This is a genomic window from Nostoc sp. UHCC 0302, from assembly GCF_038096175.1.
In the GTDB taxonomy this organism is placed as follows: domain Bacteria; phylum Cyanobacteriota; class Cyanobacteriia; order Cyanobacteriales; family Nostocaceae; genus UHCC-0302.
The window spans coordinates 3,752,501-3,983,186 of sequence record NZ_CP151099.1 but is presented as its reverse complement, the minus strand read 5'-3'; the positions used below and the strand labels follow the sequence as shown (position 1 = coordinate 3,983,186).

General features: G+C 41.3%; 188 protein-coding genes, 4 tRNA genes, 2 rRNA genes, 6 pseudogenes and 1 riboswitch (1 of these 201 only partly in view). Of the genes and pseudogenes, 83 read left to right on the top strand and 117 right to left on the bottom strand.

Features of this window, described 5'->3' with window-relative positions:
• Positions 1–328: 328 nt before the first annotated feature.
• Together WKK05_RS17255 and WKK05_RS17250 are read left to right on the top strand one after the other, a co-directional pair.
• The gene (locus WKK05_RS17255) at positions 329–697 is read left to right on the top strand and encodes a response regulator transcription factor (protein ID WP_341530810.1); all 369 of its coding nucleotides are present in this window, start codon (positions 329–331) and stop codon (positions 695–697) included.
• 15 nt (positions 698–712) lie between these two features.
• Positions 713–3,649 carry an ATP-binding protein gene (locus WKK05_RS17250; RefSeq protein WP_341530809.1) on the top strand — a complete coding sequence of 979 codons (2,937 nt, stop codon included), beginning with the start codon at positions 713–715 and terminating at the stop codon, positions 3,647–3,649.
• A gap of 49 nt (positions 3,650–3,698) precedes the next feature.
• On the opposite strand, the gene WKK05_RS17245 is transcribed toward WKK05_RS17250, so the two are convergent.
• From WKK05_RS17245 to WKK05_RS17215, 7 genes are all read right to left on the bottom strand, one after another.
• Positions 3,699–5,234, bottom strand: coding sequence for an ATP-binding protein (locus WKK05_RS17245; RefSeq protein WP_341530808.1), 1,536 nt, complete (start codon positions 5,232–5,234; stop codon positions 3,699–3,701).
• Between the two features lie 18 nt (positions 5,235–5,252).
• Positions 5,253–7,226, bottom strand: coding sequence for a PAS domain S-box protein (locus tag WKK05_RS17240; protein WP_341530807.1), 1,974 nt, complete (start codon positions 7,224–7,226; stop codon positions 5,253–5,255).
• Between the two features lie 2,478 nt (positions 7,227–9,704).
• Complete coding sequence (locus WKK05_RS17235) at positions 9,705–11,072, bottom strand: CoA transferase (protein WP_341530806.1); 1,368 nt, start codon at positions 11,070–11,072, stop codon at positions 9,705–9,707.
• A gap of 299 nt (positions 11,073–11,371) precedes the next feature.
• The gene (locus WKK05_RS17230; protein ID WP_341530805.1) at positions 11,372–11,530 is read right to left on the bottom strand and encodes a hypothetical protein; all 159 of its coding nucleotides are present in this window, start codon (positions 11,528–11,530) and stop codon (positions 11,372–11,374) included.
• A gap of 85 nt (positions 11,531–11,615) precedes the next feature.
• Positions 11,616–12,494, bottom strand: coding sequence for an IS982 family transposase (locus tag WKK05_RS17225; protein WP_341525537.1), 879 nt, complete (start codon positions 12,492–12,494; stop codon positions 11,616–11,618).
• Positions 12,495–12,557: 63 nt separating this feature from the next.
• Complete coding sequence (locus tag WKK05_RS17220) at positions 12,558–12,947, bottom strand: hypothetical protein (RefSeq protein WP_341530804.1); 390 nt, start codon at positions 12,945–12,947, stop codon at positions 12,558–12,560.
• Between the two features lie 194 nt (positions 12,948–13,141).
• Positions 13,142–14,196 (bottom strand): IS630 family transposase gene (locus tag WKK05_RS17215; protein ID WP_341525019.1). Its coding sequence is split into 2 segments (ribosomal slippage): positions 13,142–13,801 and positions 13,804–14,196, totalling 1,053 coding nucleotides; the frame shifts between segments, so codons are not numbered across the junction.
• A 111-nt stretch (positions 14,197–14,307) separates the two neighbouring features.
• Here WKK05_RS17215 and WKK05_RS17210 point away from each other — a divergent pair.
• The gene (locus WKK05_RS17210; RefSeq protein WP_341530803.1) at positions 14,308–14,526 is read left to right on the top strand and encodes a hypothetical protein; all 219 of its coding nucleotides are present in this window, start codon (positions 14,308–14,310) and stop codon (positions 14,524–14,526) included.
• A 120-nt stretch (positions 14,527–14,646) separates the two neighbouring features.
• Here WKK05_RS17210 and WKK05_RS17205 read toward each other — a convergent pair whose 3' ends face one another.
• Positions 14,647–14,889: a hypothetical protein gene (locus tag WKK05_RS17205; protein ID WP_341530802.1), complete on the bottom strand. Its 243-nt coding sequence runs from the start codon at positions 14,887–14,889 to the stop codon at positions 14,647–14,649.
• Between the two features lie 953 nt (positions 14,890–15,842).
• On the opposite strand from WKK05_RS17205, the gene WKK05_RS17200 reads away from it, so the two are divergent.
• From WKK05_RS17200 to WKK05_RS17185, 4 genes are all read left to right on the top strand, one after another.
• The gene (locus WKK05_RS17200; protein WP_341530801.1) at positions 15,843–15,947 is read left to right on the top strand and encodes a transposase DNA-binding-containing protein; all 105 of its coding nucleotides are present in this window, start codon (positions 15,843–15,845) and stop codon (positions 15,945–15,947) included.
• A 4-nt stretch (positions 15,948–15,951) separates the two neighbouring features.
• Entirely contained in the window at positions 15,952–16,365 is a 414-nt protein-coding gene (locus WKK05_RS17195) for a hypothetical protein (protein ID WP_341530800.1), read from the top strand.
• Between the two features lie 97 nt (positions 16,366–16,462).
• On the top strand, positions 16,463–17,578 hold the full coding sequence (locus WKK05_RS17190; protein WP_341530799.1) for an NF041680 family putative transposase: 1,116 nt from the start codon (positions 16,463–16,465) through the stop codon (positions 17,576–17,578).
• Positions 17,579–17,604: 26 nt separating this feature from the next.
• Positions 17,605–17,796, top strand: coding sequence for a hypothetical protein (locus WKK05_RS17185; RefSeq protein ID WP_341530798.1), 192 nt, complete (start codon positions 17,605–17,607; stop codon positions 17,794–17,796).
• On the opposite strand, the gene WKK05_RS17180 is transcribed toward WKK05_RS17185, so the two are convergent.
• Both WKK05_RS17180 and WKK05_RS17175 read right to left on the bottom strand, forming a co-directional pair.
• The gene (locus WKK05_RS17180) at positions 17,793–19,463 is read right to left on the bottom strand and encodes a Mu transposase C-terminal domain-containing protein (RefSeq protein ID WP_341530797.1); all 1,671 of its coding nucleotides are present in this window, start codon (positions 19,461–19,463) and stop codon (positions 17,793–17,795) included. The genes WKK05_RS17185 and WKK05_RS17180 overlap by 4 nt on opposite strands.
• A 722-nt stretch (positions 19,464–20,185) precedes the next feature.
• On the bottom strand, positions 20,186–20,341 hold the full coding sequence (locus tag WKK05_RS17175; RefSeq protein ID WP_341530796.1) for a hypothetical protein: 156 nt from the start codon (positions 20,339–20,341) through the stop codon (positions 20,186–20,188).
• 112 nt (positions 20,342–20,453) lie between these two features.
• Between WKK05_RS17175 and WKK05_RS17170 the strand changes: the two genes are divergently transcribed.
• The 3 genes from WKK05_RS17170 (at position 20,454) to WKK05_RS17160 (ending at position 22,895) form a co-directional block, all read left to right on the top strand.
• On the top strand, positions 20,454–21,257 hold the full coding sequence (locus WKK05_RS17170; protein ID WP_341530795.1) for an SAM-dependent chlorinase/fluorinase: 804 nt from the start codon (positions 20,454–20,456) through the stop codon (positions 21,255–21,257).
• A 289-nt stretch (positions 21,258–21,546) separates the two neighbouring features.
• Entirely contained in the window at positions 21,547–22,206 is a 660-nt protein-coding gene (locus tag WKK05_RS17165; protein ID WP_341530794.1) for a DUF2301 domain-containing membrane protein, read from the top strand.
• Positions 22,206–22,895, top strand: coding sequence for an ElyC/SanA/YdcF family protein (locus WKK05_RS17160; protein WP_341530793.1), 690 nt, complete (start codon positions 22,206–22,208; stop codon positions 22,893–22,895). The genes WKK05_RS17165 and WKK05_RS17160 overlap by 1 nt, the downstream gene beginning before the upstream one ends.
• Positions 22,896–22,905: 10 nt before the next feature.
• Here WKK05_RS17160 and WKK05_RS17155 read toward each other — a convergent pair whose 3' ends face one another.
• The gene (locus tag WKK05_RS17155) at positions 22,906–24,069 is read right to left on the bottom strand and encodes an alpha/beta hydrolase (RefSeq protein ID WP_341530792.1); all 1,164 of its coding nucleotides are present in this window, start codon (positions 24,067–24,069) and stop codon (positions 22,906–22,908) included.
• Between the two features lie 226 nt (positions 24,070–24,295).
• Here WKK05_RS17155 and dprA point away from each other — a divergent pair, with 226 nt between their 5' ends.
• On the top strand, positions 24,296–25,414 hold the full coding sequence (gene dprA / locus WKK05_RS17150; protein ID WP_341530791.1) for a DNA-processing protein DprA: 1,119 nt from the start codon (positions 24,296–24,298) through the stop codon (positions 25,412–25,414).
• A 281-nt stretch (positions 25,415–25,695) separates the two neighbouring features.
• On the opposite strand, the gene WKK05_RS17145 is transcribed toward dprA, so the two are convergent.
• A complete protein-coding gene (locus WKK05_RS17145; protein ID WP_341530790.1) occupies positions 25,696–26,835 on the bottom strand; it encodes a nucleotidyltransferase family protein in 1,140 nt (379 codons plus the stop codon).
• Between the two features lie 355 nt (positions 26,836–27,190).
• Here WKK05_RS17145 and WKK05_RS17140 point away from each other — a divergent pair.
• Together WKK05_RS17140 and WKK05_RS17135 are read left to right on the top strand one after the other, a co-directional pair.
• Positions 27,191–27,262: transfer RNA gene (locus WKK05_RS17140), tRNA-Gln, on the top strand.
• Positions 27,263–27,758: 496 nt separating this feature from the next.
• Positions 27,759–29,972, top strand: a complete 2,214-nt coding sequence (locus tag WKK05_RS17135; protein ID WP_341530789.1) for a polysaccharide biosynthesis tyrosine autokinase — start codon at positions 27,759–27,761, stop codon at positions 29,970–29,972.
• A 487-nt stretch (positions 29,973–30,459) separates the two neighbouring features.
• Here the strand turns inward: WKK05_RS17135 and WKK05_RS17130 are convergent, their stop codons facing one another.
• The gene (locus WKK05_RS17130; protein ID WP_341530788.1) at positions 30,460–30,939 is read right to left on the bottom strand and encodes a hypothetical protein; all 480 of its coding nucleotides are present in this window, start codon (positions 30,937–30,939) and stop codon (positions 30,460–30,462) included.
• Between the two features lie 195 nt (positions 30,940–31,134).
• Between WKK05_RS17130 and WKK05_RS17125 the strand changes: the two genes are divergently transcribed.
• Positions 31,135–32,430, top strand: a complete 1,296-nt coding sequence (locus WKK05_RS17125; protein WP_341530787.1) for a hypothetical protein — start codon at positions 31,135–31,137, stop codon at positions 32,428–32,430.
• 115 nt (positions 32,431–32,545) lie between these two features.
• Here WKK05_RS17125 and WKK05_RS17120 read toward each other — a convergent pair whose 3' ends face one another.
• The 4 genes from WKK05_RS17120 to WKK05_RS17105 all read right to left on the bottom strand — a co-directional run bounded on the left by WKK05_RS17120 (position 32,546) and on the right by WKK05_RS17105 (position 40,017).
• Entirely contained in the window at positions 32,546–33,691 is a 1,146-nt protein-coding gene (locus WKK05_RS17120; protein WP_341530786.1) for a SpoIID/LytB domain-containing protein, read from the bottom strand.
• A 432-nt stretch (positions 33,692–34,123) separates the two neighbouring features.
• Positions 34,124–36,337, bottom strand: coding sequence for an exopolysaccharide transport family protein (locus tag WKK05_RS17115; protein ID WP_341530785.1), 2,214 nt, complete (start codon positions 36,335–36,337; stop codon positions 34,124–34,126).
• A gap of 729 nt (positions 36,338–37,066) precedes the next feature.
• Complete coding sequence (locus WKK05_RS17110) at positions 37,067–38,227, bottom strand: transposase (RefSeq protein WP_341530521.1); 1,161 nt, start codon at positions 38,225–38,227, stop codon at positions 37,067–37,069.
• Between the two features lie 830 nt (positions 38,228–39,057).
• On the bottom strand, positions 39,058–40,017 hold the full coding sequence (locus tag WKK05_RS17105) for a ribonuclease Z (RefSeq protein ID WP_341530784.1): 960 nt from the start codon (positions 40,015–40,017) through the stop codon (positions 39,058–39,060).
• Positions 40,018–40,807: 790 nt separating this feature from the next.
• On the opposite strand from WKK05_RS17105, the gene WKK05_RS17100 reads away from it, so the two are divergent.
• The gene (locus WKK05_RS17100) at positions 40,808–42,742 is read left to right on the top strand and encodes a CHAT domain-containing protein (RefSeq protein WP_341530783.1); all 1,935 of its coding nucleotides are present in this window, start codon (positions 40,808–40,810) and stop codon (positions 42,740–42,742) included.
• 331 nt (positions 42,743–43,073) lie between these two features.
• Here the strand turns inward: WKK05_RS17100 and WKK05_RS17095 are convergent, their stop codons facing one another.
• The 11 genes from WKK05_RS17095 to cobU form a co-directional block, all read right to left on the bottom strand.
• Positions 43,074–43,931: a DUF928 domain-containing protein gene (locus tag WKK05_RS17095; protein WP_341530782.1), complete on the bottom strand. Its 858-nt coding sequence runs from the start codon at positions 43,929–43,931 to the stop codon at positions 43,074–43,076.
• A gap of 480 nt (positions 43,932–44,411) precedes the next feature.
• Positions 44,412–46,307: a CHASE2 domain-containing protein gene (locus WKK05_RS17090; RefSeq protein ID WP_341530781.1), complete on the bottom strand. Its 1,896-nt coding sequence runs from the start codon at positions 46,305–46,307 to the stop codon at positions 44,412–44,414.
• Between the two features lie 375 nt (positions 46,308–46,682).
• On the bottom strand, positions 46,683–47,360 hold the full coding sequence (locus tag WKK05_RS17085) for a response regulator transcription factor (protein WP_341530780.1): 678 nt from the start codon (positions 47,358–47,360) through the stop codon (positions 46,683–46,685).
• Positions 47,361–47,541: 181 nt separating this feature from the next.
• Positions 47,542–48,183, bottom strand: a complete 642-nt coding sequence (locus WKK05_RS17080) for a hypothetical protein (protein WP_341530779.1) — start codon at positions 48,181–48,183, stop codon at positions 47,542–47,544.
• A gap of 320 nt (positions 48,184–48,503) precedes the next feature.
• On the bottom strand, positions 48,504–49,916 hold the full coding sequence (locus WKK05_RS17075) for an HlyD family efflux transporter periplasmic adaptor subunit (protein WP_341530778.1): 1,413 nt from the start codon (positions 49,914–49,916) through the stop codon (positions 48,504–48,506).
• A gap of 25 nt (positions 49,917–49,941) precedes the next feature.
• On the bottom strand, positions 49,942–52,089 hold the full coding sequence (locus tag WKK05_RS17070) for a peptidase domain-containing ABC transporter (protein WP_341530777.1): 2,148 nt from the start codon (positions 52,087–52,089) through the stop codon (positions 49,942–49,944).
• A gap of 83 nt (positions 52,090–52,172) precedes the next feature.
• Entirely contained in the window at positions 52,173–52,403 is a 231-nt protein-coding gene (locus WKK05_RS17065) for a hypothetical protein (RefSeq protein WP_341530776.1), read from the bottom strand.
• Positions 52,404–52,539: 136 nt separating this feature from the next.
• Positions 52,540–52,773 (bottom strand): hypothetical protein, encoded by a 234-nt coding sequence (locus tag WKK05_RS17060; protein ID WP_341530775.1) that lies wholly within the window; start codon positions 52,771–52,773, stop codon positions 52,540–52,542.
• A 226-nt stretch (positions 52,774–52,999) separates the two neighbouring features.
• Complete coding sequence (locus tag WKK05_RS17055; RefSeq protein WP_341530774.1) at positions 53,000–53,200, bottom strand: hypothetical protein; 201 nt, start codon at positions 53,198–53,200, stop codon at positions 53,000–53,002.
• A 687-nt stretch (positions 53,201–53,887) separates the two neighbouring features.
• Positions 53,888–54,319, bottom strand: a complete 432-nt coding sequence (locus WKK05_RS17050; RefSeq protein WP_341530773.1) for a hypothetical protein — start codon at positions 54,317–54,319, stop codon at positions 53,888–53,890.
• A 56-nt stretch (positions 54,320–54,375) separates the two neighbouring features.
• Complete coding sequence (gene cobU / locus WKK05_RS17045) at positions 54,376–54,924, bottom strand: bifunctional adenosylcobinamide kinase/adenosylcobinamide-phosphate guanylyltransferase (RefSeq protein WP_341530772.1); 549 nt, start codon at positions 54,922–54,924, stop codon at positions 54,376–54,378.
• Positions 54,925–55,140: 216 nt separating this feature from the next.
• Between cobU and WKK05_RS17040 the strand changes: the two genes are divergently transcribed.
• The 4 genes from WKK05_RS17040 (at position 55,141) to hpsU (ending at position 58,626) form a co-directional block, all read left to right on the top strand.
• Positions 55,141–55,959, top strand: coding sequence for a hypothetical protein (locus WKK05_RS17040; RefSeq protein WP_341530771.1), 819 nt, complete (start codon positions 55,141–55,143; stop codon positions 55,957–55,959).
• Between the two features lie 193 nt (positions 55,960–56,152).
• Complete coding sequence (locus WKK05_RS17035; protein WP_341530770.1) at positions 56,153–57,085, top strand: glycosyltransferase; 933 nt, start codon at positions 56,153–56,155, stop codon at positions 57,083–57,085.
• A gap of 20 nt (positions 57,086–57,105) precedes the next feature.
• The gene (locus WKK05_RS17030; RefSeq protein WP_341530769.1) at positions 57,106–58,059 is read left to right on the top strand and encodes a glycosyltransferase family 2 protein; all 954 of its coding nucleotides are present in this window, start codon (positions 57,106–57,108) and stop codon (positions 58,057–58,059) included.
• Between the two features lie 3 nt (positions 58,060–58,062).
• Positions 58,063–58,626, top strand: a complete 564-nt coding sequence (hpsU, locus tag WKK05_RS17025) for a hormogonium polysaccharide biosynthesis acetyltransferase HpsU (RefSeq protein WP_341530768.1) — start codon at positions 58,063–58,065, stop codon at positions 58,624–58,626.
• 218 nt (positions 58,627–58,844) lie between these two features.
• Here the strand turns inward: hpsU and WKK05_RS17020 are convergent, their stop codons facing one another.
• The 4 genes from WKK05_RS17020 to WKK05_RS17005 form a co-directional block, all read right to left on the bottom strand.
• Positions 58,845–59,675, bottom strand: coding sequence for a DUF928 domain-containing protein (locus WKK05_RS17020; RefSeq protein WP_341530767.1), 831 nt, complete (start codon positions 59,673–59,675; stop codon positions 58,845–58,847).
• Between the two features lie 138 nt (positions 59,676–59,813).
• Complete coding sequence (locus tag WKK05_RS17015; protein WP_341531108.1) at positions 59,814–62,144, bottom strand: CHASE2 domain-containing protein; 2,331 nt, start codon at positions 62,142–62,144, stop codon at positions 59,814–59,816.
• A 317-nt stretch (positions 62,145–62,461) separates the two neighbouring features.
• Positions 62,462–63,430: a DUF1822 family protein gene (locus WKK05_RS17010; RefSeq protein ID WP_341530766.1), complete on the bottom strand. Its 969-nt coding sequence runs from the start codon at positions 63,428–63,430 to the stop codon at positions 62,462–62,464.
• A gap of 304 nt (positions 63,431–63,734) precedes the next feature.
• Positions 63,735–66,428 (bottom strand): CHAT domain-containing protein, encoded by a 2,694-nt coding sequence (locus WKK05_RS17005; protein ID WP_341530765.1) that lies wholly within the window; start codon positions 66,426–66,428, stop codon positions 63,735–63,737.
• Between the two features lie 361 nt (positions 66,429–66,789).
• Between WKK05_RS17005 and WKK05_RS17000 the strand changes: the two are divergent.
• A pseudogene (locus tag WKK05_RS17000) lies at positions 66,790–66,918 on the top strand (zinc ribbon domain-containing protein); the annotation flags it as partial.
• A gap of 71 nt (positions 66,919–66,989) precedes the next feature.
• Here WKK05_RS17000 and WKK05_RS16995 read toward each other — a convergent pair.
• From WKK05_RS16995 to WKK05_RS16985, 3 genes are all read right to left on the bottom strand, one after another.
• Positions 66,990–68,270: an ATP-binding protein gene (locus tag WKK05_RS16995; RefSeq protein WP_341530764.1), complete on the bottom strand. Its 1,281-nt coding sequence runs from the start codon at positions 68,268–68,270 to the stop codon at positions 66,990–66,992.
• 480 nt (positions 68,271–68,750) lie between these two features.
• A complete protein-coding gene (gene pgmB / locus WKK05_RS16990; RefSeq protein ID WP_341530763.1) occupies positions 68,751–71,795 on the bottom strand; it encodes a beta-phosphoglucomutase in 3,045 nt (1,014 codons plus the stop codon).
• Positions 71,796–71,898: 103 nt separating this feature from the next.
• Positions 71,899–74,316: a sucrose synthase gene (locus WKK05_RS16985; RefSeq protein WP_341530762.1), complete on the bottom strand. Its 2,418-nt coding sequence runs from the start codon at positions 74,314–74,316 to the stop codon at positions 71,899–71,901.
• 549 nt (positions 74,317–74,865) lie between these two features.
• Between WKK05_RS16985 and WKK05_RS16980 the strand changes: the two genes are divergently transcribed.
• Positions 74,866–75,294 (top strand): HetP family heterocyst commitment protein, encoded by a 429-nt coding sequence (locus WKK05_RS16980; protein WP_341530761.1) that lies wholly within the window; start codon positions 74,866–74,868, stop codon positions 75,292–75,294.
• A 312-nt stretch (positions 75,295–75,606) separates the two neighbouring features.
• Here the strand turns inward: WKK05_RS16980 and WKK05_RS16975 are convergent, their stop codons facing one another.
• The 8 genes from WKK05_RS16975 to WKK05_RS16940 all read right to left on the bottom strand — a co-directional run bounded on the left by WKK05_RS16975 (position 75,607) and on the right by WKK05_RS16940 (position 88,053).
• On the bottom strand, positions 75,607–75,966 hold the full coding sequence (locus tag WKK05_RS16975) for a late competence development ComFB family protein (protein ID WP_341530760.1): 360 nt from the start codon (positions 75,964–75,966) through the stop codon (positions 75,607–75,609).
• Between the two features lie 122 nt (positions 75,967–76,088).
• The gene (locus WKK05_RS16970) at positions 76,089–76,532 is read right to left on the bottom strand and encodes a sulfur transferase domain-containing protein (protein WP_341530759.1); all 444 of its coding nucleotides are present in this window, start codon (positions 76,530–76,532) and stop codon (positions 76,089–76,091) included.
• Positions 76,533–76,775: 243 nt separating this feature from the next.
• Positions 76,776–81,440: a PAS domain S-box protein gene (locus WKK05_RS16965; protein WP_341530758.1), complete on the bottom strand. Its 4,665-nt coding sequence runs from the start codon at positions 81,438–81,440 to the stop codon at positions 76,776–76,778.
• A gap of 960 nt (positions 81,441–82,400) precedes the next feature.
• Entirely contained in the window at positions 82,401–83,963 is a 1,563-nt protein-coding gene (locus WKK05_RS16960; RefSeq protein ID WP_341530757.1) for an NAD(P)/FAD-dependent oxidoreductase, read from the bottom strand.
• An 882-nt stretch (positions 83,964–84,845) separates the two neighbouring features.
• Entirely contained in the window at positions 84,846–85,769 is a 924-nt protein-coding gene (locus WKK05_RS16955) for an FTR1 family protein (protein ID WP_341530756.1), read from the bottom strand.
• Positions 85,770–85,841: 72 nt separating this feature from the next.
• Positions 85,842–87,077 carry an ABC transporter substrate-binding protein gene (locus WKK05_RS16950; RefSeq protein ID WP_341530755.1) on the bottom strand — a complete coding sequence of 412 codons (1,236 nt, stop codon included), beginning with the start codon at positions 87,075–87,077 and terminating at the stop codon, positions 85,842–85,844.
• Between the two features lie 155 nt (positions 87,078–87,232).
• Positions 87,233–87,622: a hypothetical protein gene (locus WKK05_RS16945; protein WP_341530754.1), complete on the bottom strand. Its 390-nt coding sequence runs from the start codon at positions 87,620–87,622 to the stop codon at positions 87,233–87,235.
• 131 nt (positions 87,623–87,753) lie between these two features.
• Positions 87,754–88,053: a hypothetical protein gene (locus WKK05_RS16940; protein WP_341530753.1), complete on the bottom strand. Its 300-nt coding sequence runs from the start codon at positions 88,051–88,053 to the stop codon at positions 87,754–87,756.
• 109 nt (positions 88,054–88,162) lie between these two features.
• Here WKK05_RS16940 and WKK05_RS16935 point away from each other — a divergent pair, with 109 nt between their 5' ends.
• Together WKK05_RS16935 and WKK05_RS16930 are read left to right on the top strand one after the other, a co-directional pair.
• Positions 88,163–88,456, top strand: coding sequence for a DUF433 domain-containing protein (locus WKK05_RS16935; RefSeq protein ID WP_341530752.1), 294 nt, complete (start codon positions 88,163–88,165; stop codon positions 88,454–88,456).
• Positions 88,453–88,821 carry a DUF5615 family PIN-like protein gene (locus WKK05_RS16930; protein ID WP_341530751.1) on the top strand — a complete coding sequence of 123 codons (369 nt, stop codon included), beginning with the start codon at positions 88,453–88,455 and terminating at the stop codon, positions 88,819–88,821. Before WKK05_RS16935 ends, WKK05_RS16930 begins: the two co-directional genes overlap by 4 nt.
• 196 nt (positions 88,822–89,017) lie before the next feature.
• Here the strand turns inward: WKK05_RS16930 and WKK05_RS16925 are convergent, their stop codons facing one another.
• The 4 genes from WKK05_RS16925 to WKK05_RS16910 all read right to left on the bottom strand — a co-directional run bounded on the left by WKK05_RS16925 (position 89,018) and on the right by WKK05_RS16910 (position 92,430).
• Positions 89,018–89,569: a 2'-5' RNA ligase family protein gene (locus tag WKK05_RS16925; protein ID WP_341530750.1), complete on the bottom strand. Its 552-nt coding sequence runs from the start codon at positions 89,567–89,569 to the stop codon at positions 89,018–89,020.
• Positions 89,570–90,109: 540 nt separating this feature from the next.
• Complete coding sequence (locus WKK05_RS16920) at positions 90,110–90,445, bottom strand: ribulose bisphosphate carboxylase small subunit (protein WP_341530749.1); 336 nt, start codon at positions 90,443–90,445, stop codon at positions 90,110–90,112.
• 45 nt (positions 90,446–90,490) lie between these two features.
• Positions 90,491–90,898 (bottom strand): chaperonin family protein RbcX, encoded by a 408-nt coding sequence (locus WKK05_RS16915; protein ID WP_341530748.1) that lies wholly within the window; start codon positions 90,896–90,898, stop codon positions 90,491–90,493.
• 101 nt (positions 90,899–90,999) lie between these two features.
• Positions 91,000–92,430 (bottom strand): form I ribulose bisphosphate carboxylase large subunit, encoded by a 1,431-nt coding sequence (locus WKK05_RS16910; protein WP_341530747.1) that lies wholly within the window; start codon positions 92,428–92,430, stop codon positions 91,000–91,002.
• An 875-nt stretch (positions 92,431–93,305) separates the two neighbouring features.
• On the opposite strand from WKK05_RS16910, the gene WKK05_RS16905 reads away from it, so the two are divergent.
• The 3 genes from WKK05_RS16905 (at position 93,306) to WKK05_RS16895 (ending at position 96,362) form a co-directional block, all read left to right on the top strand.
• Positions 93,306–94,442: a two-component regulator propeller domain-containing protein gene (locus WKK05_RS16905; protein ID WP_341530746.1), complete on the top strand. Its 1,137-nt coding sequence runs from the start codon at positions 93,306–93,308 to the stop codon at positions 94,440–94,442.
• 185 nt (positions 94,443–94,627) lie between these two features.
• Positions 94,628–95,398 (top strand): 3-methyl-2-oxobutanoate hydroxymethyltransferase, encoded by a 771-nt coding sequence (panB, locus tag WKK05_RS16900; RefSeq protein ID WP_341530745.1) that lies wholly within the window; start codon positions 94,628–94,630, stop codon positions 95,396–95,398.
• 217 nt (positions 95,399–95,615) lie between these two features.
• On the top strand, positions 95,616–96,362 hold the full coding sequence (locus WKK05_RS16895; protein WP_341530744.1) for a Uma2 family endonuclease: 747 nt from the start codon (positions 95,616–95,618) through the stop codon (positions 96,360–96,362).
• Between the two features lie 38 nt (positions 96,363–96,400).
• On the opposite strand, the gene WKK05_RS16890 is transcribed toward WKK05_RS16895, so the two are convergent.
• The 5 genes from WKK05_RS16890 to WKK05_RS16870 form a co-directional block, all read right to left on the bottom strand.
• Positions 96,401–98,821, bottom strand: a complete 2,421-nt coding sequence (locus WKK05_RS16890) for an ATP-binding protein (protein WP_341530743.1) — start codon at positions 98,819–98,821, stop codon at positions 96,401–96,403.
• 4 nt (positions 98,822–98,825) lie between these two features.
• Complete coding sequence (locus WKK05_RS16885) at positions 98,826–99,350, bottom strand: Rab family GTPase (protein WP_341530742.1); 525 nt, start codon at positions 99,348–99,350, stop codon at positions 98,826–98,828.
• A gap of 59 nt (positions 99,351–99,409) precedes the next feature.
• The gene (locus WKK05_RS16880; protein WP_341530741.1) at positions 99,410–101,653 is read right to left on the bottom strand and encodes a BON domain-containing protein; all 2,244 of its coding nucleotides are present in this window, start codon (positions 101,651–101,653) and stop codon (positions 99,410–99,412) included.
• A 38-nt stretch (positions 101,654–101,691) separates the two neighbouring features.
• Positions 101,692–102,342 carry a hypothetical protein gene (locus tag WKK05_RS16875; RefSeq protein ID WP_341530740.1) on the bottom strand — a complete coding sequence of 217 codons (651 nt, stop codon included), beginning with the start codon at positions 102,340–102,342 and terminating at the stop codon, positions 101,692–101,694.
• Between the two features lie 499 nt (positions 102,343–102,841).
• On the bottom strand, positions 102,842–103,615 hold the full coding sequence (locus WKK05_RS16870) for an MlaE family lipid ABC transporter permease subunit (RefSeq protein WP_341530739.1): 774 nt from the start codon (positions 103,613–103,615) through the stop codon (positions 102,842–102,844).
• 110 nt (positions 103,616–103,725) lie between these two features.
• Here WKK05_RS16870 and WKK05_RS16865 point away from each other — a divergent pair, with 110 nt between their 5' ends.
• The 6 genes from WKK05_RS16865 to WKK05_RS16840 all read left to right on the top strand — a co-directional run bounded on the left by WKK05_RS16865 (position 103,726) and on the right by WKK05_RS16840 (position 111,749).
• The gene (locus WKK05_RS16865) at positions 103,726–104,028 is read left to right on the top strand and encodes a hypothetical protein (RefSeq protein ID WP_341530738.1); all 303 of its coding nucleotides are present in this window, start codon (positions 103,726–103,728) and stop codon (positions 104,026–104,028) included.
• A gap of 472 nt (positions 104,029–104,500) precedes the next feature.
• Positions 104,501–105,898, top strand: a complete 1,398-nt coding sequence (locus tag WKK05_RS16860; protein ID WP_341530737.1) for a hypothetical protein — start codon at positions 104,501–104,503, stop codon at positions 105,896–105,898.
• 140 nt (positions 105,899–106,038) lie between these two features.
• Positions 106,039–107,226 (top strand): MFS transporter, encoded by a 1,188-nt coding sequence (locus WKK05_RS16855; protein ID WP_341530736.1) that lies wholly within the window; start codon positions 106,039–106,041, stop codon positions 107,224–107,226.
• A gap of 97 nt (positions 107,227–107,323) precedes the next feature.
• Positions 107,324–107,398, top strand: a riboswitch (Fluoride riboswitch).
• A gap of 178 nt (positions 107,399–107,576) precedes the next feature.
• Entirely contained in the window at positions 107,577–108,308 is a 732-nt protein-coding gene (locus tag WKK05_RS16850) for a chloride channel protein (protein WP_341530735.1), read from the top strand.
• Between the two features lie 246 nt (positions 108,309–108,554).
• Positions 108,555–109,889 (top strand): nitrate/sulfonate/bicarbonate ABC transporter ATP-binding protein, encoded by a 1,335-nt coding sequence (locus tag WKK05_RS16845; RefSeq protein ID WP_341530734.1) that lies wholly within the window; start codon positions 108,555–108,557, stop codon positions 109,887–109,889.
• A gap of 120 nt (positions 109,890–110,009) precedes the next feature.
• Positions 110,010–111,749: an ABC transporter permease subunit gene (locus WKK05_RS16840; protein ID WP_341530733.1), complete on the top strand. Its 1,740-nt coding sequence runs from the start codon at positions 110,010–110,012 to the stop codon at positions 111,747–111,749.
• Positions 111,750–111,921: 172 nt separating this feature from the next.
• Here the strand turns inward: WKK05_RS16840 and WKK05_RS16835 are convergent, their stop codons facing one another.
• The 6 genes and pseudogenes from WKK05_RS16835 to WKK05_RS16810 all read right to left on the bottom strand — a co-directional run.
• Positions 111,922–112,167 (bottom strand): hypothetical protein, encoded by a 246-nt coding sequence (locus WKK05_RS16835; RefSeq protein WP_341530732.1) that lies wholly within the window; start codon positions 112,165–112,167, stop codon positions 111,922–111,924.
• A gap of 113 nt (positions 112,168–112,280) precedes the next feature.
• Positions 112,281–113,516 (bottom strand): LL-diaminopimelate aminotransferase, encoded by a 1,236-nt coding sequence (locus WKK05_RS16830; protein ID WP_341530731.1) that lies wholly within the window; start codon positions 113,514–113,516, stop codon positions 112,281–112,283.
• 381 nt (positions 113,517–113,897) lie between these two features.
• Positions 113,898–114,716 (bottom strand): ABC transporter permease, encoded by an 819-nt coding sequence (locus WKK05_RS16825; RefSeq protein ID WP_341531107.1) that lies wholly within the window; start codon positions 114,714–114,716, stop codon positions 113,898–113,900.
• Positions 114,717–114,884: 168 nt separating this feature from the next.
• Complete coding sequence (locus WKK05_RS16820) at positions 114,885–115,832, bottom strand: ABC transporter permease (RefSeq protein ID WP_341530730.1); 948 nt, start codon at positions 115,830–115,832, stop codon at positions 114,885–114,887.
• 23 nt (positions 115,833–115,855) lie between these two features.
• Entirely contained in the window at positions 115,856–117,511 is a 1,656-nt protein-coding gene (locus WKK05_RS16815) for a sugar ABC transporter ATP-binding protein (protein ID WP_341530729.1), read from the bottom strand.
• Between the two features lie 136 nt (positions 117,512–117,647).
• A pseudogene (locus WKK05_RS16810) lies at positions 117,648–117,983 on the bottom strand (substrate-binding domain-containing protein); the annotation flags it as partial.
• A 270-nt stretch (positions 117,984–118,253) separates the two neighbouring features.
• On the opposite strand from WKK05_RS16810, the pseudogene WKK05_RS16805 reads away from it, so the two are divergent.
• Positions 118,254–119,549 (top strand): annotated as a pseudogene (locus WKK05_RS16805) (IS4 family transposase); the annotation flags it as partial.
• Between the two features lie 36 nt (positions 119,550–119,585).
• Here the strand turns inward: WKK05_RS16805 and WKK05_RS16800 are convergent.
• The 5 genes from WKK05_RS16800 to WKK05_RS16780 all read right to left on the bottom strand — a co-directional run bounded on the left by WKK05_RS16800 (position 119,586) and on the right by WKK05_RS16780 (position 128,028).
• Positions 119,586–120,278 (bottom strand): substrate-binding domain-containing protein, encoded by a 693-nt coding sequence (locus tag WKK05_RS16800; RefSeq protein ID WP_341530728.1) that lies wholly within the window; start codon positions 120,276–120,278, stop codon positions 119,586–119,588.
• A gap of 236 nt (positions 120,279–120,514) precedes the next feature.
• Complete coding sequence (locus WKK05_RS16795) at positions 120,515–120,790, bottom strand: Mo-dependent nitrogenase C-terminal domain-containing protein (RefSeq protein WP_341530727.1); 276 nt, start codon at positions 120,788–120,790, stop codon at positions 120,515–120,517.
• A gap of 448 nt (positions 120,791–121,238) precedes the next feature.
• On the bottom strand, positions 121,239–124,166 hold the full coding sequence (locus tag WKK05_RS16790) for an NHLP bacteriocin export ABC transporter permease/ATPase subunit (protein ID WP_341530726.1): 2,928 nt from the start codon (positions 124,164–124,166) through the stop codon (positions 121,239–121,241).
• A gap of 176 nt (positions 124,167–124,342) precedes the next feature.
• Positions 124,343–126,586, bottom strand: coding sequence for an NHLP family bacteriocin export ABC transporter peptidase/permease/ATPase subunit (locus WKK05_RS16785; protein ID WP_341530725.1), 2,244 nt, complete (start codon positions 126,584–126,586; stop codon positions 124,343–124,345).
• A 2-nt stretch (positions 126,587–126,588) separates the two neighbouring features.
• On the bottom strand, positions 126,589–128,028 hold the full coding sequence (locus tag WKK05_RS16780; RefSeq protein WP_341530724.1) for an NHLP bacteriocin system secretion protein: 1,440 nt from the start codon (positions 128,026–128,028) through the stop codon (positions 126,589–126,591).
• 58 nt (positions 128,029–128,086) lie between these two features.
• Between WKK05_RS16780 and WKK05_RS16775 the strand changes: the two genes are divergently transcribed.
• Positions 128,087–128,443: a hypothetical protein gene (locus WKK05_RS16775; protein ID WP_341530723.1), complete on the top strand. Its 357-nt coding sequence runs from the start codon at positions 128,087–128,089 to the stop codon at positions 128,441–128,443.
• Between the two features lie 376 nt (positions 128,444–128,819).
• Here the strand turns inward: WKK05_RS16775 and WKK05_RS16770 are convergent, their stop codons facing one another.
• From WKK05_RS16770 to WKK05_RS16730, 9 genes are all read right to left on the bottom strand, one after another.
• On the bottom strand, positions 128,820–129,917 hold the full coding sequence (locus tag WKK05_RS16770) for a cyclic nucleotide-binding domain-containing protein (RefSeq protein ID WP_341530722.1): 1,098 nt from the start codon (positions 129,915–129,917) through the stop codon (positions 128,820–128,822).
• Positions 129,918–130,002: 85 nt separating this feature from the next.
• Positions 130,003–130,245 carry a hypothetical protein gene (locus tag WKK05_RS16765; protein WP_341530721.1) on the bottom strand — a complete coding sequence of 81 codons (243 nt, stop codon included), beginning with the start codon at positions 130,243–130,245 and terminating at the stop codon, positions 130,003–130,005.
• A gap of 123 nt (positions 130,246–130,368) precedes the next feature.
• A complete protein-coding gene (locus WKK05_RS16760) occupies positions 130,369–130,740 on the bottom strand; it encodes a hypothetical protein (RefSeq protein WP_341530720.1) in 372 nt (123 codons plus the stop codon).
• A gap of 50 nt (positions 130,741–130,790) precedes the next feature.
• On the bottom strand, positions 130,791–131,030 hold the full coding sequence (locus tag WKK05_RS16755) for a hypothetical protein (protein WP_012408488.1): 240 nt from the start codon (positions 131,028–131,030) through the stop codon (positions 130,791–130,793).
• Positions 131,031–131,059: 29 nt separating this feature from the next.
• Complete coding sequence (locus WKK05_RS16750) at positions 131,060–131,317, bottom strand: CTB family bacteriocin (protein WP_341530719.1); 258 nt, start codon at positions 131,315–131,317, stop codon at positions 131,060–131,062.
• Positions 131,318–131,361: 44 nt separating this feature from the next.
• Positions 131,362–131,604, bottom strand: a complete 243-nt coding sequence (locus WKK05_RS16745) for a CTB family bacteriocin (RefSeq protein WP_341530718.1) — start codon at positions 131,602–131,604, stop codon at positions 131,362–131,364.
• A gap of 80 nt (positions 131,605–131,684) precedes the next feature.
• Entirely contained in the window at positions 131,685–131,924 is a 240-nt protein-coding gene (locus WKK05_RS16740) for a CTB family bacteriocin (RefSeq protein ID WP_341530717.1), read from the bottom strand.
• 80 nt (positions 131,925–132,004) lie between these two features.
• Positions 132,005–132,244 carry a CTB family bacteriocin gene (locus tag WKK05_RS16735; RefSeq protein WP_341530717.1) on the bottom strand — a complete coding sequence of 80 codons (240 nt, stop codon included), beginning with the start codon at positions 132,242–132,244 and terminating at the stop codon, positions 132,005–132,007.
• Positions 132,245–132,324: 80 nt separating this feature from the next.
• Positions 132,325–132,564, bottom strand: a complete 240-nt coding sequence (locus WKK05_RS16730; RefSeq protein WP_341530717.1) for a CTB family bacteriocin — start codon at positions 132,562–132,564, stop codon at positions 132,325–132,327.
• 437 nt (positions 132,565–133,001) lie between these two features.
• Here WKK05_RS16730 and WKK05_RS16725 point away from each other — a divergent pair, with 437 nt between their 5' ends.
• The 3 genes from WKK05_RS16725 (at position 133,002) to WKK05_RS16715 (ending at position 136,108) form a co-directional block, all read left to right on the top strand.
• Positions 133,002–134,063, top strand: coding sequence for a DUF3365 domain-containing protein (locus WKK05_RS16725; protein ID WP_341530716.1), 1,062 nt, complete (start codon positions 133,002–133,004; stop codon positions 134,061–134,063).
• A gap of 93 nt (positions 134,064–134,156) precedes the next feature.
• Positions 134,157–135,211 (top strand): IS630 family transposase gene (locus tag WKK05_RS16720; RefSeq protein ID WP_341525019.1). Its coding sequence is split into 2 segments (ribosomal slippage): positions 134,157–134,549 and positions 134,552–135,211, totalling 1,053 coding nucleotides; the frame shifts between segments, so codons are not numbered across the junction.
• A gap of 102 nt (positions 135,212–135,313) precedes the next feature.
• Positions 135,314–136,108 carry a MinD/ParA family protein gene (locus WKK05_RS16715; protein WP_341530715.1) on the top strand — a complete coding sequence of 265 codons (795 nt, stop codon included), beginning with the start codon at positions 135,314–135,316 and terminating at the stop codon, positions 136,106–136,108.
• Positions 136,109–136,382: 274 nt separating this feature from the next.
• Here the strand turns inward: WKK05_RS16715 and WKK05_RS16710 are convergent.
• The 3 genes from WKK05_RS16710 to WKK05_RS16700 form a co-directional block, all read right to left on the bottom strand.
• Positions 136,383–136,453: transfer RNA gene (locus tag WKK05_RS16710), tRNA-Cys, on the bottom strand.
• A gap of 237 nt (positions 136,454–136,690) precedes the next feature.
• A complete protein-coding gene (locus WKK05_RS16705) occupies positions 136,691–138,841 on the bottom strand; it encodes a response regulator (RefSeq protein WP_341530714.1) in 2,151 nt (716 codons plus the stop codon).
• Positions 138,842–138,844: 3 nt separating this feature from the next.
• Positions 138,845–139,417 (bottom strand): chemotaxis protein CheB, encoded by a 573-nt coding sequence (locus WKK05_RS16700; protein WP_341530713.1) that lies wholly within the window; start codon positions 139,415–139,417, stop codon positions 138,845–138,847.
• 821 nt (positions 139,418–140,238) lie between these two features.
• Here WKK05_RS16700 and WKK05_RS16695 point away from each other — a divergent pair.
• The 5 genes from WKK05_RS16695 (at position 140,239) to WKK05_RS16675 (ending at position 144,848) form a co-directional block, all read left to right on the top strand.
• Complete coding sequence (locus WKK05_RS16695) at positions 140,239–140,739, top strand: DUF2231 domain-containing protein (RefSeq protein WP_341530712.1); 501 nt, start codon at positions 140,239–140,241, stop codon at positions 140,737–140,739.
• Positions 140,736–141,341: a DUF2231 domain-containing protein gene (locus WKK05_RS16690; RefSeq protein WP_341531106.1), complete on the top strand. Its 606-nt coding sequence runs from the start codon at positions 140,736–140,738 to the stop codon at positions 141,339–141,341. Before WKK05_RS16695 ends, WKK05_RS16690 begins: the two co-directional genes overlap by 4 nt.
• 105 nt (positions 141,342–141,446) lie before the next feature.
• Positions 141,447–142,394, top strand: a complete 948-nt coding sequence (locus WKK05_RS16685; protein WP_341530711.1) for a cytochrome c oxidase subunit II — start codon at positions 141,447–141,449, stop codon at positions 142,392–142,394.
• A gap of 69 nt (positions 142,395–142,463) precedes the next feature.
• On the top strand, positions 142,464–144,149 hold the full coding sequence (gene ctaD / locus WKK05_RS16680; RefSeq protein WP_341530710.1) for a cytochrome c oxidase subunit I: 1,686 nt from the start codon (positions 142,464–142,466) through the stop codon (positions 144,147–144,149).
• 96 nt (positions 144,150–144,245) lie between these two features.
• The gene (locus WKK05_RS16675) at positions 144,246–144,848 is read left to right on the top strand and encodes a heme-copper oxidase subunit III (protein ID WP_341530709.1); all 603 of its coding nucleotides are present in this window, start codon (positions 144,246–144,248) and stop codon (positions 144,846–144,848) included.
• A 128-nt stretch (positions 144,849–144,976) separates the two neighbouring features.
• Here the strand turns inward: WKK05_RS16675 and crcB (WKK05_RS16670) are convergent, their stop codons facing one another.
• The 3 genes from crcB (WKK05_RS16670) to WKK05_RS16660 all read right to left on the bottom strand — a co-directional run bounded on the left by crcB (WKK05_RS16670) (position 144,977) and on the right by WKK05_RS16660 (position 147,387).
• Positions 144,977–145,384 carry a fluoride efflux transporter CrcB gene (gene crcB, locus WKK05_RS16670; protein WP_341530708.1) on the bottom strand — a complete coding sequence of 136 codons (408 nt, stop codon included), beginning with the start codon at positions 145,382–145,384 and terminating at the stop codon, positions 144,977–144,979.
• Between the two features lie 94 nt (positions 145,385–145,478).
• Positions 145,479–145,868 (bottom strand): fluoride efflux transporter CrcB, encoded by a 390-nt coding sequence (crcB, locus tag WKK05_RS16665; protein ID WP_341530707.1) that lies wholly within the window; start codon positions 145,866–145,868, stop codon positions 145,479–145,481.
• A gap of 667 nt (positions 145,869–146,535) precedes the next feature.
• Positions 146,536–147,387, bottom strand: coding sequence for a protein-glutamate O-methyltransferase CheR (locus WKK05_RS16660; protein ID WP_341530706.1), 852 nt, complete (start codon positions 147,385–147,387; stop codon positions 146,536–146,538).
• Between the two features lie 609 nt (positions 147,388–147,996).
• On the opposite strand from WKK05_RS16660, the gene WKK05_RS16655 reads away from it, so the two are divergent.
• Together WKK05_RS16655 and WKK05_RS16650 are read left to right on the top strand one after the other, a co-directional pair.
• Entirely contained in the window at positions 147,997–148,518 is a 522-nt protein-coding gene (locus tag WKK05_RS16655) for a hypothetical protein (protein WP_341530705.1), read from the top strand.
• Between the two features lie 84 nt (positions 148,519–148,602).
• A complete protein-coding gene (locus WKK05_RS16650) occupies positions 148,603–149,166 on the top strand; it encodes a DUF2808 domain-containing protein (protein ID WP_341531105.1) in 564 nt (187 codons plus the stop codon).
• 493 nt (positions 149,167–149,659) lie between these two features.
• On the opposite strand, the gene WKK05_RS16645 is transcribed toward WKK05_RS16650, so the two are convergent.
• The 8 genes and pseudogenes from WKK05_RS16645 to WKK05_RS16610 form a co-directional block, all read right to left on the bottom strand.
• Positions 149,660–149,854, bottom strand: a complete 195-nt coding sequence (locus WKK05_RS16645; protein ID WP_341530704.1) for a hypothetical protein — start codon at positions 149,852–149,854, stop codon at positions 149,660–149,662.
• 51 nt (positions 149,855–149,905) lie between these two features.
• Positions 149,906–150,583 carry a hypothetical protein gene (locus tag WKK05_RS16640; protein WP_341530703.1) on the bottom strand — a complete coding sequence of 226 codons (678 nt, stop codon included), beginning with the start codon at positions 150,581–150,583 and terminating at the stop codon, positions 149,906–149,908.
• 649 nt (positions 150,584–151,232) lie between these two features.
• A complete protein-coding gene (locus WKK05_RS16635) occupies positions 151,233–151,406 on the bottom strand; it encodes a CopG family transcriptional regulator (protein ID WP_341530702.1) in 174 nt (57 codons plus the stop codon).
• 521 nt (positions 151,407–151,927) lie between these two features.
• Positions 151,928–152,836, bottom strand: coding sequence for a 2OG-Fe(II) oxygenase (locus WKK05_RS16630; RefSeq protein WP_341530701.1), 909 nt, complete (start codon positions 152,834–152,836; stop codon positions 151,928–151,930).
• A 124-nt stretch (positions 152,837–152,960) separates the two neighbouring features.
• Entirely contained in the window at positions 152,961–153,614 is a 654-nt protein-coding gene (locus tag WKK05_RS16625; protein WP_341530700.1) for a L,D-transpeptidase, read from the bottom strand.
• A 188-nt stretch (positions 153,615–153,802) separates the two neighbouring features.
• Positions 153,803–154,252, bottom strand: a complete 450-nt coding sequence (locus WKK05_RS16620; protein WP_341530699.1) for a hypothetical protein — start codon at positions 154,250–154,252, stop codon at positions 153,803–153,805.
• Positions 154,253–154,402: 150 nt separating this feature from the next.
• A complete protein-coding gene (locus WKK05_RS16615) occupies positions 154,403–154,705 on the bottom strand; it encodes a hypothetical protein (RefSeq protein WP_341531104.1) in 303 nt (100 codons plus the stop codon).
• A gap of 336 nt (positions 154,706–155,041) precedes the next feature.
• A pseudogene (locus tag WKK05_RS16610) lies at positions 155,042–155,851 on the bottom strand (serine/threonine-protein kinase); the annotation flags it as partial.
• Between the two features lie 641 nt (positions 155,852–156,492).
• Here WKK05_RS16610 and rsmA point away from each other — a divergent pair.
• From rsmA to WKK05_RS16595, 3 genes are all read left to right on the top strand, one after another.
• Positions 156,493–157,341, top strand: a complete 849-nt coding sequence (gene rsmA / locus WKK05_RS16605) for a 16S rRNA (adenine(1518)-N(6)/adenine(1519)-N(6))-dimethyltransferase RsmA (protein WP_341530698.1) — start codon at positions 156,493–156,495, stop codon at positions 157,339–157,341.
• 148 nt (positions 157,342–157,489) lie between these two features.
• Entirely contained in the window at positions 157,490–158,443 is a 954-nt protein-coding gene (ispE, locus tag WKK05_RS16600; protein ID WP_341530697.1) for a 4-(cytidine 5'-diphospho)-2-C-methyl-D-erythritol kinase, read from the top strand.
• Positions 158,444–158,570: 127 nt separating this feature from the next.
• Positions 158,571–158,900: a DUF3082 domain-containing protein gene (locus WKK05_RS16595; protein WP_341530696.1), complete on the top strand. Its 330-nt coding sequence runs from the start codon at positions 158,571–158,573 to the stop codon at positions 158,898–158,900.
• Between the two features lie 328 nt (positions 158,901–159,228).
• Here WKK05_RS16595 and WKK05_RS16590 read toward each other — a convergent pair whose 3' ends face one another.
• Positions 159,229–160,119 carry a DNA-binding response regulator gene (locus WKK05_RS16590; RefSeq protein WP_341531103.1) on the bottom strand — a complete coding sequence of 297 codons (891 nt, stop codon included), beginning with the start codon at positions 160,117–160,119 and terminating at the stop codon, positions 159,229–159,231.
• 1,683 nt (positions 160,120–161,802) lie between these two features.
• On the opposite strand from WKK05_RS16590, the gene WKK05_RS16585 reads away from it, so the two are divergent.
• The 3 genes from WKK05_RS16585 to trpC all read left to right on the top strand — a co-directional run bounded on the left by WKK05_RS16585 (position 161,803) and on the right by trpC (position 165,636).
• The gene (locus tag WKK05_RS16585; protein ID WP_341530695.1) at positions 161,803–164,004 is read left to right on the top strand and encodes an anthranilate synthase; all 2,202 of its coding nucleotides are present in this window, start codon (positions 161,803–161,805) and stop codon (positions 164,002–164,004) included.
• Between the two features lie 87 nt (positions 164,005–164,091).
• Positions 164,092–164,370 carry a HetP family heterocyst commitment protein gene (locus tag WKK05_RS16580; protein ID WP_341530694.1) on the top strand — a complete coding sequence of 93 codons (279 nt, stop codon included), beginning with the start codon at positions 164,092–164,094 and terminating at the stop codon, positions 164,368–164,370.
• 384 nt (positions 164,371–164,754) lie between these two features.
• Positions 164,755–165,636 carry an indole-3-glycerol phosphate synthase TrpC gene (gene trpC, locus WKK05_RS16575; protein WP_341530693.1) on the top strand — a complete coding sequence of 294 codons (882 nt, stop codon included), beginning with the start codon at positions 164,755–164,757 and terminating at the stop codon, positions 165,634–165,636.
• 185 nt (positions 165,637–165,821) lie between these two features.
• Here trpC and WKK05_RS16570 read toward each other — a convergent pair whose 3' ends face one another.
• A complete protein-coding gene (locus WKK05_RS16570) occupies positions 165,822–166,247 on the bottom strand; it encodes a hypothetical protein (RefSeq protein ID WP_341530692.1) in 426 nt (141 codons plus the stop codon).
• 287 nt (positions 166,248–166,534) lie between these two features.
• On the opposite strand from WKK05_RS16570, the pseudogene WKK05_RS16565 reads away from it, so the two are divergent.
• A pseudogene (locus tag WKK05_RS16565) lies at positions 166,535–166,802 on the top strand (IS701 family transposase); the annotation flags it as partial.
• A gap of 48 nt (positions 166,803–166,850) precedes the next feature.
• On the opposite strand, the gene rsmG reads toward WKK05_RS16565, so the two are convergent.
• Both rsmG and WKK05_RS16555 read right to left on the bottom strand, forming a co-directional pair.
• The gene (gene rsmG / locus WKK05_RS16560; RefSeq protein ID WP_341530691.1) at positions 166,851–167,594 is read right to left on the bottom strand and encodes a 16S rRNA (guanine(527)-N(7))-methyltransferase RsmG; all 744 of its coding nucleotides are present in this window, start codon (positions 167,592–167,594) and stop codon (positions 166,851–166,853) included.
• Positions 167,595–167,712: 118 nt separating this feature from the next.
• Positions 167,713–168,387 carry an energy-coupling factor ABC transporter ATP-binding protein gene (locus WKK05_RS16555; protein ID WP_341530690.1) on the bottom strand — a complete coding sequence of 225 codons (675 nt, stop codon included), beginning with the start codon at positions 168,385–168,387 and terminating at the stop codon, positions 167,713–167,715.
• A gap of 357 nt (positions 168,388–168,744) precedes the next feature.
• Between WKK05_RS16555 and WKK05_RS16550 the strand changes: the two genes are divergently transcribed.
• From WKK05_RS16550 to WKK05_RS16540, 3 genes are all read left to right on the top strand, one after another.
• Positions 168,745–169,683 carry a Sll0314/Alr1548 family TPR repeat-containing protein gene (locus WKK05_RS16550; protein ID WP_341530689.1) on the top strand — a complete coding sequence of 313 codons (939 nt, stop codon included), beginning with the start codon at positions 168,745–168,747 and terminating at the stop codon, positions 169,681–169,683.
• A 110-nt stretch (positions 169,684–169,793) separates the two neighbouring features.
• On the top strand, positions 169,794–170,255 hold the full coding sequence (locus tag WKK05_RS16545) for a DUF3531 family protein (RefSeq protein WP_341531102.1): 462 nt from the start codon (positions 169,794–169,796) through the stop codon (positions 170,253–170,255).
• Between the two features lie 8 nt (positions 170,256–170,263).
• Positions 170,264–170,695, top strand: coding sequence for an NUDIX domain-containing protein (locus tag WKK05_RS16540; RefSeq protein WP_341530688.1), 432 nt, complete (start codon positions 170,264–170,266; stop codon positions 170,693–170,695).
• A 628-nt stretch (positions 170,696–171,323) separates the two neighbouring features.
• On the opposite strand, the gene WKK05_RS16535 is transcribed toward WKK05_RS16540, so the two are convergent.
• The 3 genes from WKK05_RS16535 to WKK05_RS16525 all read right to left on the bottom strand — a co-directional run bounded on the left by WKK05_RS16535 (position 171,324) and on the right by WKK05_RS16525 (position 175,106).
• Positions 171,324–172,541, bottom strand: a complete 1,218-nt coding sequence (locus WKK05_RS16535; protein ID WP_341530687.1) for a M20 family metallopeptidase — start codon at positions 172,539–172,541, stop codon at positions 171,324–171,326.
• A gap of 50 nt (positions 172,542–172,591) precedes the next feature.
• Positions 172,592–173,278: a dethiobiotin synthase gene (gene bioD / locus WKK05_RS16530; RefSeq protein ID WP_341530686.1), complete on the bottom strand. Its 687-nt coding sequence runs from the start codon at positions 173,276–173,278 to the stop codon at positions 172,592–172,594.
• Positions 173,279–173,375: 97 nt separating this feature from the next.
• Complete coding sequence (locus tag WKK05_RS16525; protein WP_341530685.1) at positions 173,376–175,106, bottom strand: serine/threonine-protein kinase; 1,731 nt, start codon at positions 175,104–175,106, stop codon at positions 173,376–173,378.
• A gap of 835 nt (positions 175,107–175,941) precedes the next feature.
• On the opposite strand from WKK05_RS16525, the gene WKK05_RS16520 reads away from it, so the two are divergent.
• Positions 175,942–176,958 (top strand): ribose-phosphate pyrophosphokinase, encoded by a 1,017-nt coding sequence (locus WKK05_RS16520; RefSeq protein ID WP_341530684.1) that lies wholly within the window; start codon positions 175,942–175,944, stop codon positions 176,956–176,958.
• A gap of 76 nt (positions 176,959–177,034) precedes the next feature.
• Here WKK05_RS16520 and WKK05_RS16515 read toward each other — a convergent pair whose 3' ends face one another.
• Positions 177,035–177,607 (bottom strand): HD domain-containing protein, encoded by a 573-nt coding sequence (locus WKK05_RS16515; RefSeq protein WP_341531101.1) that lies wholly within the window; start codon positions 177,605–177,607, stop codon positions 177,035–177,037.
• Between the two features lie 159 nt (positions 177,608–177,766).
• Between WKK05_RS16515 and WKK05_RS16510 the strand changes: the two genes are divergently transcribed.
• Both WKK05_RS16510 and WKK05_RS16505 read left to right on the top strand, forming a co-directional pair.
• On the top strand, positions 177,767–178,342 hold the full coding sequence (locus tag WKK05_RS16510) for a Uma2 family endonuclease (protein ID WP_341530683.1): 576 nt from the start codon (positions 177,767–177,769) through the stop codon (positions 178,340–178,342).
• Between the two features lie 68 nt (positions 178,343–178,410).
• The gene (locus WKK05_RS16505) at positions 178,411–178,980 is read left to right on the top strand and encodes a Uma2 family endonuclease (RefSeq protein WP_341530682.1); all 570 of its coding nucleotides are present in this window, start codon (positions 178,411–178,413) and stop codon (positions 178,978–178,980) included.
• Positions 178,981–179,114: 134 nt separating this feature from the next.
• On the opposite strand, the gene WKK05_RS16500 is transcribed toward WKK05_RS16505, so the two are convergent.
• Both WKK05_RS16500 and WKK05_RS16495 read right to left on the bottom strand, forming a co-directional pair.
• Positions 179,115–179,492 carry a hypothetical protein gene (locus WKK05_RS16500; protein WP_341530681.1) on the bottom strand — a complete coding sequence of 126 codons (378 nt, stop codon included), beginning with the start codon at positions 179,490–179,492 and terminating at the stop codon, positions 179,115–179,117.
• The gene (locus WKK05_RS16495) at positions 179,464–180,051 is read right to left on the bottom strand and encodes a type II toxin-antitoxin system antitoxin SocA domain-containing protein (RefSeq protein WP_341530680.1); all 588 of its coding nucleotides are present in this window, start codon (positions 180,049–180,051) and stop codon (positions 179,464–179,466) included. Before WKK05_RS16495 ends, WKK05_RS16500 begins: the two co-directional genes overlap by 29 nt.
• A gap of 475 nt (positions 180,052–180,526) precedes the next feature.
• On the opposite strand from WKK05_RS16495, the gene typA reads away from it, so the two are divergent.
• From typA to WKK05_RS16445, 10 genes are all read left to right on the top strand, one after another.
• Entirely contained in the window at positions 180,527–182,317 is a 1,791-nt protein-coding gene (gene typA, locus WKK05_RS16490) for a translational GTPase TypA (RefSeq protein WP_341530679.1), read from the top strand.
• Positions 182,318–182,459: 142 nt separating this feature from the next.
• Entirely contained in the window at positions 182,460–183,584 is a 1,125-nt protein-coding gene (locus WKK05_RS16485) for an AAA family ATPase (RefSeq protein WP_341530678.1), read from the top strand.
• Between the two features lie 160 nt (positions 183,585–183,744).
• Entirely contained in the window at positions 183,745–184,041 is a 297-nt protein-coding gene (locus WKK05_RS16480; RefSeq protein ID WP_341530677.1) for a DUF4258 domain-containing protein, read from the top strand.
• Between the two features lie 4 nt (positions 184,042–184,045).
• A complete protein-coding gene (locus WKK05_RS16475) occupies positions 184,046–184,288 on the top strand; it encodes a YgiT-type zinc finger protein (RefSeq protein WP_341530676.1) in 243 nt (80 codons plus the stop codon).
• A 229-nt stretch (positions 184,289–184,517) separates the two neighbouring features.
• Complete coding sequence (locus WKK05_RS16470) at positions 184,518–185,675, top strand: DUF58 domain-containing protein (protein WP_341530675.1); 1,158 nt, start codon at positions 184,518–184,520, stop codon at positions 185,673–185,675.
• Positions 185,676–185,899: 224 nt separating this feature from the next.
• The gene (locus WKK05_RS16465) at positions 185,900–186,265 is read left to right on the top strand and encodes a ferredoxin thioredoxin reductase catalytic beta subunit (RefSeq protein WP_341530674.1); all 366 of its coding nucleotides are present in this window, start codon (positions 185,900–185,902) and stop codon (positions 186,263–186,265) included.
• Complete coding sequence (locus tag WKK05_RS16460) at positions 186,262–186,654, top strand: DUF309 domain-containing protein (RefSeq protein WP_341530673.1); 393 nt, start codon at positions 186,262–186,264, stop codon at positions 186,652–186,654. Before WKK05_RS16465 ends, WKK05_RS16460 begins: the two co-directional genes overlap by 4 nt.
• 649 nt (positions 186,655–187,303) lie before the next feature.
• Positions 187,304–187,843: an LptA/OstA family protein gene (locus tag WKK05_RS16455; protein WP_341531100.1), complete on the top strand. Its 540-nt coding sequence runs from the start codon at positions 187,304–187,306 to the stop codon at positions 187,841–187,843.
• A gap of 30 nt (positions 187,844–187,873) precedes the next feature.
• Positions 187,874–188,602 carry an LPS export ABC transporter ATP-binding protein gene (gene lptB, locus WKK05_RS16450; RefSeq protein WP_341531099.1) on the top strand — a complete coding sequence of 243 codons (729 nt, stop codon included), beginning with the start codon at positions 187,874–187,876 and terminating at the stop codon, positions 188,600–188,602.
• A 176-nt stretch (positions 188,603–188,778) separates the two neighbouring features.
• The gene (locus WKK05_RS16445; protein WP_341530672.1) at positions 188,779–189,954 is read left to right on the top strand and encodes an LptF/LptG family permease; all 1,176 of its coding nucleotides are present in this window, start codon (positions 188,779–188,781) and stop codon (positions 189,952–189,954) included.
• A gap of 235 nt (positions 189,955–190,189) precedes the next feature.
• Here the strand turns inward: WKK05_RS16445 and WKK05_RS16440 are convergent, their stop codons facing one another.
• The gene (locus WKK05_RS16440; RefSeq protein ID WP_341530671.1) at positions 190,190–190,810 is read right to left on the bottom strand and encodes a CP12 domain-containing protein; all 621 of its coding nucleotides are present in this window, start codon (positions 190,808–190,810) and stop codon (positions 190,190–190,192) included.
• Positions 190,811–191,314: 504 nt separating this feature from the next.
• Here WKK05_RS16440 and WKK05_RS16435 point away from each other — a divergent pair.
• Entirely contained in the window at positions 191,315–192,553 is a 1,239-nt protein-coding gene (locus tag WKK05_RS16435) for a hypothetical protein (protein WP_341530670.1), read from the top strand.
• 489 nt (positions 192,554–193,042) lie between these two features.
• Here WKK05_RS16435 and WKK05_RS16430 read toward each other — a convergent pair whose 3' ends face one another.
• A complete protein-coding gene (locus tag WKK05_RS16430) occupies positions 193,043–194,113 on the bottom strand; it encodes a pentapeptide repeat-containing protein (RefSeq protein ID WP_341530669.1) in 1,071 nt (356 codons plus the stop codon).
• The gene (locus WKK05_RS16425) at positions 194,097–194,513 is read right to left on the bottom strand and encodes a hypothetical protein (protein WP_341530668.1); all 417 of its coding nucleotides are present in this window, start codon (positions 194,511–194,513) and stop codon (positions 194,097–194,099) included. Before WKK05_RS16425 ends, WKK05_RS16430 begins: the two co-directional genes overlap by 17 nt.
• Before the next feature lie 136 nt (positions 194,514–194,649).
• Between WKK05_RS16425 and WKK05_RS16420 the strand changes: the two genes are divergently transcribed.
• Positions 194,650–195,366, top strand: a complete 717-nt coding sequence (locus WKK05_RS16420; RefSeq protein ID WP_341530667.1) for a hypothetical protein — start codon at positions 194,650–194,652, stop codon at positions 195,364–195,366.
• Positions 195,367–195,811: 445 nt separating this feature from the next.
• Here the strand turns inward: WKK05_RS16420 and WKK05_RS16415 are convergent, their stop codons facing one another.
• The 3 genes from WKK05_RS16415 to mfd all read right to left on the bottom strand — a co-directional run bounded on the left by WKK05_RS16415 (position 195,812) and on the right by mfd (position 199,980).
• Positions 195,812–196,021 (bottom strand): type II toxin-antitoxin system HicA family toxin, encoded by a 210-nt coding sequence (locus WKK05_RS16415; protein ID WP_341530666.1) that lies wholly within the window; start codon positions 196,019–196,021, stop codon positions 195,812–195,814.
• On the bottom strand, positions 196,018–196,221 hold the full coding sequence (locus tag WKK05_RS16410) for a type II toxin-antitoxin system HicB family antitoxin (protein ID WP_341530665.1): 204 nt from the start codon (positions 196,219–196,221) through the stop codon (positions 196,018–196,020). The genes WKK05_RS16415 and WKK05_RS16410 overlap by 4 nt, the downstream gene beginning before the upstream one ends.
• 168 nt (positions 196,222–196,389) lie before the next feature.
• On the bottom strand, positions 196,390–199,980 hold the full coding sequence (gene mfd / locus WKK05_RS16405) for a transcription-repair coupling factor (RefSeq protein ID WP_341530664.1): 3,591 nt from the start codon (positions 199,978–199,980) through the stop codon (positions 196,390–196,392).
• A 243-nt stretch (positions 199,981–200,223) separates the two neighbouring features.
• Between mfd and WKK05_RS16400 the strand changes: the two genes are divergently transcribed.
• Positions 200,224–201,558, top strand: coding sequence for a hemolysin family protein (locus tag WKK05_RS16400; protein WP_341530663.1), 1,335 nt, complete (start codon positions 200,224–200,226; stop codon positions 201,556–201,558).
• A gap of 171 nt (positions 201,559–201,729) precedes the next feature.
• Here the strand turns inward: WKK05_RS16400 and WKK05_RS16395 are convergent, their stop codons facing one another.
• Complete coding sequence (locus WKK05_RS16395) at positions 201,730–202,911, bottom strand: aldo/keto reductase (RefSeq protein ID WP_341530662.1); 1,182 nt, start codon at positions 202,909–202,911, stop codon at positions 201,730–201,732.
• 116 nt (positions 202,912–203,027) lie between these two features.
• A complete protein-coding gene (locus WKK05_RS16390; protein WP_341530661.1) occupies positions 203,028–203,225 on the bottom strand; it encodes a hypothetical protein in 198 nt (65 codons plus the stop codon).
• 198 nt (positions 203,226–203,423) lie between these two features.
• On the opposite strand from WKK05_RS16390, the gene WKK05_RS16385 reads away from it, so the two are divergent.
• Both WKK05_RS16385 and WKK05_RS16380 read left to right on the top strand, forming a co-directional pair.
• Entirely contained in the window at positions 203,424–203,660 is a 237-nt protein-coding gene (locus WKK05_RS16385) for a hypothetical protein (protein ID WP_341530660.1), read from the top strand.
• A 171-nt stretch (positions 203,661–203,831) separates the two neighbouring features.
• A complete protein-coding gene (locus WKK05_RS16380) occupies positions 203,832–205,382 on the top strand; it encodes a hypothetical protein (RefSeq protein WP_341530659.1) in 1,551 nt (516 codons plus the stop codon).
• Between the two features lie 320 nt (positions 205,383–205,702).
• Here WKK05_RS16380 and rpiA read toward each other — a convergent pair whose 3' ends face one another.
• The 6 genes from rpiA to WKK05_RS16350 form a co-directional block, all read right to left on the bottom strand.
• Positions 205,703–206,413 carry a ribose-5-phosphate isomerase RpiA gene (rpiA, locus tag WKK05_RS16375; protein WP_341531098.1) on the bottom strand — a complete coding sequence of 237 codons (711 nt, stop codon included), beginning with the start codon at positions 206,411–206,413 and terminating at the stop codon, positions 205,703–205,705.
• Between the two features lie 126 nt (positions 206,414–206,539).
• Positions 206,540–207,283 (bottom strand): DevA family ABC transporter ATP-binding protein, encoded by a 744-nt coding sequence (locus tag WKK05_RS16370; RefSeq protein ID WP_341530658.1) that lies wholly within the window; start codon positions 207,281–207,283, stop codon positions 206,540–206,542.
• A gap of 134 nt (positions 207,284–207,417) precedes the next feature.
• Positions 207,418–208,584, bottom strand: a complete 1,167-nt coding sequence (devC, locus tag WKK05_RS16365) for an ABC transporter permease DevC (protein WP_341530657.1) — start codon at positions 208,582–208,584, stop codon at positions 207,418–207,420.
• A 28-nt stretch (positions 208,585–208,612) separates the two neighbouring features.
• Positions 208,613–208,948 (bottom strand): DUF2834 domain-containing protein, encoded by a 336-nt coding sequence (locus WKK05_RS16360; RefSeq protein WP_341530656.1) that lies wholly within the window; start codon positions 208,946–208,948, stop codon positions 208,613–208,615.
• A gap of 44 nt (positions 208,949–208,992) precedes the next feature.
• Positions 208,993–210,279 carry an ABC exporter membrane fusion protein gene (locus WKK05_RS16355; RefSeq protein ID WP_341530655.1) on the bottom strand — a complete coding sequence of 429 codons (1,287 nt, stop codon included), beginning with the start codon at positions 210,277–210,279 and terminating at the stop codon, positions 208,993–208,995.
• 148 nt (positions 210,280–210,427) lie between these two features.
• A complete protein-coding gene (locus WKK05_RS16350; protein WP_341531097.1) occupies positions 210,428–211,039 on the bottom strand; it encodes a TetR/AcrR family transcriptional regulator in 612 nt (203 codons plus the stop codon).
• Positions 211,040–211,359: 320 nt separating this feature from the next.
• Here WKK05_RS16350 and WKK05_RS16345 point away from each other — a divergent pair, with 320 nt between their 5' ends.
• The gene (locus tag WKK05_RS16345; RefSeq protein ID WP_341530654.1) at positions 211,360–212,040 is read left to right on the top strand and encodes an S-layer homology domain-containing protein; all 681 of its coding nucleotides are present in this window, start codon (positions 211,360–211,362) and stop codon (positions 212,038–212,040) included.
• Positions 212,041–212,348: 308 nt separating this feature from the next.
• The gene (dxs, locus tag WKK05_RS16340; RefSeq protein WP_341530653.1) at positions 212,349–214,259 is read left to right on the top strand and encodes a 1-deoxy-D-xylulose-5-phosphate synthase; all 1,911 of its coding nucleotides are present in this window, start codon (positions 212,349–212,351) and stop codon (positions 214,257–214,259) included.
• Between the two features lie 68 nt (positions 214,260–214,327).
• On the opposite strand, the gene WKK05_RS16335 is transcribed toward dxs, so the two are convergent.
• Positions 214,328–215,722: a hypothetical protein gene (locus tag WKK05_RS16335; protein ID WP_341530652.1), complete on the bottom strand. Its 1,395-nt coding sequence runs from the start codon at positions 215,720–215,722 to the stop codon at positions 214,328–214,330.
• Between the two features lie 239 nt (positions 215,723–215,961).
• Here WKK05_RS16335 and mtnA point away from each other — a divergent pair, with 239 nt between their 5' ends.
• Positions 215,962–217,023 carry an S-methyl-5-thioribose-1-phosphate isomerase gene (mtnA, locus tag WKK05_RS16330; RefSeq protein WP_341530651.1) on the top strand — a complete coding sequence of 354 codons (1,062 nt, stop codon included), beginning with the start codon at positions 215,962–215,964 and terminating at the stop codon, positions 217,021–217,023.
• Positions 217,024–217,195: 172 nt separating this feature from the next.
• On the opposite strand, the gene WKK05_RS16325 is transcribed toward mtnA, so the two are convergent.
• Positions 217,196–217,591 (bottom strand): hypothetical protein, encoded by a 396-nt coding sequence (locus tag WKK05_RS16325; RefSeq protein WP_341530650.1) that lies wholly within the window; start codon positions 217,589–217,591, stop codon positions 217,196–217,198.
• Between the two features lie 386 nt (positions 217,592–217,977).
• On the opposite strand from WKK05_RS16325, the gene WKK05_RS16320 reads away from it, so the two are divergent.
• Positions 217,978–218,376, top strand: a complete 399-nt coding sequence (locus WKK05_RS16320) for a hypothetical protein (RefSeq protein ID WP_341530649.1) — start codon at positions 217,978–217,980, stop codon at positions 218,374–218,376.
• Between the two features lie 473 nt (positions 218,377–218,849).
• Positions 218,850–221,414: a tetratricopeptide repeat protein gene (locus WKK05_RS16315; protein WP_341530648.1), complete on the top strand. Its 2,565-nt coding sequence runs from the start codon at positions 218,850–218,852 to the stop codon at positions 221,412–221,414.
• A 176-nt stretch (positions 221,415–221,590) separates the two neighbouring features.
• Here the strand turns inward: WKK05_RS16315 and WKK05_RS16310 are convergent, their stop codons facing one another.
• From WKK05_RS16310 to WKK05_RS16295, 4 genes are read right to left on the bottom strand one after another with little or no spacing between them, the layout of a single operon-like run.
• Positions 221,591–222,706, bottom strand: coding sequence for an ABC transporter ATP-binding protein (locus WKK05_RS16310; RefSeq protein WP_341530647.1), 1,116 nt, complete (start codon positions 222,704–222,706; stop codon positions 221,591–221,593).
• 55 nt (positions 222,707–222,761) lie between these two features.
• Positions 222,762–222,989, bottom strand: a complete 228-nt coding sequence (locus WKK05_RS16305) for a type II toxin-antitoxin system HicA family toxin (protein ID WP_341530646.1) — start codon at positions 222,987–222,989, stop codon at positions 222,762–222,764.
• Complete coding sequence (locus WKK05_RS16300; RefSeq protein WP_341530645.1) at positions 222,989–223,207, bottom strand: type II toxin-antitoxin system HicB family antitoxin; 219 nt, start codon at positions 223,205–223,207, stop codon at positions 222,989–222,991. Before WKK05_RS16300 ends, WKK05_RS16305 begins: the two co-directional genes overlap by 1 nt.
• 25 nt (positions 223,208–223,232) lie before the next feature.
• Entirely contained in the window at positions 223,233–223,961 is a 729-nt protein-coding gene (locus tag WKK05_RS16295; protein ID WP_341530644.1) for a GUN4 domain-containing protein, read from the bottom strand.
• Positions 223,962–224,289: 328 nt separating this feature from the next.
• Here WKK05_RS16295 and WKK05_RS16290 point away from each other — a divergent pair, with 328 nt between their 5' ends.
• Both WKK05_RS16290 and WKK05_RS16285 read left to right on the top strand, forming a co-directional pair.
• Entirely contained in the window at positions 224,290–225,714 is a 1,425-nt protein-coding gene (locus WKK05_RS16290; protein ID WP_341530643.1) for an NADP-dependent isocitrate dehydrogenase, read from the top strand.
• Positions 225,715–226,265: 551 nt separating this feature from the next.
• Positions 226,266–227,021: a superoxide dismutase gene (locus tag WKK05_RS16285; RefSeq protein WP_341530642.1), complete on the top strand. Its 756-nt coding sequence runs from the start codon at positions 226,266–226,268 to the stop codon at positions 227,019–227,021.
• Positions 227,022–227,457: 436 nt separating this feature from the next.
• Here the strand turns inward: WKK05_RS16285 and WKK05_RS16280 are convergent.
• Positions 227,458–227,625: pseudogene (locus WKK05_RS16280) on the bottom strand (nicotinate-nucleotide diphosphorylase (carboxylating)); the annotation flags it as partial.
• A 315-nt stretch (positions 227,626–227,940) separates the two neighbouring features.
• Between WKK05_RS16280 and WKK05_RS16275 the strand changes: the two are divergent.
• The 4 genes from WKK05_RS16275 to WKK05_RS16260 form a co-directional block, all read left to right on the top strand.
• Positions 227,941–229,429, top strand: a 16S ribosomal RNA gene (locus WKK05_RS16275).
• Between the two features lie 123 nt (positions 229,430–229,552).
• A tRNA-Ile gene (locus tag WKK05_RS16270) sits at positions 229,553–229,626 on the top strand.
• A gap of 89 nt (positions 229,627–229,715) precedes the next feature.
• Positions 229,716–229,788, top strand: a tRNA-Ala gene (locus WKK05_RS16265).
• Positions 229,789–229,984: 196 nt separating this feature from the next.
• Positions 229,985–230,686, top strand: a 23S ribosomal RNA gene (locus WKK05_RS16260) (it continues 2,183 nt past the right edge of the window).
• Together the 16S and 23S rRNA genes with 2 tRNA genes alongside form the textbook arrangement of a ribosomal RNA operon.

Sequence of the window (230,686 nt, the reverse complement as noted above, 5' to 3'; positions counted from 1 at the left end):
GGGAGAGGCTACGCCAACGGAGACGCTAACGCGAACGAGACGCTTCTCTACGTTCGCGCAGCGTCCCGCAGGGAGAGGCTACGCCAACGCGAAAGCGGTAGCCTGCGGCAAGCCGCTATGCATCTAAGATAAATTCAGCTTTTCATCTCAGGACTTTTCACCTAAAAGATCAGGGTTTCCCTGATAGATTCTTACTCTTCAACTGCGTAATGTATAAGTTATCTCAAGAAGCTCTCGGCAGAGTTATACAAAATCAAGTTTATGAAACACGTTGCTTGACTCATTAGTAATACATTAATTTCCCCATTAGCTATTTGCTAATAAATTTATGTCCCCCCTCCGCATTCTTTTAGTAGACGACAGCTTTGCCTTTCTCGAATCCGCCGCCCGCTTTTTAGCACTGGACGCGCGGCTCGAAATTGTCGGGCGTGTTCTCTCTGGAGAGGAGGCACTAGAACAGATTCCGCAATTGAGTCCTGATCTAGTACTAATGGATTTAGCTATGCCTGGAATGAACGGACTGGAAGCAACACGTCAAATTAAAGCGCAATCGGCTACGCCATACGTTGTTGTTTTAACTTTAAACGATGGTACTGAGTATCAGACAGCAGCTCTTGCTGTTGGTGCAGATGGCTTTGTTACTAAATCAGAAATTGGTACAGCGTTACTACCCTTAATTCATTCCTTATTTGATTAAGGAAAATTAAATAAAATGATTAAAGTTACACCTTATAAAAGAGCGAAACCAACACCGTTCACAAACGGATACAAAATAATTGAGAACGTAATGCTGCCAGAATTTGATGAGACAATAAGTGTTATTCCTGCTATGACTGCGGGACGAACAAGTAAACAAATTAAGGCAGAAATTAAAGCAAAATTTGGTTTTATCCCACCTTTCTTTTTGCCAGCAGAACAGACTCCAGAAATATTAGAAAATTTATGGCAGCAAACACTTTCTGCCTATGTAAATAATCCATTACCAGCGCTATTTAAGGAAAAGCTTTCTGCTTACTTGTCTCGCTTCTGCGCCGTTCCTTACTGCATGATTTGTCATAGTTGTACTTTACGCCCTTTGGGGATGAGCGCAGTTGAGGTATTGAAGTTGTTAGAATCTCCGTTTCCAACAGCAAGAGAAATTGAGGAACACCTAAAGATATTAACAGCACAGTCTAATTCTTTAATAAACTGGCCAGAATCAAACTCGGCACTGGAAACAAGTCTTCTTTACTGTGCAATATTTATTGCTTTGCCATCAAACCAAGGCGAACATTGTCGTCAAGAGATACGTAGAATTCTATCACCTGAGAATTACCAGTATCTAGTCACATTTATCGCTTATGTAAAGTCGTGTCACGTCTGGATGGAAGCTCACTCAGAAATAGCTTATCAAGCAGATGAACGAGTTATTACTCATTTGGCTCCTTTATTGGAATCTGAGCCGAAATTAGCTGAGTTTTTTGATAACTATCAACAGAGGGTGAAGCATGAATCGCAGAATCGGGCGGCACAATTAGCTGAGTTAACTTTACTACAGCGTCAAGAGGAAATTTGGCGACAACAAGCCGAGCGTGAGCGATTGGTAACACAAATAGCGCAACGCATTCGCCAATCTCTTGATCTAAGTGAAATTTTAAACACTACAGTATCAGAAGTTCGGCAGTTTTTGCAAACTGAGCGGGTGTTCATTTACCGTTTCTCGGAAGATTGGAGCGGTTCTGTGTCAGTCGAGTCAGTTGCTCCTGGCTGTTTGCCTATCCAGGGAAGAAAAATCACAGACTCCTTCTTTGCAAAAGCTGCTTCCCGTGAACTCTACAAACAAGGACAAACTCAATCTGTAGACGATATTTACACAGCTGGTTTCTCCCAATGTCATGTTGATTTACTAAGTCGGTTGCAAGTTAGGGCTAATTTAGTTATACCAATTGTGCAAGGGCAACAATTGTGGGGCTTGTTAGTCGCTAACCACTGCTCAGAACCTCGACAGTGGCAAGAGTTAGAAATTAATTTGCTCAAGCAATTAGCAACACAAGTTGCGATCGCAATTCAGCAATCTATGCTCTTTGAGCAGATTCAAACTGAACTAATTGAGCGACAAAAATCGGAGCAAAAGATACGTGAACAAGCTGCTCTGCTTGATGTTGCTACCGATGCAATTATTGTGCAAGCTCTAGACAACCAAATTCGATTCTGGAACAAAAGTGCTGAGCGTTTGTATGGCTGGAATGTTGCGGATGTCTTTGGTAAAAATGGACAAGAACTTCTTTTTAAAGAAAATTCGCCACAACTCCAACAAGCTCAAAAGTTAGTAGTTGAGTACGGCTCTTGGCAAGGTGAGCTACATCAATTTACTAAAGAAGGCAAAGAAATCATCGTTTCTAGTCGGTGGACACTAGTACTCGATTCTCAAGGGCAACCGCAATCAATACTAATTGTCAACACTGACATTACAGAGAAAAAACAACTCGAAGCACAGTTTCTTCATACTCAACGCTTAGAAAGTATTGGCACACTTGCTGGTGGTATTGCTCATGACCTGAATAATGTATTAACGCCAATTATTACTTCAGCTCAACTTCTTCTGCATACCCGACTTGATAGTGAAAAGCGGCAGCGACTACTGACGATAATTGAAGGTAGTGCGAAACGCGGTGCAGCTTTAGTCAAGCAAGTTCTTTCGTTTGCACGTGGAATGGAAGGTCAACAGATGACTATCCATCTCAGGGATCTGCTGTTTGAAATTCAGCATATTGCCCTAGAAACATTCCCAAAATCAATTGAAACTTACGTGGATATCGTACCAGACCTTTGGCTGATCTGTGGAGATATCACACAATTACATCAGGTGTTAATGAACCTTGTAGTCAATGCTCGCGATGCAATGCCAGATGGCGGAACTTTAAAGCTGGCTGCTGAAAATGTATTTATTGATGATAACTATACTCGGATGAATCTTGAAGCCACCGTTGGTTCTTACACAGTAATTACTGTTTCAGATACGGGAACTGGTATGACATCTGAAACTGTATCAAGAATTTTTGAGCCTTTTTTCACTACCAAAGAACAAGGCAAAGGTACGGGGCTTGGTCTTTCTATATTAAGAGGTATTATTAAAAGCCACGGTGGTTTTGTGACTGTAGAGAGTGAAGTTGGTAAAGGAACCCAGTTTCATATGTATTTCCCAGCGGTATTGGAAGAGCAAACGCTGCCAGAGCCAAAAGAAGAACTATTAAAAGGAAATCAGGAACTGATTTTAGTTGTTGACGATGAAGCTGCTATTTGTGAAAGTACTAAGACTTCATTGGAAAAATCGAATTACCGAGTAATTACAGCTAGTGATGGAATTGAGGCACTTGTACTATATGTGCAGCATAAAGATGAAATCAGTGCTGTATTAATGGATATGATGATGCCAGAAATGGATGGATTAACTACCATTCGGATGTTGAAACAAGTTAATCCACTGGTGTCGGTGATTAGTGTTAGCGGAATTGCAGAAAGCTCGCAGGTTGATTTGGCTCTATATTCAGGCGCTAAAACTTTTCTATCGAAACCTTACACATTACAGGAATTATTGAAAACTTTAAATACAGTGTTATTAGAGGATAATTTAAGCAGTAACAAGGTTACTCAAGATATTCAGGATTAGTTGCTCTCTAGTCTTGATTTGTGCTGATGAGTAAATAGCGATCGCATTCTTACTCAACAGACAACCCAGATGATAAATCACTTAATCTAATGGTAAATGTTGTCCATCCCTCGCGGCTTTCTACTTGAATGTTTCCTTGCAGTTGTTCAACTAACTTCTGTACTATAGGTAGCCCTAACCCTGTACCGCCTTCATTCCTCAAATCGCTATTAGGGATACGATAGAATTTATCAAAAATTCGTGGTAATGCTACTGCTGGTATTTCTACTGAATTACTGATAGCGATGATGATTATTGCAGGTGCTTGGGAAGAATCGTGGCGTATAGTTAAGACAATTTCACCACCAGTAGGTGTGTATTTACAGGCATTATTGAGCAGTTCTGCTACCATACGTTCTAAACTACTGCCGTCTGAGAAGAGTGGCGGGAGATCCGAAGGGATATTCACCTGTAGAGTTTGCTGATGTTCTTGAACACGGATTTGAAACGGCTCAACAACCCAAGGTAACCACTGATGTAAGAGCAAAAGAGCAGGACTAGTAAGAAGATAGGATGAGTTTTCCAGCCTTTGTAAGTCTAGTAGATCATTGATCAGATGCATTTCGCGATCGCACTCGGCTTCCAAAAGCCCAAAATAGCGCTGAGCTTCGCCGTTAACAGCAAAAGTTTGTAGCATTTGAATCATTACTTTCATGTTATACAGAGGCGATCGCAATTCGTGAGACACTAAATTGAAAAAATCATTTTTAAGTTGATTAATATTTTCCAATTGCACCACAAGTTGCTCTTGCTCAATTTGCTTTTTAAGCGCCGCAATAGCTAGTTTGCGATCGGTAATATCCCGAAATACCAATACAGCACCCATAATATTATCTTGATCATCTTTAATTGGTGCGGCACTATCATCAATTGGTATTTCTGTACCGTTTTTAGCAATCAGAATAGCTTCTGCTGGTAGACCGACAGCAATCCCATTTCTAATCGCTTTTGTGATGGGATTTTCTAGAGGCTTACGAGTTTCTGCATCCACAATATTAAATACTTCTGATGAATTTTTACCATAAGCTTCTTCTTGTTTCCATCCAGTGAGATACTCAGCAACAGGATTCATAAAAGTTACTAACTCTTGGATGTCGCTAGCAATCACACCATCGCCGATGCTTATAAGTAATGTATACAACCATTTTTGATTAGCTTTTAGTTCTTTCTCTAGCTTGTATTTAGTTAAGCTTATTTCAATATTTATTTGCAATTCTCTTTCTTTGAAAGGTTTAATTATGTAGCCAAAAGGTACAGTAACTTTTGCTCTCTCTAAAGTTTTTTCATCTGCATATGCAGTTAAATAAATTATTGGGATATCTATATATTTATGTATTTCTTCAGCCGCTTCTATACCGTCTATTTTCCCTTTTAGTTTAATATCCATTAGTATTAAATCTGGAGGGTTCTCTCTTACTTTATTAATTGCATCTTCGCCAGAAAATGCAGTGTTAGTAATGCTATAACCTAATTTTTTTAGGCGATTTTGTAAATCTTTTGCAACAATTGCTTCATCTTCTACCACCAAAATACTTGCATTTATCATCTTTTATCCATTTTCTATTTATAATATTGCAAATGTTATATGAAACACTACTCCTACAGCATCTAAAATGTTGAGATTTCCTACAAGTTGATTAGTTAAAGCATCCACTAGCTGCCATCCTAAAGATGCCGTATCATTAAAATTGTAATTACAAGGAAGTCCAATACCATTATCAGCAACTATCAGTGTAAAAGTGTTGTCATTGTTTTCCCTAAATTCAATTTTTATTTCACCATTTCTGCCTGCTGGAAATGCATATTTTAAAGAGTTAGAAACAAGCTCATGAACAATTAAGCTGCAAGGAATTGCTGTATCTAGTCCGAGAAGAATATGATCAGCAATATTTATTCTCAAAGATATTGCATCTTCATCTACTTCGTAGGAAGTGAATAAGCTACTTACTAAATCTTGAATATATTCACTAAAATTAATCCTTGCTAAGTCATGTGATTGATACAACTTTTCGTGAATTAATGCCATTGATGCAATCCGCTGCTGGCTTTGTTGGAATATTTCCAAATCGCGTTTATCCTTGATATACTCAGATTGCAGGTTGAGTAAACTGGAGATAACCTGTAAATTGTTTTTTACACGATGATAAATTTCTTTCAATAACACTTCTTTTTCGATAAGTGATGCTTGGATCTGCTCTTCTGATCGCTTGCGTTCGCCTAGCGCGGCTTGCCGTTCGCTAATGTCTTCGATTACGGAAATAAAATACTTTGGTTCCCCAGAAGGTTCGCGTATTAAAGATACGGTAAGATTAGTCCAAACGATGGAATTATCTTTGCGGAAATAGCGCTTTTCTATTGAGTAAGTTTGAATACTACCTGCCAAAACCTGCTCAACATATTTCAAGTCAGTGTCAAGGTCGTCTGGGTAAGTAATATCCTGGAAAGACCGCAATTGCATTTCCTGGGATGTATAACCGAGAATATCGCACAGCCTCTGATTAACTAATAACCACCGTCCATTTATGGCCACATGAGCAATGCCAACAGCAGCTTGATGGAATGCAGCACGGAATTGTTGTTCGCTTTCTCGTAATGCTTTTTCTATCCGTTGGCGCTCAGTAATTTCTGCTTGTAGTGATTCGTTGATTATTGTTAACTGTGCTGTGCGTTGCTCAACTTTAGTTTCTAGTTGCTCAAGTAAGCTGCTTAGTGCTTTCTCTGCTTGCTTCTGCTCAGTTATATCAGTATGTGAACCAACCATCCGCACTACATTAGCATCTTCATCCCACAGTGCTTGACCGCGATCCAAAATCCATTTGTATGTGCAATTCTTACATAATAATCGATACTCGCTTGTGTAAAACGGTGTTTCCTTAGCAAAGTGTTTTTGAATTGCTTGTATTACTCTGTTGAAATCATTTGGATGTACTCTTGTTTTCCATTCATTAAAATCATTGCAAATATCATGGTCTTCGTAACCGAGCATTTCCTTCCAACGAGGTGAGAAGAAAACTTCATTGGTTTTAACATTCCAGTCAAAAATCCCATCATTATTACCCCGCAAAGCTAACTGCCAGCGTTGTTCACTTTCTCTTAAAATGTTCTCTGTCCGTTTGTGTCCAATAATTTCCTTGGCTAATTGAGAATTTGCTGCCTCTAGTTGAGCTGGACTAGGTATCACCAGTGCTTTAGGTATTAACGGTACGAGTTCTATAGCTGTAGATACAGAGACAAAAGCGGTGATAGCTTTAATTAACCCTGATAGCCAATAACTGGGATACCAAAGTGTCCATATATCCATTAAATGAGTTGTACCGCAAGCAACAATGAATAAACCAAACATCAAGAATATCCAGTCGAAAGGTACATCTGGTCGTTTACGAACAAAATAAATTAGTAGCAATGGAATTGAATAATAAGCAAGTGCAATTAGCGAATCTGAGATAATATGTAACCATAACAATCCTGGTCGCCAGAGGTAACAATGCCCGTGAGGAATAAACTGACTAGGAAAGAAAAAATTATTTAAAGCTTCCATGATAAAAATTTATTCACTTTATCAGTCTTCACAAAGCATCAAGTGTGAAGGAACTGCGATCGCATAGCTTTTATTTTAAATGTATTTCTAATTGATGAAGCTAAGTAGATTTACTGAAAGTAACTACGGAGGAGGAGCAAAGGAGAAGAACCCACAAACTCCTGTATAAAAATTAATTGGATTTATATCACAGAATGGAACACAAAGAATGTTAATAAAATAAAAAGAAACAATTATATAAATTTATTAAAATTAGATTTGATAGTGTGCGCTTTGCGCTTAGCTCCTCTGCAAGAGAATAGCTTTAGTTCCTACGAAGAGAGAAAAATGCTACCTCCACCATAAACCTACTTGAAAGAAGGTAATACCGTGCGATCGCATCCTATTTTGTCATTTAAGTTTCCTGAGTGCAAAAGCAGATAAAGAGAAGGATAATTATGTCTTAAAAGTTATGATTTTGCAAAGTAGCGATTGGGATTTTTGTCTGCTTGGCGTAGTTTCAAGAAGCTAATTCAGATTTTATAATTATTGTAAACACCCTGAAGAAAGATGGCCAAAATAAATCGTAGATATAAATTAATCCTGGTGTGTCGAATAACTGCTTTCTATGGAGGTTTAGCACTCAGCTAAGCCTTTTTTTATGAATGCAAAATTTATATGCAATCAGCTTTAGTAAGATTTGACTACTACCTTTAGACTGATTTGTTAATAAATTGAAATAACTAAATTTTATTCTATATTTGACTTTAATCAAAGGCTTGGTTACTCACCAAGCCTTTCTTCATGATATTACTTTCGCCATATCAACTTTTATCTTATTTAGCTAGTCACTATAGGAAGAGAATCAAGCAATAATTCAACATATAAACAACAAATAGTGACAAAATTAATACATAGCTAAAAAATTTTACACCGGAATTGTACAAAGTCATTATTGCTATAACAGTAATCATTCTGATAATATCTCTTTCTCCTGTCCCCAGATTCTTTGTAGCTTATGCTCTGCTTTTATCTTTCATTTATTGTGTTATCGAAGAAAGTATAATTTAATATATTAATTAGGTATCTATTTTTTGCTAGATAACTTACAGTTTATGAAATAGTTGTCAACACTCTATAGATAGATGAACTTAAGTAATAGAAAGCCTAAATTATCTAGATATGGTAAACACTTGGTATATCTGGGGCATGGTTAAAAGCCATGCCTTTTTCGTACCTTACCTACAGATAAAAATATAACAATAAGTAAAATATAGCAATCCTATTTAATAAGCGAGAATTGAAAGCCATAGATACTCGGCGAATTCGTTGATAATCAGGGCTAAAATTTTCATGAATAATTTAGCATTGCTATAACTGTCTTCAAACCTTTAGTTAAACTTTAGATAGCCAAATCAAAATCAATCAATTTGTACTAAATTATTACATCATCTAAAGTTAGATTTTTTTTGTTAAAAGCAAAGACTTTGTATTAAAAAATACTATATAAAAAAGAAAATAAACGCTCAGCTTGTTTCCAAACAGAGCGCTTGATTAAGATGCTAGCTCTAGCATATATATATAAATATTGGTATCACCCTATGGGTAGTCGAAATAGCTATTTTATAGAGTTAGTATTCAGCCTGTTAATGCCTGAAAAACGTGTATGCACCCTGGAATAACACCCAGGGTCTTTTTTATAACAATTCATAAACGCCTGAGATAGTCGACTAACAGAGTAAATTTAAATATAGCAATCCTAAATCGTTCATTAACAACGAAAACACCAGCTTTTTCAAAAGTATGGGTAGTGAAAACTAAAGTTTTGGCAAATCGTATAATCTTGCTATCTAATAGCAAATTATTTTTTACAATATTGCCTAAAGATCAATTTTTTTTTCAGTCCATAGATAGATAACACTATATATTTTAAGAACAATCTATTTAATATTTTTAATAGAAATGCATCAGCAGTTTTTAGAAGAGTTGTACAGAGTCTATAGGAAGATGAACTGACAGCAGAGTAGAACTAAATTAATTTAGTACGTTGTTAAGCACAGCAATTATTAAGGTTTGGTCATAAACCAAACCTTTTCTTATGAGTAATATTAATTCACGAAAATTTTGAGAGATATAGATTATTCCTAGAGACACCAAAATGCCGTGTCCTTAGCAAGGTGTTTATACAGCAGATTTCAAGTTGATGAAGTACACAATATTGATCTTAAAGTTAGGTAGAAAGCCTGTTTTACTTCTGAATTCTGAATTCTGACTCCTGAATTCAGGATTCTACTGTATCATTCTTAAAGTTAAATCCTATAACTTAGTAATTGCATATCAGTTTTTATAAGATTTGGACACAGCCTATAGGAAGATGAACTAAAGTCATACTACGTCTAAATTAATCTTGGTGTAGTAAATGCTTGGTATATATAGAGGCTTGGCTCAGCCAGGCCTTTTTGTTTTTGTACTGTTCTTGTGGACAAAATTGAGAGCAAATCAAAGCCATTCAGCCAATGAGGAACCTAACGGCGATGACGGTAAATCCCAATACATTGGACAACCTTCTATAACTAAAGGTGGTTTCAGACGCTGTGCCGCCCCCCACGCGGTAGCTTCGATGGCTGGATCGAGATCATTCCTATTCTCCGCCTCAATTTTTGCAGCAAGACCATTTTCAACCGGATAACAAGCCAGTAAAGCTGCTGTTCTGGCAAGCGAAGCCCGTACTTCCATACCTTGGCCGCTCGTCACACGCCTAATTAAGCCTCGTATCGCTGCTGCTGCAAGCAAATACCCCGTTGCATGATCAAGAGCCTGCACGGGCAACGGAAATGGGCAGTTTTTATTTGCTTTGACCATCCCGGTATGTGCAATACCGCTTGACATCTGTACCAGGCTATCAAATCCCCTACGCAATTTCCATGGCCCGCTCCAGCCATAAGCATTGAGTGAAATATCAACCAGCCCAGGACGCAACTTTTGTCTTTCTTCACTGTCAAGACCAAGATGTGCCAGTGCGCCAGTTCGGTATCCATGGATAATTACATCAGCATCACCCAACAGTTTTTTCAGTGTGGCCATACCGTTGGCATTCTTTAGATCAAGCCGGGCACAGCGCTTGCCTAATACAACTTCCGGCACAACACCTGGTTCTTCCCATCCTATCGGATCAATACGCAATACTTGCGCCCCATAACTGGCAAGAAACCGTGTGGCAACGGGGCCAGCAAGAACTCTGGTCAGGTCAAGTACACGTATGCCTTTTAAAGGCCGCCCTGCCGGAATTAGCCAGTTTGGCATATGAGCGGAATCCATAGCAGAAATGTGCATAAGCGGCTCAGTGGCTACCGCTCGCCCCTGAGCGTGCATGCTCCAATCTTCTGCTGATCTCATAACGGCGGCACAACCGTTTGCAGAAACTATTGCATCTTCAAGCTCATTTGCTTGCCAACTCGCAACAGCCTTCGTTACGGCTTCCCTATCTTCTGAACAACCAAGCACTTGCAGTGCAGCACGGCGATGGTGCGGTGCATTGGTGTGTAATCTTATCCAGTGGTCACTTGCCTTATAATCACCGGCCACTGCATCCCATTTCGGAGGCAACTGCCACCCTATTGGACGTAACGATCTAGAAAACCACATGGATGCAAGCCGTCGATCCACCTGAATTAGCGGCATCTTGCCACTGCGTATGGCAATAAATTCGGCAACCGCCATTCCAGAAGATGCAAGGGATGCTATCGCCAAATCGGTAACAGCATAGACCGATGCCAGATCACCAACACCAGATACATTGAGAATATCCATTGCGGCAAGCGACCCGCCAAATGCTTCCTGGATTTCTGCTATGATGGCTTTATGCATGGCCATAATATACCATCAAGCTGGCGCTTCCGGTATGGCGATGTACTGTGATTTGAATCATAAAATAAACTTTTAGCTCCAGATATGTTTCAAAAAGAGTTAACCATTTTATGCTTCAGAAATCAGCGTCAAAGTAGAAAAATCACATCTACCAAGTAATTGCAGCACTTGATGAGGGATTATCGTTGCGTCAGACAGCAACACAAGCTAGTTAGGAAAGGTAGTTAGCCGATGAGTAATCAACTGGGCAAGTCTGGTAATTGATTATTAGCTATATACAAAATCTCCATCTCGTCATTTTAAATTTTGCAAATCCAAAACCCTGGATGCCATCCAGCAGCAATGGCTTCTTGATTTTTTGTGTGGTTTATATCAAATTGCACTTTGATAAATTTTTTACCAGTATCCATGTCATGGTGCAAGCGATAGGGCATTTCTACAGCTTCTCCCCATCCCATATCTCATAATATTTGATGATCGTTGATAATTTCCACAGTCAGCACACTTTTTAAAAATTTGTAGGGTAAGTAACCTGAGTTCGGGTTAAACAGATGAAGGAAAAAGCCACTCAAGTTGAAGGCTAGGTTTCTTAGGCTGATGACAATAAGCGATTAAAGCGCACAGAACATTAACGCAAAAATTGACTGGGCTGCGATGACGAGAGTGTTCAATCTGAGAAATGTTTTTGAGTTGGTCGTTAATAGTCTCAATGATGGAGCGTTTACGGGACAAAAGCAAGTCAAGAAGACGCATCAACTTATTTTTCATGTTGCGACGAGGTTTGGCAAAAAATTCAATTCCGAAGTCTTGTAAAAGTTGCGCAGCGAGTTTTTGGGAGACATAGCCTCTATCAGCAAAGATTTTTCCAAACAGATTGCTGAGTAAATCAGGTACTGGTTGACGGTCATCAACGTTACCAGGGGTGATAGTCACATTTAAGAGTTGACCAAACTCATTAACCACCAGATGCAGTTTGAAACCAAAAAACCAATCGACAGAAGTCTTCCCACGCTCGGCTAAACCTTGAAACACCCTATGGCGTGAAATCCGACGATTATGGCAGACTTTCAAACTAGTTGAATCGATAAAACCGATACCCGTACATTTGCCAAAACAATGCTTGAGATACACGCACAAAGGTATCAACGTCGATGGTATCCATTCAATAAATCGTTGATAACTTGGTAATCCCGGAAACGCCGAATGCCAATGCTGTTTCACCTGAGCTAAATAAAAATGCTTGAAATTGCGGTAGTGATTTTGATGGAACGCAATGACAATTGTCATGATTTCGCTTAAACATAGGCTTTTTGCGCGAATGCGTTTGATTCCTTCATGCTTTAATAGCTGTTTGTGCCATTGCGCTTCAAACGCTTGACAGAAATCATCTACGTGGCAAAACAAAACATCTAAACTAAACATAGGGCAGGTTGCTGGATTTTCGTTATTTTCAGCTTACTACCTGTCCTTTTCCTTATCCCGAACTCAGGTTAAGTATCTTGCCATTGCAAATCCTAATTCTTTTGCCTCTGGGGGAGGATCATCAATTCTCTTGCCTTCTCTATCCTCTCCAATCCCTAAAAAGGAATTTTCGTAAACATAAAAAAGGCTCACTGCTGGGCTATAACCAGCCTCTCTCGCTTCAGGGGCTACCCAGCAATCAACTTCTAATGTAGGTATTTCGTATAATTCATCGTATTCTGGGAGCCACCTTTGATAAGGAAGAAAGCACCATCTATTTTGGCTTTCTAGCGCGTTTTGCTTGCAAGATTTAGCATTGGGGCATTTATCAGCAGGAATGCCAGTGAGCATCTCACAATCCAAAAATTGCCAACATCCTTCATTGCTTGTGTTTTGAGTTTTGCGTTTAGGCATAATTCCGTTTTTGTCACATGAACGTTGAAAGACTTATGCTGTGGTTGGGTAGATGCCATCCCTTCCAGCAGAAGCAGAGAATGGAATAGAATGGAATAGTTTATTTTCTAGAAGTACTTAAATGGCTGGTTATTTGACATTTTGACTATGCGTAAGTAGGTAGGCACCGAAATTTTCTACTATGTAACAAAATCTTAAGTTGATAATCTAGAGCTAAATTTTACACGATGTGTGTTGTGATTGTTTTTTTTTCCTCTAGCTTGAACACCATTGATGACGGCGTAAGCGAGATCTAGCTCATCATCAAATGCTTGCCCGGATAACTCATCTTTCTTGAGATGTTGCCATTCCAATTCAATTGGATTCATTTCTGAGCAATATTTCGGGAGAAAAAAGATGTACAAACCCTGACTTTCCCATTTTTTCCACAATTGTTGAACTTCTTGGCAGCGATGTATTGGCCCGTTATCTTGCACAATCACGCTGATACGTCCAGTTTCTTGGGCTTGTTTGGCTTCTTTCTCCATCATTTCTATATAAGATTTACGGTCAACACCACCGATAACTAAACCGTAAACAAAACTGATTAAAGGTTGGAGAAGCCCGATAATACTTAATCTGCGACCACGGCGTTTAGTCTGTTCTAACCGTTTTTGCTCACCTCTAAAGTAATATGTATAACTAGGTTCGCTCCACATACAGAACCCTGACTCGTCTAGGTATTTCAGGTCTATTTCACCAGTGGCAGCAGCTAATTCCAACATGTCTAGGTCTGCTTGCTTGTTTGCTCGTGCTACTGGGTCTTGTTTTCCTTTATGGCTTTTCCTTGTCCGTTTCCAATCGACCCCCTTTTTTTGAGTACCCGTCTTAATCTGTCGGCACTCATCTCAACGTTGCGTTCTGTTTTCAACTTCAAAGCTAACTGAGAACTATTGTATGTGCGTGGCTCGTTTCTGAGGCATTCTTCTAAAAATATCATGTCATCCTCAAGCCACTTTGGTTTCCCCCCTCGCCCAGGAGATTCCCAAAGCCCTTCTGTGCCCAGTTTTTGCCATTGATGCAAAACTTTTGTGACTGTTTTTTTGTGACAATCAAAGTGATCTGCTATCTTCTCTACATACCAACCATGTGCATTTAGCCTGATTATTTCCGCCCTGTCTTTGACTTTCTGTGGTACATCCTGTTTTCTCAGATTTAGTAAAGTTTGGTCTTGCTCAGGAGTCAGAAATACCCTTAAACGCGCACCCATACACCAACTACCTTGTAGATGCATTATCAGTCTTTACATATCTTAACATAGCTGACTTTTTTGGCACCTACCTACTTATTTACGAAGATATCAAAGTTTTGCCCCAAAGCTTTGAACAGTCTGGCTTTGGAATTTTCGGACAAGTCTACTACTGAATTTTTTGATGTTCACTCAAGTCCAACAGTGTCTCGTTTGGGTTTGCGTTGCCCAACACGTTGGGAAGACTTTTTAGGCATTTTCTGTTTAGTTGCAGCTTCATCATCAATTGGACTTGGTTTTATATTTCACCTCACCTACATGGGTATCAAGTTGTCATCAGCAGAGGATTAAAGTGCGGACTCAATTCCTGGTGGAGTTACTCTACTGAAGCCTGGAATCCTCCCATATGTTGGGTTTCTCCAGAACGAATCGCACTTGCACATATCTCGGCGGCTACCCTATTAGTGCCTTCTATCTATCGTATCGACGGCCTGCTCTGCGACCTGCTCTGCGGCCTACTCTGCGACTCTGGCTATATACAGGATCTTGCGCTACCAAATTCTTCTTGACATTTTGGCGGTTATTGGAAGTACCAACCTGTGTTATCAAATTGTCTTGTTGTTCAGCAGCTTGAGCTTGAGCTTCGCCAAAAAATGCTCCACCTATGGCAGCACTGAAAATTGCTGCCATAGCAGCAGATACTACACGTTTCATCCGAATTTCCTCTGTTCAAAAAATTACCTCAATTCTGAGTGATCTAAAAACTTTAGCTATCTTGCTGAAGGAATAACTATTTGTTGGTAAGTTTTTACGTTTGATAGATGATAAATTGAGTTTTATAAAATAGTTATTTAACTTTGGTAGACGATGAAACTAAGGAATCAATTAAAAATAAAAAACAAAAAAGCTAAAAATTGAAAAGTCAGAATCACAAGCTATGCTTTAGTCGCATCTTTCTTAACAAAAGAGTGAAAAGCCAGGAATGGGATACAGCAATAGTTACAGCGATAGACACTAAGAGGTAAGAGAGGTGCGCTAGCCCTAAAAGCAATGATAGTTAACATCAAATTTGAAGAGAAGTAACTGAAAGTTGTCAAGAGTGAAGTTGAATAACAAGAAAGTAACAAAAGAGTTTTGAGAGTGATAAAAAGCTGGAAAGCAGTGCCAGTAAGGGTTTAAAGCGAAAAGAGCTATGCATTAGTCACATCTTTCGTAACAAAAGACTGAAAGCATAGAATGTAGATATAGCAGTAGTTTGGGGAATTGAAGCTAAAAATTGGGAAGTAAGTAATTGTGCTAAAAGTAATATAAATTAATCAAAATTTTGAAGATAAGTAACTGAAAATTATCAATAGTAAAGTTCTGTAATCAAAAAGTTACAAAAATAGTGTTATCATCAAAAAAGCCTGTAATGCAAGTACAGTAAGTATTTGAAATAAATTGACCTCTTAAGAGAGTAAATATAACTTAACAATTGTTGAATGAGATGAAAACTAATCAGCTAATGAAAACAAAGAACTAGTTATTAAAATTATTGAGTTGTTCAAAGTTGTTAACTATAATTAACGGGCTTTGGAAATGCCAAATAAATATTGCTTTTGCTTTGATGGGTAAGGGTTTGGAGGATAATTTCACAAACGATCATTGTAAAAATTAGGAGTATTTCGATGAGTTGGGCAGCCCTTGAGCTCATGAATGCAGACTTAGGAGATAAACGACGAAATCGGCGTTTGATAACAATAGTAGAAGATTTAGCTGCACAACAATCATGAGAGCGTGCCACAGGCGAGTAAAGATACCGCAGCAGCTCAAGGAGCATACGAGTTTTGGTCAAATCCGCGGATTAAGCCTTCAGAGATTCTAGCGGCACATACTGCTACCACAGTAGAACGGATAAAAGGCCATTCAATTGTATTAGTGATTCAAGACACAACAGAATTAGACTTTAGTGATCACCGTAGCAAACGGGGAATGGGTGCGCTAAGTAAATCGACAGCTAAAGGATTGAAAGTACATACAATATTGGCTGCCAGTGTGAAAGGTGTGCCATTAGGGGTTTTAGATCAAAAAATTTGGGCAAGAGAGAAGAGTAAAGTTAATAGTGAGCGGCGGCGAGCGATGGTGCAAAGCACCCGCCGCAGGCGATCGAGTCTAAAGAAAGCCAACGCTGGTTACTGGAGTTTAGACTAAATAGTCGTAGCGCCAACGAAAAATAAGGGGTGTGCTTGAACACAGGCCCCCTATTAGCAGAATCTGAGAAAAGAACCACCAATTCTCATCTGCCAATATGAAACGTGCCTTATTAGAAGAATTTCGTCAAGCAGCATACAACTATTTAGGAAAAGCGCATGATGCAACATTTGAGTTAACGGATGCAATATTGCTGACTCGAAACGCTTATAGTTTGGCAGATTTATCGCTATCCCCGGTGTTTAGACGCAAGTGGCCAAGTATTTATGAAGCGTTACAAGATAGCAGACCACAGCGGCAGAAATTGATGCAGTTATACATCAAACAGATGCCTTTACAGGAGCATCTGTTGTTAGCAGGCGATCATACAGCTTGGTCGCGGCCAGATGCGGTAACTCTACAGGAAAGGACAATTGAACACAGCAGTGTCTCAATGGGGTCAGACAAACCAATTACTGTTGGTCAGGGCTATAGCACCATTGCTTGGATACCAGAAGATTCGGGCAGTTGGGCGTTACCGTTGAGGCATGAGCGCATTACCAGTTGGGAAAACCCGATACAGAAGGCAGCTTGGCAGCTACAACAAGTGTGTGAAAATTTACCAACTAGACCAATTTCGGTTTGGGATAGTGAGTATGGGTGCGCTCCTTTCGTTTTGAAGACGAGTAACATTAAAGCAGACATTTTGGTACGTTTGCGTTCAAATCTTTGTTTATGGGGCGCACCACCACCATATTCTGGCAAGGGACGACCCAGAAAACATGGTAATAAATTCAAACTGAATGAACCTTCTACATGGAGTCAAGCCACCCAAAGTATAGAAGAAAACCATCAAAAGCTAGGACACATCAAGGTGAGTTTGTGGTCAAATTTGCACTTTCGTAAAACTGCTACACGGCCGATGTCCCTTATTCGGGTTGAGCGTCTGGATGATCTTGGCAACTTGAGGGTAGCAAAACCTTTGTGGTTGGCTTGGGTGGGAGAGCAAATGCCTCCACTTGAAGTTGTTTGGCAGCTCTATCTGCGTCGCTTTACTATTGACCACTGGTATCGTTTTTTGAAGCAACGCCTACACTGGACACTTCCTAAGCTCAGTACTTCTAAGCAATGTGAGCGTTGGAGTGACTTGATGCCAATGATGACTTGGGAATTGTGGTTGGCGCGTGATATTGTTGCGGATAACCCTTTACCTTCTCCCAAAGGGAGAGGCTAGCGCCAAGGCAAAAGTCACTAGACAAAATGACCCCTGGAAGGGTTGCTCAGGCGATGGGAAGCATTTTTGCAGTGATTGGTACTCCAACACAACCGCCTAAACCTCGCGGAAAGTCTCCAGGTTGGAAGACTGATCAACCACGTAAACGTAGAATTCGCTACCCTATAGTCAAAAAAACTACAACTAAGCCCCGCAAAAAGCAACCAGAATCTGTTTAGTACTCTAAATTTTCATCCCTGAAGCCTGTTTTTTTCAACTCAGCGTTGCTGGGTCGTTTCTTGTTGCTTAGTCTAAACTCCAGTTCTTTACGTTCCTCTACAAGTTCCTTCCGTTTACCTAATGCTAATAAGGCATCATAGTTAAAATGCTCCTTACGAGCTTGACTTCGCTCTTTATTCAAGGCTTTCAATTCTTCTATACTCAAATCATGAGTATCCATGTTCACGGCATGAGCATAACCCAAGAAATCTTCTAAATTATCATTAGTTTCGCAACTGTAGATATATAAAGTCAGGATATGGTCTGGATCATATCTAAGCTTTACAAATTCACCTCTATATGCATTGAGTGATTCTCCTCGATAAATCAGGTTCTCAAACTGTATAGATCCATGCGCTTGAACAACTCGTTGCGCTTCTTTCATCAAACAGATATCTAATTCTCGCTCATCCAAAGGTTCAGGCAATTTTCCTCCCATCCCTGTAAACCAGCGCTCAAATCTTGTTTCGCGGGGATCTTTCGGATATGGTTCGTGGTTATAAATATCACAAAAGAAGCTAGCTAGGATCTTGTCTATATCTTGTATTGTCAAACACGCTTCTTTCTCTGCATTTTTGGGACGTTCCTGAACATTTGTCCCTGTATAACCAGGTAAATCTTTGAGAACTTGAGTATTAATAGTTTTAAATATGCGTTCTACAACACCGCCTTCGGGAGGGCGATCGCGTAGTTCACACTGAAATCCTAGTTTCTTACCAATGGCTTTAAGATGTTTTGAGCGAAAATCTTTTCCACCATCAGTAAAAAAATATTGAAAAGGAGTCCCGCATATTTCCCAAACTTTATTTAACTTATAATCATCAGGATAGTTTTTGGGCAAAATAGCGTGTCTTAAAGCTAAAGCCACCTCTGTAGAACCTGGTTGTTTGATCCATAAGCGGAAACCAACAACACAGCTTGAATAAGTATCCACAATAGTAGTTAGCCAAGGACGGTCAGACAATAAATTACCATCACTATCAACTATGAGAATATCCAACTTAGTATGGTCGCATTGAATAATTTGATTACTAAAATCAGCCCTCAGTAGTTGCCCATCTCGTGTTACAACTGTCATCCAAGATCCCGAACCCGGATTTCTGACTTTTGTCTTCTGTTTATGTTGTGCAATTAAAGGATCTAAAATCCTATAAACAGTAGCTTGATGAGGATAATCTCCTGGTTTGAGCTTAAGGTCAACGATCGCGTGTCGCTTTACTTCGCGAACTATAGATGCTGGTGAAATTGGATGTTTATTTTTAATACTTTCTTCATAAATTGCTTTGATAAATTCTTGCCAGTCTTCGCTGACTCGATGTTTTCCCTTATCTGAGCGTTGTACTCCTGCTGATTCTGATAACTTGTCATCATGGTATTGCTTGAGGAGACGTTCCACCTGGCGAGTAGAAACACCAAGAGTATTTGCAACAGCCTGCTTTCTCTGAGACTTAATCGTGCGATTCGGTGATTCAGCAAGCCACTGGATCAGATTAAATGTCAGTTTATGCCTATCTGATGCTTCCAGAATAATTTGGGATGGATCTACAACAAAATTACTCTTGTCAAGAAAAATTGCATCTGGAGCTTGTGTTAATTCTTCTGTGAATTCAAATTGTTTGTCTGCCATTGGAGTGAAAAACACTCATGAATAATTAAGGTACTAATGTACCATTAATTGAATAAGAATGCGACATACAATTTGAGAAATACCTAAATCTTAACAAACGACATTTAATTTGATAATCTAGGATTTCCGACATAGAAAATGCGAATTGAGCAAATTTATTTTCTATGTCATTAAATAGTTTATAATCCTTACAGGATAAAGGTTTCAGTTATTTAGATGCGGTTGCGACACTATCTGCAAATTGCGACATATAATTTGCGAATGTACATCTGCGAGACATAGCTTGCTTCTTCGTAGGAGTATGTGCTTAGTTTTTTATGATTGCACAATAAGAATCAAACTTATGCTTTAATTACATCAACACTGATGTATATTGGTATCCCAAATGCGATTCTTTTAAATATAGGGAATAAAAGATGGACACCCCTGAGCAAAAGCATCAGGGGCTTTCTATTTACTAGTCAGGGCTTAAGCAATCTACTGTAATTGCTAGCCTAAACGCAGTATAGGGAAGTAATCTCAGTCTTCAGGAGATTGCTTCCCTATCGTTCACAATGAGGTTTTTTCGTCAAAATGCGTAAGTCTTAGAAAATGAGCTGATACAGTAATTACATTTTCTCTAATGCACCGTGGTTTTAGTTCTAGTTTCTTAACCCTGAAAATACAAAAACCCGCCGTAGCGGGGTTACACAACAAAACTATGAACTATTGAACACTTGCATTTAGTTGGAATAACTCATCTCTGCTTCTAGTTGACGAATCAGGGTTTGGTCACCCTTAGCTCTGGCAACTTGCAAGCGATGCTCAAGGCTTCTTTGAATATTCTGCCTATGAACTTCTCTTGCTATTCTGGCAGACTGTAGTTTACTTTGGCTCATAGTGATTACCTTTTTAATTTTTTGTTTATTCATGTCTCGTATTCTTAACATAACACATATTTTGTAGCTGTTGCTACAGAAATTTGCAAGTTAATATAATTTTTATCAAACAATGTCTAAAAATCAGATAGGTCAACAACGACTCCTAACTTTGCTGACCGACTTTGGCGATCGCGATGTATATGTAGGTGTGATGAAAGGAGTAATTGCCCAAATCAATCCTGTATTAGCTGTAGTAGACTTAACACATCAGATTCCGCCGCAAAGCCTTGCTACAGCTAGATTTTGCCTGATGAATGCTTACCCTTATTTCCCGATTGGAACAGTCCATGTGGCGGTGGTAGATCCTGGCGTGGGTGGTAATCGAAGAGCGATCGCTGTAGAATTTTCTCAGGGCTTTTTGATAGGGCCAGATAATGGCATATTTAGTGGGGTACTTACTCAAAGTCCGGCAATTACAGCCGTTGAGCTTACAAATCTTAATTATTGGAGAACCCCCCAACCCAGCCGGACATTTCATGGTAGAGATATCTTTGCACCAGTGGGAGCTAATCTCGCCAGTGGTGTTCCTCTCAAACAGCTAGGACAAGAGATTGATCCAGCAACTTTAGTACAGTTAGATGTAGGCGTTTGCTACCAAACAACAACTGGTGCAACGGGGTGTATTCAATATATAGATAGTTTTGGTAATTTAGTCAGCAACATTCCAGGCAATTATGTACAAGGCAAAACCTGGTGTGTGCAAGCCGCTGGGTTGACTATTCCAGGGTGTGAAACTTACAGTGATGTGAAGTTAGGAGAAGTGATCGCGATCATTGGCAGTCACGGTTGGGTAGAAATTGCCATTAATAGCGGTAATGCTCACTTACAGTTGCAGATCAACTTGCAAGATACTTTAGAAATGATTATTCACTAACAATATAGAGGTCTAGGGGTTAGGAAGTACGCAAGAACTCTCTGAACGCAATGGCACGTTTGTAAAGGTGAAACCCTTGTTATAACTGAGTGTAATGGTATAAGAGGGTAGGGGTGTAAGTGAAAGAACTACCCCGTGAAACCGAGATCCGAGCAAGTCAACCGAGTCAACTATTATTACGGTTTTGTCTACACCCTCATACTCCAACACCCGTACACACCTTTCTTGGCTCATTAGTCATTAAACTAGGTATTAGAGATTAGCTCTCATTACTCATAACTGTTTTCCTATGACTACGCAAACACTATCTGCACCAGAAGTTTATCAAGGTCAGTTTGGGGAATTTACAATTACTCAAAGCGATCGCACTGGCGTAATTATCTACCGCGCTGGGTTAATGGTAGCCGCACTTAGCTTTGCCATAGGCAGTGCTTTGGTTTTATTCAGCAATAATCCGAATGTTGTCACGGCGCTAACACCTCTATATGCGTGTTTTAGTCTGGCTCTCGGTGTTAGTTTATTTACCATTCATATTTATATGGCAGTACTGCACCGAGCGTTGCAAGTTTTTTGGGCGATCGGTAGCATTGCAGCAGTGCTAGTGGCATTGTTTAGTAGTAATGAAGCTTTGGCTGTCACCGTTTATAATCACCCTATTACCTTATTCGGAATAGGTTTTACCTTTGTTGCTTTGACAGGGATTTATTTCAAAGAAGCTTTTTGCTTCAATCGTTTAGAAACTAAGGTATTAACCCTAACAGTACCATTACTCTTACTAGGACATTTAGTCAATATTTTACCAACTCAGTGGGAACAGATTTTATTAGGAGTTTGGGCGATTTTGTTTTTAGTGTTTGCTCTGCGTAAAACAGTGCAAGTAATTCCGGCTGATATTGGAGATAAGTCTGTATTTGCTTATTTAAAAGAACAAGGTTCAGCTAAGGTTTAATGCAGAAAAAAAATCGCCAGCATCTAAAGTTACCCAAAATTAGGTTAATAAAACGCCAAGAAATATGGACATTTACGGCTCAGGGATGGATAATATTTCTCCTAATTTTTTTCTATTTAATGGTTTTTACAATTACTCATTTACACCCATTTCTTGCTGTTACTTCACCCATCAAAGCAGCAGATGCATTAGTTATTGAAGGATGGGTTCCAGACTATGGGATAGAACAAGCATTGGCAGAATTTAATAGTGGTTCTTATCGCTTAATTTTTACTACAGGAACCAATATAGAGAGAGGAAGTTATCTAACTGGATACAAAAATTTAGCAGAAGTTGCAGCCGCCACTCTCAAAAAACTCGGTTTAGCACCAGAGAAAGTGGTAGTCGTACCGACACCTCCCGTTACTAAGGATCGCAGTTATGCATCTGCTGCCGAAATTCGCCGTTGGCTATCAAATTCAGATGTCAAGATAGAATCAGTTAATCTTCTTTCTTGGGACGTTCACTCTCGTAGAAGTTGGTTATTATTCAAAAAAACACTTGAACCTAAAATTAAAGTGGGTGTGATTGCGGCAAAAACCACAAATTACGATTCAAATAAGTGGTGGGTTTCTAGCGAAGGTTTCCGGACAATTATTTCTGAAACTATCGCTTATATTTATGCTCGTTTTTTGAGTTGGAAAACCTAAAATTGCAATGCTATTGCTTGCCTAGTATTTCTAATAATGCTTGTCGATAAATTTTTATACCTTCTGCATTGAGATGGTCACCATCACTTGTTAAATTATCTTTGAGTACATTATTTTCATACAAAGGTGCTATGCCTTCTGCCGCAACTGGTATTTGCTCTTTGGCTGCAACTTGATTAATCAAAGCGTTAATTTGTTCGACTTTGGGCAGTGGGGCTGCTACAGTTGGATCTAAACTGGCGGCAACTGTTGAATAAAAAGCAGGAATGAGAAAAATTTCCTTAGTTCCCATTGTCCTAACAAGTGCGATTGCCTCTTGCAGCTTCTTACTAAATAAATCATCACTCATTCCATATAAAGCATCATTACCTCCTACAGCAATAATTGCTTTTTGGCATTTAACTTTGGCAGGAATTAAACGTTGTAGTTGTTCAACAAGTGAAATTGTACTCAAACCATTTAAGCCAAAATTAAAAGTACCTTCTCCAAGAGAATTGCCAAGTTCAGCAGAAATAGAATCGCCATACAAACAGCCTAAATATTGTTTTCCTTGAGTAGCGAGTATCTGATATTGGAGTGCAATTTGCCATATAGGCGAGGAACTAAGATTGTCCTTTGGTGAGGTATCAGATGAACTAGAAGATAAATTTGCCATGCTTACTAATTTGGTAGCTTTTGGCAAATCAATGACTAATCGATTACTAGGATAAGCTTCTAAAAAGCTGATTATTCCTAAACCTTCTTGTGATTTTGCACCCAAGATAATGGCAGACCTCAGTGCTTGTACACCGGCTTGATCACGACGTGCAACAGCTTGCGAAACAACAGATAAAATTTGCTTACCGATCGTAGTATCTGTTAACTTATTTAATGCCGCAATATCAAGTGACATTTTCACTTGCAAAGCATCTTGTAGTTGCTGTTGCTCTTTAGCGTTGAGATAACTTAAAAAAGATTGTAAATCGCCTGAAACCTCTTTTGTTTCCCCATACTTTCGTATATCTGCTATCGGAAGCGATTGTTCAAACAACCCATACCTGACAACAATTTTTTCGGCTGCGAAAGTAGGCATTAAGCCAAGAAAACTATCCAGAAGTAAAAATATTAAGCAACCAAATAAGCATAAAAGAAGACGATAGTAATATTTCGTAATCCAAGCTATTAGCAATGACATTGACGGTTTTTTATTAATTGTTACGCCTTAAAAAATACCACTAAATAGTAATTTGTAATTCGTAATTCGTAATTCGTAATTAAGATAGACTCTAAAAAGTTAGAATGGAGTCTAGAGAAATACTTAATTTTGGACTATTGATCCTCGACTTTTGACTTCCCGTAAGAACTTCAACAGAGAAACCTAATTTGGGAATACTCAAATCAGTAGACTTGAGGATGAAACCGTGGTGGAAGAAAGCGCATATTGGCTAGCCTGGTCGCAAATTTCTGGGATTGGGCCAGTATTGCTGCGAAGGCTGCAACAGCATTTTGGCACGCTAGCAACAGCTTGGGAAGCTAACAAGGCTCAGTTAGGAGAAGTTGAGGGTTTTGGTTTTCAGACATTAGAAAAAATCATACAACAGCGATCGCGTCTGCACCCAGAACAACTATTCATTAAGCACCAGCAGGAAAACCCCAATTTTTGGACACCAGCAGACGCAGATTATCCCCGCTTGTTACTAGAAACTCCCAGTCCACCAGCGATTTTATACTATCGTGGTGAAGTTGAACTGCAAGAAAATCTTGGGCAAAAAACTTTAGTTGGCATTGTGGGAACACGCCAACCTACAGATTACGGCATCCGTTGGACTCGGCAAATTAGCACAGCTTTGGCTAAAAATGGTTTTACGGTTGTCTCTGGTATGGCAGAGGGAATTGACACAGAAAGCCACATTGCAGCTATCAAAGCAGGTGGACGGACGATCGCAGTTTTAGGAACGGGTGTTGATGTGATCTATCCCCATAAAAATCGGGATCTGTACAAGCAGATTTTGAGTGCTGGCTTAGTTGTGAGTGAATATCCTGCAAAAACTCCACCAGATCGCACCCACTTCCCCCGGCGTAACAGAATTATCGCAGGTTTAAGCCGCGCCATTCTTGTGATGGAAGCACCTTTAAAATCTGGTGCTTTAATTACCGCAACCTATGCCAATGATTTCGGCCGAGATATCTATGCATTGCCTGGGAGACTAGATGATCATCCATCTCAAGGGTGTTTAAAGTTATTAAGTCAAGGAGCATCTTTCATTTTTAAGGAACTAGACGAACTGTTAACTATGCTAGGAGGAGTACCACAACTTGATGTAGTTGAAACATCTCAAACACCGGAACAATTAAATTTGCCAAACTTATCGCCAGAACTGAAAAAAGTAATGAATGTGTTTACCTGCGATGCTTTGCCTTTCGATTTTATTGTTCAACAAACTGGTATGTCTGTTGGCTTAGTTTCCAGCACTTTATTACAGTTAGAACTTATGGGTTTAATTTCACAACAACCAGGAATGCACTATCAAAAAAATTAAGACTTAAAAGGTGAAAAAAAAACACTTTGCTTAAGTTTTTACCTTTGTTTCATTCTATTTTAGAAAAGATTAGAACAGAAAAATTAACTATTCAATTTAAAAAATGAAGTACCGCTTTAGAATAGTCCTCTTGCACGAATAGCATACGGATGAAAAAATACAAGTCAAAAAAGAAATAGTGATGAACTACGAGCTGTTGCATCGTAAATTTGCTTACTTTTAACTTGCTAAACAATTCCTCCCGCACTCTGCCAAAAGAATAAAATTAATTATCTCACAGCTTATATCCAGGCTGGGAATAACCCATTACTTCTAGCAAAGACTAAAATCGACTGATAAATACTGTACTGAACTTTGTCTTTTAGACGTTCCCTAATTCTAATATCAAAAAAAGATTTATCAAAAAGCTTGGGTATTTCATCAGATTGACTAAAAAGCCTTTCGCATACTTCTATAGCAAGCGATTCTATCTCAGGTTCAATTTGTATCCTTTGCAAAATTTCTTCTGGAAGTTCTGTTTCTAATAAATTATTGGCTAAAAATGTACCTAGTAATAATCTTCTCATACAACCCAATATCCTGGCTTGCTCTATAACTAACCCCCAATCTATATCTTTTGAAATACGAATTAATGTCGCTATGTCAACAATCAATTGCAATCGATTCCAACGGTCTCTAGAACCATGTATGCAGAGAAACAAAAGATTATCTTCTGGTGAAAGATTGAGTGTTTTTTTACCAGCCAAAGATATACTTTTCTGCCGTTTCCAAAGACCTTCGTGTTCAAGTGGAAAGGATAGATATCTCTGTAAAAGTTGCCAGTGAAAATCTATATTAACTCCAGTATCTCTATGATGATAGTTATTATCTTTACAGTATGGAGATTTTAATCGCCTGACTTCCTGCTTACGAGTAAAGTTGTATGAACTCTCATATCCTTGAGAAACAAGAATATCCCTAGCTCTTAAGGCATCTTGCTGCCGAACTAAAATATCTATATCGTTAAACTGTCGAAGTGTAATATTGCCGTAAGCTGAAACAGCCAAGATTGCTCCTTTAATTGGAATCACATAGATTTCCTGAGATTCCAGCAGATTCAGGAGTTTAATTAGTTCGCCAGTCAGCCATAAGTTACGTTTAAGATTGGTTTGAAAATAATCTTTGAGTTGAGCTAAAGCAGGTTTTGGAACTTGTTCGGGGCAAATGGTACTGAGGTTTTGGTACAGCAGGGGCATTACTTTGTGGAAAACTGCTGTTGGAATAATATAAGTCCAATTGAGGTCTTGTTGAACTAGGGCTTTAATTCGCTCAACAGTTGATGTATCTACCTGAGTACGGCTACAACAAAGAATTAGCTCAATTTCAAGCCGAGTTTTAGTTTCTTGGTTTTCAGTGTTATCGTGCTTAAATAAGATTTTCATCGCAGCTATAGATTTAAATTTTTGTTCTTGAGTTTTTGATTACACAACAATATCTACCCAGCTTACACAACATGAATGATATCAGCCCGCACTGTTAAGATGACAGCAGCAGAACCACCTTTTGCTATTTGGGAGGATCTATCAAGCCAGTCGTGTTCGACCTAAAAGTCCATAAAGCTGGTTAGTCTACCCAGGTATCAAGAACAGGAGTTGTTTTGTGAGTAAACTCCATGAACTATAAGGTTTATAGCTGTAGCAACAGTTAAATTGTAAAAATCCATTGTCTGAAATCAGCCACTCAAAGTACTTGACATTACCCCAGGAGTAACTGCTATATTATCTAAAGTGACAACTTTGGGGCGTAGCCAAGTGGTAAGGCAGCGGGTTTTGGTCCCGCCATCCCTAGGTTCGAATCCTAGCGCCCCAGTTTAAAAGTATATTTCCAATCCAACTTAAGAGCGATCGCTTAAGACTCTTAGTTGAAGTTGGTTAAAGGCATTTCAATGTGCGTAGCTTCAGTTAAAATTTAAGTCAAAATCTCTTAGTTAAGCTCTTCTAAGGTTGATAAGTCTTGCTTCATGTAGCATTACTACTGTATAAACTATCCATATAGACCTTATTGAATATTTAAATAAGTTAACAAATTTAACCTGCGTAATGTTACTGTATTTATAACGCATAACTCTCGATTAGCCAGGATTTTAAATTCTGTAGCCTACTATGATATGTGTATTAGATGGGTTTTTGCCAATACTCAACTCACCTTAAATATCGCTCTGTGTGTTAAATCAAATAAGTAAATTATTAGGCTAGGTGCGGTAAGAGGCAAGTGAAATTTACAGCAATCCAATCTAAGGATGCCATGATGAAATCTAACTATTAACCTATCTAAGCAATATAAAGTAACTTAATTTACAGACGCCATGGTAAAGTCAGAAAGATATCTTCACCCATTGTCGCAAGCTAACCAAACTCAACTAAATGTTGATGAAGATGAGTTGAATCTGAGTCACATTTTAACTATTCTGCGTCGACGAATATTGTTAATTGTTGGTATAGCATCTGTAGTAGCAACAGCAGCGGTATTGAAGGCAGAAACAGATCCTCCAGTATATCAAGGCTCGTTCGAGATTTTAACCAAGCCTTTAACTGGTGAGAATAAGGTTATAGCCAATGTTCCTCAAACAATAAATTCTCAAGACGAGCTGGGCTCTTCTGAGCAAGACAAACAAACTGCAACCACAATTAAAGTTTTACAAAGTCATATCATACTAGATCCCATTATTGAAAAGCTTCAGCTTCAGTATCCAGACATAACTTACGATGAAGTTCTCAATGATTTAACTATTGAATCTAAGGAACCAAATGTTTTAACAGTCGAATATATCCATGCAGATCAAAAGCAAGTTAGCGATTTTTCAAAGTTACTAGCTGATGCTTATTTAAACTATAGTCTCGCAGATCGCCAAGCAGATGTAGATCAAGCTATTGAGTTTGTTAACAAACAAAGACAACCCATAGAACAGAGAGTTAAATTCTGGCAAAATAAACTACGAGATTTACGATTAGATAATAACTTAATTGACCCAGTGCAGAGAGGTCAACAGTTAGCTAGTCAAATTGCTGCTGTTCAGCAACAGCGAATCGACACACGTGTACAGCTAGAACAAATGGTAGCTAGGTATCAAGATTTACAAAGGGAGTTAGCGCAAGAGCCAGGTGAGAGGGCTGCTAATTCTGTTCTGAGTGAGAACACCCGCTACCAAAAAATATTAGATCAAATACAGTCAGCAGATATTGCAATTCAACAACAGGCTGCCGTTTTCACGGATGAAAATCCCAGAATGGTGACTTTAAAACAAACGAAAGCGTACTTATTGCCATTACTTGCTCAAGAAGAGACACGGGTAAAGAAAGAGTTTCAAAGCCAGATTAGAAATTTGTCAGCGCGAGACATATCTCTAGAAGAGAAAATGCGAGAACTCAATAGTGAAGTGAGGAATTTAGCAAATATTAGCCGCGATTATAGTAATGTTGATCGGGAATTAGGAATTGTCACCGCTGCCCTGAACCAATTTACACAAAAACAACAATCGTTGCAGATTGAAAAAGCTCAAAAGCAACAACCTTGGAAGTTACTAGATCCTAAATTAGCTCAAGTCAATGAGCCGGCTGCTGTCTCAAGTGGTGCTAAGAGAAACTTATTGGTGGGTGGTATTGTAGGTTTGTTATTGGGTATAGTAGCAGCTTTAGTAGTGGATAAACTAAGCAATATCTTCTACACTCCCAAAGAACTTAAAGATTCTACGAGACTCCCACTATTAGGAATAGTTCCTTTAAGAAAAGAACTTGGGACAGCGACACAAGAAAATTTAGCTGGAGGAGTGCAACAAGCAGGCCGTGCATCCTTTTTTGAAGTTTTTCGCTCCCTTTACACGAACATTTTACTTTTGGGTTCAGATGCTCCTATTCGCTCTCTTGTCATTAGTTCACCAGGACAAGGAGACGGCAAGTCTACAGTTGCTGTACAGCTAGCACAGGCAGCAGCGGCAATGGGACAACGAGTATTACTGGTAGATGCCAATTTACGCGCTCCCAGCTTACACAATCGAGTCGGAATCATGAACATTCAGGGATTGACCGATGTGATTTCTCAAGACTTAGACTGGAATAATGTAATTGAGCGATCGCCTTTAGAAGAAAACCTGTTTGTAATGAGTGCCGGCCCAATTCCGCCTGACTCAGTTAGATTGCTGGCATCTCAAAAAATGCAAGATTTGATGGATAATCTCCATACCAATTTTGACTTAGTAATTTATGACACGCCACCTCTTCTAGGCTTTGCAGATGCTTACTTATTAGCTGCTAATACTAACGGTATGGTGCTAGTAGCTGGTTTAGGTAAACTGAAACGAACTGAACTATACCAAGCATTGGAAGAAATTCAGATATCTGGCACTCCTGTTTTAGGCATCATAGCGAACAAGTCTAAAGATGCTCTGCCTACTTCTTACAACTATTATCAGCAGCAATCCATACAGAGCAGAAGCTTGGAACAGGTTCGTGAAGATGCAGGTGTTGGCAATGCTAATTCCCTGTCAATATCTTCTTCTTTGAGAAGAAGTAGAAGACGTTAAATTGGGTAATGGGTAATTAGTAATAGCAAAACATCACAATTACTAATTACCCACTACCAATTCAAGAAGACAGAATTCAAAATAAATTACCGAGGAATTCTATGGAGAATCGAGCCGTTTAGCAGAATTCCTGAATTAGGCTAACTTGTATTAAACGTTGTCTCCTTGCTTTGGAAGGTTCTGACTTTTGTGAGAGGCTTAAACTCGTTTATTTATCTGCTAGTCGTCCAAAATTAAATTCTCAATTTTGGACACAGTTGTTATAACAAAGTGAACCCACCGACGTTGCAGCAAAGAAATCCTCCACTCCAATTTCTCTGGGTAAAACACTGCCTCCTCTATGCCAGAGAACCCCTGCTTCTAACTGGATCAATTTTACCGCATTGCCTCTTTTTGGCTCTCCAAACTTTTGAGGCTTGCAAAGCGAAAGCGAAAAGCTGACGGCGGAAGCCGCCGCTCATAGTTCTCTCTGAATTCTTTTTAAAAGTTACTTTTCAGGTGATTTGAGAGCTTGATCTAAAACCTGTCGAGCCTGTTCTGCTTTAGCTCGTGCTTCCTGGTAACGCACATTAGCTTGGGCAAAGTTTTTAAGTACTTTAAAACCTTCCTTGAGGCGAGTAATTTCCTCTTCAGTTACTGAATTATCAGAGAACAGAACATCAACTGCTTTACGAATTTCCAATGCTTCAGTGCGTGATTCCTGAACTTTCAGTTTGAGCGTGGCTAGGTTGCTTAAAATCTGAACAGCTTGTGTAATACTATCCTCTCCGCTACCAGTATCAATAGTTGCTTCTTTAACCTCAATTAATTGTTGAGGGCCAAATCCTTCTTCTAGTTCCGTAGGAAGCTTACCTGCATCCATTAGTTCCATCAGCTGATCCATTGCTTTATCACGGGCTTTAGCTGAATCTTTTCCAGAAACAGTAAGAATAATTTCTGGGCTTTGAGCGAGAGTGTACTGAACCATATTTAGGCAGAAATTTGCTGGTTAGCCAAGGCAAGTAATTTTAACATGAAAGGGGTGGGAACGGAGGGACAAGTGGGACAAGGAAGAATTTATTTCTCCTCCTCCTACTTCCCGACTATACGACTCAACACATCGCGGAAAATCAAACTTTATACTTGATGAAGGAAGAATAAATTTCAACAGGAGGGGAGAGCAATGACTCTCAATCCCAGCATCATGCAAGCTGTAGAACAACTGGGCTACCGTGTCACAGTTGGTGATGTAGCAACCCAGGCAGGATTGAATATTGCCCAGGCCAATCAAAGCTTATTAGCTTTGGCGTCTGATGCTGGCGGACATTTGCAGGTAGCAGATTCAGGCGATATTGTTTACCTATTTCCGCAAAATTTCCGCACAATTTTACGTAATAAATACTTCCAGTTGCGGTTGCAGGAATGGTGGAAAAAGGTCTGGAGGGTTCTTTTTTACCTAATTCGTATTTCCTTTGGAATCTTCTTAACTGTTTCCATCGCCCTAATTACTGTTACTATCTTTATCATCATCACAGCTGTCAACTCAGATCGAGACAGCGACAATAGAGGAAGCAATTATGGTGGTGGCTTCTTTTATTTTCCAGATTTATTCTGGTATCTTAGCCCAAATTATGACACCCGTTACCCAGAACGACGACGCGAAAGGCGAGAAAAGAGTGATCTGAATTTCTTTGAAGCTGTATTCTCGTTTTTGTTTGGTGATGGCAATCCTAATGCCAACTTAGAAGAACGCCGCTGGCAAGAAATTGCTACTGTGATTCGTAATAACCGTGGCGCAGTGGTAGCAGAACAAATCGCTCCATATCTAGACAATATTGGTGAGGGATATAGCAAAGAGTACGAAGATTATATGCTGCCCGTTCTCACGCGATTCAATGGGCAACCAAAGGTAAGTTCTGAAGGGCAAATCGTATACTATTTTCCAGAATTGCAGGTGCGAGCAACGAAAAAACAACATCAATCAGTGCCAGTTTACCTAGAGGAATTACCTTGGCGTTTTAGTGCTGCAACTTCAGGACAAAATATGCTGAGTGCTGGGTTAGGTGTAGTGAATTTGGTTGGTGCTTTAGTACTGGGAAGTTTGTTGAGAGATGGCATCGTTGCTGCTCAATTAGGTGGACTGGTAGCTTTTGTGCAGGGGATTTATTGGCTGCTGTTGGCTTACGGAATAGGATTTTTAGGGATACCGTTATTGCGTTATTTCTGGATTCAGTGGCGCAATAGTAAGATTACTGACCGCAACCGCGATCGCCTTTCCCGTGCGAGGTTATTGGCAAATGCAGATGCTTCTTTGCAACAGAAAATAGCCTACGCTGAACAGTTTGCCGCAGAAACAGTCATCAGCAATGAAGATTTAGTCTACTCCACCGAAACCGATCTACTTGAACAAGAAGTTGAGCGTTCTGCACAGCTTGACGCAGAATGGCAGCGGCGGTTGGAACGGGGGAGTGGGGAGTAGGGAATGAGGGAGTGGGAGAGTCTAGAAGGCAGGGGGCAGATGAGCAGAGGAGCAAGAGGGAAATAAGAAATAATTATCACTTCCCAGTCCCCAATCCCCAATCCCCAGTCCCCAATCACTTCGCCTGAATTGGTGTCAGGGACACGCCTTGGTAATAATGCCCTAAAATTTGCAGGTGGTTCACTCCTCGCCGAGCTAGATTGTAGGCTCCCCACTGGCTCATGCCTAAAGCATGACCGAAGCCTAACCCTTGGAGTACAAAACTACCATCTGCTGCTTTAGAAACGCTAAAACGAGTACTTTTAAGCCTGAGCGCTGTACGCACATCTTCGCCTTGTAGCACTTTTGCACCCCGATCGCCGACAATTTTCAAGACTTTAACACTGCGGAAAGGCGAGTAAGTTTCTGCAACCATATCCTTGACATTGCCCAGATCAGGAAATTTAGCGCTAATTTCCGCAGGTGAGAAGGTTTTCACCCAATTACATTCGCTGATGTTTTGATCATAGTCTTGAACAGCACGCAGGTAAGGTAGGACATTTCCCCAAACATCTTCTACGTTTTCAGTATGTCCTCCAGAACAAGCGTGGAAGACTGAGAGGATAATTTTATTTTGGTAAGTTAGTACCTGTCCTTGTGTGGAATCTACTGCGGTGTAAGTAGCTGGAGATTCACTAATGACGCCTTTATAAATTTGCCAGCGATCAGGGGTATTGCCTAAATCATAAATGGGATTTTTACGCTGTTTTTCCCGTTCGTAAAGGGCATAAGTACGAGCGGCGATCGCTTGGGCTTTTAAGGCTTCTTGGGGCCAGCTAGCATCCATTTCACCACCGAGAACGCTGTAGAGATATTCTTGATCATCTACCCAATTAACAGCTGTTAAGCCTTTTTGTGTGGGGACAACGAGAGTTCTGCCTCGGTACCAACGATTGCCAATATAAACAAATCCCTTACCAGTGGGTTCAATCCAAAATAAACCAGATTGCCACTTATCCAAAGCAACTCCGCCAGGAACTGATTGGGCATAAAAAGCACTCATCGCTGGCAACTGTCCAAGGCTACGACCTGTGCTATCCTTAACTGTTGCAGTTGTAGAACTGCCTACTCTAACCTGATTGACATCCTTTTCAATTGCCACGCGCAGGATTACAGACGCTTGAGCTGGGGCAACCAAAGCAATCCACAATAGGATACTTATCCACCAATAACGTCCTTGAATCTGGGAAAATAAAGAGCCTAACAACAGTTGGAATTTCATGCTGAACTTCTAATCACATTAATGTAAAAAAGTAAAGGGCAGGGAGCAGAAGGCAGAGAAGCTCGGCCTTTGCGTTATTTATAACAGCTTAACTCACTCAATTTAGATGAAGTATCTTGAGCTAGCAATGCACTCAGTATAGAGTTATTCGTTTCTTCACCCAGATTTGCTTCCTTCAAGCCCTGTAGTTTTTACATTATCCTTACCATAGTGTCTACAAATTAGATGAGACAGATTTTCCAACATAGAAGGTTCCCACCTCTTTCTTACCCATTATGTTTTTTGGGAGCTTTGGAGTATAAAGGTGAAGCGAAAAATTTCCCCTTGAACAATGACGCAGGTTGTAATTAAAGAATTTTCCATTAGCAAGACATATCTTTTTGCAATGCCCTGCCTTTTATAAATTCTGCTCAGTTTACAAGACCAAGAATTTTAGATAGTTTTCTCTTCATTAGCGATGATTCCAATTAAATTCAACTGACTCAAAATCTCTATTACTTGCGTCAGTTCAGTTGGGGTTACTTGACCCATGCGCCCCACAATCACAACGCCACTACAAAAAGATGCCATTATTCTGGCATCAACCGTGCCTAAAATTGGCGGAGCATCGATTAGCACTAGGTCATACGTTTCCTCAAACGACTCAAGTAATTCCTTCATCCGCCGAGAACTGAGCAACTTTACCGTGTCTTCTGCTATGGGCCCAGCGGTCAAAATATCGATGGAGGGGTGAATGGGTTGGATGTAATTTTGAATCTGGGTAATTGTCTCATCCAGTAATAACAAAGATAATCCCCAATCGTTGGAGAGTTCCAAATGTTTGTGTAGGCTAGGATCTCGCAAGTTAGCATCAATTACTAATACCCGCCGATGCATATGGGCGGCGCTAGCTCCCAGCCCTAACGCTAAGGTAGTTTTTCCTTCCCCTGGTAGTGCTGAAGTTAACATGAGGGAGTTGAACGGAAATTGATACTTTAATATTTGAATGTTTTGGTAGATCATATCCAGGGTTTCGTGAATAGGCAACTCAGTGCCGATTTCTACCCTAGAGGGAGCTAAACTTGGCCGCTCATTTAAAGACGGGCTTTTAAGCTTTTTCTTGATACCACGCTGTGGTAATTTTGGCACTGACCCCAGTACACGTAGATTTGTCAGCTTTTGTAAATCTTGTGCAGAATAGATGGCATGATTGAACATTTCCCAAAGCAGGGCTGCTGCGATACCTAAAATCGGGGCAATTATGACTCCGCCTAGTAAAAGTAATAATCTGCTCCCTCCTTGATAGGTTCCTATCTCTGGGGCTTCTAAAACTTGCCAATCATATCCTCCCTGAGCAATTTTCAATCCCAAAGACTGTTGCGCTTGGAGCAGTTGCTCAAGGGTTTTGCGACTGCTTTCCACTTTGGGGCGTAGACGGTTGTACTCTGCTATGAGGTTGGGGTATTTGCTTAACTCTGAGCGGAGTTGTTGTTCTGAGTCTATCAAGCTCTTCTCATTCGCCTTTAGACCCAAGGTAGTCGTCTGCACCAGAATTAACTCGTTGACTAGTGTTGGGTCAATCCCTAGTATCTGGCCTTGTGTCAAGAGCGATTCTCCATTACTGTTAGCAGTATTAGGTTTGTCTTTTAGCGATCGCTCCGCTTCTTGCCGTAACAGCGCCATTTGACTTTGGCGTTGCTGCTTAAGTTTTTCGACTGTTGGATAATCGTCTGTATAACGTAATCGTTCTTGAGCCAGTGCTAGTTCAGTCTTTTGAACCTCATTCAACAGTGCTTGGTAGCGGCTTGACTGACTTAAACGAGAAGAAACTGAAGAATTTTGAGCTGAAGCCGCCATTATTTGCTCTAGATTATTGTGACGAGCTTCTGCATCTTGTAGCTGAGCACGAGTACTTTGTAGCTGTTTTTGAATATCTGCTACAGAGTTGAGCAATATTTTACTTTGAGCTTCGGGATCGAGTAAATTATGTTTTTTCCGAAACTGTTCTAAATTGTTCTCAGATTCACTCACCTGTTTTTTTACTTCAGGTAGGCGAGTGTTTACGTAAGCTAGCCCTTTTTTCAGACGCTGCTTTTGCTGCTCTGTATTGTAATCTAGATATACTTTTTGCAGAGCTTGGAGTACTCTTTGGGCTTTGACTGGATCTTCATCCTGGAAGGAAACCTCTAATACTTGACTATAAACCTTATTAGTTGTTGTTCCACCTTCTACTTGATTCACTCTCAAAGGTGCTTTTTTATTCTTTTCCTTTTGCCCTTTGATATCTTCTAAAGAAATGCCTGGATAATTCGAACGCAGTAAACCTACAGCTTTCTGGATGAGATTAGAACTCAGCATTATTTTCTGCTGAACAGTATAGTCACGCACTTGCAAGTTAGAATCAGTGACCTCACCGTCTGCATCGGCTTGGATATTATTTGGCTTTACCCCTTCATCTAAGTTGGAACTTACCAATATCTGCATATTGCTCTCGTAAGTTGGTTTAGCGATGACAGCGAGGAAACTTGCAAGTGATATAACTACACTGGAAACACCCAAGATGAGAAAGCGGCGGCGAAGCACAATAGTAGGTAGTTGTCTGATATCAATCGCGCCTTGTTCAGAAGTAGTAACCAGTTGCCTTTGCTTCAGACTAGTATTAGCCACTATTAAACTCCTCCAATATCGAAACACTATTTTTGAAAAATTCTGAGAAACCTTTTTTTAGATGATTTTTTTATACTTATGATTGCTACAGCATTTTTACTATTCCTAGCTTAAAGATAAACTATGATTCTTTTAACAAAGACATACCTACTTAACCTAATGTTAAGCCAATTAGTTCTTTCCTGCTGATCACTTCATGCATATAGTTTCCTTATCAGTATGTGAATAATAAATTTTCAAAGAATATTTATATAAGTAGAAAAGCTTGACGAAAAATTAATTATTATTGGAGTTTAATTCTTTAAAGTCTGTTATCATGAGCCGTTGCACTAAATAAAAGTTGTATTGATATTACTTACAATATAAAATAAATTACATCTGAAAAATAACTAAATTAAACAATTATTACTTTTTCAATACATTAAGTTGACCGAAAAATTACGGTGAATAAGTTGGTTTGCTAGTAGAACTAAATTGCTGCTTATTAGCTAGGTAATATGAATTTTGCTACTAAATCCCTGAGATAGAGTCTAGTTAGTTTTAGGTTAGAGTTAGAGTGTCAAATCTAAAAATATAGAAAGCTTGCTAGGTCGATAAACTAACACCAGTTGCTACTAAACAGGTATGAGTATATAGCTATGTACCCCTACTTCACCCCATTAAAAACTGCTACTTAAGTTCACACCAGCACCCAACTCTCCTTCCCTTTCAAGGGTAGGGAATTAAAAATCAGGCAGTAGAGAGGGTGATTTGAGAAACACGGAGTTGTGGAGTCAGGGTGGGCCAAGGTTCAGGGAAAAAACCACCGATTGGTAATGGAAGATGTTTGAGAACAGCAGCCTTAATCACTAAAAACCCACGACGAAAACAACTCAAACAACGATGGAGACAACTATTTTTAAAATTGCGTCGGGCAATATGGGTCAGTGGTAACTCATCCAAACAACTGGGGGGCAAATTAGCATCAACTTCTCCACCAACACTCACTTGCCACAAAGTAGCAATGGCAATTGCTAACCAATGTCGTTGAGCACGTTTAGGGTCGGTAATTTTAGTGCGATGCCAGGCAAAGCCACCTCGTTTGCCGTCTTTAAATAGACACTCAATCCAAGAACGCATCGAATACCAACAAGCATCGGCAACATCTGGAGGCAAATCAGTGACAATTAACCAAGGGTCGGCATAACCTTGCTCATGACGAGCTAACAAGGTACACTCAATCGAGTTGGTTTTAAAACAAGTTACAAGAGCCTGGAATGATTGACCTACGAATGGCACCAGACTATTTATTGGTCGCCAACAGTCCTCACCCTGAATTTGAAACAGTCCTTGAAGGTTAATCCGCATAAATGGATGCCAACCCTGACTCTTGATTTGTTCGTACAACCAATCGGCATACAGTCCTCGGTCTGTGGTGACGATGACAAACCAATCTGCGGGAACTGTTTGACTCACATAGCCAAATAATTCTTGCCAGTGAGGCTTCCAACTTCCGGGTTTGGTGGCTTCCACTATTTTCCAGGCTATCGGGATTCCGCAACCTCGGTAAACAACACTAATCGCCAACACGGTGAATCTATCACTCAATGTGGAAGCATCTGCTGCCAATGCTAGACGCTTTTCTGATTCTGGCCACAGGCTCAGAATCCATGACAATAAAGGACTAAAACAAGATGTGACATCAAGTGTTGCCCGCCCATCTTTTGTTTTGGTTTTATCTTCTGCGTCTCTTAACCATTCCCGTAACTGCTGAGGTACTGTATTTTCCTTTTTTCCCAATAGCTCTGCTAAAAACACCGAAACTGTTGTTAGTCCGCTTGATTGGGTCATGACTATCCCAAAACTCCACATTGCTAGTACCACTGCTTGTGATTTGGATAGATGCGGCATTTTTTCTATCACTGTTCTAGTCCATTTTCTTAATTCCTCATTCTTGCCTACCTGCATTCTCCCTCCAACACCCTGAAATTTTTGACCGCATCTACCTTAGTTATTTTTGCGGTTTGACCTCAGTTCTGTATTTTACTGGCTCAACTGCCTCTTTCTTAAACCCCTACCCTTGAAAGACTCTCCTTCCCTGGTAAACTGTCGTGTACACACAAGTTTTCGAATTATCTATAAATATCTAAAAACCTTATTTTACCCTGTCGGACATCCCTCTCTTTAGTAAGGCTAAGGTGTACACACAAGTCGAAAAACCTCATCTACATTAGCTGTCACCTCATAGGGTGCGTTATGGACTAAAATACTAGCGCATCGAAAATCTGGATGTGAAACAGCATTGCGGGAAGGTTTTCCTCCGCAGGCAACTGCTGTTAGCACAGCCTAAAGCTTTCTCTTCTCCTTTGGAGACGCTAGCTTGCTTCCACGTTAGCCTTAGTCCCGCAGGGAAGTGGTACGCTTAGAGCAACGTTAGGAGCATCACCCGTTCGCCTCTCGAATAGGACAAGGGTGCGTTGCACTGCCCTACAACACACCCTACACAACTACACAAGAAAATTTGAGGTATTGGGTCATTTGCGTGTACACCCTAGCCTTGCCTTACTAACGAGAGGGAAAGATTTTAGTGTGGCTAAAAGCGAAGGTGAGGTTTTGAACAAGATGAGTGTACACCGTAGTCTCGTAGCAAAGAGGTTTTTCCAAAATTACTGAATTAGTAATTCTAGGGCATAGGAGGCTTGCCAAAAGTCGGCGTTTAGACTTTTCGGAAAATTCAAAATTTATACGCCTACCTTGGTTAACTCCACTTCCCGTCGTCTGGGAACTTCATGAATCATGAAATCATAAGCTATGTCGGTCTTAGGAAAAATAGCACGCGCTTCCTGAAGTAGATCCTTTAACTCCAAGCTATTTCCAGGAGCATACCGGGGACTAAAATGGCTCATAATCAGCCGACGCGCTCCAGCAGCTAAAGCTGTTTGTGCTGCCATTGTACTTGTGGAATGCAAGCGTTGAAAAGCCATATCTGCATCTTGATGAGCAAAGGTTGCCTCATGAATTAAGACATCTGCATCTTTTGCTAATTCCACTGCACCATCACAGTAAAGTGTATCTGTACAATAAGCAATCTTCCGACCAATTTCTGTTGGGCCGCACAATTCAGTGCCATTAATCACTCGTCCATCGCTAAGGGTCACAGTTTCACCACGTTTAAGTTGACCATAAATGCGACCGGGAGGTATTTCTAACGCTTTGGCTTTTTCCACATCAAAGCGTCCTGCTCGGTCTTTTTCTGCAACGCGGTAGCCAAAAGCTGTAATACGGTGATGTAAAAGACCACAGCTAATGGTAAACTCATCGTCTTCATAAATTACCCCTGGACGGATAGCGTGGACTTTAATGGGGTAGGAAAAGTGTGTATGAGAGTAGCGTGAGGCTGCTTGAATATATTCATTTAATCCTGATGGGCCGTATATATCAACTCGCTCTACATTGCCAGCTAAGCCGCAACTGGCAAGAAGTCCCATCAAGCCGAAGATGTGGTCACCATGCATATGAGTGATAAAAATTCGGGAGAGTTGGCTAATTTTCAGGTCACTCCGCAAAATTTGATGCTGGGTGCCTTCACCACAGTCGAATAACCACAGCTCTGCCCTTTGAGGTAGCCTCAAAGCGACGCTAGAAACATTGCGCGATCGCGTGGGTACACCGGAACTCGTCCCTAAGAATGTTATCTGCACAGCGTTCTTAGTCTTCCTATTGCTCAAGTTGACGCTTTATTCTCTATAGTGGCACGGTTGATGAGCAAAATTTTCCTGTCAAGAGGCTGCACCTGTGAATACAGTTCTGATTTCAATGCTCAATCGTGTAGTTTGCTTTTTACTAAAAGAAAGAATTTAGGCGTGTAAAACCATGATAAAAAATTACTGCATCCACAATTATTTATACTTAGTATAAATAATATAACTTAATATGAGTTTTTACATGAGTTTTATAGCTTTGATTAATGTGAAATTGAAAGTATTATTCTATTTAAATAAAAAGTACTAATTATTATCCGCACAAACTTTAACTATATTGTCAATATGTAATCTTTAGTATTTAAAGTTTTTATTAGTTAAATTTAATTGGAATGAGAAAACTAAAATTTTTGTATTTGGCGATCGCTTTATCGTTTGTAGGCAATTTGGTAGCTATGCAAAGTATAGCAAATTTCAAGTTGATGAAGTACACAATATAGGCCTTAAAGTCACGTATAAAGCCTGTTCTCATTCTGTTAGCGTAGCGGGGCGTAGCCCATTCTGACTCCTGAATTCTAAATTCTGCTGTAGGTCTAAAAGTCAGGTGTAAAGGCTGTTTTACGTCTGAATTCTGACAAATGTATTCTGCTGTATTTATATAGTGTTAAATTTTTATCGAAGTTTTATTTATCTCCCAGATAGTAGATAGTTTTTTAAGTTAAATACAAATACAATATTTCAGTATTTTTTTGTAATTTAATTTTACTAAAAACCACGATCAAGAACTCTTATGCCAAGTAGACACTATTTGTTACGATGGCTATTCTTGTGTAGCCTTACCTTTTGTCTATGCCTGAGTCAGATTACCTTAGCAACTTGGCAAGCTAATGCTGAACAATACCTAAATCAAGGTATTACAAGCTACGCCAATAGGAATTTTGAAAATGTAATTAAACAAAGGAAAAAAGCTTTAAAAGTATCAAATATAACTTCAGAAATAGTAGGACAAGGTTTATATCTGCTGGAAAAATTACCAGATTCTCCTTCTAAAGTCTATGCTGCCATAGATTTAGCTAATTTTGTTCAATCACCTCCATCTAGGGCCATTTCGTCTTTAGTCGAATGTCCAGAATCACTTAAAAACTCGAAAGCTTTAGATTTACTTGTTCAAGCAGTCTCAATTGCTCGACGTTTGAAAGATTTTTCTGCTTTATCATTTGCCATAGGAAATCTTGGACACTTTTACGAATGCCGTTTTGATTATCAACAAGCTTTGAAATTAACTAAGCAAGCTCAAAATATTGCTGAAAAGGAGTCGAACTTTCAAGATAATTTATTTTTATGGTACTGGCAAACTGGACGCATTTTAAAAGCACAGAATCAATTTATTGAATCTATTAATTATTATGAAACGGCTTGTAAAATTTTATATAAATTTATTATTGCTAATTGGAACATTACTCAAAAATTTAATTTTGATGTTAGAGATGCTTTTGGAATAGTTTACCGTCAGTTTATTGATTTAAAATTAACTTTACTTAATGAAAATTTTACTAAACTTACAAAAGAAAGTGTTAATAATTATTTAAATACTATAAGTGTAGCCATTGAACAACTACGAATAGTAGAAACGCAAAAGTATTGTATTGCTAACTGTAAATTATTAGCGGGGAACAATAAACAATTAAGCTTAGAAATAGTAAAAAAAAGAGCAGCAATTTTAAATACTATTATTTTAGAAAAAAAGACTGCAATTATAATTACTTTTCCTGGTGGTTATAAAAAGTTTAAGTTGATTAATCTTGATAGCAAAACGTTGAGAGCAGAAGTCAATAAATTTCGTATTGGACTTGAAGATTACGGTAATATTATCTACAATCCTGAACAGGCACAGAAGCTATACGACTGGATGGTTCGTCCTTTCGGCAATGATTTAGAGTCATTGGGGATAAAAACTCTAATTTTCATCCAAGACGGAATTCTTCGCAGCGTGCCAATGGCAGCACTGCATGATGGTGAGAAATTCTTGGTTGAGAAGTATGCTATTGCTAATACTCTCAGCCTGACTTCAACTAATTTTCAAACAGTACAGCGCGAAAATTTACGGGCGCTAGTTGTTGGGTTAACCAAAGATGCAATAGTTAATGGCCGAAGATATCAGGCTTTGAGTAAGGTAGCCTCTGAAATCCGTGAAGTTGAGGAACAAATTCCGGGGAGCAAACAGTTATTAAATCAAAATTTTACACGCGATCGCTTACGAGCCGAACTCCACCAACATCTATATCCAATTATTCATATTGCTACCCACGGTGAGTTTGGTAAAGATCCCGAAGATACTTTCTTGGTTACAGGTGATAACGACAAGCTTACTATCACTGAGCTAGATAGCATCATTCGCAGTCTAGGTGATGACGCTAAAACAATAGATTTACTGACACTAACTGCTTGTGAAACTGCTATTGGTAATGACAGTAATGGTAATGCTCTTGGGCTGGCTGGAGTTGCGGTGCAGGCTGGTGTAAGGACTTCCTTAGCTTCTCTTTGGTCGATTAACGATGCCTCAACCGTTGAGTTAGTTACTAAATTTTATCAGGCTTGGCGTCATTCTGGAGTGAGTAAAGCAGAGGCTCTGCGTACAGCTCAGCAAGCACTGATTTCTAGTAATAAAGTTTCTTCTCATCCCGCCTATTGGGCAGCCTTTATCCTTGTGGGTAATTGGCTTTAGATAATCAATGATTAAAAATTATCTTGAATTCAATGGTTAAATTAATTACTAATTCATAACTTTTCCTTGTCTATACCTGCTTTGTTTACTGTTAAGGTTTAAATATCTCGAAGTTAATAGTAGAAGCTCAGACTTTTCATCGTCTCAAAATGCCTGAAAGTTTGAGACAATGAAAAGTCTGAGAAAGCCTCGGAGCAGAACTTTAGTGATTTTGAATTTTTTAATACTGAATCTAATAGCCGATATTTAGGAAAAATTTTAAAAAAAGTATTTTTATAGCCGAATACTTAGGGAACAAATTTTATTAAGGCTGCTGCAAAAGCTGCTATTATCAAGCGCCAAGCCTATCGCTCATAGCCGTGTTGCTTAAATAACTACTTTGCTCTGTTTTCTCTAACTTAGCCAGGCTAGCTAACATACTACTAAAGACTTGATTTATTTCCCCTTTGGAAGTGGAAGGTAGAAGTTCGCTCAGGGCATCATACCAGATACCCGCCTTGGCGTAGAGACTGGCTTTGAGCGCAGGATTTCTAGTCGCAGAGAGGCTATGTAAAAGACTTTGGGGTACTTCTATAACCTCTATTTCTGCCCTAGCAATGGGGTTTTGAGAAGGGTGATTAGGATTACATAAAGTTTGCAACTGCCAGAGATATCTTTTACCTACGCTTAAACCCGGTGACTTTTGTGGCAAGGAACGTTTCATGATTCCTTGTGAACTTTGGAATTGATGTGTATAAATATTGAGCTTTTTGGGTTTAAGGTTAGTGTCAAATTCGTAGAGACTAAATTGTATAGGTACAGGCTGATCATAGGGTATAAACCAAGCAAAAGTTGGGTGAGGTGAAGTGGTTTGTCCAACATGAGTTATTGGAGCAAGTAGTGTTAGCGATCGCCCGCTGGTTGTTTTGCACCCTCCCCTCACGCCTGATGAGTCTGAATACCCACTAGGGGGTTTTTGATCTGGTGGTGGTTGATATCCTGCTAATGCAGTCTGAGATATACCTAACGTTGTAGTCAAAATACAACTTATTAAAACTTTGGTGTTCAAAAGTTTGTGCAGGTGAGATTTCTTGTAAGTCATCATTGGGTGCATTTCACTTTTGTAGATGTAGGCTAAACTACAAGCTGAAGTTTCTGTTTTTCGTATTATTTCAGATAATTTTTCGCTAAAAAAATATGCTTCCACCATAATTCCTCCTCCTTCAGTATTTTCATAATCAAATACTTAAAAAAGTTTTCTAGTTATGCTTAACAATTGAACAAAAATGTATTGACAGATGTGCAGATATTATGATCTTCTGCATTTTTCTGTTATTTAATCATACATTACTCTATAGCTATAAAAATTTTACTTAGTCAAAATTTTTCATTTCTTATTCACTTGTACTACTTTTTTTTGTAGTCAACTTACTGGGTATGAATAAACATAGTCATAATATTTTGTTGCTATTAGATATTAGGATAGCTATGTGGTGCAGCTAGCTTGTAACTACTGTTTTTTGAATATTCAAACCACTTTAGTACGTTTATTTATGCCTACTTAGTTATTTAACTTTAAGCAAGATTAATAGTTTTTATTATTAACAAAAGGTTAAAAAAAGCTAAAAGCATTGCTAATTTAGGTGGGCAATTGCAATTTATCTTTGTATCAATATATTAATTTAAATTATCACTTCCACCAAAACTTTTGCATAGGCCAAGATAATTCACAAAGAGTACCTCTTGGCGAAAGGGGTACTCGTCGAAATTTCCCTTTGAATTGTCGGGCTAAATTTCTAAACTGTTGTGTTCCCCTCCCTTCTCTAGATGAACTGACTCCCAAGCCATCATCTACAATGCTAAGAGTGTACCAGCCTTCAGATGAAGAGCAAGTGACTTCAAGACGGGTTACTCCTGTAGCGTGTTTGCCAACATTGCACAAAGCTTCTTCGAGAAATCGGCAGAGACTTCGCTTTTCTTCAATATTCAACCGTCGCTCATCTACAGGTTCAAAAGTTCGAATTTTAACTCTGATAGTTCCAAAGCAAGGAAACTCTCGCTCTAAGGTATGGCTGTAAACTTGATAAAGAATTTCGTGAAGCGGATCTTGCAAATTTAGGACAAGACTTTTCCCTAAATAAAGACTCGTATCTTGAGCAAGTGGTTCTCGTTGTAAAAATTCATAAATTCCCCGTAATTCGTGATTTAATTTCTCAAGCTCTTTTTCTAATTCTGGCAGCAATTCATTGGTTTGTGAATCTTGGTCTCGAACGAGCTTCAAAACTTTTGCTAGGTTTTGTAAGGGACCATTGTGAATAGTTTCAAATGTACGTTCAATAATAGCTTGTCTAGCTTTAATTCCCGATCGCAAAGCTTGGTCATGTTGATATAGAGCCGTTAATTCTATACCATTTAAAGTTAAAACCAGAAATGCAGGTATAAACGGCACCCACCAACCCCAAATTAGGAGTAAGTAACTAAAAACTACTAAGCCCAGAGTAGCAATACCAACAACTACAAGATTTTTAAGAGGAGATTTCGTCAGCCTAGCACTAGCAATTCCTAAAAAACCCCAGCCCAAAATCCATATATATTCCCATCCATCTTGCCAAGTCTTTAAGAGTGGTCGAGAATCAAGTACTCCACTGATAATTTGGCTAACAGCGTGTGCTTGAATTTCCACTCCATATACTCGTCCTGCTGCTGGTTTAATAGATTCAATAGCAGAAGTAGTGATGAAGTCTTTACGGCTGGGGGAAGTTATCCCAATGATGACAATGCGATCGCGTATCCAATCTGGATTAAATTTACCAGCTTTGAAATCATATAAAGATAAAGTCCTGAACCTTTGTCGACCACTACGAAAATTCAGTAGTACTTGAACTCCACCTGCGTCTGTTCGCACATATGCCCCAGAGTTGGGTAAAAACCTGGGTAGTTCAGTATTACCAAATCTAATAGCAGCGCGATCGCGAATACCGTTTTCTAAACTAATACCTTCACGAGCTAAATAAATTGCTGCCAAACTTAAAGACAAAGATAACTTGTATCCTTTATGTGTTGGTGTTGCCAAAAGATTGCGCCTTAATTTGCCATCACTATCTGTAATTTGATCTGCAAAACCAACTTGTGTAGGTGGCAATGCTAGTGGTGGAGCAACTTCATCGGGTAATACTTTCTCTATGGCAATTAAATTTTTCAGACTTTGAAAAGCTGCAACTAGTTCATTATGTCCAGGGTTAACTGGGAAATCTCTATAAACATCAAGACCAATGGCTCTGGGTTTGTAAGTCTCTAATTTTAATAATAGCTGTGCTAAGTCGCGATCTGATATAGAAGAATCTATCGGAGCATTTTTGCGAGTGCGAATATCATCTTCATTAATACCCACTACCAGAATTCTTTCATCTAAAGTTTCTTGAGGGCGTAGACGTAGAAAGCTATCAAAAGCTAGCCACTCTAAAGATTGCATTACACCTGTGAGACGAGCAATAATTATCAAGCCAATTACTGCAATGCCTGGAAATACACCTACACGCCAAATGCCAATTTCCTCTTTGATTTTTATCCAAAGTCCAGGCTGCATAAGCGTCTACTTACTCTTTAGCTGTTAATTAGCTCTGAGTCATCGTTAACAGATCATTAATGAATGAATAAAAAAGTCACACTTATCTGAAGAGGTGACAAAATCGGAGATAAATCCCACAATATCAAGACTTTAGCAATTTCTGGTTAAAAAAGATAGCTTTTTAACCAGAAATTTCTATAAAAATAAAATTAATATCTTCCCATCTCAAACGCATCTACAAAGGAAACTGGGCTTTGAGATATTTACCTTTAATAATTCTGATTGACTTTTACTATCAATAAAAAAATAAATATCGCATCTTTAGCAGCACAGTTACTAATTAAGATGACAGACGATTTATGCTTATGTATATATTAATATACGTATTTTTTATTAATCAATCAGTCCTTCTTCTCTAGCTCGCATTTCAGTTTGAATTCGGATATTTTTACCTTCTTCAGGATAAACATCTAAAGCGTCTTGTAGTTTACTCCAGTAATGACGCACCATGCGTTCAGATAGACACATTCTCTCAGCAATAGTCTTATCTTGCAATCCTTCTTCAAATGCTAAAGTTAGCACCCTTAGCCATTCCGGTTTAACTTCTAATCCTGAATGAATTCCTTTGATATCTTTTGTATGAGTTAATCCTTGTAATGCCCAATCAACTCTGGTTAACATTTCCTGAGTAGAAAGACTTTTATCCGCAACTGTAAAACCTCCTTTATGACTGTCAATATCAGGTCTAATTCTTACCAGTGTTCTGACATTAGCACTTTGGACAACAATATTCAGGTTGGGATAGTTTTTCATCAGGGTTCTGAGAAGTTGAACACCTGTATCAGGCCGAGCTGTCATTCCAGAATTATTTGGAATAGAAAGATCCATAACTACAAGATCAAGCTGTAAGGTAGTAACTTGATCGAGAGCATTCTTAGCATTTACAGCAATGATAAATTCAGCATCAGGGTAATGTTTTCGCAGTACATTGACAGTTCCAGCCAAAACTGATTCGTGGTCATCAATTACTAAAATCTTCAGCAATTCCTTATCTGTTAAAGCTTGTTTCATAATTAACACCCTAATAACACCCTGCCGTTTGGGTACGTAAATATTAAATCTTTACTTTTATATGTATAAATTTCATATATTAAGTTGTTTAGTCCTTAATTAGTATATTATTCTGTATTTATAACTAAAAATATTTTTTCAGAGAATTGTTTTAAGTAAGCATAAAGTGCAGAAGTAATGTTTACCAAGAAAAATAGTAAGTAACACTGAGATTGTGTCTACTAAAATAACATTTTCCGGAAGTTAAAAATCGGAAACTTTCGCAAAGATACTCTAATTCTGTAAAGCTAGAATAAAAAACAAGTGTGGAGAGGTCAGTATATGTAATTTTAACTATTAGTTGAGATATGTTTTCCTGTTGTTTTAAACTGATAAAAACTGATGTTGGTATCAAAACTTCTGGCAAAGTGATTGCCAATAACTCTTCTAAAGCTCTTAAAACTATCAAACTACGATCAGCAGATTCATATCGCCAATAGATTGGCATATCAATATGAAAATCTAAGTGGGAATTTGATGCTATCCACTGTTCTAATGAGAATTCTATAGCCAAAGGCAAGCTATCTTGAATATATGCAGGAAATAAGCGATCGCTCAATTGTACTAACGAATGATAAAAGTTATCAACTTTCTTTAGGCATTCTTGAGTTTTAGTGAGTGATAAATTCAGATTGTCTATTGCCAACAAATCTAAGCTACGACGTATTGTGAACGATTCTTGTAATAAACCGTCACGGATTTTCTCAGCTTCTAGAAATAGTTTCATAGACTGCCTAGAAGACCACCATTGCAACGCTTGTTGAATCTTGTGATAGGATGTCATAAACCTCTTAAAGGTTATGACATAGACAACTAAAAGTATAATTGGCACACACAATTTCAGACACACAATTTATCTCTACATTGTTTATTTTACTACCATTAAAAAGAAATTCTAAGGAGCTTAGGGTATCTTTACACCTAGTAACCTGACGGACGTTTGTAAAAAAATTACTAAAATATGCCATAATTATTCACTACCTGTCCTGATTAATTACTAACTTAATTTGATGTTTATTTTTTTTCGTTTCATGAATGTATTTACTATTAGCAATAAAAAAAATATTGTATTTTTTGTAAACTAAATAATACAATACTAACTGTTTACAAATCAGTTATTAATCTTGCTTTTCTCAGTATAAATTGCAATGCTGTCTCTTCTTTAGAAATAATGTCTGCTTTCGCCTCCATCCCTGATTGGATATAACACTGGCGATCGCCATTTCCAAATTTCATATTTTCGGGTTGAATAGTTGCTTCAAAGTAGCTAGCAGCATTAGTTTTAGCACCTGATGTTGATGTATCTGTATTGTTGCTTTGAGGTGTAATTGCATCTGGAGAAACACCTTTAATAATGCCATTGAGAGTGCCATAATCAGGATAAGGACAGGCATCAATCCGCAATTGCACTTTTTGACCAACTGCGACGTGTTTAATTTCTTGAGTCGGAATGATCGCTTTAATAACTAGAGGAGCATTATCAGGAGCAATTTCAGCAATAGACTCGCTAGCACGTAGTACTTGACCGGGGTTCCGCAAATTTAGCTTAAGGATAATACCGTCACTACTTGCCCGTAAAATAGTATCTTGCAGTTGACTTGCAACTTGTTGGAGGTCTTTTTGAGATTGTCCGAGTTGACTTTGAATTTCAACCCGTCGCTGAATTAAAGCTTGCTTTTCTTTTTTTAAAGTAGCGATGGTTGCTTCACCTCTAGCAGTTTCTTGAGCAATGCGTTCTTGAGCAATCTCTACCGTTGCACTAGTGGGATTAACAGCAGCTTTAGCTGATTCCACTTTGGCTTTTTCAATATCAACAGCTTTTTTTGCACCTTCAAGACTGGATTCTGCTTGCTGAACAAGTAATTTTTTCTGCTCATACTCACGCCGACCAATTGCACCAATTTGTGTTAGTTGCTCATAGCGATCGCGATCTAACTTTGCAAAGTCTAAATCCGCTTGAGATTTTTGCAAGTCTGCACCTGCTTTTTGCAAACTTGCTTCTGCTGCTAGTAATTCACTGCTAGTATTAACTTGCTTCTCTTGGTATTCTCTTTGATTGCGTCCTAAATCTGCCTTAGCAGAAGAAACTGTCCTCTGTGCTACAGTTTCTTCTGCTACAATCTGGCTATCTAAAGCTCTGATTTGGGCATCAATTTGAATTATTTGTAGTCTGCTCTGTTGGATACTGTCTTGTAGTTGGCTTCTTTTGATTTGTAGTTGTTCATCATCAAGGCGAGCAATTATATCTCCATGTTTGACAAGCTGATTTTCTTTAACCAAAATACTTTTAACAGTTCCTTCCACTTTTGGTTGCACTAGCCGAATTTCTCCTGTAGGACGTACAGCCGCAGCAGCTTTCACCGTGACATTATATTTAAACCATGAGGAGAGGCTAATTGCAGCACCAACGCTCGCCATGAGAAAAATTCCCCCTAACGATGTCCAACGACTAACAGGAGGAAGAAATTCTTCACTTTGTACTGAGGGGAGGATTTTTTCATTACGGGTGTGGAGCATAATTACCTGAATATAACGTTAATAATTAAGGATTTAAAAAGTCCAAATGCTCTCCAGTTTGAGAATACAGTTCCTGCAAAGAACCTTGAATTTTCAGCTTACCTTGGTCTAGCAACACAACCCAGTCACAACGATTAATTACCTGGGGACGGTGAGTAATCAAAATCGTGGTTTTACCACGACGGTACTTGAATAAACGCTCCAAAACTTGTGCTTCACTCACTGGATCAAGTCCACCAGTAGATTCATCCAAAATTAGTACTGAGGGATCTGTGACAATGGCTCGTGCTATTGCCAGCCGTTGCCGTTGCCCCCCAGAAATATTTGCTCCAAATTCACCTAAAATAGTTTGATATTTATCAGGAAGTTTACTGATAAAATCATCAGCATCAGCAATTTGACAAGCTTTGACAATCTGCTCAAAGGAAACGTGAGGCGCTCCTAAGCGGAAGTTTTCTACAATAGTTCGACTCCAAAAATGAGCGTCTTGAGGAACGAGAACTACCTGTTGACGCAGACAATCAAGAGATAAATCTTGTAGATTATAAGAGCCAATACGGATATTACCTGATGATAGTGGATATAAGCCAGCAATCAGTTTAGCTAAAGTGCTTTTACCACAACCAGATTTACCAATGATGGCTATAACTTTACCGCCAGGAATTGTTAAAGAAAAGTTTTCTAATAAGTCAAGCCGACCAGCATAATGAAAGTTGGCATCTGTACAAGTAATATCAGCATCGCCAGGAATTTTAGCAAAAGGCTTTTTACCATCACCTTCATTTTCTGCTGTAGCGTCGATAACTTCTGTAAGGCGTTGGGTAGCAGTTTTAGCACGAGTAAATTCATCTACAAAAGTGATTATAGTGCCAATTAAGCCTACAAAATTACCATTCATTGAGTTAAAAGCCAGAAGTTGCCCAATACTGAGGTTTTCAGCAGGATTGATCACTAAATTTCCGCCAAACCATAGTAGGGCAACACTACCAACACCAGAAACTAAAGTAGAAAAACTACTATTGATAATGCCAATTTGCATCGTGCTTAGTGTTAATTTAGCAACACGACTAAATCGGTTTTGAAATTCATCCCAAAATTGAGGTGAGGCGGTGGTAGTTTTGAGGGTAAGTGCGCCTTTAAAGGTTTCTACTAAAACACCTTGTGCTTCTGCTTCTGTGACTAAAAGATCGCGGGTTTTTTGCTGTAAAGTAGGCTGAAAAATAAATGTAGTTATAGTCATAACTACAGCTACTAATAGAGCCACTACAGTAAGTTTCCAGCTATAAAAAGCCATCAAGCCAAAAGAAATTACAGCAATAAAAAACTTGCTTGGTAGAGTAACAACAACTTGAGAAACTAACTGATTAATCTGCTCGATATCTCGCAGGCGGCTGACAATTTCTCCACTGCGACGGGCTTCGTAATAAGAAAGAGGTAATCGTAAAATTTGCCGTCCAAATTCCAGTACTAGCCCTAATTGCAGACGTTGTGCAAAGTGAGCAATTAAATTAGACTGTACAAGTGAAAGGCTACTGGAAATCACATTCATTACTACTACAGCGATCGCCATAGTAGTAAGAAGTTTTGTATCACCCCTAACTAATACATCATCAGTAAGAATTTGTAGCAAGAAAGGGGAAGCTAATGAAAGCAATCCCAAGAGCAGATTTAGGGGCAATGCTTGGGCTAATATGGTGCGAAAAGTCCAAACACGCTTAAAAAAGCGCCAAAATCCACCTATTTCGTCGTTCTTTTGCTCAGTAAAGGTTGGATCTGGTTCCAGCAAAAGCATTAACCAGTCTGTCCAACCCTCTACTACATCTTTTTTAGACAGATAACGAACGCCTACAGCGGGATCAGCAATTACACATTTGTTGCCTTTCCTACCATATAAAACTACCCAGTGATGGCCTTTCCAGTGAATAATAGCTGGTAGTGGCGCTTCGTTGATCCGGTCTAAAAGTTCTGGTGAAGTTCTAACCGGGCGAGCATTGAACCCAAGGGTTTCTGCTCCTCGCTTTAGTCCCAATAATGTGGTTCCAAGTTGCCCAGTTCCTACTGCTTCACGGATGTGACTTAGGGTAAAAGTGCGTCCATAGTATCTAGAAATTGAAGCAAGACAAGCAGCGCCACAATCTTCTTCGCTGTGTTGCTCAACGTGAGGATATTTCATAAGGTAAGATGCCTGTCTTGTTTTACCTAATTATTCAAGATGAAAAAACCACCCTGAGTTAATATTTTTTTAGTTTATAGAAACTATTTAGAACGGCGTTTTCTTCGAGAGCGTGGTTGAGATTCAAACACAAATGATGACTCCCAGGCAAATTGAATTTCAGATGGAGTAAGTCCAGGGTTGCCAAAGACAACACCAGCCCCCAAAATGAACAAGTAAGTATTAAGGTCAAAACCAACCTGAAGAGACCCTCCGCTGACGGCAGCAGATTCTTCTGAGTTTAGTTCTGAAAAAAGTGGGCTTTTGTCTTCCATTGCTTGCTTGTATTTAAATAGGTTTAACTGTGAGTAGCCTGACAACCCAGGAGCATAAACTAAACAATGATTTATTGAGTAATTAGTAGTGTTAACTTTTAACTATTTACTCTTAGCGCTACACTGTTGTAACTTTTTAAAGTGTTGCTCCTAAGCCTAACCCTAATAGAGGATCAGGGTTGCTGCCAGGAACGTTAGGAGAGGAAGGTTTAGAAGGATCAAGAGTTACAAACCCACTTGCACCATCAACGTATTTGATAGTAACCGTCCCATCAGAATTTACAACAGCCACAGGAGCGCCGCCACGCACCATATCAGATTGTTCCGCTGTTAGTTCTATAAACAGAGGTTTTGTCTTTGTTGTTGGCATTCTCGTTCTCCTTGAATTAATTTTGTATTATGCTCTGGGTTAAACAGGTAGTGAATCTAAATACTGGAACACCCAAAGATGCCCCAGTATTCAGAAAATAGATAGTTGTTACTTGTTTATTCCTAAAGCATTCCTGGGGATATCTGAAAAATTTGGAAGATGAAATTACAAAGATTTTCAGACTATTACCCGGTAAAAGTTTAACAGTTACCTAAGTTTCAGGAAATTAACCTAAGGAAATAGCGTTTTCAAAACCGAATTGGATTTCAGCAGGGGTCAATCCAGGGTTACCAAATACAACACCAGCGCCTAAAACGAACAAGTATTTGTTCAGGTTAAAGTTAACCAATGTGCCATAATCACCACCGCTTACGGTAGCAGATTCTTCAGCTGTGATTTCGGTGAAAAGAGTATTGTTAGCTTGCATGGTTTTTAGTCCTTACTTAAGATTGATTTACTTAGCTACTAGTTGATTGCCTTGTTTTGGCTGCTCAACTCTTCGCTTAATTAATACAATAAGTGGAACCACTTAAGTAAGTCATTTACACTTTATGCAAACTTAATTACCAGATTTAGAAAGCTCAATTGCACAATTATGACAGTACTATTTCCTAAAAATACATACAGCAATCAGATATTATCCAGCTGTATATGCATTTTATAACCTGATAAGTGCTATTTATGCAAGTTAACTGAATTACTAATTATTAAGGGTTAAAGTAAAAATAAATAAGATGGCGATTGTTCCAACAATTACTAATATCAACTAAAAGCAACAGATACGTAATTAGTGAGGCAATCCTTGACTTGAGTGAAGTGGCGTTAGAGCCAAGCGTTACCCAACATCTAAAAGCGTCTTGAGCGTTGGGCTTTGTACCTTAACGCAACGCAGATACAGCAAAATTCAGAATTCAAGAAAAGCCAGTATAGTCTAAGGGTTTCACCTACTCCCTTAAAATCGGGAAAACCACCCAACGGGTTTTTACATTACTCCATATTATGTTGTGCAAGACGGAGCTTGTTGCGGAAAATCTAATTGACGATCGCTTATCTTAAAAGATTTGGCTACAACATGGAGTCAGAAGGTGTGATAATACTTTCTGTACACTGATTTTCAGCTATTTGTTGAGGGAAGATTCTTCACAAGCTGTTGGCGAATTGCCATCAATTGCTCTTGGCTGTTAATTGGGCTACGTGGTGCTGGCAGTTCGGTATTAGGCCAGTTAAGTAAATCATTACAAGGACACAACTCTGCTGGCATACCGACATTACGTGCAACTACTGGCATACTACAACGGCTGCAAGGCAGCATATCCCATGCAGGTGTCAGCAACTCAGCAATGCTTTCTTGCGTACCTTCTAGGTAACACTCACCTGATTCTGGTGAGAGAATTTTTTGCCAGCACTCTTCAAATTCTTTACTATAGCGATCGCCATCTAGCACTGGTTGAGGTAAAAAGCTTTCCTGACCATTGCCTATTACAATCTTCTTCCCTAACTGAAACCAGTAGGCAAGATATCTTTTAACTTCTTCTTTAGTTGCCATACTCTTAATTTTAGATTTTAGTTAGGATATTTTGAATTTTAAATGTTAATTTTCACTTAAGATTTTGGTACTGGTAACGGTGAACCAAGAACGCTGAGATTTAGAACATGACCACCAGTGACTAAATAGACAGCTTCACTGATTGAACCTAATTGACGCACAAGAGAACCTAAGCGATCGCGGAATGTCCGCCCCAGAGGGTATGCTGGCACTACACCCCAACCCGTTTCCTCCGCCACAAATATCATATCAGCAGCAACTAGCTGCGCTGTTTCCAACAACTCTGTAAGAGCATTTTCCCACATCCGGTCATCCTGTTCCAAAAGATTAGCTACCCAAGTTCCTAAAGAGTCAACCAAAAGGCAGGTATTGGGCTTGGCATCAGCAAGAGTAGCAGACAGTTCCATCGGTACAGAGAGCGTTATCCAGTCATGGGGACGACGTTTTTGGTGTTCTTGAATGCGTTTGTGCCATTCTTTGTCATCTGGGTTGTCATTAGCTGTTGCTATATAAACAACTCCTTTCCCCGACTGCATTGCTAGAGTTTCTGCCCATTCGCTTTTACCAGAACGCGCTGGCCCGGTGACTAAGATGACTTTACTCAAAGTTATTTCCTGAGAATTTTCACAATATAGCTAAGGTTGCAATTTATCACCAAAGTTTTTCACTTTAGAGGTGAAATTTTTGGTTTCAAATAACTTTTAAGAGATAAAATTAGCACCAGCATCATTGATGCAACAGCTGGCAAAAGCCGAAAATCCCAACAACCCCATTCTTAATTATTTAACATCTTTGGGGACAGCAAACATCAGGATATCTCTATGAAAGCAGGTTTAAAACGCATTGAGGCAACTCTACATGATTTAGGAACTCGCGGCACTGCCTCCGCCGCTCAAACAGATGATTCGACAAAGCGGTCTTTCTCTTTTAGGATTAGCGTCGGAGCTAACGAATTTACAAGCAATCCTCAGACAGCATCTGATGAGCAGGAGCTAGAGCCACAAGGACAATTTGATTTTAACGGAGAAACCGAAACTAACTCTCCTCCCGAACAAAACTTATTTCCTCAACATGAGTCTGTACAGACCTTTCAAGCAGAAGAGAGCGATGGTAAAACACCGAGTTTACCTAAATTAAAAACTCCGAGCTTAAATAGCCATCGTCATGGAGCTAATCCGGGATTGGCGATGAATCTATTGCAAGAGATTCAGGCAAGCGTCGCTGATTGGCAAACAGAACTACAACAAATATTGCAGCAAATTCAGGATATTTACTTAGAAGGCCCAATTGTTAATGGCTGGTTAGAATCTACTCCCCAAGAAACAGAACATGGAGGAACCGCCACATTACGCCATGCAGAAGTTGAGCGTCTCATGGACTACGTAGAAGAAATTTGCGCAACTGGTGGGAAAGTATCCTATCAATCACAAAATTCTGGCTACCGCCTCTGTGGCGTGGATAATTCTGGTAAAGTCTGGTCGCGTCCGTGTCCACAGGAGCAAGTTGCTACCGTCAGCATGGCGATCGCTCGTTACCAAAAGTTACGTCAATTATTAGGGCGCAAGCAACATTTGGAAACTCGTCTGAGTCAACTGGCCCAAACACTTGTAGTTTTACACAGCCATATCCAACAAGCGTGAAGTTTTAAAGATTATTTCCGAAGAAACTCGGTTGGTGAGTTGTAATTTTTGGTATAGATTAACTCTCAGCAGGCGTTCGTGGAATGTTGTCATTAGCTAATGGCTCAGTAGTCAGTAGAAAAATAACTGATAATTGACAACTGAGTAACTAGCAACTGACTACAGACTATTCACAAAATCCACAATCAATCCTATGCCAGACACCAAAATCTCTGCCATTATCTGCACTCACAATCGAGATACCTATTTAGGCGCGGCGATTGATAGCCTTTTGGCGCAAGATTTTGCTGCTGACTTTGAGGTTGTGGTGGTAGACAATGGGTCTAGCGATCGCACCCGTGAAGTTGTAGAACAAAGATCCCCAGATCCGCGCCTGAAGTATGTCTTTGAACCCACCATTGGTTTATCTGTTGCCCGCAACACTGGGGCGAGATTTGCTAATGCTGATATTCTTGCTTATTTAGATGACGATGCTGTAGCCAGTCCCCACTGGCTACAAATTTTATATTCTGCCTACCAAGATAATTCTCAACTAGCGATCGCAGGTGGCAAAGTTACTCTTTTATGGCCCCAAGGAGTCCAACAACCACGATGGCTATCACCTGGATTAGCTGCAAATCTGGGAGCATACGACTTAGGCGACAGCATCATCTACATTCAGCAACCTGGGTTAACTCCCAGAGGGTTGAATTATTCTATACGCCGCAGTTTTCTTGCAGAGATTGGCGGTTTTGATCCTCAGCTTGGGCGAGTGGGGAAAAACCTGTTATCTAATGAAGAACTACAAATGACTGAATTTGCCCTACAGCGCGGTTGGCAAGTCGTTTATCTTCCCGAAGCTACTGTTGCTCACAATGTTGCCCCAGAACGTCTAGAACGTTCTTGGTTTTTGAACCGTGGCTGGTGGCAAGGAATTAGTGAATGCTATCGCGAACAACTAGCAGGTAAAGCCGGCATCGCTCAATTACAACGGGGCAGTGAACGGTTTTTGCGTGGCTTGTATAAGTCATTGCAATACTTTCACGATCCAGCGGAACGGTTTGACAAACTAGTCTATGCTTATGGACAAATTGGTTACTTAAATGCTGCTATTCAAGGTCTTCTATTTACTTCAAATAAGAAATAATAAATCACAACTTCACTTATATGCCATCTAAAATACCAGTTTCCGTATTGATTCCGGCAAAAAACGAAGAAGCCAATTTACCCGCCTGTCTCACTAGCCTTATAAATGCAGATGAGGTTTTTGTGGTGGATTCTCAAAGTACCGACAATAGCATTGAAATTGCTAAAAGTTACGGTGCAAATGTCGTACAATTTAACTTTAATGGACACTGGCCCAAAAAGAAAAATTGGTCTTTAGATAATCTACCTTTCCGTAACGAATGGGTACTAATTGTAGATTGTGATGAACGCATCACCCCCGAATTGTGGGAAGAAATTGAGCAAGTAATTCAGAATGATGAATATGCAGGATACTATCTGAATCGTCGGGTATTTTTCTTAGGTAAATGGATTCGTCATGGAGGAAAATATCCTGATTGGAATCTACGATTATTTAAGCATCAACAAGGTCGCTACGAAAACCTTAATACCGAAGATATCCCTAACACTGGTGATAATGAAGTTCACGAACACGTGATTTTACAAGGGAAAGTCGGGTATCTAAAAAACGATATGCTCCACGAGGACTTCCGCGATCTTTATCACTGGTTAGAACGGCATAACCGATATTCCAATTGGGAAGCTCGTGTTTATTTCAATCTGCTTACAGGTAAAGACGACAGCGGGACTATTGGCGCGAATTTATTTGGTGATGCAGTACAGCGCAAGCGTTTTTTGAAAAAAGTCTGGGTACATTTGCCATTTAAACCATTTGTGCGATTTATTTTGTTCTATATTATTCAGCGCGGTTTTTTAGATGGCAAAGCTGGATATATATATGCACGTTTGCTAAGTCAATATGAATATCAAATTGGGGTCAAACTTTACGAATTACGCAACTGGGGTGGTCACTTAAATACTGCCAATACCCTTAAAGAAGAGGGGGGTAGAGGGAGAAGGGGAGAGGGGGAGCAACTATTGACTATTGACCCTTGACAAATGACAAATGAAGAACCTTTTGTAGATTTACGGAAATATGACCAATCCTGGTTTGAACGAGGACGTTCAGGTTGGTATGTTTTGTTATGGTGGTTTGTACAAGCGATCGCTTTTCCCCTGACTCCTCAACCACTAAATATTTTGCGTTGTGCCTTACTACGCCTATTTGGCGCTCGTATTGGCAAAGGCGTATTAGTTCGACCTACAGCCCGCTTTACCTACCCTTGGAAAGTTACCATTGGTGATTACAGTTGGATTGGAGATGATGTAGTTTTCTACAGCCTAGATGAGATTCATATTGGTGAACACTGCGTAATTTCCCAAAAAAGTTATCTGTGTACTGGTAGTCACGATATTCAAGACCCTGCCTTTGGTTTGAAAACAGCAAGGATCACCATTGGGAATGGTGCATGGGTAGCGGCAGATTGTTTCGTGGGGCCAGGAGTACAAATCGGGGTTAATACAGTGATTGGCGCTCGTAGTAGTGTTTTTACTAATATGCCCTCTGGGCAAGTTTGCTTAGGAACCCCCTGCCGTCCCCAGTACTCTAGGCTTAGGAAATAGGTAATACCAATTCACGAAAATCTTGATACATATAAATTTTAAATTTCTCGTAGGGACACGGCATTGCCCGTGTCCCTACCAAAGTATTTGTATCATTCTTAAAGTGAAATGGTATAACAGGGGGGCAGAGGGGCATACTTCGACACTTCGACAAGCTCAGTAACCGGGGGCAGGGGAGACAAATACTAATTCTTGACTCTTGACCCTTGACCCAACGTTTATTCTGGAAGAATCGGTTCTGCTGCTATATCACCTAAGCCGATGCTGGTAAGCAAATTCCGCCACTGTGCTTGAAAAGTAGCATCTTGGGGATTTTGGCGACGCAGTTCTGCTAGTGTTGTCAGTGCTTCGTACCATATTCCTTCTTGAGCATAAATACTTACCCGTTTTAGAGGATCTGCTTTTTCTAGCTCTTGAACTATTGCCTGAATCAAGTTGGCTCGTTGTATCACTCCTTCAACGAAAATCGGGGGTGAATTGTTTTCCTTGTCACAGGAGACGGTTAAAAACCAACGGTATTGTTTGTTTACTTCTAATGGAGAAGCAGAAGCGGGGAGAGAAACGCTGATGATTCCAGGTTGATCGCGTAGGGCGATCGCTTTTTTGTAAATTGTCCTAGAGTCTTGATCTTGATTTTCTTTCAGCACAAATTGAACTGGATAAGCAGTTTTCTTAGTATATGGAATATAGAAAAACCAAGTTGGGCGTTCTGCTGTTGTCAATCCCCAGACGTTGATCACCGATCCAGATTCTTCGGTAAAAGACACTAGGGCAGTCAGGTCAGGTTGCACAAGTGGAGGACACATTTGTAGAGTCCGCCTAGCTCCTCCTCGAATACGTCCTCCAGGCCCTGGCCCAGGTGGAACTTGGGGTTTCTTATAGGTGACTGCTTGGGCAAGTACTGCTTTACCAGTAGAGCGATTATTAAGTGGGTGACTAGGTTTTGCTGGCGTTGGGTTCGCTAGTACTAAGGTATGGTTATCAAGCAAACTAGTGCAGCAAAGAGTTAATAGTAATAATAGTTTTATTGATTTTGAAATTGAGTTCATAAAAACCTTGCCTTAAGTTAAGTATGCAAATCTTTTGGATTGAGCAATACCCTGAAGTACCACGCAGACACATAAAAATAACAAGTTAAAAGTAAAGAATTAAAAAAAATGCTAATGAAGTCCTAGGTATTCTACTTGTTAGGTTTGAATTTTTAATTTTGAATCATAAATTGATATCAAACCAACTGTCACTACCAATGCTAAAACCGACGGAACAAAAGGCACCCAAACACCCGAAATCAATAGACTCAAGCAAATTAAATACAACACGCTAGAGGTAATACCCACTGCTAATACCAACCAAGGTAATGACAGCCGTCGCCAACCCAGCACTCCCCCGACGAGAGACCAGCCTAAAATCCAGACTACCTCAACCCACAGTGACCAAACCCGCAGCAACGGACGCCCATCTAGAACCGCACTAAGAATCTGGCTAACCATATGCGCTTGTACCAGTACTCCTGGCATTTGCTGGTCTAAGAAAGCTCCATAAGGCGTAGACCAAGTATCTGGAGAATCACCCTTTGCCACCACACCAATTAAAACAACTCGGTCTTTAACGGCGTCGCGGTTAACTGGACTAGATAAAAATTCTGTTAGCTTAACCTGTTCGGCTATCTGCTTTGAGGAACGGTAGTTAAGTAAGATTTGACCGCCATTGGTATCAATGTTGGCTTGATAGCCGCCACTACGAGGCTTCAATTTATTAAATACAGTCTTGCCAAGCTGTAAATTACCTTGTGGGGTAAATTTAGGTTGAATTCCTAAAGGTTGCAGATAGTGGGAAGCTAGTTGTAGACTCAGGGCATAAGGAGCAGTACATAAGGATGTTGCCTCCTGGTTCATAAATAACAGATGCCGACGTACAACCCCATCAGGGTCGTGAACAAAGTCACTGAATCCGATATTTTCTTCTGGAATTTCTGGTGGTGGCTCATTGCCTTTAATATTTACTGTGGTATCGCTTCCCTTACATACCCCAACCAAGCTTTGACTCTGCTTGAGACGAGTGATTAAATTTTTGTCTTCTGCTGGAAAATCGCGGTAGATATCCAAACCGATCGCACGAGGTTGATACGGCTCCAGTTTCGCTAGTAGTTTGTTGAGAGATTTTTCAGAGATGGAAGTTCCTTTTAAAACTTCGCCATTTTGTCTTTGAATTGCTAGGTCATCATCGTCAATCGTCACTACTAGTAAGCGGGGATCTATGCCCTCATCTGGGCGCGATCGCATCATCTGATCAAAGGCGGAAATCTCTGTACTTTGCAGCACTCCCAGAAATCTCACCCCACAGACCAAAGCTGCGATCGCTAGACTGGATAATACAGGTACTTTGAATCCCCATCTACTAGGCAAAGTTACAGTTGATGGTATATTTTCTTCTGGCTTTGCACACCTTAATTCTTCCCAAGTGGGTGGTACTTGCGCTGGATTTTGGCAAACCACTGGTAGCCAAGTCGCACAGGGAAAGCGATCCTCAAGTCCTTGCAATCTTTCTCGCCCTTGTCGTACTGCTTGGTATAAAGACTCTCCACCCGCAAAGCTTTGGAGAAAATACTTTAAGAATTCTTGAGCAACTTGATCGGGGACGGGTTCGCGCATGACGATCATTTGGGGTATTTGTAAATCAGCCAGTTCTCGCGCTAATCCTAAACCGTCACAAGAGTTGAAAATCGCTAGTTGTAAACCATTTTCAATCGCTTTTTTGAGGGCGTATTTTAACTCGCCAATGGTGAGGCTATCAGTTTGATTCAGGTAGATTCGTCCGGTTTCTCCATTTCTCTGACTGGAACTGTGTCCAGCGAAGAAAAGAATATCCCAGTTTTCCCCCCAGAGATGGTCAGTCAATTCCCGGCGCTGTGGTTCTACTATAAAAGTAATATCCGCGTTACTACACTGTTGCAGTAAAGCTTTGTCAGCCTCGGTATCAATTCCCTGACTATTACCAACAATTGCTAAAATTTTTACTGCGTTGTTTCGGGTGCATATCTTTTGAACGCGATCGTAGGTTGGTGAAGCAAGAGCAATTTCAGCCTTGGGATAACGTTCTAGCAAGTCCCACAGATGCCAAGGTAATAGTTGCAATTGATTATTTTCCGTTTGCAGAATCACCCTCACTTCTTCTGAAGGCGACAATCTTTCTAGCCATTTTTCTCGAAGGGGGCGAAATTCCTCTGCTCGCAGCCAGGTGTTGAAACGCGCCCGTAATATGTGGGCTGTGTTTTCGCAGTCATGAACCATTGAGACATTCGTCACCTGAACTTGGTCAGCGTGGAGGCGATAACGGTTGCCTAACAGTCGATAGCTAGACTGCCAGTAACTATAGAACAGCGGCATTTCTGGAGATGGAGGTAGTTTCCCTGTGATTTCTGTTGAGGGACGCTCGCATTCTTCGCCTATTTGGAGGGTGACAGCAAACCCCTGCTCAAAACTACCCTCTCCGAATTTCAAAACCACTAACTTACCCATGACCGTCGCTTTGCTCCAATGCAAAATTCAAAATCCAAATTCAAGAAATTTCCCTTGAATCTTTAATTTTGAATTTTTAATTCCTCAATCATCCTGCTACTTCGCCAGTTTCTCATAGCGAGCCACTTGACGGCACAAATGCCCAACACAGTAGCTCCTTTAGAGACACTATACGGTAAGCACAGGAATAGCCAGAGAGTTTTACACCAGTTCCTCCAGAAGAAAGCCTTCATTTCTGAACTAGACTCACTGCATCGGCTCACCAATCAGCAATAAGCCCGAAAATCTGCTTGCTTAAGTGCTAATTACCTGTATCTTTAAATCATAAAATATTCTGTAATACTGGTATCGTCCAATGCTACTTTAACGCTAAACCGCTCTGTGGGTGTACCACGGAACTGCAATTGGATGTAGTTATCTGATTTTCTAGCTTGAGCTTCCAGAAAAACTGCTCCGGAACTATCTAAAACGCTTAGGTAAACTCCTGATGGCAAGTAAATTTGATTTCCAGTAGCGTGTAACTGGAGACGAATACTAGTTTCTTGAGCAGTTTCAGGAGTAATTTCCACTATTAACATGACAGGTTGGTTGAGAATTTGGATTCCCAAATCAATCAGTTTTGCGCGTTTGGTAATTCCTGCTGTCTCATTGGGAGCATTCATTTCTACCGTCTCAGGACTACGAAAAGCATAAGCTGGTCTAAGCTCTGGTATATTCCATAAGGATTCGATAGTTTGCCAACCTGTGTCAAATATACCAGCAACCCACTGAGTCAAATTCACTAGTTGATTCAGTGGGGATTCCCGAAGTCGTCCTAGATGTTCAATGAACGCCTCCAAGGATTGCAGTTGATTCAAAGGCAGTTGTTCAGTTGCAACATTAGGGATAAATCCAAGTAGCTTTGCTTCTTGGAGCGACTCATCGAATTGAATCACTACATAACCCACTCGTTCTTCCCAGGTTTCTGGGGGAATGAAACATATTTCCTGGTGCAAACGCACAGGCCGACACTCCAGACGACCAACTGAGGGCAACTCTAGGTCAGCTACATTTGCACAGAGGCGGATGACGGGGTTCCAACTGTCACTGGCTTGAAGGTTAGTAGGAATATCCATCATTTGCAAGTAGTCATTCACCACCCATACAGCTAGTGTATTCAGCCGGACTTGCTCTGCCTTTTCGGGAGTAGGCTGCTGGTTGGCAAACTGCTGAGAAGTTATGCGAGCTGTTTGGGAAATCGGCAATGTTATGGCGAAATCGTCTAGCTCATAGGTGGTGTTGTTCATAAGTTAAGTCCCCAGTGATCAATGCTGCTCTCTACATATCGCTCATATTCACTCAATTTATGCCACAAAATCAGAGGTTAATTATGAGATTGGGGGAGTGGGGAGTGGGGACAAGGAGGACAAGGGGGAGATTAAGAAAATAATTACTATTTTCTGACTCCTGCCTACTGTCCACTGTCCAATGTCTCCTAACTCCTAACTCCTGTAGAGACGCGTAGACGCTCGAAGAGCGGCTTCTCGTAAGAGTATAATCACGTCTCTACTCCCACTCCCCACTCCCCACTCCCCACTCCCTACTCCCCACTTACAGCCAATTACCAATCAACACGTAGGCAGACCAAAAGGTTGGTGCTTTGTAGTTGGGATGTTCTAGGAGTTTTAGCTGGGCGCGGTGGAGGGCCTGAGCTTTGGTAATCTTGCCACTCTTGAGTTCTCGATAGAAGGCACTGACGAACAGGGCTGTGGATTTATCATCAATTTGCCACAGGGAGGCTATGGTACTGCTTGCGCCCGCGCGTACTGCTGCTCCAGCCATACCAAGGGTAGCGCGGTTATCCCCGGCTGCTGTCTGACAGGCACTCAAAACTAATAATTCCACTCTAGTTTGATTTTGATTACCCAGGAAAAGGTCAAAGTTCCTAACATTGATCGGGCCATCGTCGGCCAAAATAAAGGTTTTCTCTGCACGGGAACTAAACTCGCCGTGGGTTGCCAAATGCACAACGTTAAATGAAGCAGTATTAATTTCGCTTTCTAATTTTTTGCTGGTAAATTGCCCATCCAACAGACTAGTTGTTGATATTCCAGCTTCGGTAATTCCGTCGAATTCAGATTTGATGCCAGGCAGAGGTGGAAATTTGGAGGTGTAATTTGCTGGGGGTTGACTTAGCCCTGCGGTTAGAGCTACTAGTTGCTGCTGCACTAATGGTTTGGGATTGAGGAGTTGCAGACCAACGCTGAGGGCGATCGCGTATTTCTCTACTAAATATTGCTTACCATCATAGAGAGCCGCCATTGGTATATTCCGTAATTCTCCATCCAACACAAACACTAGGGTATCTAATTTACTCGTTTGTAATTCTGACTCAATGGGTTGCAATAGCCAGTTATAAACTTGTTGCGACTGAATTTTGACGTCTGCGATCGCAGTCGGATTGACAAGATTTTTTCGCAATTCTGTGAGAATTGTGTTTACTTCTGTTTGAGGAATTTTGGTACTGAAATGCCGCAGGCGTTGTTTGGGAATTTTGACGATTACTTGGAGTTCTTCAGGAAGAATAATTGGATAAATAATCGCAGCATTGGAATTTTTTCGCTCTACTACTCGATCAAGTGGCACTTTTTGGCCTTGCAAACAAGCTTCCCTAAAAAAGTTATCTAATTCTGCTAGTTGCAGTGCTTCAATCCGCTGACGCGCTTTCTCTAATATTGTTTGATCTGCTTGTTCTCCTTGGGATTGCAGGAGTAACTCTACTGACTCTCGATAAACTGGTTCTACACTATCCCGAAAGGTGAATTGCACGTCCTGATTGACTGCCACTAGGTCACTGCGAAGAAATTGGAGGGTGTTCACAGCTGCATCATATGCGGCGATCGCTCTGTTGGTGTCTTTCTGCTTCCAGAGTAATCTACCTAACTGCCACTCTAATGCATAGGTGATGTCTGGTGCATTGCTAGCCTGTGCTAATATTAACCCCTGTTCGGTAAACTTTTGTGCCTTTGACCACTGTTTATTGTCTTCGTATAAACTACCCAAACTTTTCCAAGCATAAGCTTCTGTCCGCTTGTCTTCTAAACTGTGAGATTGCTCAATAGCATTGGTAAGTATTAGTTCTGGATCTTGAGTTCTGATTTCTGAATCAGAACTTTTACTCTGCACTTTTGACTCAGCCCTGTTAACTTTCATCAGGCTTTGTGCATAGTTAATCCGAGCGTAGATGGCGGCACGACTGAGGGGAAGTTGATTTAGTTGATATTGAATTGATGGTAATAAAGTTCGGGCGGATGCTAATTCTTGCTTCTCAATTAGTAAGCTGAGATAATTGAGTTGTGCTTGGACTTTTGTTAGAGGCAAGGGAGACAGAGCAATTGTTTTTTGATAAGACTGCATCGCCTCTTCTATGTGTTGCTGTGCCTGAGCATTGTTCCCTAAGCTAAATAGAGTTGCTCCCATCTCAACAGGGGATTGCAAGCGTTGAGCGATCGCAAAACTTTGGTCTAAAAATTCGCGAGAGTCTTGCAAATTTCCTGCTACCTGGAGAGCATCACCTAGCGATCGCAACCCGACTGATTTTTCTATAGAGTCTGGTTGAGATTGTAATGTTTTATTTACTTTATTAAGTGTTTCTACTGCACGACGGTAAAATCCTTGGGTTCGCCACGCTTGTGCTTGATTGATGAGCGATCGGACTACACCGTTTTTATTTTTTGCTTTCGTGTAAATCTTTTCTGCTTGCTGCCAAGTTGCTAAAGCTGCCTCTGACTGCCCCATTGCCAGTTGCAAACGACCCTGGATATCGAGTGATTGAGCAAATACTTGCAAATTTTGCTTGTTATCTTGTCCATTGAGCAAATTTAAGCTCTCTGTAATTGCTTGCTGTGCTTGAGTCCATGCTCCAAGTTGTTGGTAAGCTAAGGAAAGATTACTCAGAGTCACTGCCTGTCTGAGACTGTCCTGCTGTTGTTTATATCCCTGCACTGCCTGTAGCAGTACCTGCACTGCCTGAGCAAATTTACCCATATCGTATAATACTTTGCCTTCTTGCAGTAGTGAAGCAGGGGAAGCTGATACAGCCGGGGAAGTAATATTGTTGTTTACTAACTGGAACGAGGAACTAATTCCACCAGGAATTTTTGCTAACACAGGTGAACTGAGGATGCATAGCAAGCTTATCAAAAAGTACAAAGACAAATGGAAAAAGTAAAAAGTCTTACCTTTTAGCTTTTGCCTTTGGATTTTTACAGAATTTGCTCTAGAAAACCTAGTGGCTTTAGTCATGGCTATGGTAAGAGGTAGATAATCAGCAATTTAAAATTCTCAATTTAAACTCTTTTCGTTTTTGTAGGTTAACGTCAAAGTTACGTAATCTACGTAGATTTTATATTTAATTCGGTTAACTTATACCATTTTGGATTGTGAAGACAGATAATAACCCCTAGTAGTCTGCCAAGACAACGCAAGCGTTGTGGTCAGCTCTTGAGGCAGGGGAAGCAGGGGAAGCAAGAAAAGTGATGTGTATCAAGAATTTTGTGAAATGGTATTACCTGACCGTTTATTAATTCTTCTCCCCCCTGCTCCCCCTACACAGCAATTTTGGATTGGTGAACTACTAATGTCTGTGTGCCTTGGTGGTTCAAGTCGGCAGTGGGTTGAGTATTTTGGAAAAGTTTTCGGGACAGTCACTGTCGCTGTGCCGCTTTATGGAACTTCTCAAAACTGTTCTAACTGTGGTAAGACTGTCACAAAATCTCTTAGCGCTAGAACGCATACACTGAATCGCAAAGCAATCAGTGGTGTGAGGATGTCAATCAGCACTATCTAGTTAACAGCAATGTAGGGTTAAATATGCAAATTTAGGGTCAATGGCAGAATCACAGTAAAGATTGTTCCTTCTTTGAGGGAGCTTTCTACAGTAATTTCGCCACCATGTAAGTCTACAGCTTTCTTGACAATAGACATTCCTAATCCTATTCCGGGAATATTGCCTACATTGCTAGCGCGATAGAAAAGTTTAAAAATATGTTCAATCTCTAAAGAGGGAATGCCAATACCAAAATCTTGAATTTGAAATATGGCTTTGTCATTTTGCGTAGCGACAGAAAACTTAACTGTACTGCCGAGGGGTGAGTATTTGAAACAATTTGAGCATAAATTACTCAAGATATGTTGCAGTAGTTTGGTATCTAAGTAAGCTTGTATAGATGGGTACTCACTAATAAAAGCGATCGCGTGCTGTGAGTTATCATCCTGTTCTAGTTCTGCTAACAAATTATGGCAAAATTCTACCAGATTCAGAAGTGTTGGATTAAATTCTAATTCACCTGTTTCATCTTGATTCAGCACGACATGGGTAAGTTGTTGCTCATGGCTCCATTGATGGCGATCATTTTCTTGTGACTCCACACAAGAGAGCATGGCTGTTAAAGGAGTATTAAATGCGTGGGAGGTAGTATTGAGCAAGCGAGATTTCAGCTCATTGAGTTCTTTTTCTTTTACAAGCGCTTGTTGCATCGCAGCTTCTGCCCATCGCAGCTTTGCTTCTGTTCGTTTGCTTTCAGTAATGTCGCGTAATGACCAACGCAGACCAACTAACTTATTTTTTTGATTGCAAATAGTAGCCATCTTGACCGCAGTAATAATAGGCGTTCTGTTGCGCGGTCGTAGGATTATTTCCCACTCTTGGATTTCAGGACTATCGCCTATAAGAGTTAGTTTCTGACGAAAAGTAATCAGTTCTTTCCCAACGACAAAAGCTTCTAGAGGTTGTTCCAGTAAAAAATTCTTGGGAATGTTAAGCAAGGTAGCGGCCGCAGCGTTAGCTTCTTGAATTAACCCTTTAGTATTAGTGACAAAATAAGCATCTGATGCTTGCTCAAATAGTTCTTGGTAACGTTGACGTTGTACTATTAATGCATATTGAGCGTTAGACAATTTTTCATTCTGCTGCTGTAAGTCTTCATGAGCTATTTGCAGTTCTTCCAAAGCTAGGTGAAGTTCTTGAAATACAGCTGTGACGAGTTCCATATCTTTGTGTACTTGTTGCTTTTCGCTCTGGCGTTGCAGTAGGGCGACGCGCTGACGCATATCCTGTAATTGGAAGGCTAAATCATACAAATTCACGTTATTGCTCCTATTGGCATATTTCAGGAAGAAAATCTCAACCAAATTTCTCAAGAACTATTGCTGAATCAGGAGCCTGACGTTAAATAGGGATTAGAATACAACTTGATAGATGAATGTTATTTTAAGCCGAATGTAACTCTCGTTTAGCCAAAATTTTGGTTAAGATTGAGTGTATGTATTGGGGTGTAATACTTAGACGATTATATTACCAATTACAGAAACAAATATGACATATTTTTTGTATTACTAATTAGTAATGAGGAATTAATAGTAGAAAATATTAGATTTGTTTATAGATAAAATAGATTGAAAGCAAGGATGTTTTCAATCTCCAAAATTAACAGCAATTTATAACTTTATGAGGTAGAGAAGATAAGTCTTAAAGCTACATATCAAGCCTGTTCTATCTTCTAAGAGACGCGATTAATCGCGTCTGCTGAATTCTGGCATATTTGTAATGTAATTAAGAATTAGCATTTATTCTGGCTGTTTTGTTTGTTTTTGTGTAGCAATACTCTTCAATTTGGCTTCTATATCTGCCCATTTGACACCTGCTAAGCTGGGCAAGACAACATGAGCAGCGCCAACTCGTTCCGGCGGGCCAAGTCCTACGGCCCACATCCCACCGGCAAGAGCAGCTTCAATCCCTGCTGCTGCATCTTCGACAACAACACATTGTGATGGTTCGAGTCCTAGCAGGTTGGCTGCATATAGAAATAAATCAGGTGCTGGCTTCGGTTGCTGCACACTATAGCCGTCAGCGATCGCATCTATCTTATCAGCAATACCCAGTTTTTCTAAAACTGTACGGGCATTTTTGCTACCTGAGCCTATAGCTATCTTGATACCAGCTTGCCGTAGTTCATTTAAAAGTTCCAGCGCCCCTGGTAACAAATCTTTAGTTGAGATGTTCTCTAGGTATTCCACATAGTAGCGGTTCTTACGCTCCATCATCTCCTGAATTTGTGCTTCTGAATAGGGGCGATCGCCAACTATCAGCATTAAGGAAGCACGACGAGATACACCCCGTAATGCCTCATTAGCTTCGCGATTAAAAGGTATACCTTCCTCATCTGCCAGCCTCTGCCAACCTAAATAGTGGTATTCAGCTGTATCTGTCAGCACACCATCTAAATCAAAGATAACTCCGCGGATGTCGGGGGATTGGGTACTGGGGGTTGGATACTGGGTAATGGGTACTGGGGATTGGGAAGATGAAGAAGACGCGGTAAAAGAATTTTGCATCTCTCCTTGTCCTTTTGCCCCCTTGTCCCCTTTGTCCTCCATTTCCCTAGTCCCCAGATCCCAATTCCTAGTACCCAATCCCTGATGCAAGTCGAACTCGTGCCATAACCCTTGCCATTGCAGCTTAAACTTCAGGCGCGTCCAGTTTGGTGGCAGATGGGGATTAGCTACAGGGCCATTTTCTGTCAGTTGTACACCACCAAAGCCAAAAACTACAGCCTGCCAAACGCCACCAGCACTAGCCCCGTGAATTCCTTGGTTGGTATTACCTCTGGTATCTTCGAGGTCTACCATCGCCGCTTGGATAAAATGTTTGTAAGCCACCGCTGATTCACCCAAATCTGAGGCTAAAATGGCGTGAATTGCTGGGCCTAGCGAGGAACCGTAAGTAATGTCAGTACGGGGTGCGTAGTAGTCCCAGTTTGTCTGCAATGCTTTTTCGTTGTAAGGAAAATCTTTTGATTGCCGCATCAAATATAGGAGCATTAACACATCTGGCTGCTTGAGTACCTGCCGTTTATTAGTTTCTTCGATGCCAAGGATAGCTTGTATTGAGCGATCGCGTGGTTCGTATTTTGCTAAGTCAATGTCTTCTAATTGGAAAAATCCTTCAAACTGTTCAATTAATCCAGCTAGTTCGTTATAGGGAATCCAGATTTTAGCAACGATTTCTTGCCATTGCGATCGCTCTTTTGAGGTGAGTTGCAGTTTTTGCTCTAATTCGGCGGTTCGTTCCGGGAAGGTGTGATGTAACCAATCATCAACTACGAGTGCTTTCTCTAGATGCCATTGCACTATCCGGTTGGTAAAAGCGTTGTTGTGAACAAACTCGTGGTATTCATCTGCACCAATGACACCGCGAATTTCATATCGTTCGGACTCATAATTGAATTCAACTCGGCTACTCCAAAAGATGGCGGTATCCAAGATAATCTCTGCACCGTAATCTCGCATCCATTCATCATCACCAGTAGCTTGCCAGTACCACCAAACAGCATAGGAGATATCTGCACTGATGTGAATCTCGCGATCGCGACACCAAATCCGCACATCTTCACCGTAAAAATCATTAGGCAATGACCAACGGGGTGTTACCTCATCGCCAGTCAGAGCGCTTTCCCAAGCATACATTGCCCCTTTATACCCCTCATGGGCTGCTTTACGTCGCGCTCCATTTAATGTGTGATAACGGTAAGTGAGCAAGTTGCGGGCTACATCAGGTTGAATAAAAATAAAAAAGGGCAGGAGAAAAATTTCTGTATCCCAAAATATATGACCGTGATAGCCAAACCCGGAAAGTGTTTTAGCCGGAATACTCACTTTGTCATCATGCCGTGGGGCAGCAATCAGCAGTTGAAATAGATTGTAACGAACCGCAAAAGCGGCTGTGCTATCTCCTTCAATGAGGATGTCGCATTCTTGCCAAACTTCATCCCAAGCTTTTTTGTGGGCATTAAGCAGCATTGTATAGTCTGGCAGATGTGCAAGTTTTTCTCTAGCTGCTGAGACTGGTGTGTTAACGTCCCGCGAGGTAAAAACTATGACAATTTTCTCTATCGTCACAGTTTGTTGTGATGTAGCAAGAAAGGCTGCACTCGCTGTTGGATACCCCGGTGCGCTGTTGACTTGCAACGCCGCCTCAGTTCCTGAGATTGTCGTCATAGTTGCCATACCAATTTCAATTTGGGAGTTGCGAGTACGGCGATACAACCAAAAGCCTTGATCAGTTTTACCTTGGTCTAGCTCTTGCCAATGATTAAAACCCTGATTTTCGGGATAGCCGTTGATGCTAGCTTGAACTTCAATCAATGCATCACAATCTACTAGCGTTAACTGGCAACGTTGCCCTAAGATATGCTGATCTGCCAGACTTGCAAAGCGTTCAAAGTAAATATCAATGGTTTTCCCACTAGGAGAACGCCAACGCACAGAACGGCTGAGAATACCGTGGTGTAAGTCAAGTTTACGCTCGTAACTCAATATTTCGCCTTGATCGAGACGAAAGCGATCGCCATTCACAATTACAATCAACGGTAGCCAATCAGGGCAGTTGGCGAGTTCCGTATACACCACGGGAACATCATCATAAACTCCGTGGATGAGAGTAGCTGGCAATCCATCAGCATACCCTTCTTCAAAGCTGCCCCTTGTTCCCAAATATCCATTGCCGATTGTGAAAATGGTTTCCCTGGATTGCAATTGCTCTGGATGAAATTGGGTTTCAATTAATATCCAATCTGTATAGATAAAATGGCGAGAATGACCTTTTGTGTCCATTGTAAAAACAGGGATTGGGGATTGGGGACTGGGGATTGGGGATAAGGGGGAAATAATTAATAACTCCTGTAGAGACGCGATTAATCGCGTCTGTACTAATGCCCTATGCCCTATATGCCATATGCTGTTCTAAAATCTTTTCAGCTCTAGGTTTATAAATGAGATGAAATAAAGTTTCCATATAACGATCCACTGCCTCGTTATTTTCTGGAGCTACAAAGTTCCAAAAGCTAAACATTTTAGCTAGTAATAGCAGCCCAGAGGTGTGTACCTGCCAATTGTACCGATTATGAATTCGCTGGCTCATCCATTCGGAGACTTCCTGCCAGTGCTGAGGATGAGCATCACATTGGTCAAGGAAGTGCAAAATTTTCTGGGTTGTTCCTTCTAAATCAGTAGGGTTGAGATTAAATCCGTCTTCTTGGTTATCAATAATTTCTAAAGCACCGCCAAATTCAGTAGCAAAAGTAGGTAAGCCGCAAATCATGGCTTCCAAAATGCTGCGTCCAAAAGCTTCAAAGAGAGCAAAGTGGATATAAATTCCCTGATAATCGGCAATTACTCGGTAGGCTTCGCCGAGTTGACGACTTGGAAAACGCATTCCTATCCAGCGAATATGACTGTGGAGATGATATTGATTGATAATGTCATGGAGTTTTTGAATTTCTGTTGCCTCTTCTGGGTTTGTAGCTTCTGCTGGATGCAGTTTACTAGTTAAAAGAATTAGATTGCAACGCTCTTGCAACGCCTGACTTTTACCAAAAAATTCAGCTAACCCAGTCAAATTTTTGATTGAATTGATCGGAGCAAGGGCAAATATTGGTCGCTTGTTAAGGTTATCTAAATGACCAAAGATGTGAGGGTCTTCCTGGCTAAAAAGTAGGTAGTCAACTTGCTGCCGCAGACTTGAATCTCGGTCTTCTTTTTGGCTGTAGGGGAAAAAGATTTTCTCATTTACTCCGGGCGGCAGAAAGTTAAATTTAGGACTAAACAAATCAATCCCGTCAACTACATGATATAGCTGAGGCATAGTAAACCATTTGTATGACTCGTACTGACCAATTGATTCTGGTGTCCCAAAAATTTCTTGGTGGGAAGAGGTGATGATGAAATCGGCTGCATTCATGCTAATCAAATCAGCGGTGAATTGTGCCGAAAAGTGATATTGATCTTCTAAATCTTGCCAGTTTAAATTACTAAATAGATATTTAGGCTTTTCTAAGGAGTGGGCGATGTTACACTGGGTGACTTTCAGACGACGGGAAAGCAGAGATGCTACTAAGTTCCCGTCGCTGTAGTTGCCAATAATCAGATTAGGTCTACCCTTGAATTCTGCTAGTAGTTCTCTTTCTGCGTCTGAGGCAAATGTTTCTAGATAAGGCCAAATCTCAAATTTAGAAATCCAGTTGTCAGTAATTTCAGGATTAAATTTAGCAAAAGGAACTCGCAGAATCCAAGCATTTTCTGTATCTTGAACTTTTTCTAGGCGCAGATCGCACAATGTACCTTCGCAGTTAGGAATCAGCCGAGTGAGAATAATTACATGAGGTTGAATGCCCAGCAGGTCGAGTCCAGCCAGTTTGATTTCTTCATGCAGTTTGTTTTCTAAACTACGCGCTTGTTCGAGGACGTAGATGACTTGACTGAGTGTTTCATCTCGTCCTAAAACATCCTCTTGAGCAACCCAGCCATGTATGGAAATGAGGACAACGCGAAAAATAACAGGGACGCGGGCGACAAATGCTTCTAGGATGGCAGGCTGGGGAGTGTAGATGAGTCGTTCTAGAAGTTCTAAAGTTTCGCGCACTCGTGCAGCAGTGTTACCCCAACCTGGTTCAAAGCCAAGTTGTTGGAGGTCGAGGCTAAATTTTTGGTAGGGTTCATCCGCAGGTAGTTCAGCAAGGAAATTGAGGGCTTGCTTAATTTGTTTAGCTAGCTGGATACCTGATGGGATGTGATGGTTAAGTAGCAGGCGAATGTCATCGTACTTAATATTCCGTAAAGCCTGATACAAGAGTTCTAGCCAGTATTGGGGATCTGTGGCTAACTGACTACATAGGTAACGATTGAGGAAGGCTAAACCTTGACCAATGTTTCTAGGGTCGCTGACATTGGGGGAATCCTTGTAAAATGGGTGTAGGTCAATTTCTAGGATGTGGGGTTGGTAGCGGTTGACTAAGCGATCGCTCACATCTAATAAAGCCCGCGGTGTCGTTAGTTCAAACTTAGTGCAGTTATCTGTCAGTAGCCAAACTTCTTGGCTAGCAACCCTGGGGCGGACGACCATCCAAATATTTTCCTCCGCCAGAATTATCTCATGGGTATAGTGTATTAGTTTGCCAACAGAGGAAGAGTGGTAAAAGTAGGCTGGTTTTTGGGATTGGTGACAGTATTGGGCAAAACTTTGCAAAATCTCGTTTCTTAAGAAGTAATGCTTACCTGAAGCATTTAATGTAGATATCAACTGACGTAGATCAGTTTTTTCATCGCTGTTTAAGACAGCTTGAACTAGTTCATGCATGACCGGATTCCAGAACTATGGCTAGGTCACAACCTCATTTTTCTCTCCTCAACAACTTGGCTTTTGTCCAATACGTTTTCTGAGGTAGATTCCCCTTTAATGGTAAAAATTGTAAAAGCTTCCCGCTTCTAACTCTGGGATGAAACACTTATCGGCTTTTATCGAAGAAGACATTCTTCAGGAAAGAGGAAAGGGTGTAAGGGAACATAGAATTAATTTTTCACCTAGACCCCTGCACCTCAACCCCTTACACCTCTAGTTTGGAAAAAATCTGCCAATTTGGCTGAAGTAACTGTAAAGACAGAGTATTCTGTATATCAAGTTACTATTTTTTGGCCAATTTCTCTACCAAAATCCGAAACATCAAGTGTTGCAACTATAACTACTGAGCATTTTCTGAAAGCTAGTTTGTCAAGTGTCAAGATTTAGTGCCTTGCTCAAAGTGATGCTTTTGAAGGTAGCCGCGTACAGCGCGATATCATCAGCAATTATGAAAGGGCGAGTTCAATTTATCAAACTCAGTTTAGGCAAGTTATATCAGGGTTAGCTATGAACTATCAAGTTTCTTCTCAGAATAGTTTCCATCAAGCTATTACTCCAGAGCAATTAAATCAGATCATTGAAGCTATCGTAGAGGGTCGATATTCTTGGGCTTGTGTATTGATATTGCGTTTCGTTGGGTACAATCCATTACATTTTATCCCTCAACGAACTTACAGCCGTTTAATTAAGGAAAACAGTCAAGCGACAACCGCAAATGGCTTTCAAAAAAATCAGATACAACCGACTATAAATTCCTCTATTGATAGCTCTAGTCAACGAGATTCATCGAGAGTATTAACTAAGATTCACGACCGAGATTATTTAGAAATTTCGGACAAAAAATCAGCCATTCACGAGGTATGTAAAGTACCATCTCACTGTGAAAACAAGATTACAGAACTCTCTTCGTACAGACTTCATAAGCTAAATAACTAGTCACAAAATATTTTTGGCGGCACAGAGTTCAGCCCCCTAATAGGCGATTATCTAAAAGGCATTGGCAAAGCCAATTACATTTAACATATTTAACGTTGATACAGGCATTTTTTACAACTAAAAGTTGAGAGTTGACTGTGGATAGTGGACAGTTGATAAAAAGAATTACTGATTACTAATTAACAGCTCTTGAATCCTGCTTACTGTCCACTGTTAACTCTCAACTGTCAACTAAGTTAACACCAATGATAGATGTGCATTCTGACGAATCTCTGTTATGAAATTACAGAGTTTTTTAGTTTTAGTTGCGTGTTAGCCAAACCAATTAGACGGAACACGAGATGGATCAGTGACTTCTGGAATATACCGACTTAATTCCTCTGTTTTTTCATACAAGATTTGCTTAATTCCTTGGTGAACAATAGTTTCTATTCGCATGGCTTGTTCTAAACAGTTGTGAAAATAACTTGAATGGAACAAATCCTCTTTTTCTTCCACTTCAACACTTATGTAATGGCTAGGAATCCTGTTGAGAATATAAGCAATTAAACCTTGTCTAAAATCAGAGTTTGCAAAAAATTTTTGATAAGGATGATGAGGATATTTTTCTAAAACATCCTCAATTCCTTGAAGAACTATCGGCATTGTTAAATTAACAAGTGTCTTGGACATTTCCCTGTACCTCTTTTATTTTTAAAGCTTTTAGAGTTACATTCTCAATTATTATTTATTTATAAAATATAAATTTTCAGTCTTAATTATCAAAATGCAATTTTATTGATAATTTACATCAACTAATCAAGTGAAACAAGTATTATACTAGTATTTAAATCTAAATTGATAGCATTGATTTTAATCAAGCCTAACTGGATAGTTTTTTGCAATGCTTTTTCAAATGCAATACCCTGCTTAGTGGCAATATACAATAACACTATTGCAGCGGAACGTATTGAGTTATCACAATGTATCAGAGTCGGTTTCGGTAGCTCTGCGATGGTTGCAAATATTACGCTCAGCGTAGCTTGATGATTAATGTCTTCAACTTTAGTTGGGAGATTAATGTAGTACAATCCTAAATACTCAGCTTGCTCTTGTTCTTGGGTTAGTAAACCTTTTTCGTCTGACAACCGGAGGTTAAGCACAGAGCTATAGCCTTCATCAGCTATTTGTTTTAACTGGACTGGTGTAATTTGTCCGGCGATCGCTAACTCCTCGTTAATTTTTCTTACAATATTCATTGTCTTCACTTTTCCAGTATAGATATTTCTTAAATAAGTAATTTTGGCTTGAACACTACTATGTCAACTCAGCAAACAAATCAAATCGATTAGTGCTGAAGGATGATTGCAGCCAGTTGCCAAACCAGGTAAACCGCCAATCAGTTGCAAACATTGTTGGCGTTTTCTAGATTTTCAATTTAAGAAAAGAATTTGAGGAACTTGTGAGGACATGAGAATAATTGGTATTTGAATTGCTGAACTTTAGTGTGTGAGTATCTGGCGTAAGCTTTTTAATAATTCTTTGGCTGTGAAGGGCTTCGCTAAAAATGCTTGTACATCAGGGCTAGCAATGTGAGCAAAGAACTCAGCTGAGTTGAGTCCGCTACAAGCGATGATTTGAACCTGCGGGTTCATTCTTTGTAAGGTACGAATGGCTGTAGTCCCATCCATCTCTGGCATCATCATATCCATCAACACAGCTTTTATTTTATGCTTATGCTGGGCATAGAGTGCGATCGCCTCAATTCCATTACTCGCAGTCAGAGTTTTGTAGTTGTGGTTATCCATAATGACTCTCGCAACTTCGCAAATTTGGACTTCATCATCCACAACTAGAATTAATTCTCCTTGCCCTTCCGGCATATCTAAATCTTCTGTACTTAATGCTTGGCTTGTTTCCACCGCCGGCAAAAACAGCTTAAACTGGGAGCCTTTATTTACTTGGCTAGACACCTTAATAAAACCCTTGTGAGTTTTAATAATGCCAAGCACGGTTGAAAGGCCGAGTCCTGTGCCTGTACCAGCCTCTTTGGTGGTGAAAAATGGCTCAAAAATTCTATCTAATATTTCTGGCGGCATTCCCATACCAGTATCCTCTACAGTCAGCACAATATAATTTCCGACTGTGGCATCAAGGTTCATTCTGGTATAAGCTTCATCAATCAGCTTATTTTCCGCAGTAATCAGGATGCTACCACCATCGGGCATAGCATCGCGGGCATTTACTACCAAATTCATCAGCACTTGATGCAGTTGGGTAATGTCTCCAGAAACAGCCCAAAGGTCTTCTGGTAGAACCGTGGAAAATTCTATAGATTTGGGAAATGTTTGCTTGGCAATCTGAGCAATTTCTGCAATTAGGTGCTTGAGTTGGACAATTGTCTGCTCTCCTTTTAAACCTCTGGCAAAGGACAAAACTTGCTTGACTAAAGCTGCTCCCCGTTTGGCGTTGCTTTCGACAATTGCCAGCAATTGATCAGAACGTTCTTTGTCTTGGATGAATCTTCCCTGTACCAATTGAGCCGCTGCCAAAATTGGCGTGAGTATATTATTCAAGTCGTGAGCAATGCCACCTGCAAGAGTGCCAAGGCTTTCTAACCGCTGGGTACGGAAAAACTGCTCTTGGAGTTGTTTCTTTTCTGTAATGTCGGTATCAACACAGAGGATGGATTTGGGTTCTCCTTGAGCATCACACACCAGTGTCCAGCGGCTTTCCACGATAATTTCTTTACCGGATTTCGTAACTTTATTTAACTCACCCTGCCATGTGCCAAATTCCATGACGCTTTTTAAAGCTACTTCCGGCTGTGGTGTAGTTTTTTTGAACAAAAGCTCGTTGGGGTTTTTTCCCACAGCCTCACTCGCTTGCCAACCATACAGACGTTCTGCACCTTTATTCCAGAATAAAATTTGGGTCTGGAAGTCTCGAACTATGATCCCATCAGTAGCGATATCAAGTAGAGCCGCTTGTTCACGGATTTTCTCTTGTGTTTGCTGGCGTTCCTGCCGGGCAGCTTGCTGTTCGGTGATGTCAGAAAATGAAGCCACTACCGCATAGGGGGTGGTAACATTATCCCGAAATAGGGGTTGGCAATTAATTGAAATCCACGCTAATTGTTTATTGGGCTTATGAACTCCCATAACTACATTCGAGCAAGGTTTGCCTGTACTCAAGGTAACTATTGCTGGATAATTTTCAACTGGGAAGGGAGAGCCGTCTTCATAAACAGTAGACCAAGAAGAATCGTAAATAGTTCTTCCGATTGCCTCGTCGGCGTTAAGCCCCAGAATGCTTTCAGCGCTGGTATTACAGGCGATTATTCTACCATCATCAGCCTCAAGTAGCATAATACCTTCTTGCATCGCAGTCACGACTGAACGATAGCGCTCTTCACTTTCTCGTAGAGCTTCCTCTGCTTGCTTGCGATCGCTGATATCCTTAATTGTGCCGATCATCCGCATCGGCTGGCTGAGTTCGTTATGGTATACCTGACCTTTAAGGCATAACCAGTGTAAGCTCCCATCGGGCCAGACAACTCGATATTCCTTAGTAAATTCGATACCTTGCTCAATACTGTGAGCTACAACCTCAGCCAAAGACTCCCGGTCTTGTGGATGCACTAATAAATTGAGCAACTCTGCATAGGTTGGACACAGGGTATCGCTTGGCAGACCATATAATAGGCTCATTTCGGGAGACCAAACAGCCTTGTCGGTCAACAAATTCCAATCCCAGATGCCCATTTGAGCGGCTGCTAGAGCTAAACTCAGTCGTGTTTCACTCTCGCGCAGTGATTCTTCTGCTTGCTTGCGTTCAGTGATATCTTCAGCAACACCACCATAGGAGTAAACTTTTCCTTGTGCATCTTGCATAGCAAAGCCCCGATCCCAGACCCAGCGCACTGAGCCATCAGGTTGCACAATCCGATATTCTGTATCGCTGGGCAGACCATGCAGCTGTTGCTCTAGTTTTGCTTCTACAAGTTTGCGATCTTCTGGGTAAACCGACTCTCGCCAGGAGTTAGGTTGGTCGCGTAGACTTTGGCAAGAGCGACCCCAAATTTTGGTATAAGCAGGATTAACATAAAGGTTTTCTCCAGAATTGGGGTCAGCAATCCAGATGAGTGCATGGGTATTTTCGGCAAAATGGCGAAATTTCTCTTCACTTTCTCGTAGCGAAACTTCTGCAAGTTTGCGCTCAGTGATATCTTCCGCAATGCCACCATAGTAGCTAACTATTCCTTGTTCATCATATACAGCAAAGCTACGATCCCAAATCCAACGCATCGAACCATCAGGTCGGAAAATGCGATATTCTACTTCAGTAGAATCACTACTAAGCTGTTGCTCTGTTGTTACCCTGATGCGATCGTGATCGTCTGGGTGAACGCTATCTATCCAAGATTCAGGCTGGTCGTATAGACTTTGACAAGAGCGACCCCAAATTTTTTCATAAGCAGGGCTAACATAAAATATTCGGAAAGAATCAGGGCTGGCGTTCCAGATGACTGCATGGGTATTAGCCGCCAAATGGCGAAATTTCTCTTCGCTCTCTCGCAGTGCTTCTTCCATCTGCTTGCGCTCGGTGATATCTCTTCCTACTCCTTGCGCTTCAACAACTTCTCCTTGTTCATTTTTAATTGCGGTAACGTTCCACTGAAACCATCTGATACCGTTAACTGTGAATGCTCTTTGCTCGCCAGTAGTCAAGCCATAGGGTGGTGATGCCAATGTTGCCATTTTTTCGATCACTTGCGGCAAGTCATTTGGATCAAAAACCTCAAAAAATGACTGGCCACGGAATTCATCGACTTTCCAGCCGAAAGTTTGGCACGCCGCCGCATTTGCAAAAGTTAGTCGCCCCTGAAAGTCAACCCGAATAATTACGTCTGTTTGGCTTTCTACTAGGTGGCGATAGAGATTTTCACTCTGTCGCAAAGCTTCCTCAGCCCGTTGACGTTCAGTTATTTCCTGGTGCAAAAGCACGTTAGAAACCACAAGTTCACCTGTACGCTCCGCCACTCTTGCTTCTAACTGCTCAGTAGCTTGGCGCAGCGCTTCTTCTACTTGCTTGCGTTCGCTGATGTTGCAGAACAACAAGTGCCAGCCAACTCGCTCACCCTTTAAGTCGTATATAGCAGCTACTCTCACACTAGCAGGGAAAGGTTTACCTTCTCGTGGCTGTAGATAAATTTCCCAGTCTTGTACCTGTTGCAAATTCTTCAATTGGTTGAGAAAAGTCGTCCGGTCTTGTTTAGCAATATATAGAACTAATGGTTTGCCTACTAAATATTTTTGAGGTACACAGAGCAAGGTTGCAGCTGCGCTGTTAACCTCTTTAATGATCCCCGCTGCATCAGTTACCAAATAACCATCTGGAGCGAACTCAAATAAATCATGATAGCGCTGGCGCTCTAATTCTGCGCTTTCACGGGCTACAATCAGTTCTTCGTTTTGTTGGCGCAATTCTTCTTCTATTAGCCGCAATTGTTCAAGGGTTTGCTGAAGTTCCTCGTTAACTTCCATAACTTGGGCAGATTTTTCTTCAACCCATCGTTTTAAATGATTTTGAGTTTGGTAAACTACGTTGTCTATTTGTTGATGAAATTGCTTTAATTCATTTGTGGGTTTTTGTAAATATTGCTGTAACCCCTCAACGACGCCAATCATTTTCACCAAATCAAATACTTGCAGCAAATCAGTCTCAGTGACAATTCCTAATAATTGCCCATCATCGTCCAAAATGGGCAGATGCCGAATCTGATGTTGATGCAATAACAGTAAGGCTGTCAATATATTTTGACAATCTGATTGCTTGAGGCTAACAACTTGCTGCGTCATCACCTCAGCTATTTTTACTTTCGATAAATCTCTGCTAGAAGCTGTGACTCTCACTACATCTTTTACAGTAAATATTCCTAATAAATGTTTTCCGTCCACTATCAATACATAGTCAGATGCTTCTTGATTACAGCACCTGGAGTCCAATGATTGATTGAAGTTGGTGAACGTATAATTAATACTTCGTTTTTGACTCATTAAGACAATAGCTTCGACGACGTAGCTATCAGGGCTAATCGTCAAGGGAGAACGATCAAGAACATGATCTAAAGTAGGCAAATTAATCAGCTGATCATTGAATCGCATAGTTAATTCGTCAATTCTAATTATCTTATTGTCATCAGGACGATATAGCAAAAGCTATTTTGAGTAAAGTGTAGGAATGTGGTGATGATCACGCTGTAATAGGGTATAAATCAAGTTTATTTATGAATGTGATGTCCCAATATTCCAAAACAGTATGCTGAAAGGGCTATAGCCTAACTTTAGTATCTAAATTGGCAAGAGGATAGAATTTTGTAGTGGTCAAACTAATTTTATTGCCAAATCAGGAATAGATAAACTCTTATCTCAATAGATTACTATAATTGATGTCTGATTAATTGATTTGGGATGAAATCAATAAAATTGATTGTTCAAGAATGAGATATAATCTCCCCCCGTAGGGGATAAGTAACAAATCAATAGCAATACGATTTTTGTCAATAATAGGTGAGTTATCAAGTAGCGATCGCTTTTGGTACTGCTCACTCAACAGCAAAATTAGACTCCATAGATTACTTAGTTGCCAATTTTCCCAGTTTACTGGTGAAACGACACTAAATTAAGTAATATTTCTACAATTGATTTGTGAAAGACTTGATAGAAAAGCTACTAAGCATTAAATTTTGAGGTCAATGTTTTTATCTTTCAAGAGAATTTAAAACACATAGGAAATTTCATTTCAATGAATACACGCATAAGAGGATGTTTGAAAAGTGGTAACTTGTGGTTTTAATCGAATTATTACCCCCCTTAATCCCCCCTTATAAAGGGGGGAAACAAGAAAATCTAGTTCCCTCCCCTTTCCAAGGGGAGGGTTAGGGTGGGGTAAAAAAATATTTGATACATCAATCATGACTTTTCAAACATCCTCTAAGGGACACGACATTGCCGTGTCCTACAATAATTGACTACGCAAAACCGTCCCTCTCCGACTCGGAGAGGGACAGATTTGAACTTTAGTTCAAGGCAGGGAGAGGTTTGCCGAACTCACGTTAAATTGACTCACCCTACAGCCACTAATGGCTCAGATGTTTCTGCTGTATACCGCACTGATTGCCCTGTGATTAACTCCACTACATCCATACCATTGCCAATTACACCGGGTACACTCGGATACCCAGCACTCGCGCCTACAAAGAACAGGTTAGACAACTCCGTTGTATATCCCAGGCGATTTAAACCAACTTGTTTGGGTATTAATTTTGCACCGTAAATATTACCCTGCGGTTGTCCCAAATAAAATTCGCTGGTGGTAGGTGTACCGTAAACTTTCATGCGGGTGTAGTTGTCTACATCTGGAATCAACTTTCTAACACTAGTCATAATCTGCTGATAGACTTCCCGTTTTTTGGCTTTATACGCTTTTGGGTCAGTTTTTTGCAGATGTTCAAAAGGTTTATAAGGGCAGACAGTGGCAATCTCTAGGACATGATGCCCTGCTGGCCCCATGCCTGGTTCATTGGATTTCATCGTCGGACAAGAGAGGAAAATCCACGGCTGACTAAAGTTATCCTGCAATTGTTGTTGATATTCTCTGTTTAAATTACCTGTGGGATAGTACCAAATATTCCAGTTACCGATGCCGTAGCGTTGAGGATCGAAGCGACTATCTAAACCCAGGTAGATATTGAAAGCACTAGCTGAGTATTCATAACTGGTGAGGCGTTGATGTTCTCTATGGCTCAAAGCTTCAGAATCATGCATCAACTCTACTGTCAATTTGGGGTCAAGGTCACTGATATAAGCTTTAGTAGCGCGATAAATTACATCATTAGCTGATACGCTGTGGACATTGTGGTCATTAACTTGAATGTAATTGACTGGCGTTGAATATTTAATGACGCCTCCACCTGCGGTAATTGCTTCTGTAATGGTGTCAACAAAATGTTTGAAGTGATGTTTTGGATAGTAAGCGCCTTCTGAGTAGTCCCAAACAAGAGAAGTGTGGGTAAGCAAGGCAATTTCTTCGGGTGGTAGGGCATAGTCGCCACTTTGTCCTGCTAGCACTGCTTGCAGTTTCGGCGACAAGCCGACATGATTGTATAAATCTTGCAGAGTCCAATTCCGCTTACGAAATAGATTTAAATATTTTGGTAATTTCAACCAGTCAGATAACTTCTGATCAAACCAGCGTACTTCTCGCACTAGGTTACGTATTTCCTGATGTAATTGCTTAATCTCGTTGCAGTAACGGTTAATTGCATCAGCTTCTTCTGGAAATGTAGAAAGTAAACGCGATCGCAGATTTTCCCATCCCAAGGGAATTTTAAAATCTGCTTTAGGTGTGATGACTCGATCAATGCAGTCAGGATCTAGGCTATTAAAGGGTACATCCTGCTGAATATAATTGAGGAATTGGGCTATGGTTTTACCAGAACTACATTGAGAAATGTAATGTACATCAGCACAAAAGCTGTATTCACCATAATCAAATGTGTGACAGCATCCACCAGCTAAGTAATGTTGCTCTAATACTGCTACTCGGTAGCCTTGTCGGGTTAAACAAGCTGCGGCCGACAGTCCACCTAGTCCGGCTCCCAGAATCACATAATCAAAGATTTCCATTTCAGCCTCCTCTGGCAATCTTGATTCGCTTTATTTCGGTGATCTAGTCTTTAGCACCGATTTTTACTTAGATAAATGCCAAAATTCTCAGTGGTTCTTCACCTAGCTTTGCAGTCTTTACCACATTAAAATCAGGTAGAAGAATTTATGGTAGAAGGTGTAAGGATTTTTATCGCCAATGATGGCGATTTTGCAATAACTAAATGTTTTACATAGTTATTTAGACTCGCAGTCAAACTTAACTACAAGTTTTTGTGAAAGCTTGCAGATAGTTAGCAGCAGACTATTATGCGTCTAAGTCTTTTTATTCACTTTTTATGTATTCAGCTTATCTAAGCTCAAAAAACTTATTTGACTATATTTGCTTTTCTTAATATAAATTGAGCAGAATTGGATAAGTTAAATGTATAACCAACAGCTAATACCAATTCGGTATAAAGATGTATAGTAACAACCCCACCGCCGACGACTCCTAAGCTACGGTGTATACACAACTCGAATTACCCCCCTTAATCCCTCCTTATCAAGGGCTACGGTGTACACACAAGTCAGATCCAGTTTTATCCCAATACGCTACGTTTGGGATAAGCGAGAAAGCCCTCATGTAGAGACGCGATTTATCGCGTCTAAAAAACTGACACGTTAGAGAGACGCGATAAATCGCCGTCCTGAGAGAGAATATACTCGTCAATTATTCCTTCACAGACTACTATTTCCGACTTGTGTGTACGCCGTAGCTTATAAGACTACGGTGTACACACAAACCAGTAAGGTGCGTTGTCGCGCAGCACAACGCACCATCATTGATGTTCGGTGCGTTAGGACGTTCCATTCATAACGCACCCTTGTATTAATATAATTTGTGTATACACGGTAGCTAATTCAATTGAGTTTGGCTGCTGGCTTTAATTGTGTGGGTTGGCTAAGACTGCGGAAGTAGAGGCTACCTACAGTTATCCAAAATAAGAAATACCCTAAAGCTTGCACGAGATAAAGTTTTTGCGTATAGCCAAATAAAGTTTTTAGCAAGATTCCAGGAAACTGGCGATCGGGTAAGATGGCTGAGAAATCCCAAATTTGTGGCCCTAAAATACAAGAAGTGTTACCTTGTACGCAAATTCCAGCAAATTCAGGATTGATTTGGCTAAAAGCGATCGCAGCTGCATCGACATGGCGCAAAGCAGAAATCACTAATCCAGACACAATCACCAGCAGAAATACACCCATCACCTGGAAAAATTGACTCAAATTGATGCGGATACTCCATTTAAAGAGCAACATCCCAATCAAAATCGCAATGCTGAGTCCTCCTATCGCTCCTAAGACAGGTGTCAAACCTTCTTGAAACTTAGCCACTATGAACAAAGCAGTTTCTAAGCCTTCTCGAAAGACAGCAATAAAAACTAAGCTGAAAATAGCCGAAGCTGCACGGTTGTCTTCACCCAAGGCACTTTTAACAGAGCCTTGAATCTCTGCTTTGAGAAATCGCGCTTGTCGTGTCATCCAGATTAGCATCCAGCTGAGCATGGCGATCGCAACCACGCCTAATCCCACCTTAAACAATTCCTGAAACACAGGTGCATAGAGTTGCGAAGATGTCTGCAATCCCTGTAAACCTAGATGAAGTAGTAAACCAAATCCAAAACTTGCTAAAATACCGCTCAGGACTCCGAAGTAAACCCAGCGATTCAACACTTGTTTCTGAGCTTGCTGTAAACAAGCAAAGACTATCCCAACTACTAAAGCAGCTTCTACACCTTCCCGCAGGGTAATGAAAAACGTAGGTAATGCAGCACTCCAATTCATAATAAAGTTAGCTTTTTTGAGTTTCTCTGAGCTACTCTTAGCTTAACAGTTTCGATATTGAGTCTATTGCAACTACTTTATGCTTAAGAAAGCAAATTTTCCATTAACACCATTTGGTTCCATCTTGAGTTGTGCTACATAAAACTCTTTTTGTATCACATCCCCCACTGGTGTAAAAGCGATTTCACCTAAAGGAGTTTGATATGTTCCTTTTAGTAACTGTTGATTCAATTCTGTACGCAACTGTGGCAGAGATAACTTATTAATTGCACTTTTTTTATCTAAAGATTGTAGAGCTTCCACATATACTTGCATCGCCGTAAAAGCTTGAGCGCTAACTTGGGGTGGTTCTCTCCGATATTGTGCTACGTATGCTTTGCGAAATGCAGTGTTAATTTCACTTTTATATTCTGGGCTATAAGCTTGAGCAACAATTACACCATCACAAAGCGCTCTGCACACAGAAAATATATGCGATGTATTAAAACCATTGCCACCAATAATTATGCCTTTATAGCCCAGTTCTCGTAGTTGTCTAACTAAATTACCACCATCTACAGCTAAACCAGATATAATCACTAAATCTGGTTTTAAATCAATAGCGTCGCTGGCTTGGGCTTGAAAGTCAGTATCTGTAGTTTGAAACTTTTGGACTGTGACTAAATCTAATTTTAAATCTTTAACTGCTTTTTGAAAGATTTCTGTTTCTGACTTATTAAAAGCATCATTTTGAGCATAAAATACTGCAACTTTCTTGAGTTGAGGATTTTGCTTGAGTGCAGCTTTTAGCGAATAAGGAGCGACGACAGCAACAGATGCAGAAACACGAGCTACATAATCACCAATTTCGGGAATACCTTTAGCAGTATTTGATGCTCCAATAACTGGGACTCGATTGCGTTCTGCTATGGGGTTAGCGCTAAAAGCTTGCTGTGATAGAGTAGGGCCAACAATGCCAACAACTTTGTTTTGATTAATTAAAGTTTGAAAAGCATTAATTGTCCCAACTTCATCGCCGCCAGTATCTTGATATACTAATTTAATTGGTCTACCGTTGATACCGCCTTTGTCATTAAAATACTTTTCGGCAATTTTTACGCCATCAGTCCCCTCTTGACCAAGTAATGCCACATTGCTTGTTTGGGCAAAAGCGATACCAATAGGAATAGCATTAGATGCACTTATGGAATTTGTACCAGTACTGCCACTTTTACCACAAGCTATCAGCAGCAAAGAGCAGATAAATAATAATGCCGTTTGATGAGCGATTGGCTTTGCCTGCGTCCCTGGGGCGCTCGCATTTTTCATAGATGCATGAGTATTATGTTTATTACGATAATACTAGTTGCAGGCAGTTCGTCAAAGCAACTCAAAAGCTTGTTATTAAAAGGCGTAGATGCATACCTAAACCAAAAAGCTAAAATCCTTGTAAATGTAGCATTTTATTCTTTTGACTTTTGATTTTAACTGTTGATTTTAACTAATGCTTCCTCTGCACTAGCTTTCAAGCGAGTTAGCCTGCCTTTGCGGATACGTTCGCTATCACGAACGCCGCCCGCTATCCCATATTCGTCGCTGTCTTTGCCGTACTTGAAACCAACCCCTACTAGCATTTTGTCTGAAAGATGGCTTAAAGTTTTTTCCATCGCATCAATTTTAGTTTTGGTTGTGTCAATTACAGCTAAAGCGCTATTATAAACATCAAGTAAAGAGTGTAACTCTTCAATTGATTGAGTCATATTTTGCAAATTGTAATTCTCATCAAATTTCATATTTGGATCAATTGCCTTGAGGGCAACGGTTCTCAACTTAGCTTTTTCGAGAATTCGGGATGTACGTTTTGTACGAGGCATGAAAGTTACTCCTGAGAGAGGGTTATAGAACTAGATTGCCTCATTCAAGCAGTATTACGGTTCAGCAGAACTCACAATTTTTACTCATAAATTGTTCATGTTCTTCCAGTGATTTCTCTGAGATATAATCACTAAATGCTGATTTTATCAATAAAAGATGTTGGACTTTCATGAAAGTTGGTGTCGTGGCGATCGCTTTCATGTTGGTGACCAATGCCGTAATATTGATGACTGACATCGTAATGTTGATGACCAACATCGTAATGTTGATGACTAATATCGTAATGTTGGTGACCAATATCGTAATGTTGGTGACCAACATCGTAATATTGGTGACCAATGCCGTAATGTTGATGACTAACATCGTAAACCAATTGAGCAACAAATTTTTGAAGCCGAAGAAGCGTTGTACGAGGATGATGCAGAAACACAAGCAGTTCGCGCTGAGTATAAAGATGGTGAGTCCATAACTATAGATGAATATCTTGCTAACCGCTTAAATTATAGATAATGTAAGTAAAAAATTTTGGAGAACAAGTTTTGACAACTATTACCGATATCGGCACACTGATTAACCATAATCCTGAAATACACGGCGGTTGTCCAATTATTGCTGGTACAGGGGTGACAGTCCGGCGCATAGCTATTTGGTATAAACAAGGTTACAGCGCAGAAGAAATTGCAGATCAAATTAGTCATCTGACTTTAGCGCAGGTTTATGCAGCTCTAGCTTATTACCATGCTAACCGCGACAAAGTTGATGCTGACATTGCAGCAGAAGAGGCAGAAGCTGACAGATTAGAGACATTACATAAAACCCAAAAGCTCTCATGAGCCGAATTAGACTGTACATGGATGAAGATTCTACCGCACGCTCTTTAGTTTTGGCTCTAAAAAATCGTGGTGTAGATGTGATCACAAGTCTAAGTTTAAATAGGCTGGGATATACTGATGAAGAACAGCTAAGATGGGCAACTGAGCAAGGTTTTGTTTTATATAGTTCTAATATCAGAGATTTTTATCGTTTGCACGCTGATTTTTTAAGCAAAGAACAATCTCATGCAGGAATGATTTTGGTACAGCAGCAACGTTACTCAGTGGGGGAACTAATGCGCGGTATTTTGAGATTAATTGCAGCTAAGTCATTACAAGAAATGCAGAATCAGGTAGAATTTCTAAGTAGTTGGATTGATGAATAGTATCCAATACAGTTCAGTTAAAGCTAAAAACAGAGAAGCGCTAAAGCTCCCGCAATAACTGGTGAATCTCTTCAACCTATCCAGTCGGGGTTTCTAACCGCCTGTTATTAATTTAGGTAGTCCTAACGCATTAAAAATCTAGGATGGTACGTTACGCTAACGCGATAACACACCCTACAAGACTATGCCTTACTGCTCATTGTTCAGCAGACAAAAAACCAAACTCAGATTTAATATTCCACCGTCTACCATCGTGAATTAATAACGTCAACTTGTCAGCCGTAAACTCAAAATGTAATTGACGCTGTACAAATTCCGGCCAAGCCGCTCTAAAGTTCTGCTTTGTTAAATCACGAAACGCAACCGTCATGTGGGGTGCAAACGGACGCTTTTTACCAATCTTATCTACAATTCCCACACTCGCTTCCATATGCGCCATTAAATCAGCTTGCAAAGTTAACAGTTCTGGGCTTCTCACCACATCAATATATATAACGCGGGGTGGAAAAGCCGCAAAACCGTCGAGTATTACTGAAAATGGCTGTTGCTGACTAGCAAATTCCCTTAAAGATGCTTCCAAACGTGACACATTGCCATTTGCCCATTCAAAAGGCGGTTGCAGCGTAACATGAGGCGGAGACTTTTGAGCGCTTCGACTGGCGTAATTATCAGCAAAGTACTGCTTGATTTGGTTAGCGTACTCTTGTATGTCTTGCGGCGGTAAGAGAGCAACGAAAAAACGGCTCATTGCAGGAGTGGGGAATAGGGAATAGGGAATAGGGAATAGAGAGTAAAAATACTGCAAGTATTAACTTCTCTCCAAACCTCTCTACTCAAAGGCTACCGTGTACACAAAAGTATAAACCGCAAAGGTTTCAACTCTTTTAATCCCGTAACTACCCAAATTTTGAGCAACTGGAAACTCTATTTATCCCACTAATTTTAGGGCTAGGACAACGCAATCAAGTTTTAGATGGAATTTCAAGACTTGTGTATATACCGTAGCCGCTTTGGAGAGGGAGAGGTTCATCGAACTCATACCATTTTAATTAATGATTGCAACACATCCTTGGGTAAAGACGCGATGAATCGCGTCTTTACAGATGGTCTATTTGTTGCATTCTTTTTTCAAATTGGTATTACGTTAAAAATACTTTGTGTCTTTGTGCCTTTGTGTTTAAAAAATCTTGAACCACTAAGACGTAATAAAAAAGAGAGGCAGTTAATTCTACCTCTCCTATCAAAAGTCAATTTAAAAGATCAAAGGCAAATTTACCTTTTAGCTTTTTTAGTATCTGCTGGTGTTAGGTTTGTGAACGATAAAGCTAAGAATTTGGCATTGCTTGATGTTATCAAAACCCACAACGCGGATGTAGTGGTTGGAATACTGAGAACGGCAGCTTTGAACTTCGTTCAGTACTTCTTGAGTCGATTTAGCGCCGAACAAAGGCAGCTTCCATAGTGTCCAATATAATTCTGTTGGCTCAGAAGTTTCGTTGAACTCGATTCCAGGAATGTAACCTTGACTCAGGATGTACTGGACTTGTTTAGCAATTTGAGCATCAGAAAGGGGAGGTAGGTAGGAAAGGGTTTCGTAACGACGCTCTTTTGGTAAAGTTTGCATAGCTGTTAATAATGGGTTGCGATTTTTGACTACTAGGTTGACCGATCAATTGGATAAGTTATCCAAATTTGGGTCTGAAGTTGCTTGTTGTTCCGGTTTTAGACTGGGGTTTGATGTATCTATTTGTGTGATGCGTTCTAGATGCTGGCGACGCTGTTCCATATTGGCCTGCTGAATGCCAGTACGAACCATTTCTGGTAAGAATTCTGTAACTTCTTCCGCAATGTGTTCTCTGACAGTCATAATCCGTAACGCCAAATCTGGCTTTTCTCGGAATAGTTGCTCAAGGAATGATTCACCATTCTGAATTTTGCCAGCAGAGAAGTTATGCAGCCATAGTTCCAATGGAGGATTAGTTTCGCCTAGCTGCGCCAGTACTGTCCTCAGAGCCTGATAAGTCAGGTAGCTTTGGAGAGTCTTGGCTGTGTCCTTCGCAATTTGCTTAAGATTCATGCTTGACCCCAGCCCTTAACAGTTATGAGTTATAAGTTATAAGTTATGAGTTATGAATTAATGTAACTCTTAACTCCTAACTTCTAACTCTTAACTAGATATCAGACGGTATCCATAGCTTCAAACTCAAACTTGATTTCCTTCCACAGTTCGCAAGCAACAGCTAATTCAGGAGACCACTTGGCAGCTTCGCGGATAATATCGTTACCTTCACGAGCCAAGTTGCGACCTTCGTTACGAGCTTGTACAACTGCTTCTAGAGCAACACGGTTAGCTGTAGCACCAGGAGCGTTACCCCAGGGGTGACCAAGTGTACCACCACCGAATTGTAGTACGGAGTCATCACCGAAGATTTCTACCAGTGCAGGCATGTGCCAAATGTGAATACCACCGGAAGCAACTGCCATTACGCCAGGTAGAGAAGCCCAGTCTTGGGTAAAGTAAATACCGCGAGACTTGTCTTGCTCAATGTAGTTTTCACGCAACAGGTCAACGAAGCCCATTGTGATACCGCGTTCACCTTCGAGCTTACCAACAACGGTTCCGGTGTGGATGTGGTCACCACCAGACAAGCGCAAAGCTTTAGCCAATACACGGAAGTGGATACCGTGGTTCTTTTGACGGTCGATTACAGCGTGCATAGCACGGTGAATGTGCAACAAGATACCGTTATCACGACACCAACGAGCCAATGTGGTGTTAGCAGTGAAGCCTGCTGTCAGGTAATCGTGCATGATGATGGGCTGTTTGAGTTCTTTAGCGTACTCAGCCCGTTGCAACATTTGTTCACAGGTGGGGGCGGTGACGTTCAGGTAGTGACCTTTGATTTCACCGGTTTCTGCTTGTGCTTTAGAAATAGCTTCAGATACAAACAAGAAGCGATCGCGCCATCTTTGGAATGGTGCGGAGTTAATGTTTTCGTCGTCTTTGGTGAAGTCCAAACCACCGCGCAAGCACTCGTATACAGCGCGACCGTAGTTCTTAGCAGACAGACCTAATTTGGGCTTAATTGTACAACCCAGTAAAGGACGACCGTATTTGTTTAACTTATCACGCTCGACTTGGATACCGTGGGGAGGGCCTTGGAAGGTCTTGATGTAAGCAACAGGGAAGCGAATGTCTTCTAAACGCAGCGCCCGCAAAGCTTTAAAACCAAATACGTTACCTACAATTGAGGTCAAAACGTTGGTTACAGAACCTTCTTCAAACAAATCCAGGGGATAGGCAACATAGCAAATAAACTGGTTGTCTTCGCCGGGAACTGGTTCGATATCGTAGCAACGACCTTTGTAGCGATCCAGGTCGGTCAGCAAGTCTGTCCACACGGTTGTCCAAGTACCTGTGGAAGACTCAGCCGCCACAGCCGCACCTGCTTCTTCGGGGGGAACTCCAGGCTGTGGTGTCACGCGGAACGCCGCTAGAAGATCGGTATCTTTTGGTGTGTAATCGGGTGTGTAATAAGTTAGTCTGTAATCTTTTACCCCGGCTTGATACCCAGATTTTGACTGAGTCTTCGTTTGAGCGTAAGACATATTTTATCCTTCCCAGAAGTCATTCTTTTTACTTATCAAATTACGTGCTGTGCAATTTCCCCTCACCCAACTTTTTCCCCCTTCAGCAGAGAGAAAACTAGGAAAACTTTTATTAGGGGTTGCCTTTGGCAAAGGGTAGCAGTTTTTCGCAGCGGACACTTTGGTAGCGGTGGAAACCCTCCTCACCAGTGTTTTCCCCTTCTATGGGCATACAAGCTAATGTTTCTACTTTTCCCTCTTCCTTTGAATAAAAATTCTTTTTTATCTATTCCTCGCACCCTACTAAACCTTCTCAATTCCACCAAAACTCCCGCGCTTTGCGGACAGTATTTAGATAATTCTCCCTATACATTGGGGCATCCAGGGGAGCGGGCTGGCTGGCCACGTTATTCATGCCTCAGCACTCCTTTTATCTTCCCCACTGACGGGAAAGAAACCAGAAAAGAATCTACTTGACAGAGATTTAGCAGAGTTATGAGCCTCAAGATAAAAAATCGCACACCACGTAATTTGTAACTTGTTTCACAATATATCAAGAATTCGATAAGTTATTCTTTGAATATTTTTAACTTATTGATTTAAATTTTTTATTACATAAAGATTTAAACATTTTGTTAAGAGTGATTTACAAAAGGACATCAATAACTGTATGGGGGACTGGGGGCTGGTGACTGGGAACTGGGAAAAAACTTTGAGCTAAACCTGTTGGATTTAAGAAAAATTACAGATGACGTTTAAAAAATCCAAGCCACGGGAACACTGAAATTAACTTAAAACCAATCAAGGAAGCCGTATATGAGTGTAGTGCAATGAGGGAATAATTCTTTATCCCCTACACCATTTTTCCGGTGACTGTCTTTAAAGGAAATTCCGCTATGGTATTGTTTCCCAAACGTACTAGTTTCTTAATTACTTCTGTGTTACTGGGGTTTACAGCTTTCTCCAGTATGGAGATTCAAGCGATGTCTAACGGCAGGTTGCGTACCTATGCTCAAACCACTGGTAGTAACATAAAGCCACAAACAACCCCTGATATTAAACCATCTGAGTTAACCCCCGCTTACCCACTATCGCCACCACCTCCGCGAGTAGATCCCCTGCCTAATCAGCGAGGAGTGCAAGAGCGATCGCTAGAAATCGATTATCGTGTGAGTAACTTGCTGTTAGATTTTACGGGTAATCTCTGGATAGGTTCTTGGCGGGGATTATCGCGGATTGACCCCAATACTGGTAAGATTATCGCTCGTGTGAGTTTACCAAATGTTGCCATTGGTGCTTTAGCCCAAGACAAAGTAGGACGTCTGTGGGTAGGAAGTTATGAGGGGCTAATCCGGGTAGATCCCCGTACTAACGAAATTACAGCCCAGAATTTATTTTTACCTTCAAAACGAGTTTTATCACTGTTACTTGATAAACGAGGTTATTTATGGACTGGAACCGATAATGGTTTAGCCTTAATTAGTCCTGACCAAGGCTTGATTATGACCACATTAAAAAATCTGCCTGGTGTCAGCGCCAACACTCTCACTCTAGATGCTGAAGGTCAACTGTGGGTTGGCACGCTGGATGGACTAGTGCGAGTGAATACTGCTAACGCTTTGATCTTGAAACGGATTAAGGATTTACCAGGAACAACCGTACAAACCTTAGCTATCAGTCCAGAAGGATTAATCTGGGCGGGAATGCCCAATAATTTGTTAGTAATTAACCCGAAAACTGGGGCGGTGTTGCGTTCTGTCACCCGCTTACGAGGGCGTAATGTGACAGCAGTGAGATTTGCCAAAGATGGTAGTGTCTGGGTAGGAACTAGCAATGGTTTGTTACGATTAAATCCAAATACAGGAGCTGTATTAGACGAACAAGTTGCTGGACTTCCTTCTAGCCGGGTTCTTGCCCTTGTACCTGACATCGGCAGTAAATTATGGATTGGCACTAGTGAAGGTCTGGCTTGGTTAATGCCTAAAATGGGCAGTGCAAAACCCCATCTTGCTTTCAGTCGCGCTGTGAAGTAGAGAATAGGGCATCCTTTCGGCTTCTCTGCGAGACCAAAGCGTTAGCGGAGCTTTCGCTTTAGCGATACGCTCAGGGCAAGTGGGCATAGGGGACTGGTTATTAATTATTCTCCCACTCCCCCACTCCCCCACTCCCCCACTCCCCCACTCCCCTACTCCCCCACTCAGCACTCAGCACTAAAAAAATGGCCGTTACTACCCAGCAATTAATTCAATGGAAACAACAAGGACGTCCAATTGTGGCGTTGACTGCTTGGGATTATGCGATCGCCCAACTCCTCGACACCGCTGGTGTAGACTTAATCCTTGTAGGCGACTCTATGTCGGTAGTTTTAGGGTATGAAACTACCTTGCCTCTGACTTTAGAAGAGATGCTGCATCATGCCAAAGCAGTGCGCCGTGGTGTTAAACGTGCATTAGTAGTCGTTGATTTGCCGTTTTTGACTTATCAAGAAAGCCTGCAACAAGCGATGCACTCAGCGGGACGAGTACTGAAAGAAACAGGCGCACAAGCAGTAAAGTTAGAGGGTGGCTATCCTGCGATTGTAGACACTGTGGCGCGTTTGGTACAAGCAGGAATTCCGGTGATGGGTCATGTAGGTTTGACACCGCAATCAGTACATCAAGTTGGTTTGCGACAACAGGGTAAGACTCAAGAAACAGCAGAAAGAATTTTAAACGAAGCGATCGCTCTTGAACAAGCAGGTGTCTTTTCTATAGTTTTAGAGCATATAACCGCAGATTTGGCAAATTTGATTACGCAAAAACTTAGTATACCGACAATCGGCATCGGCGCAGGTACTCACTGTGATGGACAGGTTTTAGTGACCTCAGATGTACTTGGTCTTTCCGAAAAGCAACCACCATTTGCCAAGATTTACACAAACTTACGGCAGACAATAATCAAAGCAGTGCAAGATTATGCCCTGGAAGTGCGAGAACGGAAGTTTCCATAATGGGGACTGGGGACTGGGGACTGGGAACTGGGGACTGGGGACTGGGGACTGGGGACTGGCGAGATGAGGGAGAAATCTAATTCTTTATTTCTGCCTTCTGCGCCACAGCCTCCGATTTAATTTAATCTTGAGATAAATAAAAAGTTTCAAGCTTAGACAGAGTATTTTAGACAATCCTGATAACTGATAACCGTGAATTGATATTAGGAGTAATTCTGTGGTTCTACAAGTTCACCCCACCCAAAAAGAACCAACTATTATCTGGGAAGCGCTTCCAGCAGACTTCATTTTACCTGACGACCCAGTGGAAAATATTCAGCAACCTACTCTTGCAGCAGCACTTACCGACGCTTTGGGAGCCACAGGACGCATTCAACCTCAAATGCTGATTGGTTCTAATTTTGGACTGGTAGCCACAGTTAACAACAAAATAGTCGTCAAAGCGCCTGACTGGTTTTATGTGCCTCAAGTGCAACCTGTAGCATTTGGTGTGATTCGTCGTAGTTATACGCAGCATTTAGAAGGCGCTGCTGTGGCTATAGTAATGGAATTTTTATCAGATACAGAAGGTGGAGAATTATCAGTCCGCTCAACTCCACCTTACGGTAAACTTTATTTCTACGAACGAATTCTCAAAGTTCCAACCTACGTCACCTACGACCCCTACGAACCAAATCTAGAAGTACGATGCTTGCAAAATGGACAATATACTTTGCAGCAAGCAGATGCTAATGGACGCTTTTGGATTCCTGAAGTAGAGTTATTTATCGGAATTTGGCAGGGTGAAAGACTTTGCCAAACTACTAATTGGCTGAGATGGTGGGATAAAGAAGGAAATTTACTATTGTGGAGTAATGAACAAGCTGAACAAGAACGCCAACGCGCTGAACAAGAACGCCAACGCGCTGATATATTAGCAGCTAAGTTACGCGAACTAAACATTGACCCAGATGCGATCGCTTAACAACTTCTATCGGCAATGATGTATGAAGCGTCCTTGTTTCAATCCTTATACTTTTGACGCTCTTGTTCTAAAACAATTTGAACCTGTTGATATTCAGCTTCAATTTGAAAAATTTTCTCTGTTGCGCCAAAGAGAGCTTCTGTTACTACCATTGTCTCTAATTCTGCACAGAGACTTGCTAAAGTGGTTGCACCCAGTATCGCACTAATAGAGGACAATGTATGAGCCGCTCGTCGAAGTGACTTGAGATTAGTTTGACTGAAATAAAGGTGAATATTTTGTAATAATATAGGAGCATCTTTAAGGTAGTCATCAATAATTTCTAGGAGAAATTCCACAGCATGAGCTGATGAATTCAAGTCAGCCATTTGGAGAATTTTTTGCAAAATAGCTTGGTCAATAGGGAAAGAATTTGCGGTAGGCAAACAAGAGTCTGAGGGGGAAAGATTTGTAGAAACTTGCTCTTTGCTCTCTTGGATGTTTTGAGCAGAGGCTTGCTCTGCTTTTTGGCTCTTCTGAGATTGGATTTGACATCTTTTAAGCAACTGCATCAGTTCTGCAATACGGATTGGTTTAACGAGGTAGTCGTCCATCCCAGATGCTAAATACCGATCACGATCGCCGGACATCGCATTTGCGGTCAATGCAATAATCATCGGCCGAACGTCTGGTGTCCACTCTTGGCAAATATGTTGAGTTGCTGTGATACCATCCATGACTGGCATTTGTAGATCCATCAACACCACATCATAGAGTTGACGACGCAGCGCCAAGAGTGCTTCTAAGCCATTGTTAGCCACATCTGGTTGATAGCCCATTTGCTGCAACATCAGCCGTATAATTCTTTGATTAATTACATGGTCTTCTACTAACAGTATTTTTAAAGGATATTGTTCAGCCATGCGCGGGTTAATCTTAGCATCGGCAGCCAAATCATTTATTTTCCAGTCCCCATGACCCAATCCTTCAGAAATGACAGGAGTAGTAATTGTAAAGTTAAATGCACTACCCACACCTGGCTCACTGTCAACCCAAATTCTGCCGCCCATCAACTCAGTTAGTTGCTTGCAAATAGCTAAACCTAGGCCTGTACCACCATATTGCCGAGTGATTGAAGAGTTGACTTGACTGAAAGCTTTAAACAAACGCTCAAGGCGATCGCTGGGAATCCCAATACCTGTATCTTTGACTACAAAGTGAATTTCGTAACTATTTTTCCCATGTTGATTGCTCATTATTTCACGAGCGATCGCTGAAACCTCAATACTCCCAGTTTCTGTAAATTTAATCGCATTACTCAGCAAATTGATTAAAATTTGCCGCAGTCGGGTAATATCGCCCACAACTGTAGTAGGAATATCAGGAGTGTCAAGGAACATAAGTATTAACTTCTTTTCTTTCGCTATCGGCGAAACTAAATAAAGAGCTTCATTTATACAACGCCGCAGCTCGAAAGATTGCTCTTCTAGTTCTAGCTTGCCTGATTCAATCTTTGAGAAGTCTAGAATATCGTTGATGATTTTGTGTAAAGCATTACTACTCATGTAAATCGTTTGAGCAAAGTCTTGCTGCTGGGCAGTCAATTCAGTATTTAGGAGTAAACTAGCCATACCATTCACTGATGTGATTGGTGTCCGAATTTCGTGGCTAATCATAGCTAAAAACTCTTGTTTAGCAAGCTCTGCTTGTTTGCGATCGCTCATGTCTCGCAGAGTATAAACATAACCCTGAAAGTTCTCAATTTCTGTCTGAACTATTGAACAGGAAAAAGCAACATGAATTTTTTTACCACTTTTAGTTATACAAACAGTTTCTAACTCTTTAATAGGTGGATTGTAAATATTTTCTTTCTCACCTTTTCCTAACTTTAAATCTTCGAGTTCACGAATAATTATAGATATATCTTGACCTATTAATTCGGCTTCTTCATATTCTAATAAAACTTGTGCAGATGGATTAATTTTTTTGATTTTACCTGACAGTGTTGTTACTAGTAACGCATCTGCCATCGATTTCATAATTTCATCAGTATATTGTTTAGCAGCTTTAAGATTACGTAGTAAAAGATTTGCTTCATTTGCACTCTGAATCAATGATTTCTCTAAAATCATCCTCTCAGTTACATCTGCTATAATAACTATTAAACTATTGCTATTCTTATCTTGTACATTTTTAGTAATACAGATATCAATATATAAAGGCGAGGAAACAGATTCTGTGCGTATAATTCCCTTAAGTTCAAAATTATTCTCTTTACCTTGCAAAATTGTATCAATTACGTCTTCCACTCCAAATAATTCAGGGAAGCTCAACCGAATATCGTTGTCTTGTTTGACTTCATCAGGAACATCAGCAAGACGGTACGCTCCCGGAGACATTTCCAGTATTTTCAAGTTATTATCGATAATTAAGTATTCTACGTAACGCAGAGATAATAATTTTGGTATTAATAGATTCATATGTTTAAATTAAATAATTAGCTAAAACTTGAAAAATTTCATCTACATTAATACCACATTTAGCTGAGGTTAAATAGGTATTTAGCACAGCTTCTTGTTTAGGGAAACCATACATTTTGCGAATTTTTTCTAAATATTCTGCTTCAATTAAGTCCGATTTATTCAATGCAATAATAATATAGCTTTGAGGATTAATAGCTAAAAAACTATTGATATGCTCCAGTAGATGATTTAGTGTTTCTTCTCGTGTAACATCACCAACTATCACGGCTCCTTTAGCTCCTTGAAAATAGGTAGGAGCAATTGCCCTAAACTTATTACTACCTTCTATATCCCAAATAAGAAGCTGTAGTTCTTGCACATTCTGTGGTTCTTTGCTAGACCAACTCACTAATTTACGAGAAATTTTTACTCCTACAGTCGAAAGATATTCATCACTAAATTGTTTATCTACAAATTGACGGATCAGGCTAGTTTTACCTACTCCAAAATCACCAAGCAAGCAAATTTTTTTAGAGATTGTCGGCATGATTTATATAAATAATAACAGTAGGTTGTAATTATGAAAAATCATTTAAAAACTAACATTTATAAATTAGAAATCAGTTCTAATACGACACACCGCCTTAACCATGAAGGTTGAGCGGCATTAATTCCTGGAGGTAAATTTGTTGTTCCAATAATATGTAGACGAGATGGATCAATATCTTGATTAATCAGTGCTTGTTTGACAGCTTCTGCACGTTTAAGTGATAACTGTCGGGCTTCTATTCCACTACTATCGGAATAACTATAACCAATAATTTTTAAATGTTGCATCGGATGCTGATTTAAAAAAACCTTAGTCTGCCCAATCTTGTATTTTAAATCGGTAGGTTGTAAAGTTGCTGAGTTGGATTGAAAATAAAACTGAATTTTAATCCGAAGCGGTTGTATCTGCACTGCACTAGATAACGACTTTACCCCTGGGATTTGCTCAAATGCTTGAGTAATTGTCTTAGAATCTGCGATTCGGCTGACAGTACCCTCGACAGAAACCTTACCACCAATATATTTAGCTGAAATTTTTGTCCCAGCCATTTGATTTAAAATTGCGGTAACTCGTTTGACTTCAGCAGCCGCCAATACCGGATCTGCTGGTACTTCAACTGATAAAATTTGATTGTCAATCAACCATTTAGGGGCAGTTGATTTAACAATTTCTTCGGCTTTCCAACGCAGAAGTTGATTAGGTACTCTTCCTGTTAGCTTTAATTTCCCTCCTTCTTCCTTCACGGTTAGACGATAGACGGCTAATTCAGGTGCAGAAGCTAAAGCAAGTGCGGTTTTGTTCTCAACCTCATGAATTAATTGACTGTGATATTGCCAAATACCCCAAGGAAGTAAAATAATGCCGAATACTGCCAAGCTTAATTTCAGTAGCAAAGAGGGTTGATTTTTTCTTTTGTTCGTCTGAACTTCATCATCCTGCTGGACTGCTAAAAGTGTATGAACTTCGTTAGGGATTGTAGTCAAATCACCATCAAATTTTTCGATTAACTCACCATAATCCTTGACAATAGTACCGAGAGTTTCCCGCATTTTCCAAGTGAATGCTTTGGTTGGTTCTCCTTGCACTACAATTGCCAAATAACAATATCCTGCAACTTCTAAAATAATTTTAGATGTACCGTAATCAATAGCGTCTAGTTCGGAAATACTTCCAGACTGGATAATACAATCATTTGCAAAGGCACGAATAGCTGTTAGCATTCCTGCTACCATATCAGACTCTAGTGGCTGTGCATCAGATTGTTGAATATCAGAGATAACTAAACCAGATGCTTTATGAATCAAAAAAATGGCTTGTACAGTAAACTTTAGCGAGGATTTGAAGATTAACTCTGCCTCAGAAATACCCTGTAACTTAGCACGAATTTTACGTTGAATTCCTTCAAAACTGAGCGTTTGCTCAACTTGTTGGTTAATTGCGCGGATGGTTTCTGCCATATATTTGGCAATTGTACTGCCAATGATTGGATAGAGTGCATCCACCACCACATCCTTTTCAAGTTCAATTTGTTTTTTTATGGCTCGTCCCATCGTCGGCGCGATCGCTTCAGAAACTTCTTCTGGAGCAATATGAATTTGTTGAGAAATGGCTAGAGGAACAGCAGGAGCTAAAGCTGAAGCCATGCTAGTTTTATCCTGCTCAACCCGACTCTGGATAACTTCATCAACAATAGGAGCAATTACTTCTATCAAGTCTGTTTTTGACTCAGTTATTTTCAACCTTATTAGTTCAGTAACCGACGGTAGTATTAAGGTGATTAACTCTTGAGAATTGTAAATTTGATGCTCTAGTTTAGTTACATTTTGTTTAATACTGTTTGCAAAATCCTGTAACTCTACTAATTCCGAACCTACTAAAAGCTCTTGTAATTTTTGGAAAGCAGCTAACTTATCTTCTTCGTTCTTGGGATTTGGCTTTTTTAAATTTTGGTCGGCTAGCTCGGTCGGCTGAGGAATTTGCAACTGTTGTTCTTGAGAGCTTTGCAATAAAGTTTGAGGATATTCAAGTGTTGCATCTAAATCAACAGGAGAAGCAGATTCTAAATTTGCTTCAAATAATTGGCTTTTAAATTCTATTTCTTCTTGAGAAAAATCATATTTTTCACTGTTATCAATAGGTAATTTACTAAACATTTCTTCAGGTGGAGCAATAATATCGAGTTCAACAAGCAAACTCAAAAAATTCTCAAGCTGTACAGCTTCTTGTTGGTTTAGCTCAACAGACTGAGAATTAGAATCTTCCACCTGAATCATGTCAGTATGTCTCGCTTCGAGTGTCAAAGTTGAAATATAGCGATACTAATTGAGTATTTAAATTGTTAGTGCATTTCAGCAGAACCATTAGAGTGAGTGAACACTTTTGACAACTTTGTGGTTTCAATAAGCGGTACAGCACTATAGTTACTGCTTTCGTCCACTGCTTCTCGCAACTTAGGAATGAATTCAGTTTCCTTCAGTCGCATTCCCAAAGCAAAAAAAGTTTCAGCGATATCATCTTTAGAAACCTTAGTTTCTCTCAATTGCGAGAAGCGTCGATCCAGTTCTTCTAATATTAGGTCTCGCAATGCGGTCATATCGTCTTGAAGTTGGGCTTTATTCTGAGACAGTTCTTCTCGAATCGAGGTAGTTTGGCTATCTAAAGCTTCATCAAGTGACTGAACGCTGATGGAGAATTTTCTATTGAGGCGATCAACTTGTTGTCCCAAATCAGCAGTTTCTTCTTGGGTATTAAGGCTGAGTAACTTCAGCTTTTTCTCAAGGACTTCAGCCATCCCCTTTAACTCTGCTGTAAAGTTAGTTTTAAGTTGCTCAAGATGCGATCGCATTTCCTGCTGTAATAGTGACAGATCCGACTCCACCTTGCTAAATCGATTTTCGTACTCTCTTAACTGTGCGCCAATAATAATATCGCGGATCTGATCAATATTACCAAGGCGTTCACGTACATCTTCTCTACTCATTTGATTCATTGATAACATCCCCTTTATAAGTAATTTAACTAGAGAAGTGAAGCAATATATTTAACTTATACTAAAGCTAAAACCTCAGTACAGTAAACAAAAAACCTGAGAAAACTAACTTTAGTAGACCAAAGTCATTATTCCCAGTTTCTGAAAGTTTCTATCAGGCGACACAGTTAAAGCTATTAAGAGCCTTGCACAGACGCAAAGCCCTCTCGCCGGAGACGACATATCTTAAATTAAGCTCGTTTATTAAAGCTTTTAGGGGTTACAATTTTTGATTTTTGTGTATTCAATAAGAAGCCACAATGCAATTAGTTAGGGGATTCAGATCCACTATTAATTGTTATTGTACGCCTCTTACCAATTTTGTCGGAGTTTTAAAGGCTATTTATTCAGCCAGTACCCTCACAGAATTCATTACTTTATTCTTTCTGAAACAAAAATTTAATATTCCAAGATTTAATTTTTGCGAGCCTTACCAAAAATTCTTATTCAGTACTTAGATTCAAAATGTGGGCTTCTCAAATAGCAACAAAGAGAGGAAAAAATCCATGATAAAAATTGACACCCAAGTGGTAACAACAGCTTTTGTTGCTGATTCTCCTACTTCCTTAGCTCCTCCTTTGGTAGTTAGCCCCCAGCTACAACCAATTACACCAATCAAAACTCCAAAAATAAACCCTTTGAGCAAAATAATCAACAAATCTGTTGGTTCTAAAAAATCTCTGACTGACTCTAAAAATGTTTCTGGTTCAATTCGATAAAATTGAAATCCGGCAAAAGCTCCACCAATAACGCCCATAACTAAAGCAAAAATTGTCATAAAGGGCATCATTAGACAGCAGCCTATTACTCTCGGAAGTACTAGATAATCAATTGGATCAGTTTTGAGCATATAAAGTGCATCAATTTGCTCTGTCACTTGCATTGCACCTAATTCTGCTGCAAAAGCAGATCCTACTTGTCCTGCAATAATACTAGCGGTCAATATAGGAGCTAATTCTCTGCAAAAAGCTAATGCAAAAGCACCTCCTACAGCATTGAGCGCACCAAATTGTACTAATTCTCTCGCCGTTTGAATGGTAAAAATCATACCAGCAAAACCACTGACAAGGAGAACTGGAGAAATGGCAGCTGGGCCAGCACTCACCATATGTTCCAGAATCTTGCGGTGGTAAGTTTTTCCAAGGAGTAAATGTAGCCATACCTGGCCGAAAAGCAGCACTGCCGCAAAACAGCGTGTAGTCGAGGATTGCTCGAAATTTCTTTTGGGTTGCAATTTGATCCCTTTAAGACTGACTTTTTGCAATTATGTTAGGGCATAGTGCAAGAATAGATGCATTTATTGCTTTCCTTATAAGTAGTTGTGGTTAGTTTTTAAATACAAGCATGATGAAATATATTGTCCTTGTGCTGCTATTAATACCTTTCTTCACAGTAGCACCGCTAGCTTTTGCATCTGTATGCCGCAATTATGATGGTCAACAGATTTGCATTCTCAATATCAATCGAAGCGCCAAAAATTATTGGGAATACAGAGCAGCCGTGAGTGTAAATGGAGTTAAACGACCTATCGAGGTTTACAACTGTCGGGAGCAAGTCAAGGTTAAACAGGACGGCACTATTTTACCATTTGAGCAAAAAGACCCTGGGAGACTGATATGCAGCTTTTTTAATTCTTCTGGGCGGTAAATACGCGCCAGATGATGAAGACCATGAAACTTAGATATATGAAGACGATGATCCATTCTTGCCAGCTAGTAAATGTATCGTTCATTTGCAAAAGCCAGAAAATTGATAAAGGTAACTTTCCTTGTCTCTAAATCCTACACGTTCATGCTGTCACTTGCTTGGTATATTTTGCTCATCAGGTAAAGGACAAAAATTAGTCAAAATTTCTTAGCTAATTTTCCGGAATAGCTCAGAGCGGGGTGGTATCCATTATCAGACTATCAATTATATAGCGAACTTCTATAAGTAACCTTCGGGGCATATAGTCCCATTTGTTCAAAAGCTCAGTCGTAAAGGCTGGGCTTTTGATGTTTATGGCGACTCTCGTTTGGATGCACCTATAGGAAATTTTACGTATCATATAAAACATTTATCTAGAAACTTTTAAGGGATTTTATCGGTCTGTTTTTTCAAATTATGTAAAAATTCACCAATGTCATCTTCTACTCAAGGCCTTCCCGGATTGCCCGATTTGACACATCCAACGGAACTAGTCGAATTTGGCAGCCAAGTACTCAAAGGTTCACTGTTGTTAGTCTTTTTGGTCGTAGCTTTGGGAGTTGCGATCGCTTTGATGAGTTTTTCTTTGCGTCGAAGCCAGCCGGAACAAGTGATGTTCTTTGGTGACTGGGCTGTGGGTTATTCCCAACTATTGCGGGGATTGCAGCATTTAACTCTGGTATTAATTCTGCTAGTGACTGGATTTTTTCTCTGTTCAACTTTGAGTAATCGCTACCACAACTGGGAACAAGCAAGGGTAGAGCAAGTGACTCAAAGTGTTGCAGGTGAAAAGCTCGAACAATTTGCGCCCCAAGTCCGCTACGTTACGCAAGAACCATATACATATACCACCCAAGTCAATGGCAAGATAGTCAATGTAAATCAGACACGAGAAGTCAACCGCTTTTTGACGCTGGCTAGTTCACAAATTCAGGTCAAGCTTGACCAAAGCATAGATGTTCGAGGTCGTAGCTCAGTTTATCGTGCAGACTATATTGCTGATTACAAAGTTGTAAACCAGCTTAAAGATATTAATAATTTCTTTTTTGAAGCACCCCCGCCCAATGGTTACACGCTGCTTGCTAGCTACAAAGTAGAACGTACTGGAACTAGGGTACAACCAACTAATCCGGGAGAATATAGCTTTCCTTTTCGCTTGCAACCAGGAGAAGAAGCCAACTTTCGAGTCACCTATCAGGCTCAAGGAGGGCCACGCTGGGTTTATAGTGCAGGGACACAGTTGCTTTCTAATTTTCGCCTGACGGCGATCGCAAACTTCGCTCCTGCTGATTTTGCCAGTGGTATTGTACCGAATGAAATTAAGAGTGATGGAAAAAGCACCCAATTTACTTGGATATTTGATGATAATGTTTCTGTCAAAAACCCGTTTGGAGTGTTTACTAATACTGACCCCATTCGCCACACTGGGATAATTCCCCGGCTTTTATTGCTAGCACCAGCATTATTTCTCTGGTGGATATTATTGTTGTATTGGTCGCTACCAATGAGCCTGAAAAATGTGGCGATCGCTGCTGGCATTTTCTTTGCTTGTCTGCTGAGTTTGACCTATCTGGCTCGTTTGATGAATGCTCAATTAGCTTGGACTCTGATTTCTTTTGTCTTACTTTTCTTGACATGGGGATTGGGATTAAACCGTCGTGCTTCTCTAGCTGCGATTATCTGCACCATTGCTGGAGCAATACTACCCGTCTTTGGATTATTAGTACCGTTGAGTGGTCTTACCCTGAGCCTTGCAGGTTTGCTTTCTGCTGTTTGGCTAGCAGTTCGTCACTGGTATAGTTGGTATAATTTGCAGCCAGATAAGAACTAAAGAAAAACGGTATTATAAATCTGTCTCTATGCCTTGTGCTTCATATACCTGTTCTATAAAACGCTGAAAATCTTGCTCACAGGACTCAAAAGCTGTAGTTGTTTGTAAATGTACTAACTTTAGTTAGGTAAATAGAGAATATGCAACTGCAAAAGAAATTGATGCAGAAAATTCCCGGTACTGTTTGGGTATTGGGGTTTGTCAGCCTGCTGACAGATATTAGCTCCGAAATGATTCATTCTCTATTGCCCTTGTTTCTAGTCTCAGTGTTAGGGACGAATGTGTTTACTGTCGGCATGATTGAAGGGATTGCGGAGGCTACAGCTTCAATTTTAAAAGTCTTTTCTGGAGTCTTAAGTGATTACTTGGGACATCGCAAAGGGTTGGCGGTGTTTGGATATGGGCTATCGACCTTTATCAAACCTTTATTCGCTGTAGCTACCAGTTCAACTGGGGTGTTAATAGCTCGATTTGGCGATCGCATTGGTAAGGGTATCCGAGTTGCACCGCGCGATGCTTTAGTTGCCGATTCCACTAATCCAGAGGCGCTTGGTGCAGCCTACGGATTGCGTCAATCTCTTGATACTATCGGAGCATTCCTGGGGCCTTTGGCAGCATTTGCCTTAATGACTGCTTCCAAAAACAACTTCCGCCTTGTCTTTTGGCTAGCACTCATCCCTGGTTTCTTGGCGGTGGCTTTATTAACAGTAGGAGTGCGAGAACCAAGAGCAAAGAAAACTCAAGGAAGCCGAAGCAACCCTCTGCAATGGCAAACTTTACGCAGTTTGGGTCAAAAATATTGGGTAATTGTAGCAGTGGCGCTGCTATTCAATTTAGGAAACTCTAGCGATGCCTTTTTATTGCTGCGAGCCGAGCAAATAGGTATTTCTGCCTCACTCATCCCGTTGACATTAGTGGTGATGAACATGGCCTACTCATTAAGTGCCTACCCATTAGGAATACTTTCTGATCGCTTCGGCAGATTTGGGCTATTGGTAGGCGGATTTATTCTATATGCTTTAGTGTATCTGGGCTTCGCCTTCGTACAAGCACCTTGGCAAGTCTGGGGATTGTTTGCCCTTTATGGTTTGCATTTGGGTATGAGTCAAGGGTTGCTGTTGGCGCTAGTGGCCAATAATATACCTGCAAATCTGCGCGGCACGGCTTTTGGATTTTTCAACTTGGCTATAGGATTAGCGCTGTTACCTGCCAGTTTGCTAGCCGGTGGGTTGTGGCAGACTTTAGGAGCAGAAGCAACATTTATTGCTGGGAGCTTGTTTGCGATCGCAGCTGTGTTGCTACTGATAACGCAGAGAAATAAATATTAAATCATAATTCAGTAGACCTTTTCCAAGATATCGAGCAAAAGTAAAATGAGATTTTTCACCACTAGCTTGCAAGTTGCCAAAACTTCTGTAAAATATATGTTGATCAGGTGATGAGACTCACCTTCTAGAAAATCTAGAAAACCGCCCCTCGGCTGATAGTTTCTACCTCAAATCTAAACTGACTGCGTGTAAATGTAGCAGACTTTCCATAACAGGAGGGATGAGGTATGAGCCGATATTTTTAAGAGGGGTGGTTAATTTTTTTAGCATTTAAAATACTTTGCAATAATAACTCTTTTAAAGAAGTTTATCGTTAGGAACCATAAGCTTATGAGTTTCTAGGTTTTTATATGAAACAGTTTCGTCAATTTGAAACGTTTATTGCATTACGTTACATAATCAAGTGGTTGCCTATTTCCTTTTTAGTTGGTGTTCTTGCTGGCACGGCTTCTGCGGCACTTTTGTCCTCACTAGAATGGGCAACTGATTGGCGGGAATCACATCGGTGGATTATTTACTTACTACCGCTAGGCGGTTTTTTAAGTGGTTGGATTTATCATCAGTTTGGGCAGGATGTAGAAGCTGGAAATAATCTTTTACTCGAAGAAATACATAATCCCAAAGATATTATTCCTTTTCGCATGGCTCCTCTTGTTCTATTAGGAACAGACCTCACACATTTATTTGGTGGTTCCGCCGGACGTGAAGGTACAGCATTACAAATGGGTACTTCTTTAGCAGACCAGTTAACTAAAATACTGCACTTTCAAGGAGCAAATCGGCGAATTTTATTAACGGCAGGTATCAGCGCTGGCTTTGCTTCAGTTTTCGGAACTCCCTTAGCTGGAACCGTCTTTGGATTGGAGGTTTTATCGATTGGAAAAATTAATTATGATGCTCTTTTTCCCTCTTTAATAGCAGCGATCGCAGGGAATCAAGTAACTTTATTATTTGGTTTGCATCATGCTGCAAACCAACAATCCCCATCTATACGGACAATCATAATTTGGGGGCTAATTTCTGTGATAATTGTAGGTGTAATCTTCTCTGTCAATGCGTTCTTTATCTGGGAAAAGGGCTAATTTTGGGTAATTAATAAACAGATAAAACTTCAGCTATAAATTTAATTCATTGATGACAAAAAAGCAGTTTTTATAAATGGTTTTATAAAAAAAACTGTTATTCTGACTAAGAAATTAGTTGTTTTATAGAAAATTAAAATTTTTATCTATGCATCAATTCAATAGTATTAAGCGATAGTGAAATTTAACTGTAAGATAACCTAAGCATGAGATTCTAAATTAATCTAAGCTTTAGAGAGGGGAGCCGTGGTAGCAAAAACAGTAACTGAACATATCATTGCTCTAAAAAATGTCAGGAAATCTTATCGGCAACCCAACGGTCAGGAAATAGTCATCCTGGAAAATATCAATCTGGAGTTGCGTTCGGGAGAAATAGTAGCTTTGCTGGGGCCTTCGGGTTCCGGGAAATCTACGTTAATGCGGATAATTGCAGGGTTAATTAGCCCTAGTGCAGGCGAGGTTATCTATCATAACTCTCCTTTAGTTGGGTTAAATCCAGGAGTTGCGATCGTTTTTCAAAGTTTCGCTCTTTACCCCTGGTTAACGGTTCTAGAGAATGTAGAACTGGGTTTAAAAGCTAAAGGTGAACCCCTAGACTCTCGGCGACAAAAAGCACTGCGGATGATTGACATTATTGGTTTAGATGGGTTTGAGAATGCCTATCCCAAAGAGCTTTCTGGGGGAATGCGCCAACGAGTTGGATTTGCCAGAGCCTTAGCTGTAGAACCAGAATTATTATGTATGGATGAGCCGTTCTCTGCATTAGATGTACTGACGGCAGAAAACTTGCGTTTTGAATTATTAGATTTGTGGTTAGAGAAGCGTATACCTACTCAAGCCGTTTTAATCGTCACCCACGGCATTGAAGAAGCAGTGATTCTGGCAGACCGGATTATTGTTTTAGGGCGCAATCCTGGGAGAATTCGAGCGGACTTAACTGTAACTTTACCTCATTACCGCGATCGCAAACATCCCAGCTTTCAAGCCCTAGTAGATCAAGTTTATACAATCATCACCAACCCTGAACTGGAGACAATTGAGCCACCAGCCACCACTTCTGTACAGACAGCAAAACCGGAACCTAAGTATCAGTTTTTACCAGCAGTTCGGATTGGCTCCATTGCTGGTCTTTTAGAAATTTTAGAAGATCGTCCAGAAAAAGACCTCTACCGTCTCGCCCAAGAACTGCAATTGGAAGTAGATGATATTCTACCGATTGTAGATGCTGCAAAATTCATGGATTTTGTGGAACTAGCGCAAGGGGATATTAGCCTAACCGGAATTGGTCTGCAATTTATTGAAGGTAGCATTGATGAGCGCAAACAAATTGTCCGCGCTCAACTGCTAGGAAATATTCGTTTAGTACAGCAAATTTATCGTCTTTTAGAAGCGAAAACCAATCAAAGGGTTCCCGAAGAATTAGTATTAGATATCTTAGAAACTCACTTTAGTCCAGAAGAAGCCCAGCAGCAATTAAAAACTGCCATTGAATGGGGTCGCTATGCTGAAATCTACGGTTACAACGAGCCATCAGGACAAATCTTTTTAGAGCAAGCTGTCAATATAATTCCTAATTCCTAATTATCGGATAGATAATGCTTCAACAGACGCATAAGTTTTTGCTTTGTCATAAATCATTTTAGGAAATCTTCAACCTTTAATTACGAATTACGAATTACGAATTACAAATTACGAATTATTATGACTCGCCCCCTGACTCCTGCAAATCAAACTCTGGGACGCCTGAATTGGACTTGGCAAGATGGATTACTGATTTTGACAATTGTCAGCTTGATTGTGGTAATTGTCAGAACAGCTTCGCAGTTTAATGGTGCTTTTCACGCCGAACTCACAGTTTCCACAAATATTAGGGCTTTGCCAGGGTATACAGCCCAAACATTGATCCGTATGACGCTGGCTTACTTCCTCTCTCTGGTGTTTACTCTGATTTATGCTTATAGTGCCTATCGTTCCCGTATTGCATCTAGGATTTTAATTCCTCTACTTGATATTCTGCAATCGATTCCAGTATTGTCATTTTTACCAGGGGTGGTATTAGCCTTGATTGCAATATTTCCGGGTCAACGGATTGGGGTAGAACTTGCTTCAATTCTGCTGATTTTCACAGGTATGACCTGGAATATGACTTTTAGTTTTTATCAGTCTCTGTCTAGCATTCCCCAAGAACTGTTAGAAGCATCTCGTGTTTATCGCTTGAATTCATGGCAACGATTTTGGACTTTGGAGTTACCTTCTGGTGTCATAGGTTTAGTCTGGAATAGTGTGATGTCAGTGGCAGGAGGCTGGTTTTTCTTAATTGCAATTGAGTCATTTACGCTAGGGAATAAAGATTTTCGCTTACCAGGATTAGGCTCTTATTTAGGAACAGCAGCCAATAACGGAGATTTTAAAGCTATATTTTGGGGTCTGGCGGTGCTGATTGGGGTCATTGTGGCAATTGATTATTTTATATGGCGACCGCTGATTGCCTGGGCAGAAAAATTTAAGTTAGAGATGATTGAAACACAAAATGCACCGCAATCATCAGTATTAGATATTTTAAGGCGATCGCCTACTTTACGCGCAATCAGCGATCGCATTTTTCAGCCGTTACAAACAGCCCTAGACTACGGTTTAATTCGGTCGTTTCCGGTGCGTTCTCTACCCGTAAATGCTCAAGGAGAGTTGCGCTGGTCAGGGTTACTAAATTGGGTATTTGTTAGTGGGTTCACTTTAATTGTTTTGTGGGGTACTTGGGAAGCTGTTTTATTACTACGAACTTTGGGCTGGGCTGATTGGCAACTAGTGATTAAAGGTGCAGTTTTAACAGCTTTGCGAGTCATCATTGCTTTGATTTTATCGCTTTTGTGGACTGTACCTGTGGGAGTAGCCATTGGTCGCAATCGGAAACTGGCACAAGTATTGCAACCATTGGTACAAATTGCCGCCTCTGTACCTGCAACAGCTTTGTTTCCGGTGTTGTTGCTGTGGTTAACTCACATTGCTGGCGGTTTACAGATTGGTGCGATCGCGCTCATGATGTTAGGGACAATGTGGTATATCTTGTTCAACGTCATTGCTGGGGCGCAGTCGATTCCCTCAGACTTAATAGAAGCTGCTGCGGTATATAAACTTTCTCTTGTAGAACGCTGGCGAACCTTAATTTTACCTGCAATTTTCCCTTATTTAATAACAGGCATTATTACCGCTGTTGGCGGCGCTTGGAATGCCAGCATCGTCAGTGAGTATGTTACATTTCAAGGCCGAGTGGTTAGTACATCTGGACTTGGATCAACAATTTCTCATGCTACAGCTACAGGTAATTTCTCGTTACTCTTAGCTGGAACAACAGTGATGTCTTTGTTAGTAGTAATGACCAATCGTTTAGTTTGGCGTCCGCTTTACAAGTTGGCGCAGGAAAAATATCAACTATTGATTTAAGCTATACTGTATCAAGTGTTAATCGCATTAATTTTAAAATTAAGCGATCGCTTTTTGATAGCATATTAGAAAATGAATAAATGAGTGCAATTACACTTACTCTTTGTTAGAAAATTTTACCTTTAATACGATTGCCCTGTGTCACACCTAGTAAATTTCAATTGAAATTTATTTATAGTAACCTATGAGGATGAACAGATTTTAAGTGTGACAAATCTTTGGCAATTTCATGTTCGGGTAAGGGAACCATGATTTCTAAAGCATCTTGGCTACAAGCAATTCTGGTAGCGCGTTTTTCTTCCAATTTTTGCAAAATAGATTCAAATTCTTCCCAGCTAACATCTGGAATGGTAACGGTGCTACCAGGTGCTAGCTGCATCTGGCTAACAGGTTTGAAAACGGGTATGGCAGCAGTCATAACCAGAATATAAATAAGCTGAGTTTAAGCAATTATCTATCAAGGTCGCAGAGCAAAATTACCCAGCGTCCCTGATAGATTGAGTTTAACAAAAGCGCCTGATAACCGTAGTTTTACACCTTAAACTTTTCAGTAATTCGCTTCATTGCTTCTTCGACATTCTCGCGGCTATTAAATGCGGAAATGCGGAAGTAACCTTCGCCAGCAGCACCAAACCCAGAACCAGGAGTTCCCACAACATTTACTGTGTGCAGCAACTTATCAAAAAATTCCCAACTGGATAAACCATTAGGAGTTTTCACCCAAACATAAGGTGCATTCACGCCACCATACACTGCTAATCCGGCAGATGTCAGTTTTTCGCGAATAATTTTGGCGTTTTCCAAATAGAAACTAACTAGCGCCTTAACTTGTGCCTGCCCTTCTTGGGAGTAAACTGCCTCAGCTCCCCGTTGTACAATGTAGGAAACTCCATTGAACTTAGTAGACTGGCGGCGATTCCACAGTTTCCACAGTTCCACCTCAGAACCATCTGCTGCTTTGGCTGTCAACGTTTTTGGCACTACAGTTAACGCGCAACGGGTTCCGGTAAAGCCTGCATTCTTGGAAAAAGACCGAAACTCGATCGCAACTTCTCTTGCTCCCTCAATCTCATATATAGAGTGAGGAATCTCGGAATCGGTAATGTAAGATTCGTAGGCGGCATCAAAGAAAATAATCGAGTTATTAGCTTTGGCATAATCTACCCAAGCCTTGAGGTGTTCCTTAGTAGCGGTTGCACCGGTGGGGTTATTGGGGAAACAGAGATAAATTAAATCGACTTTCTGAGAAGGAATCTCAGCAGTGAAGTTGTTTTCAGCAGTAACTGGGAGATAAACTAAGCCTTCAAACTCGCCTTTACCGTTGATATTGCCTGTATTTCCCGCCATGACATTTGTGTCGACATATACGGGATAAACAGGGTCAGTGACGGCGATCGCATTATCATGTCCAAAGATTTCTAGAATATTGCCACTATCGCATTTGGAACCGTCGGAAATAAAGATTTCCGAAGCATCTATATCAGCTCCTCGCGCTTGGAAATCTTGAGCAGCAATTTTTTCTCGTAACCAAGCATAGCCTTGCTCTGGGCCATAGCCTTTGAAGGTGGTGCGATCGCCCATTTCTTCCACAGCCTTAATCATAGCTGTGCGACAAGCTTCTGGTAAAGGTTCTGTGACATCGCCAATGCCCAGCCGGATAATCTTAGCATCAGGGTTAGCTTCTGCAAAAACATTGACCCGACGAGCAATTTCTGGAAACAGGTAACCTGCTTTCAGCTTCAGGTAATTGTCGTTAATTGTTGCCATAGTAGATATATGAAAGACGCCCTAAAATAGCTTACTGCTAATTTATATGTGCGTTGAAGAAGAATTCAGGTACGATTTGTTGTGTAGGCAATCCTGCTGGAGGAAGTCTCCCCAGGGTCACTTTCGCGCAAAGGTAGCAGCGTCCCGTGAGGCGTCAACCCGCTAGAAATTATACAGTTCAGCCTGTTTGAATAGATTAGACATCCTCATGCCTAAAAGCATGAAGAGGATGTCCCAATACGGTTCGGATAAGGTTTTTCAATGAAAGTTATAGATCACAAAGACGCGACAAATCGCTGTCTTTACAATAATCAGTCCTTTGTAGAGACGGCGATTTATCGCGTCTCTTCCCTTAACCGAAACGTATTGGAGGATGTCCAATCAGCCCCTCTGCACAATACGCTGCTGAAAAAGCACGACCAAAAGTAAGAAAGTACCACGGAGTACGAGCTGCCACCAAGGAGTAATAGTTCCCTCAAGATTTAAAAGGTTGTACATCATTCCTAGCAAAAGTACACCGATGAGGGTTGGAAACACGCTCCCTTGCCCTCCTGTGAGAAACGTTCCTCCCATGACGGTTGCAGCGATCGCATCTGTTTCCCAGCCAAAGGCAGCCACTGGCTGACCTGCTCCTAGACGACCCGCGAGAACAACACCGGCAAGCCCTGAAAGCAGACCACTGAATGTGTACACCGCAAGCTTAACTCGGTTTGGATTCACACCCATGAGGCGGGAAGCCTCTTCGTTGTCGCCGATAGCAAATATATGCAGCCCTAATCGGCTTCTGTGTAGCATAAACCAAGTTGCAAAATATAAGAGCGCAACTATAATCACAGGGACAGGGACGGAACCAATGAACCCCCTGCCCAGCCAAACAAGTCCTGATGCTGCCGATGGTACGGCAATCGACCTCTCCTGAGTGATGCTCAACGCCAGCCCACGTGCAGCACTCGCAGTGAATAACGTAACAACGAACGGCTGGAGCCGTGCGCGAGACACAAGAAGACCATTGACCACACCGAGCAACGTGGTGCTGGCAATGCCGCCGCCGATAGCCACGAAGCTGCCTTGTCCGGCAAGCATTGCTGCGACGACACCGCTTAGAGCAACGAGTGCGCCCACGGACAGATCAATTCCTCCGCTGACGATCACAATGGTCATGCCCAGCGCCACGATCGCAAGCATACTGTTCTGCCGCATGATATTCATGAGATTAAGAGGTGTCAGGAAGGTTTCATAACGAAACGATGCGAAAACAGCTAAACCGAGGAGCATAAGCAGTACACCTTGCGAGGTGAAAAGCCTAGCGAGACGCTTCGAGAGCCGCATTCCCGCAAGTGCAAGAGACCTGGTGGCAGCCATGATGCTTTAAACCTCCTGAGTACGCTGCAAAAAAATGGCGAAAAGAATGATTACGGATTTCAAAACTAATGACCAGGTAAACGGAATCAGGAGCATATTGAAACTCGTGGAGATCACCTGCATAATCAAAGCTCCTACAACAGTGCCAAGTATATTCGCACGACCACCAGAGAAGGGCGTACCGCCAACAACAACGGCTGCGATCGCATCAAATTCCGCGTTGACACCGACCTTGCTGGGATCGCCCATGCCAAGCCTTGCTGTCTCGACAAGTCCGGCAAAACCGGCAAGCAGGGCGCTAATCACATAAACTATATATTTCACGCGCCCTGCACGGATACCCGCAAGCCGTGCGGCCTCCTCGTTGCCGCCAACTGCAACGATCTGACGCCCAAAAAGCGTAGAGTGAATACAGAAGAAAGCTCCTGCAATGACGACTCCCGCAATCACAACCTGAATTGGTATAGAACCGAGATAGCCCTTTCCGAGCGCTTCAAATGTGGGATGGGCGAAGGGAACGAGTTTACCGTCCCCGATGACCTGAGCCACCCCACGCCACATGATCAGAGCCGCCAAGGTAGTGATTAGGGCGTCAAGTTTCAGATGTGAGATGAGAAAGCCATTGAAAAGACCAACCAACAGAGCAGCACACAAGGCGAACGAGATGGCAACAGCTATCCCATACTTAATAAGCAATGCCACAATCACGGAAACCAATGCCATAGTAGAGCCGACTGTGAGGTCGATGCCGCGCGAGGCAATAACAAAAGTCATCCCAACGGCAACAAACATTGTCGTGGATACTTGGAGCAACATATTCAAAGTGTTGCTAACTGTAGCGAAACGCGGAGTGAAGACGGCGTTCGCAACATAGAGAATTAGGAGCGCCGCAGGTGCGCCGAAGTTTGGGTTCCACAGAGTTCTCCAACTCAGATCAGGCTTCTTGCTCTTCATTATCTGTCCTGCTCTGTTTCAAACTATTTACCAACGGCTTGCTTACGATCTATACCTTCCGCCATTACGTGCAGAATTGCCTTTATGTTCTTCTGTTCGCCACTGAGTTCCGCAATTGACCGTCCGTCACGGAGGACGACTACACGTTCCGAGCCTTCAACTAGCTCTTCCACTTCCGATGAAATCATCAGAACCCCCAGCCCTTGCTCTGCTAATTCGGCGATTAGCCGCTGGATCTCGCGCTTTGCACCAACATCAATACCACGAGTCGGCTCGTCGAGAAGAAGAAGTTTTGTATTCTTGCACAGCCATCGCGCCAGAAGAACTTTCTGCTGATTGCCACCAGAAAGTTCGTGGATCTTCTGCTCGGTGCTGGCCGCCTTGATATCAAGACGCTGCATGAAACGGTCGACAAGCTCGCTCTGTCGTTTTCTTGAAACAATGCCCCATTGCGTAAGCTTCGGGAGTGCAGCTAGTGTGAGGTTTTCTCGCACCGAAAGCTCGGGGATGATGCCATCCGCCTTACGATCCTCTGAAAGGAAAGCTATCCCAGCATCGATGGCATCATGAGGATCACGCAGAGACAAAATACTACCTTCGAGTTTTACGGTTCCACTTTCAAGGGGTTCGGCCCCGAACAGGGCGCGTGCCGTTTCACTTCGACCAGAGCCAAGCAAACCCGCAAGTCCGACGATTTCCCCATGTCGGATTTCAATTGAGACACCATCGAGCCGTTGCTTATATTTGAGAGCTTCCGCATACAGCAGCACTGGCCGACCTGTGGCATTTTCCGGTCGTCCGGCGAACGCCGTGACTCCTTTGCTCACCTCATCGGGTTGGCGACCTAGCATATGACAAACGAGTTCCAGACGATTGAGGGTTGCCAGGGATTGCGTCACGATGTTGCGCCCATCACGGAGTACCGTCACGCGATCGCACACAGCGTAAAGTTCTTCAAAACGGTGGCTGATGTAAACGATGGATGTTCCTTGCGACTTTAGCCGACGCATAACATCAAAAAGAACAGAAACTTCAGTTTCCGTCAGCGAACTTGTGGGTTCATCGAGGATGAGTACCTTCGCCCCAAAGGATATAGCGCGTGCGATCGCCACCATCTGGCGATGGGCAATATTGAGCGAACCAACCACTGAGCGCGGGTCAATATGCAAACCCAGGCGCTCCAGGATATCGGTCGCCCCAGAGTTCATCGTCCGTCTATCAATGATGCCGAAGCGATGCGGTTCCCTGCCAAGAAAAATATTCTCAGCAACAGTTCGGAAACCCACAAGCTGGATCTCTTGGTAGACAGCTACTATGCCTGCCGCCTGGGCTTCGGTCGGATTCTGGAATGCAACGGGGTGAGTCCAGCCCTCAGCCTGACAAAGACCGCCAAGATGGGGGGCTGGCGTTAGTCTTCGCGTAGCGTCTCGTAGAGAAGCGGTAGCGACGTTAGGAGCGTCACCCGAAGGGTTATGGTTGTACTCTATAACACCTGAGTCCCGTCGATATGCCCCCGTGATGATCTTGATGAGAGTCGATTTACCAGCGCCGTTTTCTCCGACCAACGCATGGATCTCGCCCGCCTTCAGCTCGAAATCGACGCCCCGGAGCGCTGGCACGCCGGAAAAACTTTTCTTGATGTCCGTCATGCACAGAACACTTCGAGTCGCCTGAGTCATCGGCCTTACCTAGTTTTTGTCCTGATAGCCTATAGTCAAAGATCCTTTAGCTGGCACTATAGCCATCCTATTTGTTCATTGTCGAGGCTCAAAATATTTCCTGGCTATCTTTTCTTTATTTTAAGACAGGAAATACTTAGTAAGCTTCATACACAAAATCCTTGGCGTTTGTGATGTCAAAAAGTCTGTCTTTAAGAATTATCCTAGTAGGAATCTTCTTGCCAGCAAAATACTTCTCCATCGTGGCGAAAACAAGTGGCCCAAAACGTGGATTCGACTCGACACTCACTCCAAGTTCGCCGCGGATAATCGCCTCAAGTGCAGCTTTCTGACCATCGATTGAAACGACCATTACATTCTTTCCAGGCTTCATACCTGCGGATTTGAGAGCCTGGATAGCACCTAATGCCATTTCGTCGTTGTGAGCATACACTGCGGTGATATCGGAACCCTTGGCCTGGATCATCGGTGAGAGGTTAGAATAAAGTAAATTTTGTCAATCAGTTAAAATACTCAAAAAAACTTTAATGAAAATGATAATCGTGCGTGGGGGAGGGGAAGGAGGCGAGCGACACTCGCCTCCTTCCTCTCTATTTGATTATCATTATCTATAAGTTTTTAACGGCTAAAATGTGAGGCAAAAAAGTATTGTAACGAGAGAATAAATTTTTCAAAAGTGAGTTTCATTATTATTGTAAATTCAGTAATCAAATGCGGTAATGAAAAGTGCTTGTTGACTACTATGCCCAAAGCTGCAAAACGAAACTCCGACCACGCGCAAAAGCATAATACTCCTACCATAGATAATGAAGCGATTGCGTCGCATTTAGAAGAGTTACTAACTCCAGCTATCTTTGCTCAACAAAAATACTATAAGCAGTTAGGTTTACGAGATAGAATTATCAACCTATCCTTCATGGTAGCAGCAGTATTAACTTTATTGTGGCGACAAGTTCCTGGAGTTCAAGAATTAACAAGGCTTTTAGCAAGAGAAGATTTATTGTGGTGTCGTTCTAGAATAATTGCTCAACAATCTCTTTCTGAAAGATTTTTAGTATTCCCATCTGAATTATTTGAGCGAGTATTTAAAGATTTACTACCTCAGTTACAACTTAATTGGCAACGACGGCTGAAGCGACCACTTCCTGATAGTGTTAAATTTGCACTTCTTAATTTTGAACGAATTTGGATAGCTGACGGGTCTACATTAGAAGCCTTATTCCGAAAGCTAAAAAGCCTAGAAGACTTGAAAACAGGTCAATTAGCAGGAAAGATTTGTACAGTTATTGATTTAGTCAATCGCTTACCTATTGAAGTTTGGTTTCACACTAATCCTGCTGCATCAGAAACTAACTTTGAAGCTCCATTGCTGAAACTACTACCTGCTAAAACTCTGATCTTACTTGATAGAGGTTTTTATCATTTCCACTTTTTACAACAACTCATTAACCAAGAAGTTCATTTTATTACTCGTTTAAAAGCCAAAGCATCTATTAAGTACTTAAAAATTTTCAGCTATGACCATTCAGTTAAAGACCGATTGATTCAACTTGGAACTGTTCGTCGTGGTGCACCAGTGCTTACTTTACGTTTAATAGAAATTAAGGTTGGTAAAACTAGCTATTCTTATATTACTTCTGTCCTCGACCCACAAATCTTACCTCCTTACGTTGTCGCAGATTTATATCGCCGAAGATGGAGAGTTGAAGAAGCTTTTTACGTGGTCAAGCGTTTATTGGGACTGTCATATTTATGGACTGGTTCTATTAATGGTGTGAAGTTACAAGTGTGGGCAACTTGGCTCTTTTATGCAGTATTGGTTGACTTGGGAGATGCGGTTGCAGACGAATTATCTTTGCCATTTGACCGCATTTCTTTAGAGATGATTTTTCGTGGTTTATATCATTTTAGTGTCGCCTATGATAAAGGTAAGGCGGATGACCCAATTAAGTACTTCGCTGCCAAAGAAAATCAAGATTTAGGAGTAGTTAAAGCCCTGCGAAAACCAGTCTCCAAGCTGGATTTATCGCCTTTTCCCGCACCCTCTTGACAAAAGTGCAATCACTCTAACCTCTCACTGATGGGCCTGGATGATGTTCTCCATTACACGTACAGCCGCAGCCCGCGAAAAATCTGCCGTCTGCGTGGCAATAATCTTCATGTTGGGATAACTAGCAATGGCGCCGCGAAACCCCTTTGCCCGATCAATTGCTACCGATGACCCAGCTGTTCCGGTGAGTTCCACGATAGACGCCTTGCCATCAGTCACCTGAGCCAGCCATTTTCCAACGCGATGACCTTGGGCGATGAAATCTGACCCAAGAAAGCTGACGAAATCTTCGCCCGGTTTTCCCGCTGCTTCACGGTCGATGAGAAACACTGGTATTTTTGCCGCTCTCGCCGCTTCCAGGGCGGGCGTAAGCCCTTCATATTCGCGTGGCGCGAGAAATATGGAGTCGACTTGTCGGGCGATTAAATCCTCAATGTCGGCAAATTGCTTCGATGTTTGTCCCTGGGCATCCGTCATCAGGAAATCGTAAGTCTTTTTACGCTTGGCAGCCTCTTCCTTAATGCTGTTTGTTTCGGCTATGCGCCACGGGCCGATGTTCTCCGTCTGCGAAAATCCAACAATCTTTTTCGTTTTCTCGCGCACACAACCAGATTGCGAGAAAGCCGCAGCAGTAATCACAATGTAGGCGCTAAATACTACGAACCTTGACATATAGACTCGGACATCTGAGCATCTAAAATAGGTTTCATTTTTCATAACCTCATCAGATATTCTATCCATCGTGTCTGAATCGCTACTTAGAGCTTATCTCAAAACAAAGACTATAAAGTCAGGTTTTTGTGCAAGCCACTGATTACTGGTATTTTTCCAAAGGGAGAGGCTAGCGCCTTCTCTACAAGACCAAGGCGTAGCTTGCTTCCCCGGAGGGGTACGAGTCGGCAGAGCGCAAGGGCGGAGTGGTTCTCTATGAGCGACTGGCGTTGGAAACCTTCCTACAGCGCTGACTCACCACATTCGTTAGCTAAGTAAGAGAGACATTTAAAACGAATTTCAACAATTTGGTCATAAAAAGGATTCAGTTTACAGAGTGGCGGAATGTAAGCAATTGTGTGATTAAGAAGCTTAATTTCGCGCTCAAAGGGACAACTGGCAGGAATGATTCTGCATAATAATCTTGCAATTTTTGGTTGACTAATTTCTAATGATTCAAGCCATTGTTTAATAGGAGAAAAAAGGTCAATTTTATTAAATTTAATAAGACTATTCATCTATTTATCCTCAATTATAATAATCTCATTGTAGAGTTTTAAAATAGGATAAACTTCTGAAGAATATCAGAGATTGATCTCAACGAAATAGGGAATTTATCTATAACTTTCGATGTTCTAAAACTAGCATTGCCTATGACTTTTGTCATAATACAGCAGAATTCAAGTGGTCGCACCTCGGCTGCGCTCGATGGTCGCCGAGCGCAGCCGAGGTGAGTCAGAAGTAAATCCGTCTTGATATCTAGCTTTTTAACTCAGATCCTGTACTTCATTTACTTGCAAACTGCTGTAACTAAAACGAATATATAGCAATCCTAAATGAGTTGTAAAAAAATTCACCCCCCGGCTAACGCCGTCCCCCCTTGGTAAGGGGGGACTACAGGGGGGTCGCAACAACCTCAAATTTTCACAAATGATTTAGGACTGCTATAGCCTTACTTGCTCTCGTTTAAAGTTTCTGTCGCGCCATCAGTTGGGCAAACAGTCCTGGTTGATTGGCGAGTTGATTAAAACTACCTTCTTGCACCACGCGACCATTCTCGAATACATAGATGCGATTGGCGTTACGAATGGTACTCAGACGGTGAGCGATCGCAATCCGTGTTACCTTCAAACGCTCTAAACTTTGACTGACGATCGCTTGGGTGCGGTTATCTAAGGCACTGGTGGCTTCATCAAATAACAAGATTTTGGGTTTTAATACTAGCGATCGCGCAATCAATAATCGCTGCCGTTGCCCTCCAGAAATATTAGTTCCTCCTTCACTAATTACCGTGTGCATTCCCATTGGCATCGATTCGACATCTTCAGCAAAGCCAGCCATCCGCGAGGCTTCCCACGCTTCATCCATTGAGATCATCGCTCCACTGGCGATATTTTCAAAGATGGATGCAGATGTCAATCGGCTATTTTGCATCACAACTCCTAGTTGCCGACGCACTGCATGAATATCCAGCCCCGCTAAATCTTGTCCGTCGTAATAAATCGTGCCAGATTCCGGGACATCAAACCCCAGTAATAATCGGAACAGCGTTGATTTTCCACTCCCCGAAGCTCCGACAAAAGCGATAAACTCGCCAGGTTCAGCATGGATGCTAACATCATCCAATGTCAAAGGCCCGTCATCTCGATACCGGAAAATCACATGATCCACAACCAATCGTCCAGAAAGCCGACCTGGATCGGTTTTTTCTGAGTCTACTTCCGGTTTGGATTCGAGAATCGGCTGCGCTCGTTCCCACAAAGGAACCACTTGTAAGACATCTATAATCGTGCCGCTGAGACTGGTAGCTCCACCGATAAATGTGCCAAATGCCGCATTAAATGCTAAAAATACACCTGTAGATAAACCACTTTCTTGAGAATTAGCTTGCTGAAGTAAACTACTGGCAAACCAGAAAAGTATTGCTGTAGTTAATACAGGCAAGATTTTATTAATCACAGCCAGAGCATCTTCAATGCCTTGAGTACTCAGCATCCATTTGATTTGCTGACTGTACTGTTTTCCCCAAAAAGCAAAGGCGCGGGCTTCTGCTCCTGCAACTCGCAGTTTGCTGACGCCGTTGATTAACTGCACCATCACCCCTGAGAGTTGTCCTTGTAACTCTAGTAAAGGACGAACCTTCCGCAGAGTGTAAATTCCTGAAACCAGGGTAATAGTAATGTTGACAAAAGCAACAAGAGTGGCAATTAACGCTAGCGAACCATTGTAGTAAAAAAGCAGTCCTAAGTTCAGAAACGCGAACAAACTGGTGAAAATACTTCTGAGAACCGTGCTACTAAGTTTTTGGCGGATTTGGCTAATGGCGCTCACCCGTGAATTCAAGTCTCCAGTTGAGTACTGGCGGAAGAATGATGCTTTTAGATTCAACAACCGATCCCAGACTGCTGCTTGGGTGGAAGCATCGGCAAAAGTTTCCACGCGCATGATTGCAAAGCCTTGGGCAAGTTGAAACAAGGTACTACCAAATGCAGTTGCTAGCAGCGCTAAGGCAATTTGCACTAATAAACCGCGATTGGCATCAGGAATGGCACTGTCAATTAAGATGGCCATAGCTTGGGGGACGATCATTCCTAATAAACTTGTCGCCATACCCGCAGCCAAGACAATCAACAATTCCTTGTAGTGTCCTTGGAGAGCAAATTTCAGTAAATCGATGGTGGTGAGGACTTTATCAGGTAATGGGCGATAGAAGGTATATCCCGTTAGCGCCAGTTTAATTGCACTTTTAGCATTAACCGGAGTGCGCGATCGCTTAATTGGATCAAAAATTTCATAGCGGGTATCAGATACAGGTAACAGCGCCACAGGATTGTTATCTTCTAGCGTGTAAGCCAGCATTGCACCGCAATCTTTCTTCCACCATTGACCTTGTAAAGCGATCGTTCGGGTTCGTAAACGCGAAGCACGAGCGATCGCTTGTAGCGGATCTTGAACTCGTTTGAGGTCTTCAGACTTTGCCGGTGGTCGAATCGTCACACCTAAAGTTCGCCCGACTGCACCAGCAGCGATCAGTAAGGCTTGGTCAAAATCATTAGCTTCAATTTGAGCAGAAGCGGCAATTTGCGGAGATTGCAGCAACGAGGCTAACTCGCCCAGCGTCTCCTTCATTACATGATCATTGAGGTGTTGCCGTTCTTGAAATCGGTTTAATTCTACCGCTTTTTCCTGCTGTTCCAGAAGAAAAAGGCTCTGAAGAAAGTAGACTTGAATTTGGAAAATCCCCCTGAACAGAGTATTAGCATCCTCAATTTCAGACGTAGTTAAGATTTCTAGCTCGGTTGTATCTTCAGCTTGAAACCACATATCTGCGCTCAACGGTAACAATCCTGATTGAGGCATGACTAACAATTGCTCAAACCCCATCCAAACCGCATAACCACGCTGAATTTGTACCCAGGATACAAGTTCTCGCTGTGGTTGGAAAATCTGACCATTGCTGAGTGAGAAGTAGCGAACTCCTTCTTCTTGAAACGGCAGTCCAGGTGGAGTAATAGAAGACAGCGCCAATCCTAGTTGCTCAATCCACCCCTCTATTAAAGTTACAGCTTCGCCATTGCTATGAGCAATAAATTCCCGAAAATCTTTCCTTGAAACTTTCATAAGTTCCGTTTCTTCAATCGACACCGCCAGTAGTTGATACGGTATCGGCTGAGAATCACTAATGATGCCAAACATTGCCTGTCTAGTTCGGGTAGTAAATAAATAGCGGCGACTTCCCTCAGCAATTCCCTCCTTCACCGGAATCGCAAACACCGCCAATGAACCCGATTTGACGATCCAAATCGTCTTCGGGTCATTGAGAATAATTGGCTCATTACCTTTGAAGTGATAGTACTCTCCCGGCAGGGTAGCGCTGCGAATTTGATCTAACATATTCTTACTCCATAAAATTAATCCAAAACCTTGGCGCTCTTGGCGGCTTGGCGGTTCGATAAATCATGTATTTTAAAAATTTTTGCGTAAGTCCCGATAGTATAAAATAACGAACCGCCAAGAACGCCAAGAACGCCAAGAAAGAAATGCTTAACTGAACTTTATTGTGATGTGACTCACTCCTCTTGGAGTGCTTCGCCTTCACTGCGAATCAATTGCAAATACTTGCCTTCAACCTGCTGTAATTCTTCATGGCTACCCCGTTGCACCACTTTGCCGCGATCGAAAACAATAATTTCGTCACAATCGCGAATTGTGCTTAACCGATGCGCCACAATTACACAAGTACAGCCACGCTCCCGGAGTCTCTGATCGATCATTTTTTCTGCCTCGGAATCGAGCGCACTGGTCGCTTCATCCATCACTAAAATCGCCGGATTATTCACTAAAGTGCGGGCAATTTCTAATCGCTGTCGCTGCCCACCACTCAAATTAGATGCCCCTTCTGCAAGGTCAGCGTTGTAGCCTCCAGGCATTGAAAGCACTACATCCTGAATGGCAGCGTCTTTACAAGCGCGAACTAGGTTACTAAAAGGCACAGTCGAATCCCAAAGCGTGAGATTGTCGCGCACACTGCCTGCAAATAGCGAGATATCTTGCTCAACTAAGGCAATTGAATTAGTGAGAATTGATCGCGGAATGTGTTTTCTGGGTTGACCATCAAATAGAATCTCTCCCGCCCAAGGTTGGTACAATCCACACACCAGCTTGGCAACGGTTGACTTACCCGAACCACTGCCACCCACTAAAGCGACTCGTTGACCGGGTTTCAGTGAAAGACTGAAATTTTCAATCAAGGGAGACGCAGAGCGGTTATAGCCAAAGGTGATGTTACGGAGTTCAACATAACCCTGAAGCCGAACGTTTGCAGCAGGTAGTTGAGTTGGCGATATACTAATGTCTTGCTCTACAGCAGGGTCGATCGCATTGCGTAACACATCATCCAACCGACCCAAATTGCCTTCCATTTCCTGGAGTTCACCTGCTAAACTCACCAAATTATTTACAGGCTCTAGAAATCTTTGCATCAAGGCTTGAAAGGCAATGAGCATACCTATACTCAGTACGCCATCCATTACCCGTAGCCCTCCTACTGCCAGCAAAAGCATGGATGTAATTGAGGTGAGAAATGACGGCAACACACCCAGGTTTTGATTAGTCGTATCCATTTCTTGGCGGGCATTAATTGCTTTAGCGTAATAACCTGCCCACCGCGAAAAGAATTCCGACTCTAGCCCGGATGCTTTGAGTGTTTCCATACTTTGCAGTCCAGAAATCGCTACGCCACTGACTTTGCCTTGTTCTTGCATTAATCGCAGATTGGCATCAATGCGCTGCCGTGAAACCCATCGCCACACGCTGACATTCACGATTACAAAAGCAATGCCGATCGCAGTCAGAACGACGTCATATTGCAGCATCACTACAGCATAAAAGACAACGGTGAAGGCTGAAATAACTGTAGTCGCTAATCGTCCTGAAAGCAGATTTGCCAAGCTATCGTTGAGGCGGACACGGCTGCTAATTTCTCCGGCAAATCGCTGATCGTAAAAACTAACTGGTAGCCGCAGAATATGCCACAAGAATCGACTAGACATCCCCACTGCCAGCTTAATTTTCATGCGTCGCAGAAATTGCAGCTGAAGCAATGTGAGAAAACCATTCAATATGGCTGTGAAGATCATCCCGACAATTAAGGGACGCAACCAATCATTTCTGCCTTCAATCAAAACATTATCAACAAAGGCTTGTGAGAATGCAGGGATGGCTAATCCGGGAATCACTAATAGCAATCCGGCGATTACACAATAAACCAGCGCTCCCAGGGAACTCTGCAATCGATCCCATAAGGATAATGTCAGGCTTGGTTTATGTCCTCCTGGCTGGAAGTCTGCACCCGGTTCACCAACTAGCACTACCCCAGTAAAGGACTGATCAAATTCTGAAAGCGAAACTGCACGCGGCCCGGTGGCAGGATCATTAAGATAAACTTTGTCTTTGGCAAATCCTTCAACTATTAGAAAATGGTTGAAATTCCAAAAGACAATATAAGGACATTCAAGTTTGCGTAACCCAGCCAAATCGACCTTAAAGCCTTTCGCCTGCAATCCGTAGCTGCGAGCAGCATTGAGAATATTAGATGCTTTACTACCATCTCGTGAAACACCACAAGCTTGACGGAGTTCTGCAAGCGGCACAATGCGATCGTAGTATCCTAAAATAATCCCCAGTGCCGCTGCACCGCATTCCACTGCTTCCATTTGTAAGAGGGTGGGAGTCCGACGACGGCGATCGGGACGGCTGATGAGCCGTTGAATTTTTTGGAATCGACGCCCAATTTGTGATTGAATTTGCCGCATAATCAATACATTCCACTCCACGATCGCAGAATCGGAAACACAAAAGAAATTGGGGATTGTTCATCCACTTTCACGCGCACTGAGGCGGTGGTTCCAGATGTAATTTGGCTGTCTGGCCCTTTAGACGACGACCACCGAAAACGGCTTTTAGTCGAAGGATCTGGCTGAAGTTCAGCAAAAACTTGAATTTGTGCGCCTTCTGTGGTTAACCCTTGCAAAACTTCCAGACCGCCGACAACACTTGATGCGCTTTCTTTACTAACCGGAAATGCAGAAATACTTGTGACTTTCCCGAGAATGCCACCAAAACGTTCTCGTTTAACAGTCGAAGGAGTGACTTGCAACTCCATCCCTTTTTGAATCTTTTTGCCTTCGCTGACCGGGAAGAATGCCACCCCAACTAACTTGTTCCCGGAATCTCTAGCTTCGATTGTGCCAATCCGAGCGCCCTTTTCCAGAGTTTGTCCAGGAACAGCAGAAAGTTCTAGAATTCGTCCATTGAAATTGCTAGTAACCTGGCTGTTTGCTTTGATTTCTAATTTTAATTCTGCGATCGCTCGCTGGGTGTCTTGAATTTCTTTTCTTCGATTAGTAGCAATAGCTAAATCTTGTTCTGCTTGCCCAGCAAACTTACTGTCTAGTACTGCTAACTGTGCTTGCAGTTCTTTAGTTGAATTGATATTTGCTAAGAATTCTCGTTCTGCATCAGCTTCTTTAACATTAAGTTGTTTGAGTTGCGATTCGATTTCATTGATTTTGGTTTTACTATTGAGAAATTCCTGTTGCGCCTGAAGGACGGTATCGCTCGAAACTGCTCCTTCTTCACGTAGCTTTTGGCGAATGTCAAATCGTTCTTTGAACGTGGGCATCAAATCTCGCGTTGTCTGCAACTGTTCCTGTAAGTTCTGACGCTCTTGCCGAATCGACTCCAGACCTTTACTTCTGAGAATTGGCGTTAGGGATTGGGTTGTTTTGAGAGTTTGCAGGAGTGCTTGACGTTGTTGCCCAATTGCACCTTTATCTAAAACCGTTCGCTGAAGTTGCAGAGAATTGGCATTTTGGTCTTGTTCTTGAAGTTGAGCAAGCTTGACTCGTGCAAGTTTCAACTTATCTTGAAGTTCAGTTTGGTCGATTGTCGCTAGCACCTGTCCTTTCTTCACTTCATCGCCTGTACGAACAAAGAGCATGAGAATCTGCCCGGAACTAGGAGACTGGAATCCAACGACTTTGCTAGGAAAAACCACTACGCCTTGTCCGGCTACGGTAATGGGAATGCGACCAAAAACACTCCAAACAAGTCCAACGGCAATTAGAGATCCCATCGCGGCTAACGGAATCCATTTTTTTGGTTGAACCACCTGCATCAGTTGATCGAGCCGCTCCGGAGAGGATAAACGATCAAGTGCTTCTTTGCGGAATAAGTTGCTTTTGTGGGTCGTCATTATACTGACTCCATTCTAGTTATAGAAATTTTTATAAAAGGGATATAAGGCATGAAGGATGAAGCATTTGAAAAGTGTAGGTTTTAACGTTCTTAACAGGATAAGAGAGACAAGGGGACGCGGTAAACCAGCGCCTTGGGCTGAGATGCTTTGCGGCAAAGACTTGGGGCAACTAGTAAACTTGAAGGGTGGCGCAAATGACTCTGTTAATACAGCAGAATTCAGGTGGTCACCGAGCGCACTTGTGCTGAGCGTAGCCGAAGTAGCCGAGGTGAGCCAGAAGCGATGCCCTGAGCTTGTCGAAGGGTCAGGAGCGGAGCCGGAGACGCTCCGCCTCCGGTCAGAAGTAAATCCGGCTTTATATATAGCTTTTAAACTGGGACACTCTACTGCATTTACTTGCAAACTGCTGTAATTTTCAAAACCTTTTAGATGATGTCCGAAACCTTTTAGATGATGTTCAAAACCTTTTAGATGATGTCCGAAACCTTTTAGATGATGTCCGAAACCTTTTAGATGATGTTCAAAGCTTTTAGATGATGTCCGCAACCTTTTAGATGATGTTCAAAACCTTTTAGATGATGTCCGAAACCTTTTAGATGATGTTCAAAGCTTTTAGATGATGTCCGCAACCTTTTAGATGATGTTGGGACTCCGTTAAGGAGTCTTTAAACTGAACAGCAAATTCTCCCTTGTACCGTTAAGAGCCTTGTTATGAAAAACCTACACTGTTAAAGGGTATGGGGAAGATGGGTGAGGAGAATGCCTAATGACAAATGCCCTGACATAGTTCAATTCCCTCGAATCTGCTTCAGCATCCAGTCAAATCGCGTTCCTGCCAGTGTCACTTGAGCCAAAAAGCTAGAACTCAGTTCATCCTCATAAGTCAAGCGTTCATCTAAAGGTTTACCTGAGCTATAGGTGATTCTGCCGTAACCCAGACTATTGATGATTCCTTGCTGTTTATCTGCTAATAAAATCGCTAATACTCGATAAAATCGGGCAGCAAACCCCACATCGTGTAGCAATTTGGCAGAAAGTCGCCATCTGGGAATCGATAACACAGTTGCATCTTCAACCGCCCGAATCGTCATCGCAGGTGGACTGGCTTCGACAAAGGGTGTTTCGCCAACTATGTCACCCCGCGATAATTTGGCAAACTCCCGTTCTATATAATCTGTCTGTTCTAAAGTTGAAAAGGCGCGGGTGAGAGGATTGCTTGTATCTTCAGCAATCGAAGCCACCATCTTGCCATCTAATAAAATATAGAGAGCGTCAACGGGTCTTCCAGCCTGAAACAACACCGTTCCCGCAGGAATTCTCATAGCATTGCCTGCAACAATCATCCAACCAATATCGCTATCATTTAATTCTGCAAATGTAAATAAAATTTCTCGAATTTGGGGCTGAAAAAGCACGACTGTGCTTTGGCCAATTTGGCTGATCATCTGCTCTAATCGGTGAGCAAGTAGAACTGCGATCGCTCGATAAAAATGGGCAGCAAACGTGACATCTTCCTGCAATTTTTGAATCAACTGCTGCTGAGGAATCATCAACACAAGCGACTTTCTAGCGGCTTTGACTGTAGTTGAAGACTGGTAGGAGGCTAAAAAAGGCATTTCTCCTACAACTTCTCCATTTGCCAGCCTCGCTACCTCTCGTCCTGACAGTTCGCCACCTTCAAGGGCAGCAAACGCTCGACCAATAGGATTATCGTCAGCCTGAGCGACAGAAACACTTAATGCCCCATCAAGTAGGATGTAGAGAGCATCAACAGGTGTTCCTTGGCGGATGAGGATCGTGCCAGCAGTAATTTCTTCTCTTTGACCCGTTGCCAAGATCCAGTCAATATCGCTATTTGTCAGTTCTTTCAGTAGAACTTCTGTCATAATTTAACTTCCTTGTGTTTTGCTAACGGGAGAGAAATGGGGAGCGAGAAATAACTACTGAGCAATACTCCCCATCGCGTATTCACTAGCTTGACGAATTGCCGTACTTGTTTTTCCACTCAGGAAACTTTATGTTCTCAAGCTTTTTTGCGATCGCTTCAGATAGATTGTTATATTTGTCGTCTATGGGATACTCACTTGGATAAGGCTCAGTTGGATAAGGCTCACCTTCGGCAATGCCACCCGAAATAGTTGCGAGTTCTTGAGCCGATAGTTCTTGTGATTCATTTTGCTTTTCGTTTTCCATTGCCATTTTTTTCCTTGTCATTTCATTTATTACTAAATTGACCTAATTTTATGAAAGTGAAATTATTAATCACACAAGAATAATTTCAGAAAGCAGTTGAGCAAAACTTGTCCAACTGCAATTGATTGATTTGAGAAACTCCGTTTATGTAGAACCTTCGATCGCAGATATATCTCCAAACAACTCACCAAGAACCTTTAAATCCTCTGTTGTCGCGTCGGTGATGGAGAGGTGGAACACAGAAGAGTCTGTTGTCTCTGCATGAAAAGCCGACCGTGTTGAGTGAAACCCTCGTCCTCGTGATGTTTGTCGGGTAAATCCCCTTGTCGATCTGTGAGATCGTATGGATGTAAACTGCAAATTGAAACCACCAGCTACATCATCTAACTCTTCATCTGATAGTTCGATCGCTTCATCATTCGGAGTAATTTCGTCATCTGACATAGAAGCTCCTTGACCCCACGTGTTAAAGTTAAATAAGGCGGAGGGAGTTAACCGAGTGGCTGCTAGGCTCATGGTTAACAACCCCTCCTACTCCTGAAACTTGTCAAACTGAGAAATCCAGCTCAAGCTTCAGGGCTAGAAATACCAGCTTCCTTAAACTCTCTAAGGTCTTGCTCAGAGAAAACGCTTACTTGAAAGGTAACGCTCTTAATGCCGCCTTCTTTAGGAATTTCCACAAAACCAAACTGAAAATCTTCGGCGTTTGCGTTTGTTCCCAAGACATCGCTAGTTGCGCCACCGGCAATATAATCAAGTTCTTGATTGGATAGTTCCAGCATTTCATTAGGCTGCACATTTTCCATGATCGTTGTCGTTCTCCTTGTGGTGTTGATTATGAGCCTAGAAAATTACTAGGAATTCCGCTAGGAAATTCTTCTCCAGTGAATTTGATTTCGTGCAAATCTTGTTGAGATATAGTAGTTTCCTGACTGTTGAAGGATGCAATGCCGCCATCAGCACCTATAATCACTGCACTAGTTTGCTTATCCGAAAAGTTGAAGTTGTGAGCATCAACAAAGCTAAAAGCACCACCAGCAACGTTGTCCAATTCTTCAGCAGATAGTTCTACGGGCTGAATGTTGTCAGACATAATGTTTTATCCTCAATTTGTGATGTGTGTTAATTGAGTTCTAGTTAGTAACTTTCAACAGTAGGAGAAAAGAAGCCAGTTGCTTTGACTTCATACAAACTTTGATGAGATGTAGTAGTTTGTTGAGCAGTGGAAGAGCCAATCCCGCCATGAGGGCCAAGAACAGTTTCACTAATTTGTTGATCTAATTTGTTGTCGTTGTCAGCATCGACAAAGCTAAAAGCACCACCAGCAACGTTGTCCAATTCTTCAGCAGATAATTCTACGGGCTTAATGTTGTCAGACATGATGTTTTCTCCTTAATGTGTAATGTGTGTTATTTATCAAGCAGAACGCTTTATTGAGTTCTGCTTTGTGTAATTAGTTACTACTTTTCAATAGTGGTAGGAAAGAAGCCAGTTGCTTTGACTTCGTATAAACTTTGATGAGATGTAGTAGTTTGTTGAGCGGTGGAAGAGCCAATTCCGCCATGAGGGCCAAGAACAGTTTCACTAATTTGTTGATCTAATTTGTTGTCGTTGGTAGCATCGACAAAGCTAAAAGCACCACCAGCAACGTTGTCCAATTCTTCAGCAGATAATTCTACGGGCTTGATGTTGTCAGACATGATGTTTTCTCCTTAATGTGTAATGTGTGTTATTTATCAAGCAGAACGCTTTATTGAGTTCTGCTTTGTGTAATTAGTTACTACTTTTCAATAGTGGTAGGAAAGAAGCCAGTTGCTTTGACTTCGTATAAACTTTGATGAGATGTAGTAGTTTGTTGAGCGGTGGAAGAGCCAATTCCGCCATGAGGGCCAAGAACAGTTTCACTAATTTGTTGATCTAATTTGTTGTCGTTGGTAGCATCGACAAAGCTAAAAGCACCACCAGCAACGTTGTCCAATTCTTCAGCAGATAATTCTACGGGCTTGATGTTGTCAGACATGATGTTTTCTCCTTAATGTGTAATGTGTGTTATTTATCAAGCAGAACGCTTTATTGAGTTCTGCTTTGTGTAATTAGTTACTACTTTTCAATAGTGGTAGGAAAGAAGCCAGTTGCTTTGACTTCGTATAAACTTTGATGAGATGTAGTAGTTTGTTGAGCGGTAGAAGAGCCAATCCCGCCATGAGGGCCAAGAACAGTTTCACTAATTTGTTGATCTAATTTGTTGTCGTTGGTAGCATCGACAAAGCTAAAAGCACCACCAGCAACGTTGTCCAATTCTTCAGCAGATAATTCTACGGGCTTGATGTTGTCAGACATGATGTTTTCTCCTTAATGTGTAATGTGTGTTATTTATCAAGCAGAGAGCGCGATTTACTAGTTGGTTGCTCAGCGCTTTCCTCGCTTGATGTCTCTAGAATAGGATTTCAACTCAGTTATCCGCATCTGAAAAACGTCTAGGATTTTACCTAAGCGAAGTAAGTATATGCGGTCTAACTTTCGCTATATCTGTCAAGTCATGCCTAAGACTTTCGTTATAGGGTGACAAAGCTTGTTCCCACAAAAGTCATAATTTTGCTCTTAAATGTGGCATTTCACGGCAGTATCGTAGTATGACTAAACGTGGAAGCATGAATGCAAAATTATAGTTAATCCCAATAAAAAACAGCATTCTGCATCCATCACTAAATAAACTAAATCTAATAAATTAACTTTATAAATCTCTAGCAATGTTGTAAATAAAAATGGAAACAATAATGTTTAATAGATTCAAATTAGCAACTAAATTTACATTACTTCTATTGCTGGTGTTCATCGGTGCGATCGCAGTTAGTGGTTTTGCCTTATCTCATGCACTTGAGCAAAAAGCAGAAGCCGAAATCGGTTATCGCAGCCAAATTATTGCAGAAACGATGAACTCAGTCAGAAACTACACTAACACGCATATCAACCCTCTCCTAGCGCCGCTGGTGGACACTCAATCAACGTTTGTCCCTGAAAGTATTCCTAGCTTTGCAGTCAGAGAAGTATTTGAGAATCTTCGTAAAAATCAAGAGTATAAAGACTTTTTATATAAAGACGCCAACCTAAATCCGACTAACTTACGAGATCAAGCAGATGTATTTGAAACACAACTTATTGAACGGTTTCGCAAAGAACCAGAGCTGAAAAACATATCCGGTTTTCGTGACTCTTATGACGAGAAATTATTTTATAGCGCTCGTCCATTTTCCATTAAAAATCCGACGTGTCTACGCTGCCATAGTACTCCTGAAGTTGCTCCAAAAAGCCATATCGTTAGTTATGGCTCAGAAAATGGCTTTGGATGGGAACTCAATAAAATTTTAGGCACACAAATTATTTATCTTCCTGCTAAGCAAGTCTTTGATGATGCCCATCGTGCATTTGTTTTATTCATTAGCTTATTTATTGTTATCTTCGCCCTAGTGATTTTACTAATTAACTATTTGTTGAAGCGAAATGTATTGCAACCGCTTAAACCAATGGCGCAACTCGCTCAGAAAATTAGTATGAATGAAATTAGTGCTGAAGAAGCGGAAGAGTTTGATCGCCAAAAGCTAACATCAATTGTCAAGCGTAATGATGAATTAGGACAAATGGGACGAGTTTTTCAACGCCTGGTGCATGAAATTTATGCTCGTGAACAACAATTTAAGAAACAACTGCAAACATTGCGTATCGAGGTTGATGAAGCCAAACGTGCGCGTGAAGTTGCGGAAATTGCTGAATCAAAAACATTCCAAAAGTTGCAGGAGGAGGCAAAAATAATGAGAAACAAACGGAATGCTCCAACTTAATAATTACCCTCCGGGTAAGTAGGTAGGTGCCAAAAAAGTCAGCTATGTTAAGATATGTAAAGACTGATAATGCATCTACAAGGTAGTTGGTGTATGGGTGCGCGTTTAAGGGTATTTCTGACTCCTGAGCAAGACCAAACTTTACTAAATCTGAGAAAACAGGATGTACCACAGAAAGTCAAAGACAGGGCGGAAATAATCAGGCTAAATGCACATGGTTGGTATGTAGAGAAGATAGCAGATCACTTTGATTGTCACAAAAAAACAGTCACAAAAGTTTTGCATCAATGGCAAAAACTGGGCACAGAAGGGCTTTGGGAATCTCCTGGGCGAGGGGGGAAACCAAAGTGGCTTGAGGATGACATGATATTTTTAGAAGAATGCCTCAGAAACGAGCCACGCACATACAATAGTTCTCAGTTAGCTTTGAAGTTGAAAACAGAACGCAACGTTGAGATGAGTGCCGACAGATTAAGACGGGTACTCAAAAAAAGGGGGTCGATTGGAAACGGACAAGGAAAAGCCATAAAGGAAAACAAGACCCAGTAGCACGAGCAAACAAGCAAGCAGACCTAGACATGTTGGAATTAGCTGCTGCCACTGGTGAAATAGACCTGAAATACCTAGACGAGTCAGGGTTCTGTATGTGGAGCGAACCTAGTTATACATATTACTTTAGAGGTGAGCAAAAACGGTTAGAACAGACTAAACGCCGTGGTCGCAGATTAAGTATTATCGGGCTTCTCCAACCTTTAATCAGTTTTGTTTACGGTTTAGTTATCGGTGGTGTTGACCGTAAATCTTATATAGAAATGATGGAGAAAGAAGCCAAACAAGCCCAAGAAACTGGACGTATCAGCGTGATTGTGCAAGATAACGGGCCAATACATCGCTGCCAAGAAGTTCAACAATTGTGGAAAAAATGGGAAAGTCAGGGTTTGTACATCTTTTTTCTCCCGAAATATTGCTCAGAAATGAATCCAATTGAATTGGAATGGCAACATCTCAAGAAAGATGAGTTATCCGGGCAAGCATTTGATGATGAGCTAGATCTCGCTTACGCCGTCATCAATGGTGTTCAAGCTAGAGGAAAAAAAAACAATCACAACACACATCGTGTAAAATTTAGCTCTAGATTATCAACTTAAGATTTTGTTACATAGTAGAAAATTTCGGTGCCTACCTACTTAACGCTACTAAGGCGTTAGCATAGCCCATTACGGATTAAAAATTAATATTGAGGATTTATTATGTCTGAAATTATTTCAATTCACTCATTCCGTGGCGGAACTGGTAAATCAAACCTTACGAGTAATCTTGCAACTCTAATCGCTCGCTCTGGAAAGCGAGTTGGGATAGTTGATACTGATATTCAATCTCCAGGAATCCACGTTCTATTTGGTCTTGAAGAAGAGAAAATCCGCTACACCCTAAATGATTATCTATGGGGTCGTTGTCAGATTGAAGAAGCAGTCTATGACGTTAGCGCAGTTCTCAAACAAAAACAAACATTTTTTGGTCGCCAGGGGAGTGTTCATCTGATTCCTTCTAGCATTAAAATGAGTGACATTTCTCGAATCTTGCGCGAAGGCTATGACGCACGCTTGCTTAATGATGGTTTACGTAATCTAGTGCGTCGTTTAAAACTGGACTATCTGTTAATCGATACTCATCCTGGCATTAACGAAGAAACGTTGCTATCGATTATTCTTTCTGATGTCCTTGTGCTGATTCTCCGTCCAGACAAACAGGATTATCAAGGTACAGCAGTTGCTATAGATGTTGCCCGTAAATTAGAAGTGCCTAAAATGTTGCTAGTAATCAACAAAGCGCTGCCATCTTTGAATTTCAAAGAGTTACAGCAACGAGTGGAGAAGACCTACAAAACTCCTGTGGCTGGAATACTGCCTGTTTGTGAAGAGATGTTCGATTTAGGGAGTGGTGGCATTTTCTGTTTACGGTATCCAGATCATTCATGGACTCAAAAAATTAATGCGATCGCCAAGCAAATCACTGGTTCTGGAGCCAAATTATTCGTAAAATAGGTGTTGCTGATCAAGAGTATGATTTTCGTTTCGTGCAGAAGAATGATTGCCCAAACAAATTGCTGGGGATTTTTTATTCTACAAATCGAGAAATTACCAATAGTGGCAGACAAATACAATTATCTGCAAACAACTCCTATCAGCCGGAATTTGGGCAGTAGTTAGTCAAGTTATACCCAGACTTACCCCCTAAGTTACCCTTTGGCTATCGGCATGGCTATCATTTACCCCAGTTTATCTGTTTAGGTTATCCTGAAAACCCTGGAACCCTTGAAGGCGGCACCCGGATTTGAACCGGGGGTGGAGGTTTTGCAGACCTCTGCCTTACCACTTGGCTATGCCGCCGCACTTCTTTTTACCTTAGACTACCCAAAAACACTTGTTGGTTACGAGCCATTGGGGTCTCAGCTAAACCATAATAGCATAAGACCCACAAGGTAAACATAGTAGAAGCTTTTAAATATGGAATACTTGACAAGTTCAATATAGTATGAATTGATGCTCTGGTAAAAGAGCATGATTATTTACTATTGTTTGATAACTAATTATTAACAATTCATTTTCTGTAGTTACTGGGATTTTTTAAACTCGTCCTAATTTACTAGAGTGAACTTGCAGAGGTAGTTCTAAAAGACTGGTAACCACAGCAATCAGTTCATTAGGGTCAATTGGCTTAGCTAAATGCTGCTGAAACCCTGCCGAAAGTGCTTGTAATCGGTCTTCTTCTCGCGTGTATGCTGTTAAGGCGATCGCCGGAATATGTCCACCTTTTTGGGTTTCTAAAGAGCGCAGTTGACGAATTAGGGTGTAACCATCTTGCTCAGACATTCCAATATCGCTAATTAAAATATCTGGTTGTGATTGTTCAAATACTGCTAGCGCTTCATCAACTGATGCTACCGCCGTTGCAACTGCGCCATATTCCTCAAACATAAAGCTGAGAAAGTTACGGGTATCTGCTTCATCATCTACAACTAAAACTTTTAATCCAGCTAGAGGGGTAGAGACCGTAGGCGAGGAAATTTCTTCCTTTGTTTCTTTACTCTCTTCTAAAGTTCCGATTGCAGAAAGCCGGCCCTCTGACTTGTTTCTGTTACCCCGATTATCTTGCAACAGTGGCAGTCTGACGGTAAAGGTTGCTCCTTCTCCTGTTCCCGCACTCTCTGCAAAGATCATGCCTTTGTGCAGTTCCACCAAATGACGGACAATCGCCAGTCCTAATCCTAGCCCATTGTGCGATCGCGTTGTGGTACTGTCTGCCTGCCGAAACCGCTCAAAAACTTTGGGTAAAAACTCTGGTGTGATGCCAATACCTGTATCTATAACTTGAATTTGAGCATATTTATTAGTTGGTACAGGTACGCCGTTTTCTGGCTCGTAGTGTTGGTTTTCAGTTATTATTTGTATTTCATGACCACTAACCACTGATAAGATAACGTCTGCCCTACCACCCTTGGGCGTAAATTTAATAGCGTTAGTTAGTAAATTCCAGACAATTTGCTGTAACCGAGCTGGATCACCATAAACTGAGCCTACGCAAGTATCCAAGGCGGTGTTTAATTGAATACCTTTTGTCTCTGCCAAGGGACGCACTGCCTCTAATGCTGCCTCCATTACAGGGAGCAGATTCACAGCGCATACATTTAACCGCAATTGACCACGGATAATCCGTGATACATCCAAGATATCTTCAATCAGTTGCACCTGAGAGGTAGCATTGCGTTCAATTGCTTCCAAGGCGCGGGCAGTGGCTTTTTCGTCCAGTTTCTTAGCACGGAGTATTTTTGCCCAACCTAACATCGAGGTCAAAGGTGTGCGGAGTTCGTGGGAGAGAACAGCGAGAAACTCATCTTTCATCCGATTTGCAGCTTCAGCTTCCTGCCTTGCTGTCTGTTCGCGAATTACTTGAGCGCGGACTTCTTCTGCTTGCTTGCGTTCGGTAATATCTTCAAGGGTTCCTACATATCCCAGTAGTTCACCTTGACCGGAAAGCATTGGTGATGAGCGAACCTGAACCCAGCGAACGCTACCATGAGCAGTTTGAAACCGAAACTCTTCAGAGTAGTTACGACCTTGGCGAATGTACTCAGACCAAGTGGTGATCGCTTGCTCTCTATCTTCTGGATGAACTGATTCTAACCACCTCTTTTCTAAACTCTCTGTTGCCCTCAAGCCACAAATCGACTGATAGCGAGGATTAGTGTACTTACAGTGACCTTCCGTATCAGTCTCAAAAATCCCTACGGGTGAACAGGTACTCAGTGAACGGAAACGTTCTTCACTTTGCCTGAGTTCAGCATTTATTGCTACTAGCTGCGCCGCCTGTTGCTTAACTGCTTCTGTTTTCTTAAATAGTTCAACGAAGACTATGACTTTAGAAGTCAAGATATTCGGGTCTATTGGTTTGAGCAGATAATCAACTGCACCCAAGGAATAACCTTTAAACAGCATTTGGTCGCTAGTACTAAAGGCCGTGAGAAAGATAATAGGAGTTTGGCGCGATCGCCCCCGATTCCGAATTAAGGTAGCAGTTTCAAAGCCATCTATCCCTGGCATTTGCACATCCAGCAAAATTACTGCAAAGTCCTGATGCAGGATGCACCTCAAAGCTTCTTCCCCAGAAGTAGCTCTCACTAAATTTTCTCCTAGTTTTTCTAGGATTGCCTCTAGCGCCAGCAAATTTTCTAGTTTATCATCCACTAGGAGGATGTTTACTTTGGGTTCCATTTGCATGGGTTATTTCCGTATAGAGTGACAAAGCTTAACCATTTGGGCAGCAATGTCAGAGAGGGACAAAATCCAGTCTACTGCAACAGCAGATATTGCTGCTTCTGGCATAATTGAGCTTTCAGCTGTGGCAGGTTTCTGAACAATGGTAAGTCCTCCCCGCGCTTTGACTTTGATAAGACCTTGCTTACCATCTTGGTTTGCTCCTGTCAATATGACAGCAATGACTTGCTCGCCGTAGATATCAGCAGCCGACTCAAACAGTACATCGATAGATGGTCGGGCATAAGAAACAGGCTCATCAGTAGATAGAGCAAAGTACCCTTGTTCTACCAGTAAGTGGTAATCTGCTGGAGCTAGGTAGACATGGCTCGGTAGTATTTCATCTTTGTCTTCTACTTCTTGAATTGGTAACAAAGAGTGTTCTTGTAAGAATTGCTTGAGTGTGTTGTCAGACTCCTTATGGCGGTGTTGTACGATTGCGATCGGCACAGGAAAATCTGCTGGTAAGTTTTCCAAGACGATTTTCAGTGCAGACAATCCACCTAATGAAGTACCAATGACCACAATTTTAAAAGTCACTAGTTTAACCCTCATTGGGGAATGTGGGATTGGGGATCGTGCATGGGGCACTTGTACTGACTTGTGCCGAGCGGAGCCGAGGTAGCTTTGTCGAAGTATGGGGCATTGAGCATTAGTTATTCTCCTTCATCTCCCTTATCCTCCTCATCCCTAGCCCCTCACCTCTAGTACCCATTTTCCTAACATAGTTTCAGGATTCTCCAAATCCAGCACAATTACTAACTTACCTTGATTTTGCCACTATACCAACTACTGTAAAGTAGATATTGCTGTTATTTGGAGTACAAACAAATATTTGACAAATGTGCAATCATTTACAAATATAAAATATTTTATCTGCAACTTAATAATATTTTAATTAGTGCAAAAATAGATACATCATAAAAACTATTTTTTTGATAGCTAGCTAATTTTAAAATTTTAACTTTTTATTTTTTGACAATTCATAAAAATTTACTTAAGCTAAAAGATAGATAAAGTAAATCAACCAAGTGACAGCAATTTGATTTTAGCTACATCAAAAATTGCTGTTGCAGACTACCGACACGAGGAAATGAATCGCACTCACAATCATTCACTATAAAAGTAGAGAGAACTGTAGAGCGTCGCTTTTACCGCTTATAGGTTTCTTGAAGCAGAAGGGAATCTCCATGAATGAAATTAGTGCTTGATACCTTGTGACGTAACAAATTACATTGCCCCGTTCTGTCTTTTATCCTTTCCTCGGTTATCTATCGATGGATGCTTATGGTGATGTTAGTAAGTATCCATGAATCATTGAAATTTGGCTCAGGTGCAGTAGATAAGCCCAGGAGAACACCATGTTTGAGTATTTTACGTCTTTGAACGATCACAATTTACCTTATCCCGATACCATTCATCCCATCGTTGTCCACTTCGTAATTGCGATGGTATTGTTTGCCTTTTTTTGCGATGTAATTGGCTATTTTACTGGTAAAACTCGTCTCTTTGAGGTGAGTTGGTGGAATATGTTTGTTGCTACGATCGCTATTTTCGTAGCTATCATTTTTGGTCAGTTTGAAGCAGGCTTAGCACAGCCTTACAGCCTAACTAAATCAGTATTAAGTTTACATACGCTAGTCGGTTGGTCACTGTCTGGAATCATCGCGGCAATTACAGCGTGGCGCTATGTAATTCGTAGCCGCAACCCTCAAAAAGTACCAATTTATTATCTGGGAGCCGGGCTAATTTTGATGCTAATAGTTGGCTTCCAGGTATATCTCGGAGATCAACTTGTGTGGGTGTATGGACTGCATACAGTGCCAGTGGTGGAAGCAGTAAAGGATGGTATTTTGCGATGAAATCGGAACTGATTGACCAATTAAGCACTCAAATTGGTGCTAACGGACTGCCTTACAGCATTCCTATTCATCCCAATTTAGTACATCTCACCATTGGTTTGTTCATCATTGGGATGACCTTTGATATTGTCGGTGTTTTGTTCCCCTTCCAAAAATGGGTGTTCAAATTTTTGGCAATTACTGTAGAACGCGACAACTTTTTTGATGTTGGCTGGTACAACATGGTAGCTTCCAGCATCATCACCTTTTTCACAGTAGCAGCAGGCTTTTACGAAATTATGCTGGCAACACCACCAGCCAATGTGAAAAGCGCCTGGGGATTACACGCAATGGAAACCATGCTTTGGCACGGCATTGGTGGTGTTTTCTTATTAGCAGTGTTTGTTGGCTTAACCATTTGGAGAGGATGGCAGCGTTACGTTTGGGGCAAAAACGCAGATAAACAGGTGCAGTGGAGTTATTTGCTCACAGGGATAGTAGTGATGTTGATTATGTTCGTCCACGGAACACTAGGGGCGCAAATGGCTACCGAGTTTGGCATACACAATACTGCTGATAGTTTGCTGCGATTAGGTCAAGACCTAAACACAACACTTAAGTAATTTGTTTTTTGTCATTAGTCCTTTGTCCTTTGTCACTTGTTAATGACCAATGACCAATGACCAATGCCCAATGCTCAATGACCAATGCCCAATAACGAATGACCAATGAAAATCCAGAAGATTTTAAACATATTGACCTTGCTTACAGGCGCGATCGCTGTGACTGCTACCAGTCTCTGGATCGGCAAGCAGGCTTACTCCTGGCTTCCTCCACAAGCGGCAGCCGAATCTCGACTAGTTGATGATTTGATTAGCTTTTTGGTAACACTGGGTGCATTCATCTTCTTAGGAGTGACTAGCACTCTGATGTATTCTGTGCTTTTCCATCGGGCAGAAAAGGATGATTATAGTGATGGCCCAGCAATTGAGGGTAATATCACCCTAGAAGTTGTTTGGACAGCCATCCCAATTCTCCTAGTGTTTTGGATTGCTGGCTACAGCTACCAAACCTATGAGCAAATGGGAATTCAAGGCCCAATGGAAATTGTACATTTACATAATCCAATGGGAATGGAATCAGCTTATGCAGCACCGAAAGACGCGCCAATTAGTGCCTTAGCTGAACCTGTAGAAAAAATTGATGTCGTAGCCAAACAATGGGCTTGGGTATTCCATTACCCAGAAAAAGATATTACCAGTACTGAATTGCATTTACCAAGCGATCGCCGAGTGCGTTTGGCCCTGAAATCAGAAGATGTTCTGCACGGCTTTTACATTCCCGCGTTCCGACTCAAGCAAGACATTATTCCTAACCACGCGATCGACTTTGAATTTACTCCCGTCCGCAGCGGTGAGTACCGATTGACCGATTCTCAATATAGCGGCACATACTTTGCAACCATGCAAGCAAATGTGATTGTTGAATCTCCTGAAGCTTATCACCAGTGGCTAGCGCAAGCAGCAACTCACAAACCATCAGTGGCAAAAAATCAAGCAGCTTCTGAATATGCCGCAGCCTCCAATCAATCAGTCAAAACTGGTTGGGCGACAGTTGCACCTGCTGCACCTCCTCTGGTCAATGTCCCTGCGGTGAGTCCAGAGTCAAAAGGTTAATAGTCCAAAATCTATAGTATTTGATTTTTACCCTTGACTCTTGACTCCGCATTAAAAGGAAACTAAGCGATGACAAATATTCCTATTGATAGTATCAGTATTGCTGGGGAACACCCTCACCACGAAAATCCAGGCGGCTGGAAGCAATACTTCAGCTTTAGCGTTGACCACAAGGTTATTGGTATCCAGTATCTTGTTACCTCATTCCTCTTCTTTCTAGTTGGTGGCATCTTCGCGATGGTGATTCGCGGAGAACTGCTGACACCCGAATCAGATTTAGTCGATCGCACTGTCTACAACGGTATGTTCACCATGCACGGCACTGTGATGCTGTTTTTGTGGACATTTCCCTCATTAGTTGGTCTTGCTAACTATTTAGTACCTCTAATGATTGGGGCGCGAGATATGGCATTTCCTCGCCTCAATGCGGTTGCCTTCTGGATGGTTCCAGTAGTCGGCATTCTCTTGATGAGCAGCTTCTTTGTTCCTGGTGGCCCAGCTCAAGCAGGCTGGTGGGCTTACCCACCGGTCAGTCTTCAGAATCCGACAGGTAACTTAATTAATGGTCAAGTTCTCTGGCTACTAGCAGTGGCAGTATCAGGCGTCTCCTCAATTATGGGGGCGGTGAACTTTGTGACTACCATCGTGAAGATGCGAGCGCCAGGTATGGGTTTCTTTCGGATGCCCCTATTTGTTTGGGCAGTCTTTAGCGCCCAAATTATCCAACTGTTTGGATTACCTGCACTAACAGCAGGCGCAGTAATGCTGTTACTCGACCTTACAGCTGGCACTGCCTTTTTTGACCCCGCCAAAGGTGGGAATCCGGTAATGTTTCAGCATTACTTCTGGTTCTACTCCCATCCCGCCGTTTACGTGATTATTTTGCCTATATTCGGCATATTCTCGGAAATATTCCCGGTTTATTCACGTAAACCTTTATTTGGTTACAAAGTAGTTGCTATTTCATCGATTTTGATTGCTGTAGTCAGCGGTATTGTTTGGGTACACCATATGTATGTCAGCGGCACTCCTGGGTGGATGCGGATGATTTTTATGCTGACGACGATGTGTGTATCTGTACCTACGGGCATTAAGGTATTTGCTTGGGTAGCAACCATTTGGGGCGGGAAGTTGCGGCTAAATACACCAATGCTATTTGCCTTGGGTGGATTGGTAATGTTTGTTTTCGCTGGCATCACAGGCATCATGCTTTCTTCTGTGCCTGTTGATGTTCACGTTAACAACACCTACTTTGTAGTCGGTCACTTCCACTATGTTCTCTACGGTACAGTAACGATGGGCTTGTATGCGGCCATCTATCACTGGTTCCCCAAGATGACTGGGCGGATGTACTACGAAGGTTGGGGTAAATTGCATTTCTGGTTGGCATTCATCGGTACTAACCTCAACTTTTTACCCATGCATCCATTAGGATTGCAAGGAATGTTACGCCGAGTCGCGTCTTACGCACCAGAGTATACATTCTGGAATGTTATTGCTAGTCTTGGTGGATTTTTGTTAGGAGTGTCCACCTTACCCTTCATTTTCAATATGGTGGTTTCTTGGATGCAAGGTGAGAAAGCACCTGATAATCCTTGGCGGGCTATTGGACTGGAGTGGATGGTTTCTTCACCTCCTCCAGTAGAGAACTTTGAAGAAATTCCGATTGTCATTAGTGAACCCTACGGCTACGGTAAATCGGAACCGTTGACAGCAGAAGCTACTGGCCACTCGACTCTGACAGGCATACATTAACGCAGAGAATCGGGAAGACGCAGAAGCCCTCTGCGCTTCCCTTCGCGTTTCAATTTAAAGCCTTTTCAGTCTGTAAGTTAAAGGAGAATTTCAGCAATGGACAGTTATATTAATTCAGATGAGTTGCACCAGGTAAGTAGTGAGCATAGCCACGATGAAGAAGGCAACAAAATGTTTGGCTTCATTGTGTTCTTACTATCTGAAAGTGTGATTTTCCTGAGTTTTTTTGCAGGATATATTATTTACAAAACAACAACTCCTAACTGGCTCCCAGCTGGTGTTTCTGGACTAGAAGTTAAGGAACCGGCAATCAACACAGTAATTCTTGTCGCTAGTAGCTTTGTCATCTACTTAGCAGAACGCGCCCTTCAACGCCACAACTTAATGGGTTTCCGCCTGTATCTTTTGGCAACTATGGCGATGGGAAGCTACTTTTTATTTGGACAAGCCGTTGAATGGAGTCACCTCACTTTTGGCTTCACGTCGGGGACATTCGGAGGGACGTTTTACCTGTTAACAGGTTTTCACGGGTTGCACGTTTTTACGGGTATCCTGTTACAGTTGATTATTTTAGTGCGATCGCTCATTCCAGGCAACTACGATACAGGTCACTTTGGCGTCAATGCTACCTCGTTGTTCTGGCATTTTGTCGATGTCATCTGGATTATTTTGTTTATCCTCATTTACGTTTGGCAGTAAAAGCTAGACCTTTTGTAAAAAAGAGGAAAAGTGTTAAAGGCTAAAGGAAAAAATTTTTCTTTTTACCTTTAACTTTTCCCTAAATAATATAATCAGTCTACTTTGCGATTAAAAAAAACAACTATAATTTAAGACCTCTGAACGCTTGATCTTGCCAATAAAACACCGATTTGAATGCCAATCATTCCAGCGATCGCACTACCAACAAAATAAATCAATAGTACTGTGATATCGCCCTTATCTAAGAAATTCCTTGATTCCAAGCCATAGGTTGAAAAAGTAGTATATGCACCACAGAAACCCGTTGTCGTCATCAGGCGTAGTTCAGGTGAGATGATGCGAATACTCTCAACCGCTAGAGTCAAAATATAAGCAATCACTAAACAGCCGCTCACATTAATAAAGAATGTGCCGTAAAAGCCAAAATCTTTTCCAAAAACAGATTTTGCAAATTCGGTTACATAAAAACGACTTAATGCTCCAAAAATTGCCCCGATCGCCACAGCTAGGGAATAACGTCCTCTCAAAAAATTCATTGTTTTTTATCTAAAAATATTTGTGCTTTGTTGTAAAGACTTTTTTCAAACTTGCTTTAAGGTGTATCCCAACCTTTTTTATGACTTGAGGAAATTAATTCACGAAAAGCTTGGCGATCGCTATTCCTAAAATCACTGCTCCCAATCCTATCACTGCACTCCCAGCCCAATAAAACATTGTCGCAGTCTTTTGTTTACTACGCCATAGAGTCAGAGCATCAAAGCCATAGGTTGAAAATGTGGTGTAAGAACCTAAAAATCCAGTTCTAATTAGTAAATCTAATTCTGATGGATAGCTTGTAATTCCTTTAGAAATCGTGAAAAAGAAACCCATTGCTAAGCATCCAGTCAGATTAATAGCAAATGTTGCATAGGGAAATTTTGTCCCCAATTTAGTTTTTGTCCATTCTGTGATATAAAACCGCGATAGCGCACCAGGAACTGCACCTATCGCAATTGAGAAAACATTAGTTATGTCTGACACTAGTTTTGGAACTCTCTGCGCTCAGTTTTTGAGTTGTTTTGCATATATATAGCAGTCCTAAATCATTCGTGAAAATTTGAGATTGTTGCGATCCCCCTGTAGTCCCACGCCACTTGCTACAAGTCGGGAAACCCGCCCAACGCAGTGGCTCCCCTTACTAAGGGGGGACGGCATTAGCCGGGGGGTGAATTTTTTTACAACTCATTATAGGATTGCTATATTTGGAAATTTCTATTAAAAGAAATTCGTTGAATTGAATTATATAAGGCTGGATCTAAAATTGGCAATGAATATGTGTAACATCCGCTCCTAAATTCTGAATTATTCTTCAAGTGTCAAGCTTAAAATACAGGTAATAAAATGCTAAAATGCAGTTATATTAATATGTTTTTAGAAAATGAATAATTTGCTAAATGGGCTTATCAATAAGTTTTATAAAGTAGGAAAAGTAGGATATTTTAATATACACGCAGTTCTTTTATAAAAAACTGCTATTATTAGCTTTAATCAATAATTTCGTCTACAAATACAGTTGTGAAGTAGAAGCTTCTATAGGAGAGCCACAAATCAAAATTTTGTAAAATAGCTTCAGGTTTTGGAAGAAGCATTTTTATCGTTTCTTTAACATATATTTAGATTTCATCTAAAAGCTAAAATCTCGTTTATTTTACCCGCCTGTAATTTTTTTGTATAGCTTTTCACTCTTAGCTATCTCTTCATAATATGGCTCATAAGGAGTGAATCTAATAGATTCTTGTCGTCCTAACCCCAAAACCCCAAAATTACAAAGGCTATTATAAAAAAGTTCGTGTACCCGTTTTTGAAGTACCTGATTGAAATATATTAGAACGTTACGACAAAGAATGACATTAAACTCGTTAAATGAACCGTCAGTTGCCAAATTATGCTGAGCGAAGACAACGTTTTCTCTTAAGGATGCTCGAAAAATAGCATTATCATAAGCCGCTGTATAATATTCTGAAAAAGAGCGTTTACCACCTGCTTTTAGATAAAGCTGAGTATATTCCTGCATTAATTTTAAAGAGAAAATACCGCTCTTGGCGGTTTGTAGTACTCTCTCGTTAGTGTCTGTAGCATACAAGCGACAACGGTGGTAAAGCCCTTCTTCTTGCAGCAGGATTGCCATTGAATAGACTTCTTCTCCTGTAGAGCATCCTGCGTGCCAGATGCGAATAAATGGATAAGTTTGCAAAAAGGGGATAACTTGTTTTCTAAATGTTTGATAAAAGCTAGGATCGCGAAACATTGATGTTACATTCACTGTCATACCTAGCAAAAATCGTTCTAGATAGGCATGATTATGGAGTAACTTCTCTTGTAATGCAGAAATATTCGCTAACCCTTCTAGTTGCACAAAATTTTGAATCCGGCGCTTAAGTGAAGAGAGAGCATAATTACGAAAGTCATAACCGTAGTATTGGTATATACCTTCCAATAGCAACTGTATTTCGATATCTTGCAAGGTAGGTTTGGGCAAGGTCTTAGTATGAGTTAGCATATATGCTCAGCCAATTACTAAAATGCGCTAGCTATTCAACAATTTAAATTGTTGGGAGCTAGCCAAGCAAATACAATGGTTTGCACTTAGATCCAATATAGGCTGTTATCTCCTACCAGAGACGTAAAACCGTTTTTTCTCCATTCCTTTTCCGGGAAAGGGATTAATGAGATTGGTTTATCTCTATTGACAAGAGCTATTGTTCATAAAATAGCTTATTTATCATTAATTGTTAGCAGAAGCTGTTGACATTGGCACAGCAATAACCATTTGCAGCCATTTTCACCGGAATAGACTACGGTTGGGCAGGAAATAGTAGAGACGCCATTGGCTTTGCCACTGCTCGTTGGGCGATCGCATCTTCTGGGATATCCTCTATTTCAGCATTAAAACATAAATAAGTGTGACGCAAATCATTCAGTCACATAAATTGCCTACCATATCCAAAGAGTGAACTTTTTAGAATTAGAATAAGAATATTGATTTAATTCACCTTTTTATCGTAAATTTACTTGTTTTCACTCAATTTTTGAATTCTTTCTCTAGATAAAACCTATTTCTCTCGATAGATAGGTGTACTTAAAGTAACGTGACTGTTATGTTACCAATATGACAATAGTTAGACAGAACACCCTAAAAACATCAGTACAGCCGCCAGAAACATTAACAGAGAAATATATTGAAGCGGAACGTATGCATGATGTTCTGCTTTTGCTACAGAATTTAATTAATAGTGAAGAAGCCACTGTAAAACTAATTCTAGATTGTCTCTATGATGTCGGCTCAGTCAACCTAATCAACCAAAAGCTTCGTTTGCGCCCTTTAAACAGGGTGATGAAAGCAATAGCACGAATGTCTAAACCAGTTTTTAGAGCTATAGCCTTAAACTGGTTTAAGAAAAACTGCCCGCAACTAATTACTAACTGGTTACACACACAGGTTACTTTTAAAAATACAGAAGATAAACCAAAAGAAGTCGCTGTTAAAGTTGAACAACTTCAACCATCATATAACTCATTACAAACAGAAACTCTAACCCAAGAGATTAAAAATCTGCGCTCTCAAGTCAGATGGCTAGCTGGGATTTCAATAGTGGTAATCGCTTTTTTAGGCGTAACATTCCTAGTTTAAATTAAAATCCCCAAGTCACTCATTTACAAGGAACTACAATTAGAATAAGCGGGGTTTTTTCAATCAGTACTTCTAAATTTAATGATGCGTGCTGCAACTTGGTTTTTAATAGCGCTTTCTTTAACAATAGGTATCGAAGGAGTTGCCACTCAGGTAACTCAAGCAGTGCAGCTTAGAGATGGTACAGTATACTTTGTCCAACCACCAAGCTTAGTTAGTGCAACAACTACCTATAAAGGGGTAAATGTTTGGGGTGCAACTTACTATTTCACCATCAGCTTGCCGGAGAATGCAGGAGAACCGCTGCAAAGAGTAACTATTACCCAGCGAGAGGGAGCAGAGAATATCCGCTATGACCTTGATAATACTCGCGCATTTGTAGGCACAAGCGCTCGCAAAGGATCTCAACTGACATTGGGTGCAGTGACGAGAACACGCGAGACACGCACAGTTTCTGTGAATTTTGACCCACCTGTAACTCCGGGGCAAACAGTCACAATTGCCCTGCGTCCAGTGAAGAATCCCAGTTTTTCTGGTGTCTACTTATTGGGCGTTACGGCATTTCCAGTAGGTGAAAAATCTCATGGTCAATTTCTTGGCTTTGGCAGGTTTCAGTTCTATGGAAATGAGAGAAATTGGTTCTTTTAACAGCGCTGTCTAATGAAATAGTAATTTACAGCAGTTTGCAAGTTAATCAAATACACTTTTTAAATTTAAAAGTCAGATATAGAGCCAATTTTACTTCTGACTACTAACCGGAGGCGGAGCGTCTCCGGCTCCGCTTCTGAATTCTAAAATAAGTTGTTAATTAGCTTGAGTTGATTTGATAAACATGGCAAAATCTTTCTATTAATGTAGGTTTCACACACAATATCAAAAGGCGAAATCTACAATAGAGATTGTTGCATATCTATTGGTCTTCAAATACGTATCTGTTACTATTCTGTTTAAGAATTAGTCTCGGTTTTCGTGCCAGGTTATACCTGGCTTCTCTATATCTTTTCATTTTATCAGAGGATACTTTCTCATTCTTGACTCAGCATTACGATGAGGCAAAGACTATAAATATCAGTCTAATGATATGTATGTTTAATCTGCCATAAGTACCTAAGTCAATTTTTTAATAGAGTATAAAATGCTTTTATTGTGCAAATTTATTGTTGCGATCGCTTCTCTGGTATCTTCTAGTTGAGGCGATCGCTTTTGTTTTATAATTCTCTAAAATCTCTTCAAGGACAACACCTAAAGCCACAAGAGTAAAACTACAATTAATACCACTTTGAAAAAAGAATATGACAAATAGGCCAAATAGGCCATCTGTAGAGACGCGATTCATCGCGTCTTCACCCAAGGATGTGTTGCAATCATCAATTGAATTTTGAATATGTCAATTGTTTTCTTCCACTACTAGTAGGTGTCCTTCCTGATATGCTTGCCGCAGAGCTATAGCCTCTGCCACAATTTGTTGGCTACTCAAGCCTTCTGTGTCCATCATTTTTTGCAGAGTTACCCCAGTCCGCTCATCTTTTTCGTGAATGGGTGGAATTTGGCAATACCTGCCTCCATTCTTTGTCCGCCGCCAAATACTTGGTTTTTCAGGTTTTGGTTCTTTAGAAGTGCGTTGTTCTTTGACTAGAGAACGCACAGCCTCTTGAGTAATGGCGCTTAAGTCCAGAAGCGCATCTATAACTGGTTTATACTTATTACTGTTGTTTGCTAGCTGATATACAGTCAAAGGTTCGATTTGTGCTAAATCTTGAGGCAAAAACTTACCAAAAACCGCAGCAATCTTCAGATATCTTTTTTCCTCACCTCTCCAACCCAGGTCAACAAGTAGCTTTCTGTACTGTTTGAGTGAGAGATGCTGTTTTTGTTCTGCTAACCAAAAAGCATGACGCAAAATTGTTTTAGTAACATCAGCAAGCGAAAGCAAGGAAGAATGTTCGACACCAACGCTATTAGAGATATTAGCGGCTTTTCCTTCAACATATTGCTCAAACTCAGAGTTTGCAATTGCTTTAGAGTCAACGGGAGCTGCAATTACACTCTGCACTCGTGTCATCATAATGCTGACCTCATAAAAACTGGGATGCACAACAAATCCATCGCCTTTGATTACAACTCAATAACATGGAGGTATTTCTCCAAGGCGATCGGGCTAAAATTAGTGGAAGTGGAACAATAAACTTGTTACTAGAACAATTGTACTACTAAAAAAGAAATAAAAAACCCTAAACTTACCCAATTTCTGGGTAAGATTGCAAACTTTTTATACATAGCGAATATAGTTTCACTTGAGCCGTTTGTGAAACATACAGTTGATTTAGATTTGGTGAAGTACACAAACTAGCTCTCAAAGTTCAGCAGAAAGCCTGTTTTCCCTCAGAATTCGGGAGGTTGAATTCTGCTGTAACTCAAGAGTTAAGGTTATTGCTTGGCTTAATTATTAGCTTAGAGCCACGGTGTGGGTAGCTTCCCATTAGAATGAAATCCAATTCACGCAGTTTCTAAGCAATAATATTCTAGCTAAGTAGTTACTGCCTGCGATTTCTGCTTTTAAGCCTACGTGCTAGCACAGCAGTAGTATATGTTTAGAATTGCACCTTCAAAGAATTATTTTGCCTGATCTTTTTAGGTGTTATTTTGCACCATCAAGACAGGCTAGGTATTATTCAACAGCTTGAGAAAGCAGAATTTTAAGATAGTCAAGCTTATTATCTATGCTGACTATGTGACTGTTCTTCCTTCTCAACCGCAAGAGTTCTGAGCAATTCCCGAATTACATCAGTTGCTGGTCTTCCTGTTATGTCACAGTAACGTTCCAGTTTTTCCGTCTCTTCTGACGTGAGATTGACCGTGAGTCGCTTAACAGCCCATTTTTTGTTCATAGTTTATTTTTAATTTTTGTTATATTACTCTCCATAAATAAAAATTATACCTCTGTTTTAAAGCTTCTTGCATATTAGGTTACAGATTTTCTAATGAAAATTAATCTCACCCTAAAAAGGAATAGTAAACACTAGAGTTGTATAAGAGCGCTTATACCAAACTGGTAGAGGTATGTATTATTTTAAGAGCAGGGTAAGTTAATAGAAACCGCCCTTATCAAGTTTTTTTGAGTTTGTTTAAATTACTAATTACGAATTAATATTACACGCTGCTTGCGGTGTAATAAATTGGGTATGTAATCATATACAACTTTTTTTTGGCAGCTACCGGAAAGTAACGAAAATTTTAAACGTGGCGTTGCACAAGGCTTGGAAGCTTTATCAATGGATGATATATCTATAATTGTCCTCATCAGTTGAGCAATTCAAGCAGTAGTTGACTGCATTTTGGTAGTGGATTCCACCAAGATGCAGTTTTTGTAATTTTATGCTACAAAAAGCTTTTAGGAGGTGAAGCAAGATTAATCAGAAGACGCTGCTAAATTTGCAGTTCGATGAATCCAACCATTGATTGTGAAACGGCTATCTGCAAATGCCTGAGACGAGCAAAGCACAGGTTTGACTTCGTGTAAGTAGCGACTCAAAAAAAACACAATACTATTGTTACGGGGTTCAACTGTCTTGAACGTTTCTGCATTTACATAAAAGTTATTTTCAATTTTGCTATCGTAAATTAGCAATTCTCCCCCAGAAAACGCTTTTGGTTCTCTATAAAAGTAATAGACAAATGTCAGTTCTCTTGAATGCGTATCTGGGCTACCATTATCGTTATGAATTCTATAGTAGTTACCATCATTATGCGCTGTCATTTGAGCTTCTATTTGCGATGGGAAAAACAATGGTATGTTCAGCTTGTTGATAACATCAGGTAATACATCTTGAATCCGAGTTGCAATTAACTCAGAAAACTCAGTAAATGAGTAGAGAACTTTTGAAGAACGATAATTAGTTTCATTGGTTGAAGTGCTAGTAGGAACAAAATTATATTCCGTGTTTATAGCATATTCAATCAAATTCAGGTGTTCATTAGATGTTAGAAAGTTATCTATTTGTATACAAATAGATGGTAGTATCTCCTCTGCTTCAGGTCTTAATTCTACTTCTTCTTCTACAAAAATTGGTGGTTCTGTTATAATCCCAATCAGGTTTTCGCTGGGGAAACATAGAATAGAATGCCCTTCATTTACTGGGACTTGAAATAAATAATTACAATCAATATCTTGCTTATATGCACGCGCTGCAATATTAGTTAAAAGACTATGTAGTAAAGGTGCATTTGATTTTAAATAAACTGTGTGCTGGTGTCCTCCAGCCAGAAGGATTTGTACTTTAATTTCTTTAGCATCAGGCTGCTGCGAATTTGATTGCATAAAATTTTCTTGCTGTACCGTTGATAAGTGGGACAGTTTTTCAGGTAGCTGTTAAAAAGTTGAGAGTAATGAAAGCGACTCGTTAAAACGGGCTAAGTGGTTTTTTATAATTGTTTTAGTCTTGTTAAGGTATTACAGTTACGGGAGTTCCTATTTTTACCAATTCATATAGTTTACGCACATCCTCGTTATACATCCGAACACAACCATTAGAAACTGCCTTCCCTACAGAGTCTCTTCTGTAAGTGCCATGAAATCCGATTTCGTCTTTTCCATCAGTCCAGAAACCAATCCAACGTTCTCCTAAAGGATTATTTAAACCTGGAGGAATAACTTCTTTATGTGAAACAAATGGATTTTCCCAAGCTGGGTCTTTAATCATATTAATAACTTTAAATTTACCAGTGGGCGTTTGTTTATCTGGCCTCGGTTGACCAATAGCTACTGGGTAGCTGGCTTGTAAACTGCCGCCTCGATAGACATAAACTTTTCGGTCTCCAAGTTTGAGCAGCAAACTGATTTCTTGCTCAGAAGTGTTAGGAATAACTGGTTCTACCGGAAGCTTGAGTCTGCGTAGTAAACGAATCTTGCGTTCAGAAAAGTTTGGCAGGGGCGGCTGTAATCTTAAAGAGTCTGGCTGAACTTGAGGAAAAAGTTGCTGGCTATTATTGACTTGGGCAGTTGCGTGTGATTGAAACGAGAGAAGTAGTACTATTGTTGCCAAACTAAATTTAAAAGCACTACGAAAGTAAAGACTACTCATCATTGTCTTTTGCATTAACTATTTAACTCTTAATATTGATTTTAATCACTAGAAATAATTCAGAATTCAGCTATCAACTAAATTGAAGCCTGAATTCTGAATTTTCAATTTTAAGTTTGCTAAATCTTGTGAATCAAAAAAGTTTTACCCTCGTCCTCGAACTGGCCCACGAGTTGGGTTTGAAGGGGGTTCTGAGGTTGGGGTTACATCTTCGTCAGGTGTTGTTCTAGTTCGTGTTGGACTAGGTGTTGGAGTTGTCCTAATTCGTGTTGGACTAGGTGTTGGAGTTGTTCTAATTCGTGTTGGACTAGGTGTTGGAGTTGTCCTAATTCGTGTTGGACTGGGGCTAGGTGCTGGGCTAGGGCTTGGCGTTGGGCTGGGGCTTGGCGTTGGCTCTGGAGTTGGGCTTGGCGTTGGGCTGGGGCTTGGCGTTGGCTCTGGAGTTGGGCTTGGTGTTGGGCTGGGGCTTGGCGTTGGCTCTGGAGTTGGGCTTGGCGTTGGGCTGGGGCTTGGCGTTGGCTCTGGAGTTGGGCTTGGTGTTGGTGTTGGTGTTGTAGGTGGCTCTGGAGTTGGGCTTGGTGTCGGTGTTGATGGAGTTTCGGGAGGTTGTACCTGCGCCAGAGTTGTTTGGGGGTTAACAGTAATGCCAACATTGGTGAGAAAGAGTAAAGAGGCAGCAGGAAATATCAATTTAAACTTTTTAGCTGGTTTTCGATTCATTTTTAGTTGATACAAGCTAATTAACATTCAATATTAATATTTACCACTCTGGGTTAATAATACAAATACTACATAAATAATATCTATCGATTGCATGAGAGATTACTGCCTCGCAATTCTCCCTTTTCCCAAACTCCAGCCTTAGAAGAGCCATTTGCAAATTTAAATGTTCCTTGCCCTTCACATCTACCTTCTTTGAAAGTGCCTGTATATTCACTCCCATCTTTCCATTTGATTTTTCCTATACCATCAAATCTATCGTTTACAAACTGACCTACATAATAGTCATAAGAACTAATGTTGGGAGGATAAGAATATATTCCACAACCATTGCGTTTATCATTTTTGAATTCTCCGTCATAGCGGCTACCATTCTTGAAAACCATCACTCCTTCGCCATTTAATTGTTTATTCTTATTTAAAGGCCCATAATATTTAGTGCCATCTCCAAATTGTTTGTCTGGTTTTTTTGTTAAAGGAGCTGAGGATATTACAGCAGTGCAAGTTAGTCGAACAGGCGTTTCAGTCATTTTGGTGGGCAAGTCGGCAGGTGGTTGAGCAGGATTTTCACTCATTTTGGAAGGCACTTGTGTAAAAGAACCTACTACAAGCATTGCCAGCACTCCTGCTCCGATTCCAGTTCCAACTAAAACTTTCCCATGAAAGGGAAATTTCCACCAGTTAGTCGGTTGTGGTTTGACTGGATACGCTATTGTGAGATTTATTGCTTGCAACGCCTCTGCTGCTGATTGGTAGCGCTGGCTAAAGTTGTAACGCACCATTGTTGTTAAGACATTAGTTAGCCTTTCGCTGACATTTGTCAAATTTTGCCAAATCACTTCTCCATTTGGGTCTTCTGGCAGATCTTGGGGAATTTTGCCTGTCAATGCTTGTATACCAATCATCCCCACGGCAAAAATATCGCTACATAGCCTGGGCTTGGAACTAGCTTGTTCACTTGGCATATAACCATTGGAGCCAATAATAATAGTTGAAGTAACTTGACCTTGAGTGTTTTCCGCCAAGCCTTTAATTTCTTTAACCGCTCCAAAGTCAATCAGCATAATCTTGCCATCTTCTCGGCGACGCATTAAGTTTTGCGGCTTAATATCTCGATGGATAATATTTTGCTGATGAACCACTACTAAAACTTCTAGAATTTCCTGTAACAGTTTAACGACCTCAATCTCACTCCACAGCTGATCAGGAATTATCTCTTTAGATAGATCATGCCCATCTATAAACTCTTGCACTAGATAGAATTCGCCATTTTCTTCGAAATGAGCGAATAGCTTAGGGATTTGATTGCTTAAGTTACCTAAACGGTATAGAACTTCTGCTTCGTTCTCGAACAGCCGTCTAGCGATAGGTAAAACAGTTGCATTCGATGTTTTTGGTCTGAAGTGTTTGACGACACATTTAGGTTTGTTAGGCAAATCTAAATCTTCAGCTAAATAGGTGTCACCAAACCCACCGCTTCCCAAAAGCCCTACGATTTTGTAGCGTTTGCGGAGAACTCTATCGATCAGCATCCGTTTTACCCCGCAGGATGTTGTTGGCTTGATTGTATCACTTTTGCTAAAAGCCTACAAACTAAGGTTACATTATCACCAGTGTAAACCCATCTCAAACAATAAAGTCTCAGCGCTGAGACGTGTATGAAAAGTCGCATTAAATTACTGCAATTGTAGACTTACTGAAGTACTAAAGCTATTAGTTTATCCTGTAACTATTGATGCAATAAGCTATTAGCAGGGAATTGCTAAATTGATTATGTTAGGATAAAATTTGTAAACATAATTACATACGTAGCATAAGTAGGTTAATTGTTTTACTTATAATTAACATCACATTTTGCTTGTTAACTTAATAATTGTAGTATGTTCTAAAATGTAAGTCTAATGATGCTTTTGAGGTTCCAAAATCTAATTTTTGTATTTGCGATTCTGACGAAAGCCCTTCGAGTAAGGTAATGTATTTTTAACTTATTTAGGGCAGACAAGATGCCAATGAAGCTACTTTAATCTCCTAACCTCCCTTAATACAGGCGCATTTTCATATTTTACATCTCGTGTTTAACATCATAAGTAGAGAGAGAATTAGCAAAAACAGTTAAAAACAAGAAACTGATTTTTGGGAAAAAGCTGGATACTAGACTGGAAGAAAAATGTAAATGATCCGACCGCGCAAGCTATTTGCTCAGCATTGGCTTAAAAGTGAAAAAGCACTCGACTCTATTATTCGGGCAGCAGAATGTAAATCAAGCGATCGCTCCACCAACGCCAAGGGCGATAGCATCTTAGAAATCGGCCCAGGTACAGGTATTCTAACGCGGCGTTTACTACCCCTAGTAGAATCTCTGGTAGCAGTGGAGATTGACCGCGATTTGTGCGAACTATTAGCTAAACAACTAGGAAAAAGGGAAAATTTTTTACTCTTGCAAGGAGATTTTCTCACCTTAGATTTACTATCCCAGTTGGGAGCATTCCCCAATTTCCAAAAGCTGAATAAAGTAGTAGCGAATATCCCCTATAACATTACTGGGCCAATTATCGAGAAACTGCTGGGTACTATTGCCAACCCCAACCCCGAACCATTTGACTTGATAGTGCTACTGGTACAAAAAGAAGTAGCAGAGAGGTTGTATGCTAAACCAGGGTCAAGAGCTTTCGGTGCGTTGAGTGTGCGGGTGCAGTACTTGGCTGAGTGTGAGTTAATTTGCACAGTCCCAGCCGCAGCATTTCATCCACCGCCAAAAGTAGATTCAGCAGTTGTGCGGTTACATCCCCGAAACATAGAAACACCAGCACTTGAGCCAAGACGGTTAGAAACTTTGGTAAAGTTAGGGTTCGGTGCTAAACGCAAAATGTTACGAAATAATTTGCAATCGGTTGTAGAACGCGATCGCCTGACCCAATTGCTGGAACAATTAGAAATAAATCCCCAAGCCCGTGCGGAAGACATCAGTGTTCAGCAATGGGTAGCATTAGCTAATGAGTTAAGAGTTAAGAGTGAGGAATGAGGAGTTAAGAGTAAACTAACTGCTCGATGATTGCTGAGAGTCAAAACTCAAAATCTATGTACTACCAATTCCCAACTCCCAATTCCTAACTCCTGTACAGACGCACAGACGCTCGAAGAGCGGCTTCTCGTAACTCCTAACTTTCAAAATGCGTTCTCTAACCTTAATTGCACCTGCAAAAATTAATTTGTATTTAGAAATCATCGGCGATCGCCCTGATGGTTATCATGAGTTATCAATGATACTGCAAAGCATTGAACTTGCAGATCAAATTGATGTGCGTTCTGCTGACACACAAGCCATCCGAGTTCACTGCGACCACCCACAAGTACCGACAGATAAAAGTAATCTGGCATACCGGGCAGCAGATTTAATGGCGATGCAATTTCCTGACACCTTTGCTAAATATGGCGGTGTAGAAATTACCGTCAAGAAGCAGATTCCTGTAGCTGCTGGGTTAGCTGGAGGTTCGACAAATGCCGCAGCGGTGTTAGTAGGAATCGATTTACTATGGAACCTGGGGTTAACTCAGTCAGAATTAGAAGAATTGGGAGCTACTCTCGGTTCTGATGTCCCATTTTGTGTAGCGGGTGGAACAGCGATCGCTACAGGTAGAGGCGAGCAACTTTCTCCCCTACCAAGTTTGGATAATTTATATGTAGTATTGGCTAAATACCGTAGCCTAGAAGTTTCCACAGCTTGGGCTTATAAAACTTATCGACAACAATTTGGCAATTCTTATATCAGGGATACCAACAGTTTGGCAGCGCGTGCTAGTGCAGTTCACTCTGGAGGAATTGTAAAAGCAATCTTTGATCAAAACGCCGGAGAAATTGCCCAAAAACTGCACAATGATTTAGAACGTGTAGTCTTGCCCACTTATCCCCAAGTCTTACAATTGCGAGAAGTATTTGCAAATCAAGAAGGGGTTTTGGGAACTATGATGTCTGGTTCAGGCCCAACAGTGTTTGCTTTGTTTGAATCTGAACAACAAGCACAAACAGTTAAGTTACGTGTGCGAGAAGCAATTCCTGACGAAGATTTAGAATTGTTTGTGACTCGGACAACTTCACATGGAATTCAAATAGCATCGTCATTATAGGGACTGAGGACTATAAAGAGGTAGAGGGGCAGAGGGTGCAAAAGGGAGAATGAATAATTTTTTTTCTGCTCCCTGCTCTCCTGCTTCTTACCAATACCCTAATCTAAAATTTAAAATCTAAAATTGTATGAGTGACCCAAATCTAACGCAACCAACCGAATCTCAAGCAAAAGTTCCATCAAGTCCGTTACGCTGTGTAACTGGCGCGGTGATTTCCGGAGGGATGGGATATGCAATGTATTCGCTAATGATTTCGATCGCTACCAATTTTGCCAGCAAACCCATCCATTCAAGTAATCTGTTAGTCCTGAAGATTTCCTCTGCTGTCCGTACCTTGGTTGTGGGTGTGGTAGCCTTGGGAAGCGGGATATTTAGTCTAGTGGCAATTGGTTTGTTAGCTTTAGCAGTGCAATTATTAGTGCAGCAGTTCACAAACCATAAAAGTACTGAAAACTAGTACCATTTGGCTAAATTCAAAATTTCAAACTCGAATTTTATTTGTGTCTACCCTGCGGGAAGCCGCTATCGCGTCTATGTGCCTTCGTGGTTCAAAAATCATACCAATTTGAAAAAAGAATGTCACAAATAGACCATCTGTAGAGACGCGATGAATCGCGTCTTCAGTCAAGGATGTGTTGCAATCAAATTGAATTGGTATCAATTTAATTAACTACCAAGACACTGAGACACTAAGCTAAACCACTCGTGAGTAATACGAAATGGAGGAAGGGAGACAAAGCCAATAAGTACTCTCCATGTCACCTCTTCCCCTGTCAGCCTCAACCCTACAAACTAGCTGCTTTTAATCCACAACCTAAAGATACAAAATTGCCCAAAGAATTAGGGTTATTGAGAAATCGTAGCTTTGTGCTTCTGGAATTCTGAAGAGGTTGATGCTTTTTTCTCCATATTTTGGGTGATAACCCGTGGTGTTGACGAAACTGGCGAGAGAAATGAGATGCATTTTGATAGCCCAGGGCAGTAGCAATCTGGTCTATTGTCTGGTTAGTATCTTTAAGTAAAGGGCGTGCTGCTGCCATGCGACGCTTAACAATCCAAGTGTTCACAGTCTCTCCTGTTTGTTTTGCCACTCGGTTGGTCAAGTAAGCAGGCGAATAACCAACTGCAACAGCCACATCAGACAAAGTAATTCCTTGGCGATAGTTAGCTTCAATAAAATCGAAAACCGCTTGTAGTTGAGGAATTGATGGAAAGATTGACTCAGAACTTACTGATGAGGGTAGTGGTTTGGGTATTTGCTCTGAGTTATTGCTGTACCACGACTTAAGAGAGGCTTGCTTTTCTAATCGGACAGCGATCGCTCTGAGCAAATCTTCTATAGTAGAAGGCTTGGTAAGATAGTCATCTGCTCCCAACTCCATACCTTTGCGTAGAGCTGCTTGATGATTACTGCCAGTCAGAAAAATGAAAGGAATAATGGCTGTGGCAGGATCTTCGCGGAGTGTACTCAAAACACTGTAACCATCCATATCTGGCATTTGAATATCGCAAATCACTAAGTCGGGTAAATGCTTTTGTGCTTGCTTAATACCAGCAATACCATTTTCAGCACCTATTGTGTCAAAACCTTTATCCTCAAGAACGTCTAAGAAGAGATTGCGGTAATCAGCTTCATCTTCAATTACCAAGATTGTTTTCGATGATTCGTGCATCATTATTTCCATCACTAGGATTTTTGGCAGGGAATAATTACCAAACTCTGTGCCGAATACTCTTTACAAAACCGATGAGTGTTGAGTTTAACATAGTTATTAACTAATAACTCCGCACTCACAACTGCTGAATTTTTATTTCACTGATAGCAGTATGACAGTAAACGTATTGCTTATGCAAATTTCACTTTCCATTACTGTATCAACTGATCAAAAAGTCAATTAAAATTTGTGTTAGTAAATTTGATTTTACCAATAATATAGTTAAGTTATTCTTTAATTTAGCATAAAAACATTTTTATTGTTTTTTATAAATTAACGTAATCGAAATAGTCGTTTGAGAACCATGAAGGAAGCCTCAAACAAGCGAGTATGTAATATTTATTTAACTACTGCTTATATTTCTGATCAACACATACTTCTTTATTGCTACTTGTCAATTCAAACAACTTTTAAGCTACTTAGTCAAATTAATATTTACATGATTTTATTTTTATAAATTTAAATCTAAATAAAATAGTTGACGTCTAGTAATTTCGTCTTTGACTGACTTATAGCAGTTATTTGTAATTGGTATCCAACTAAAGCACATCTTGAATTTAGATGTTTTCACACTATGAGTTTTAGCTAAAATGGGCAATTTTATTACTGTTTAATTTAACTTTTCTTAATTTGCTCTCTTAGGGATCTAACAACATATTAAGATGTCGTGTCATCCTTCATAAGGAATACATTATTCTGCACTCACCAAGTGTATAAGGTTTGAACCTATATCAAAAGTAATAGTCAAAGTCAAAAATCATGTATCTTTTTATACAAACAAGTTCACTTAAACAGCCTTGAGTCAGAATACAAAGACCGCCAACAATCACCTTTACTGCTATCGTTTTACTCGACTTTGATGAAAAAATGTTGTTTTTCTAACCTTGCTACTATTTTCGCTTCATCCATTTTGTTACCGAGAATCCATGATTAATTCTTCAGTAATATTAATAGATTAATTCTCATGTATAACTAGTACTTATTAATTAGCTAGATTTGTTAATTTAAACAATTGTGTATTCCAGGCATAAGAAAACAAGAAAATACACTAGTTAAATAAAACATCATTAATTACAAATGTTTCTGTATCTTTATCCTATGTAACTAACTCAAATCTTTGTTTTATGGTTGACGTAGTAGTTTACTACCATTGGAATATAACTGTTATAAGTTTTAATGTCAGAAAAGCGCGATCACTAACAAATTTTACAAAGCAAGTTGCATTAAAAGTTGTAACTCGATGATAGGTATATCCAAATTACCAGGTAAAAGTTAGTCTACCAATCAGAAAAACAAATACATATTGAAGAACGAAAAAACAGACATATCTATCAAAAGATCGTTTATATATCTGTTGCAGAAATTGAGTAAGCTTAGTCAAGAAGCAGCTTCTGCAATACGGTTTATCTGTCAGAGCGGGTTCAACTAGTTACTTATTAGCTGGTTTAACCCGCCCCTACTTAAAATATCAATTTGCAATAATTCTTAATTTTATCGATGTATAAGTAGATGTTTAGCTAAGGAGTTTTATATACTTTTTAACTTGTACTGTCGCCTCAAGCTTTGCATTTTCGGGTAGTGAAACTGACTTGAACCTCAAGCGATCGCGTTCTACTCCCTCCCAGCATTGTGAAAAAATGTCTTATGAATAGTGATTCCCATTCTTACATAACCCTTGGTGGTATTCGTGTATCTCGCTCTCTCACTGAAGTCAAAGCAGACAATGCTCTAGAAGAAATTCTCTTCCACCTGAACTATCAACGTGGAGGCTTGCTAACTAGTAGTTACGAATATCCAGGGCGTTATAAAAGATGGGCAATTGGATTTATTAATCCACCATTGGAGTTGACAAGCAGGGAAAATTCTTTTAAATTATCTTCTCTTAATGAGCGTGGGCGGTTACTTTTACCAATACTTTTCGAGCATTTATCTGCTCACCCACAACTCCAAGAAATCACTTTAGACATCGATAAGATCACAGGTTTTGTCAACACTGCAAAACAGTTCTTTGCAGAAGAAGAGCGCAGTAAACAACCTTCAGTATTTACAGTCATCCGCAATATTCTCCATGTATTCTCTAGCGATCAAGATGAGCATTTAGGGCTGTACGGTGCATTTGGTTACGATTTAGTATTTCAGTTTGAGCCAATCCCCAAGCAGATATCGCGAAGTGCAGATCAGCAGGATATGGTACTTTATCTGCCTGATGAACTGGTATTAGTGGATTATTATCAGCAACAAGCATTTCGTCTCAAGTATGAATTTGAAACAGCAGATGGTAGCACCGAGAATCTTCCACGAATAGGTCAGTCTACAGATTATGGCGGTGAGCGTCTTCTGCCGACCCAAACTGCTGATCATCAGAAAGGAGAATATGCAAACCTAGTAGAAAAAGCACTCGATTACTTCCGTCGGGGTGATTTATTTGAAGTAGTTCCCAGCCAAAACTTTTTTACAGCCTGTGAACAACCGCCTAGTCAGCTATTCCAAACTTTAAAGCAAATCAATCCCAGCCCTTACGGGTTTATGTTCAATCTTGGTGGAGAGTATCTGATTGGCGCATCACCAGAAATGTTTGTGCGCGTTGAAGGTAAGCGTGTAGAAACCTGTCCAATTAGTGGCACTATTAGCCGTGGAGAGGATGCTTTAGACGATGCCGCTCAAATTCGTCATTTACTCAATTCACACAAAGATGAAGCTGAGTTGACGATGTGTACTGACGTAGATCGAAATGACAAGTCCCGAATCTGTGAGCCAGGTTCAGTACGAGTCATTGGTCGTCGGCAAATCGAATTATACAGTCATCTAATCCATACAGTAGACCATGTAGAGGGCTTACTCAGACCGGAATTTGATGCTTTAGATGCATTTTTGAGCCATACTTGGGCAGTCACAGTAACTGGCGCACCGAAAAGAGCAGCAATCCAGTTTATCGAACAGCATGAACGTACCGCTCGACGTTGGTATGGTGGAGCTGTTGGCTATTTAAATTTTAATGGCAGTTTAAATACTGGATTAATTCTGCGAACAATCCGATTAAAAGATTCCATTGCTGAAGTGCGAGTTGGTGCAACCCTACTGTACGACTCCGTAGCAGCAGTAGAAGAACAAGAAACAATTACCAAGGCAGCTGCTTTATTTGAGACGATTCGTCGTGCCAAACAAACAGGCGAAAAAATTGGTAATAACATTCAAACACCGCAGAGTCGAGCGATCCTCAATGTTGCTCAAAGTAAGCGTATCTTACTAATTGACTATGAAGACTCATTTGTTCATACATTAGCTAATTACATCCGTTCTACTGGTGCAAGTGTCACAACACTACGTCATGGTTTCCCAGAATCTCTATTTGACACAGAATCTCCTGACCTAGTGGTGTTGTCTCCAGGCCCTGGTAGACCTAGTGACTTTCACATCAAAGAAACAGTAACAGCTTGTATTAGCCGCCAAATTCCCCTGTTTGGAGTTTGTTTAGGATTACAAGGCATTGTTGAAGCATTTGGCGGAGAACTAGGAATTCTCAGCTATCCTCAGCATGGAAAATCCTCACGAATTTTTGTCACAGCTTCAGATTCTGTTCTATTCCAAGGTTTACCAGAATCCTTTGCAGTAGGTAGATACCATTCATTGTTTGCCCTACGGCAACGCTTGCCCAAAAAACTCAAAGTGACCGCAATTTCGGAAGACGATGTGATTATGGCGGTTGAACATCAGACACTTCCGATTGCTGCCGTTCAGTTTCATCCAGAATCAATTATGACCTTATCAGGTGACGTCGGTCTAAAAATCATTCGGAATGTCATACAAACATACACGCAAAAGGTAGAGTCATTCGCAGGTTTTTAAGACACTTGGCTATACTCAATTCGGGAAAGAAAGTAGAAACCTTGCCAAGCATAGACCAGTTTTAATTTACACAAAAGGGTGCATATTATGACTCAAAACATTACTGGTTATCAATCACAAACAGGTAGCAAAATCAATACCGAACAAATTGAGCAAATTATCAAAGCAATTATCGTCGGTAAGTATTCCTGGGCTTGTGTTTTAATCCTGCGATTTGCTGGCTACAACCCGATAGATTACATACCCTACCGCACTTATATCCGATTGCTTAAAAACAACTGTTTGGTTGCAAACTCAAAGCCAAATCAAACTGATAATGAGACTGTAGAAGCGTTTAACCTGAAATCAACCTGGATTCAGCTCTGAATACACAAAACATGAAGAAAGAAGAATAGGGAAGGGGGAGACTAATACTAATTCTCTTGTAGGAAAGAAATACATCGTACCACTACGCTGCGGAACGTGGAAGCAAGTTACGTAGTAGCGCTTAAGCGCAATTATAAGCCTGATTTAATTTGTGGTCATATTTTAGAGAAACGGTATAAGAATACAGCAAAATTCCGAAGTAAAACTGTCTTTATCCCTGGCTTTGAGACCTAGTTTGTGTACTTCACCTTCCTTGAAACTCGCTGTAATTACAGCAGATTTCAGAATTCAGAAGACAGTAGTTATTTCTTTTCCCCCACTCTCTGACTCTTTCACTCCCCCGCTCCTCTTTTTGTCATCCCATCTCTCCATCTTTAGCAGCTTATGACTTACTCAGCCACTACTCCTAATAGTCGTTTGCAACCCATTATCAGAGAGATAGTGTGGCACAAAAAGTATGAAGTTGCCCAAATCCAGCAAGAGATGTCTTTTGCTTCTTTGCAACGCCAGTTAACTGCTGCTCCAACCGTGCGCGATTTTTTAACTGCTTTGCAACAAAGTCCTTACCGACCGTGCATCATTGCAGAGGTGAAGAAAGCCTCTCTAACTCATGGACTTATCAAAGCAGACTTTGAGCCAATAGCGATCGCCAAAGCCTATGAACGAGGTGGCGCAACTTGTATCTCGGTTGTCACCGACAAAAAGTTTTTCCAAGGCGGTTTTGATCATCTGCGTGCTATTCGCTACCGCATACCATTGCCTTTACTGTGCAAAGACTTCATTTTAGACCCCTGCCAAATTTATTTAGCACGCGCGGCTGGTGCAGATGCGGTACTTTTGATAGCAGCAATACTTTCAGATCGAGAACTCCAAAACTTTTTGCGAGTTATCCACTACTTGGGGATGAATGCTTTAATAGAAGTTCATAGTTTAGCTGAACTGGATCGAGTGCTAAAATTTGACGACATACGTTTAATAGGAATTAATAACCGCAGTTTAGAAGATTTTAGTATTGATATTAGCACTACTCAGGAACTACTTACAGCTAGGCGATCGCAACTGCAAAGCTTAGGTATTCTCGTTGTCAGTGAATGTGGATTGTATACACCTGCTGATTTATCTCTTGTCGCTGAGGTTGGTACACATGCAGTTCTAATGGGAGAGTCCTTAGTTAAAGAAGAGGATTTAGAGCTAGCTATGCGTAGTTTACTCAGGCTTGATTCATCCACTCACGACCACTTAAAAAAAGGAGTCAAGGGAAGATAGCAACGCTTACATGGTAAGTGTGCTTTTTAAAATAAAAAACTCAAAAACAAAAATTCCCCTGGCTTTTGCTAGGGGAATTTTTAGATTTTTCTTGAGTTAGTACAAATGTTTGTAATTCAAATATTCTATTATTCTGGTACTATCCCTTAGAGATAATTTTCTCTTTCTTCACTTAGTATATACACTTAATGATTTAGAATTGACTTAGATCCTGGGTCTTGACTTAAGTAATTAGGGTTTATACCTGCTCCTTGGCAAACAATCTCCATAGCATCATGTTCAGCAGTTCCAGGTTTAGGAAAAATCTCCCGTACTGTTTTATCATCACTAGTTAATTGCCCAGTTAACGTGTAAAGAGAAACTCTTGTTGAAAATAACCTACCTTCACCACAGGAAGCATGAAGAGTTGTTTGTAATGTGTCGCCGCCATGTTTGTGTAAGAGGTTATACTCGGTTCCTTTAATAGATGATAAATCAAGTGCAATCGGATTTCCGCTGGTATCCGCTCCTACTTGAACATAAATAAAGTTATTCATCGTCTCAGCTATCGCTGTACCGCTAAACGAAAATGCAAACACTGCTACTACGCTACCAAAGCTCTTCATAAACATAAAGTATTAAACAAGTGAAACTGTATATTCTGTTTATACTTAGTTCAAGATACTTTGAGCGCAGTAAAACCACTGGAAATTAATTATATCAGAGATACAGTATCATTATATTTACCTGGAAAATCCCTCTTCTGTTACTTTGCGGATATTAAGAATAAAAGAATCAAAAGATAAAACTCTACAAGGTAAGTAGAGCAATGGAGGTCAAATTACAAATCCTGAAGCATTGGCAAGAGATGCACACTCAACAGTTGCAATCATAGATGCATATTGTGCAGAGTATAAAGAGTTGTTTATCTTTAAACCAATCTCGTTAAATTGAAATAGAGGTAAAAGAAAATAGTTCTGTTAATTTTTCTAATCATAAACAATTGATCCATGAAGATGGATGGAAGAATACTTTAAATAATCTTCCTCTAATTCTCCAACCGCTCTTATTATTTTGGTTGACTTATCCCCGACGAGATATTTTTCCCAACTCCGATTTATTACTGGAATTTAATCATTTAATTTAGTGCAATGAATCAATTTAAACCCTCTTCTGCTTCGGGATAGTTTAGTTTATTTACTACTTGCTTACTCCAGAAAGTGACAGAAGGAGGGTTAGAGTGGCTTTTGGCTGGGTAAACCAACAGTACGAGGAAAGCTAGCTGATGTGGGTGCTACTTTTCGCAAGTACAGGCAATGACGAATGCTTTCACTTAGGGGTGTGGTAAATGCTTCTATTGATTCAATGACGCCACCCAGTTGGTTAACAGCATTTTCTAAAGCTGTTGTTTCATTCTCTGTCCAATTACCACGATAAATTATCGCTAAACCACTTTGTTTGAGTAATGGTAAGGCATATTCTGCACAGACAGATGCTGTCCCCACAGCACGGATTAAGGCAATATCATAGGTTTGTCGTTGCTGGAGTTGCTGACCAATTTCTTCAGCTCTGCCAATAAGAGTTTTGGTATTAGTCAGAGTAAGTTCTGTCAAAACTTTGTCAAGAAAAGTAATTTTCTTGCGAGTAGAATCCAGAAGAGTAACTGTGCAATTCGGTACAGCCAGTGCTACCGGAATACCTGGAAAACCCGCACCCGTGCCAATATCAATCACAGATGCACCTGCTTGTAGAGAGGGTATAAATTGCATTTGTGTGGTAATTCCCCGCAGAGAATCCCAGAGATGTTTTTCCCAAAACTCTAAAGGGTCGGTTATGCGAGTTAAATTCAGTTGAAGGTTGCCTTCCAAAATTAATTCATAAAGCCGCTGAAATTGCTCCTGCTGTTGGACAGTTGGTTGCCAGTTGAGAGTCTGCTGCCAGATTTCTGCCATCTGTGGCAGTAAGTTGTCATTTGTCATTTGTCATTTGTCATTTGTCATTTGTCATTTGTTATTGGGCATGGGGGCATTTGCCAGTAGTTATTCTGCTTCTCTCCTCCGCCCCCTGCCCCCTGCTCCCTTGCCCCTCTGCCCCGCCTCATGCTGCTGGTAGAGGTTCTTTGACTTTGGCTCTTAGTGTCTCTGGATCAACTGATTCTAGCTCACCGTGGTTTAGTGTCCAGCAACGGTCTGCGATCGCTAACATATCCCCAGCATCATGTGTCACTACCAGCAGTGTCCAATCTTGTTTGAGTTTCGCCAATAAATTTACTAGTTGTCGCCGCATTGACCAATCCAATCCGGCTGTGGGTTCATCTAGTAATAGTAGATTGGGCTGGCGAATCAATTGTACCGCCAAGGCTAAGCGACGCTGCTGACCACCACTTAAGGCATGAGGTGCTGCGGAGATTGATAAATGCTCTAATCCCACTTCACTAAGTGCTTGTCTGACTCGCTCTGATCCTAACTCAGGATGCCCTAAACGCAATTCTTCTAAAATAGATCCGCCACAAAAGTGCCGTTCTGGAAATTGAAACACTAACCCAGCCAATTGTTGTAGCTGTTCGGCAATCAGTTCTTGTTCTCGCCAGAAGACTCCGCCACCAGTTGGTTCGGCTAGTCCAGATAAAATTTCTAGTAAGGTACTTTTACCAGAACCACTTGGGCCAATGATCAAACCCATCTGTTGGGGCGCTAATTCCAGATTGATTGATTTAAGAATCGCTGTTGGGCAGGCTGTAGGGTGATAAATTAGATTTCTAAGATAGAGCATTTGTTAAGATTACCAAAAAGTCAGCAAATAACTGATTAACTACACAAAGAACAACTAAAAAATTCCGAAAACTATTGTTGGCGCATTACCTGGGATAACAGTTTAATCTAGCAGCTAGCATTCTCCACCTTCTACCCAAAGTTACGATCTGGGGTTTAAACCGCTTGTAATTCCTCTCCATTGTGACAGACTCACCCTTTAACAATGGCTACAACGAGCGTGGGAACCCAGGAAAATTACTGAAGTCGACCTTTCTATAAAATTTTGGCTCAAACAGAGGCAAATTATGATTAACCATTTTTTGCATTCTAAGTAAGACATACAACTATTTCAACCGCAATTATTCTGAGGGTTAAAATGACCAAAAGGTTTTGTTGTTCTCAAGCAACTTGGTATACAAAAAAACTCACTAATCTTGCAAAAGCGACTTTTGTCGGTGCAATCGCTCTCAATTTGTGGGTAAATCCTTCCTTAGCTGGAGATCCATTTCGGACGAGCGAACCTCGTAAAATTGGTGATCAAACGGAAGCAGCTTTTAAAGCAATTTTCCAACAGGGTAACTATCCAGCAGCAGATAAGTACTTACAACAAGCAATATCCAAGGAGCCAAATGAACCTCTTGCTTATGCTATGAAGGCATCCTTAGCATACGGAAATAAGGATTTGGCTACACTAGATACTTACAGTCAAAAAACCCTGGAAACTGGGGAAAAATTAATTTCTAGTGATCCTTTGCGTGGAAATTTATACACGGCTGTTGGACATTTTTTTGAGGGAGCTGTAATTCTTACCCGTAAGGGTACAGTCAACGGTGCTACACAAGCCTTGAGTCGGCTGCGGCAAGTTTATGAATATTTAGACAAAGCTGAGGCAATTTCTGCAAATGATCCAGAATTGAATTTACTCAAAGGTTATATGGATTTGATGTTGGCTGTCAGTTTACCCTTTGCTAGCCCAGATCAGGCAATTGAACGGTTAGAAAAAAATGCTGCTCCTCAGTATCTCGTAGATCGGGGTATTGCCCTAGCTTACCGGGATTTAAAAAAGTACCCTCAAGCGCTGGAATATGCCAACCGTGCTATAAAAACGACATCTGACAATCCAGAACTATACTATCTCAAAGCCCAAATCCTTAAAGAACAGGGGAGAAAAGAAAAAAGCCAGCAACTTATTCAAGAAGCGATCGCTAATTTTAACAAAGCATTGACTAAAAAATCTCAACTTCCAGGTAATTTAGTCAAACAAATTGAGCGTGAACGCAGCAGTGCAGTTAGTCTGAATAATTCAGGTAAATAATGGATATTGGGTACTGGGGAGTAAGGAAAACTTATTCCCCAATCCCTAGTTCCTCGTCCCCTTCCTGATATGCTTATTTTCAGTAAAAATAATTGAGATATTTGACTAAAATGCACATTCAGTTCCGTGAGTTCAATCCTTTTGATGTATGGATTTGGCTGAAGTTCAGCACAGTTCCTTCCGCACGTGAAAAGCAGTATGTAGAAGAAGTTTTCAATTCCTGGTTTTATTTGGGCAAATTGGGTGCATTTAATGCAGAAAATCTCCAAGTACAGGAAAATGAAATTGAACTCAGCTATATGCATTATGATTCGCAGGGTTACGACAAAAGCTTATTGGCACTGATGCACAACATGGGTGAGTTTGAGTATGAGGGAGTATGGGCGCGTTGCTGGTTTGACTTAGGAACAAGTGATGCGATCGCTCTAGATATTTTAATCAATGCCATAACGCAACTAAGTGAGGAATATGTCACTATTGAAGATTTTTATATAGGTGGCGAAAATGAAGATTGGCCTGTCGAAGATAGTGACAGTCGTCCTCACTCTATTTATGATAATTACGATAATTAGTTTTAACAATGAATAAATCAGGCGAAATTCGAGTAATAGTCTTGGGGCTAATTCGGGATGGCGATCGCATATTTGTTTCTGAAGGCTACGACCCAGCGAAGCAAGAAACATTTTATCGAGCTTTAGGTGGTGGAGTTGAATTTGGGGAAACCAGCCGCGTAGCTTTAAAACGAGAATTTCAAGAAGAAATTCAAGCAAGCTTGGCTAATATTCGCTATTTAGGTTGTATAGAAAACTTGTTTATATTTAACGGTAGGCAAGGACATGAAATTATTCAACTTTATCAATGTGATTTTGCTAATTCAGAGTTTTATAAACTGGAAAGCTTAATATTTTCTGAGTCAGAAAATCATAAACATAGAGCGCTATGGGTAAATATTTCTCGATTCAAATCCAGAGAATTAAGGTTAGTCCCAGAAGTTTTTTTTGAATATTTGTAATTAAGCAAATGTTTTTTGTGATTAGGGCGATGCTTTCTTGTGCATACTTGCTAATATTAACCTTACGCAAGTTTTTGCTGAGGGACTTCGTAAGATATCTTGTGAAATAGTGATTACTATCAATTTGTATAGGCTATAAGAGCGGACAATTTTAATATTCCTACTCTAAAAATCAAAATTTCTATATTATCTACTGAATATGAGACTTGAGAATTTCGAATTGAAGAACCTGATTAGATTCATTTTACTTTCTTTATATTTCATTTAACTAACATATTAATTTTAATTTCAGATTCATTTAATACCAATTTGAAAAAAGAATGTGACAAATAAACCATGCTGTAGAGACGCAATGAATCGCGTCTTCACCCAAGGATGTGTTGCAATCATTAATTGAATTGGTATAACCTATAAAATTAATATAAAAACTCATATAAAAAATTTTCAGCTTATCTATTGACAAAATAAATCGAACAAGCAATATTTCTTGAGGTTTTTTTTGCTTGTCGAATTTATCACCTAAGAACTAGCGATCGCACCAAGCATAATGCTGGAGACAATTACCAATCCCAACTTCAAAAGTGCGATCGCAAGAATAATACAAAATATCAAATTAACTAATATTTGCTTAACTGAAAAACTTTTCTACACTACGAACAAATATTTCTACACCTATTGCTAAAGCAGTTTCATCAAAATCAAATCTTGGATGATGATGAGGATAAGCCAAGTCTTTGTCAGGATTAGCAGAACCTAGAAAGAAATAGCAGCCAGGAACCTCTTGCAAGAAGAATGACATATCTTCCGCAGCCATAGTTTGACATTCTGGCACTATACCCACAGGAGTTTCTACAACTTCTTCTGCCACAGACCTCACTAATTCTGCCATGCTTGCATCATTAATTACTGGTGGATAAAGTGACCAATATTCTAAATCATAATTAGCACCATGACTCTGGCAAATTCCAGCAATAATCTGCTCGACACGCTGATGAAAAAAGCCTGCAAAGCTGGGATTAAAATATCTGATAGTGGCACTCATTCTTGCTGTATCAGCAATCACATTGCGCTTGGTTCCAGCATGAAGTTCGCCCACTGTCACCACTGCTGAATCAATAGGATTAATATTACGAGCGACAATTGTTTGTAGAGCATTAACGATTTGGGCAGCAACTACAACCGAATCAATAGTTTGATGTGGTAATGCGCCGTGTCCACCCTTACCCAAAACTGTGCAGTTAAAGCACTCTACAGCAGCCATTAAAGCCCCAGCACGCACACCCACTGTTCCCAAGGGCAAATTATTCCATAAGTGCAAACCGATAATTGCGTCAACATCAGGGTTTTTCAGGACTCCAGCTTCAATCATTGGCTTTGCACCACCTGGTGATTCTTCTGCTGGCTGGAAAATAATCTTTACAGTACCTGCAAAGTCTTGACGATGTTGGTGAAGATAGTAAGCTGTACCTAGTGCGATCGCTGTATGTCCATCATGTCCACAAGCGTGCATTACTCCATCATGCTGCGATTTATATGGTACTTCGTTAAGTTCTTGGATTGGCAAAGCATCCATATCCGCCCGAATTGCCAATACTTTGTCAGTACCTAGTTTATTACCTTTGATGATGGCAACAATGCCAGTTTGAGCAATACCAGTTTGATGCTCAATTCCCCATTCTTGCAACTTGCGCGAGACAAACTCAGCAGTTAGTTTTTCTTTAAAACCCAACTCTGGTTGTTGATGCAATCGCCGCCGCCATTCTACTAGCTGTGGTTGCAATGAGCGGATTGAGAGTCGAACGCGAGATAAATCAACAGAAGATGGAGTGGGAAAAGTAGAAACCATTGTAAAGACAAGCTAGTTTAAGTACAGCTAACTTAGGTTATTTTCTCAGTTTAATCGTTCTCAAGTGTCAGTGTTTCTAAATCTAGATTTGACGCTACTTGAGCTAGTTTCTCTAAATCATCTGGGTTGTCTAGATAAGGCAGACAGCCTAAAACAGGTGTGTTAGTTAATGATTGAATCAAGTCTGGTGGTGTCCAATCGGCTATTTCTGCATCAGAACGGGGTTGTACGCAGTTAAGTACAATCCCTTTAAGATTTATACGTGATTGTCTGGCTAATGCCACATTCGCTACTGCTTGGGCGATCGCTCCTAATCTAACTGGCACTACCAATACTGTTGGTAAACGCCATTCTCCCGCCAAATCGGCCACCGTTAATTCTGCGGTTACAGGTGAACCTAAGCCTCCCAAAGCTTCTATCAGGAGGAAATCACATCGCTTTTGCAGCCTGGATAAAGTTTGCCAAACCACTGCTAAATCCACTTGCCGATTTTCCTTAGCTGCTGCTAAGGGAGGCGCTAGAGGTGCTTGAAAGTACAAAGGTGTAATTTCCTCAGCAGATTGTTCCAGTGAAAACAGTTTTTGATACCACTCGCGATCGCCTACTCCCGATTGAATCGGTTTCATAATTCCCAAGCGGCGCTGAGGATAATATTTTTGCCAATAAGCAGCCAAAGCTGTTGTGACAACAGTTTTACCCGCCTCTGTATCAGTTCCAGTAATCAGTAATGTGTTCAACAATTTTATAAAACTTATGACTTAATTAAAGGGAAAACCAAACTTTTATGCTTGACGGTGAATTTTTTTCCTTGAAACTGCCCAATACCCAATGACATTAATTTCTTTGATTAAAAAGCGATGGTGGAGTTCCATTAGCAGGCGGGAAAGTTTGTAGCTCACCGCTGGTAGGAGTTGGTGTCGGTATTTCTGTAGGAGTTGGGGCAGGTGTCTCTGTAGGAACTGGTATCGGTATCTCTGTAGGAGTTGGCGCGGGTGTCTCTGTAATAGTTGGGATGGACGTGGGCGTAGCTCTAGGAATTGGTATTGGTGTCTGTGTAGGTGTTATTTCGACAGGTTTTTCTATTGCAACTTTGAGATTATAATCGCTTTGGGCTACTCCTGGACTCAAAGTTAACTCAATAGTGTGTCTACCAGTCACCACCAATATTCCTTCATAGGATGTTACTTGCTGAGAGTTATTATCAATCGGTTGTTGGTTAGGATCTAATACTGTTAGCAAAACGCCAGTTCCTTGGTCGAAAAATGTATTTAACTTGGTTCCGGCTCTTGCAAAAAATGTGTACCGAATGATTTGATTAGCTTTAATAGTATCTTCAGCCGTGGTTGTGTTAGATGTTCCAAGATTGAGCCGTCTAGTAGATATAACAGGTTCATCATTGGTAGGTGTGGGTGTAGACGTGAATGTACTACCACCAGAAATTACTGGTGAGGGGAAAGTTTGTGGTTTTGTGCCTTCTGGTGGTGTGTTTGATTGACTGCGAATAGAACTCACCAGCGCCCAAGAACCAAATCCCGCCAAAATGACGACAGCACTACCAATAGCACCGAGGGCCAACGGATTATCTAAAACTGAGCTACTACGGCTAGGTGGAACCACAGGAGCAGGAGCGCGTCTTTTAGGCGAAGTAGATGGTGGTACAGAGTTAGGGCTGCGTCCCACAGCGATTGTTTGTAAGTTGGACACTTCCGGCGTAATGATCGGAGGCTGATCTACAGCTTGCAAAGCTTGAGCTACATCAAGAGCATTTTGGTAGCGATCGCTTGGTAGACGATTCAACATTCGATTTAACACTAAAGCAAATCGCGGATTAACTCTTGCCCACCTTTGCCAATTCCAAGTTAATTCGTGTTCATCAAATAGTTCGCTTGGTTCTTTACCAGTTAGCAAAACTATGGCTGTAACTGCCAATGCATATAAGTCACTACTAGGATAAGCTTGTCCCGTTTGCATTTGCTCACTGGGAGAATAGCCTAATTTTCCCACAGTGGTGACTGGCCTTGTGCTATCTGGAGATAGCAATCGTGTTGCTAGTTCTTTTACCACTCCAAAGTCAATTAACACTGGCTTGGCGTCACTATCTCGCAAAATAATATTTTCTGGCGAAATATCGCGGTGAATAATCCCGCGGCTGTGAATATGCTCTAAAACTGGCAACAAAGAACGCAATAACTGCAATACTTCTGCTTGTGTAAAAGTTTGACCAACAGCTAGGCGATCGCTCAAAAGAGTTCGGTACGTTTTTCCCGCAACATAGTCCACCACCAAAAACAAGCGCTGGTCTTGCTCAAATCTTTCTCGGAATTTAGGTACTTGCGGATGTTCAATTTGATATAAAGTAGCAGCTTCCCGCCCAAAAAGCTCTTGCGCCTTCTCCCAAGCGGAGGCCTCTGTTGCTGTTGAAATTAGTTCTTTGATCGCGCAAAGTTCGTTAAAACGCCTTTGGTCTTCTGCAAGATAGGTTCTACCAAATCCTCCTTGTCCAAGAATTTGAATTATTCGGTAACGGTTTTGCAGGACAGTGCCAACAGTAATAGGTGATTGCATAATAGATTGATTAAGTTAAATAGCAACTGAGAAGCAATTCATCTCCAATCTGGAGATGAATTACCTAAAAATAAAATCCGTTGGTTGGAAACAACTACCGTCAGCAGCCCTCTCTACGGAAGCTTCATTAATACCGTCTGAATACATCCTAAGTAAATCTTGAAAGACTTGCTTAACTCTATTTTTGCATTCCGACCTCAGCGAAAATCTGTGAATATTGTGAGTAAGCTTACAATCACAACTAAAAATTTGCCTTATTGATTTGCCACAGCTTGCTGAGAACAAACAAGTTCTAGCAGCAATGGTAAATCCTACTGAACTTGACTTTTGACAACCAGCATTGTGAATTGACGTCCGTCCTTTGCTAAAACCCATCTGCGTAAAAGATTAGGGAATATACGGGGATTCTCGGATTTTATAGTATGAATTAGAACTTAAAATTAAGTCTACCAGTTTATTTATTTGTCGCTAGTATCATAGAATAATCAGCTACCTCTTAGGCGCTTAGTCATAAGTGTTCTATTAGCAAAGATCCAGCTTCAACATCACTTAAACCGTGAATAGGTTGGTTTCAGTTATAAATGAGTTAGCTAAAATCAGCAATCTAATACACCCATCTTTGACATACTAGGATTTTTACCTCAAGCAAAGTGGGCGGACTTAATGTTCAGTTAAACTATCAATAGTTTGTTTGTCAGAAGGACTAGACAATTAGCGAATGATAAATTTATCGAGAAATGTTTAAAGTTTGTATGAAAGCTTCAATAAAACTTACAGATGTTTTTTTAGGCTATTTTTCTGTTAAATCTGCTAAATATCTAGTGATAATATTGCCATGAATGCACATCGAGGATCTGCTGTGCTGAGTTCTGCAACTTTTAAACTGCAACCAGCTGCAACAGGACTGACTGATAATCATCGCCTGCGGCTTTTTTCTGGTTCTGCCAATGTACAACTGTCTCAAGAAGTTGCTCGTTATCTGGGCATGGACTTGGGGCCAATGATCCGCAAAAGATTTGCGGATGGAGAACTTTACGTTCAAATTCAAGAATCGATCCGAGGTTGTGATGTTTATTTAATCCAGCCATCTTGTCAACCTGTCAATGATCACTTAATGGAATTATTGATTATGGTTGACGCCTGTCGTCGAGCTTCTGCACGTCAGGTTACGGCAGTAATTCCTTACTACGGCTATGCCCGCGCTGACCGGAAAACGGCAGGACGAGAGTCAATAACTGCCAAGTTGGTTGCTAACTTGATTACTCAAGCCGGAGCTAACCGTGTTTTAGCAATGGATCTGCACTCGGCTCAGATTCAAGGTTATTTCGATATACCCTTTGACCATGTTTACGGTTCGCCAGTATTGCTAGATTATCTAGCAAGTAAAGAACTACCTGACCTCGTGGTTGTTTCCCCCGATGTTGGAGGTGTCGCAAGGGCTAGAGCATTTGCGAAAAAGCTGGACGATGCCCCCTTGGCAATTATTGACAAACGTCGTCAAGCGCATAACGTCGCGGAAGTGTTGAATGTTATCGGCGATGTTAAGGGCAAAACAGCAGTATTGGTGGATGACATGATCGACACCGGCGGAACAATCGCGGAAGGGGCGCGATTGCTGCGTGAAGAAGGAGCGCGTCAAGTATATGCCTGTGCAACTCATGCGGTGTTCTCTCCACCAGCGATTGAAAGATTATCCAGTGGTCTGCTTGAGGAAGTGATTGTCACAAACACGATTCCAATCCCAGAAAGCGATCGCTTCTCACAACTAGTAGTGCTTTCAGTCGCTAATCTGCTAGGGGAAACTATCTGGCGGATTCATGAAGATACTTCAGTAAGTAGTATGTTCCGCTAGTAAACAAAAGACTGTAACTATTGTTACAGTCTTTTATAAATAAATATGAAGCATGAAGGATGATACTTTTCAGCCTTCATGCTTTATGGAATACTAATGCTTCCAACTCTGAAACTACCCGTTCTAATTCTGCAACCAGCGCAGTGGTTTTAGTCTGCTTAAAGACCTTCACAAGCTCACGATAATACCACAGAGTACCTTCTTTGCCCCCCTGAAAGCGTTGCCAGAGTGATTCCCCTAACACGCGATAATCTTTGAGAATCGATTGGGCATTGTAGAGCTTATCAGCAGATGCTACAAGTAGCACCGAGGCGGATGCTGTAGGAATATGAGCGATATATTCTTCCTTGCGCTGTCGCCAAGGGGGTTTAGGCGTCGTGTCAGCGTCAGTACAACCATCCACAATAGCTGTTACATTGTCACCAAAGCGGCGGCGAATTTCTTCTCGTGTTGCAGCACCGCCTTGATCTTCGATAGCGTCGTGTAACAGGGCGGCTATAGCTTCATCTTCATTTGCACCATATTCTAAAGCAATACTGGCGACACCTAATAAATGAGCAATATAAGGCACGCCTGAACCTTTACGGACTTGCTTGGCGTGGAGTTGTGTAGCGTAGGTAAGGGCTGTGGTAAAGCGTTCTGAGAGCATTTTATAAAAGGAATCAGGAGTCAGAAGAACTCGACCGATAAAGGGATATGCCAATTTTAAAACAAACTGCAAAGGTCACAAAAGTCAAGGGAAAGGGGCAGAAGCCATAGAATATGAGCTTAAAATTGAAGTATCCATCAAGCTGGCTAAGGCATCATCATGAACAGCGAAAAAGTAACATTGCAGTCTTTGTACACTGTCACTGATGAAGAATTAATGCAGATGAGTTCACAAAACCCAGAACTCCGCTTTGAACGCAATGCAGATGGAACCTTAGAAACTATACCTCCAACTGGTGGAATATCTGGAAATAGAGAAATAAAAGCAGGAGCTTATTTGTTTAATTGGGTAGAAAGTCAGAATCTTGGTGAAGTATTCGGCCCAACTACTGGTTTTAGATTAGCAAATACTGCTGTGCGATCGCCTGATGCTGCTTTTATTGCTAAAGGACGCTTACCAGAAGGTTGGGATCAGCAAGAAGACAAATTTATACCTTTAGCACCCGACTTTGTAATTGAAATTCGTTCTAAAAATGACAGCTTGGCAAAACTTAAAGCCAAGATGGAAGAATATATCGCAAATGGTGTGAAGTTGGGATGGTTAATTGATAGTAAAAATCAGCAAGCTTTAGTATATCGCCAGGATGGTTCAATTACACAGTACCCGGCTACAGTAATTTTGAGTGGTGAAGATGTTGTACCTGGGTTTACCTTAGCTTTAGCTAAATTATTGTAAATCTTTTCTAATAATTAATTACAAACAATAACCTACATTTGCTGAGATTAATTCAGGAGTAATTGTTTATGGCACTATCAACTAAAATATCTTCTAATCATTCCTTAGCAGAGTTTCTAAAATTGCCAGAAACCGAACCAGCTAGTGAATACATTGACGGACGCATCTACCAAAAACCAATGCCGCAGGGAAAACATAGTATTATTCAAACTGAATTATCATCTACTATCAATCAGGTTGGTAAATCACAGAAACTCGCTTTAGCATTAACCGAGTTACGCTGTACCTTTGAGGGACGTTCCTTAGTTCCAGATATTGCAGTGTTTGAGTGGTCACACATCCCAACTGATGAAGATGGAGAGATTGCGAATCGGTTTGACAGCTACCCAGATTGGACTATTGAAATCCTATCACCAGACCAATCTCCTAACCGTGTGATTAACAAAATTATTTTTTGTATTAATCAAGGAACTAAATTAGGTTGGTTTATTGACCCTAATGATAAATCTGTAATGGTATTTAAACCAAATAAGCTACCAGAAGTTAAATATGATACTGATATATTACCTGTTCTCGATGTGTTAAGTGATTGGCAGATACAAGCAGCAGATATTTTTAGTTGGTTAAAAATTAAATAATTAAACTTAACCACATTTAAGAATTTTACATGATTAAACAAGCGGTTTATCAGGTTTAATACGATTAATTATGCAAGTTAAATATGAAACAGCTTCCCAAAAGATAAATTTTGTTATTTGGTAAAATTTAAATACTAATAGTCTAGAATTTCCTTAAAAATACTCTTTAAATCTGCGTCAGCGGGCCGTTTTGCAAATTGCTCGTGGCTATAAATCCACACAAGCTTGATTACACAATCAGTTGTATTAATTAAATACATCAATCTGATTTGTCCAGAAGCTCCTTTGGATACCTTCAACTCCAGCTTGTGAAATGACCATCCTGGAGGTAATTCAACTTTTCCAGGTAAAGGTTCATTACGAGAATTAATAGGATACTGATCTTCAATTAAATTTTCTAAAACTTCTGCGATACAGGTAACAAAATCTGACCTATAAGCCTTGGCGAGTTTTTTGAAAGAACGGTTAAAATTATCGGATTTTTCAATCGAGAAGGGAGTTGAGCCACTCATGCACTTCTCCTTTGTGAATACGAGTTGATGATTCCGAAGTAGAAGCGTCCTTTAAAACTTCGCGCATTACGAGTTGATATGCAGGATGGTCACGCTCTATTTGGTCTAGTTTCTGATATCCCAGTGCTTTTAAGTCCTCAAGAAGAATTGGCTCAGTTGAGCTAGCTTCAGGTAGCAACCCCTTACGCGCTTTCTTCCAAGGAAACTCCAAGTGGGTCATATCACTTAGTCGATAAGCATGGTAACCACCAAAATATTCCCATACTTCTTCTAGAAGCTGTTTCTTTTCATCAGGTATTTCTAATAGTGATTCTTGACTAGGAATAGGTAATTGTTTAGCTTCAAATTCACTATAAAATTTGTAAGCAGGAGGACAAACAGGGCCATAACGCCATGCTTGTATTTCTTGTTCAAACAATGGCTCATCATACATCGCCAAATGTAAGCTTTGTGCATAGTACAGAAGCTTTTGAACTTTCATATTGGTCATTTCTGCTTCCATACTATCTTCATAAGCCCTTGCGATGAAGTAGCGAGCTGCATTTAGACAATCAATCATACTCAGACTCGCAAATCAAAATAGAGTAGCTATTCTAGAACTTTTTAAAGGTCAATTACAAATAATATTGTAGCTTAAATTTACTAATATAGTACACATATACTATAAAAATATAAATCTAGTAGTTCACGACATCAAAGCTTAACGAATTAATACTTTTTCGCTAGTCTCTCTACCTGCATTTACCAGTCATTTGTGGGTTGTGTATTAATGTCTGTTGCAATACTGTAAGTTTCACAGCAGCCCCAAAATCTCTGATTGTACATAATTAATACCTTGCAATCGATAACAGTTCCCAGCTAGTTTAATTTCTTACCTCAGCAGCATTAATAAAAACTCTCTGGAATTGTGACGATTACGCTAGAATTATTAAAGGTTCTTTACAGAGTTTGCTAATCATCCCCAATTCTGTTAAAACAGCCTCGCATACAAATGTAAATCTAACAAACCCCTCAAGAGTTCACCAAAAGCCTCTATGACGCTCCCAATTCGTAACGTCGCCATTATTGCCCACGTTGACCACGGCAAGACCACCCTGGTTGATGCACTCCTCAGACAGTCCGGCATTTTCCGAGAAGGTGAAGACGTTCCGGATTGCGTCATGGACTCCAACGCTCTAGAACGTGAACGGGGTATTACTATCCTGTCCAAAAATACAGCGGTTCGCTACAAAGACACGCTCATTAATATTGTCGATACTCCTGGACACGCTGACTTTGGTGGCGAAGTTGAACGGGTACTTGGCATGGTTGACGGATGTCTTCTGATTGTCGATGCCAACGAAGGCCCCATGCCCCAAACACGCTTTGTGCTGAAAAAAGCTTTGGAAAAAGGGTTGCGCCCTATTGTTGTTGTTAATAAAATCGACCGTGGCCAAGCTGACCCCCACGTTGCTGTTGATAAAGTTTTGGATCTGTTCTTAGAATTAGGAGCAGATGAAGACCAATGCGATTTTACCTATCTGTTCGCCTCCGGTATGGGAGGTTATGCCAAAGAAAGCATGGAAGCAGAATCGGTAGATATGCAACCTTTATTTAATGCGATTCTGCAACACGTTCCACCACCAGTAGGCGACGTCAACAAGCCTCTGCAATTGCAAGTCACAACCCTAGATTATTCTGAATACCTGGGACGGATTGTCATTGGCAGAATTCACAACGGCACTATCCGTGCTGGACAGCAAGCGGCATTGATAACAGAAAATGGCACAATTGTCAAGTCCAAAATCTCTAAGCTGATGGGCTTTGAAGGGCTGAAGCGTGTGGAGATGGAAGAAGCCAGCGCAGGTTATATTGTCGCGGTGGCTGGCTTCGCTGATGCTTACATTGGGGAAACAATTACTGATCCAAATGAACCGCAAGCTTTGCCACTAATTAAAGTAGATGAACCAACCTTGCAAATGACCTTCTGGGTGAACGATTCGCCCTTTGCTGGTCAAGAAGGCAAGTTGGTGACATCACGGCAAGTGCGCGATCGCTTATTCCGCGAACTAGAAACCAACGTTGCTTTGCGTGTCGAAGAAACCGATTCTCCCGATAAATTTCTAGTTTCGGGTCGTGGAGAACTCCACTTGGGTATCCTAATCGAAACCATGCGCCGGGAAGGTTTCGAATTTCAAGTATCTCAGCCACAAGTAATTTACCGCGAAGTCAACGGTCAACCTTGCGAACCTTACGAACTCCTGGTGTTAGATATTCCTGCTGATGCAGTGGGTAGCTGTATTGAACGCCTGGGACAACGTAAAGGCGAAATGCAAGATATGCAACCAGGTAATGGCGATCGCACTCAGCTAGAGTTTGTGATTCCCGCCCGTGGCTTGATTGGTTTCCGGGGTGAATTCATGCGGATGACTCGTGGTGAAGGCATCATGAATCACAGCTTCTTAGATTACCGTCAACTTAGTGGTGATATTGAAGCCCGTAATAAAGGTGTTCTGATCTCCTTTGAAGAAGGTGTTTCTACCTTCTACGCCATGAAAAACGCTGAAGATAGAGGAGCATTCTTTATTACTCCTGGGACTAAGGTTTACAGAGGCATGATTGTGGGAGAACACAATCGTCCTCAAGACTTGGAACTGAACGTTTGTAAGACTAAGCAGTTAACCAACCACCGCGCCGCTGGTGGCGATGAACTCGTGCAACTGCAAGCACCAATAGACATGAGCCTAGAGCGTGCTTTGGAATATATCGGCCCAGATGAGTTGGTGGAAGTTACACCTAAATCTATTCGTCTGCGTAAGATGTCGAAGAAGTTAGCGAAACGCTAAGTAAAGGAATAACTTAATTGATTTAGAAAGTCCGCTCATGCGGGCTTTTTATTTTGTAGTAATAAAAAAATGAATATCTTAATACCTGAGTGGGTAACATAACACTGTGTAATTCATTGTGTTCACTGTCTGGTGTATATATATGTCGTGGGATTCTACAGTCTTTAGTATCTGTGCTTCAGGTAATTCTTGGTTATGGGCTGCTTGGAGTACCATTGATGATGCTTATAATTTTCTAGAAAAGCCTGAAAAGCAATTAGAGATTGATTGCTTGTTTTTTGCTGAAGCTCCTACTAAAGAAAATGCAATAAAAACAGCTCGTAACCTATTAGGTTCTCACATTAAACAAATAGGCAACGAATGGGCAGCAGAAGTCTATAAAGAGGTTCAGAAGCAACCTCACATTAATGCTAATCAACCTGAAGTAGTCACTAATGAGCTTCAGCTATGTTTAGATCAACTTCATTCATTAACTGGACTAAGTGCTGTCAAATCTACCGTTCAAGAGTTGGTAAATATTGCAAAAGTAGCCCAGATGCAAGCTCAAGCAGGTATAAAAGCTCCTTCAATCACTAGACACCTCGTATTCACAGGAAATCCCGGAACAGGCAAAACCACAGTAGCTAGGATTTTAGGCGAGATATACAAAAATCTTGGTGTTCTATCAAAAGGCCATTTTCTTGAAGTGGACCGGACTAATTTAGTTGCAGAATACTTGGGACAAACAGCACCCAAAACAGCAAAAGTAGTTGAATCTGCTCTTGGTGGTGTACTTTTTATTGATGAGGCTTACTCCCTTGTTCCAGACGGACGCGGCGATATGTACGGACAAGAGGCAATCAATACTCTTTTAAAAATGATGGAAGACCACAGAGATGATCTGGTAGTTATTGTTGCAGGATATAAAGGGGAAATGTCTCGATTTATTGAATCTAATCCTGGTCTAAAGTCCAGATTTGCAAGGTCGATTCATTTTGAAGACTATTGTCCGTCCGAGTTAACCGAGATTTTTAAAGTCAGGTGTGAACAGCACGGCTATCTGTTCTCAGAGAAGACTTTGGAAGGAGTGCGTCTCTTAGTTAATCAATTTGAACATCAAATAGGAGAACTTGGAAATGGTAGATTTGTGAGAAATATCTTTGATCGTTGTATTGCTATTCAATGTAACCGTTTAGCAGCATTAGCCCAACCATCAAAAATAGACCTCAAAACCTTTCAACCTGCTGATGTTCCCACTCATGAGCAACTGGCGCAGTATCTTCTTTGAGAATGTCAGAGTATCTAGACCTTAGTGGAAGCATATTTTCTTATACATGGCACTCAATTTGAAAAGTGATTACTCAAATTCCTGAATAGCAACTGTTGAGCATCACAAGGTGTAGTCTTAAGACTTGGTATCATTAGTAAAATATTACCTGAACAAACAAGTGCCTCGGAGTGATATCGACCGTATCAGAGAAAAGATTAGACTCCGCCAATATGATATGTCAGCCCATGCAATGGAAGAAATGGCTGAGGATATGCTGACGATTTTAGATGTGGAAGAGGCGGTTCTGAAAGGTCAAGTCATTCGAGTTGAAAAAGATGACCCAAGAGGAACAAAATATATAGTAGTAGGAACTGCATTAGATCAACAAACGCCTGTTGGGATTGTTGGGCGTTTCGCAAGCACTGGACGTTATCTGATTATCACTGTTTATGAAGTCACTAAGCTTGAGGGCTAGCCGTATGTATGGATATAGATGTGAGTATTGCGAAGGAACCGTTCAACCCCGAACTGTCAAGCGGGAGGCATTTAAACATAAAGATGGATTTGTCATCCTTGAAGATGTAACAATCGGTGTTTGTGATACGTGCGGCAATCGGTACTACTCAGCTGATATTCTTCATGCGGTTCATGCTGTTGCAACTGGAGCGAAACTCCCTGAAAGAACCGAACTAATTCCGGTTACTCATCTAGAATCAGCATAATCAACGTTGCGTAACGTTAACTCGTCAAGTTGTCAGTAAAGATATAGTTAAAAGGTTAGCAGTAGGAAGCGATCGCTAATTTGCAGCACAAATTTATAGTATGATCGCCTATTAATTCCATCAGGACACGAGACAAATGTGATCGCATTGCACCCTTTTGATACGCTTGTCTTTAGCAAAACTTAGGAATACTGTGAATTTCCGGTGATGTTGGGTTAAAAAGGAAACTATGAAAATCATTAAACCCATCACCAACTGGCTAGAAACCCGCGCTTGTACTCCTACATACAGCGGTTATGTACTAGCAATAATTGCTATTTGTTTTTTTGGGGCTGCTATTAATACGATGGCAGGCTGGCTTTACGCTATTAGCGGCGTTAGTCTTGCCCTTTTAGGTGTAGCGGCTGTCTTACCACCGCGATCGCTCATTGGTCTAACTGTCCATCGCCATCCTATCCAGCCTGTGTCAGCAGGAGACGAACTGACTGTAGAATTAGAAATCTGCAATCAGACAAAGCAGCCTGTAAGTTTGCTACAAGTTGAGGATATACTGCCTTTTGTCTTAGGTAAACCAGTACACAGGGCAATTGAAACAATAAAGAGTCAAGGCAGTTATCGTTGGGTATATTACCAACCCACCCAGCGCCGGGGAGTTTATCGTTGGCATACAGTCGAACTAGCAACTGGTGCGCCCTTGGGATTGTTTTGGTGTAGCCGTCAGCGTGACTGTGCAGCAACAGCAATTGTTTATCCTACCGTGTTACCCCTTGCTACCTGCCCCTTAGTCGATGAAATGGGGCAAGAAGAGAGCAAAAGAGGCGACCCCCGTGGCAAACCCTTGCAGACAGCAACAACAGGGCTAGTGCGATCGCTGCGTCCCTATCGTATAGGAGATCCTACTCGTCTAATCCACTGGCGTACCAGCGCCCGTTATGGAGAGTTACGAGTGCGGGAATTAGAAATAGTTACAGGTGGACAAGAGATCATAATCGCCCTTGACAGTGCCGCTAATTGGCAAGAAGAGAACTTTGAGCAAGCAGTAATTGCTGCTGCCTCGTTGTATTTTTACGCACAACGCCAGCAGATGCAAGTGCAATTATGGACAGCATTTACAGGTTTAGCTAAAGGCGATTCCGTTATTTTAGAAACCCTAGCTGCAACCACTCCTTTAGAAGATACCAGCACAAAACTTCCTGAAAACTACCCCTTGATTTGGCTGACTCAAAACCAACAAAGCATCTCTTCTCTGCCTCAAGGCAGTCGTTGGGTTTTGTGGCAAAATAATTCTTCACCAGATGAACAAGGGGTAATCAATTGGGATTACCCTGGGATCATCGTGCAAAGTGAGCAGGCACTGCAACCCCAGCTGCAAAAAACATTACGTTAATGATTAATCTAAATCTTATCTATTTCAAAAACTAATTCATGCTCACAAGTTAAGTTTTTGTCATCTACTAAATTTTATTTGATCCCCGCAGACTATGAATATAAGCTTTTGGGTAAAGGAAAGTAAATTTAAACAGGCAAGGTTGGGGAAATCCCCCCAGTAATCCTTGAGTAAGGCTGAGGTACAATGCAAAGAAATATTTAAATTATGAGCGCCCAATCCCAATGATCTCATCAGAAATTAACACAAAATCCAGCGATAGAAGCCTAGAGGCAATGCGGCATTTTTCCGAACAATACGCCAAGCGTACTGGAACATACTTCTGTTCTGAACCTTCTGTTACGGCAGTCGTGATTGAAGGACTAGCTAAACACAAAGACGAACTAGGTGCGCCTTTGTGTCCCTGTCGCCACTATGAAGATAAAGAAGCTGAGGTTCACGCTACATATTGGAACTGTCCTTGTGTACCAATGAGAGAACGCAAAGAGTGCCACTGTATGTTATTCCTCACCCCTGATAACGAGTTTGCAGGCGACAAACAAGAAATCACTCTAGAAACAATTAAAGAAGTACGAGACAGTATGGCATGAGTGAAACCATGCCCGATGAGTTTTGGCAAGGTGTAGAACTGTTCAATTCTGGGCAGTTCTACGCCTGTCATGACACTTTAGAGGCTCTGTGGATTGAAGCAAGCGAACCAGAAAAAACCTTTTATCAAGGCATTCTGCAAATTGCCGTAGCACTATATCATCTGGGTAATCGCAATTGGCGAGGAGCAGTAATTTTGCTGGGAGAGGGCAGCAATCGCCTGCAACGTTACCCATCTATTTACGGCGGCATAGATGTCGATCAGTTATTAAATGAGAGTGCAGAATTGTTAAAGACATTACAACAAATAGGGCCAGAGAAAATTGCTGCTGGTGACTTGGGCGAGGTGGAAGCTTTCCCCTTGCCCAGTATTTTGCTAATTAAAAATTAGAAAGTCTGATAAAGGAGACCAAAGCGTAGCTTGCTTGTCCGTAGGGGTGCGGAGGGAGCAGAGGGGCAAGAAAGATAGATTTTGGAATGTAACAATCAATGTTTGATACTCGTTCATCCACCCCAGAACTCCGCTCCTATGCCCTCTTTCTCTACTCTCTGCTCAGTTTTTAATTCATTAATTGCTGTGAGCTAATGAATTTCAAGTTGCGTCAAATCAGGGCTGTTCGCATTGACGTAGCCTCTCCCTGCGGGACGCTGCGCGAGCGTGGAGAAGCGTTACTGTAGGGTAGCTCTAACTACAAGCAAATTTGGCAGTGAGGCTGAAACACAATCAAAAACCAATAGCCCCTCCAGCTCCAAGTTTCTTTTAATACAAAAAATATTCAGATGTACTGCATTTAATCTGTAGGCTTTGGCAGTAGATAATCGTGTAGTAAAGATATTCTCATGTTTATATTGTGTTACAGCTACTATTAAAAGCTTTTTAAGCTTCAGTAGTGACTGGCGAAACCTTGCAGTTTGCAAAAGCGTCAAGAGTCTCGCCTAGTAGTTATCCAAAAATTAGTCCAGATGGCATAATTCTATATCTGGATAAAATACTTGAGATAAATTGGAATACAAGTCAAAATTCTAAATCGCAAATTACTATCATGCCTTGCTATAAATTGCCCAGATTTAAAATGCGTCGCTTTGGATTCGCCTTGATGCTACCTGCTGCACTCTTCGGCGGGATGTCCATAGACAACCCGCTACACAAGAATGCATTTCCTATGCAACTGCAAACCGCTACGGCACAACAAACACCAGTAGCGAATCGCCCCCTTACCATCCGCTCTGATGTGCAAGAATACGACGCTAAAACCCAAGTAATCACCGCTCGTGGTAATGTGCAAATGGTGTACCCATCTCGCCAGATTCAGGCAACATCTGCCCAAGCACAGTATTTTAGTAAAGAACGCCGGATTGATTTCAGTGGCAACGTCTACATTTTGCAACAGGGTGGTAACAGTATCCGAGCAGAAAAAGTAACTTATCTAATTGATGAAGGGCGATTTGTTGCCTTACCCCAATCCAACCGTCAGGTAGAGTCTATATATATGGTGCAGGAAGCTAATGATGCTAACCAAGCTGGTACGTCTGCCCCAGCCCCAGCCCCAGCGACACCAACTTTCAGACGTTCTAATTAGCATCGACCACAAAGAACGGGTGTGTCTAGCGTGAAAATTGTTTTAGAGAATATTCACAAATCTTACGGTAAGCGGGTAATTGTTAATCGCGTCAACCTCTCTGTTGCTCAAGGTGAGGTTGTTGGTTTACTAGGGCCAAATGGAGCAGGTAAAACCACAACCTTTTACATTGCCACAGGCTTAGAAAAACCCAATCAAGGAAAAGTGTGGCTGGATAGTCTCGATATTACTGGATTGCCAATGCACAAAAGGGCGCGGCTAGGTATTGGCTATTTAGCACAAGAAGCAAGTATATTTCGCCAACTCTCCGTACAAGATAATATTCTTTTAGTATTCGAGCAAACTAATGTGCCACGATGGGAGTGGTCAAGGAGACTCAAAATTTTACTGCGGGAGTTTCGGTTGGAAGTATTAGCTAACAGCAAAGGCATTCAACTTTCAGGTGGTGAGCGTCGGCGAACGGAATTAGCAAGGGCGTTAGCATCTGGACAAGAAGGCCCGAAATTTTTATTTTTGGATGAACCATTTGCTGGGGTTGATCCGATCGCAGTCTCAGAAATTCAGCATATTGTTGCACAACTGCGCGATCGCGGCATGGGTATCTTAATCACAGATCACAACGTTCGCGAAACTCTCGCCATCACTGATCGTGCTTATATCATGCGTGAAGGCCAAATTCTCGCTTTTGGAACTGCGGAAGAACTCTATAATAATCCGCTGGTTAGACAGTACTATTTAGGCGATAATTTCCACGTATAAATTTATAATTGTTAATAAATAACTAAAGATAAAAAGGCATTTTTCGTTATTTATTAATGATTAGTCTGTAATTAGACTTCAATTTCTCAGCTACTGAGAATTGAATTCTGATGTTAAATAAAGTGGAAATGCATTGCTTTATCTGGTTCGCCGATATTTAACTTTTAAAGTTGCTTATGGTATCAAAGAAGCTCCCATCATTCTACAGCCTCAAATCGCTGCTACCTTTTACCATCATGGATCGGTATCTTGCAAGCGAATTACTACCAACGTTTTTCTTTGGTGTTGGAGCTTTCTCATCAATTGGTGTCACAATTGATTCTGTCTTTGAGCTAATACGGAAAATAGTAGAATCGGGGCTACCCATAGACATTGCTGTTCAAGTTTTCATATTAAAGCTGCCATATTTCATCGTTTTGGCCTTTCCTATGTCAACTTTACTCGCTACTTTGATGACTTATAGTCGTCTTTCTAGCGAGAGTGAACTAATTGCCCTGCGTGGCTGTGGGGTGAGTGTTTATCGCATGGTTTTAACTGCGGTGATGATGAGCCTTGTGGTTACAGGCTTAACATTTGTGTTTAACGAGCAGATAGCACCAGCAGCAAATTACCAAGCGGCGAATATCTTAGACACAGCTCTGAGATCAGATAAGCCAACTTTTAAACAGCAAAACATTTTCTATCCAGAGTACCAGAATGATACACAGCCTGATGGTACTAAGACCAGGATACTAACACGCTTGTTTTATGCTGATCAGTTTGATGGTAAGCGGATGAAAGGTTTAACGATTATAGATCGTTCCGAAAAAGGTCTTAATCAAATTATTGTGTCAGAATCCGCCCAGTGGAATGGCTCTCAAAATGTTTGGGATTTTTACAACGGAACCATCTATTTTGTAGCTGCTGATCGCTCTTATCGCAACATCGTCAGGTTTGAACAGCAACAACTGAAACTACCCCGCACCCCATTAATCCTGGCAGAAAAAAGCCGGGACTATGGTGAGATGAATATTTCCGAAGCACTAGATCAACTGGAGGTAGAACGTCTAGGTGGCGATCGGCAAAAAATTCGCAAACTAGAAGTTCGGATTCACCAAAAATTCGCCTTGCCATTTGTCTGTGTGGTTTTTGGCTTGGTAGGCGCAGCTATGGGAAGCATACCTCAACGCACTGGGCGAGGCACAAGTTTTGCTATTAGCGTCATAGTAATTTTTTCGTACTACTTAATTTTCTTTATGAGTGGTGCGCTTGGACAAGCAGGTGTCCTTTCTCCCTTTATGGGGGCTTGGTTACCCAATTTTCTTTTTTTGGGAATAGGTTTATTTCTATTGATGCGGGTTGCTAAACGATAGAACATCTCAAATGAGGGAGTAGAGACGCGATTATACTCTTACGAAAAGCCGCTCTTCGAGCGTCTACGCGTCTCTACAGGAGTTAGGAGTTATATTTGTCCTCCTTGTCCCCCTGCCGCCCGGTTACTGAGCGCAGTCGTAAAGCCTGCGGCATAGCTACGCTTAGGGCGCAGCCTCTCGTAGAGAAGTATGCTCCCCTGCTCCCCTTTCCCCTATCCCCACGCCTCAAGAAATATCAAGGATGATAATTTCGACATTCCGGTGCGTGCGGATTATCCCTACAATATTCTTCAAAAGATACTTTCGCTGATATCATGCCCTCAGCTTTCTGATGAGCAGCTTCTGCTTGAAGCTCTTCTACCTCGTCCCAAGCAGCGGCACAAGCTTTAGAATAAGCACCTTGTTCGGTACAAATAGCACGAGCCTCTTCAATCGCCTTTTCAATTCTCTCTTCGAGTACCAACGCTTTTGGTGTTTCCACAAAGTCGCTCTTAGTCAAAATGTCGGTAATCGAGATAATGCCCAACAACTTGCTTTGAATCACAGGCGCTCTGTGAATACCAGTATTAGCAAATAAACGTGCTACATATTCCACACCCAAATCAGGATTTACCACAATGCAGGGCTTGCTCATAATTTCGTAAACCCGCACTTCTTTAGGATCTTTACCGTAAGCTATTACCTTGTAGACAATATCCGTTTCTGTAACAATGCCATAAGCATCATTGTCATGGCGACGATCCACAACTAGCGATCGCAATCCTTTTTCTTTCATCAGCCCCACCGCTTCAGCAACAGTCGCCGAACCACGAATGGTAACTACGTTCTTCGTCATGATATCTTCAGCTTTCATCATTGCTGTAGTCTCCTGGTGAATATTATCCAGAGAAGTATCTTGTATTCGCGGAGCGCCTTGTAGAGAGGCTGACTCTGCTCAGAATTTAGGGTGTAGCTAGCGTCAGACATTGTGCAGCGTCCTGACAGGGTATCGAGGCATTACAGCGTACACTTTAATAAATAGAGAGCGAAAATGTTGAACTGTTGCCCACCTACAACAATAAAATTAGAGCAGCCTTCAACTTCCGATGATATCCAAAGTGACCAACGCTCAAAAAATGAGCATGAATTGTCATAAATTTCTATAAATAGCCTTATTAAATAAGCCACGTACAGAAAGTAAATTTTTGACTACTATACGTGTATTACTAATGACTAATAAGTTATTTCAAAGCTACGATGAAATCATCATCCAGCGTTGGGTGAGATATTTCTTGTTAAACAAAGCAAAAGCCAAAGTCGCCTTTGCTTTCAAATTTCGTCAACTTTTAGCTATTTCAAGTAAATTTCAATTACTTAACCCATGCCAAGCCGCCATTATCCTCCCGCATACTTACGCTATCTCAAAGCCAGGTTATGGAATTTAGGGCGACCTGGTTTTTGGGGAACAGCAATTGTTTTATCTGTCGTAGGGCTAGTAACTTGGGAATACTGGGCAAATCCAGATGTTTTTACTCGTAAGCAAAACAACCAAGTAACTTCGCAAAAGCCTGCTGATTCATCCCTGTCAGCAGAAGATCGAGCAATTGCAGCAGACATAGATAACTTGCCAGTCTTGTTTAATGACTTTAACCAAGCAACTCTTCCGGTAACGACCAATACACCCAAAGACAAGACTACGGGAAAAAACAGCAATAGCTTATTAGACGATGTAATTAAAAAACAGAAAGCTGCTGCTGATGACGCCAAATCAAATTCGGGCTTAGGTGTGGTTAACAACGCACCTCCACCAAACCTGACAAATCCCTTTGTTGTTCAAGCAGAAAATTTACTGCGCGGTGGAACAGTTAATAGTAAAAACCAATTTTTAGACACAAATTCTTTAACTGCGACATCTGAGCAAACAGGAGCATTACAAAGCTCTTCTAGTTTGGGAATTGGATTTACTAATCAAACCAAGAATAATCAAAATCCTGTTTTTGTTAGCCCTTTGCAAGCAGAACTTAACCGAACTACAAACCAGAACTTGTCTAACTCCAATGGTATTACTCCAACTCAGACAAATACCTTGGGGCAATTTCCTGACCGAGGAGCAACGCTAACGCCACCCCTTAATAGCTTACCAAGCCAGACTCTTGTACCTATCACTGGCGCAGGCTACACGCAGCCGGGAACCAATTTACAGCAAAATCCCTACAGCAATTTTAACGGCAGTCAGCCTCAGTCCTTCCCTAACTTAGCGCCAGCCACACCCGTGACACCTCCAGTCACCTCGGCTGCACCGAATAATATTGCACCATACTCTACTCAAATTCCAAGTCAAGGTATAACGAATAACATTGCACCTTACTCTAGTCAGATTCCGGTTCAAGCTGTACCGAATAATATTGCACCGTACTCTAGTCCAATTCCGGCTCAAGGTATAACGAACAACATTGCACCTTACTCTAGTCAGATTCCGAGCCAAAATCTTGTCAATCCCACAACTCAGGGTGGGTATAGTAATTATGGCAATTCAAACTTGCAGCAGCCCTCGCAACTGCCGCAATCTAATTTATCAGATCGTGTAAAGCAGTATATAGGTAGTGGGGGACGGAGGTAATTATAAATATTTGATTAGAAAATAAATTGGGGCGATCGTATTCCCTAAACCTTTCTCATACAATACAAAATGCTGTTACACCAATAATTAAGATAAATTAATCTGGAACACTATCAGACAGTCTTCCAAAACTGAGCGATATCAAGAATGTACATCTAAACATCGTGTGATTCTACAGAATTTGAGCGTAGGGATTGCCGATAATATTCCCGCTCTAGCTGCATAGCTTCATCATAAGCTGAGCTATCAGCAAATGTTCCAGTAATCCTTTCCCACAAAGGGATTGTCGTGTAAGAAATATCTAATTTACTTTTGAGTTGTGTAGCTTCAGCCTCTAAAATTGCTACTCGTTCTTATAGTTGTTCTGATATTGTTGATATAACTTATTTATCTACTATAAATTATCTCTGCTTCCAATCTTATACGATGAGGTGCATTGAGGTTGAGAGGAGGCGATCGCTAACACTAACAATGTAGTAGAGGTTAATATTAACTTCTCATAGAAGCCGGAACATCTGAGTCAGGGGAGTTCCGAAAAATAGCTCCACGGGCAAATAGATCGGCTTTGTCTTTTTCTGTTAAGCCACGGTTCTCTCCAAATATAGTGCTTTTTACAACAGCACTGGTGAAGTCAGCCTCGCTAAGATTAGCCCCCACAAGGTCAGCATTGCTAAGGTTGGTATTCAAAAGATTGCTCCCACAGAGGTCAGCTCTGTAAAGTTTAGCTCCGCTAAGATTAGCCTTATAAAGGTTAGCTCTGCTGAGGTCAGATCCAAGAAAGTTGGCTCCACTGACGTTAGCTGTACTCAGGTCAGCTCCGCTGAGGTCAGCCCCAATAAAATTAGATTCATTGAGATGGGATCTACTAAAGTTAACTTCACTAAGATGTCCTCTGCTGAAGTTTGCTTCATTAAGATCCGCTTCACTAAAATCGGCTCCGCCAAGATGCGCTCTGCTAAAATTGGCTTCGCTCAGGTTAGCTCTGCTAAAATTGGCTTCGCTCAGGTTAGCTCTGCTGAAGTTAGCAGCAAATAGGTTGGCTCCGTAAAAGTTGGCTCTGCTAAGGTGGGCATCTCGAAAGTCAGCATCTTGAAGATCAGCCATGTCAAAATTAACGCCACGAAGGTTAGCTCCACGAAAGTCAACCCCAGAGAGATTAGCCCCAGATAAATTAGCATCACGGAGATTGACTTTGCTAAGGTGGATCTCTATTGCTGTGTGTTGCCTCCAAGCATTCCATTCATTGATACTACGCCGGAGTATTGCTATTTGAGAATCTTTACTTAATAAAGGTTGTAAGTGCTGATTTGATTCTTCTTCAGTTAAATCAAAAAGTTGTTTGCTTGTTTCTAAATAGTGGAAATTTCGCCTGTATTCATCCCAAGCAACAAAAAAAACTCCAACAAAAATATACATAGCTAACCAAGAGGATGGCATATTACCTCCGGTTATTAGTAGCAAGACTACGAAACCTAGAAAAATTAATGTCACCTGGCTAATTAGTGATTTCAGGTGAACTTTAACTTTTGCAAACATTGATAAATTAGGGTTTACCGACATATTTACCTCCCTTCTTTGCAAGAAGTTGGTTAAGGTCTGATAAAAAGCGGCTTATTATACGGCCTGCTAGAACAATCCAAAGGCAAAAGTCGGAAGTAACAATAATGAAACAGGCAAAGCGATTAACTCCAAATGGGCTTTCCCGCATACATGTATCAAACCCTGAGAACTCTTTACCCAAAATTAATGTTCCAATTAAGCTCGGAATGTGGAGTAACAGACTAAGCGCGAGCGCATCCTGTACAGACTCGTAAAGAGTCTTCCATAGGTCGCCCATCAAAGCTTTACCGACGACATCAATAGGCTCTAAGACTGCTGCTAAAATTTTTTCTGCCTTTTCACGTGATGTCAGTTGTTTCTTTGATGAAGAAGAACTAGATGGAACCTGTGGAGAAGACATGAACAAGACCGAAAGTTTCTCTTTATTTTAGCCTGTACCTACTAATTTTCAGCACGTAACATATTCAGTATTGTTCATTTAAAATATATTATTGGTAATACAGATTTACTAAATTTTAGTTAAAAAACTATAAACTATGAATAAAACAATTAAAGTAACTGATATTAAATGGGCTTTTAGCAAAGTGTTTGATACTAATACTACACAAGGATTTATCAATAGCCTTTGCCTATTTGTTGGTGAAATAATCAGGAGTGACGAAGTGGGGCTTATTGTTTGGCGGCATCAGCCTATCATAATGATTCGCATCTATAAAATCGATTTCGATACTGAGGTAACCCATGCTGAGATGATTACTTTTAAGGATTCGGGATTGAAGGATATGTTGAACAGCTTACATCTTGAAAATAATGATCCTAAAATAATTTGTTCTGGCTTTGAGGTATTCTGTTATCGCCCAAAACCAAATAAGCTCTATCATCCCCATATACATCCCACATACATTCGGGCTAGAGAACAAGCATCAAGAATATTAAATGCATTATATGCAGTAATAATAAATCCATATGAAGGAGCTTGTGTATCGTTTGCTCAAGTGAATGATAAGATATCTGAAACTTTTTTTAAGAGATTGTCTAATAAAAATAAAACTCAAGATGACGATGAAATAAATAATTTTGCAATAGCTGTGGACAATTGGTTAGGAGAATTTTATACAAATGAAATTGGCTCGAAACAGTACAGAAGTAAAAACCGATATCCCATTGCTCCTAAACCTCTCGAAGGAGTTGAACTATTTGTTATCACCTCAGATGAGGATGATAACCTCATATCCTATAAAACTAAAGTTTAAAGAACGTAATTTTATATTGCACTCTTTTTTTGTTACAGTTGCGATCGCAGATTCTAAGCCACCTAAATCCCGGATGCCTATTGTCCCTCCTGACTGTTCAAGAATTTGACGATGTAGATCCAGCACCTCAACTAATGACAAATAACGCATTATGCCAAACGTCGGTATAGTTCAGCATTTTTTTCAGCACTTAATTCGCTGCATCGGTAAAGTCACCTTTTTGAGAACTCAATCAGTCTTCTATAGTGGCACTAAGCAAAGCTTCAGGAGAAATATTATGCACTCTTGCTAAATCTTCTAGCTTTTGTAATTGGCTATCTGGAATTTCAATGGTGATAGAAGCCATAACTATTTTTCTTGTCCATCTCTGATTAGAATGTAACACTCATTATCTTGAGGTCATTTATTAAGGTGCGTTACGCTGTCGCGGTAACACACCCTACATCTAAAGCAAATCTTCCTCATATAGCTGGGCTATTTTCATCAAAGCTCTCAATGTTCCGACTTTCAAGTCTTGATTGCGGTGAACAGGAATTGACAGAATTTGGTCTAGTTCAGGGTTTTCGTAGATGTAATGACTGCCAGTAATTCTTCGTAAAACCCAACCTTTTTGCTCCACAATTTTACACAATTGTTTACCAGAAACAGATTTCATACAGCAATTTCGACAATCTGAGCGTTTGACTCAACTGCATCACGGTTGTTAGCAACATCGAGCCAACCTTCAATAGCATCCTTTAAATTAGTCATCACTTCTTCCATCGTGTCGCCTTCAGTAATGCAACCGGGAAGCGCGGGAACCTCTGCCCAATAGCCTCCTTCTTCTGCTGGATGAATTATTGCTTTGATTTTCATTTTATTATTGAGCTAATTGTCTAGACTATGCTAAAAACCATACTTGTTTGCTCTCAACTATTCACCTCAAGCATTATTCTTACAAAACACAAAAAGCCATATTAACTGAATAAGGTATTACATTTTTTCTTTCCACAGCGATACAAGAGGTATAAGGTTAAACCCTGATCAAACAACAGCCGCCTCTGGAATCGCACCCTGCATTTTGCCTAAAGCATCAATTAGACTTTGCAATTGTTGATCTGCTTTGAAAACGGCTAAACCTCTCACTGTAACTTTACCTGGAGAATATACAAAGCGCGTCCTCAGATTTTCGGGTAGATTCGCCGCTAACAAATTCCAAGCTGGTTCTTCCATTGGTGTTTCTAAAACGACGTGCTGTTTATTCTCTGGTTTAATGCGACTAAATCCGAGCTTTTTCGCAAGTTGTTTAAGTTCCATGACTCGCAAAAGTTGATTTGCAGGTACAGGTAAAGTACCAAAGCGATCGCTCCACTCGCCAGCAATTTGCGTTAATTCTTCTTTAGATTTAGCTGTGGCTACTGCTCGGTAAGCACTCATCTTTTGATCCAAATCGGTAATATAATCTGCTGGGATAAACGCCGTCAGGTTGAGGTCAATCTGCGTATCATCAACTTGCGGAATTTCTTGTCCGCGGATTTCTCGAATTGCTTCTTCTAGCATTTCCATATACAAATCAAAACCGATCGCATCCATTTGACCGGATTGTTCTGCACCTAGCAAGTTACCCACACCTCTAATTTCCATGTCGCGCATCGCCAACTGATATCCAGAACCTAGTTGCGTGAATTCCTGAATCGCGCGTAACCTTTGTCTTGCCGCATCAGATAACGCCCTTTGTTTCGGATAAAATAACCACGCGTGAGCTTGTATACCTGCACGTCCCACACGACCGCGTAACTGATACAGCTGTGATAAGCCGAAGCGGTGAGCATCTTCAATCAAAATGGTGTTGACTCGTGGAATATCTAAACCAGATTCAATAATTGTTGTACAAACGAGGATATCTGCTTCACCATTACTGAAAGTGAGCATGGTTGATTCTAACTCGCTTTCATCCATTTGACCGTGAGCGATCGCAAACCTTCCCCCCGGTATCATCTCTCGCAAATTTGTCGTTGTCTCTTCAATTCCATTAACTCGCGGTACTACATAAAATACTTGTCCACCTCTATCTAATTCTTGACGAATCGCAGTGCGGATGCTTTCGGAATTTAGTGGTGCAAGATGAGTTTTAATTGGGCGTCTGGTTGGGGGTGGTGTGGTAATCAAACTCATTTCCCGGATACCCGACAATGACATATACAGGGTGCGAGGAATCGGAGTTGCAGAGAGGGTAAGCACATCAACCTGAGTTTTCAAGCTTTTTATTTTTTCTTTCTGGTTCACCCCAAACCGCTGTTCTTCATCTACCACCAATAATCCTAAATCTTTGAATTCCACACCTTTACCTAAAAGTTGGTGTGTACCAACAACTACATCTAATTCTCCAGTTGCTAGTCGCTTTTGGATAGTACGCCTTTCTTCAGCACTACGGAAACGGTTGAGTAGACCGACATTTACAGGATAGGGGGCAAAACGTTCTTTGAGGGTGTGGTAGTGCTGTTGCGTCAAAATGGTAGTAGGTGCAAGCAGGGCTACTTGTTTACCAGAGGTAACTGCTTTAAAAATAGCCCGAATAGCTACTTCTGTTTTGCCAAAACCGACATCGCCACAAACTAAGCGATCCATTGGGCGATCGCTTTCCATGTCTCTTTTTACATCTTGGACAGCTTTTAGCTGATCCGTTGTCGGTTGGTAGGGGAACGAATCTTCTAACTCCTCTTGCCAAGGCATATCTGCTGGATAGCTAAAACCTTGTTGTTGCGATCGCGCTGCGTACAATTTCAGCAAGTCCACCGCCAATTTTTTGATTGCTTTGCGGACTTTATTCTTGGTATTTTCCCAAGCTTTCCCAGTCATCTTGTTGAGTTCCGGGGCTTTATCGCCTGTGCTACGGAACCGAGATAGCGCACCTACTTGGTCAGCCGCAACTCTGAGTAACCCATCAGCATACTGCACCACCAAATAATCACGGGTTTCATTGTTAATCGTCAGACTTTCTAGCTTGACAAATTTACCAACGCCATGATTTCTGTGAACTACATAATCCCCTGGACGCAACTTATTGGCGTCAACTTGCTTAGAAGTAGCTTTGCGGCGCTTGCGGAGATAGCCGGGAGTCGCTAAGGAATGCTGCCCATAAAATTCGCGGTCAGTAATGACTACAAGTCGAAATGTAGGCAGGATAAAGCCTTCTAGTTCCGCAAGCCCAGAATATTTGAGAGCTATTGGAGTGTGGTTAATTTGTAGCTTGTCAATCGCTTGGTAGTCGCGGGGATTAGGGATAAATTGAGCCGGACAGTCGTGTTCTTGTAATAGAGACACAGAACGCGAAGGCTGTGCCGAAATCAACCAAATAGAGAAATTGCGATCGCGCTCTTGTCGCAATGTTTCAGCAAGTTTGCCAAACTGATGTGGTGTAACTGGTACAGACCTGCTAGCAAGATTAATACCACTATTTTCCTCTGCTAGTTCCGATAAATATAATGTTTTAAATTTCGCTACATCCGCTAGACAATCATCAAACGAGCGGTGGATTTTCGGCAATGTTAAGGGAGTAGGCTCTTCCCCATGCCCCATTATTCTCCATTGTTCCTCAGCATTTTCTACCCAGCGATCGCTATGAGCATGACACTGTTCTGGTTCATCAATGGCAATTAGGGTATTTTCTGGTAAATAGTCCAAAAGAGAAGCTGGCTGCTCAAAAGCTAACCCCAAGAAGCGACGGCTACCTTCAATTAGTCCTGTTAGCGGTAGCGGGGCGTTTAGCCCGTCCTGAGTTTTAATTGCTGAGTCAGAATTTAACTCAGCACTCAGCACTTGGAACTCAGCACTGTCTTTGAGTGCTGCCATGACGATGGGAGCAAAGCTACTGGGGGTAAGAATTAGCTGGTCAACTTTGTCAAGGGCAGAACGTTGAGTTGAGGGGTCAAATTCTCGTATTTGCTCGATTTCATCACCAAACCATTCCAGCCGGACTGGTAATTCTGACGAAACTGGAAACACATCAACAATATCGCCGCGCCGACTCCATTGACCTTCTGTTTCCACCAAAGGCACTCGTTCGTATCCAAGGATAGTTATTTTCTCACTAAAGGTATTCAGGTCGAATTCCATGCCCCGTTTCAGGGTCAGGCAGAATGGTTGAAAAGCTTCTGGCGGCGGTAGGTGGGGTTGCAACGCTCCTTGAGTGGCAACAATTGCCAAGGGTCGCTTCGCTCCGGGATTGGGGATTGGAGATTGGGTATTAGGGAGAGTTTTGCCTGTTTCCCAGTCCCCAGCCCCTAGTCCCCAGTTCCTTATGACCAAATCTGCCAACACCTGCATTTGTCCCCAACTCATTTCGGTTTCCGGGTCAAAAGGCTCGTAGGGGGAAGCCTCTGAGGTGGGGTAAAAATGAACGTTGTTCCATCCCATTGCCTCTAGTTGTGCGTAAACGCGTCCCGCTTCTTCTAACGTGGCGCAGACAACGAACAAATTTCTGTCCTGATTTTGTGCTAATGCTGAAGCTACTAAGCCCTTGGGTAACCGGGAAATACCATTTAACCGTAATTCCTGTTGTCGATTAAGCTTAGAAATAAATTCTGTGGTGAGTGGCGATCGCGCTAAAGCACGCACAATAGAAGAAAATGCCATAACTTTTATCTAGATGTGGGAGTCGTTGCAGGGCAGAAAATTTGCAGGCAGTTATGTCAACTATTTTAAAAGTGTTAACAGTCTGAATCATTCTTTCTGTGGAAGAATTAATGCATAGCTACTATATAGACCAAAGAACTATAACTATTACTTTGTGTACAGTCAAAGCATTTATCGAAACACCTTTAATACTAGATACTAGGAGTTGAGCTAAGTTCGCTCTGATAAGCGGCAATTTTAAACATGTCCTCCATCACTTTTGAAATTTTAATCATTTTGGTTCTAATTATTGCCAACGGTATATTTTCCATGTCTGAGATGGCAATTGTCTCGGCGCGTAAGGTCAGGCTACAGCAGCTTGCCAATCAGGGAGATGCCAAGGCAAGGGTAGCATTGAAACTCGCGGAGTCTCCAAATCATTTCCTCTCAACGGTTCAAGTCGGTATTTCTCTAATCGGTATTCTGACTGGTGCTTTCGGAGGAGCAACAATTGCTAATCGGCTCGCAGTCTATATCAAGCTTGTTCCCTTTTTGGCAGCTTATAGTGAACCGATCGCCTTTGGGATTGTAGTTTTAATTATCACCTATTTGTCACTCATCGTCGGCGAACTAGTACCGAAGCGTCTAGCATTAAACAACCCGGAACGAATTGCGGCAGTTGTAGCTATTCCGATGCGAGCCTTAGCAGCGCTAGCTTCTCCGATGGTGTTTCTTTTAAGTGCTTCTACTGATATGGTGCTGCGAGTGCTAGGAATTACACCCTCAGATGAGCCGCAAGTAACCGAGGAAGAAATTAAAATTTTAATCGAGCAAGGCACTGAAGCAGGAACCTTTGAGGAAGCTGAACAGGATATGGTAGAGCGAGTTTTTCGCTTAGGTGATCGTCCTGTAAGCTACTTGATGACACCTCGTCCCGATATTGTCTGGTTAGACTTAGAAGACTCTGCCGAAGAAAACCGCAACAAAATGATTGATAGCGCTTACTCCCGGTATCCGGTTTGTCAAGGGGGACTGGATAATGTGCTGGGTGTTATCCCAGTTACTGATTTGTTAGCCCGGAGTTTTCGCGGTGAAGCCTTGGATTTGACGGTAGGATTGCGACAGCCTGTCTTTGTGCCAGAAAGCACACGTGGTTTGAAAGTTTTGGAATTGTTCAAGCAAACCATCACTCACATGGCGCTAGTAGTCGATGAATATGGTGTCATTCAAGGATTAGTCACTCTCAATGACATCATGAGCGAAATCGTAGGTGATGTTCCCAACGCTGACGATGAAGAAAATCCCCAAGCTGTGCAACGAGAAGATGGTTCTTGGTTATTAGATGGGATGTTACCTGTAGAAGAGTTCTTGGAACTTTTCGGCATGGAAGAGTGGGAATCGGAGGAACGAGGCAGTTATCAAACATTGGGTGGTTTTGTGATTACCCATTTAGGCCGCATCCCAGCAGCCGCAGATCATTTTGAATGGCAGAAGATGCGGATTGAAGTGATGGATATGGATGGCAACCGCGTTGATAAAGTGCTAGTCGTGCCAATAGCAAATAAATCAGTGGATACGAAATCAGAGACTGGGGATTAGGGACGGAATAATTCGTAATTCGTAATTCGTAATTCGTAATTAGGGCTGGGGCATTAGGAGTAGAGACGCGATTATACTCTTACGAGAAGCCGCTCTTCGAGCGTCTACGCTTCTCTACAAGAGTCAAGAGTTAGTTCTTTCTTCTCCCACTCCCCTAATCCCTAGTCGCTTCTAAGCCTTAGTTAGACGCTTGACCGCTTCACCCGCCAACATCTGATGCGCTTGTGCTAAAAATTCGGGAATTTTATCAGCGTGGGGACTACCAGATAAACATTGCCGCAGGTCGAATTCATCTATTCGGTCTGCTTTGTTACCAGGGAACCAGTGACTACCGTTACCTAGCAGGTTATAGCGCATTTTGGCGTACTCTACTAAATCGTAGGCGATCGCTAGATTCCGCAGCCACAAAATTACCCGAATATTTATCTCACCGGGAGTTTCTGCATAGGTGGGTAAATTAGTCTCCCAAGTTTTTACCCAGTCTTCTCCTAAAGTGGCGATCGCTTCTTCTTCCAATCTTGCTAAAATTGGTGGCAAAATTTCCGATCCCCGATCCAATAATTCTAAAGTCTTCAAGTGTTCATCAAAATCTTGTGGTTTTGCTGCTCCCAAACTTAGAGTATGCACATCTTGGTGACTTAAACAAAACAAATCATTAAACACCATTGGACTCAATGGGGCGCAAAGGTTTACTAACTTTTGCGGTGGTTTATACAGCATCCCGCCTTTATCAGATGGGCTAATAATAAATACCCCCATATCATGGCGTTTAGCCGCTTCAATTGCTGCCCAATTCCATTGATTGATGTAGTACCAGTGCAGGTTCACATAATCAAATTGATTGGTATTAATTGTCTCGACAATTATATTTGTTGCTCCATGTGTCGAAAAGCCAATAAATCTCACTTTTCCTTCTGCTTTTAACTGCTGCGCCACTTCCAAGCAACCACCAGGACGGATGCTGTAGTCTAATGACTCAGCATGATTAATGCCGTGTAACCCTAAAAGGTCAACGTAATCTAACTGGAGATTTCGCAGGGATTGTTCAAATGTCTCCCGGAACTCTTTCGCATCTGCCTGGGGGTTGATTTTTGTTTGGACAATCAACTGTTCGCGCGGAAATTTCGGCAGTATTCTTCCCAACTGCATTTCGGAAGTACCATAACCACGAGCAGTTTCAATATGATTAATGCCAACCTCAACTGCTCGTCTAATTGTCGCTTCCAGATTTGCCTGGTTATCAGCAGGAATTTCCCCGTCGGGAACATCTTGCCATTTGAACTGATATCTCATGCCGCCGCAAGAAAACACCGGCATTTGTAATTCTGTGCGTCCAAATCTTCTGTATAGCATTACTGGATTTTGGATTCCTTATCAATCTAAAAACTACAGCCACTAGAACTTTGAGCGTCACAATAATCACCTCTGTTCAACCTGTGACACCAGCAACATTTATCTCATCACCATAATTAGTCAAGTCTATTAGTTATTAGACACTGACCCAGTTTCCAGTTCCATTGATTAATTATTACATCGTAGCTGTCACCAGCAAGCATTTTTCCCTGATCATTAGCAATTACAGCACATTTAGGAGTATTGAGCAGCCATTGCAAATGCCGTTGACCTGCGCTTCCCGAAGGGTGTTGCTGAGTGCGCCAGTTCCTCATGGCTAAAAAGTAATCAGAAATCGATAAGGTTCCGGATGGAGTCTTTTACTATAAGGAACTAAGTAACTGGACGCTAGTCAACATAATTTTGTTGAACATCTATGAATAATAGTTAGCACTAGCTTGTAACTAACTATTTATCCATGACAATGGTAACGAGCGTTTACGTTTATTAATAGTCAACTACTTACACTATTGATGAAAAAATTTATGCAAGGACATTCCACAGAGCAACCAAGTTCCAACACCCTGAATGTAAACTCTAAGACTCATACTGATATAAATGTTAATATTTTTATCGGATTTTCTATAATCACTCCAATTATTTTGTTGGTAGGATTTATTACCTATAAAAAATATCGCGCAGCGGTTCTACGCAAACAAATTGCCAAGTTAGAGAAAATATGGCATTTAGATATTAGGAAAAGAGCTTAAAGGAAAGCAATATACAGGTTTAAGTAGGTAGACATAAATAAATTAAAGTTAGTAGTTTGCACTTTAGCGAAGATAGCGCAAACTGTAAACCACAAAATATCTTCATTTTAATTATGTCTCCTTCCTTAACTACTTCATCCGCTATAAAATGCGGTTTCTCGGAGTTTTTTTATGAAGTACTGGTTTATAGTTTGGGTGCTAATACTATCACTGAGCACTCCCAGCACAGCGATCGCTCAAGCAAGACAGCCCTATACTTTGATAGCTGGACTTGGGACAATCCACCATCCAGTTTCTACTGCTAATCCCCAAGCACAACAGTTTTTTGATCAGGGTTTAAGTTTGATTTACGCTTTCAATCATGATGAAGCGGTGCGTTCTTTTGAATATGCTGCTAAACTTGATCCTCATTTAGCGATCGCATATTGGGGTATTGCTTTAGCTTTGGGGCCTAATATTAACTTAGATGTAGATATCAACCGAGAACGAGCTGCTTACCAAGCAATACAGCAAGCGCTGGCACTATCCACCCAAGCATCTACGCAGGAACAAGATTACATTGCTGCCTTAGCTAACCGTTACTCCCAAGATGCCGATGCAGATTTACATCAATTGGCGGTGGACTACACCAAGGCGATGGCAGCATTAGTCAAGCGCTATCCCGATGATTTGGATGCAGCAACACTTTACGCTGAAAGCTTGATGGATTTGCACCCCTGGCAACATTGGACGAAAGACGGCAAACCACAACCAGATACAGAAGAGATTGTGGCTGTTTTAGAATCAGTACTTAAACGCAACCCGAACCATACGGGAGCCAATCACTACTATATCCATGCAGTGGAAGCCTCACTTTCTCCAGGACGCGCCCTTGAGAGTGCCAGACGGCTGGGAAATCTGGCTCCAGCAGCGGGACACTTGGTACATATGCCTTCGCACATTTATTTTCGTGTAGGAGATTATCTAGAAGCAATGCAGGCTAATCAGCAGGCGATCGCTCAAGATGATGCCTACATCAAAAAATATCATGTCCAAGGCACTTACCCCATGATGTACTACAATCACAACGTGCATTTTCTCATGGTGGCAAGCAGCATGGCAGGAAGATACCAAGATGCTCTTAAAGCCGCAGATACATTAATTGCAAATATTATCGCTATTGACCCGTATGAGCCAATGCTTGAGGGATTCCTGGGCAACAAAATGCTGATTCAGATACGCTTTGGCGATTGGGATGCCATTTTAAAGACTCCTGCTCCCGATGCTAAACTGTCCACAACTACAGCACTCTGGCATTTTGCTCGCGGCATGGCAAACGCTGCCACTGGTAAACTTGAAGACGCAACAGGTGAAAGCCAAGCATTGCTAGCTGCCAAACAGGCAATTTCTCCTCAAGCAACTATTGGCATGAGTCCTGCCAGCCGGATTTTAGACATTGCTACACAAGTTTTAGACGCTAAAATTGCCACAGCCAAGCATGATTATGAATCTGCGATTAAATTGCTAGAAAAAGCAGTAGCAGTAGAAGATACTCTGGATTACATAGAACCACCAGACTGGTACTTGCCCACACAGGAATCATTAGGTGGTGTACTTTTAGCGAAAGGTGACTATACGCAAGCAGAGAAAGTCTTTCGTGCCGATTTAAAAAAGTATCCTAATAATGCAGCTTCTTTGTTAGGGTTGCAAGCGAGTTTGCAGGCTCAAGGGAGTAGGGAGTAGGAGGGTAGCACTTCTCTACGAGAGGCTGCGCCCTAAGCGTGGCTATGCCGCAGGCTTTACGGCTACGCTCAGTGACCGAGGGGTAGGGGGCAGGGGAGATATATTTTGTAATCCAACAATGGTCTTTGATACTCGCGGATGAGTCTTTAATACTCGGCGACGAGTCTTTGATACTCGTGAACGAGCCTTTGATACTCGTGAACGAGCCTTTGATACTCGGAGACGAGTCTTTGATACTCGTGGATGAGTCTTTGATACTCGTGGACGAAACTCATAACTCTACTCCCCTGCCCACTTTCAACTGTCCTCTGCCCAATCCCTTAAATCTGCCGTACTAGTGGCTGACCATCTTTGACTTCGCCAATTAAAACTAAATCGACACAGTTGACGAAGATACCGTTTTCCAAAACGCCGGGAATGTTATTCAGTGTTTTTTCTAGGTTAGCTGGATCTTCAATCGAGTCAAATCTGACATCCAATACAAAGTTACCTTGGTCGGTGATGACTGGGCCAGCTTTTTTCACACCCATGCGGAGTTCCGGTTTGCCACCAAGTTTCACAATTGCATTGGTCACAGGGGTAATTGCCATTGGAATCACTTCCACAGGTACGGCAAAACTAGAACCTAATCGGTCTACTAACTTACCGCTATCCACTACGACAATGAACTGATTTGCTAGGTAATCTACAACTTTTTCGCGGGTGTGCGCTGCACCGCCACCTTTAATCAAGTTCTTCTGCGGATCGACTTCATCTGCCCCATCAATAGCGATATCAATGTGGTCGATCGCATCTAAAGTTGCCAAAGGAACACCGTACTGCTTCGCCAAAACTTCTGACTGAAACGAGGTAGGAATGCCAATGATATCTTTGAGTTCGCCAGACTTGAGGCGATCGCCCAAAAATTGTATTGTATAAGCTGTGGTTGACCCCGTACCCAACCCGACAATCGAACCAGATTTTACTAAGGCAGCGGCTGCTTTGCCTACTTCTTGCTTCATCAACTTTACGGGATCTGCTGCTTGGGTCATTCCTAAAACTGCTCCATAAAACTTATATAAAATGAACATAACCCAAAGTTACGTCCATTTTGCAGTTTACTTGCTCTTATTAAAGGACATAGAAGATAGCAGAGAAATTTTGCGTAAGTCCTGTTGTTAAGGTACTAAGTTGATACTGTCGGTTTTGAGTTGACCATCTTCCATATAAATGATGCGATCAGCTATATCAAGAATCCGGTTGTCATGGGTGACTAACAAAATTGTACAACCTTGCTCTTTAGCGAGTTTCTGCATCAGTTCTACGACATCGCGTCCTGATTTTTTATCGAGTGCGGCGGTGGGTTCATCTGCTAAAACAATTTTGGGATGGCTAACTAAAGCCCGCGCGATCGCTACTCGTTGCTTTTGACCTCCTGATAAATTTTCTGGGTAGTAATTAACCCGATCGCTCAAACCAACAGTTTCTAATATGGCGATCGCTTTGGCGTCGATATCTTCATTGAGAAACTCGTCGTGCAATTCTATGGACATTCGGACATTTTCTTTGGCTGTTAAAAAAGTCATCAGGTTATGTGCCTGGAAAATATATCCAATCTGACGGCGAAGTTTAGTTAATTGCTGCTTATTAGCGCCGCAAATTTCCTGTCCTAAGATTTTTAAACTACCTTCTTGGGCTGAACGTAGTCCACCCATCAGGGTTAACAGGGTAGTTTTTCCTGACCCAGAGGGGCCAGTCATAATTACGATTTCACCGCTGTTAATCTCCAAATTAATATCAAATAAGACTTGTTTTTGCAACGAACCTGCACCAAAGTAGTGGTTAACGTTACTGATAGAAATTACTGGGGATAAAGTAGCGACTGAAGAATTAGAATTTACTGATAATGAGTTTTCCAACATAAAATTTTTATTCCTGACTCTTGTACAGACGCGATGAATCGCGTCTGCTGACTCTTATACAGACGCGATGAATCGCGTCTCTACAACTCCTGAATCGATGAATCGCGCGTCTCTACAATTACTGAATTCTTGTACTAGAAAACGTCTGCGGGGTCAGCTTGTCGGAGTTTTCGCATGGCGATCGCTCCAGAAAAGCTACACATAATAACGGTCATAATCCAGACAGTTATCGCCCTCTCCAACTTCATGAAAATAGGCAGCATGGTAGCAGCATAGGTAACTTGATACAATCCAAAAGAAAGAATAAATCCGGGGAGAAAACCTAAGACAGCTAGCAGCAATGCTTCTTGAATTAGTACTTTGAGAAGATATGTATCGGTGTAACCCATTGCTTTGAGAGTGGCGTATTCTGGCAGGTGATCGGAAACATCAGAATACAGAATCTGGTAAACAATGACGATGCCGACAATGAAACCGACTGCTGTACCTAAACCAAAAATGAAACCAATACCAGTCCCAGATTCCCAGTATTGCTTTTCGATTTTGGCAAACCCTTCTGGAGTTAAGACTTTGACATCTTTGGGTAGTCCTGCGACAAGTTGGGATTGTACTTTTTCAGCATCAACACCGGGTTTAAGAGTAATTAACCCAACTTCGATGCGATCGGGTTGACGCTGTGGAAATAGTTGTAAAAACGTAGATTCACTGGTAATGACATTCCCATCAGCAGCAAAGGAAGCACCACTAGTAAACAAACCTTTAACGCTGATGGCTTTGTTATTCAGTTCTGTCTCAAGGTTACCTGTTTTTTTAAAGATATCCGCAACCGCCCCATATTCCGGTCGTCCTGCTTGATCAAATAAAACTTGATTCAACTGTTTGAGGTAATCCTGATTGTTTTTAACTTCGGGAAGCGTGAATGCAGGTTTTGTTGGCTCGATACCCCAAACTAAAATAGATCGTTCGAGACGCGTTTCGGGGTTCCGCCACTGTCCAGTACCAATATATAGTGAACTGACAGATTGAACTCCTTCATAACCCAGTGTTTGGTAAAGTCGCTCTCTAGCAAAGTTTTTTACCGCAAATAGAGTTTGAAATTGAGGATTAATCAAGACTAAATCTGCTTGTAAAGTTCGATGAGGTTTCACAGACGCATCAAACAGCGCACTTTCAAACCCCAGTTGAATAAACATCAGCATATCTGCAAAGGCTATCCCCGCAACTGCAACTACTAGGCGGGTTTTTTCTTTCATTAGCTGCCGCCATGCTAGCGGCGTTTTGCGGAATGGTTTAGAAAACATCTTCCAACAGCCTTAATATCAAAGTAGGTTAAAATCTCACAGTGTCAGTCTGTTGTTCAAGTTGATACTGTCGCATTAATAGAAATAAGGGCAGGCCAAGGGAAACCCCAACCAAAAGATTAGAAGCAATATAAACCCAGAGATTTTGCATTTTTAGGCGTGTGCCTTCCCAGAATACAAACACCCCAAGAGTTATGGATGAGACAATCACATCCATGCCGAAAAAACCAGAAATTTTATTAGCAAATAGCTGCTCAAAAAAAAGCTGAATATCAAGACCAGACTCTAGGAAAAATGGCAAAAACTGTGAGTAAGGTAAAATTGTTCCCAGGATGCAAAGTAGAAAATATAGAACTTTCAGCATGATAAAATTTCCTGATTTTATACTGAATATTCACAACAACGACTTTACAATTCAATTGCTGTTTGCACTTGCAAGTTAGTTAAACCTGCAACTTTTTTACTATCTTCAGGATTAAGACGAATTTTGACTTCAATCACTCGGCGGTCAAGGTTCTCTCCTGGTTCGTTGCTAAATACGTTTTGTCGGTTTACCTGTAAGCCTATTTGGGATACAGTTCCTCGCAGTTCGCCAGGAAAGGCTTGACTGGTAACTACTGCTTTTTGTCCCAGTTTTACTTTATTAATATCGGTTTGATAAACTTCTGCTACCGCTATCATTTGCTCGGTTTGACCTAAGTCTGCAATACCGCTACTACTAATTTTTTCTCCGACTCGTGTATGAATTTTGATGATTTGACCCGTCATTGGTGATTTGATGTCAGCTCCTACTAACTCGGTTTGGGCGTGTTTGAGTGTGGCGATCGCATTTTCAACTTCTGTCTGGGCGGCTTGCACATCTACCGGTCGGACTTCTTCAATGCTGGTAAGTGTGGCTTGGGCTTCGTTGACTTGCTTGTTACCAGTGGCGTTAATCCGCTTGAGCGCTACTTTTGCTTCGGCTAGTTGTCGGCTAGCTGTGGAATTAATCCGGTTGAGAACTGCTTTGGCTTCACCTAGTTGCTCTTGAGTAGTGTCTACGCTCAAGCGTTTACTGTCATAAGCAGAACTAGAAATTGCTCCTTCTGAGTACAGCTGCTGATAACGTCGATATTCGGCTTGGGCGTTGTTGACTTCTGCTTCCAGCTTCCTAATTGTTGCCTGTTGAGCTATTCTGTCTCCTTGCCACTGTGCCTCTATTCGAGCGATCGCTTCTTGTTGAGCTGTTTTATCTCCTATAGATTGGGCTTGCAGGCGTTCAACACTCGCTTTCTGTGCTTGAATCTCGCCAGTTTTGGCTCCTGCTTTTACCTGATTTAATTTCGCTTGAGCAACTTTGACTTGTTTTTCGGCTTGGATTACAGCAGTTCGTAAACGTGCGCGGGAATCTAAAATCGCCACTATTTGTCCGGCTTTGACGCGATCGCCCTCTTTGACTAAAATTTGAGCTATGCGATCGCCATCTAAAGCCAATGGTGCAAACAGGCTAATTACCTCAGCTTCTGGTTCTAGTCGTCCCAAAGCTGTCACTTTTGGAATGCTTGGCGTGGTTGCTGGTTGAGATGAGGCAGGCTGACTAATTTGCCCAAACTGTGAAATTCCATACACAACAATTCCACCTGTGATCGCAGTAGCAGCAATTACTAATGCAATCAATCCTTTCTTTGCAGGTTTGAATATCAGCCTTTGTGACATTTTTATAACCTCTATAAAATTTAAATTTCTCTTTTTGATTTAGATAAATAAGTATGTTTTAATACTTATGCTTAGCGTAAAAATAGGTAGACTTAAATAAGTTAAAGTTCGTATTTGGCGCTTTAGCGCTCAAGTATTTTCAATTTACTTATGTAAAATTATTTAGTTTATTTTCATACAATTTTTTAGCAGGATTTTCCTGTAAATATGCTGTTAACATCTTGCCTAATAGAGTACATTGCTCAGCAAAAGAAATTTTTTCATTACCCCATAGCCTTTCGAGAATTAAGCCATCAATTAAGCACAATATGAATGAGGCAAGAGCGTCATCTTGAATGCCTAAAAAATCTTTCATAGCTTGGCGACAGCGCTGATCAATTCGCTTAAACATTGCACTGCTCCACATTTCTTTTGAGTCTTGATGTTGAGAAAAATCAACCAGAATATAAGTCAATTTAATGTAATAGTCTTCGTTCTTCGAAAGATATCGCCCTAAAGCTTCCATCGCTGCTTGCAAAGTTTCTGTTCCTTCTAACTCTGCTATTGCCATTGACATCTCTTGCTGATTGAGTTCTTCAACAAATTGTTCAAATAGAGCTTTCTTGCTAGGAAAGTAGTGATACAGCGTACCAGTAGATACCTCTAAGCCTTGAGCAATTTCGCGCATTGTGACGGCAGCATAGCCTTTGTCAGCAAATAAATCGAAACACTTGCTTAGCATTTCTCTACGGTATTGCTCATGGTCAACAATTTTGGGCATATCTCCTTTTTTATCGAACATTCGTTATATATAAAGTTAACACTTCGTTACTGATTTTGTCAAAGAACTTAAATATGCGTTGTACAGGAAAATTTAAAAGCAGCAAGAGCAGCGATCGCTTAATCAAACTAGTAATCAATAATACTCAAAAATTATTAGCTTATGACAGTATATATACGTAAAGAGTTTCAGCTACAACGAGCTACTTCAGCAAGCAACATTGTTAAGATGAAATTCGTCACTCAAGGTAAAAGAAAAGCGTTACCTGCGGTTAGCGCAGTTTTTTTAATTCCTAGTAGCAGTTAACAGTGATTACAGTGATGCGTCAGATATCGATTGTTTTTTCGTTAGTAGCACTACTACAAAACTGGCCAGCAATTGTTCAGGCTCAAGTGCCAGAACCTGCTGCTGGAGATTCATCTGGCTCTATTCAACAGGTAGTTACTGCCAAATGGATGACAAATTTTTCAGATGGTCAGTTTTATCCAGAAAGGTTACTTAGTCGAGCAGAATTAGCCTCAATTATGGTAAAGGTATTTCGATTGGATAAAAGACAAGTTGCTAGCAAAGAGAATGTCGTAATTCCCGATGTTTCTTCTACTAATTGGGCATTTAACGATATTCAGACAGTCTTAAAAACTGATATTATGAAAGGCTATCGTGGTAATGCATTTTTCCCGAACCAAAAGGTGACACGGGCAGAAGCTTTGGCAATTTTTGCCCAGGCTTATGGTGTATTTCAGTTTTCTGATGACGCTGTTAATGAAATTTTGGTTTCACATCCAGATGAAAAGTCTATCCCAACTTGGGCAAGAAAAGCGATCGCCACAGTAGTTACGGAGGGATTTATTAATACAGATACCCAAGGCAATATTTCCCCATTACGCCCGATGACAAGGGGAGACATGGCTTATGTATTGAGTAAATATTTGCAACGACAACAACGACAACCAGATACCCCAGAAGTTCCCAGTATTCCAAATAGCCCTGAATCTCCTTAGAGGAAAGAGGAGAAAAACGAGGGAGATAAGGGAGACAAGGGAGAAATAGCAAATGCCCAATGCCCCATGTCTCATGCCTAATTTTTAAATATTCACGGATGAAAAAGCATAATATTTGCACCGTATATCAGTATTGTCCTCATAAAAAACATGGGTAGATAACCGAAAACTTACCAAATATCAATTAAAGATTACGAAGTTATACTTTCCACTACAACTAACTTAGTATCAGTCTGATTCTGCCGATAACCCTACCGTGGGAAAATCAAAATACCAGAAGTAGAGATTAGAGAGGAAAACCCTATAATATGCATCTGAGCGAAATCACTCATCCCAATCAGTTGCACGGTTTATCTGTTCGACAACTACAACAGATTGCCCGTCAAATTCGAGACAAGCATCTTCAAACCGTAGCAGCAACTGGGGGACACCTGGGGCCAGGATTGGGTGTTGTAGAATTAACGCTAGGGCTTTACCAAACGCTGGACTTAGACCGGGATAAGGTCATCTGGGATGTAGGACACCAAGCTTATCCTCACAAATTGCTCACAGGACGCTATAGTAATTTTCACACCCTCAGACAAAAAGACGGAATTGCGGGTTATCTCAAGCGCTGTGAAAACAAGTTTGATCACTTTGGTGCAGGTCATGCTTCCACGAGTATCTCAGCGGCATTAGGCATGGCTTTAGCACGAGATTTAAAAGGAGAAAAATTTAAAGCTGTTGCTGTTATTGGCGATGGGGCGCTAACTGGGGGTATGGCTTTGGAAGCCATCAACCATGCCGGACACTTACCAAAAACTAACCTGCTGGTTGTTCTCAACGACAATGAGATGTCTATATCTCCTAACGTAGGCGCAATTCCCCGCTATCTCAATAAAATGCGCCTGAGTCCACCAGTGCAGTTTATTAAGGATAATTTTGAAGAACAGTTGAAGCAAATTCCCTTCGTCGGCGAATCTCTATCTCCAGAACTGGGACGTATCAAAGAAGGAATGAAGCGTTTAGCTGTCCCCAAGGTAGGAGCAGTTTTTGAAGAACTCGGCTTTACCTACATGGGGCCAGTAGATGGGCATAATCTAGAGGAATTGATTGCCACCTTCCAACAGGCACATCAGATAACAGGCCCAGTGCTAGTACACGTGGTAACAATGAAAGGCAAAGGCTATGAAATTGCTGAACAAGACCAAGTAGGTTATCACGCCCAAAGCCCATTTAATTTGACAACTGGCAAAGCCATTCCTTCCAGTAAACCCAAACCCCCAGCTTATGCCAAAGTGTTTTCTCACACCTTGGTAAAACTTGCCGAACAAAACCCGAAAATCATCGGGATTACTGCGGCTATGGCAACGGGGACAGGCTTAGACAAACTCCAGGCAAAACTGCCAAATCAATATATTGATGTAGGGATTGCCGAACAACACGCTGTAACTTTAGCTGCGGCATTAGCAACTGAAGGTATACGCCCCGTCGCCGCTATCTACTCTACTTTCTTGCAACGCGCCTATGACCAAATAATTCACGATGTCTGCATTCAAAACCTACCGGTATTTTTCTGCTTAGATAGGGCAGGAATTGTCGGTTCTGATGGCCCCACCCATCAAGGTATGTATGACATCGCCTATTTGCGTTGTATTCCTAACATCGTAGTGATGGCCCCGAAAGACGAAGCAGAACTCCAACGCATGATTGTGACTGGGGTTGAGCATACCAGTGGGCCGATCGCAATGCGCTATCCTCGTGGCAATGGCTACGGTGTGCCGCTGATGGAAGAAGGTTGGGAACCTCTAGAAATCGGCAAAGGAGAAATTCTCCGTAACGGCGATGATGTATTACTGGTAGGCTATGGCACAATGGTTTACCCAGCGATGCAAGTTGCAGAAATCCTCAGCGAACACGGCGTTGAGGCAACTGTGATTAATGCCCGTTTCGTCAAGCCCTTGGATACCGAGTTGATTTTGCCTTTGGCTAAGAAAATCGGGCGCGTTGTCACCCTAGAGGAAGGCTGTATTATGGGCGGCTTTGGTACTGCGATCGCCGAAGCTTTACTAGATGCAGATATTCTTGTTCCTGTCAAGCGCATCGGTGTACCAGATGTGTTAGTAGATCATGCTGAACCAAATGAATCTAAGGCTGAATTAGGTTTAACAAGTCCACAAATAGCAGATAGAGTGTTGCAAGCTTTCTTTCAGAAGCAACCATCTGTGTTGTCTAGTTAATTCTGAGTCAGGTTAGTCTTATGAAAATAATCCCAAAAACTGGGGTTATTTTCATAGAAACTTGCATCTTACTCTTGCATTCCTGCATACAACAGCCGTATAAATAAGCGGACACCATCATCATTCTTGAGAGTTGAATATGAGGGAGCTTGACTGTGGCCGATCGCTCGCAAATCAGATAATAGTTCTGGGTGGAACTGGCAAGTAAAAGAACGGCGAATTTTCTTGGTTTCAAAGTCTTTGTAGTTAATACAGGTAGCCGAACATTCTGTAACTATTTCACCTTCAACCGCTGTTGAGCAAAGAATTTCCACTGAATCAGGCAGTTGTATCAGCCATGACAAAGGGCTGCTAGCAATGATATGTCGGTAAGGAACAATGGCGTCATGGATACTACGGTAAGCCCAGTTAGCAAAAAGTATTGCTTCTTCGTTGACTTCATCGGAGTGGAACATCGAAATCGACACTTCTCGCTCATATTGAATCGTCGTATCTATTACACCTTCATGAGTATCTGCTGTCACATCATGGGCATAGATAATTTCCCAAGGGATACCTAAAGCATCGCCATCGGGAGATTGATAAGGTAATAAGAGACGAGCGCCAACTTCTTTGGTTTCGTTAAGCGCAACAGCAAAATGGGGATCATTCCAGCTAGTAGCAACGTTGCGCCCGTCACGCTTTTTCACTTGCAGCGTCTGTCCCATAGCTTCAATACGCAGACATGATTCTTGCAGTGATTTGAGCGCTTTACCATCCTTATCGCGTTCCAGGAATGTCACATTTAGCACTTGTTCAACTGCACGCCGGATGAGCCGTACATGACATTCTGCCGCTAGTTGATGACCAAGACAAATGAATATTGCTGGCGCACTAGTGGGCGATCGCGAGATCAGCAATTTTTCTACTAATGCAAACATATCTTCTCGCGGGCAGGCCGGATATGTCCATCCAGATGGATCATACACTGATGGATTGCCGCCTTCCACTACCACCGCATAACCAGAGGTAATTGCTGGAACGACTAAATCCAAATCTATGACTCCGGTTGACCAAACAGGCAGCAAGATGGAGTCCATATCGGCAACTTTCTGAGCAATATAGGCTACGTTATTGGAAGCCCGAACCTCTTCACCAAGAGCGTTAGCGCCTACATGATGCCACGGTTCAATAATAGTTATAGACTTACGGAATAAATTGGGATGCAATAGCAAAAATTCCAAATCTTTCCATGAATGAATAACTTTTTCTAAAGGTTGGGCATATCCCCACTCAAAAATGCCATCAGAAGTAAATAATGATTTGTCTGCTAGTGGATCTTCAGAGGTTCTATCTACCAAAAAACGACCTAACAAAATATGTACAGATTCAAAGTCTGAGCTACCCTCATGTAAGTAGCCAGAAGTGAGTCGCCAATTTGCTGTGGTGGTTGAATAATTATGAAATTTGCTAATTACGTCCATATATTGGTTGATCTTGAGCAAGTCAGGTATTGTCGTTAAATTTTCTTAAAATTTATTATTTATTTTCTAAAATTTAAGTTGTGCCTCAAAGACAAAGCTCATATTATGTGCTTTTCAGCTACATCTTCTCTGTATTTGTTAACGTAGCGTAGCAATTAAAGAATGAGTTTTACAAGTGAAAGTACAATTTAAATTTGTAACAGCTTATTTGTACCCACTTTTATCAATTACCTCTTGTTATGACAAATTCTACAAACCAGGTTTATCCCGTTATTTGGCACAACGATTCGGTGTCACTAATTGATCAAACCCGCTTACCCAACGAGTTTGCATTTGTGGAAATACACCGCAGTGAAGATATGGCGCGGGCGATTAAAACCATGATTGTCCGGGGTGCGCCGGCAATTGGTGTGGCTGCGGCATACGGAATGTATCTTGGGGCGAGAGAAATTGAGACAAGCGATCGCCACGACTTCTTAAACCGCTTAGATAAAGTAGCACAGTTATTACGTTCAACTCGTCCGACAGCGGTAAATTTGTTTTGGGCAATTAGCCGGATGATGAAAACCGCTTATGAAACTTTGGGGACAGTAGAAGAAATCAAACAAATCCTCTTACAAACAGCCCAAGCGATTAATACTGAAGATTTGCAAACTTGTCAAGCGATTGGTGACAATGGTTTAGCAGTCTTGCCCACCACTCCAAAAAAACTGACGCTGCTTACTCACTGCAATGCTGGGGCGCTAGCTACTGCTGGTTACGGTACAGCCTTGGGTGTTGTACGTTCTGCTTGGAGAGAAGGACGTTTAGAACGGTTATTTGCCGATGAAACCCGTCCTCGCTTGCAAGGTGCAAAACTCACGACTTGGGAATGTGTTCAAGAAGGTATTCCAGTCACCTTAATTACTGATAACATGGCAGCCCATTGTATGAAACAGGGTTTGATTCATGCTGTAGTTGTGGGTGCTGATCGAATTGCTGCCAATGGAGACACAGCTAATAAAATTGGTACTTATAGTTTAGCGATCGTAGCCAAAGCTCATAATATACCTTTCTTCGTCGCTGCTCCTCTTTCTACAATTGATTTTGAATTATCTGATGGTAACAAAATTCCAATTGAGGAGCGTAATCCAGAAGAAATCTACCAAGTTGGCGACACCATTCTTACACCTGAAGGTGTGGATTTCTACAACCCAGCTTTTGATGTGACGCCAGCAGAGTTGATTACAGCCATAATTACAGAAAATGCAGCGGTTGCACCTAGTGAGTTAAGAAAATCACAGGTAAAGCAAATGGTGTAAACTGACCTGTAATATTAAAGCCGTATGTAATTACAGTCTTGGCGTATTCCGCTCTTATTCAACAAAAAAGCGGGACTCCCCCATCCTCGCGTAGCAGGTGGGGTAGGGACACGGCAATGCGTGTCCCTACAAGTATCTGTATTTATTTGTGCAACTTTCAATAGTAATAAAATTATGGGGTTTTAGGGTTATTACTTGATAATTCTTCTTTGCTTACTTGTGAACGACCAGCTGAGATTTTGCGGTTGCGATCGCTTTTACGAACAGCACCTGCCATTTCATATTCCCGGCTGTCTTTGCCGTATTTAAAAGCAACTCCAATGAGCATTTTCTCAGTCAGGTCTTTTAAAGCTTTGTCCAATTCTTCCATTTCGGTTCTAGAAGAGTCAATTACAGATATAGCAGTATTATAAGCATCTATTTTGCTACGATACTGCTCAATTAATTGAGTCATGTTTTGCAAGTTACGACTATCTCCAAAATCCATTTTAGGGTCAATTGCTCTGAGTCCGGATGCTCTCAAGTGAGCTTTTTCTAAAACGCGATATGTACGTTTTTTAAGAGGCATAATATTTTCCTTTCTTAGTGTTATAGAGCTAGTTTGCCTTACTAAAGCTGAAATTTAGTTCAGTAAAATCCTCATAAATTAGTTTTGTATAAAACGATTAAATCAGTATTTCTCACAAAAAGAGTTATTGAGTTGATGTCAACGACTATTGAGTTGATGTCAACGACTATTGAGTTGATGTTAACGACTATTGAGTTGATGTCAACGGCTATTGAGTTGATGTCAACGGCTATTGAGTTGATGTCAATGACTATTGAGTTGATGTCAATGAAATTTAAAAAGCAATGTTAATTATCCAAAATCCGAAACATTTAGCTTGGTAGCGGAATTTAGAGCAAAAGTGGTGTGTTAATAAGTAAATAAGATACAAATAGTCAAAGTAGCACATGGAACCTTTAACTACTGCGGCGGTCACTATTGTCACTGTACTTGCCACCAAAGCCTTAGAAAAAACAGGCGAAAATATAGGTGATGCTTTATGGAATAAGATTAGCAAGTTTCTCGTCATACTCAAAAAGCAGTCTCCCCACACTGTAGCTGCTATAGAAAAAGCGCCAGAACAACCGCTTGATTATGGCAAAGCTGTACTTGAGGTAGAATCTGCGGCTAAAGCTAATCCTGAAGTAGCTCAAGCTGTACAGGAATTAGCCGCAGCAGCCAAAGCCGAACCAAATCCCAAATTTACAGAAATTCTAGCTATGCCTAACCTGGAAAAATTTGCAGACAAAATTGGTCAAGTTGTCATGCCAGGTGGGACAGGAAATATTCAGAATCAATCTTTTTAAATTATCAAAACTTACGCACTCAGATCCCCCAACCCCCTTAAAAAGGGGGCTTTAGAATTCCCCCCTTTTTAAGCTACGGTGTACACAAAAGTCAGATCCAGTTTTATCCCAATACGGTGCGCTTGGGATGAGCGAGAAAGCCCTCATGTAGAGACGCGATTTATCGCGTCTAAAAAACTGACACATTAGAGAGACGCGATAAATCGCCGTCTCTACAGAGAATATACTCGTCAATTATTCCTTCACAGGCTACTATTTCCGACTTGTGTGTACACCGTAGCCCCTTTTTAAGGGGGGATCTAGGTTTCAGGCTTCAGTGCGTAAGTCCTAATTATCAGCAATTATCGTGTAACCTAACCCCCAGCCCCTTCCCTACAAGGGAAGGGGAGTAAGATTCAAAGCCTCTCTCCGTTTCGGAGAGAGGTTTGGAGAGAGGTCTTTCAGTTCTCATAAACAGCAAAATTAAACTAACTATGCCTGAAGACTCTGGCAAGTTCGCTGACAAAGTTGGCGCTTTCGCCGCCCCTGGTTCTCAAGTTAACATTGGCACTCAAATTATTGAGGGGCAGAAACAGTTAACTCCCACAAAATCTATCCCTTATCGCGGTTCCGTCCATTTCGTCGGGCGAGAAACCGAACTGGCAATGTTGCATCAAGACTTGCAGCGAGGAGATTATGTAGCAATAGTGGGAATGCCAGGCGTGGGCAAAACTGAATTAGCTACTCAATACGCCAGACAATATCAAGAAAGTTATGGGGGAATTGCTTGGTTCAACGATAGAGAAACAAATCTCGCCGCTGAAGTTTTAAAGTTTTTCCTCAAATATGGTTTTGAGATTCCCCAAGAATTAGGAGGAAGACTTTTAAGCCTTAAAGAACAAGTCGCTTGGTGTTGGTCTAGATATCCTGACTCTCCCTTACCCATTTTAATTGTCTTCGATGACGTAACTGACCTAGCCAACCTCCACGAAGTCGTTCCCAGCGAAAACCGCTTCCGAGTCCTGGTGACTACTAGAGAGCGGCATTTAGACCCGAATTTTATTCAAGAGATTCCCTTAGATGTTCTCTCGCCAGAAAAAGAACCAGGAAAAGCATTAGAACTGTTAAAACAACTGTTGGGGGACAAAGACAAGCGAGTTGAAAACCAACCACAAGTAGCAACTGCAATATGTGAATGTCTAGAATATTTGCCCTTGGGCATAGAGTTAGTGGGAGGCTTTTTAAAAGGAGAGCCAAATCTATCTCTCGACACGATGTTTAGACGATTACAAGAACGCAAATTAGCTGAAGAATCTCTACAGCGAGAGAAAACCATTGGTCAATCGCAACTAGGAGTTAAAGCCGCTTTTGCCTTAACTTGGTCAGAACTCGACCCACTGGCACAACAACTAGGAAGATTTTTGAGTTTATTTTCTCCCCAACTTATTCTTTGGGATTTGGTTTTGTGGGTAGCGACAGGTGGAGGGGAAAAAGATGAGGAAGGTGAAGAAAAGAATCAGCAAGAAGAAAGACGGTTAACTTGGTCAGACGATGAACTAAACGAGGCTAAAAAGCAACTTTACAAGCGCAACTTGCTGCAACTGGTAGAAGAAAGAGAAGGATATTATAAAATTCATGCCTTAGTGCGGTGGTTTTTGCAAGAGCAGTTAGCAGCCTCTGGCGAGATGCAATCAGTTTTGGAAACAACCTTCGCTATTGCCATGATAGCCAAAGCTAAAATACTTCCCGATTCACCCACCTCTGAGCATATTAAAGGTGTTAGGGATATTATTCCTCATCTCGAAGACCTGGGAAAACGTTTAATTGCAGAGGTCAAGGAAGCAAAAGAGGCACAGATAATTTCTCTAGCATCAGTCCCCAACAATCAAGTAATCTGGGTATTTGTGGGGATAAAAAGATTTTACAAAGGACAAGGATTATATAAATTAGCAGAACCTTGGGGTGAAGAATGTGTAAATATTTACCAAACTTTATTTACAGGCGACCATCCCGATGTCGCTACTAGCTTGAATAATTTAGCTGCACTCTACGATAGCCAAGGGCGGTACAGCGAAGCCGAACTTCTTTTCATCCAAGCCTTGGAGATGACACAGCGCCTGTTTGCTGGCGACCATCCCAATGTCGCTACTAGCTTGAATAATTTAGCTGCACTCTACAAAAGCCAAGGGCGGTACAGCGAAGCCGAACTTCTTTACACCCAAGCCTTGGAGATGACACAGTGCCTGTTTGCTAGCGACCATCCCAATGTCGCTACTAGCTTGAATAATTTAGCTCTACTCTACGATAGCCAAGGGCGGTACAGCGAAGGCGAACCCCTTTTCACCCAAGCCTTGGAGATGACAAAGCGCCTGTTTGATAGCGACCATCCCAATGTCGCTACTAGCTTAAATAATTTAGCTCTACTCTACAATAGCCAAGGGCGGTACAGTGAAGCCAAACCCCTTTTCACCCAAGCCTTGGAGATGAGAAAGCGCTTGTTTGCTGGCGACCATCCCGATGTGGCTGCTAGCTTGAATAATTTAGCAGCAATCTACGATAGCCAAGGGCGGTACAGCGAAGCCGAACCCCTTTTGACCCAAGCCTTGGAGATGAGAAAGCGCCTGTTTGCTGGCGACCATCCCAATGTCTCTACTAGCTTGAATAATTTAGCTGCACTCTACAAAAGCCAAGGGCGGTACAGCGAAGCCGAACTTCTTTACACCCAAGCCTTGAAGATGTATGAGCGCCTGTTTGCTGGCGACCATCCCAATGTCGCTACTAGCTTGAATAATTTAGCTGAGCTCTACTATAGCCAAGGGCGGTACAGCGAAGCCGAACCCCTTTACACCGAAGCCTTGGAGATGTGCCAACGGGTGTTAGGGGTTAATCACCCTTTGACAGTGACAGTTCGAGAAAATCTGATAATTCTACAACAGCAGTTAACTCCCTGTGCCATTTGGAAACGTCGATTAGGTCAGTTTGTGCAAATATTAAAGGCGATATTAGTTCTACCGTTTTATCTACTGTGGCAATTAGTCAAAAAATTAATTCGTAATTAAAACACTGGGTTCAGGCAATAGACTTGACCTAAACGCCTACGGGCTTCCTGTTTAATAGCTTCAATAAACAAGATTGCGCGTAGACACAAGGTGTCTTGCCGTTAGGCATCGCTTTTCTCTGATCAACAACAAAGGTGCGATCGCCTATAATGGGGTTGTATTGGTGTCAGCATACTTTAGTCAAGTGGAAAGATTTTGTCTCCAGTGTTGGGGTCAAATACAAATAATTGATTTAAATCGAGTTCTAGAGAAAGGCGATCGCCTGGATGCAAACGCACACCTCCACCCACTTGCACATTCAATAACACCTGAGAATTTGCTAAACTTGCACGAATTAAAGTTTCTCTCCCCAAAGGTTCTATTACTTTAACTTCTACAACTAGCTGACTTTGATTTTCTTCTTGGAGTTCTTGGTTTGTTGGTGGTTCATTAATATAAATATACTCTGGTCTAATCCCTAAATCAAAACGTTGTCCTTGACGCAAGCGTAAATGTTCCCGCACATTTGCTGGAATTGCTAATAACTGCCCGCTGACATCAAAAGCATTATCCTGATAGATTGCAGGCAAAATATTCATTGGTGGACTACCTAAAAAAGTCGCCACCATCCGATTAGCAGGACGTGCATAAATTGTCTGTGGGTCACCAATTTGTTGAATTCGCCCGCGATTTAGCACCACAATCTTATCAGCCAAAGTCATTGCTTCAACTTGATCGTGAGTGACATAAATAGTTGTAATACCCAATTCTTGATGTAACTGTTTTAATTCTGCTCTGGTATCGTCTCGTAATTGGGCATCTAAATTAGACAGAGGTTCATCAAGTAAAAACACTTGTGGTTCGCGGGCGATCGCTCTTCCTAATGCTACCCGTTGTTGTTGCCCGCCTGAAAGTTGTTTGGGTTTACGATCTAAGAGGTGTTCTAGAGATAGCGATCGCGCTACATTCACTACTCGGTCTTGAATGATTTTCGAGTCAACTTTTCGCATTTGCAACCCAAAAGCGATGTTTTGCGCCACCGTCATGTGAGGATAGAGAGCGTAGTTCTGGAACACCATCGCTACATCCCGTTGTCTGGCTGGGATATTGTTCACCAAGCGATCGCCAATAAAGAGTTTGCCAGATGTGGCAGTTTCTAAACCTGCGATCGTTCGCAAAATTGTAGATTTACCACACCCTGATGGCCCAACAAAAACCCAAAATTCTCCATCGGGAATTTCAAAGGTAATGTCTTCGATAGCGGTGACATTGTTAAATCTACGTTTAATTTCTTCTAAACGAACTTTTGCCATTATCCAATTTGAGATTTTAAAGAAAGCGATCGCTGGGGAAACTCCCCTAATACTCTCATTCCAGCAATGCTAGAAACTCCTCTCTTGTCAGTTCAGCATCGTGTAGTATCTTGCGTAGTAACCCTCTACCAATTGTTTTCCCAGCATGAACAGGAATAGTTACTAAGCGTCCATCTTCATGTCCCATTTGCACATGACTACCTTTTGGAAGCACAGCTTGAAATCTTTCTTTTTCAAAAGCATTAATAACTGCTTTTCCTGTCAAACTTGGTAATTTTGGCATTAAATTACTACCTTTTGAATACCGACGAATTCTGGGAGTTCTTCCTCATTGTCTATTTCTAAACAAAGTTCAATTACTTCCTTAATATTCGTCATCAATTCATCAATTGTTTCTCCTTGGCTATAACAGGCTTTCAACTGAGGAACTTCTCCGACATAGTAGCCATCTTCATCTCGTTCAATAATTACGTAAAATTCTCGTTTGGTGGCATTTGTCATAATTTACCTTTACTGAGACTCACAATCACTTTTCTAGATTTTTAGACCAAGCAGGATGAGAAAATAACGAGGCAATTACTCGTACTCCTCGCAGTTGGTTGGAAAGAGGTAAATGTCCTCTGGGGGCGCTGAGATCCCATTTAAATTCATTGGGATATCGCGTCCAATTATTGCCACTTTTCCAGCCAATTTTGGCCCAGAAATTGTCCCAGTTTTTACCCAAACTCAACCAGATTTCACGTTGTACTGAAAAACCAAACTTACCTTCGGAATGAACTAACCACAGGTTGTTAATGGTTTGCAAGTCAACAGTAGGGAAATTTTCTACTTCCGTAAAATACAACCATTTTCTTTGCAAAGCCATTGGCCCTGCTACTTCGCACATTTTCTGTATAGTCATGCGATCGGCTGCTTGGAAGTCTTGGAGTGCTAATAGCTGTTGCAAAGGATTGTAATTAATCCCGCACTCTGATTTTAGAGGTACAATTCCTTCAGGAAAATTAGTTTGTAGGAACTCTTTGGCTGTAGGTGTATCAGAATTGTAGAGGGCTTGGTAGGCTTTGCCATCCACCCAAGTCGCTGGGTTGTTGCAACGTTTCAGTAAAAATTCCATCAGCACATCTAATCCTTCACTACCCAGGTCAGCCAACTGTGGGATGATTTGTTGTTGGACTTGAAGAGACCCAGCGATTAACTGGAGGCGAAAGGAGTCGATGTCATTAGCAGTGCCTGATACAATCATTGGGTCTGTCATGCCATTACTCGTGTTAGCGGTCAGTGAAAAGGCAATCACCCTCAAGGGCGTGCCGTAGGCGATCGGCTATCTGGCCTTCTCTAAAACGAAGTATTGATAGCGAAAAGTAGTTTACTATTTTTGATCGTACAAAATAGTGGCGTTTCACTGAATTTTAGGTGCTGTGAAATAGGGAATAGGGAATAGAGAGTAGGAAATAGGAAAGAATTCTTTGTCATTCCCAGTACCCAGCCCACAGTCCCCAGTACCAAGTCCCCAGCGATGCACTGAGCTTGTCGAAGTGTCCCCAATACCCATTATCCGCGTATTGATCAGGAGCGTGTGAAGTATGTACGACAAGATTACTCCCCCCACAACCGGAGCAAAAATCACCTTCAAAAATGGTGAACCTATTGTGCCAGATAATCCAATTATCCCCTTTATTCGGGGCGATGGCACGGGTATAGATATCTGGCCTGCTACCCAAAAAGTTCTTGATGCTGCGGTAAAAAAAGCATACAAGGGTCAGCGTCAGATTAGTTGGTTTAAGGTTTACGCTGGCGATGAAGCTTGCGATTTATACGGGACATACCAGTATTTACCCCAGGATACTTTGACAGCGATTGAACAATACGGTGTTGGCATTAAAGGCCCTTTAACTACCCCTATTGGAGGTGGTATTCGCTCTCTCAATGTGGCATTAAGGCAGATTTTTGACCTTTACGCCTGCGTGCGTCCTTGCCGCTACTATGCAGGTACGCCCTCACCGCACAAAAATCCCGAAAAACTGGATGTAATTGTTTATCGGGAAAATACAGAAGATATTTATTTGGGTATTGAGTGGCGACAAGGTAGCGAAATCGGCGATCGCTTGATTAAAATCCTCAATGAAGAACTGATTCCTGCCACCCCAGAACATGGTAAAAAGCGAATCCCCCTTGACTCTGGCATTGGTATCAAACCAATCAGTAAAAGTGGTTCCCAGCGCCTAGTCCGGCGTGCTATCAAACACGCGCTGCAACTACCCAAAAATAAGCAGCAGGTAACTTTGGTGCATAAGGGCAACATTATGAAGTACACCGAAGGCGCTTTCCGTGATTGGGGATATGAACTGGCAACTAGCGAATTTCGCCAAGAAACTGTCACCGAACGAGAATCTTGGATTTTGAGCAACAAGGAGAAGAATCCTAATATTTCCTTGGAAGAAAATGCCCGCCAGATTGATCCAGGGTTTGATGCCCTCACCGCAGACAAAAAAGCGCAAATTATCAAGGAGGTCGAAAGCGTTCTTAACACCATTTGGGAAACCCACGGTAATGGCAAATGGAAAGATAAAATTTTGGTGAATGACCGGATTGCTGACAGTATTTTTCAACAAATCCAAACCAGACCTGATGAGTATTCGATTCTGGCGACGATGAATTTGAACGGCGATTACTTATCAGATGCAGCAGCAGCAATTGTTGGTGGATTAGGCATGGGCCCAGGAGCAAATATTGGTGATGCCTGTGCCATATTTGAAGCTACTCACGGCACTGCACCCAAACACGCGGGGTTAGACAAAATTAATCCTGGTTCCGTGATTTTGTCTGGTGTGATGATGCTGGAGTTTCTGGGTTGGCAAGAAGCCGCAGACTTAGTTAAGAAAGGTTTAGGAGATGCGATCGCCAACGGTCAAGTTACCTACGATTTAGCGCGGTTACTAGAACCGCCTGTAAAACCTCTCAAGTGTTCTGAATTTGCCGAAGCGATAATTCAGCATTTTGGAGAGTAGGGCATAGCGCACTTATACTGACTTGTGCCGAGGGGAGCCGAGGTAGCTTTGTCGAAGTATAGGGCATGGGGACTAGGAAAGAGGAAAAAAGGTTAAAGGGCAACTGTATATTTTTTCCTTTTTCAATGCTCAATGACGGCAGTTGCTCTACTTGGAGAGAAGTCAGAACGGAGGCTACCCTTCTCCTGACGAAGATGCTATGCGAACGGGAACGCCAAAGGCGAATCTCCGTAGACGCGCTAGTGGTGAGTCAGAGAAAGTTCGCCTTGGTCTTTGCTAGGAGAAGGAGGGTTTCCCTCCGTAGGGGACTGCGTTATCGCAGCGGTAGCGACGCTCTTGAGCGTCACCCGAAGAGCTTGCCGCAGGCTCGGGGTAAACTCCTTCTCTACAAGACATTCCGCGTTTGCCTAGCGTCTTTAATAGGAGAAGGCGCTAGCCTCTAACACAGGGAGAAGACCGGACTACCTCCCCCATGCCCAATTTTTTGTAGTCAGAATCTAAGAAAATAAAAACTACAAACGAATTGAATTGGATTCACGGCAAAAAATTTTATGACTATTAATAGACGCCATTTTTTGTTCTTACTCTCAGCAGGTACAGGCGCTTTCGCATTGGAGGCTTGTGCATTGGCAGAGAAATCTTCTAGCGGGAACCAAGCAACTCCCAGCCCAACAGCAAGTACAACAGGGGCTATTAAATTACCGCCTTTACCTTACGCTTACGATGCACTCGAACCACACATAGATGCTAAAACGATGCAGTTTCACCATGATAAGCACCATGCAACTTATGTGAAAAATCTAAATACAGCCTTAGACAAACACCCAGAACTCAAAAATAAAACTATTGAAGAACTTTTGCGAAATCTTAACACTGTACCGGAAGATATTCGTACAACATTTCGCAACAATGGCGGTGGACACGTCAATCATTCACTTTTCTGGGCAATTATGAAGCCCAAAGGTGGAGGAGAACCTACAGGGGCGATCGCATCAGCGATTAATCAAAATTTTGGTAGTTTTGCAGCTTTCAAAAAACAGTTCAATGAGGCTGGAGCTAGTCGTTTTGGTAGTGGTTGGGTTTGGCTGGTTCGTAACAAAGATGGCAAATTAGAGGTAACAACTACAGCTAACCAAGACAGCCCTATAAGTGAAGGCAAGTATCCAATTCTAGGCAATGATGTCTGGGAACACGCGTATTATCTTAACTACCAGAATCGCCGTCCTGATTACTTAGAAGCTTGGTGGAACGTGGTTAACTGGGATGAAATTAACAAGAGATTTGCCGCAGCTAGCAAATTTGTCTGATACCAATTCTGATACCAATATTGGATATTAGATTAAAAGCCTTGAGTGAAGGAGATAGTATATTCGCCATTCTTTTCCTCCAGCTTTCAGTTCCCAGCCTCTATTTTCCACCAAAAGCTATTTTTGGCTAATTTCGTTGGAGGAGTAGCTGATAACGGTAAACCAATCACTTTCCCCACAAATCGTCTCAGTTAAGGGAAAAGTGATTGGCAGCAATCACCCTGAATCCAAACCTGTGTTCAACATGGTATGTGGAACAATCAGAGGCGAAAACCTGAATCACTAGTGTGTACTGAACTCACAAGGTTTTCTACACTAGTGAGTGCTTCTACCCATTTATAAGATTCTTTCTGTTTAAAGTTGCGCTTTCGAGCTTCTTTTCGAGCTACTGCTTGCCGTTTTTCTTTCGAGGTTGGCGTTTCATCTTTTAGTAGCTAGCAATGATTCCAGGAGCTTTAGCAATCCAGAGAGCAGTGCCTGTTGTTGAATCAGGAGAAAGAAGGGAATTAGTGGTGCAATCGCCCCTTCCGATATCTTCGAGCAACCAAGCACGTAGCAGAGGGTCAAGAACGATGCTTGGGGGGAGAACAGGAGAAAAACTCACAGCAGAAAAATGTCCTTTTGGAGATTCAGGGAATAATCTAGCCTAAAAGCCTTACGCGCAGAGGATTTTAGGGGGGTGCAAAATTTGTTCCAAAAATAGATGGAAAAACAGTTGACAGTTAGAGTTGTGTTAGTTATATTGAATAAGTGCCTGAGAGACGGACGCGACAGAGCGACGCCAGTAAGGCGACCGAACCTTGAAAATATTATAGTTTGAAAGTCATAATACCACAAGTAGCCTGCGTCAATTAAATTGAAACACTAGGCTGAGGTGGAAAAAAAGTCAGCCAGAAAGAGCTAATAAAGCAAACACTTCAAAACGGAGAGTTTGATCCTGGCTCAGGATGAACGCTGGCGGTATGCTTAACACATGCAAGTCGAACGGTGTCTTCGGACACAGTGGCGGACGGGTGAGTAACGCGTGAGAATCTGGCTTCAGGTCTGGGACAACCACTGGAAACGGTGGCTAATACCGGATGTGCCGAGAGGTGAAAGGCTTGCTGCCTGAAGATGAGCTCGCGTCTGATTAGCTAGTAGGTGGGGTAAAAGCCTACCTAGGCGACGATCAGTAGCTGGTCTGAGAGGATGATCAGCCACACTGGGACTGAGACACGGCCCAGACTCCTACGGGAGGCAGCAGTGGGGAATTTTCCGCAATGGGCGAAAGCCTGACGGAGCAATACCGCGTGAGGGAGGAAGGCTCTTGGGTCGTAAACCTCTTTTCTCAGGGAAGAACACAATGACGGTACCTGAGGAATCAGCATCGGCTAACTCCGTGCCAGCAGCCGCGGTAATACGGAGGATGCAAGCGTTATCCGGAATGATTGGGCGTAAAGCGTCCGCAGGTGGCTATGTAAGTCTGCTGTTAAAGAGTGAGGCTCAACCTCATAAGAGCAGTGGAAACTACATGGCTAGAGTGCGTTCGGGGCAGAGGGAATTCCTGGTGTAGCGGTGAAATGCGTAGAGATCAGGAAGAACACCGGTGGCGAAAGCGCTCTGCTAGGCCGCAACTGACACTCATGGACGAAAGCTAGGGGAGCGAATGGGATTAGATACCCCAGTAGTCCTAGCCGTAAACGATGGATACTAGGCGTGGCTTGTATCGACCCGAGCCGTGCCGTAGCTAACGCGTTAAGTATCCCGCCTGGGGAGTACGCAGGCAACTGTGAAACTCAAAGGAATTGACGGGGGCCCGCACAAGCGGTGGAGTATGTGGTTTAATTCGATGCAACGCGAAGAACCTTACCAAGACTTGACATGTCGCGAACCTTTGTGAAAGCAGAGGGTGCCTTCGGGAGCGCGAACACAGGTGGTGCATGGCTGTCGTCAGCTCGTGTCGTGAGATGTTGGGTTAAGTCCCGCAACGAGCGCAACCCTCGTTTTTAGTTGCCAGCATTAAGTTGGGCACTCTAGAGAGACTGCCGGTGACAAACCGGAGGAAGGTGGGGATGACGTCAAGTCAGCATGCCCCTTACGTCTTGGGCTACACACGTACTACAATGCTACGGACAGAGGGCAGCAAGCATGCGAATGCAAGCAAATCCCGTAAACCGTAGCTCAGTTCAGATCGCAGGCTGCAACTCGCCTGCGTGAAGGAGGAATCGCTAGTAATTGCAGGTCAGCATACTGCAGTGAATTCGTTCCCGGGCCTTGTACACACCGCCCGTCACACCATGGAAGCTGGCAACGCCCGAAGTCATTACCCCAACTTTTCGGAGAGGGGGATGCCTAAGGCAGTGCTGGTGACTGGGGTGAAGTCGTAACAAGGTAGCCGTACCGGAAGGTGTGGCTGGATCACCTCCTTTTTAGGGAGACCTAATCCACTCAGAACTCGAAAGCATTCAGCAAATAGAGAATTGAGATGGTCATTCCTAGGTCGGTCGCAGATATTTGTGATGAACTTTCAAACTATGATTTGGTTCGGAATTGGGCTATTAGCTCAGGTGGTTAGAGCGCACCCCTGATAAGGGTGAGGTCCCTGGTTCGAGTCCAGGATGGCCCACCTGAAGCAATTAAAAATGTAAAATGTAAAATTAAAAATGAAGAAAATTCAATTTTTAATTTTTAATTTTTAATTTTTAATTCTTGAGCGGGGGTTTAGCTCAGTTGGTAGAGCGCCTGCTTTGCAAGCAGGATGTCAGCGGTTCGAGTCCGCTAACCTCCACCTGTGGCGATTGCCATTAAAAAAATCGGATAAAGTTCAGCAACATGACATTTATATCTATATATATATGATGTCAGACTGCTGGGAAATGAATCCAGCCAGAACCTTGAAAACTGCATAGTAACGCGAAAAAAGCAGGCAGACACAGACATTCAAAAGATGAACGTGTTTGCAAATGTGAAAACCAATTGTTTGTGGTCAAGCTAATAAGGGCTGACGGTGGATACCTAGGCACACAGAGGCGATGAAGGACGTGGTTACCGACGATATGCTCCGGGGAGTTGGAAGCAAACTTTGAGCCGGAGATTTCCGAATGGGGCAACCCTATATACTACCTGCTGAATATATAGGCAGGAGAGAGCCAACCCAGCGAACTGAAACATCTTAGTAGCTGGAGGAAGAGAAATCAAAAGAGATTCCCTAAGTAGTGGTGAGCGAACGGGGAAGAGCCTAAACCAGTCGGTTTACTGACTGGGGTTGTGGGACAGCAATATCGAATCTAGCGGTTAAACGAAGCAGCTAAATACTGCACCAGAGAAGGTGAAAGTCCTGTAGTTGAAAACTCAAGGATAGTAGCTGTATCCCGAGTAGCATGGGGCACGAGGAATCCCATGTGAATCCGCGAGGACCATCTCGTAAGGCTAAATACTACTGTGTGACCGATAGTGAACCAGTACCGCGAGGGAAAGGTGAAAAGAACCCCGGAAGGGGAGTGAAATAGAACATGAAACCGTCAGCTTACAAGCAGTGGGAGGACGATTTAACGTCTGACCGCGTGCCTGTTGAAGAATGAGCCGGCGACTTATAGGCACTGGTAGGTTAAAGCGAGAATGCTGGAGCCAAAGGGAAACCGAGTCTGAATAGGGCGATAATCAGTGTTTATAGACCCGAACCCTGG

Coding starts and splice junctions, on each gene's coding strand:
- WKK05_RS16585 (WP_341530695.1), top strand. CDS start 161,803: ATGAATAGTGATTCCCATTCTTACATAACCCTTGGTGGTATTCGTGTA.
- WKK05_RS17080 (WP_341530779.1), bottom strand. CDS start 48,183: ATGACATCCTATCACAAGATTCAACAAGCGTTGCAATGGTGGTCTTCT.
- WKK05_RS16525 (WP_341530685.1), bottom strand. CDS start 175,106: ATGCAATCACCTATTACTGTTGGCACTGTCCTGCAAAACCGTTACCGA.
- dxs (WP_341530653.1), top strand. CDS start 212,349: ATGCATCTGAGCGAAATCACTCATCCCAATCAGTTGCACGGTTTATCT.
- WKK05_RS17010 (WP_341530766.1), bottom strand. CDS start 63,430: ATGAACAACACCACCTATGAGCTAGACGATTTCGCCATAACATTGCCG.
- WKK05_RS16830 (WP_341530731.1), bottom strand. CDS start 113,516: ATGGCAACAATTAACGACAATTACCTGAAGCTGAAAGCAGGTTACCTG.
- WKK05_RS16920 (WP_341530749.1), bottom strand. CDS start 90,445: ATGCAAACTTTACCAAAAGAGCGTCGTTACGAAACCCTTTCCTACCTA.
- WKK05_RS16705 (WP_341530714.1), bottom strand. CDS start 138,841: ATGCAAATGGAACCCAAAGTAAACATCCTCCTAGTGGATGATAAACTA.
- pgmB (WP_341530763.1), bottom strand. CDS start 71,795: ATGGACACAAAAGGTCATTCTCGCCATTTTATCTATACAGATTGGATA.
- WKK05_RS17030 (WP_341530769.1), top strand. CDS start 57,106: ATGCCATCTAAAATACCAGTTTCCGTATTGATTCCGGCAAAAAACGAA.
- WKK05_RS16660 (WP_341530706.1), bottom strand. CDS start 147,387: ATGCTAACTCATACTAAGACCTTGCCCAAACCTACCTTGCAAGATATC.
- WKK05_RS17035 (WP_341530770.1), top strand. CDS start 56,153: ATGCCAGACACCAAAATCTCTGCCATTATCTGCACTCACAATCGAGAT.
- WKK05_RS16730 (WP_341530717.1), bottom strand. CDS start 132,564: ATGTCTGACAACATCAAGCCCGTAGAATTATCTGCTGAAGAATTGGAC.
- typA (WP_341530679.1), top strand. CDS start 180,527: ATGACGCTCCCAATTCGTAACGTCGCCATTATTGCCCACGTTGACCAC.
- WKK05_RS16815 (WP_341530729.1), bottom strand. CDS start 117,511: ATGACTCAGGCGACTCGAAGTGTTCTGTGCATGACGGACATCAAGAAA.
- WKK05_RS16555 (WP_341530690.1), bottom strand. CDS start 168,387: ATGCTCTATCTTAGAAATCTAATTTATCACCCTACAGCCTGCCCAACA.
- WKK05_RS16795 (WP_341530727.1), bottom strand. CDS start 120,790: ATGAATAGTCTTATTAAATTTAATAAAATTGACCTTTTTTCTCCTATT.
- WKK05_RS16500 (WP_341530681.1), bottom strand. CDS start 179,492: ATGAGTGGCTCAACTCCCTTCTCGATTGAAAAATCCGATAATTTTAAC.
- WKK05_RS17200 (WP_341530801.1), top strand. CDS start 15,843: ATGAGTTGGGCAGCCCTTGAGCTCATGAATGCAGACTTAGGAGATAAA.
- WKK05_RS16625 (WP_341530700.1), bottom strand. CDS start 153,614: ATGCAAAAGACAATGATGAGTAGTCTTTACTTTCGTAGTGCTTTTAAA.
- WKK05_RS16965 (WP_341530758.1), bottom strand. CDS start 81,440: ATGCGATTCAATGATCAGCTGATTAATTTGCCTACTTTAGATCATGTT.
- WKK05_RS16595 (WP_341530696.1), top strand. CDS start 158,571: ATGAGTGACCCAAATCTAACGCAACCAACCGAATCTCAAGCAAAAGTT.
- WKK05_RS16755 (WP_012408488.1), bottom strand. CDS start 131,030: ATGGAAAATGTGCAGCCTAATGAAATGCTGGAACTATCCAATCAAGAA.
- WKK05_RS17065 (WP_341530776.1), bottom strand. CDS start 52,403: ATGGAAGACAAAAGCCCACTTTTTTCAGAACTAAACTCAGAAGAATCT.
- WKK05_RS16835 (WP_341530732.1), bottom strand. CDS start 112,167: ATGACTGCTGCCATACCCGTTTTCAAACCTGTTAGCCAGATGCAGCTA.
- WKK05_RS16630 (WP_341530701.1), bottom strand. CDS start 152,836: ATGCAATCAAATTCGCAGCAGCCTGATGCTAAAGAAATTAAAGTACAA.
- WKK05_RS17135 (WP_341530789.1), top strand. CDS start 27,759: ATGGTAAAGTCAGAAAGATATCTTCACCCATTGTCGCAAGCTAACCAA.
- WKK05_RS16390 (WP_341530661.1), bottom strand. CDS start 203,225: ATGAGGAACTGGCGCACTCAGCAACACCCTTCGGGAAGCGCAGGTCAA.
- WKK05_RS16960 (WP_341530757.1), bottom strand. CDS start 83,963: ATGGAAATCTTTGATTATGTGATTCTGGGAGCCGGACTAGGTGGACTG.
- WKK05_RS17015 (WP_341531108.1), bottom strand. CDS start 62,144: ATGGGTAAGTTAGTGGTTTTGAAATTCGGAGAGGGTAGTTTTGAGCAG.
- hpsU (WP_341530768.1), top strand. CDS start 58,063: ATGACAAATGAAGAACCTTTTGTAGATTTACGGAAATATGACCAATCC.
- devC (WP_341530657.1), bottom strand. CDS start 208,584: ATGTTTTCTAAACCATTCCGCAAAACGCCGCTAGCATGGCGGCAGCTA.
- WKK05_RS17040 (WP_341530771.1), top strand. CDS start 55,141: ATGAAAGCAGGTTTAAAACGCATTGAGGCAACTCTACATGATTTAGGA.
- WKK05_RS16350 (WP_341531097.1), bottom strand. CDS start 211,039: ATGCCCAAAATTGTTGACCATGAGCAATACCGTAGAGAAATGCTAAGC.
- WKK05_RS17155 (WP_341530792.1), bottom strand. CDS start 24,069: ATGTCATTGCTAATAGCTTGGATTACGAAATATTACTATCGTCTTCTT.
- WKK05_RS16385 (WP_341530660.1), top strand. CDS start 203,424: ATGAAAAAATTTATGCAAGGACATTCCACAGAGCAACCAAGTTCCAAC.
- WKK05_RS16840 (WP_341530733.1), top strand. CDS start 110,010: ATGACTCGCCCCCTGACTCCTGCAAATCAAACTCTGGGACGCCTGAAT.
- rsmA (WP_341530698.1), top strand. CDS start 156,493: ATGATCCGACCGCGCAAGCTATTTGCTCAGCATTGGCTTAAAAGTGAA.
- WKK05_RS17085 (WP_341530780.1), bottom strand. CDS start 47,360: ATGAAACAAGCTTTAACAGATAAGGAATTGCTGAAGATTTTAGTAATT.
- mfd (WP_341530664.1), bottom strand. CDS start 199,980: ATGGCATTTTCTTCTATTGTGCGTGCTTTAGCGCGATCGCCACTCACC.
- WKK05_RS16465 (WP_341530674.1), top strand. CDS start 185,900: ATGATCTCATCAGAAATTAACACAAAATCCAGCGATAGAAGCCTAGAG.
- WKK05_RS17070 (WP_341530777.1), bottom strand. CDS start 52,089: ATGAAATATCCTCACGTTGAGCAACACAGCGAAGAAGATTGTGGCGCT.
- WKK05_RS16485 (WP_341530678.1), top strand. CDS start 182,460: ATGTCGTGGGATTCTACAGTCTTTAGTATCTGTGCTTCAGGTAATTCT.
- WKK05_RS17170 (WP_341530795.1), top strand. CDS start 20,454: ATGTCTAAAAATCAGATAGGTCAACAACGACTCCTAACTTTGCTGACC.
- WKK05_RS16780 (WP_341530724.1), bottom strand. CDS start 128,028: ATGACGACCCACAAAAGCAACTTATTCCGCAAAGAAGCACTTGATCGT.
- WKK05_RS16290 (WP_341530643.1), top strand. CDS start 224,290: ATGTACGACAAGATTACTCCCCCCACAACCGGAGCAAAAATCACCTTC.
- WKK05_RS16415 (WP_341530666.1), bottom strand. CDS start 196,021: ATGAAATCTGTTTCTGGTAAACAATTGTGTAAAATTGTGGAGCAAAAA.
- WKK05_RS16885 (WP_341530742.1), bottom strand. CDS start 99,350: ATGCCGACAATCTCTAAAAAAATTTGCTTGCTTGGTGATTTTGGAGTA.
- WKK05_RS17185 (WP_341530798.1), top strand. CDS start 17,605: ATGACCCCTGGAAGGGTTGCTCAGGCGATGGGAAGCATTTTTGCAGTG.
- WKK05_RS17255 (WP_341530810.1), top strand. CDS start 329: ATGTCCCCCCTCCGCATTCTTTTAGTAGACGACAGCTTTGCCTTTCTC.
- WKK05_RS17235 (WP_341530806.1), bottom strand. CDS start 11,072: ATGCATAAAGCCATCATAGCAGAAATCCAGGAAGCATTTGGCGGGTCG.
- WKK05_RS17240 (WP_341530807.1), bottom strand. CDS start 7,226: ATGGAAGCTTTAAATAATTTTTTCTTTCCTAGTCAGTTTATTCCTCAC.
- WKK05_RS16620 (WP_341530699.1), bottom strand. CDS start 154,252: ATGTTGGCATTACTGTTAACCCCCAAACAACTCTGGCGCAGGTACAAC.
- WKK05_RS16580 (WP_341530694.1), top strand. CDS start 164,092: ATGACTCAAAACATTACTGGTTATCAATCACAAACAGGTAGCAAAATC.
- WKK05_RS17100 (WP_341530783.1), top strand. CDS start 40,808: ATGCCAAGTAGACACTATTTGTTACGATGGCTATTCTTGTGTAGCCTT.
- WKK05_RS16645 (WP_341530704.1), bottom strand. CDS start 149,854: ATGAATCGCGTCTCTACAGATGGCCTATTTGGCCTATTTGTCATATTC.
- WKK05_RS16685 (WP_341530711.1), top strand. CDS start 141,447: ATGAAAATCCAGAAGATTTTAAACATATTGACCTTGCTTACAGGCGCG.
- WKK05_RS16865 (WP_341530738.1), top strand. CDS start 103,726: ATGATGAAATATATTGTCCTTGTGCTGCTATTAATACCTTTCTTCACA.
- WKK05_RS17180 (WP_341530797.1), bottom strand. CDS start 19,463: ATGGCAGACAAACAATTTGAATTCACAGAAGAATTAACACAAGCTCCA.
- WKK05_RS16590 (WP_341531103.1), bottom strand. CDS start 160,119: ATGATGCACGAATCATCGAAAACAATCTTGGTAATTGAAGATGAAGCT.
- WKK05_RS16535 (WP_341530687.1), bottom strand. CDS start 172,541: ATGGTTTCTACTTTTCCCACTCCATCTTCTGTTGATTTATCTCGCGTT.
- WKK05_RS16410 (WP_341530665.1), bottom strand. CDS start 196,221: ATGAAAATCAAAGCAATAATTCATCCAGCAGAAGAAGGAGGCTATTGG.
- WKK05_RS16915 (WP_341530748.1), bottom strand. CDS start 90,898: ATGAATCTTAAGCAAATTGCGAAGGACACAGCCAAGACTCTCCAAAGC.
- WKK05_RS16460 (WP_341530673.1), top strand. CDS start 186,262: ATGAGTGAAACCATGCCCGATGAGTTTTGGCAAGGTGTAGAACTGTTC.
- WKK05_RS16740 (WP_341530717.1), bottom strand. CDS start 131,924: ATGTCTGACAACATCAAGCCCGTAGAATTATCTGCTGAAGAATTGGAC.
- WKK05_RS17090 (WP_341530781.1), bottom strand. CDS start 46,307: ATGCAGCCTGGACTTTGGATAAAAATCAAAGAGGAAATTGGCATTTGG.
- WKK05_RS16295 (WP_341530644.1), bottom strand. CDS start 223,961: ATGACAGACCCAATGATTGTATCAGGCACTGCTAATGACATCGACTCC.
- WKK05_RS16325 (WP_341530650.1), bottom strand. CDS start 217,591: ATGCCTCTTAAAAAACGTACATATCGCGTTTTAGAAAAAGCTCACTTG.
- WKK05_RS16955 (WP_341530756.1), bottom strand. CDS start 85,769: ATGAATTGGAGTGCTGCATTACCTACGTTTTTCATTACCCTGCGGGAA.
- WKK05_RS16420 (WP_341530667.1), top strand. CDS start 194,650: ATGAATAAAACAATTAAAGTAACTGATATTAAATGGGCTTTTAGCAAA.
- WKK05_RS16950 (WP_341530755.1), bottom strand. CDS start 87,077: ATGAAAAATGCGAGCGCCCCAGGGACGCAGGCAAAGCCAATCGCTCAT.
- WKK05_RS16930 (WP_341530751.1), top strand. CDS start 88,453: ATGAGCCGAATTAGACTGTACATGGATGAAGATTCTACCGCACGCTCT.
- WKK05_RS17120 (WP_341530786.1), bottom strand. CDS start 33,691: ATGAAATTCCAACTGTTGTTAGGCTCTTTATTTTCCCAGATTCAAGGA.
- WKK05_RS16545 (WP_341531102.1), top strand. CDS start 169,794: ATGCACATTCAGTTCCGTGAGTTCAATCCTTTTGATGTATGGATTTGG.
- WKK05_RS16515 (WP_341531101.1), bottom strand. CDS start 177,607: ATGCTCTCAGAACGCTTTACCACAGCCCTTACCTACGCTACACAACTC.
- WKK05_RS16430 (WP_341530669.1), bottom strand. CDS start 194,113: ATGTCGGTAAACCCTAATTTATCAATGTTTGCAAAAGTTAAAGTTCAC.
- WKK05_RS17190 (WP_341530799.1), top strand. CDS start 16,463: ATGAAACGTGCCTTATTAGAAGAATTTCGTCAAGCAGCATACAACTAT.
- rpiA (WP_341531098.1), bottom strand. CDS start 206,413: ATGACCCAAGCAGCAGATCCCGTAAAGTTGATGAAGCAAGAAGTAGGC.
- WKK05_RS16800 (WP_341530728.1), bottom strand. CDS start 120,278: ATGAAAAATGAAACCTATTTTAGATGCTCAGATGTCCGAGTCTATATG.
- WKK05_RS16470 (WP_341530675.1), top strand. CDS start 184,518: ATGAAAATCATTAAACCCATCACCAACTGGCTAGAAACCCGCGCTTGT.
- WKK05_RS16355 (WP_341530655.1), bottom strand. CDS start 210,279: ATGTCACAAAGGCTGATATTCAAACCTGCAAAGAAAGGATTGATTGCA.
- WKK05_RS16790 (WP_341530726.1), bottom strand. CDS start 124,166: ATGTTAGATCAAATTCGCAGCGCTACCCTGCCGGGAGAGTACTATCAC.
- WKK05_RS16435 (WP_341530670.1), top strand. CDS start 191,315: ATGCCAAGCCGCCATTATCCTCCCGCATACTTACGCTATCTCAAAGCC.
- WKK05_RS16550 (WP_341530689.1), top strand. CDS start 168,745: ATGACCAAAAGGTTTTGTTGTTCTCAAGCAACTTGGTATACAAAAAAA.
- WKK05_RS16615 (WP_341531104.1), bottom strand. CDS start 154,705: ATGGTTTTCAAGAATGGTAGCCGCTATGACGGAGAATTCAAAAATGAT.
- panB (WP_341530745.1), top strand. CDS start 94,628: ATGGCCGTTACTACCCAGCAATTAATTCAATGGAAACAACAAGGACGT.
- WKK05_RS16445 (WP_341530672.1), top strand. CDS start 188,779: ATGGTATCAAAGAAGCTCCCATCATTCTACAGCCTCAAATCGCTGCTA.
- WKK05_RS16985 (WP_341530762.1), bottom strand. CDS start 74,316: ATGCATGAACTAGTTCAAGCTGTCTTAAACAGCGATGAAAAAACTGAT.
- WKK05_RS16335 (WP_341530652.1), bottom strand. CDS start 215,722: ATGGACGTAATTAGCAAATTTCATAATTATTCAACCACCACAGCAAAT.
- WKK05_RS17175 (WP_341530796.1), bottom strand. CDS start 20,341: ATGAGCCAAAGTAAACTACAGTCTGCCAGAATAGCAAGAGAAGTTCAT.
- WKK05_RS16820 (WP_341530730.1), bottom strand. CDS start 115,832: ATGAAGAGCAAGAAGCCTGATCTGAGTTGGAGAACTCTGTGGAACCCA.
- WKK05_RS16570 (WP_341530692.1), bottom strand. CDS start 166,247: ATGTTTATGAAGAGCTTTGGTAGCGTAGTAGCAGTGTTTGCATTTTCG.
- WKK05_RS16750 (WP_341530719.1), bottom strand. CDS start 131,317: ATGTCTGACAACATTCAGCCCGTAGAACTATCTGCTGAAGAATTGGAC.
- WKK05_RS16320 (WP_341530649.1), top strand. CDS start 217,978: ATGGAACCTTTAACTACTGCGGCGGTCACTATTGTCACTGTACTTGCC.
- WKK05_RS16745 (WP_341530718.1), bottom strand. CDS start 131,604: ATGTCTGACAACATTAAGCCCGTAGAATTATCTGCTGAAGAATTGGAC.
- WKK05_RS16510 (WP_341530683.1), top strand. CDS start 177,767: ATGAACAGCGAAAAAGTAACATTGCAGTCTTTGTACACTGTCACTGAT.
- WKK05_RS16850 (WP_341530735.1), top strand. CDS start 107,577: ATGAAACAGTTTCGTCAATTTGAAACGTTTATTGCATTACGTTACATA.
- WKK05_RS16360 (WP_341530656.1), bottom strand. CDS start 208,948: ATGCTGAAAGTTCTATATTTTCTACTTTGCATCCTGGGAACAATTTTA.
- WKK05_RS17060 (WP_341530775.1), bottom strand. CDS start 52,773: ATGCCAACAACAAAGACAAAACCTCTGTTTATAGAACTAACAGCGGAA.
- WKK05_RS17160 (WP_341530793.1), top strand. CDS start 22,206: ATGCAGAAAAAAAATCGCCAGCATCTAAAGTTACCCAAAATTAGGTTA.
- rsmG (WP_341530691.1), bottom strand. CDS start 167,594: ATGACAAATGACAACTTACTGCCACAGATGGCAGAAATCTGGCAGCAG.
- WKK05_RS17220 (WP_341530804.1), bottom strand. CDS start 12,947: ATGCCTAAACGCAAAACTCAAAACACAAGCAATGAAGGATGTTGGCAA.
- ispE (WP_341530697.1), top strand. CDS start 157,490: ATGCGTTCTCTAACCTTAATTGCACCTGCAAAAATTAATTTGTATTTA.
- WKK05_RS16380 (WP_341530659.1), top strand. CDS start 203,832: ATGAAGTACTGGTTTATAGTTTGGGTGCTAATACTATCACTGAGCACT.
- WKK05_RS16890 (WP_341530743.1), bottom strand. CDS start 98,821: ATGAATCTATTAATACCAAAATTATTATCTCTGCGTTACGTAGAATAC.
- WKK05_RS16540 (WP_341530688.1), top strand. CDS start 170,264: ATGAATAAATCAGGCGAAATTCGAGTAATAGTCTTGGGGCTAATTCGG.
- WKK05_RS17225 (WP_341525537.1), bottom strand. CDS start 12,494: ATGTTTAGTTTAGATGTTTTGTTTTGCCACGTAGATGATTTCTGTCAA.
- WKK05_RS16395 (WP_341530662.1), bottom strand. CDS start 202,911: ATGCTATACAGAAGATTTGGACGCACAGAATTACAAATGCCGGTGTTT.
- ctaD (WP_341530710.1), top strand. CDS start 142,464: ATGACAAATATTCCTATTGATAGTATCAGTATTGCTGGGGAACACCCT.
- WKK05_RS17130 (WP_341530788.1), bottom strand. CDS start 30,939: ATGGTTCAGTACACTCTCGCTCAAAGCCCAGAAATTATTCTTACTGTT.
- WKK05_RS16675 (WP_341530709.1), top strand. CDS start 144,246: ATGGACAGTTATATTAATTCAGATGAGTTGCACCAGGTAAGTAGTGAG.
- WKK05_RS17075 (WP_341530778.1), bottom strand. CDS start 49,916: ATGCTCCACACCCGTAATGAAAAAATCCTCCCCTCAGTACAAAGTGAA.
- WKK05_RS17005 (WP_341530765.1), bottom strand. CDS start 66,428: ATGACTAAAGCCACTAGGTTTTCTAGAGCAAATTCTGTAAAAATCCAA.
- WKK05_RS16475 (WP_341530676.1), top strand. CDS start 184,046: ATGTATGGATATAGATGTGAGTATTGCGAAGGAACCGTTCAACCCCGA.
- WKK05_RS17055 (WP_341530774.1), bottom strand. CDS start 53,200: ATGCAAGCTAACAATACTCTTTTCACCGAAATCACAGCTGAAGAATCT.
- trpC (WP_341530693.1), top strand. CDS start 164,755: ATGACTTACTCAGCCACTACTCCTAATAGTCGTTTGCAACCCATTATC.
- WKK05_RS16400 (WP_341530663.1), top strand. CDS start 200,224: ATGTCCTCCATCACTTTTGAAATTTTAATCATTTTGGTTCTAATTATT.
- WKK05_RS16860 (WP_341530737.1), top strand. CDS start 104,501: ATGTCATCTTCTACTCAAGGCCTTCCCGGATTGCCCGATTTGACACAT.
- WKK05_RS16715 (WP_341530715.1), top strand. CDS start 135,314: ATGTCTGAAATTATTTCAATTCACTCATTCCGTGGCGGAACTGGTAAA.
- WKK05_RS17145 (WP_341530790.1), bottom strand. CDS start 26,835: ATGAAAATCTTATTTAAGCACGATAACACTGAAAACCAAGAAACTAAA.
- WKK05_RS17245 (WP_341530808.1), bottom strand. CDS start 5,234: ATGATAAATGCAAGTATTTTGGTGGTAGAAGATGAAGCAATTGTTGCA.
- WKK05_RS16765 (WP_341530721.1), bottom strand. CDS start 130,245: ATGACAAGGAAAAAAATGGCAATGGAAAACGAAAAGCAAAATGAATCA.
- WKK05_RS16300 (WP_341530645.1), bottom strand. CDS start 223,207: ATGACAAATGCCACCAAACGAGAATTTTACGTAATTATTGAACGAGAT.
- WKK05_RS16775 (WP_341530723.1), top strand. CDS start 128,087: ATGAAGCATTTGAAAAGTGTAGGTTTTAACGTTCTTAACAGGATAAGA.
- WKK05_RS16310 (WP_341530647.1), bottom strand. CDS start 222,706: ATGGCAAAAGTTCGTTTAGAAGAAATTAAACGTAGATTTAACAATGTC.
- WKK05_RS17230 (WP_341530805.1), bottom strand. CDS start 11,530: ATGGGATGGGGAGAAGCTGTAGAAATGCCCTATCGCTTGCACCATGAC.
- WKK05_RS17125 (WP_341530787.1), top strand. CDS start 31,135: ATGACTCTCAATCCCAGCATCATGCAAGCTGTAGAACAACTGGGCTAC.
- crcB (WP_341530708.1), bottom strand. CDS start 145,384: ATGAATTTTTTGAGAGGACGTTATTCCCTAGCTGTGGCGATCGGGGCA.
- WKK05_RS16695 (WP_341530712.1), top strand. CDS start 140,239: ATGTTTGAGTATTTTACGTCTTTGAACGATCACAATTTACCTTATCCC.
- WKK05_RS16305 (WP_341530646.1), bottom strand. CDS start 222,989: ATGCCAAAATTACCAAGTTTGACAGGAAAAGCAGTTATTAATGCTTTT.
- WKK05_RS17095 (WP_341530782.1), bottom strand. CDS start 43,931: ATGGTGGAAGCATATTTTTTTAGCGAAAAATTATCTGAAATAATACGA.
- WKK05_RS16520 (WP_341530684.1), top strand. CDS start 175,942: ATGAATGCACATCGAGGATCTGCTGTGCTGAGTTCTGCAACTTTTAAA.
- WKK05_RS16945 (WP_341530754.1), bottom strand. CDS start 87,622: ATGCCTCGTACAAAACGTACATCCCGAATTCTCGAAAAAGCTAAGTTG.
- WKK05_RS16635 (WP_341530702.1), bottom strand. CDS start 151,406: ATGAACAAAAAATGGGCTGTTAAGCGACTCACGGTCAATCTCACGTCA.
- WKK05_RS16735 (WP_341530717.1), bottom strand. CDS start 132,244: ATGTCTGACAACATCAAGCCCGTAGAATTATCTGCTGAAGAATTGGAC.
- WKK05_RS16970 (WP_341530759.1), bottom strand. CDS start 76,532: ATGAATATTGTAAGAAAAATTAACGAGGAGTTAGCGATCGCCGGACAA.
- WKK05_RS16345 (WP_341530654.1), top strand. CDS start 211,360: ATGCGTCAGATATCGATTGTTTTTTCGTTAGTAGCACTACTACAAAAC.
- WKK05_RS16655 (WP_341530705.1), top strand. CDS start 147,997: ATGACAATAGTTAGACAGAACACCCTAAAAACATCAGTACAGCCGCCA.
- WKK05_RS16875 (WP_341530740.1), bottom strand. CDS start 102,342: ATGAATCAAATGAGTAGAGAAGATGTACGTGAACGCCTTGGTAATATT.
- WKK05_RS16925 (WP_341530750.1), bottom strand. CDS start 89,569: ATGAGCCGTTTTTTCGTTGCTCTCTTACCGCCGCAAGACATACAAGAG.
- WKK05_RS16855 (WP_341530736.1), top strand. CDS start 106,039: ATGCAACTGCAAAAGAAATTGATGCAGAAAATTCCCGGTACTGTTTGG.
- WKK05_RS16825 (WP_341531107.1), bottom strand. CDS start 114,716: ATGCGGCAGAACAGTATGCTTGCGATCGTGGCGCTGGGCATGACCATT.
- WKK05_RS16640 (WP_341530703.1), bottom strand. CDS start 150,583: ATGATGACACGAGTGCAGAGTGTAATTGCAGCTCCCGTTGACTCTAAA.
- WKK05_RS16650 (WP_341531105.1), top strand. CDS start 148,603: ATGCGTGCTGCAACTTGGTTTTTAATAGCGCTTTCTTTAACAATAGGT.
- WKK05_RS17250 (WP_341530809.1), top strand. CDS start 713: ATGATTAAAGTTACACCTTATAAAAGAGCGAAACCAACACCGTTCACA.
- WKK05_RS16785 (WP_341530725.1), bottom strand. CDS start 126,586: ATGCGGCAAATTCAATCACAAATTGGGCGTCGATTCCAAAAAATTCAA.
- WKK05_RS16370 (WP_341530658.1), bottom strand. CDS start 207,283: ATGTTGGAAAACTCATTATCAGTAAATTCTAATTCTTCAGTCGCTACT.
- WKK05_RS17165 (WP_341530794.1), top strand. CDS start 21,547: ATGACTACGCAAACACTATCTGCACCAGAAGTTTATCAAGGTCAGTTT.
- WKK05_RS16285 (WP_341530642.1), top strand. CDS start 226,266: ATGACTATTAATAGACGCCATTTTTTGTTCTTACTCTCAGCAGGTACA.
- WKK05_RS16725 (WP_341530716.1), top strand. CDS start 133,002: ATGTTTAATAGATTCAAATTAGCAACTAAATTTACATTACTTCTATTG.
- WKK05_RS17050 (WP_341530773.1), bottom strand. CDS start 54,319: ATGGCAACTAAAGAAGAAGTTAAAAGATATCTTGCCTACTGGTTTCAG.
- WKK05_RS16425 (WP_341530668.1), bottom strand. CDS start 194,513: ATGTCTTCTCCACAGGTTCCATCTAGTTCTTCTTCATCAAAGAAACAA.
- WKK05_RS17110 (WP_341530521.1), bottom strand. CDS start 38,227: ATGCCGCATCTATCCAAATCACAAGCAGTGGTACTAGCAATGTGGAGT.
- WKK05_RS16495 (WP_341530680.1), bottom strand. CDS start 180,051: ATGATTGATTGTCTAAATGCAGCTCGCTACTTCATCGCAAGGGCTTAT.
- WKK05_RS16980 (WP_341530761.1), top strand. CDS start 74,866: ATGAACTATCAAGTTTCTTCTCAGAATAGTTTCCATCAAGCTATTACT.
- WKK05_RS16905 (WP_341530746.1), top strand. CDS start 93,306: ATGGTATTGTTTCCCAAACGTACTAGTTTCTTAATTACTTCTGTGTTA.
- WKK05_RS16440 (WP_341530671.1), bottom strand. CDS start 190,810: ATGATGAAAGCTGAAGATATCATGACGAAGAACGTAGTTACCATTCGT.
- mtnA (WP_341530651.1), top strand. CDS start 215,962: ATGACAAATTCTACAAACCAGGTTTATCCCGTTATTTGGCACAACGAT.
- WKK05_RS16760 (WP_341530720.1), bottom strand. CDS start 130,740: ATGAGCCTAGCAGCCACTCGGTTAACTCCCTCCGCCTTATTTAACTTT.
- WKK05_RS16910 (WP_341530747.1), bottom strand. CDS start 92,430: ATGTCTTACGCTCAAACGAAGACTCAGTCAAAATCTGGGTATCAAGCC.
- WKK05_RS16770 (WP_341530722.1), bottom strand. CDS start 129,917: ATGACAGAAGTTCTACTGAAAGAACTGACAAATAGCGATATTGACTGG.
- WKK05_RS16315 (WP_341530648.1), top strand. CDS start 218,850: ATGCCTGAAGACTCTGGCAAGTTCGCTGACAAAGTTGGCGCTTTCGCC.
- WKK05_RS17205 (WP_341530802.1), bottom strand. CDS start 14,889: ATGAAACGTGTAGTATCTGCTGCTATGGCAGCAATTTTCAGTGCTGCC.
- WKK05_RS16690 (WP_341531106.1), top strand. CDS start 140,736: ATGAAATCGGAACTGATTGACCAATTAAGCACTCAAATTGGTGCTAAC.
- WKK05_RS16975 (WP_341530760.1), bottom strand. CDS start 75,966: ATGTCCAAGACACTTGTTAATTTAACAATGCCGATAGTTCTTCAAGGA.
- WKK05_RS17020 (WP_341530767.1), bottom strand. CDS start 59,675: ATGAACTCAATTTCAAAATCAATAAAACTATTATTACTATTAACTCTT.
- WKK05_RS16505 (WP_341530682.1), top strand. CDS start 178,411: ATGGCACTATCAACTAAAATATCTTCTAATCATTCCTTAGCAGAGTTT.